Source organism: Thermus sp. CCB_US3_UF1, assembly GCF_000236585.1.
Taxonomy (GTDB): Bacteria; Deinococcota; Deinococci; order Deinococcales; family Thermaceae; genus Thermus.
On the sequence record NC_017278.1, the window covers coordinates 1,776,557 to 1,989,068 of the forward strand.

The window sequence follows — 212,512 nt, forward strand, 5'->3', positions numbered from 1 at the left end:
AGAGGGCCAAGCACCCATCCCAGCCCCCGCCAGGCCGCTGGGGGAAGGGAGAGGGCCAAAGGCCGCCCGGAGAAATACCCCGCAATGCCTCCCAAGAGCAGGCCCAGGGTGAAGGAAACCAAGGCCGAGAGGATACCGATGGTCAAGGAAACCTGGCCCCCGTAGACGATGCGGCTAAAAAGGTCGCGGCCAAAGTTGTCGGTGCCCATGAGGAAAATCTTCCCTGGGGCCTCCACCCCAAAAAGCCTGAGGTCGGAGCGGAAGACCTTGAAAAGGGTGTAGGGCTGGTCAGGGGTGCGCACGAAAAAACGCAGGTAGAACTTGCCCTGGGAGGGATCCTCCTCGTAGCGCGGCTGCAGGCTTACGGGGTCGATGCTCCGCTTGGTGGCGTAGACAAAAGGCCAGCTGAGCCGGCCCGTCTCCGGGTCCACAAAGTGGATGCGGGTGGGAGGATGGTTGCCCTTAGGGGGGTAAAGCTCATAGTAGTTGGGATCGTAGGGGCTAAAGAAGCCGGCAAAGGCGGCCATCAAGTAGAGGACCAAGAGGATGCGCCCGCCCCATACGGCCAGGCGGTGTTTGCGAAAGCGCTGGAGGACCAGGTTGGTGCGGGTAGGAGCACTCGCCATGCGTTCCACGGGCCACCCCCTAGTCGTAACGGATCCTGGGGTCCACCCAGGCCAGGAGGAGGTCGGAGATCAGGTTGCCGATCATGAGGAGGACCAGGCTCACGGTGAGGAAGCCTGCGATCACATAGAGGTCCTGGTTGGCGATGGCGTCCAGGAAAAAGGGCGTGATGCCCGGCCAGGCCATCACCACCTCCACAAACCCGGCCCCGGAGATCAGGCTGGGGAGGAGGCCGCCTAAAGTGGCCACAAAAGGGATCACCGCGTTGCGGAAGGCGTGCTTGTAAAGCACCACCCGCTCGGAAAGCCCTTTGGCCCGGGCGGTGCGGATGTAGTCTAGGCCCAGGACCTCCAGCATCTGCCCCCGCATGAGACGGGAAAGCCCGGCGATGTCGTTGGCCGTGGCCACCAGGACCGGGACCACCGCATGCCAGGCGATGTCCAGGAGCTGCCGCAAGGGAGGCATCTGCTCAAAACCGCTGGAGGTCATGCCGGAAACGGGGAAGATAAGGGTTCCGGTACGGAACTTGAGCTGCAGGAGAAGGTAGATGGCGATGAGGGCCAGGAAGAAGCTGGGCACGGAGAGGCCCACGTAGGCCAAGAAGGAAAGGATCCGGTCCCCCAGGGAGTACTGGCGTACCGCCCCGTAGACCCCGATGGGGATGGCCACCAGGTAAAGGAGCAGGGTGGAGGGGATCACGATCACCATGGAGTTCACCACCCGGGGCCAGATCACCTCCAAAACGGGGGCTTGGTAGGCAAAGGAGTAGCCCAGGTTGAGGTGGAGAAGGTTGTTCATCCACAGGAGGTACTGCTCGTACACGGGACGGTCCAGGCCGAACTGGGCGCGGAGGCGGGCGATGGTCTCGGGGGTGACCTTGGGGTCCAGTTCCAGCTGGGTAAGGTAGTCCCCAGGGGCCATCTGGATGATGAGGAAGGCCAAAAAGGTGGCCCCAAAGAAGGTGGGGATCAGGTAGAGGATGCGGCGGAGGATATAGGCGGTCATGGTTTCCGAAAGCGCCCCCGGGGCGCTCAGGCCCCGGGGGTCCTAGGGGTTAGCTCATCTCTTGATGAAGGTCAGCTCCAGCTGCCGCTGGCCCCAGATGGCGCTGATGAGGGCGTCCGGGTGCTCCCCACCCAGGCGGTTATTCCAGGCGGGGTGGTAGTTGTGCCCGGCGATGTAGATGACGGGGAGGAGCTGGGCCTCAATCTGCTGCATCTGGAAGCCGATCTCCCGCCGCTTCTGGAACTCCAGCTCCGTGCGGCCACGGGAGTAGAGGGCATCCAGCTGGGTCTCCCGGGGATCCAGGCACTGGCCGGACTTGTTCCACATGTGCAGGTTACCCTTGCAGGGGACGACGTTGGAGCCAAAGGGCCAGTCCAGATCGCCGCCGGAGAGGCCGATGATGATGGCGTCGAAGGGCCGATCCGCGCCAGAGGAGAGGAGCTGGCCCACCAGGGTGTTGAAGTCGATGGCGCTGAAGTTGATCTTCACCCCCACCTTCTTGGCCTCGTCCACGATGAGCTTGGCCATCTGCTCCCGCTGGGCGTTGCCGGCGTTGGTGGCCAGGTTGAACTCCAGGCGGCGGCCCCGGTTATCCACCAGGTAGCCTTCCCGGTCCTTTTTGCTGAAGCCCAGTTCCGCCAGGAGCTTGGCCGCCTCCTGCAGGTTGTACTCGTACTTGGGCACCCGGGGGTTGATCCACTGGGTGAGCACGGGGTAGACGCTGGTGTACATGGGGGTACCCAGGCCGCCGTAGACGATGTCCACCACCGCCTGGCGGTTCACGATGTGGCTCATGGCCCGGCGGAACTTGTCGGAGCGGAAGAGGTTCTGCTTGAAGGGGTCGGAGGACTTGTTCCAGTTGAAGACCATGAACTGGCTGGAGGCCACTGGGGAAGCGTTCACCTTGATGGTGGCGTCCAGGCGACCCTGCTGGATGGCCTGGCGGATCTGGGAGATGTGGTCCACGGTGGAGGGAGCCAGGACGTCGATATTACCCGCCAGGAACTCCGCCAGCTGGGCGTTGGTATCCTTGACGATCTTGATCTCGTAGCGGTCCAGGTAGGGCAGGGGGTTACCCGCCTCGTCCTTGTTCCACTCCCCGAAAGCAGGGTTGCGCTTCAGGACCAGGCGCTCGCCGGGGCGGTAGCTTTCAATCAGCCAAGGACCCGCGGAGACGATGTTGTCGGGGTTTTCGTTGAGGGTCCACATCTTCTTGATGCCCTCGGCCCCTTCCCGCTGGTACACGGGGCCGAAGACGTGGGCTGGCCAGGGAACGAAGGCGGCCACGGCGAAGGCGGTGGCGTCGGGCTTGGGGTAGGAGATGCGGAGGGTGTAGTCGTCGATCTTCTGCAAGGTGATGGGCTTGCCGTCGATGAAGAAGGAGTCGTAGCTGTTGGAGCCCACCGCCTTGTCGGTGTGGATGCGCCAGGTGGTGATCCAGTCGTCGGCGGTGATGGGCCGGCCGTCGGACCACTTCATCCCCCGGCGGATCTTGAAGGTGATCTCCAGCTTATTGGCGCTCACGGTAAAGGACTCGGCCATGTAGGGGATCCAGTCCCCGGTGCTGGGGTCCCGGCGCACCAGACCGTAGGGAGAGATGATGCTGGGCACGTTCCCCGCCTCGGCGGTGATGAAGGGGTTGAAGGTGCGGTAGTCGGAGATGACCGAGGCCCTAAGGGTGCCGCCCCTTCTCACCTCTGAAGGCTTGGCCACCGTCCACTTCTGCGGCCAGACGAAGGTCTGGGCGTTGGCCACGCTGGCCAGGGCTAGAAGGCCTGCCAAAACCACCAGGGCTTTTTTCATCGTGTTGCCTCCTCTAGTGCCTTACGCCCGTAAGGGTACCCCCTCCTTCAAGAACCTGTCAAGGCACCCCCTTCCTTGACCCCCAGGCCCCGTCTGTGGAAAAATCCCCTCCATAAGGAGGAAGGCATGCGCGCTGTGGTCATGGAAGCTCGAGGCGGCCCCGAGGTCCTGAAGGTGGCGGAGGTTCCCACACCCGAGCCGGGCCCCAAGGAGGTGCGCATCCGGGTCAAGGCCGCCGCCCTCAACCACCTGGACATCTGGGTGCGCAAAGGGGTAGCCAGCCCCAAGCTCCCCCTGCCCCACATCCTGGGGGCGGATGCCAGCGGGGTGGTGGACCAGGTGGGCCCCGGGGTCACGGCCCTGGCCCCCGGGGACGAGGTGGTGGTGAACCCGGGGCTCTCCTGCGGCCACTGCGAGCGCTGCCTGGCCGGGGAGGACAACCTCTGCCCCCGTTACGAGATCCTGGGGGAGCACCGCTTCGGCGCCTACGCCGAGTACCTGGTGGTGCCGGAGGTGAACCTCCTCAAGAAGCCCGCAAACCTTTCCTTTGTGGAGGCCGCCGCCATCCCCCTCACCTTTCTTACGGCCTGGCAGATGGTGGTGGACAAGCTCCAGGTGCGCCCCGGGGAGGACGTCCTGGTCATGGCGGCGGGCAGCGGGGTCAGCGTGGCCGCCATCCAGATCGCCAAGCTTTTCGGGGCCCGGGTCATCGCCACGGCGGGCTCGGAGGAAAAGCTCAGGAAGGCCCGGGAGCTGGGGGCGGACGAGACGGTGAACTACACCCACCCCGACTGGCCCAAGGAGGTGCGCCGCCTCACGGGAGGTAAAGGGGCAGACAAGGTGGTGGACCACACCGGGGCCCTTTACTTTGAGGGGGTGATCCGGGCCACGGCCAACGGGGGCCGGATCGCCATCGCCGGGGCCTCCTCGGGGTATGAGGGCACCCTGCCCTTCGCCCACGTTTTCTTCCGCCAGCTCTCCATCCTGGGCTCCACCATGGCCTCCAAGAGCCGGCTCTTCCCCATCCTGCGCCTGGTGGAAGGGGGCAGGCTCAGGCCGGTGGTGGGGCAGGTCCTGCCCCTCGAGGCCGCCCAGGAAGGGCACCGCCTCCTGGAGGAGCGGCGGGTCTTTGGCAAGGTGGTCCTAGAGGTGGGGTGAGGGACACCTGGCCCCAGCGGGACCCGTAAAATGCCGGGAGAGGTGGGCCTATGGACCACACGGACGTGATCATCATCGGGGCTGGGCCGGCGGGGCTCTTCGCCGGGTTCTACGTGGGCATGCGGGGGCTTTCCTTCCGCTTCCTAGACCCCTTGCCCGAACCCGGGGGGCAGCTTGCCGCCCTCTATCCGGAGAAGTACATCTACGACGTGGCAGGCTTCCCTAAGGTCTACGCCAAGGACCTGGTGCAGGGCCTAGTGGAGCAGGTAGCCCCCTTCCACCCGGTCTACAACCTGGGGGAACGGGCGGAAACCCTGGAAAAAGAAGGGGAGATCTTCAAGGTCACCACCTCCTTGGGCCACACCTACACCGCCAAAGCGGTGATCATCGCCGCCGGGGTAGGGGCCTTTGAGCCCCGGCGCCTGGGGGCCCCCGGGGAGAAGGAGCTGGAGGGCAAAGGGGTCTACTACGCGGTCAAGGCCAAGGCCGAGTTCCAGGGGAAGCGGGTGCTCATCGTGGGCGGTGGGGATAGCGCCGTGGACTGGGCCCTCAACCTCTTGGGAACCGCCCAGGAGATCACCCTCATCCACCGCCGGCCCCAGTTCCGGGCCCACGAGGCCAGCGTCAAGGAGCTGATGCAAGCCCATGCGGAAGGGAGGCTAAGGGTCCTCACCCCCTACGAGGTGCGGCGGATCGAGGGGGATGCCTGGGTCAGGAGGGCGGTGATCTTCCAGAACCAAACCCAAGAGGAGATGGATCTGGAAGTGGACGCGGTCCTCATCCTGGCCGGCTACCTCACCAAGCTGGGACCCTTGGCGGGCTGGGGCCTGGAACTGGAGAAGAACCGCATCAAGGTGGACACCACCATGGCCACCAGTATCCCCGGGGTCTTCGCCTGCGGGGACATCGTCACCTACCCGGGCAAACTCCCCCTCATCGTCCTGGGGTTTGGCGAGGCCGCCATCGCCGCCAACCACGCCGCCGCCTACGCCAACCCGGCCCTGAAGGTAAACCCCGGCCACTCCTCGGAAAAGGCCGAGGAGAAGGCCCCGGCCTAGGTGCCCCTTCCCGGCGGCCTTGCCCTATGATGGGGGCATATGCGGGTTGCCCTCTTCATTGACGGTTCCTATATGTACCAAGCGGCCAAGCGCCTGGGCTGGAACGTGGACCACCGCCGGGTCCTCACCCAGTTCGCCACCCCGGAACAGCTTTACAACGCCTTCTACTACGTGCCCATCACCGACCCGGAGGACGAGCGCCAGCAGCGCTTTATCGACGCCTTGGTCTTCATGGGCTACACGGTGCGAAGCCGCCTGGTGCGGGGGGATGCCCGGTTTGAGGCCATGATGGCCACAGACCTCCTCACCACCGCTCCCCGCTGGGACCGGGCCATCGTGGCCAGCGGCTCAGGGGACCTGGCCCACACCTTCGCCGCCCTCCGGGCCCTGGGCAAGGAAATCCACCTCCTGGGCCTGCACGACCTGGCAGACCTGGAGCTGCGCAACCAGGCGGACCGTTTCCTGAACCTTCCCGAATGGCGGGAGGTGCTGGAAAGGACCATGGGCGGCCGCCGCACCTACGCGGGCTACCCGGTGGAGGCCACGGTGGAGGTCCCGCCCGCCCCCCTAGAAAGCGAACAGCCCTAGCCCATGCCCCCAGGTCCCTGGCTCGCCTTGGCCGTGGCGGGCCTCCTTTTCCTTGCCCTCCCCCTTCCTCCTTCCCCTGCTTCCTCCCCCAGCCTGCGGGACCTCCTCCCCTACGCCAAGGAGGAGCGGGAGGTCTGGGTAGCGGTGCACCTGCGCAACAAGGCCAGCCTGCACCTCCTCCTGGGGGAGGAGGCCGCCCGGGCCTACGACCGCCTCCTGCGCCTGGAGCTCGCCAATCAGCGGGCGGGCAAGCGCTCCTGCTTCGCCCAGCCCAAGGAAGCCCTGGCGGCCGCCCAAGCCTGGGTGGAAGCCCTGGGCCAGGCCTACCGGGGAAGGCCGGTGGACCTCTCCCCCTTTCCCGTGGCCCCTCACCACGTGCTGCCCCACGCCCAGGCCATCCGGGCCGCGGCCGGGGCCCTGCGCATCCCGGCAGGGGTGCTGGCGGCCATCGTGGACAACGAGCAGCACGGCGGGGACAAGGTCCTAGGCCTCTCCCGGGGGGTGCGGGAGGCGGCGGATGCCTTGGCCCAGGGCCTGGCGGAACTCCAGGGGCAGGCTCCCCTGAGCCGTACCCTGGGCCTGGCCCAAATGAGCTGGGAGGATGCCCTCAAGCAGGAAGCCCGCTTAAGCCGCTTTGGCGCTTGGGACCCCGCCAAGCCCTTTCCCCGCACCGAGGCCGAGGCCCGGCGGGCCCTGGAGGACCCTTACCTGAACCTCCTCTTTACCGCCAGTCGCCTCAGAGGGTACTTCAACGCCCTCCTCGGCCTTTCCCAAGAGGACACCCGCCCTTTGGAAGACCCCTGGCTTTTCTATCTGGGCCCGGCCTGGCACAACTACCCTTTGCGGGCGCAAAACCTGGAAACCTGGGAGGACAGTTTCCACGGCTTTTTCAAGGGGCTCCTCTACGGGCTGATTCTGGAGGGGCGCTGGCACCTAAAGGGCCCCATCCTCTTCCCCCTTCGGGCCTGGGGGCCGGGGGCCGTGGAAACCCTCCCTAGCCCTTCCCTCCAGCTTTTCCCCTAAACCCGCTCCATCCAGGGCAGGGGCTCCCCCGGGGGCAGGACGGGCCAGCGCCCCTCCCCCATGTGCCGGAGGATGGCTTCCACCGCCTTCTCGGCTGCCTCCACCCAGGAAGGGGGATAGAGGGGGCGCTTGGCCTGGAATTCCTCCCGGTCAAAGACCTGGCAGGTGTGGTCCGCCCGGCACCTGACGTCCAGCTCCAGGTCGTACTGGCGGAAAGCCCTTCCCGTCCACGCCGCCGGGGTCTGGACGTTCCAGTAATACTCCAGCACCCGCCCCTCCCGCACGTCCGGCCCGCCCGAGTACCAGGCGCCGGGGAAAAAGGCCACGTAGGCGTCGTGGTCCAGGACCACCGCCTTGCCCTTGGCCACGTGGTGGAATACCCCGCCCTGGGGCAGGAGGGTAAGCACCCCCTCGGGGCGCACCTCCACCACCCGGGCCTCCCAGTAGTAGTGGAGCCGATCCTCGGGGAACTTCCAAAACTCCACCCGCACGGTTTCCCCGAGGCGCACGGGGAAGCTCACCGCTTGGTGCTGATGCCCAAGACCTTGTAAAGCGCGCAGAAGCCCGTGAGCGCCGTGAAGAGAAGGACCACCCCCACGATGCCCAGGATCCAGTTCCAAGGCGCGGCGGACTGGAAGGCGAAGTAGAGGAGGACCAGGGCCAGGAGGAAGCGGAGGATCCGGTCGGTGGTGCTTTCGTTCACCGTCATGCTTTCACCTCCAGCTTCGATCTTATACCCTTCCCCTGACGACGTTTGGCCCTTAGCGCACAGCGTGCTAAAATGGGTTTTCGGCGCGGGCCGTTAGCTCAATCGGTCAGAGCGGCCGGCTCATAACCGGTTGGTTGCAGGTTCAAGTCCTGCACGGCCCACCAAAGCCTCCCGCCTTAGAGGCGGGATTTGGTTTTTACAGGGCCATTTACTATATGGCTCATGGAAGCCTTGCAGGCCTTTCAGCTCCTGGACCTGAGGATCGGGCGCATCCTCCGGGCGGAAATCCACGAAAAGGCCCGCAAGCCCAGCTACAAGCTCTGGGTGGACCTGGGCCCTTTGGGGGTGAAGACCAGTTCGGCCCAGATCACTGAGCTCTACCGCCCGGAGTCCCTGGTGGGGCGGCTGGTGGTCTGCGCGGTGAACCTGGGCACCCGGGTGATCGCCGGCTTCCCCTCCGAGGTCCTGGTCCTGGGGGCCAAGGACGCGGAGGGCCGGGTGGTCCTTCTCACCCCGGAGCGGGAGGTGCCCCTGGGGGAAAAGGTCTTCTAGCGGGTCCGCGTCACCTTGGAAAGATGGCGGGGACGGTCGGGGTCCAGACCCCGGGCCCGGGCCAGGGCCTCGGCCTTGGGGTAGAAGGCCTGGGCCAGGAGGAGGGGGATGAGCTCGGGCTCGGAGGCCGCGGGCACGGGCAAAGGGGTGTGGGCCAGGTCTAGGGCCTCGAGGACCGGGGAAAGCACCAGGAGGTGGGCCCCCTTGGCCCTTAAAGCCTCCAGGGTCTTCAGGGTGGCCTCCAGGGTCTCATCCCCCTGGACCAGGGCCAGCACGGGGAAGCCCTGTTGCAAAAGGGCCTGGGGGCCGTGGAGGAACTCCGCCGCGGAGTAGCCCTCCGCCGGCAGGGCGGCCACCTCCTTGAGCTTGAGGGCGGCCTCGAGGGCCACGGGGTAGGCGAAACCCCTTCCCAGAACGAAAAGGCCCTCCGCATCCTCCAGGTAGGCCAGCTCCCCTTCCCCCTCCAGGGCGCGGAAGAGGGCCTCGGGCAGGGCAGGAAGGGCATGGCGCAGGCGGGGTTCCTCCAGAAGGTGGGCCAGGAGGTGGGCCGTGGCCGCCAGCATGGCCAGGAAGCTCTTGCTGGCGGCCACAGAGCGCTCCTCCCCCGCGTGGAGGGGCAGGACCACCTCCGCCGCCTGGGCCAAGGGGCTCCCCTCCTGGTTCACCAAGGCCAGGGTGAGGACCCCTTGGGCCCGGTAAGCGGCCACCGCTTCCACCACGTCGGGGCTTTCCCCGCTTTGGCTGTAGGCCAGGAGAAGGGAGGGGTAAGGCACCTTGGGCCGGGCCCGGTACAGGGTGAGGACCGAGGGGGCCAGGGAAAGCACGGGCCAAAAGAGGCGGGCCTCCAGCAGGTACTTGGCGTAGAGGGCGGCGAAATCGGAACTCCCCCGGGCCGCGGTGAGGACCAAAGCCGGAGGGCGCCGCCTCAAGAAGGCCGCCAGGCTACGCACCTCGGCCTCGTTCTCCTTCAGGAGGCGTTCCACCACCTTGGGGGCTTCCTCCGTTTCCTGCCGCAGCAAAGAGGCCATGCTTCCCATTCTAGGCGGGGGCAAGGCCCCAAACCCAAGCCCCCCTTTCCCCTGGCCTCCCCGGGTTGGGCCCAGCCTGGCAAGACCCCCCTGCGCCAGGCCCGTGTCCTTTGCCGGGGGGAGTGGTATACTTCCACGGATGGACCGCATCGTCATCCGGGGCGCAAGGGAGCACAACCTCAAAAACATCAGCCTGGAGCTCCCGCGGGGGAAGTTCATCGTCATCACCGGGGTCTCGGGTTCGGGAAAAAGCACCCTGGCCTTTGACACCATCTACGCCGAGGGGCAGCGGCGTTACGTGGAAAGCCTCTCCAGCTACGCCCGGCAGTTCCTGGGGGTGATGGACAAGCCGGAGGTGGAGAGCATTGAGGGGCTTTCCCCAGCCATCTCCATTGACCAGAAGACCACCAGCCACAACCCCCGCTCCACCGTGGGCACGGTGACGGAGATCCACGACTACCTCCGCCTCCTCTTCGCCCGGGTGGGAACCGCCTACTGCCCCGAGTGCGGCCGCCCCATTGAGAAGCAGTCCGCCAGCGAGATCACCGACCGCCTCTTGGCCAAGCCCTCCGGGACCCGGGCCATCCTCATGGCCCCCCTGGTGCGGGGAAGGAAAGGGGAGTACCGCAAGCTCTTCGCCCAACTCCTGAAGGAGGGCTACGCCCGGGTGCGGGTGGACGGGGTAATCCACCTCCTGGAGGAGGCGCAGAACCTCAACCTGGAAAAGTACGAGAAGCACGACATTGACCTGGTGATTGACCGGGTGGTGCTGAAGGAGGAGGAACGGCCCCGGATCGCGGAGGCGGTGGAGCTGGCCCTCCTGCGGGGCGAGGGGCTCATGCGGGTCCTCTACCCCGACGCCGGGGAAGAGGAGCTTTTCTCGGAAAAGTTCGCTTGTCCGGAGCACGGGAGCGTGCTGGAGGAGCTGGAACCCCGCATCTTCTCCTTCAACGCCCCCTATGGGGCCTGCCCCGCCTGCTCGGGCCTGGGCTACAAGCAGGAGTTTGACCCGGAACTCATCGTCAACCCCGAGCTCTCCCTGGCGGAAGGGGCCATCCTCCCCTGGGCCCGGGGGCGGGATACGGGAAGGAGCTACCTCTGGGACCGGCTCCGGGCTTTGGCCGAGCACCTCTCCTTTGACCTCAAAACCCCCTTCAAGGACCTGCCGGAAGCGGCGCAAAAGGCGGTGCTCTACGGCCTTCCCCAGCCCTTTGAGGTGGTCTTCCGCCGGGGGGGGAAGGAAACCTTCCGGGTGGAGGTCCACTACGAAGGGGTCATTCCCTGGCTGGAAAAGCGCTACCAGGAGGCGGAATCCGAGGGGGTGCGGGAGGCCCTGGAGGGCTTCATGTCCCTAAGGCCCTGCCCGGTCTGCGGGGGCACCCGGTACAAAAAGGAGGTCCTCTCGGTGAGGGTGGCGGGAAAGAACATCGCCGAGGTCTCCGCCCTGCCGGTGCGGGAAGCGCTCGCCTTTTTCCAGGGCCTCGAGGAACACCTCCCCCCCTTCCAGGCCCAGATCGCCCGGCCCATCCTGCGGGAGATCGTGGAGCGCCTGGGCTTTTTGGTGGGGGTGGGCCTGGACTACCTGACCCTGGACCGGGCGGCCAACACCCTCTCGGGGGGCGAGGCCCAGCGCATCCGCCTGGCCACCCAGGTGGGCAGCGGCCTCACCGGGGTCCTCTACGTGTTGGACGAGCCTTCCATCGGTCTCCACCCCCGGGACAACCAGCGGCTCATCGCCACCCTAAAGCGGCTCCAATCCCTGGGCAACACCCTGATCGTGGTGGAGCACGACGAGGAGACCATGCGGGCCGCGGACTGGATTGTGGACATGGGGCCCGGGGCAGGGATCCATGGGGGGGAGGTGGTGGCCCAGGGCCCCCTGGAGGAGATCCTGAAAAGCCCCAAGAGCCTCACCGGGGCCTACCTGCGGGGGGAGAAGAAGATCCCGGTGCCCAAGGAGCGGCGCAAGGGCAACGGCAAGTGGCTCGTCCTTAAGGGAGCCAGGGAGCATAACCTGAAAGGCGTCACCCTGAGGATCCCCCTAGGCCGCTTCGTGGCCGTCACCGGGCCCTCGGGCTCGGGCAAAAGCACCCTGATCCACGACGTGCTCTACGCCGCCTTGGCCCAGCGGCTCATGCGGGCCAAGGCCACCCCAGGGGCTTACGAGGCCCTGGAAGGCTTGGAACACCTGGACAAGGTCATTGAGATCGACCAGTCCCCCATCGGCCGCACCCCCCGCTCCAACCCCGCCACCTACACCGGGATCTTTGACGAGATCCGCGACCTCTTCGCCAAGACCCCCGAGGCCCGCAAGCGGGGCTACGGCCCGGGCCGCTTCTCCTTCAACGTCAAGGGCGGGCGGTGCGAGGCCTGCGGCGGGGACGGCACGGTGAAGATAGAGATGCTCTTCCTCCCCGACCTCTACGTGCCCTGCGAGGTGTGCAAGGGCAAGCGCTACAACAAGGAAACCCTGGAGGTGAAGCTAAGGGGCAAGAGCATCGCCGACGTCCTGGACATGACCGCCGAAGAAGCTCTGGACTTTTTCCAGAATGTTCCCACCATCGCCCGCAAGCTCCAGCTCATGGTGGACGTGGGCCTGGGGTACATGCGCCTGGGCCAGCCCTCCCCCACCCTTTCCGGGGGTGAGGCCCAGCGCATCAAGCTGGCCACGGAGCTGGGACGCAAGGCCACGGGCCGCACCCTTTACATCCTGGACGAGCCCACCACCGGGCTGCACTTTGAGGATGTGGCCAAGCTCCTCTCCGTGCTCCACCGCCTGGTGGATGCGGGGAACACCGTGGTGGTCATTGAGCACAACCTGGACGTGGTGAAGACCGCGGACTGGGTCATTGACCTGGGGCCCGAGGGAGGGGACCGGGGCGGGGAGATCGTGGCCGAGGGCACCCCGGAGGCGGTGGCCCTCAGCGGAAGCCCCACCGGGGTTTTCCTGGCCCGGATCCCGGAGATCGCCGAACGGCTTCAGGTGGCCGCGGACTAGGCCCTGGCCTTGAGGGCCGGGTTCCCCCGGGCCAGGACCCCCTCCAGGGCCAGGGAGAGGAACTTGTCCAGCTCCCCCTCCAGGTCCCGGTGGGGGGTGTAGGCCGCCCAGCGCAGGGCGGCCAGGAAGTAGAGGTCGGCCAGGGTGCGGCCCATGCGCTCTAGGGAAAGGTCCTGGCGCACCACCCCCTGTTCCTGCAGGGGCCTCAGCACCTCAGCGATGAGGTCCCCCAGGGGCAGGGCCTGGAAGGCCGCCTTGGCCCGGATGGGGTCGGGGTTGAGGAGCTCGTAGAGGAGGGGCAAAACGAGCTCCTTCTCCGCCTTGGTGAACTGGGAAAGCTCCTGGAAGAGGAAGCGGAGGACCGCCAAGGGGTCCATGCCCTGGGCCAGCCGCCGGCGCACCTCCTCCTTGAGTCCCCCCAGGAGGAGACTTCCGTAGTCCAGGAGGACCGCCTCCTTGTAGGGGTAGTAGTTGAAAAAGGTGCCCCGGGAGACATGGGCCGCCTTGGCGATGTCCGTGGCGGTGGTTTCCTGGAAGCCCCGCTGGCGAAAGAGGTTCATGGCCGCCTGGAAGATGCGGTTCCGGCGGCGCTTTTTCTGGTACTCCCTTACGGACATGGGATTAGTGTACTCCGGTACAAACTCAGAGGACAACCGCTTTGTGGGCCCAGTCTTCCAAGGCCGCCAGGAGGGCCAGCCCCCCCCGGGTGGTGTAGACCTTCCCCTCCCGGTGGAAGGCTCCCTGCCGCACCCGGTGGCCCCGTCCCTCCAGGGCCGCGGCCACCTCCTCCCCCGCGGCCACCTCCTGGGGAAGCCTCCCCCCTTCCGCCAGGAAAAGGTGGGCGTTGAAGCCCAGGAAGACCGCCTCCAGGCCCTCCCACACCTCCCCCAGGAAGTCCAGGTAGGCCGGGTCTTGGGCCATGCGGGCAGGGCGCCTGGCCCCCGGGATCAGGAGGGCCCGGGGCAGCGGGGCCGCGGGGAAGGCGTAGGTGGGGGTCCACACCGAGCCCGCAAGGGCCGGGGTGCCCTTACGCCCTTTGGCCACGGTGTAGGCCGGAAACCCCAGGCGCCGGGCGGCCTCGAGGCCCAAGGCGGCCTCCAGCTCGGAGAACTCGGGGAGGAGCAAAACGGCCAGCACGCAAGCCCATTATGGCAAAAGGCGGTAAAGGAGCTGGGCGGCCTCTCCCCGGGTCACGGGGTCTCCCCCTTGGATCCGCCCCTCCCCCAGGGCCAGGAGGATGTGGTTCAGGGTGGCCCGCTTCAGGGGGCGCTGCAGCTCCTCGCGGTAGAGCTCCCGGGCCTTCAGGACCACCCTTAGGCGCTCCTCCGGCCCCTTGGCCCGGTGGTAGTGCTCCAGGTTGGCCAGGAAATCCCCCAGGATGATGGGCTCGGCCAGGCCCAGGGAGCCTTTGAGGTAGTAGGGGCCAGCGAAAAGGCCCCGCCGCAGCAGGCTTACCGCCTCGCGGTAGCCAGGCCTGTCCGCCTCCACCTGCCCCTTTTCCGGGGAGGAAAGCCGGGCACCCCGCTCCAAAAGGCGCTGGCGCAGGACCTCTATGCCGCTTGGGCTTCCCGCCAGCTCGTGGAAATCCGCCAAGGGAACCTTGAGGAGGCCCGCCTGGGGGGCCTTGCGCAGGAGGGCTGCGGCCACCCCCGCCGCCTCCCCCAAGGCCATCTGCAGGGGGGCCACCCGGGCGGAGAAGGCGGCGGCGCTGTCAAACCCCGCCGCTTGGGAGACCACCAGGAGGTTCCGGAACTCCCGGGGCACCAGGGTGCGGAAGGGAACCCCATAGGGGGCCGGGGTACCCAGGAGGTAGGGGGTTTCCCCGGGATAGTAGGCCTGGCCGTCCAGGGGGTAGCCCCCCAGGGCCACGGTGTCGGGGAAGGTGCGGCCCAGGAGGACCTCCTCGGCCCTTAGGCGGTAAAGGGCCTTAAGGTGGCGGCTTTCCCGCACGTACAGGGCCGGGGCCACCCCGGCAAGCCGGGCGGTGCCGAAGATCAGGGGGTCCCGCTCCCTGAGGAAGGCCACCACCCGCTCGGCCTCGAGGGCCGCCTCGGCCCGGGCCCGCTCCAGGCTCTGGGGGTCCGCCCCCTCCAGGCCAAAGAGGAGAAGGGCGTTGACCAGGAGGCTTCCATCGTCCTGGCGGGCTAGGTTGAGGCCCCGGAGGGCGTAGCGGCCAGGATCGGAAGGGATGTACCCCCGCACCAGCTCCCCAAAGCCCCAGCCGCTCCGCCCCCAGGCCCCGGCCCCTGTGCGGCGCACCTGGCCCTCGTAGTTCAGGGCCAGGAAGACCACCCCCCAGGGCACCCCCTCGAGGCGGAAGACCAGGGTGGCGGCCATGCTTCGCCGGTCCAGGCCCGTATCCTCCCGGCCCAGGGTGAAGGAGGCCCCGGCGCGGAAGGCCAGCTCGGCGGTGTCCGTGGCGTCCAGGAAGTAGGGGGCCTGGTAACCCCCCTTGGGGGTGAAAAGCTGGGTCAGGCGCGGCCCGTCCCATTCCAGGCGGTCCAGGGGCTCTTCCAGGCGTACCTCCACCCCAGCCTCCCGCAAAAGGGCCCAGAAGACCTCCTCCGCCCGCCCCGCATCAAAGGAGGGGTCCTGGCCCAGGCGGCGGTAGAACTCCCGGAAAAGCCCCCCCTGCAGGAGGCCCTCCTTGTCCTTGGCCACGTCCAGGGTGGCCAGCCACCCCTGGGTAAGCACCCCCCCCACGCCCCGGCCAGGCTCCAGGAGGAGGACCTTGAGGCCCTCCTGGGCCCCGGCCACCGCTGCCGCCACCCCTTGCGGGGTGGCCCCGTAGACCACCAGGTCGTACTGGGCCAAGGCCAGGCCCAGGAAGAGGAGAAAAGCTAAGGCGCGCATAGGCTCCAAGAAAAGGGCCCTGGGCCTCCCCAGGGACCGGCAACAGGATACCCGTTTAGGGCAAGCGCTGCTTGGCCTCCTGGTACTCCGCCACCAGCCGGGCCACCACCTCCTTGGCGGAAGGGATCTCCCGGATGAAGGCCACCCCGTGCCCGGCGGAGTAGACCTCCTTCCAGGCCTTACCCCCACCCTGGCGGAAACGCTCCAGGGAGTCCCGGAGGAAGTTGGCGGGCACCCCGGTCACCTCGGGGGTGTACTGGATGTCTTCCGGGGTGGCCCGGAGGAGGGCCTCCTTGTACTCCAAGGGGGCTTCCGATTCCAGGGTGGCGATGAAGCGGGTGCCGATGTAGGCCCCATCCCCCAGGGCCAAGGCCGCTAAGAGCTGCCTCCCCGTGGCGATCCCGCCGGCGATGAGTACGGGGACCCCAAGCTCCTCCTTCAGCCAGGGGCCGAGGACAAAGGGGCTTATCCCCCCCGCGTGCCCCCCGGCCCCGGCGGCCACGGCCACCAAGGCATCCGCCCCGGCCTCCACCGCCTTCCTCCCGTGGCGCAGGCCCACCACGTCGCACCAGACCACGCCCCCATAGGCCTTGACCCGCTCCACCACCCGGGTGGGATCCCCCAAGGAGGTGACCACCAGGGGGACCTTACGCTCGGCCACCGCCTCCAGGTCCTCCTCGAGGCGGGGGTTGTCCTTGAGGATGAGGTTCACCCCAAAAGGGAGGCCCTGGGGGAAAAGCTCCAGGAACTCGCGGAAGGCGGCATGGGTGCGGAAGTTGAGGCTGGGGATAACCCCGATGGCCCCGGCTTCCGCCACCGCCTGCAGGAGCCTAGCCCCGGAAACCAGAAACATGGGCGCGGCCACGATGGGGTAGCGCAGGCCCAGCATGCGGGTGATGGCGGTTTCCATGGGAAGGATTTTACCGGGTTCAAGGATAATGGGGCGGTGGAACCGGAGCGCTCCCTAAGGCTTTCCATCTGGGAAGGTGCCCTGGCCGTCCTCTTCCTCAACTGGAGCACCGGGGTCATCATCACCGGCTACGCCCTGGCCCTCGGGGCCTCCCCCCAGGCTTTGGCCTTTTTGGGAGCCCTGCCCTTCCTGGCCCAGCTTTTGGCCCCCCTGGCCCTCCTCCTCCCCGGGGGGCGCAAGGCCCTGGTGGTGCGGCTTAGCCTATGGGCCCGCCTCCTCTTCCTGCCCGCCGCCTTGGCCGCCTTCCTGCCCGAAGGGGGGCGCATACCCTTCCTCCTCCTCTTCGCCGCCCTCTCCCAGCTCCTGGCGGCCCCCGTGGGGGTGCTTTGGCTTTCCTGGATGGCCGACCTGGTGGCGGAAGAGAGGCGGGGGCGCTACTTTGGCCTACGCAACGCCCTTTTGGGCCTGGTGGGCACCCTGGGCAACCTCCTGGGGGGGATGGTGGCGGACCGCCTCCCTTCCCCTTGGGGGTACCAGGCCGTCCTCCTCCTAGGGGTGGGGGCCGGCCTCCTTTCCGTCCACCTCCTCCGCCTGCAGGCCGAACCCCGGGAAACCCCCTCCCCCTCCCCCAAGGAGGCCCTGCGGGCCGCCTGGCTCGACGCCCCCTACCGCCGCTACCTGGGCCTGGTCTTCCTGTGGTACGGGGCGGTGATGGTGGGCGGGCCCTTCGTCATCCCCTACTTCGTCCTGGTGGGGGGGCTTTCCATGACCGAGGTGGGGCTTTGGACGGTGATTTCCGCCCTGAGCGGCCTCCTTTTCGGCCCCCTGTGGGGCCGGGTGGCGGACCGGGAGGGGCACAAGGCGGTGCTCTTCCGCACCGCGGGGGTGGCGGCCCTGATGCCCGGGCTTTGGCTCATGGGCTCCCAAGCCTTCCCCTGGCCCATCTGGCTTTCCGCCCTGACCGATGCCTTGGCCTGGAGCGGCCTGAACGCCGCCTTGGCCAACGCGGTCCTGGCCCAGGCCCCCAAGGAGGCGCAAAAGGGCTACCTGACCCTTTATTGGCTGGCCTTGGGCCTGGGAGGGCTTTGCGGGAGCCTCCTGGCGGGAAGCGTGGCCGGCCTGGGCCTAGGCCCAAGCCCCTACCACCTGCCCATCCTCCTTTCCCTGGGGCTAAGGCTTCTGGTGGCCCTCCGCTTCCGGAGCCTCTAGGCCCTTCCTCCGCATCTCCCCCCACACCCCCCGCTTGCGCCAAACCTGGAAGGTGGCCAAAAAGCGCTCCAGGGCCAGGAGCTGGCGGTAACCCAGGGCCTCGAGGAAGGCAAGCCCCAGAAGGACCAGGCGGTCAGAGAACCTGGGGTAGCGCTTCAGAAGGAGGGTCTCCATGCCCACCGCCAGCTGGGAAAGGAGGACCCCGTAGCCCAGGGCCAGGAGGAAGAAGAGAAAGGCGAACTCCCGGTTGAAGAAGCCGAGGAAGTAGAAAACGGGCAGAAGCAGGTAGCCCAGGATCTCCACCACCGGGGCCAGGGCCTCAAAGAGGAGGAAATAGGGCATGGCCAGAAAGCCCAGGCGGCCATACCGGGGGTTGAAGAGCATGGCCCGGTGGTGCCAGAGCACCTCCCAAAGCCCCCGGTGCCAGCGGTTGCGTTGCCGGCGCAGGGTGGTCCAGTCTGGCGGCACCTCGGTGTAGCAGATGGGATCCGGGGTGTACAGGATGCGGTACTCTCGCCCCTCCTCCCGGGCGCGGCGGTGCAGGCGCACCACCAGCTCCATATCCTCCCCCACGGTGTCCGTGCGGTAGCCCCCAAGGCGCAGGACCTCTCCCCTCCGGAAGAGGCCAAAGGCCCCAGAGATGATGAGCAGGGCCCCCATGGCGCTCCACCCGGCCCGGCCCATGAAGAAGGCCCGGGCGTACTCTATAATCTGCATTTTTTCTAGAAAACCCCGGGGCAGGCGCAACGCCTCCACCACCCCCTCCCGCACCACCGCCCCGTTCAAGGGCCTTATGGTACCCCCCACCGCCAGGACCCGGTCGTCTTCCAGGAAAAGCCGGCTGGCCCTCAGGAGGGCCTGGGCGTCCAGGAGGCTATCCGCGTCCACCGCGCAAAACAGGGGGTAGCGGGCCAGGTTGAGCCCGGCGTTCAGGGCGTCGGCCTTGCCCCCGTTCTCCTTATCCACCACCAGGAGGTTGGGGTGGGTAAGGGAGCGGTAGAGGGCCCGGATGGGCTTGGAAGGAAGGACGCGGCGGAAGACCAGGTCCACCTCCACCAGCCGGAAGGCTTCCTTGAGCACCTCCAGGGTGCGATCCTTGGGGCCATCGGCCACCACGATCACCTCAAACTCCGGGTAGTGCAGGCTCAAAAAGGAGCGCACCGAGGCGGCGATGGTCTTCTCCTCGTTGTAGGTGGGCACCAGGATGGAAACGGGCAGGTAGGCCTCCCGCTCCAATAGGTCCTTGAGGGAGAGCTCGGAAAGCTCCCGGGCATAGCGGGCCACCATCCTGAGGCCGAAGAAGGCGAAGACCGCGTAGAGGAGGTTCAAAAAGGCGAAGTACCAGAGGACCAAAAGCTGGTAGAAGAAAAAGAGGAAGGGTAGAAGCCTCATGCCGCCTCCCGCAGAACCTGTTCCGCCATGGCCCGGCCGTAAGGGTCGGGGTGCTTGCGGGCGGCCTGGGCCAAGGCCTCCCGGTCCAGGGACCTAAGCCCTTCCGCCGCCGCCCGGCGCACGTAAAAGGAGGGGTCGGCCAGGGCCCGCCACAAAGCCCGCCGGGCCAGGTCGTTGCCCAGGAGGGCCAGGAGACGGGCGGCGTGGGCCCGGAGGAACTCCCGCTCATCCCTTAGGGCCGCCAGCAGGGCCTCCTCATAGCCCTTGGGAGGGTGGCCCAGGCGCAGAAGGGCCCGGAGGGCAGCCGCCCTAAGCTCGGGGTCGGGGTGGTCCAAAAAGCCCAGGGCCGCCTCCGCCAAGGGGGCCAGGCGAAGGCGGCCCAGGGCCTCCAAGGCCGCCCAGCGTTCCTCGCCACCCCCTTCGTGGAGGAGACGGCGCACCACGGGTTCGGCCCGCCCCTCCAGGAGGAGAAGGGCTTCCAGCAGGGCCCCCCGGGGCAGGGCGGCCCGCAGGAGGGCCTGGGCGAAGACCTCCACCCCCTCTCCCTGGACCACCCGGGCCCCGGCCCGGGCTGCGGCCAGGCGGAGCACGGGATCGGGGTGGGCCAGGTAGGGGAGGATGAGCCCCAGGGTTTCCGGAAGGCGGGCCTGGGCCAGGGCCTCGAGGGCCTCCAGCCGGGCCGGGCGGGAGGCCCACCGCCCCTTCAGGACCCGCCCCCAAGGGGGGCGGGCCTGGCGGAGCCAGTCGGCCAGGCGGGCTTCCATCTCCCCTTTGAGCATCTCCCGCAGGCTGAGAAGGGCCTCCAAGGCCGGCCTGGGCCAAGGGGGCGGGGGAACCTCCTCTTCCCCAAACAGGGCGCGGGTGAAGCGGGCAAGCCACGCCTCATAGGCCTGGCGGTCCCGGGACTCCTTGGCCTCGGTGTAGGCGTGGTAGAGGAGCACATAGGCGGAGATGAGGGCCAAGGCCACCCCGGTGAGGAGGAGGGCCTGGAGAAGGGCCCGCTGGACCAAGGGGTAGCCGAAGAGGCCCAGAAGCCGACCGGAAAAGGTGAGGACCAGCCCCCCCAGGGCCAGGGCCTCCAGGACCACCACCCCGAAGACCAAGAGGGCGTAAAGCCGCTCACCAGGCCGCCACATGCCTCTCCAAAAGCTTGAGGAGCTCCCCGGGGCTGAAGGGTTTGGTCAGGTAGGCCTGGGCCCCCAGGGCCAGGGCCTGGGCCATGTTCCGCTCCTGCTTGAGGCCGGAAAGGACCACCACGGGGGTATCCTTCCCGAGCTCCTGCCGCAGGTGGCGCAAGAGGTCCAGACCCGCCCCCCCGGGGAGGTTGAGGTCTAGGACCACGGCGTCCCAGTCCCGGGCCAAGGCGGCGCGGGCAGAAGGGTAATCCCGGACCAGGAAAGGGGCGTGGCCCGCGCGCCCCAGGGCCAGCTCCAGGATCTTGGCCACCGCGGGGTCATCCTCCACCAGCAGGATCCGCATCCTCGCCTCCTCACCCTAAGGTAGGCTTCCCTTGTGAAAACCCCGTGAAGCCCTCAAGGGGAGGGGGGAAGGGTCTGGAGAAGCCGCAGGACCTCGGGGTCGGGGTTCCTTTGCGCCTCCTCCCGCAAAAGCCGCCGGGCCTCCTCCAGGCGCCCCCCTTCCAGCAGGGCCTTGGCCAGGGTGAAGCGGGCCAGGGGGTAGCCGGGCTCCAGGGAGAGGACCTGCCGGGCCAGGCGTTCCGCCTCCTTGGCCCGGCCCAGGGCCAGGAGGACCTCGGCCAGCCCCCAGCGGGCGTCCAGGTTCCCCGGGTCCTCCCCAAGGACCTGGCGGTAGCTGGCCTCGGCCTCCCCGTAGGCCTTCTGGTGGTAGAGGAGGCGGGCGTAGCGCACCCGGATGTCGGGAGCGTCCCAAAGGGCCAGGGCCCGCTCAAAAAGGGGCCGGGCCTCGGCGTGGCGCCCCTGGAGGTAAAGGGCGAAGGCCAGCTCGCCCATGGCCTCGGCGTCGTCGGGGAAGACCTGGAGGGCCCGCCTGAGGAAGCCCTCCGCCCCCCTGGGGTCTTGAGGAAGCCGCCTTTTGCCCTCGTAGAGGCTCTTTCGCTCGCGGAAGGGCTGGGGATCGGAAGGGTAGCCCTCGAGGCCCTCCCCATCCAAGGCGAAGGCCCGCACCTGCCCTAAGCGGTCCGCCTGGGGCGGGTAGCGGAAGGCGTTCCCCTCCCCCAAGGCGGAGAGGACCACCCGCTCCCCGCTTCGCACCTCCAGCCGGAACCCCTGGGCCCCCGGGGGCAGGAGGAGGCGGAAGACCACCTCCCCCTCGGGCCCGGGAAGGGGGCGGACCAGGGGGGCCGGGAGGAGTTTCCGCCGTACCCCCTTCCCCAGCACCGCCCCTTCCCCGGCGGGCAACACCTCCCGCCCCAGGGCCAGCCGCCCCCGGTAGAGGGAAACCCGGGCCGTCCCCTGGCGGGAAAGGCGCAGGTGGGTGCCGGTGGGGCGTACCTCCCCCTCGGGGGTGAGGAGGGTCAAGGGCACCTGGCCCTGGCGCACCGCCTCCACCCCACCCCCCTCCAGGGCCAGCCGCACCCGCTCGCCCCCACCCCAGAGGCTCCGCCAGCGCCAGGCCCCTCCTTCGGCCTCCGGGCTGAAGGCAAGCTCCAGGCCCGCAAGCCGCACCACCTCCCCCGCCGGTACCTGGCCGAAGGCCCGGGAGCCCAAGGGCGCGGGGAAGATGGGCAGGCGGGTGAGGAAGACCAGGGCCAGAAGGAGGAGGAGAAGCCGCCCCACCGGGGCCCGCTGGCCGGGCATGGGCCGGGGCAAGAGGAGGAGGAAGGTGCTCCCCCGGCCCGGACGGCTCTTCAGGCGCACCTCCCCCCCGTGGGCCTCGAGGACCCGCTTCACCAAGGCCAGCCCCAGGCCCGTCCCCTCCTCCTCCCCCCGGGTGGAGGCGCGGTAGAAGGGCTCAAAGATCCGCTCCTGTTCCTCCCGGGGGATCCCCGGGCCGGTATCGGACACGGCGATCCCGTAACGGTTGGGGCCCACCAGGAGGCGCAGGACCACCCTCCCCCCTTCCGGGGTGTACTTCACCGCGTTGTGGAGCACGTTGAGCACGGCCTGGTACAGCCAGTCCCGGTCGCCGTACACCCAGGCCTCCCCCTTGGGCAGGACCAGCCGGAGGGAAAGGCGCTTCCGCCGGGCCAAGGGCCGCCCTTCCTCCGCCGCCTGGAGCAGCAAGGCCTTCAGGTCCACCCGCTCCGATTTAAGCCGCACCCCCTGGCCCAGGCGCAGGTAGTCCTGGGCCCGGACCAGGAGGTCCTGGATACGCCGGGCGCTCCTTTCGGCGATCTCCAGGATCTCCCGGTCCTCGGGGGAAAGGCTTTCCCCTTCCCGGACCAACTCCAAGGCCCCCAGGACGCTCATCAAGGGGTTCTTGATCTCGTGGAGGAGGAGGCCAAGCAGCCGGGCGGTCTCCTCCTGGGCCTTGAGGAGCGCGAGTTCCCGCTCCCTCAGGGCCAAGACCTGGGCGAAGGCCCGCAGCAGCAGGCCCAGGGCCTCCTGGACCTCCTTGGCGGGCGGGGGACCCTCCCAGTAGAGGGCCAGCTCCCCCTCCTGCCCAAGCTTCTCCCCCTTGAGGGGGCCCTCCGGCAGGACCTGGCCCCGGAAGGAAAGCCGCACGGGGTAGCGGCGGAGAAGGTCCGCCAGAAAGGCCAGGTCCGTGGGGGGGTGAGGCCGGAGCACGGGAGGACTAGGGCCTGGGGGCCATGACCACCAGGAGGAGGGCCGGGCTGGCCGACTCGTTGCGCACCCCGTGGGGCTGGCCCGCGGGGGCCAAGGCCGCCATGCCGGGGGCCAGGAGGGCCTCCTCCTCCCCCACCCGCACCACCACCTCCCCCTCCAGCACGTAGTAGACCTTGTCCGACCCCAGGTGGGCGTGCACCTTCTGGGCCTGCCCCGGCAGGAGGGCGTAGAGGTCGTAAAGGAGGTGAGGGGAGTCAAAGACGGGGATCTTGGCCATCCGTTCCGGGCTGAAACGGGCCAGGCTTTTGAGGTCCCGGATCTCCATGCCCCCAAGTCTACTTGACGGGGAAGGAAGGGCGCACTACACTAACCTTTGCGCGCCGGGGAGTAGCGCAGCCTGGTAGCGCACACGCTTGGGGTGCGTGTGGTCGTCGGTTCAAATCCGGCCTCCCCGACCAAGGAAAGCCCCCGCCCTAGGGGCGGGGGCTTCTCCTTTAGCCTCCTAGGGCCTCCTTAAGGTCCCGCAGGTTTTCCGCCACCGGCCTCCCGTTGAAGAGGGCGCTTCCCGCCACGGCCACGTCGGCCCCGGCCCGGTAGACCTCGGCCACCGTGTCCCGGTTCACCCCCCCGTCCACCTCCAGGAGGCAGCCGGGGTTGAGCTGGTCCCGCATCTCCTTGAGGCGGCGGAGGCGCGGGGTGGCGGTGGGGATGTAACGCTGCCCCCCAAAACCGGGGTTCACGCTCATGAGGAGGGCCAGGTCCAGCTCGGGGAGGAGGGGAAAGAGGGCCTCGAGGGGGGTACCGGGGTTGATGGCCAGCCCCGCCTTCTTCCCCAGCTCCTTGATCCGCTGCACTGCCCGGTGGGCGTGTGGGGTGGCCTCGGCGTGGACGGTGAGGATGTCGGCCCCCGCCCGGGCGAAGTCCTCCAGGTAGCGCTCCGGCTGCGCGATCATCAGGTGCACGTCCAGGGGCAAGGAGGTGGCCTGCCGCACCGCCTCCACCAGAAGGGGGCCGAAGGTGAGGTTGGGGACGAAGACCCCGTCCATCACATCCAGGTGGATCCAGTCCACCCCGGCGGCCTCGGCCTCGGCGATCTGCTCCCCTAGCCGGCTGAAGTCCGCGGTGAGGATGGAAACGGCAAAACGCACAAGGCCACTATACCCTGCGCACCAGCCGGTAGGCCCAGGCCAGGGCCAGGACCATGGCCGAAAGGAGGAGGAGCTCGGCCAAGACCGCCTGGAACCCCGGGTGGTCCAGGGAGAAGGGGAACTTCTGCAGCCCCTCCGCCGTCACCACCAGGATCCGCCGCACCCCGGCGATGATGCCCAGGATGAGAAAGGGCTCCACCTGGAGCTGGCCCTCCCTGGCCGAACGGGCCAGGGTGTAGAGGATCTCCGCCATCATCAGGGCCAGGAGGACCCGGTCCAGGAGGAAGACCGCCAGCTTCCCCCCCTCCCCTTTCAGGAGGAGCCCGACCCCCTCCACCAAGGCCCCCGCCAGAAGGTAGGCCGCGCCCAGGACCACCAGGAGGCCGGCAAAGAGGTAAATGGTGGCCTCCGCCCGAGGGAAGAAGCGGGAAAGGCGCTCCATACCTTACCAGGGTAGTTCAGCCCGGCCCCCACCCCAAGGGGAGGGGGCCGGTGTGGCTACACCAGGAGGTCCAGGAGGGCCTCCGCCACCCGTTCCGGGGTGAAGCCCAGGCGCTCGTAAACCTCGGGGTAGGGGGCGCTGGCCCCAAAGCGGTCCAGGCCCACCACCCGCTGGGCGTACCGCTCCCACCCCAGGGAAGCCCCCGCCTCCACCGCCACCACGGGCAGCCCCGGGGGCAGGACCTCGAGGCGGTAGGCCTCGGGCTGGGCCTCAAAGAGCTCCCGGCAGGGCAGGCTCACCACCCGCACCCTCCGCCCCCTTGCCGCCAGGAGGGCCCGGGCCTGGAGGGCCAGGTGGACCTCGCTCCCCGTGGCCAAGAGGATGCCCTCCGGCTCCTCCGCGTCCTCCAGGACGTACCCTCCCCGGAGGGCCCCCTTGGCCTTCTCCCGGGGCAGGAGGGGCACCGCCTGGCGGGTGAGGACCAAGGCGGTGGGGCCCTCCTGCCGCCTTAGGGCCACCTGCCAGGCGTAGAAGGTCTCGTGGGCGTCCGCCGGGCGGATGACCCAGAGGTTGGGCATGGCCCGGAGGGAGAGGAGGTGCTCCACCGGCTGATGGGTGGGGCCGTCCTCCCCCAAGGCGATGGAGTCGTGGGTGAAGACGAAGACCGTGGGGGTGTCCATGAGGGCGGCCAGGCGCAGGGCGGGGCGCAGGTAGTCGGAGAAGACCAAAAAGGTACCCCCGTAGGCGCGGAACCCCCCGTGGAGGTTGAGCCCGTTGAGGATGGCCCCCATGGCGTGCTCCCGCACCCCGAAGTGGAGGTAGCGGCCCAGGGGGTTTTCCGGGGAGAAGTCCTCCATGCCCTGGGCCTGGGTGTTGTTGGAGGGGGTGAGGTCGGCGCTGCCCCCCAGAAGTTCTGGCATGCGGGGGGCGAGAAGGTCCAGGACCTTACCGCTGGCGGCCCGGGTGGCCAGGGGCTTCTCAAAGGCTGGGGGCTCTTCGGGCAAGGGGGGAAGCTCCCCCTGAAGGCGGCGGAGGAGTTCTTGGTACAGCTCGGGGTAGGCCCGGGCGTAGGCCTCGAGGGCCCTTTCCCAGGCTTCCTGCCAGGCCTTGCCCTGGGCCCGCATGTCCATGTGGCGATAGACCTCCTCGGGGATGGCGAAGGGGGAGTAAGGCCAGCCCAGGCGCTCCCGGGTGGCGGCCACGGCCTCGGGGCCCAGGGGCTCGCCGTGGGCCTTGGGGGAGTCCTGCTTGGGGGAGCCGTAGCCGATGTGGCTGCGCACGGCGATCAGGCTGGGGCGCTCGTCCATCTGGGCCAGCCTCAGGGCGTGGCGCAGGGCCCGGAGGTCGTTGGCGTCCTCCACCCTGAGGGTCTGCCAGCCGTAGGCGCGGTAGCGGAGGAGGACCTCCTCGGAGAAGGCCAGGTCGGTGGAGCCGTCAATGGAGATGCGGTTGTCGTCCCAGAAGACGATGAGCTTGGAAAGCCGCCAGTGCCCTGCCAGGGAGCTGGCCTCCCCGGATACCCCCTCCATCAGGTCCCCGTCCGAGGCCAGGACATAGGTGTAGTGGTCCACCACGGTGTGCCCCGGGCGGTTGAACTCCGCGGCCAACTTCCTCTCGGCCAAGGCCAGGCCCACCGCGGTGGCGAGGCCCTGGCCCAAGGGCCCCGTGGTCACCTCCACCCCCGGGGTGTGCCCGCGCTCGGGATGGCCAGGGGTCTTGGAGCCCCATTGGCGGAAGCGCTGGATCTCCTCCAAGGGAAGGGGGTAGCCGGTGAGGTGCAAGACGGCATAGAGGAGCATGGACCCGTGCCCGGCGGAAAGCACAAACCGGTCGCGGCCCGGCCAAGCGGGGTCCAGGGGGTTGTGGCGCATGGCCTCCCGGTACAGGAGGTAGGCCAGGGGGGCCATGGCCATGGGCATCCCCGGGTGGCCGCTTCTGGCCTTCTCCACCGCATCCACGGCCAGGAAACGGATGGCGTTCACCGAAAGGGCCTCGAGGTCCTGGGTATCGGTCATGGTTCCCTCCAGGATACGCCCCGGCCTGGGCCCAAGCCCCCAGGGCGGGGAAAAGGGGGCTAAAGGCCGCCCCTTTACCCAAGGGAAAACTATACCGGGGAAAGGCGGTTGCCTTGGCCCTGCCCCGGTGCTAAAATCCCAAAGGCGTGGGCGCCCGTAGCTCAGCAGGATAGAGCGGGGGCTTCCTAAGCCCTAGGTCGGGGGTTCGAATCCCTCCGGGCGCACCAAAAGCCCTGCCCCTTTGGGGCGGGGCTTTCCTTTAGGTCCGAACCGGGCGTCGGGGCCGGGAGGGAGGCTCGGGCAGGGCCTCCACCCGTTTGGCCCGCTCCAGCCTTACCCCATCCACCTCGGCCAGGCGGGGAAGGTCCTGGGGGCGGAGGTCCACGTACAACCCCTCCTCCCCTTGGGCGATCTTGCCCACCTCGAGGCCCCTTTCCTTCAGCAGGGCCACCAAGCGGGGCAGGGTGAGCCGGGGCCCGGTGGCCTTGAAGGTGAGCCAGCCCTCCTCCCCGGTGAGGAGGCTTTTCTCCCGGGGCGCCCCGCCCAGGAGGAGGGCCATGAGGGCGGCCACCACCTCCACCCGGCCCTCGGCGAAAAGCCTGCCGGCGAAGTCCAGGTAGAGCTTGTAGTCCTTCTCCGGCACCCGGGCCAAGCGGGCCAGGAGGTGGTGCCATTTGGCCTCCAGGACCTCCTCCGGGGTGGGCGGGTTCACCCGCTTGAAGGTGCGGCCCACGGCCCGCTCCAGCTCGGCCAGCTCCCGCTTCTCCCGGTTCCCGTAGAGGATGACCACCTCACCCCCCCGCCCCGCCCGGCCGGTACGCCCAGAGCGGTGCTGGTAGGTCTCCGGCTTGTCGGGCAGGCGGAAGTGGACCACCAGGTCCACCTCGGGGATGTCTAAGCCCCGGGCGGCCACGTCCGTGGCCACCAGGATCCGCACCTCCCCATCGCGGAAGGCCCGCATCACCCGTTCCCGGTCCGCTTGGGAAAGGTCCCCGTGGATGGCCCGGGCCGGGTGGCCCAGGCGGAGGAGGCCGGTGGCCACCTCCTCGGTCTCCGCCTTGGTGCGGGTGAAGACGATGGCCCGCTTGGGCGACTTGACATAGAGCAGGTCGGAAAGGAGGGAAAGGCGCTCGCTTGGGGCCAGGAGGGCCTCCTCCCGGTAGGTTACCCCCTCCTCCCGGACCACGTTGATGACCACCGGGGCCCTCATGTAGCGCTCGGCCAGGCGCCGGGCCCAGGAAGGCAGGGTGGCGGAGAAGAGAAGGGTCTGCCTCTCCTGGGGCGTGGCCTTAAGGATGGCCTCCACCTCCTCCTCAAAGCCCATGGAGAGCATCTCGTCGGCCTCGTCCAAGACGGCGATCCGCACCTGGGAGAGGTCCAAGACCCCTTGCTTCAGGTAGTCCAGGGCCCGGCCTGGGGTGGCCACCACCACATCCGCCCCCCGGGCGAGCTCCTCCCGCTGCTTGCCGTAGCCGGTGCCCCCGTAGACGGCCACCACCTTAAGGTGGGGGGCCACGGCGGCAAGCTCCGAGGCCACCTGCAGGCAGAGCTCCCGGGTGGGGGTGAGGACGATGGCCCTGGGGGGCCGCCCCCGCTCGGAGGAGGCCTCGAGGGCCTGGGCGATGGGCAGGGCGAAGGCCAGGGTCTTGCCCGTACCCGTGCGGGCCTGGCCGATGAGGTCCTTGCCCTCCAGGGCCAGGGGCAAGGCCGCGGCCTGGATGGGCGTGGGGGCCACGATGCCGCGGCGGGAGAGGGCCTCTTGGATCTCAGCCTTCAGGGGAAAGTCTTTGAACTCCATTCTCGCTCGCTTTCCGGGCCTCACCCGCGCGCCCGAAAAGGAGGGGGTAAAGCCCGTAAACTTTTTAAGTTTAGTGAACTAGGGCACGAATGTCAAGGGGATGACCTCCACCCTCTCCCCCTCCCGCACCTCCCCGTCGGGGGGGATCACCACCAGGGCGTTGCCAAAGGCCATGGAGCGGAGGACGCCGCTGCTTTGGTTTCCCGTGGTGCGCACCACCGCCTCCTCCCCCAAGGCCAGCACCCCCCGGCGGAAGACCTTTTTCCCCTTAGCCCCCCGGAAGGGGGTGAGGGCCTTGGCCCAGAGGGAGGCGTAAGGGGGGTCGGTGCGCTCCTGGAGCCGGAAGAGGAAGGGCCTGCCGTAAAGGAAAAAGGTCACCATGCTGGACACGGGGTTCCCGGGAAGCCCCAGAACAGGAAGCCCCCCCAGCCGCGCCAGGAGGAGGGGCCCCCCGGGCTGCTGCTTCACCTTCCAGAAGACCACCTCCCCCCGCTCCTCCAGCACCCGGCGCACCACGTCGTAGGCCCCCATGGACACCCCGCCCGAGGTGAGGAGGAGGTCCAGGGGCCCGGCCCCTTCCAGCCTCTCCAGCAAGGCCTCGGGGCGGTCCTCCACCTTGCCCAGGAGGACGGGCTCCCCCCCGGCCTCGAGGACCAGGCCCAGAAGGCTGTAGGCGTTGGAGTTGTACACCCCGCCAAAGGGCAGGGGCTCCCCGGGCTCCACCACCTCGTCCCCCGTGGAGAGGATGCCCACCCGGGGCCTGCGGAAGACCCGCACCCGGGGGTGGCCCATGGCCGCGGCCAGGCCCAGCCGCCCCGGGGTGAGGAGGTCCCCCCGCCGGAGGTAGACCTCCCCCCGCTTCAGGTCGTCCCCCTTGGGCCGGATGTCCTTGGGGCTTGCGGGGGCGAAGAGGAGGACCCCCTCCCCCTCCCGCCTCGTGTCCTCCACCCGCACCACGGCGTCCGCCCCTTCCGGGATGGGGGCCCCGGTGTAGACGGCCACCGCTTCCCCTGGCCCCACCCGCCCGGGGAAGGGCCGGCCCGCGGGGGCCTCCCCGATGAGGCGGAGCCGCACCGGGCTTTCGGGGCTAGCCCCCAGGGTGTCCGCCTGCCGGCAGGCGTAGCCGTCAATGGCGGTGTCGTCCTGGTCCGGGTGGTCCACCAGGGAGGCGAGGTCCTCGGCCAACACCCGGCCCAGGGCCTCCCTTAGGGGAAGTTCCTCGGCCTCAAGGTCCCCCCGCACCTCCCCTAGGACCAGCTCCAGGGCCTCTTCCACGCTGAGGTTCGTGCGCATGCTTCCAGTCTAAGCTCAGGAAGGGTGCTCCCCGTAGGCGGCCCGCAGGCGGCCAAAGGCCCAGGGCCAGAGGGCAATCCCCAAGGCGTAAAGGGCCAGGGTGGCCCCGAAGAGGTAGTGGAAGGCCGCAAGGCCCAAGGCCTCCTGCACCCTGCCGGAAAGGGCGCTGCCCAGGGCAAAGAGCAGGCTCCAAAGCCCCCCCTCCACCAGGAAAAACCCCGGGCGTTCCGCCTCGGGCAGGTAGTCCATGACCAAGGCGGCGTAGACCGGCCCGGCGGCGTTCATCAAGGCCCCCCGCACCAGGAGGGCGAAGGTGACCACGGGAAGCCAAGGGGCCCAGGCCAGAAGGGCCAGGAAGGGGAGGGAGAGGACCTGGACAAGGACGATGGCCCCCAGCTTCCCCACCCTCCTCACCAAAAGGGGCTGGAGGAGCATGGCCCCCCCCGTGGCCAAGGAGGAAAGGGCGAAAACCAGCCCCGTGTTCCCGTAGCTGAGGCCGAACTTCTCCTTGAGGTAGAGGTTCAAAAAGGGGATGACCAGCCCCGCCCCCAGGCCGATGACCACCTGGGGCAGGAGGAGCCTGAGCCAGAGGGCGAAGCGCCCCTGGAGGCGTGGGGCCTTCCCCTCCCCCTCGGGCAGGCCCAGCACCAAGGGCAGGGCCAGGAGGAAGAAGGGCAGGGCGAAGAGGAGGACCCAGCGGGCCCCCAGGGCGTCGGAAAGGAAGCCGGCCAAGAGGGTGGAGAAGAAGCCGCTGGCGGTGGTCAGGGCCGCCTGGAGGCTAAAAAGGGCCACCCGCCTTTCGGGAGGGACCAGCCGGGCCATGAGGGGGGCCGAGGCCCCCTGGAGGAGGGCCCCCGCCAGGCCATAGGCGGCCAGGGAGGGGAAGACCCAAAGGCCCAGGCCCAGGAGGAGGCCGCTTCCCACCGCCAGGGCGAAGGCCCCGTAAAGGCTTTTCAGGTAGCCCAGGCGGGGGATGAGGTAGGCCAAGGGCAAGGCGAAGACCACCCCAGTGAAGAGGAGGAGGGCCTGGGCGTAGCCGATAGCCTGGCGGGAGTAGCCCAGGGCCTCGAGGTGGAAGTTCAGGAAGAAGTAGACCAGGTTTCCCCCGAAGGACCAGAGGAAACTGGCCACGACGAAGCGGTAAGCGGGCGAAGCGAGGACGCCGTTCACATATACCAACCTTTCTCCTTAGGCTTCCTGGCGGCTTGGGCAGGAAGGGGCCAGGGGGCAGTCCCGGCAGCGGGGCTTTCGGGCCGTGCAGACGTAGCGCCCGTGGAGCACCAGGGCGTGGTGGAGGAAGACCCAGTCCTCCTTGGGGAAGAGGGCTTCCAGCTCCGCCCCCACCTGTTCCGGCCTCTTGGCCAGGGAGAGGCCAAGCCTCCGGCTCACCCGGGCCACGTGGGTGTCCACGGCGATGCCGGGCACGCCAAAGGCCGCCCCCAGGACCACGGTGGCCGTCTTCCACCCTACCCCGGGCAGGGCCATAAGGGCCTTCTTGTCCCGGGGTACTTCCCCCCCGTGTTCCGCCACGAGCCTCCGCGCCAGGGCCACCAGGTTCTTGGCCTTGGTCTTGTAAAGCCCGATGCGCCGGATGTAGGGCTCCACCGCCTCGGGACTGGCCGCCGCCAGAGCCTCTGGGGTGGGGAAGCGGGCGAAAAGGGCCGGGGTGGCCTCGTTCACGCTCTTGTCCGTGGCCTGGGCCGAGAGGACCGTGGCCACCAGGAGCTGGAAGGGGTTTTCGTGGCGGAGCTCCGTTCTGGCTCCCGGGTAAGCGGCCTTCAGGGCCTCCAGGATGGCCAGGGCGCGGGCCCTTTTCCGCTCAGGTGCCTCCTCCATGCCCCCTCAGTAGGCCTTGGCGAAGACCACCCGCTTGCCGTAGGCCGCCGGCCTCCCGCAACGGACGCAAACCCCTTCCTCCGGCTCCCCCGCAAAGGGCACGCAGCGGGTGGTGGCGGTGGTCTCCTCCTGGATGAGGCGCTCGCAGGCCTTGTCCCCGCAGTGGAAGGCCAGGGCAAAGCCCTCCTGCACCGCCTCCTTGAAGGCCCCGTAGTCCTCCACCTTCCGGGTGTGGGCCTCCAGGAAGGCCAGGGCCCGCCCGTAAAGGGCCTCGTGGAAGGCGTCCAGCTTCCCTGGAAGGATATGGGGAAGGGCCTCCAGGGAAACCCGCTCCTTGCCGCCCAGGCGGCTTGCCAGCACCGCCTCGCCCGCCTCGAGGTCCTTGGGCCCCAGCTCCACCCGGTAGGGCACCCCCTTGAGCTCCCACTCGTGGAACTTGTACCCCGGGGTGTACTGGTCCCGGTCGTCCAGGTGAACCCTGAGGCCGGCCTGGAGGAGGCGCCTTCCGAGCTCCTGGGCGGCCTCCAGGACCCCTTCCCGGCTCTCCTCGCGGTAGATGGGCACCACCACCACCTGGATGGGGGCCAGGCGGGGAGGCAGGATAAGGCCCTGGTCGTCCCCATGGGTCATGATGATGGCCCCGATGAAGCGCCAGGAAAGCCCCCAGCTGGTGGTGTGCACGTACTTGACCTCCAGGTCCTTGTCCTGGAACTTGATGTCAAAGGCCCGGGCGAAGTTCTCCCCCAGGTAGTGGCTGGTGCCGGACTGGAGGGCCTTGCCGTCCCGCATCATGGCCTCAATGGTGGTGGTGTAAACGGCCCCAGCGAACTTCTCCTTCTCCGTTTTCAGGCCCTCGAGGACGGGGATGGCCGCGTACTCCCGGGCCAGCCTGGCGTAGATCCCCAGCATCCGCCGCACCTCCGCCTCCGCCTCCTCCCGGGTGGCGTGGGCGGTGTGCCCCTCCTGCCAAAGGAACTCGCTGGTGCGCAGGAAAGGCCGGGTGCGGAGCTCCCAGCGCACCACGTTCCCCCACTGGTTGAGGAGCTGGGGCAGGTCCCGCCAGCTCTTGATCCACTTGGACCACATGTAGCCGATCACCGTCTCCGAGGTGGGCCGCACCGCCAAGGGTTCTTCCAGCTCCTCCCCCCCCGCGTGGGTCACCACGGCCAGCTCGGGGGAGAAGCCCTCCACGTGCTCCGCCTCCTTCTTCAGGAAGCCCATGGGGATAAAAAGGGGGAAGTAGGCGTTCTGGTGGCCCGTTTCCTTGAACATGCGGTCCAGGACCTGCTGGATGTTCTCCCAGAGGGCGTATCCGTAGGGGCGGACCACGATGGTCCCCCGCACCGGCCCATAGTCGGCCAACTCCGCCTTTTGGATGACCTCGAGGTACCACTCGCTGAAGTCTTGGCTCTGGGGGGTTAGGCCCTTCTCCTTCGCCATACCCGCCCATCATACCCAGAGGGGCCCCCAAGGGGAGTAGAATCAAAGGGCACCGCACCGGAGGTAAGTATGGGAAAAATTTGGTTTCCTCTATTGGTCGCGCTGGCCCTGGCCTTTTCGGCCTGCACCCAGCAAGCCCCAGGTGGGGCCAGCCTGCAGGTCCAGGGCGCTTCGGGGAAAGCCCGGTACCTGGTGGTGTTCAAGTCGGAAACCCTGCCGGCCAACGCCCCGGCCTGGGCGGAAGGAGCGGGAGCCCGGGTGCTGAGGGCCTTGGAACCCATCGGCACCCTGGTGGTCCTGGCCGACCCCGGCACGGCCAGCCGCCTGGCCAAGCACCCCGAGGTGCTGGCGGTGGGCCGGGAAGGCCGCTACACCCTCCCCAAGACCGAGCGCCTTCTGGAGGCCACGGACACCTTGGGCACCCCCACGGCCGCGGATACCCTTTACCGCTACCAGTGGCACCTGAGGCGGGTTGGAGCCCCCAGGGTGTGGGCGCGGGTGCCCCTAAAGGTCCAGGCCAGGGCCACGGTGGCCGTCCTGGACACCGGGGTCATGGACAACCACCCCGACCTCCAAGGCCAGGTGGTGGACTTCGTGGCCACCAACTACTGCCGGGAAACGGGGGGGCCCCAGGCCACCCCCAGCTACCCCAAGTACGCCCTTTGGATTGACTTTGACCGCCTGGACCCGGCCAACCCCTGTACCCCTGCCCCCAACGTGATGTACGAAGGCCACGGAACCCACGTGGCCGGGATCGTGGCCGCGGCCTTTGGGGGCGGCCGGGTGGTAGGGGTAGCCCCCGGGGTGCGGATCGCCGCCTATAAGGTGTTTGACCGCATCCACTTCACGGACCAGGAAGGGGAGTACGACGACGTGGGCGCCTTTGACGGCCCCATCTTCGCTGCCATCCTGGACGCCGCCCGCAAGGGGTACCCGGTCATCAACATGAGCCTGGGGGGCACCCTGGACACCCGCAACCGGGAGGACGTGGCGGCCAAGGTGGCCTGGGACCGGGTGCTGAAGTACGCCAACCGCATGGGCACCCTGGTGGTGGCCTCCGCAGGCAACAGCGCCCAAAACGCCAACGGCTACCTGGTCCACATCCCTTCCGACCTGCCCACGGTGGTCTCCGTATCCGCCACGGGCACGGCCACCCCCCTCTGGCAGTACCCCTACCCCACCCCCGAGACCCTCGAGGCCGTGCCAGGCCAAGATATCCTGGCCTTTTATTCCAACTATGGGGCCGCCGTGGACCTGGCGGCTCCCGGGGGGGATTGTGGCCTGGACCCACGGGGCCAAAGCTGGTGCTACCGGCCCTCCGGGGAACGCCCCCCGGGCTGGCGCTACCACCTGATCCTCTCTACCGTGATCGTGGACGAGGAAACCCCCGGCTACGCTTGGTACGGGGGCACCTCCATGGCCAGCCCCCACGTGGCCGCCGTGGCCGCCCTGGTCAAGGCCCTCTATCCCCGCTGGACCCCGGGGGAGGTGCGGGCCCACCTGAAGGCCAGCGCCGAGGCCGCAGGAAGCCGTCAGCTCTTCGGCCACGGCCTGCTGGACGCCGACCGCGCCACGCGCTAGGCCCAGGGGGATTCCCCTAGAATGGCGGCATGGACCTCTTTCCCGTGTTCAAGGAACTTGGGCAGAAGGGCAGCAAGATCCTCCTGGTGGTCCTGGATGGGGTAGGGGGGCTTCCCCTGGAGCCGGGCGGGCCCACAGAGCTGGAAGCCGCCAAGACCCCCAACCTGGACCGCCTGGCAGAGAAAAGCGCCCTAGGCCTTCTCACACCCGTGTACCCCGGGCTTGCCCCCGGCTCGGGCCCCGGCCACCTGGCCCTTTTCGGCTACGACCCCTTCCGCTACCTGGTGGGCCGGGGGGCCCTGAGCGCGTTGGGCCTGGGGGCGGATTTCCGCGAAGGGGATGTGGCCCTAAGGGGGAACTTCGCCACCCTGAAGGAGGGAAGGGTGGAGGACCGGCGGGCAGGCCGCCCCAGCACGGAGGAAAACGCCCGGGTGGTGGCCCGGCTCCAAGAGGCCATCCCCCGGGTGGAGGACGTGGAGGTCCACTTCTACACGGAAAGCGAGCACCGCTTTCTCGTCATCCTGCGGGGAGAGGGGTTGGGAGAGAAGGTCACGGACACCGATCCCCAGCGGGTGGGGCTTCCCCCCCTAAGGGCCGAGGCCCTGGACCCCGCCTCAGAGAAGACGGCCCGCGTGGTCAACCTCCTCTCGGAGCGCATCCGGGAGGTCCTAAAGGACGAGCCCCGGCTGAACGGGGCCCTCTTCCGGGGCGCCTCTGGGCGGCCCCGCTTCCCCAGCGTGGCCGAGGTCTTTGGCCTAAGGGCCGCCGCCATCGCCAGCTACCCCATGTACAAGGGCCTGGCCGCCCTGGTGGGGATGGAGGTCCTGCCCGTGGAAGGCGAGGGGGACGCCCACGAGGGGAAGCTCAACGCCCTGCGGGAACACTGGGAGCGGTACGATTTCTTCTACCTGCACTTCAAAAAGACGGACGCCAAGGGGGAGGATGGGGACTTCTGGGGCAAGGTGAAGGAGATTGAGCGCTTTGACGCCCTTCTGCCCGAGCTTTTGGCCCTGGAACCCGGGGTCTTGGCCCTCACCGGGGACCACTCCACCCCGGCGGCCCTTAGGGGGCACTCCTGGCACCCCGTCCCCCTCCTCCTCCAGGCCCCCTACCTGCGGAAAGACGAGGCCCGGCGCTTCACCGAGGCCGAGGCCCTAAGGGGAAGCCTCGGCCATCTGCGGGGCGTGGAACTCATGCCCCTGCTCCTGGCCCACGCGGGGAGGCTTCTCAAGTACGGGGCCTAGAGGTAGCCGGCCCGCCTGAGCTCCTCGGCCACGGCCTCCAGTACCTGCTCGTAGGCCCGGTCCAGGTCCACCCCCCTGAGGGTGGCCCCGGCGGCGGGCACATGCCCCCCACCCCCCAGGCGAAGGGCGATGTTCTGGGCGGAAACCCCACCGCGGGAGCGGATGGAAACCTTCACCCCCTCCTCCCGCCGGCGCAGGAAGACGGAGACCACGCTCCCCTCCACGTAACGGATGAGGCCCACGAAGTCGTCGGAGTCCTCCTCATCCCGCCTCGCCTCCTCGGGCAGGTGGGCGGTCACGAGGAGCCCCCCAAAGTGGAAGGCCACGGTGGAGAGCACCTGGCCCATGAGGCGGAAGTAGGAGGGGGGGCGGAACTGCAGGCGATCGGTGAGCTCAGGGAGCTTCACCCCGTAGCCCAGAAGCTCCGCCGCCACCTTGAGCACCTCCGGGGTGGTGTTGGCGAAGCGGAAGTTGCCGGTATCCGTGAGGATCCCTGTGAGGATGGGGGTGGCGATCTCCGCCGTCCAGGCCACCCCCAGGAGGTCCACGAGGTCCTTGACCATCTGGGCGGTGGCGGCCTTGGAGGGGTCCACCACGAACAGGTGGCCGAAGCGGGGATTGGTGCCGTGGTGGTCAATGTTGATGACAAAGCCCTCCACCGGCACCCCCACCACCCGGCTGGGCTCGGCGCTGTCCAGGGCCACCAGGGTAGCCCCTGGGGGAAGTCGGTCCACGGGGTCGGAGTACTCCTCCTCCTTGGGCAGGAAGCGGAGGAAGCGGGGGGGCTCGGCCACCCAGCGGGCGTCCTTGCCCAAGGCCTTCAGGGCCCGGTAGAGGCCCAAGGAGCTGCCGATGGCGTCCCCGTCGGGGTCCACGTGGGTGGCGATGTAAATGGGGCCCTCCACGGCCCGCAGGACCTCGGCCACCAGGCGCATCCTCTCCCAGTACTGGGGGTCAGGGGCGTTGCCGTCCACGGGGCTTAGGCTACTATAGGTTCCACCCCCCCGCCACCTCCAGGACCTGGCCCGTGAGGTAGGGCTCCTTCACCAAAAAGACCACCGCCCGGGCCACCTCCTCCAAAAGGGCCAGCCGTCCCATGGGAATCTCATGGAGGGGCTTGGAAACGGAGTTCTCCGCCACCCCCGGGGCCACCACGTTGGCGGTGATCCCCGCCTGGGCGAAGCGCTTGGCGATGGCCTTGGTGTAGAGGATGACCCCGGTCTTGGCGATGGCGTAGGGGGTGATGTGGGGCCGGGCCAGAAGGTTCCCCGCCCCGGCGTATCCCAGGTTGACGATGCGGCCGTACCCCTGGGCCACCATCAGGGGGAGAACCTTTTGGGTGAGGAGGAAGGTGGCGGTGAGGTTGGTGTCCAGGATCCAGCGCCACTCCTCGAGGGTCACCGCCTCAATGGGCTTGTAGAGGTAGTCCCCCACGTTGTTGACCAGGACGCCCACCCCGCCCAAGTGGTAGCGCACCTCCTCCACCAGGGCCTGGACCTCCTCCTCCCGGGTGAGATCGGCCCGGACCTTGATGGCCCTCACCCCCAGGGCCTCGGCCTCCTGGCGCGTGGCCTCGGCCAGAGCCTCCGAGGTGCGGTAGTGCACGGCCACGCTAAACCCCTCCCGGGCCAAGGCCAGGAGGATGCTCCGCCCGATGCCCTTGGCGCTGCCCGTCACCAGGGCCACCCTCATGCGCCCTCCAGGTACCGGGCCACCAGGAGGCGGGTGAAGCCATTTAAGGGGTAGGCCAGGGCCGCCTCCGGCGCCACCCAGGCCCATTCCAGGATCTCCTCCCCGGGCCGCACCTCCCCCACCCCCTGGGCGAAGTAGTTGAGGAGGAGCATGTGGGTGGGCCGGTGGAACTCCGGGCTGAAACGGGCCTCCTGCACCAGGGCGAAGCGGATGGCCCTAAGTTCCAGACCCACCTCCTCGCGAAACTCCCGGCGCAAGGCCTCCTCCAGGGCCTCCCCCCATTCCACCTTCCCGCCGGGTACCCCCCAAAGCCCCCGCCATTTGGCGGTGCGCACCAGGAGCACCTTCCCGCCCTGTTCCACCAAGGCCCCTACCGTGGGGATGGGATAGCGCGGATGATCCTCCATAGGTACCAAAGGCCAAGATACAGGGCCTGGAGGAGGGCAAAGGTGAGGTAGGCCCCAGGCTGGTGGAAGAGGAGGAAAAGCCCTAGGAAGAAGAGCTGGGTGGTCAGGCCCAGGTTCACCACCCCGGCCAGGGCCGCCTCATCCCAGAAGCGCTCCCGGGATAGGCCCAAGCGGGCCTGCAGGAAGCGCTCCAGGGCCTCAATCCCACGGTCCTGGGGCCCAAAGAGAAGGCGGTACACCCCCCTAAGGAGGCGAAGCCCCGGGGTATTGGGGTCTTTGGGCGCCTGGGGAAGGGGAAAGCCCCGGGCCTCGCGGTAAAGCCTTTCCAGGTTGAAATCGTAGGACTGGACCAGGGTGAAGACCAAAAAAGCGGCCAGGGCCATCCCCCAGGCCCCGGTCCTTGCCCCCAGGGCCAGAAAAAGGGCCAGGTTGCCCAGGAGGTCCAGCTCCGTGTCCAGGTAACGGCCCAGCTCCGTCACCTCCTTCCGGAGGCGGGCCAGCTGGCCGTCGGCGTTGTCCAGGACCGTTTTCAGCTGGAGAAGGAGGGCTGCCCAGAGGTCCTTCCCCTCCAGGAGGAGCCAGGCGGCAAAGAGCACCAGCCCGGTGTGGAAAAGGACCAGGTGATGGGGCTTTAGGGGCGTGGGATAGAGGAGGAGGACCAGGAGGTGGGCCAGGGGACGGTAGAGGAGAACGTTCAAAAACTCCTGCACCGGCCTGGCCTTGGCGCCCGGGACCATGCTAGTCCTGAAGATGGCCCAGGATCCAGGCCACCACCTCTTCCAGGGTCATGGCGCTGGTGTCCAGGACCAAAGCCCCGGGGGCGGGCTGGGTTTGCGCCTGGTCCAGGCGGTCCCGGCGCAGGAGGTCACGGAGGACCTCCTCGTAGTCCTGGGGCCGCTCCTTGGCCCGCCGCCGGGCACGGACCTCCGGGCTTGCCGTCAGGTAGAACTTGTGGGGGGCCTCGGGGAAAACCGCCCGGCCCATGTCCCGCCCCTCGGCCACGAAGGGGGGAGGCACCTCCTTGAGGCGGGCGTTTACCCAGGACCGCACCCCCGGGTGGCGGGCCACCTGGGAGACCACCCGGTCCACCTCCGGGGTGTGGAGGTGGGGGGTAAGATCCTCCTCACCGGCCAGAACCCGGTTCTCCTCCCCGGGCAGAAGGCGCACCCGGGAGGCCTGCAAAAGGGGAAGGAGGGCTTCCTCATCCCCCAGGTCCACCCCGGCACGAAGGGCCAGAAGGGCCGCCGCCCGGTAGAGGAGGCCGCTGGAGAGGTAGGGCACCCCTAGGGCCTTGGCCACCCGCTGAGCCACGGAGCTCTTCCCGGAGGCCGAGGGCCCGTCAATGGTCACGATCCCCCGCATAGCCCAAGCAGGTCGCGGAAGAAACCGGGGTAGGAGATCTCCGCCCACCCCGGCTCCCAGACCCTAACCCCCACGGGCAGCCCGGCCACGGCGAAGGCCATGGCGATGCGGTGGTCGTGGAAGGGCTCCACCTCCCCCGGCCGCACCCCGCCTCCCCGGATGCGCAGCCAGTCCGGACCCTCCTCCACCTCCACCCCCAGGGCGCGGAGGTTGTGGGCAATGGCGGCCACCCGGTCCGATTCCTTCACCCGCAGCTCCGCTAAGCCCGGGATGAAGGTCTCCCCTTGCGCCCAGGCGGCGGCGGCGGCCAGGATGGGCACCTCGTCCACCATCCAGGGGATGAGGCCGGGGTCCACGGCAACCCCCTGCAAGGGGCCATACCGGGCCCGCACCCAGCCCACGGGCTCCCCCCCCTCCCCTTCCAGCACCTGCCAGGCCAGGTCCGCCCCCATGGCCCTTAGGACCTCGAGGAGGCCCGTCCGGGTGGGGTTCAGCCCCACCCCCTCCACCACCACCTCCGAGCCCGGCACCAGAAGCGCAGCCACCAGGAAGAAGGCCGCCGAGGAGAAATCCCCCGGCACCAGGAGGTCGCGGGCGGGAAAGGGGGCGGTCCTTTGCGTGCGGATCCGGCCCCCCTCCACCTCCAAGGGCAGGCCAAAGTGGCGGAAAAGCCTTTCCGTGTGGTCCCGGGTGGGGATGGGCTCCTCCACCTCTGTAACCCCTTGGGCGAAAAGCCCGGCCAGAAGGAGGGCGCTTTTCACCTGGGCGCTGGGGACGGGCAGGGTGTAGCGGAGGCCCACCAGGGGCGCGCCCCGGACCGCCAAGGGGGCCCGCCCCCCGCCTTCCCGCCCCTCGATCCGGGCCCCCATCCGCCGCAAGGGCTCCACCACCCGGCCCATGGGGCGGCGGCGCAGGGAGGCATCCCCCGTCAGCACGGCAAAAACCCCCTCCTGCCCTGCCAAAAGGCCCAGGAGGAGGCGCATGAGGGTCCCGGCGTTACCGCAGTCCAGCACGTCCTCGGGCTCCTTCAGGCGAAGCCCCTGCCCCCGCACGCGGAAATGGGGGCCTTCCTCCTCAATCCCCGCCCCCAGGGCCCGCAGGGCCCGGGCGGTGGAGAGGGTATCCCCGGCCTTCAAGGGGTGGAGAAGCCTCCCCTCGCCCTCCGCCAGGGAGAGGAGCATGAGGCCCCGGTGGGTCACGGACTTGTCCCCGGGGACCCGCAAAGCCCCCCTCAGGGGGCCGCAGGGGGAAAGGTCCAGGTGGGCCCGGTCCATGCCCCCTAGTGTCGGGGGCGGCATGGGCTTTGGTCAAGGCCAGAGGCTTGGAAGGGTGGGACTGGCTTTCTAGAATGGAGGGCAAGGATGGCCCTGGCCTGGCCAAGCCCGGTCTACCTGGAGCGGGAGCGTCTTTTGTCCCTCCTGCCCGAGGAGGTGGGCTTCGTCCTCCTCCTCGAGGCCCCGGCGGGCTTTGGCAAGAGCGTCCTCGCGGGGCAGCTGGCGGCCCGCCTGGGGTGGCGCACCCTCTGGGCCAGCGCCCTCCTGGGCAAGCCCAAGGCCCTTTTGGCCCAGGCCCTGGGCCTGCCCCGGGAGGCGCCCTGGGCGGCCCTGGTGGAGGCCTTGGGCCAGGAGCCCACCCTGGTGGTCCTGGAGGACCTTACGGGGGAGGAGGACCTCTCCCCCCTTCTGCGCACCCTGCCCTGCCTCCTGGTCCTGGCGAGCCGCAAACCCCTTCCCCACCCCGAACTGGCCAAGCTCCTCTCCGAGGGACGCCTGGTGCGCCTGGGGGCCCAGGAGCTGGCCTTCACCCCCGAGGAGGCCCAAGCCCTCTTTGCCGGGAAGGAGGGCTGGGCGGAGGCCCACCAGGCCACGGGGGGCTGGCCCCTCCCCCTCTTTCTCTCCGCCCTCACCGGGGAGCCCCCTAGGCCCGAGGCCCTCCTCCGGGGCCTGCGGGAAAGCCTCTCCCCGGAAGAGTTTCAAGAAGGGCTCCTTCTGGCTGCCCTGCCCCACCTGCCCCCGGAGGCGGCCACCTTGGCCACGGAAGGGCTTTTCCGCAAAGGCCTCCTCCGCAAGGGCCCCGAGGGCTTCCGCCTCCACGGGCTTTTGCGGGAGATGGCGCAAAAGAGCCTTCCCCTCGAGGTGCAAGAGGCGGTGCGCCGGGCAGCGGAAAGGCTTCCCCCCGAGCTTCTCGCCGAGGCCTACTGGGGGGCAGGGCTTTTCCAAGACCTGCTGGAGCTCCTGGAGCGACCCATCCCCCTCCACCTGCCCCCGGAGCGCCTCAAGGCCTGGGGCCACCTCCTGCGCCAAGGGGGCCCCAGGGCCCGGCTCCGCCTGGGGGAGGCCCTCCTGGCCTGCGGGGAAAAGGAGGGCCTAGCCCTCCTGGAACCCCTGGCCGAGGGGGAGGAAGCCCCCATAGCCCTCACGGCCTGCGGCCACCTGGCCTTTTACCTGGCCGAACCCCTCCTGGGCCAAGACCTGCCCCGGGCCCGGGCTTACCTGGAGCGGGGCCTGGGGCTTCTGGAGGGGGTATCCCCCGAGCTGGCGGGCCGCTTCCTCAACGACGCCGCCCGGGTGCCCTTTGCCGAGGGCCGGCCCGAGGAGGCCTTGGCCCTCCTGGAAGAAGCCCTAAGGCGCCTCCCCCCGGAAAGCCCCTACCGGGAAGCCCCCTTGGCGAACCTGAGCCTCCTGCGCCTGGAGCTCCAAGGGGCCCTCCTGGAACGGGTGGCGGTCCTGGAGGGGCTCGTGGCCTCCTCGGCCCCGGCCTTGCGCCTTTACAACCTGACGTCCCACCTGCGGGACCTGGGGGCCCTGTACCGGCTCCTGGGGGAGCGGGAACGGGCCCGGGCATGCCTCAGGCAGGCCGGGGAAACCCCGGGGAACCCCCTGGTGGCCCTGGAGGCCCGCATGCTCCTGGCCCACCTGGAAGGGGACGCCCAAGGGCTGGCCCGGCTGGTGGCCCAGGCGGAGCTTTGGGAGGCCCGGGAGCTGGCGGAAAAGGGGCGGGCCCTCCTGGCCGAGGCCACGGGGGACCCCAGGCCCCTGGAAGGGCTAGGGGAGTTCCTCCCCCGCCTCGTCCGGGCCCAGCTCCTAGGCGAACCCGGCCTCCTTCCCCCAAGGCCCGAGGGGCTGGAGGATAGGCTCCTTTGGCACGCGGCCCGCTACCGCCTCCTGCGGGAAGAGGCCGACCTGGAAGCCCTCCTAGGCCTCACCGACGCCGGAGCCCGGGTCCTGCCCGGCCTCATCCCCCTGGACCTCCTCCCCCGAGGGCGGCCCGAGCTGGCCCAGGCCTACCCCCTAGGGGAGGTCCTCACCTCCGGCTGGAAGGAGGCCATCGCCCTGCGCCTCGGGGAGATCCCCCCCTTGCGGGTCCAGGTCCTGGGCCGGTTCCGGGTGGAGAGCCCCTTGGGGCCCGTGGGGCTCAAGGGCAAGGCCAAGGAGCTCTTCGCCCTCCTCCTCCTGGGGCTTCCCCGGGAGGAGGCCGCCTTCGCCCTCTGGCCGGACCTCCCCGAGGAGGGGGCCCTGAACAACCTCTATGTCTGGCTCAACCGCCTGCGGAAGCTCCTGGAACCCTGGGGGGTCCCCACCTACCTGGGGGAGGAGGGGCTTGAACGGGTAGAGGCCGACCTCCACGCCCTGGAGGAAGCCCTGGCCAGGGGGGAGGCGGAGAGGGTCCTGGCCCTCTACCAGGAACCCCTCTTCCCTGGGCTGGACCACCCCCTGGTGGACCGGAAGCGGGAGGAGGTCTACCACCGGGTGCGGGGCCTGTTTCTGGCCCGGGGGGAGGAGCGCTTTCTGGAGCGTCTACTGGAACTGGACCCCTTGGACGAGGAAGCCCTCTTTCCCCTCGTGGAGGCCTGCCTCGCCCGGGGGCAGCGGGGCCGGGGGCGGAGGCTTTTGCAGGCTTACCAAAGGCGGTTCCGGGAGGAGCTAGGGGAAGGCCTTCCCCTTCGCCTCGAGGCCCTCCTCAAGGAGCTGGGGGGCTAGCCCCAAGGAGGAGGCCCTCCCCCCTAAGCTCCACCCCCTCCCCTGGCTCCAGGAGAAGGGTGGCGGGGGGGTGGAGGACCTCCTCCCCTAACCTGGCCTCCCCCTCCAGGAGGGTGAGGAGGAGGGGTAGCTCGGAGCGTAGGGAAAGCCTCCCCCGCAAAGGGTAGCGGTAGAGGTGGAAGAAGGGGGTGGAAAGAAGCCTCTCCCCCCCTTCCACGGGCTCCGGGGTGGCCCCCAGGAGGGGGGTGGGCTCGAGGCGGGCCACCTCCAGGGCCTTTTCCAGGTGCAGCTCCCGGGGGCGGCCGTAATCGTAGAGGCGGTAGGTGAGGTCCGAGGGGGTCTGGACCTCGTAGACCCGCACCCCCGGGCCCAGGGCGTGGACGGTCCCCGCGGGCAGGTAGACCACCTGGCCGGGAACCACCCGCACCCGGTGCAACACCTCCCCCAGGCTTCCCTCCAGGGCCCGCCTTCGCACCTCCTCCGCACCCACCGGACGGGCAAAGCCGTAGACGATCTCCCCCGGGGCCAGGACGTACCAGGCCTCATGCTTGCCCGGCTTGCCCTCCACCCTCAGGGCGTAGGCGTGGGGCGGGTGGACCTGGACCGAAAGCCAGGCGGCGGGGTCCAGCAGCTTGACCAGAAGGGGGGCCTCCGCCAGCCACACCTCCCCCACCCCCGGCCCAAAGCCCAGGCCGCTCCCCCCCCAGGGCCGCTCCACGGGTCTGGGCGCAAGGCGGCGCACGAGGGTTAGCATAAGGGGTATGCGCGACCTGGACCGGGAGGAAACCTATCTGGCCGACCGCCGGGGCCTGGCCCTGGAGCTCAGGGACCTGGTGGGCTCGGGGCCCGTACCCCTCGAGGCCTACCCGGGCCCCCATGGGGTCCTGGCCTATGGGGAAGGCCACTTCGCCGCCCAGCTTTCCGGCCTCCCCGACTGGACGGAGGAGGGAACCCTCTTCCTCTTGGAAGGGGGGTACGACCTGGGGGAAGCGGCGGCCATGGAAGTTTTGGCCGAGTCGGGGCGGGTGCGGGTGGTGCGGGTGGGCTTCCGCGAAGGGGCCGAGGTCCACCTCCCCCCAAGCCCCTTGAACCCCTACCGCTACCTGCGCTTCCTCCTCCTGGCCACGGGGCAGGAAGGGGCCTTGAAGGAAGCCGACGAGGCCCTCCTGGCCGAGCGGCGCCGCCTCACCCCCGAAGTGCCCCTGGAGGAAAACCCCGCCAAGTTCCTGGCCTACACCCTTCTGGAAAGGCTTCCCGTCTTTTACGCCCCCTTCTTCCGCCCCCTGGAAGGCGCGGCGCAAAGCCTCTTCGCCCGCATGGGCAAAAGCCTCTCCCTCACCCCGCCCCATAGCGCCCTGGAGTTCTTCCTCACCGCCCTGGAGGCCCGACACGAGCAGGGGGACCCCTTGGCCGCCGTCCTCCTGGGCGGAGGGGAGGCGGTGAGCCTGGCCAAGGAGATCCTGGAAACCCGGGTGGACGCCCTCGTGGAGGTCCCCCTGCCCCCAGGGAGCCGCCTGGCCCAGGCCCTGGCCCTCTGGTACCGCCTGGCCTGGACCGCTTACTACCTGGCCCTCCTCTACGCCGCCGACCCCTCGGACCCCGAGGTGCTGGAGCGCCTGCGCCAGGTCACCTGATGGAGATCCCGCCCTTTCCCCGGCCCGAGAGCCTCGAGGCGGCCCGGGCCCTGCAGGAGGCCTTGGCGCAACGGGTGATCCTGGAAGGAAGCCTGGAAGGGGTGCGGCTCCTGGCAGCCCTGGACGCCGCCCACAAGCGGGGCAAGCCCCTGGTGGCGGTGGCGGTGCTCTACCACCTGGAAAAGGGTCCCCTTGGCCTGGGCCGAGGCCTGGTGCCCGAGGAGGCCCTCTTCCCCTACATCCCGGGCTTCCTCTCCTTCCGCGAGGCCCCCGCCTACCTGGAGGCCCTGAGGGCCCTCCCCGAAGCCCCGGAGGTCCTCCTGGTGGACGGGCAGGGCATCGCCCATCCCCGGGGCCTGGGCATCGCCAGCCACCTGGGGGTGCACCTGGACCTCCCTAGCCTCGGGGTGGCCAAGAGCCTCCTCTTTGGCCGCCCGGAAGCCCCCCTCCCCCAGGAAGCGGGGCAGGCCGTCCGCCTCCTCTCCCCGGAGGGCCGGCCCCTGGGCTACGCCTACCGCAGCCGCACCGGGGTCAAGCCCCTTTACGTCTCCCCTGGGCACCGGGTGGGGCTGGAGGAGGCCTTGGCCTTGGTGCGGCGCCTTCCCACCCGCTTCCGCCTGCCCGAACCCCTGCGCCTGGCCCACCTGGAGGCGGGAAAGGCCTTAGCCGCCTTAGACTGAGGCCCGTGGACGCCCACCGGCCAAACCCCGTGTACCGGGCCGCTTGGTACCTGGCCCGGTTTCTCCTCCACACCCTTTTCGGCTACCGGGCGGAGGGCGCGGAAAACCTCCCCCCCCAGGGCCCCGTCATCCTGGCCGCCAACCACCTCTCCATCCTGGACCCCATCGCCATCGGCGCCGGGGTGCGCCGCCCCGTGAGCTTCCTGGCCCGGGCCGATGTCTTCCGCCTGCCCTTCCTCTCCTGGCTCCTGCCGCGGCTCTACGCCATCCCCGTGGAGCGGGGGCAGAGCGACCTCTCCGCCGTCAAAAGCGCCATCCGCGCCCTGGAGCGGGGCATGGCCTTCGGCATCTTCCCCGAGGGCACCCGGAGCCGCACCGGTAAACTCCAGCCCTTCAAAACCGGCGTAGCCGCCATCGCCCTGCGCACGGGAAGCCCCGTGGTCCCCGTGGCCGTGATAGGCTCGGACAAGGCCTGGCCCGTGGGGAAAAAGCTTTTTCGCCTGCGCCGCCCCATCCGGGTGGTCTACGGCCAACCCATCCCCGTTCCAAAGGCGGGCAGGATCTCGCACCAGGAGCTGGAAAACCTCACCCGGGAAATAGAGGCCAGGGTACGGGAACTTCTCCCCCCGGAGTACCGCTAGAGCCAATGCTTCCGTTATCACATATTGCTATTGACAAGTATAGAAAAGCCTCCGGGTATTGCCTAAAGCCCTCTTGCGGTGATATAGTCCGTCCGGAAGGGAAAAGAGGAAAGGAGGTAGAGAATGGCAGCAAAGAAAACGGTCACAAAAGCGGATCTGGTGGACCAGGTGGCGGCGGCCACCAACCTCAAGAAGAAGGACGTCAAGGCGGTGGTGGACGCCTTCCTGGGCAAGGTGGAGGAGGCCCTGGCCGGGGGCAACAAGGTCCAGCTCACCGGCTTCGGCACCTTTGAGGTGCGCAAGCGCAAGGCCCGCACCGGCGTGAAGCCCGGCACCAAGGAGAAGATCAAGATCCCCGCCACCCAGTACCCCGCCTTCAAGCCGGGCAAGGCCCTCAAGGAGCAGGTCAAGAAGTAGGCTATTCCCTTCCCCCGGGGGGCTTTAGCCCCCCGGGCCTATCCTTACACCCCGCCCAGGGCCCCCCCCGGCTTGATCTTGGGCACCACCCGGGGGGCCTCCCTCTCCTCCCGCTCCTTGGCCTCCTCCTCCAGGGGCAGGCCCTCCACCACCTTCTGGAACTCCTCGGCGGTGAGGGTTTCCCGCTCCAAAAGGGTTTCCGCCACCCGCTCCAGGATCTCCCGCTTGGCCTCCAGAAGGGCCCGCACCCGGCCATACTGCTCCTCAATGAGGCGGCGCACCGCCTCGTCGATGCGCTTGGCGGTTTCCTCGGAGTACTGGCGGACGTCGTACCCCCCCAGGTAGGTGTCCTCCCGCAGGGCGTAGGCCACGGGGCCGAACTCGGGGTGCATGCCCCACTCGGTGATCATGCGCCGGGCCAGCTCCGTGGCCTGGCGGAAGTCGTTCTCCGCCCCCGTGGTCACGTCCTCAAAGACCAGTTCCTCCGCCGCCCTCCCCGCCAGGGCCACGGCGATCTGGTCCAGGAGGCGGTTCCTGGTCCAGTGGAGCATGTCCTCCCGCCGGGGCATCATGAAGCCCAGGGCCCGGCCCCGGGGGACGATGGTCACCTTGTGCACCCCGTCGGCGTGCTCCAGGAAGTGGGCGGCCAGGGCATGCCCGGCCTCGTGGTAGGCGGTGATCTGGCGGTCCCGGGGGGTGAGGACCAGGCTCTTCTTGGCCGGGCCCATCATCACCCGGTCCGCGGCCTCCTCCAGGTCCTTCATGGTGATCTTCTTCCGCCCCTCCCGGGCCGCCAGGAGGGCGGCCTCGTTGAGGAGGTTTTCCAGGTCCGCCCCTACAAACCCCGGGGTGCGCTTGGCCAGGAGGGCCAGGTCCACGTCCTCGGCCAGGGGTTTCCCCCGGGCATGGATCCTCAGGATCTGCTCCCGGCCCTTGACGTCGGGGGCGTCGATGGCTACCTGGCGGTCAAACCGCCCGGGGCGGAGGAGGGCCGGGTCCAGGACGTCGGGGCGGTTGGTGGCGGCCATGACGATGATGGTGGAGTCCTTCTCAAACCCGTCCATCTCCACCAGGAGCTGGTTCAGGGTCTGCTCCCGCTCGTCGTTCCCCCCGCCCACGCCCCCGCCGCGCCTACGGCCCACGGCGTCGATCTCGTCTATGAAGACGATGCAGGGGGCATGGCGCTTGGCGGTTTCGAAGAGGTCCCGCACCCGGGCCGCCCCCACTCCTACGAACATCTCCACGAAATCGGACCCGGAGGCGGTGATGAAGGGCACCTTGGCCTCCCCGGCCACCGCGCGGGCGATGTGGGTCTTCCCCACCCCCGGGGGCCCCACCAGGAGGACCCCCTTGGGGATGCGGGCCCCCATCTCGTGGAAGCGGGAGGGGTTTTTCAGAAACTCCACGATCTCCTTCAACTCCTCCTTGGCCTCCTCGGCTCCGGCCACGTCCTTGAAAGTGACCTTGGGGGCCTCGGTGAGCACCTTGGCCCGGCTCTTGGTGAAGCTGAAGGCGGAATCGGAAGGCCCAGCCCTCCCGCTGCGGGAGAAGTAGAAGAGGGCGCCCACGAGGAGGCCCACCAGGAGGAGGGGCCAGAGGAAGGCCAGGGGGCTCTGCCCCTGGGGAGGCTCCACCCGCACGCTCACCCCCCGCTTGGTCCAGGCCTCCAGGGTGGCGTTGTCCGGGGGGCTGGCGGCGTAGGTGGTAAAGGTGGAGCCGTCGGCCAAGGTCCCTTGGATCCGGGTGTCCCCGGCCCGGACCACCACCTCCTTCACCCGCCCGGCCTGCAGGTCCTCGAGGAAGGTGGTGTAGTTCACCGCACCGCTAGGGTTTCCCGTGGTGCCCGCCAGGCTGAAGGCCCAGGCCAGAAGCAGCAAGCCCAGGACGAAGACCAAAAAGTTCAAGGGAAGCCGGGACATGTCTTTCCCTAGGGTACACGCCGGGAGGGGGTTCGGGGTAGCCCAGGCCACCATGACATAACCTTGCTCAACTCTCTTGACGCAAAGATATAGGGAGCCTTATGCTCAGGGAGAGAGGTGAGGTATGGCCAAGGCAGTGGGCATTGACCTGGGCACCACCAACAGCGTGATCGCCGTCATGGAGGGCGGGAAGCCCGTAGTGTTGGAAAACGCCGAGGGGGAGCGGGTTACCCCCAGCGTGGTGGCCTTCCGCGAGGGGGAAACCCTGGTGGGCCGCATGGCCAAGCGCCAGGCGGTCTTGAACCCCGAGGGGACGATCTTTGAGATCAAGCGCTTCATTGGCCGCCGCTGGGAGGAGGTGCAGGAGGAGGCCAAGCGGGTTCCCTACAAGGTGGTTCCCGGCCCCGACGGCGGCGTGCGGGTGGAGGTGAAGGGCAAGCTCTACACCCCCGAGGAGATCAGCGCCATGGTCCTCCGCAAGCTGGTGGAGGACGCCAGCAAGAAGCTGGGGGAGCGGATCACCAAGGCGGTAATCACCGTGCCCGCCTACTTCAACAACGCCCAGCGGGAGGCCACGGCCAACGCGGGGCGGATCGCAGGCCTCGAGGTCCTGCGCATCATCAACGAGCCCACCGCCGCCGCCCTGGCCTACGGCCTGGACAAGAAGGGGAACGAGACCGTCCTGGTCTTTGACCTGGGGGGCGGGACCTTTGACGTCACCATCCTGGAGATCGGCGAGGGGGTCTTTGAGGTGAAGGCCACCTCGGGGGACACCCACCTGGGCGGAAGCGACATGGACCACGCCATCGTGAACTGGCTGGCCGAGGAGTTCAAGAGGGAGTACGGGGTGGACCTCAAGGCCGACCGCCAGGCCCTGCAGCGCCTCATTGAGGCGGCGGAAAAGGCCAAGATTGAGCTCTCCAGTACCTTTGAGACCACCCTAAGCCTGCCCTTCATCGCCCTGGACCCGGCCAGCAAGACCCCCCTGCACCTGGAGAAGAAGCTCACCCGGGCCAAGTTTGAGGAGCTCATTGAACCCCTCCTGAAGCGCCTCCGGGGCCCGGTGGAGCAGGCCCTGAAGGACGCCGGCCTCTCCCCGGCCCAGATCGATGAGGTGATCCTGGTGGGCGGGGCCACCCGGGTGCCGGCGGTCCAGCGGGTGGTGAAGGAGCTTTTGGGCAAGGAGCCCAACCGCTCGGTGAACCCCGACGAGGTGGTGGCCATGGGGGCCGCCATCCAGGCGGGGGTGCTCATGGGCGAGGTGCGGGACGTGGTCCTGCTGGACGTCACCCCCCTTTCCCTGGGCGTGGAGACCAAGGGTGGGGTGATGACCGTGCTCATCCCCCGGAATACCACCATCCCCACCCGCAAGTGCGAGATCTTCACCACCGCCGAGCACAACCAGACCGCGGTGGAGGTCCACGTCCTCCAAGGGGAGCGGCCCATGGCCCAAGACAACAAGAGCCTTGGCCGCTTCCGCCTGGAAGGCATCCCTCCCATGCCCGCCGGGGTGCCGCAGATTGAGGTCTGCTTTGACATTGACGCCAACGGCATCCTCCACGTGACCGCCAAGGAGAAGTCCACGGGCAAGGAAGCCTCCATCACCATCCAGAACACCACCACCCTCTCCGAGGAGGAGATCCAGCGGATGATCGAGGAGGCCAAGCGCCACGCGGAGGAGGACCGCCGCCGCAAGGAGCACGCGGAGCTCAAGAACACCCTGGACTCGGCCCGCATCCAGGCAGAAAGGGTCCTTTCCGAAAAGCCCGGCTCCCCCGAGGCCAAGGCCCGCCTCGAGGCCGCGGTCCAAAAGGCCAAGGAGCTGGTGGAGCGGGACGCCCCCGACGCCGAGCTGAAAGCGGCCACCGAGGAGCTCCTCAAGGCGGTGGAGGCTTACGAGAAGGCCCAGGCTGCGGGCCCGGGCAAGGGCGACGTGATCGACGCCGACTACAAGCCGGCGGAGTAGCGGGGGCCACCCCTTCCCGGAGGGACCATGGAAAAGGAGCGCGAACCCGCTCCCGAAGCCCAGGTGGAGGCCGATCTCCAGGCGGTGGCCCAGGAGACCCTGGCCCTGGAAGAGCGGCTCAAGGCGGCGGAGGACGAGCTCAAGGGCCTCAAGGACCGGTACCTGAGGCTCCTGGCCGACTTTGACAACTACCGCAAGCGCATGGAGGAGGAGCTCAGGTCCCGGGAGCGGGAAGGGGTCCTGAAGGCCCTGAGGGCCCTCCTCCCCGTCCTGGACGATCTGGAAAGGGCCCTGGACTTCGCCCACGCCAACCCCGAGAGCATCCTCCAGGGGGTGAGGGCGGTGCGGGAGGGCTTCTTCCGCATCCTGGCCGGGCTTGGGGTGGAGGAGGTGCCGGGGGAAGGGGAGGCCTTTGACCCCCGCTGGCACGAGGCCATCGGCCTCCTCCCGGGGGAACCGGGCAAGGTGGCCCGGGTCTTCCAGCGGGGCTTCCGCCTGGGGGAGGCCTTGGTGCGCCCGGCCCGGGTGGCGGTGGGCGAGGCCAAGGACCTCGAAGACCAAGGGCTGGAATAGGCCATGAAGGACTACTACGCCATCCTCGGGGTGCCCAAAAACGCCTCCCAGGAGGAGATCAAAAGGGCCTACAAGCGCCTGGCCCGCCAGTACCATCCTGACGTCAACAAAAGCCCCGAGGCCGAGGAACGGTTCAAGGAGATCAACGAGGCCTACGCCGTCCTCTCCGACCCGGAGAAGCGCAAGCTCTACGACGCCTACGGCACCGCCACCCCGCCCCCTCCCCCGCCCCCGGGAGGCTACGACTTCTCCGGGTTTGAGGTGGAGGACTTCTCCGACTTCTTCCAGGAGCTCTTCGGCGGCGGCCTCTTCGGGGGCATGGGGCGGAGGCCAAGGCGGGGCCGGGACCTGCGGGCCGAGCTTCCCCTCACCCTGGAGGAGGCCTTCTTCGGCGGGGAAAAGGAGCTGGAGGTGGGAGGAAGGCGGGTCCGGGTGCGCATCCCCCCCGGGGTCCAGGAGGGGGGCACCCTGCGCCTTGCGGGCATGGGGGGGCCCGGGGAGCCCCCGGGGGACCTTCTCCTTCGGGTGCGCCTCCTCCCCCATCCCGTTTTCCGCCTCGAGGGGCAGGACCTCCACGCCACCCTGGACGTGCCCGCCCCCCTGGCCGTGGTGGGGGGCAAGGTGCGGGCCCCCACCCTGGAGGGGCCGGTAGAGGTCACCATCCCTCCCAGGACCCAGGCCGGGCGGAAGCTCCGGCTCAAGGGCAAGGGCTTCCCCGGACCCGGAGGGCGGGGGGACCTGTACCTGACGGTGCGGCTCACCATCCCCGAGCACCTGACCCCGGAGGAGGAGGCCCTTTGGCGGAAGTTGGCGGAGGTCTACCATGCTCGTGCCTAGTCCGTGGCGTTCCCTGGAGGTCCTGGAGGCCTACGGCCTCTCCTTGGGCGCGGTGCGGGCCTACGTGGAGATCGGCTTCGTGGAGCCCTTGGAGGTGGCGGGCACCTGGTACTTCCGGGAGGAGGACCTTAAGCGCATGGCCAAGGCGGAGCGGATCCGGCGGGACCTGGGGGCCAACCTGATCGGGGCCGCCCTGGTGGTGGAGATCCTCGAGGGACGCTAGGGAGGACCATCCCCCCGGCTTTTCCTTACTATCTAAAAGGAAGCGCGTTCCCGTTCCCCCTTTCCCCTAACCCTTTCCCCCCTTTTCTCCCCGTTACCTTCTCAATCAACTTGACAACGTTCATAGCAAGGGATATGCTAAAGATAGCAGGAGGCAAGGGGTATGCAGCTGGACCGCTGGACGCAAACCGCCCGCGAAGCCTTGGCCCAGGCTCAGGTCCTGGCCCGGGGGATGAAGCACCAGGCCATAGACCTGCCCCACCTGTGGGCGGTCCTTCTGCGGGACCCCGGGGGCCTGGCCTGGCGCCTTTTGGAGAAGGCGGGGGCAGACCCCAAGGCCCTGAAGGAGGAGGCGGAGCGGGAGCTGGCCCGGCTGCCCCGGGTGGAAGGGGCGGAAGGGGGGCAGTACCTTACCCCCCGCCTCTCCGGGGTCTTCGGGCGGGCCGAGGCCCTGATGGGGGAACTCAAGGACCGGTTTCTCGCCCTGGACACCCTGGTCCTGGCCCTGGCCGAGGCCACCCCGGGGCTTCCCGGGCCGGAAGCCTTCAAGGCCGCCCTGCGGGAACTTAGGGGAGGGAAAACTGTGGACACGGAACATGCCGAGAACACCTACCGAGCCCTGGAGCAGTATGGCCTGGACCTCACGTCCCTGGCGGCCCAGGGCAAGCTGGATCCCGTCATTGGCCGGGACGAGGAGATCCGGCGGGTCATCCAGATCCTCCTGCGCCGCACCAAGAACAACCCCGTGCTCATCGGCGAGCCCGGGGTGGGCAAGACGGCCATCGTGGAGGGCCTGGCCCAGCGCATCGTCAAGGGGGATGTGCCGGAGGGGCTCAAGGGCAAGCGGATCATCTCCTTGCAGATGGGCTCCCTCCTGGCCGGGGCCAAGTACCGGGGAGAGTTTGAGGAGCGCCTGAAGGCCGTGATCCAGGAGGTGGTGGAAAGCCAAGGGGAGATCATCCTGTTCATTGACGAGCTCCACACCGTGGTGGGAGCGGGGAAGGCCGAGGGGGCGGTGGACGCCGGCAACATGCTCAAGCCCGCCCTGGCCCGGGGGGAGCTCAGGCTCATCGGGGCCACCACCCTGGACGAGTACCGGGAGATCGAGAAGGACCCGGCCCTAGAGCGGCGCTTCCAGCCGGTCTACGTGGACGAGCCCAGCGTGGAGGACACCATCTCCATCCTGCGGGGCATCAAGGAGAAGTACGAGGTCCACCACGGGGTGCGCATCTCCGACCCGGCCATCGTGGCCGCGGCGGTCCTCTCCCACCGCTACATCACGGAAAGGCGCCTCCCCGACAAGGCCATTGACCTGGTGGACGAGGCCGCGGCCCGGCTGCGCATGGCCCTGGAAAGCGCCCCCGAGGAGATCGACGCCCTGGAGAGGAAAAAGCTCCAGCTGGAGATCGAGCGGGAGGCCCTCAAAAAGGAAAAAGACCCCGACTCCCTGGAGCGCCTCAAGGCCATTGAGGAGGAGATCGCCCACCTCACCCAGGAGATCGCCAAGCTCCGGGCGGAATGGGAGGCGGAGCGGGAGGTTTTGCGGAAGCTCAGGGAAGCCCAGCACCGCTTGGACGAGGTGCGGCGGCAGATTGAGCTGGCCGAGCGCCAGTACGACCTGAACCGGGCCGCCGAGCTCCGCTACGGGGAGCTTCCCCGCCTCGAGGCCGAGGTGGAAGCCCTTTCGGAAAAGCTCAAGGGGGCCCGCTTTGTCCGCTTGGAGGTCACGGAGGAGGACATCGCCGAGATCGTTTCCCGCTGGACAGGGATCCCCGTGGCCAGGCTCCTGGAAGGGGAAAGGGAGAAGCTCTTGCGGCTAGAGGAGGAGCTGCACAGGCGGGTGGTGGGCCAGGAGGAGGCCATCAGGGCCGTGGCCGACGCCATCCGCAGGGCCCGGGCCGGCCTCAAAGACCCTGGCCGCCCCATCGGCAGCTTCCTCTTCCTGGGCCCCACGGGGGTGGGCAAGACGGAGCTGGCCAAGACCCTGGCCGCCACCCTCTTTGACACCGAGGAGGCCATGGTGCGCATAGACATGACGGAGTACATGGAGAAGCACGCCGTGAGCCGCCTCATCGGGGCCCCGCCCGGCTACGTGGGCTACGAGGAAGGGGGGCAGCTCACGGAGGCCGTGCGGCGGCGGCCCTACACCGTGATCCTCTTTGACGAGATCGAGAAGGCCCACCCCGACGTCTTCAACCTCCTCCTGCAGATCCTGGACGATGGCCGCCTCACCGACTCCCACGGGCGCACCGTGGACTTCCGCAACACCGTGATCATCCTCACCTCCAACCTGGGAAGCCCCATCATCCTGGAGGGCATCCAGAAGGGCTGGCCCTACGAGCGGATCCGGGAGGAGGTCTTCGCCATCCTGCAAAGGCACTTCCGCCCCGAGTTCCTGAACCGCCTGGACGAGATCGTGGTCTTCCGGCCCCTTACCCGGGAGCAGCTCCGCGCCATCGTGGAGATCCAGCTGGCCCAGCTCCGGGCCCGGCTTGCGGAGAAGCGCATCGCCCTGGAGCTCACCGAGGCGGCCAAGGACTTCTTGGCGGAACGGGGCTTTGACCCCGTCTTCGGCGCAAGGCCCCTGAAGCGGGTCATCGGGCGGGAGCTGGAAACCCCCTTGGCCAAAAGGATCCTGGCAGGGGAGATCGTGGAGGGAAGCCGGGTGGTGGTGGACGCGGGACCCGCGGGCCTCATCTTCCGTAGCGAGGAACGGGTGGAAGCCTAGGAAGGAGGAGGCATGGACGTGGTGGCCGTGCTGCAAAAAGCCTACCAGGACGAACTTCAGGATGCCCTGCGCGCCGAGCGGGCAGCGGAGGGGGTACCCTACCCCCACCTCCGGGCCCTCCTCCAGGAGGTGGCGGCGCGGGAGCGGGCCCACGCCGAGGCCCTGGCCGAGGCCCTGCGCCGGCACGGGGCCTCCCTCCCCCCCACGCCCAAGGTGGAGGAGGTGGGGTGGGAGGCCCTGGTGCGCCTCCTCTCCGAGGAGGGGTTTGACCGGGCCTACTACCTGGAAAGCACCCTGCCCGAGCCGGAGCTGGAGGCCCTTTTCACCCGGCTTGGGCAGGAGGAACGGCTGAACCAGGAGGCGGTGCGCAAGGCGGTGGCCCTTTTGGGAGGAAGCCTATGATCACCAAGGCGGATATCCAGCGGATCAAGGAGGGAATAGCGGCCCAGGAACCCATCCTTTCCCTTTACGTGGACGTCAACCCGGCCAAGCCGGAAAACGCCGGCAAGGCCTACGCCCTGCGGGCCAAGGACGCCATGAAGGCCCTGAAGGTGCCGGAGGCCCTGGCGGAAAAGGTCTTGGAGGTCCTGAAGAACCAGGTGCTGGAGGCCAAGACGGCGGTCTTCTTCGCCGGGGACGACGTCTTTGAGGTCCTCCTCCTCCAGGTGGAGCTTCCCTTGGTGAGCGGGGTGAAAACCCAGTTCCTGGACGAAAAGGAAAGCCGCCTGCTCACCAACGGGACCTTGGCCCATTACGGCGCCCCCTTCCTCCTCCCCCTGGTCTACGCCCTGGACGAGTACGAGCGCTACGGCGTGGTCTACGTGGACCAGGAGCGCTGGCGGGTCTTTGAGGTCTTCCTGGGGGAGATCGGGGAGGTCCATGACGCCTTCCTGGCCCTGGACACCGAGGCTTGGCGCCGCCTCAGCTTGGACGCCCCGGGCCGCCGCTTCAACCTGGCGGGCATCTCCCGGGGCGGGGCGGGACAGGACCTCTTCGCCAAGCGCCTCGAGGCCTGGGAGGAGCGCTTTTACAAGACCTTGGCCCATGAGCTGGAAAAGCTCGTGGAGGCCCGGGGCTTCACCCGCCTCGTCCTCATGGGACCGGAGGAGCACACCAAGCTCTTCTTGGGCTACCTGCCCAAGCGCCTGAAGGAGAAGGTGGTGGCCCTCCTCCCCTCCCTCCCCCACCCCAACGCCACCCCCGGCCAGGTGCTGAAGCGGCTGGAGCCGGAGCTTTTGGCCATTGAGCGGGCCAAGGAGCTGGAGCTCCTAGAAAGCCTGGAAGAGGCCTACCCCAAGGCGGTCTTCGGCCCCGAGGTCCTGGACAGGGTGCAGGAGGGGCGGGTGGAGGTCTGGGTCCTGCCCTGGACCTTGGACCAGGGGGTTTACGCCTGCGACGGGTTTTACTTCGCCGAGGAGGCGAAGGCCCTCTCGGCCTGCGAGCGGCCCGAGGCTAAGCCCCTGGCCGTGGTGTTGCCCGAGCTCGCCGCCGGCTACGCCACCAGGCTGGAGTTCGTGCGCGGCGAGGCGGAGAAACGGCTTCTTGAGCGCGGGGGGATGGCCGCGCTCTTGAGGTGGTAAGGAGGTGATGGAAGGTGTTGCGGTTTGATCCTTTTAGGGAACTGGAGGAGCTTCAGGAAAGGCTGGCGCGGGCCTTTGCGCCCCAAGGGCAGGGGCCTAGGGTCTACGCCCCGCCCGTGGACGTGATGGAGGACGCCGAGGGGCTCCACCTCCTCGTTTACCTCCCCGGGGTGGACCCCGAGAAGGTGGAGGTGGTGGCGGAGGAAGGCGTGCTCTCCGTGAAGGCGGAGCGGCCTCTAGAGAAGCAAGAAGGGGTGGCCTACCACCGCCTGGAAGGCCCCTACGGCACCTTCGCCCGGAGCTTCAACGTGCCCAGCACCTACGACCTTTCCCGGGTGCAGGCCCGGTTCCGCCACGGGGTCTTGCACCTTCTGATGCCCAAGGCGGAGGCCACCCGGCCCAAGAAGATCCAGGTTCAGGTGGAGTGAGGAGGTGAAGTATGCGGCGCACGGTGCGGTACATCCTCGCTACCTCTAACCCCATGGGCGACCTCGAGGCCTTGGAGAAGTTCGTCAAGGTGGCCCCGGACACGGGGGCGGACGCCATCGCCGTCATCGGTAACCTCATGCCCAAGACGGCGAAAAGCCGGGACTACGCCGCCTTCTTCCGCATCCTGGCCGAGGCGCACCTGCCCACCGCCTACATCCCCGGCCCCGAGGACGCCCCCATCTGGGAGTACCTGCGGGAGGCGGCCAACATTGAGCTGGTCCGCCCCGAGATGCGGAGCGTCCACGAAACCTTCACCTTCTGGAAGGGCCCCTACCTGGTGGCAGGGGTGGGCGGGACCATCACCGACGACAGCGAGCCCGAGGAGCACGAGGCCCTGCGCTACCCCGCCTGGGTGGCGGAGTACCACCTAAAGACCCTTTGGGAGCTTAAGGACTACCCCCGCATCTTCCTCTTCCACACCATGCCCCACCACAAGGGCCTGGGCGAGGGGGGCTCCCACGAGGTGGCCCACCTCATCAAGACCCATAACCCCCTCTTGGCCATCGTGGCCGGCAAGGGCCAGAAGCACGAGATGCTGGGGGCGAGCTGGGTGGTAGTCCCCGGCGACCTTTCCGAAGGGGAATACAGCCTTTTAGACCTCCGCGCCCGCAAGCTGGAAACGGGGAACGTGCGCTAAGGCATGGATAAGGTGGTGGTCTGCCCCAACTGCGGCGCCAAGAACCGGCTAGGGACGCCCCCGCCCGGCCAGGTGCCGGTTTGCGGGGCCTGCAAAGCCCCCTTGCCCTGGATCGTGGAGGCGGACGAGAAGCGCTTCCAAGAAGAGGTGGCGGGGGCGCCCCTGGTCCTGGTGGACTTCTGGGCGCCCTGGTGCGGGCCCTGCCGGATGGTGGCCCCCATCTTGGAGGACCTGGCCCGGGAGCACGCCGGCAAGCTCAAGGTGGTGAAGGTGAACACCGATGAAAACCCGGGCCTCGCCGCCCGCCATAGGGTGATGAGCATCCCCACCCTGGTCCTCTTCCAGCGGGGCCACCCGGTGGCCACCTGGGTGGGAGCGAGCCCCAAGCGGGTCCTGGAGGAGCGCCTGAGGCCCTATCTGGCCTGAAGGAGGTGGAGGATGCTGGAAAAGCTTTGGCCCTTTGGCAGGAACCGGGTGCGCAAGGCCTTTGAAGAAGCCTTGGAAAAGGCCTTCCAAGAGGTGGAAACCCTGGAGCCCCTCTCGGAGCTCTCCGAGCACGAGGACCACTACCTCCTTAGAGTGGAGGTGCCGGGCCTCGGCCCCGAGAACCTGGAGGTGCGCCTGGAGGGGGACCAGCTGGTGATTGAGGGGGAAAAGCGGGAGGAAAAGCGCACCAAGCACTTGGCGGAAATCGTCTACGGCAAGATCTACCGCGCCTACCTCCTGCCCAAGGATGCCAAGAAGGAGGGCATCACGGCCCGCCTGAGCAAGGGGGTTTTGGAGGTGAGGATCCCGCGGGAGGAGCGCCCCGCCGAACCCCCGGTGCGGATCCCCGTGCAGGAAGCTTAGGGGTTGCTCCGCCGTCAGGCGGAGCCTTCTTTTATCAATCAACTTGACATCATGGCGCGCAATCTACTACCCTGGTACGTGGAGGGATGGCCATGTTGATGAAGGTAGCGGAGTTTGAAAAGCTCTTCCGCCTGGCGGCGGGGCTGGACGTGGACAAAAACGACCTAAAGCGGCTTTCCGACTTCCTCCGGAACAAGCTTTACGACCTTTTGGTGGCGGCGGAGCGGAACGCCAAGTACAACGGCCGGGACATCATCTTTGAGCCCGACCTGCCCATCACCAAGGGTCTCCAGGAAACCCTGAAGGCGTTCCGCCAGATGGACACCACCTTGGAGCTTAAACCCGTGCTGGACGCCTTGGCCGCTTTGCCGCCCCTGGACCTGGAGGTCTCGGAGGATGTGCGCCAGCTCCTCCCCGAGCTGGCCGGGGCCTTGGTGGTGGCCTACGCCCGCACCCTGAAGGAGCTGGACCCCGCTCTCAAGAACCCGCAAACCCCCCACCACGAGCGGGCGGAGCGGGTCTTTAACCTCCTCCTCTAGCCATGCAGGAGGCCCTCCTCGCCCTTTACCGGGGGGCCACCCGCCTGGTCTTCAACCTGGTGGTGGTGGCCCTGCTGGTGGGGCTTTTCGTGGGGGTGGGGCGGACGTTTTTGGAACTCGGCCTCACCCTGTCCGAACCCACGGTGCGCCTGGGTTTGAAGGAACTCATCACCAACGTCCTCAGCCTGGTCATCGTCCTGGAGCTGGTCCGGGTCTTCGTGGAGTACTTTGAACTGGACCGGGTGCGCCTGGAGGTCCTTCTGGAGATCGGGGTGGCCCTAGCCCTCAGGGAACTCCTCCTCCTGCTCTTCGCCGAAAAGCTCTCCGGGCTGGACCTCTTCCTGTGGACCATGGGCATCCTGGCCCTGGTGGGCGGGCGCACCCTGGCGGTACGGTTCTCGCCCAGGAGGGAGCGATGAGGGTAGAGGAAGCGGTGCTCCCGGGGGTGGGGCGGAAGTACACCATCACCGTGAGGAGCGGGGACCGCCTGGTGATCGTGGTCCACACCTCGGGCAAACGGGAGCTGCAGTACTTTGAGGGGGATGCCGACGAGCCCGCCGCGGCCCTAGACCTCACGGACGAGGAGGCGCGGGAGCTGGGGGCGATTCTGGCTGGGGTCCTGTTCCACCCCGAGGCGGTAGGGAACACCCGGAGCAAGCTGGGGGAAAAGGTGATCGAGTGGATCCGGATCCTGCCGGGCACCAGGCTGGCGGGCCGGCGGGTGGCGGAGATGCCCCTGCCCCCGGGGGCCCACCTCCTGGCCGTGGACCGGCCCGGAGCCCCCCTCATCCCCAACCCCCCTCCAGACACCCTCCTAGAGGTGGGGGACACCCTGGTGGTGGCGGGCACCCGCGAGGCGGTGGAAGCCCTCAAGGAGCGGCTCTGATGCACCCCTCCCTCGAGGCCTTCGCCCTGGCCGCCGGGTTCTTGGCCCTGGGAGCGGCCTTGGTCCACCGCCTGGGCTTTCCCCCCTTGCCGGTTTACCTGCTCACGGGCCTCCTCCTTGGGGAAAGGCTCCCCGTGGAGGAGCTGGAGCCCCTGCCCTCCCTGGGGCTCTTGCTCCTCCTCTTCTCCGTAGGGCTGGAGTTCGGGCCCGACCGCCTCAGGGAACTCTCCGGCAAGAGCCTGCAGGCCGGGCTTTACGACGCCTTGGCCCTCCCCTTGGGCTTCCTCCTGGGCCTCCTGGTGGGGCTGGACTGGCGGGGGGCGGCCCTGCTGGCCGGGGTCATCTACGTAAGCTCCAGCGCGGTGATCGTCAAGCTCATCATTGACCTGCGCCGGGCAGCCAACCCGGAAAGCGAGGTGGTGCTTGGGGTTCTGGTGCTGGAGGACCTTGTGGTGGCCCTGCTCCTGGCCCTTCTCGGAGGACAAGGGCCCGGGGGGTTCCTGGGAGGCCTCGGCCTTGCCCTCCTCTACCTCCTTTTCGCCCGCCTGGCAGGCCCCCGGCTGGTGGGGGTCATGGAAGGCCTCTCCCACGAGCTGATCCTCCTCCTGGGGGCGGCCTTCACCAGCGGCACCGCCCTCCTCTTCCACGCCACGGGAGCCTCGGAAGGCGTGGGGGCCTTCCTCGCCGGGGTGATCGCCGCGGGTCTTGGGCTTCGCCAACGCTTGGAGGAGCTCTTCGGGCCGGTGCGGGACCTGGGGGTGGCCCTTTTCTTCCTGGTGGTGGGAGCCCAGGCCATGGGGCTCTTCCACGGCCTGACCCCTGGAATGGTTGCCCTTGCCCTCCTGGCCCTGGCCCTCAAGCTTCCCCTCAACCACCTGGGGGCCCAGCGCGCGGGGCTTGGCCGCAAGCGCCGGCTCTACGCTGCCTTTTACCTGGTGCCCCGGGGGGAGTTCAACCTGGTCCTAGGGAGCCTGGCCCTGGCCCAGGGCTACCCCCTGGTGGCCCAGGTGGCCGTGCTCTTGGTCCTCCTTTCCATACCCTTGGGGGCCCTCCTCATCCGCTTCGCCCCCGAGCTGGGGGGGCTTCTCTTCCGGGAAGGGCCGCGACCCAAGGGCCCTCTTTCCACCAAGCCCGGCTAAGGTTCCTTGCCTTCCCCAAGGGGAGAGGCTATGCTCTTTCCGGAGGCCCTATGGAGGTTTTTTTCCAACTTTTCTGGCTTTTCTTCATCCTTTCCGCCCTAAGCCCCTACCTGCAACAGCAGATGCTCCTAGGGGCCAGGGCCCGCAAAATCGCCGAGTTGGAACGCAAGCGGGGTAGCCGGGTCATCACCCTCATCCACCGCCAGGAGGCGGTGAGTTTCCTTGGCATCCCCATCAGCCGCTTCATCAGCATTGACGATTCCGAACAGGTGTTGAGGGCCATCCGCCTCACGGACAAGAACATGCCCATCGATCTGGTCCTCCACACCCCGGGGGGGCTGGTCCTGGCCGCGGAACAGATCGCCGAGGCCCTCCTGCGCCACCCGGCCAAGGTCACGGTCTTCGTCCCCCACTACGCCATGTCCGGGGGTACCCTCATCGCCCTGGCCGCCGACGAGATCGTCATGGACGAAAACGCCGTGCTGGGCCCGGTGGACCCCCAGCTCGGCCAGTACCCGGCGGCCAGCCTCCTGAAGGTTCTGGAGAAAAAGCCCCTCTCCGAGATCGACGACCAGACCCTGATCCTGGCGGACGTGGCGGAAAAGGCCCTGAAGCAGGTCAAGGCCACGGTGAAAGGCCTTTTGCGCAAGCACATGCCCGAGGACAGGGCCGAGGAGGTGGCCCATCTCCTCTCCCAGGGCACCTGGACCCACGACTACCCCATTGACGTGGCCCAGGCCCGGGCCCTAGGCCTCAACGTGCGCACGGAGATGCCCCTCGAGGTCTACGAGCTCATGGACCTCTACCCCCAGGCCCAGGGGGGCAAGCCCAGCGTGCAGTACGTCCCCCTTCCCTACCGGCAGGAAGGGGGGAGGCGGTAGGTGTTCCCCCTTTACGACCTGAACCACGCCCGCCGCCCGGCCTACGTGGTCAAGGGCCTGGTGCTCCTCAACGCCTTAGCCTTCCTCTGGCAGCTCCTTTGGGGCCTAGAGGCCTCGGCCCAGGCCTACGGCTTCATCCCCGCCCGCTTCTTCCAAGACCCCGTGGGGGAGGGGTACCGCCTCCTCACCAGCATGTTCCTGCACGGGGGGTTTTTCCACATTCTCTCCAATATGTGGTTCCTCTGGGTCTTTGGGGACAACGTGGAAGACCGGCTGGGCCACGGGCGCTTCCTCCTCTTTTACCTCCTGGGGGGCGTGGCCGCGGCCCTAGCCCAGGGGCTTGCCGCTCCCTTAAGCCCCGTGCCCATGATCGGGGCCAGCGGGGCGGTTTCCGCGGTGCTGGGGGCCTACTACGCCCTCTTCCCCCGGGCCTACGTGGTCTCCCTGGTCTTCTTCATCTTCCCCCTTTTCCTCACCCTGCCCGCAGGGTTCTACCTGGGGTACTGGGCCTTCCTCCAACTCCTCCAGGGACTTCTGGGCCTGCCGGGGGTGGCCTGGTGGGCCCACCTGGGGGGCTTTCTTTTCGGCGTCTTCCTGGCCCACCGGTTTGCCCCCAGGTGGCGGCGTTGGTAGACTCTAGGCCATGAAAGTCCAGGAGCTGATGACCAAGGACCCGGACACCATCGGGCCCGAGGCCACCCTGGAGGAGGCCGCCCGGCGCATCCTGGAAAAGCGCTACGGCAGCCTGCCCGTGGTGGACCGGGAGGGGTACCTTCTGGGCCTTCTCCAGGTGGAGGAACTCCTGCCCCGGCCCGAGAACGTTCCCTTCTCCGATGTGGAGGCCCTGCAGCTCTTTGGGGAATGGGTAGACGGCAACTTCCTCCAGGACATCTACCGCCGCTACCAGAAGACCCCGGTGAAGGCGGTGATGCGCACGGACATCCCCCGGGTCCACCCCGAGGACCCGGTGGGGAAGGCCCTGGAGGTCCTCCTCACCCGCGAGATCCGCCACCTGCCGGTGGTGGACGGGTCCAACCGCGTGGTGGGCATCCTCACCCGCAGCGACTTCCTCAAGCTCATCCTCCGGAGGGGCTGATGCACGGGGCTGGGCATATCCTGGAGGTATTTTACCTTATCCTGGCGGCCCAGGTCATGGCCTTCCTCTTCAAGCGGCTGAACCAGCCGGTGGTCATCGGGGAGGTCCTGGCCGGCATCCTGGTGGGCCCGGCCATCCTGGGCCTGGTGCACGAGGGGGAGATCCTGGAGTTCCTGGCGGAGCTGGGGGCCATCTTCCTCCTCTTCATGGTGGGGCTAGAAACCCGGCTGCGGGACATCCTGGCCGTGGGCAAGGAGGCCTTTTTGGTAGCCATTTTGGGCGTGGCCTTCCCCTTCGTGGGGGGGTACCTCTTCGGCGTCCAGATCGGCTTCGCCACCCTGCCTTCCCTCTTCCTGGGCACAGCCTTGGTGGCCACCAGCGTGGGCATCACCGCCCGGGTGCTGCAGGAGCTGGGGGTCCTCTCCCGCCCCTACGCCCGCATCATCCTGGGGGCGGCGGTCATCGACGACGTCCTGGGGCTCATCGTGTTGGCGGTGGTGAACGGGGTGGCCCAGACCGGACAGGTGGAGATGGGGGCCATCTTGAGGCTCATCCTCCTCTCCTTGCTCTTCGTGGGCCTGGCCGTCTTCCTCTCCCCCCTCTTCGCCCGGCTGCCCCTGGAGAGGCTCCCGGTGGGAAGCCCGGTGGGCTTCGCCCTGGCCCTGGGGGTGGGGATGGCCGCCCTGGCGGCCTCCATCGGTCTGGCCCCCATCGTGGGGGCGTTTTTGGGGGGGATGCTCCTTGCTGAGGTGCGGGAGAAGTACCGCCTGGAGGAGCCCATCTTCGCCATTGAGGGCTTTTTGGCCCCCCTCTTCTTCGCCATGGTGGGGGTGCGGCTGGAGCTTTCCGCCCTCCTCTCCCCCGCCATCCTGGCGGCAGGGGGGGTGGTTACCCTCATCGCCATCCTGGGCAAGGTTCTGGGGGGGTTCCTGGGGGCCCTGACCCAGGGGGTGCGCTCCGCCCTCACCGTGGGGGTGGGGATGGCCCCCCGGGGGGAGGTGGGGCTCATCGTGGCGGCCCTGGGCCTGGCGGCGGGGGCGGTCAACGAGGAGGAGTACGCCATCGTCCTCTTCATGGTGGTCTTCACCACCCTCTTCGCCCCCTTTGCCCTCAAGCCCCTCATCGCCTGGACGGAGCGGGGCCTGCGCCAGGCCAAGGAATAGCCCGGTAAGCGGCGTAGGCGGATAGCACCTTGGCCAGGTACTCCCGGGGCTCATCCCGCTCCTGGAAGCGCAGGAAGGCCCAAAGCCCCCCCTCCTGGGCCAGGCCCCTGGAGGTGTAGCCGATCCCCCCGTTGTAGGCGGTGAGGGCGCAGGCTGTCCTTTCCATCCCCTCGAGGCCCAAGGCCTGGCACCGCTCCAGAAGCCAGCGCAGGTAGCGGGCGGCGTAGCGGATGCTGGCCTCAGGGTCCATGGGGTCGGCGGGGGGCTCCCCCAGCATCCGGGCCACGTCCGCCCAGGTGCCGCGGAGGAACTGCCCCAGTCCCAGGGCCCCCGTGGGGCTCACCGCCTTGGGGTCAAAGCGGCTTTCCACGTGGAGGAGGGCGTAGAGGAGGTGGGGGTCCAGGCCCTCACGGCGGGCATAGGCCTCCACCCACTCCCCGTAGGCCCGAGGGTAGGCCAAGGCGGTGGGCCAGGCAGCCCGGATCCCCTCCCGGTAGGCCCCCAGGCGGTAGAGGAGGGGAACCAGGGCCGGCCAGTCCCCGGGGCGCTGCCAAAGGGCATAGCGCACCTCCCCCCGGGCCCAGGCCTCCTGGCCCGCCCCCAGCAGGGCCTCCACCCGGGGGGCCTCGGGCGGGGAGGGGGCCTCCGGCGGGGGCGGGGGTGGGTCCGGGGTCTTGCCCACGAGGAGGCCAAGCCCACCGGAAAGGAGGGCGTAGGCCTCCTCCCGCACCCCCGGCAGGCCCAGCTCCCCGGCCAGGAGGTAAGCCCGCAAGGCGGCGTCGTCGGCGAAGGGGGTAGGGCTTTGGGCCAGTTCCAGGTACAGGGACAGGGCCTCCCGGGCAAGCCCGGCCCGCTCCAGGAGGGCCGTGGCCTGCCAAAGCCCCTCGGGGGTGCTCCTCCGGTAGAGGGAAAGGGCCTCCTCCTTCTGCCCCATCTCCTCCCGGATCCGGGCCTGGGCGTAGCGGCTTTCCGGGCGGTCGTAGCGCCCTAGGGCCCATAGGGCCTCCTCCCGCCGCCCAAGGCGCCAAAGGGCGTAGCCCAGGCCCAGGTAGCCCCTAGGGTCCCGCTCCGCCCAGGCCCGGTAGTGGGGCAGGGCTTCCCGGTAGCGCCCCAGGCGGTAAAGGGCCTGGGCCCTTAGGTCGGGCCTGGCCCCTTGGGGCAGCACCCGCAGGAGGGCCTCGTAGGCCTGGCCGCGGAACAGGGCCTCCCAAAGGGGCTCCCCCGCCCCCAGGCGCAAAAGGGCGGCCACCGCCTCCTCCTGGGGCAGAAGCCGTTGCCAAGCGGCGAAGGCCCGGGGGTCCTGGGCCCTTTCCAGGAGGGGGGCGGCCACCCGCCAGGCCGCCTTGGCCTCCCACCCAGGCTCAAAGGCCCGGGCCCCCTCCAGGAAGAGGGCGTAGCGCCAGGCGTACTCCGCCCGCTCGGCCAAGGGGATCTCCTCCCGGTCCACCAGGCGCCAGCCCGCCAGCATCCGGGCGTACCCTTCCCCCCCTAGGGCCACCTGGCGCACCGCCTCCACCCCTCCCCCTTCCAGGGGGGCGTACCCCGGGGGCAGGTCCTGGGCCTGGCAAGCGGCGAGGAAGAAGAGGGGGAAAAGCCAGCGCATGGCCTCACCCTACCCCTTGCGCCTGAGAGGCGGACGAGAAGGCAATGCTTCCCTCAGCGGTAGCCCCCTGGCACCCAGGGGAAAGCCGGCGTACCCTAGGGGAGCCTATGGCTATGGAAGGCCGTATTCCCCCCCACAGCCTCGAGGCCGAGCAGAGCGTGCTGGGGGCCATTCTCCTGGACTCCGATGTCCTGGACGAGCTGGAAGGCCTCCTCCCCTCCCCCGAGGCCTTCTACGCCGAAGCCCACCGCAAGATCTACGGGGCCATGCAAGCCCTCCGGGCCCAGAACCGGCCCGTGGACCTGGTCACCCTCTCCGAGGAGCTCTCCCGCCGGGGGGAGCTGGAGGGCCTCGGGGGGGTGAGCTACCTGGTGCAGCTCTCCGAGGCCACCCCCACCGCGGCCTACGCCGAGCACTACGCCCGCATCGTGGCGGAAAAGTGGACCCTGCGCAAGCTGATCCAGGCCGCGGGGGAGGCCATGCGCCTGGCCTACGAGGAGGCAGGCAGCCTAGACGAGATCCTGGACACCGCGGGCAAGAAGATCCTGGAGGTGGCCCTCACCCAGACGGACACCGAGGCCAGGGCCATGCGGGAGCTGGTCCACGAGACCTTTGAGCACATCGAGGCCCTATTCCAAAACAAGGGGGAGGTGGCCGGGGTGCGCACCGGCTTCAAGGACTTGGACAGCCTCATCGGCACCCTCTCCCCAGGCTCCTTAAACATCATCGCCGCCCGGCCCGCCATGGGGAAGACCGCCTTCGCCCTCACCATCGCCCAGCACGCGGCCCTCAAGGAGGGGGTGGGGGTGGGGATCTACTCCCTGGAGATGCCGGCGGCCCAGCTCACCCTGCGCATGATGTGCTCGGAGGCCCGCATTGACATGAACCGGGTGCGCCTGGGCCAGCTCACGGACCGGGACTTCTCCAAGCTGGTGGACGTGGCGGGCCGCCTCTCCGAGGCCCCCATCTTCATTGACGACACCCCGGACCTGACCCTGATGGAGCTGCGGGCCCGGGCCCGCCGCCTCAAAAGCCAGCACGGGGTGGGCCTCCTCATCATCGACTACCTGCAGCTCATGTCCGGCCCCGGGGGGAACAAGGGGGGGGAAAACCGGCAGCAGGAGATCGCCGCCATCTCCCGCGGGCTCAAGGCCTTGGCCCGGGAGCTCCACATCCCGGTCATCGCCCTAAGCCAGCTCTCCCGGGCGGTGGAGGCCAGGCCCAACAAGCGCCCCATGCTCTCCGACCTCAGGGAGTCGGGCTCCATTGAACAGGACGCCGACCTGGTGATGTTCATCTACCGGGACGAGTACTACAACCCCCACTCGGAAAAGTTGGGGGTGGCGGAGATCATCGTGGGCAAGCAGCGGAACGGGCCCACGGGCACCGTGGAACTCCAGTTCCACGCCCAGCACGTGCGCTTCAACGACCTAACCCGGGAGCCCTAGGAGGAGAGGAGGGCCGCGGCCCCCTCGGCAAGGGCCTGCCGGAGTTCCCGGTGCCCCAGGGATAGGCCTAAGGAGAGGGCCTCGAGGTAGCTCTCCTCAATGAGGCCCAGCTCTATGGCCAGGATCTTCTCAAAGGCCTCCACGGCGCTGAACACCTCGGGGCCACGCAAGGCGGTGCGCAGGTGCTCCAGGGAAAGCTCCTGCACGATGCCCATGGCGGGGACCATGGCCCTCGGGCCTATGCCCAGCTTGGCGTGCACCAGGCCGATGCGCCGCCGCCTTTCCGCGTAGGCCCGGTCGTAGGTCCCGCCAAAAAGCTCCGCATACCAGCGGGCGAAGGTGCCGTAAAGCCGCTCCACCCTCCCCGGGACCGCGTGCAGGATCCCCGCCAGCTCCCCGTCCCGCCCCAGGTAGTCGTAAAAGGCCAGGGCCACCTCGGGGGCGATGGGGGTCATCACCTCCCCCAGCTCCCTCAGCAGGGCGGCGTGGGCCTGGGTAAAGCCGGTGCGGCGCTTGAGGAGTTCCAAAAGGTCCCCGGGGTCCACGGGACAAATCTACCCCCTAGACCCCGGGGCCGTCCAGCCAGGGCTTACTCCGTGCTCACCCCCTGCTCCACCTGCTGGTGGACGGGCTCCACCATGCGGAAGTGGGCCGCGGGGTCCTGGAGGAGCCTCTCCAGGCGGGCGGCCTTCTCCTCCCGCTTGGCCTCCCGCAGGAGGCGGAGGTAGGCGGAAAGGAGTTCCCGCACGTCCTCCACCCCCCGGAGGTCCAGGGGCCGGACGGCCACCTTGGCCCCCTTGGCCAGACGGCGGCGCATGGCCTCCTCGGTGAGGCCCATCTCCGGCCAGTGGCGCAGGTAGACCCGGCCCCCCGTCATCCCCGAGCAGATCCAGGGCCCAGGGTCCCCCAGGACCAGGGCCCGCCCCCGGGTCATGTACTCAAAGGCGAAGCCCTTGGCCTGGGCCCGGGCCGCCAGGTTGCCCAGCTCATCCCGCAAGGGGCGCTCGGGCTCCCCGCCCAGGATCACGTCCGCCCCGGAAAGCCGGATGCAGAAGCGGCTGTCCGCCATCCCCTCCACCACGAGGAGGCCACCGATGGCCCCGTAGGCGAAGCTCTTGCCCACGGACCCGTCCACGTAGGCCCCGTAGGGGTTCCTGCCCTTCAGGATGGCCACGGTGCCGCCGAAGGCGCTCTTGGCCACCCCGTCCTGGGCCCCGCCTTCCACCACCACCTTCATGCCCTCGAGGTTGAAGGCCGCCAGGCCATTGCCGGCCACGCTCCCCGCGTCAAAGCGAAGCTCCACCTCGGCCTCAAACCCCTTGCCGTAAAGCCGCCTGCGGGCGATCTCCCCCGCCAGGTGGGCCCCCAGGGCGCGGTCCGTGGAGTCCACGGGACCTTCCTGGAAGACCAGCCGCCGCCCACCCTCCCCGTAAGCCGCCATGACCACCTCGGTGATGGTGCGGGTGAGCTGGTTCAGGGGCTTGCGCAGCACGTGGGCCGAGGTGTCCTGAAGCCAGTCGGGCTCCTCCACCGGCTGGAAGAAGTAGGAAAGGTCCAAGGCCTCCAGGTGGTCCCGCTGGTAGAGGAGGTCAGCGCGCCCCCGCAGCTCCCGGAGGGAACGGAACCCCAAGGCGGCCACCATCTCCCGCAGGGCCTCGGCCTTGGCCTCAAAGAAGCGGACCAGCTGCTCCACCGCGCGGTCCAGGTCCTGGGGCACGAAGCGCTTCAGGCCGTGGGCCAGGGCCTCCTCCACGCTCTCGATCTGGGTGGTGATGCCCACGTGGCAGGTGTCCAGCTGGCAGCCCCGGCAGATGGTGCAGCCGATGGCCACCATGGCCATGGTGGCCATCCCCACCCGGTCCGCCCCTAGGAGGACCATGCGGAGCACGTCGTAAGCGGTCTTGAGACCGCCGTCGGCCCAAAGCTCCACCCGGTCCCGCAACCCCGCCCGCACCAGGGCCCGGTGGGCCCGGCGCACCCCGATCTCCACCGGAAGGCCCGCGTACTTGAGGGCGTGGAGCCGGGCCGCCCCCGTCCCCCCCTCAAACCCCGAGAGGGTGATGACATCCGCCCCCGCCTTGGCGATGCCCACGGCGATGGTGCCGATCCCGGGGATCACGGGCACCTTCACGGAGACCAGGGCCTTGGGGTTCACCGTCTTCAGTTCCTCAATGAGCTGGGCCAGGTCCTCAATGGAGTAGAGGTCGTGGTTGTTGGAGGGGCTGATGAGGTCCACCCCCGGGACGGCGTTGCGGGCCGCGGCCACCTTGGGGGAGACCTTCTTTCCCGGCAGGTGGCCCCCCTCCCCGGGCTTGGCCCCCTGGCCGATCTTGATCTCAATGACGCTGGCGGAGTTGAGCATGTAGGCGTGGACCCCGAAGCGGCCGCTGGCCACCTGCTGCCCCCGCCAGTGGGTGTACTTGCCCAGCATGTCGGGGATCTCCCCCCCTTCCCCGTTGATGCAGAGCATGTTGAGGCGCTTGGCCGCCTCCACATAGGCCCGGAAGGAGGCCTCCCCCTGGGAGCCGAAGCTCATGGCGCTGATGAGGAAGGGGAGGGAGTGGCCGCCCACGGAGAGGTCCACCTCCTCCGGGGCCACCTCGCTCCGCTCGGGGAAGCGGACCTCCAGAAGCTGCCGGGCCGCCACCGGGCTTTCCCGTTCCAGGGAGCGCACCTTCTCCTGGAAGTGGGCGTAGGGGGCCTGGCCGCCCGCCACCTCCTGGGCCGCCTTGTAGATCCGGGGGTTGAAGCGGAAGTCCTTGGCGGGGGGCACCTTCTCCGCCCGCAAGAAGCCTTCCCTTTCCAGCAGGGTGCGCTCCAGCTCCAGGAAGCCGTAGCCCCCCTGGTGGGAGCCCAGGAAGTTCCGGGTGCCGAAGTACTCGGCCAGCTCGGGCTTGAGCCCGATGGCGCTGAAGATCTTGCCGTAGCCCCGGAGCTCGTGGATGCCCATGGTGGAGATCACCTTTTCCAGGCCCTTGCGGAGGGCCTCCAGGGCGTTGGCTACCCCCTTGCGCCCCTCCAGGGCCCGGGCCTTCTCCTCCAAAAGCCAAGGGGCCACGGCCTCGGCCCCCAGGCCCAGGAGGAAGGCGATGTCGTGCAGGTTCCTAATCCCACCAGAGTGGACCAGGAGCGAGGTGCGCCGCCTTAGGGCAACGCCCTCGGCGTCCCGCTTGAGGAGGGCCCGGTTCACCGCGGCCACCGCCAGGCCGATGTCGATCCACACCCCTCCCTGGAAGGCCTCGCGGTCGGAGAGGATGAGGACCTCGGCCCCCGCTTCCGCGGCCCGCACCGCCTCCTCCTCCAGGCGCTTGAGGCCGAGAAGAAGCCCCTCCTCCACGGTGAACTGGGGCACCAAGGTGGCGGTCTGGAAGCGGGCCTGCACCTCCTCCAGGGTTAGGGTGCCGAAGGCCTCGGCCAGGCCCTGGTCCGCCTCCAGGACGATGGGCAAAAGGAGCTCCTCCACCCGCCCCCCACCCCGCCCGTCGGGCAGGGGGCGGCGGCCTAAGAGGGTGCGGGTGGAGAAGTGCTCGATCTCCCGCTCCCGGTCAATGGCCGGGTTGGTCACCACGGCCACGGTTTCCTTGAAGAACTCCGCCAGGTTGGGCTTCTCCGGGTTCAGGGCCGCCAGAGGGCCGTCGTAGCCCAGGGAGCCGATGGGCTCGTTGCCCGTCTTGGCCAGGGCCTCGAGGTAGGCCCCGTCCCAGCGGTCCCAGCCGTAGGCCCGCTCCAGGCCCAAGGGGGGCGGGGCGGGCTTCTCCTCCACCTCCACCCCGCTTCCCCCCGCCACTGGGGGCGGGGCCGCGCGCAGGGGCCCCGCCAGGTGGACCCTGTACCCCTCCACCGGGGTACGGGCCGAAAGGCGCTCCCACACCAGGCGCTGGTGGCGGTCCAAGGGGAGGACCTTGGCCCCTTCCGGGGTGAGGCGGAGGTAGACCTTCTCCCCTGGGGCCAAGGGCTTGGGCTCGGAGACGAACTCCTCGGCGCTGAACACCCCCCTTTCCGAGGAGAAGACGATCTCGTAGGGGGTTTCCAACTGCCACAGGGGCCTAAGGCCCATGGCGTCGGTGGCGAAGACCGCCTCGTCCCGGTGGCGGCTCACGATGGCCGCCGGCCCCTGGGCCAGGGGACCGAAGCGCTGCCGTAGGGCCATGTAGAGGTCCTGGAGCTCCTCCGGCAACCCCTTGATCTCCCCCAAGATGGGGGGGAAGACCAGGTCCATGGCCTCGGGCAGGGAGAGGCCGTAGCGGTAGATAAGCCCCTCCAGCATGCGGTTCAGGTCCTGGGAGTCCGAGCCGCCCGTGCGGGGGATGCCCAGGTGGTCCAGCTCCCGCCGGAGGCGCTCAATGGTGTTGATCTCCCCGTTGTGGCCCAAAAGACCGAAGGGCTGGACCTGCTCAAAGGTGGAGAGGGTGTTGGTGGAGTAGCGGTTGTGGCCCAGGGCGATGGCGCTCTTGAACTCGGGGCGGGAAAGCTCGGGGTAGTAGCGCTTGAGGAGCTCCGCCGCCCCCCGCACCTTGTAGACCACGCTGTAGGTGGAGAGGGAGACCACGTGCACGGGGAACTGGGCCTCGAGGCGCAGGCCGAGCTCCCAAAGGGGCCCGTCCCCGTCGGGGGAAAGCCCCGCCACCTGGAGGAAGATGGGCTCGGTGCGCCGCCCCACGGGGCCTAGGACCTCGCTCACCACCTCCCCCCGGCGGAAATGGACGGGACGCACGCCCAGGCGGCTTCCCTCCGCCTTCAGAAGGGCGTAGAAGTCCTCCAGCCGGGCCTCCTCGGTTTTGGGCAGGAAGAAGTGGCCCACGAAGAAGCGGGGGTTATAGGCCAGCTCCGGCTCCAGGCCCGCCTCCTCCAGGAAGCGGGCCCAAAGCTCCCGGGGGATATCGGTCTGGATCCCCGTCCCGTCCCCCTCACCCCGGATGGCCCCCGCTCGGTGAGCCATGCGGTAGAGGCTCTCCAGGGTCCGCCGCACGATGCGGTGGGAGGGCTTGCCGCTCTTTTCCGCCATGGCGATGATGCCGCAGGCATCCTGGCCTAGGGGGATATCCGGGTAGGCTTCCTTCCAGGTCATCTTGGGGCTCCTTCTTGGGGCTTGGGTTGGGGTGTGGCAAAGATATGCGCGTCGTTCCCCGGATTATACACCCCCCGGGGGGTAGGGTCAATGGGAAAAGGAGCACTTAGGGGCCCGGGACCCGGTGGAAGGCGTTGAGGAAGAGGGGCAGGGCCTCGAGGCGGGCCTCCTGCTCCCTCAGGACCTCCTCAAAGGCCAGGGGGTCCTGGAGGAGGGCGGGAAGGCGGAGCCAGCCCAGGTAGTACTCCCCCGCCTGCCCCGGGTAGCGGAGCCGGGCCCGCTCTTCCGAGAAGAGAAGGACCTCAAAGGCCCCGGGGGAGGCCAGGTAGGGGGCGTTCCCCGCCCGCTTCAGAAAGTCCCTTAGGCGCAAGGGGTTGCTCCAGAAGCCGTAGCGCAGGCGCTCGTCCAACCCCTCCAGGGCGGCATACCGCCCCTCCCGCACCAGGGCCAGGCGGCGGAGGCGGAGCCGGGCGTACTGGGCCAGGGGCAGGATCTCCCGGGAAAGGCCCAGGGCCAGGAGGAGCCTCGAGGCCACCGCGTAGTCCTGGTACTCCCGGTAAGGGTCCACAAGGACAAGATGCCACGGGGATCCGGGGTAGGATGGTGGCATGGATCGGAAGGCCTGGGTCATGCGGGCGGTGGAGGCTCTGCGCTTCGCCACCTTTAAGGAGATCCAGCGCTACCTGGACGAGGAAGGGGAAGCCTTCGCCAACAAGGAGCTGGAGGACACCCTTAGGGCCCTGGTGGCCGAAGGGCGGCTGGAGGAGAAGGAAGGGACCTACCGCCCCGCCCGGAAGAAGGGCGGGGGGGAGGCCTTTGAGAAGCTTTTCGGCTAACGGGAGTAGTTGGGGGCCTCCTTGATCACCACCACGTCGTGGGGGTGGCTCTCAATGAGGCCGGCCATGGTCATGCGCACGAAGCGGGCCTTGCTGCGAAACTCCTCGATGTCCTTGGCCCCCACGTACCCCATGGCGCTCCTCAGCCCCCCCACGATCTGGTAGAGGACATCGGCCACGGGCCCCTTGTAGGGCACCATGCCCTCAATCCCCTCGGGGACCAGCTTCTTGGCCTCGGTCTCCCCGCCCTTGCCCGGATCCTGGAAGTAGCGGTCGGCGGAGCCCTGTTTCATGGCCCCCAGGGAACCCATGCCCCGGTAGAGCTTGTACCGCCGCCCGTCCTTCAAGACCTCCTCCCCCGGGGCCTCCTCGGTGCCCGCCAGCATGCTCCCCAGCATCACCGTGTGGGCCCCGGCGGCGATGGCCTTGGCCACGTCCCCGGTGTACTTGATGCCCCCGTCGGCGATCACCGGCACCCCTAGGTCCGCCACCCCGGCCACGGCCTCGAGGATGGCCGAGATCTGGGGCACCCCCACGCCGGTCACCACCCGGGTGGTGCAGATGGAGCCGGGGCCGATGCCCACCTTCACCGCATCGGCTCCCCTTTCGGCCAGGGCCCTGGCCCCCTCCCGGGTGGCCACGTTCCCGGCGATGACCTCCACCTTCTCCCCGAAGGTCTCCTTCAGGTAGGCCAGGGCCTCCAGGATGCCCTTGGAGTGGCCGTGGGCCGAGTCCAGCACCAAAACGTCCACCCCCGCCTCCACCAGGGCCTGGGCCCTTTCGGGCAGGTCCCGGCTGGCCCCCACCGCCGCCCCCACCCGCAGGCGGCCCAGGGGGTCCTTGGCCGCAAAGGGGTACTGCTTGCGCTTCACGATGTCCTTCAGGGTGAGAAGCCCCCGCAGCTTCCCCGTTTCGTCCACCAGGGGGAGCTTCTCCACCTTGTGCCGCCGTAGGATCTCCTCCGCCTCCTCCAAGGTGGTGCCCGGGGGGGCGGTGATGAGGCGCTCCAAGGGGGTCATGACCTCGGTGACGGGGCGCTTGAGGTCGCGCTCAAAGCGCAGGTCGCGGTTGGTGACCAGGCCCAGAAGCTTCCCGTAAAGGTCCACCACCGGCAACCCCCCGATGCGGTACTCCCGCATGAGGCGCTCCGCGTCCTCCAGGGTGGCCGTGGGGGGCAGGGTCACGGGGTCCTGGATCATCCCCGCCTCCGAGCGCTTCACCTTGCGCACCATGGCCGCCTGGGCCTCAATGGAAAGGTTTTTGTGGATAACCCCAAGCCCCCCCTCCCGGGCCATGGCGATGGCCATCTCCGCCTCGGTCACCGTGTCCATGGCCGCGGAGAGGATGGGGATGTTCAGGGTAAGGCGCTTGGTAAGCCGGGTGGTTACCGAAACCTCCTTGGGCAGGACCTCGGAGTAGCCGGGCAGGAGGAGGACGTCGTCAAAGGTGAGGCCCTCGTAGAGGATCTTCCCCTCGTACATGTTCCCTAGGGTATACCCTTCCCGAGGGAAAGCGCTACCCCCACCCTGTAGGGGTGGGGGCTTAGTGGTGGGCGGCGTAGGACTTGAACCTACGACCTCTCGCGTGTGAGGCGAGCGCTCTTCCGCTGAGCTAGCCGCCCCTGACCCTTTGAAGGGTAGCACGGGGCGGGAAAGCCTGTCAAGCAAAGGGGTTTGACCCTCTCCTGACAAAGCCTTGGCTAGACTGAGGGCGTGGCCACGGTGCTCTTGGTGGAGGACGAGCCGGCGGTGCGCCTGGGGGTGCGCCTGGCCCTGGAGCGGGCGGGGCACCGGGTGCTGGAGGCGGGCAGCGCCGGTGAAGCCTGGCCCCTCCTGAAGGAGGCCGAGCTGGTGGTCCTGGACTGGATGCTCCCCGACGAACCCGGGGTCAGGCTTCTGGAAAGGATGCGCCAGGGGGTCCACGCCGAGCTCCCCGTCCTCCTCCTCACCGCCCGGGCCGAGGTGCGGGACCGGGTGGAGGGCCTAAGCCGGGGGGCGGACGATTACCTGGTCAAGCCCTTCGCCACCGAGGAGCTTTTGGCCCGCCTCGAGGCCCTGCTGCGCCGGGCGGGCAAGCGCAAGGTGCTCAAGCGGGGCCCCCTCCTCCTGGACCTGGAGCGCATGGAGGCAAGCCTAGAGGGCCAGCCCCTCCCCCTTACCCGGCGGGAGTTTGAGCTTTTGGCCTTCCTGGCCCAGCGCCCGGGCCGGGTCTACACCCGGGAGGAGCTCCTGGAGGCCGTCTGGGGCCCCGACTACCTGGGCACCCCCAGGACGGTGGACCAGCACATCCTGCAGCTGAGGGAGAAGCTCCGGGAAGACCCCAAGGCCCCCCGCTTCCTGGAAACCGTGCGGGGCCTGGGCTACCGCTTCCGGGGGGAAGGGTGAAGGAACTCCTGGCCGAGGCCTGGGAGGAGGCCCTGGAGGGCCTGATCCTGCACCAAAGGCGGGAGGTGGTCTACCTGAACCCGGCCGCGGCCCAGCTCCTGGGGGTAAACCGGGAACGGGTGGTGGGCCGTCCCCTCCTCCTGGCCCTGAGGGACCACCGCCTGGAGGCCCTGGCCCTCCACGGGGGGGAACGCACCCTGGAGGTGCGGGGCCGCTGGCTCCGGGCCAGGGCCCTCCCGGGAAGGCTCTACCTCCTGGACGAAACCGAGGCCCATCAACGCCTTTTGGCCCTGGAGGAGGCCACCCAAACCCTGGCCCACGAGCTCCGTACCCCCCTTTCCGGCATGGGCCCCCTCCTGGAAGCCCTCACCCCCAGAACCGCCCAGGAACGGGAGGTCCTGGACCTCCTCAAGGGGGAGGTGGCCCGCCTTTCCCGCCTGGTGCGGGACCTCACCCCGCACCAGCCCGGCCCCAAGCGCACCTTCCCCCTGGAGGAGCTCTGGCCCCGCCTCGAGGCCCTCCTGCGGGAAAGGCTTAAGGGGCGGCAGGTGGCGGTGGACCTGCCCCACACCGCCCACAGCGATCCCGAGGCCCTCTTGCAGATCCTCCTCAACCTCCTGGAAAACGCCCTCAAGTACGGCCAGGATCCCATCCGCCTCCTCTCCTGGGAAGGGGATGGCCGCCTCCACCTGGAGGTGCGGGACCAGGGGCCCGGGCTTCCCGAGTACGAAAGCCTCTTCCTCCCTGGCCGCCGCGGCCCCGTGCGGGAGGGGGGGCAGGGGCTTGGCCTCTACCTGGTGCGCCGCCTGGCCCGGGGCCTGGGGGGGGAGGCCTACGCCCTTCGGGCGGGCAGGGAGAACGTCTTCGGGGTCTGGATTCCCCTACACTAAGGCGAGGAGGTACGCGGAATGCGCGAAGCCCTAGACCGTGCCCTAAACCAGCTTTTGGAGGAAACCTTGCGCATGCTCTCCCTGGTGCGGGAGATGACCCAGGAGGCCACGGAGGCCCTGGTGGAGGGCAGCGAGGCCAAGGCCGAGGCGGTGATCGCCAAGGACCGGGAGGTGGACGCCCTGGAGCTCAAGGTGGAGAACGAGGCCATCGCCCTCATCGCCCGCCACCAGCCGGTGGCCTCGGACCTTAGGCTCATCTTCACCGTCATCAAGGCCCTCACCGACCTGGAACGGGCCGGGGACTACGCCATGCACGTGGCCGAGGACGCCCTTTTCCTCACCAAGGAACCGCCCCTCAAGCGCTACGTGACCCTTCCCGAAATGGGGCGGAAGCTCCTGGAGATGATGGACATCCTGGCCAAAGCCGCCGCCGAGCGGGACGTGGCCCTGGCCCGAAAGGTGGTGGAGCTGGACGACCAGGTGGACGGGCTCTACGAGGAGATCACCCGGGAGCTCATCACCTACATGATGGAGGACGCCCGCACCATCACCAAGGCCCTGACCCTGATGCGGGTGGCCCGGAGCTACGAGCGCCTGGGGGACCACCTGGAGAACATCGCCGAGCGGGTGATCTACTGGCTCACCGGAGAGGTGTACAAGACCCCCGAGGACATCTACTGATGGGCAAGGCCAGGAACCAGGGGGAGGAGGCGGTGTTGGCGGAACTGGCCGCCTGGCCCGAGCCCGACCGCACCCTGGGGGAGAGGCTCCACGCCCTGGTCCGGGCCCTGGCCCCAGGCCTTTCCCCCAGGCTCTGGTACGGGATGCCCGCCTACGCCCAGGGGGGGAAGGTGCTCCTCTTCCTGCAGCCAGCCCACCGCTTCCGGACCCGCTACGCTACCCTGGGCTTCACCGACCAGGCCCGGCTGGACCAGGGAAACCTCTGGCCCGTGGCCTTCGCCCTAAAGGGCCTGGGCCCCGAGGAGGAGGCCCTGATCGCGAGCCTCCTGCGGCGGGCCCTCGAGGGCCCCTAGTCCTCCTCCCCCGCGGCCACCGCCTGCCTGCGGCCCGCCTTCCACTCCAGGCCCGCCCAGACGAAGTCCAGCAGGTCCCCGTCCAAGACGTTCTGCGGGTCAAAGCGCATGAGGCCGGTGCGGTGGTCCTTCACGTACTGCTTGTCCAGCACGTAGCTGCGGATCTGGCTTCCCCACTCAATGGGCCGCACCTCGCCCCGCAGCTTCTGCAGCTCTTCCTGCTTCTTCTTCCACTCCAGCTCAAAAAGCCGGGAGCGGAGGACCTTCATGGCCAGCTCCTTGTTCTTGATCTGGCTGCGGGTGGTCTGGCAGGTGACGGTGATCCCCGTGGGCAGGTGGACGATGCGCACCGCGCTGTCGGTGGTGTTCACCCCCTGGCCCCCGTGCCCCTGGGAGCGGAACACGTCAATGCGCAGGTCCTCGGGGCGGATGACCACCTCCACGCTGTCGTCCACCTCGGGCATCACCTCCACCCCGGCGAAGGAGGTGTGGCGGCGCCCGGAGGCGTCAAAAGGGGAAGGGCGCACCAGGCGGTGGACCCCGGCCTCAGGAGAGAGGAGGCCATAGGCGTTCTCCCCCCGCACCAGGATCTGGGCGTAGTCGATGCCGGCCTCCGCCCCCGGGGTGAGGTCCACCACCTCCACCGCGAAACCCTGGCGCTCGGCGAAGCGGGTGTACATCCTGAGGAGCATCTCCGCCCAGTCGCAGGCCTCCGTACCCCCAGCCCCCGGCTGGATGGTCAGGATGGCGTTTTTCTCCGCGTGGGGGAAGGCCAGGAGGGTTTCGTGGTAAAGCCCTTCCAGGCGCCGGGCGGCCTCCTCCAGCTCAGGCCTCAAAGCTTCCCGCTCCTCGGCGGGGAACTCCTGCCAAAGCTCCACCAGCCCCTGAAGGTCCCCCTCCAAGGCGCGGAAGGTGTCCACGGTCCGACGCAGGCGGGCCGCCTCCTGGCTCACCCGCCTGGCCTCCTCCGGGTTCTGCCAAAGGAGAGGGTCTTCCAGCCGCTTTTCCAGCTCGCTTAGGCGGGCTTCCTTGCCGGGGATGTCAAAGATACCCCCTGAGGCTGTCCAGGCGCTTGAGGAGAAGGTCCAGGTCCATACCCTTCCCAGTATAGCCGCCCGGCACCCCAGGCACAAGCGAGTTGCTATAGGTGCGCGCAGGTTTTATCATGGAGCTGGAGGTGATGGTATGGACCTGGAAGCCCTAGCCCGGGAACTCAAGCGGGAACACCCCCAGGGGTGGCCCAGCGAACGGGAGGGGTTGGTCAGCCTCTTGGTGGGCCGGGGGTATCCCCAAACCCAGGCGGCGCGCCTGGCCGAGGCCCTCGAGGCCCAGGGTTACGCCCACTTCCTCCCCGGGAAGCAAAGCCGCTGGGTTTTCCTCAGCCAACCCCTGAACCTCAAGGCCCTGATGCGGGCCCTGGACCAGGAGTACCGGGAGTTCGTGGGGGAAGGGGACGAGGAGGAGGCCTTGGCCTTCCTCACCGCCCGGCTGGAGGGGGACCGGGCCGTGGCCCAGGAGGTGCTGGAGGCCCTAGGCCACGCGGGGTACGTGGAGCGGGTGTACAGCCCCGAGCTGGAACGGGAGCGCCTCCTCTTCCGCTTTCCTGAGGCCCTGCGCCCCCTCTAGTCCGCGGCCAGGTTCAGGGCCGTCTCTTCCAGGCCCACCCGGGCCCCCAGGGCGCGGAGGCGCTCCTCCAGGTCCTCATACCCCCGCTCCAGGAAATAAACCCCCTCGACCTCGGAAACCCCTTCGGCGCTGAGGGCCGCCACCACCAACCCCCCGCCCGCACGGATATCCAGGGCCTTGACCTGGGCCCCGTGCAGGCGCTTCCCGTTCACCATGAGGATCCGGTCCCGGAGGTAAAGCTCGGCCCCCATGCGGGCCAGCTCCCCCACGTGGGTGAAGCGGTCGGGATAGACCCGGTCGGTGACCGTGCTCTGCCCCGGCACCGTGGCCAGGTAGGCGGTGACGATGGGCTGGAGGTCCGTGGGAAAGCCCGGGTACTCCCGGGCCTCCACGTGGAAGGGCTCGGGCCGGGAAGCGGCCACCAGGCGGACCCAGTCCCGCCCCACCTCCACCCGGTGGCCCGCCTGGCGCAGCTTGTCCAAGAGGGCATCCAGGTGGTCGGGGCGGACCTGGTAGAGGGTGAGGTCCCCCCGGGTGGCTGCCGCCGCCAACAGGTAGGTGCCGGCCTCAATCCGGTCAGGAATGATGCGGTAGGTGCCGCCCCCCAGGTGGGAGGCCCCGCGGACATGGAGGATGGCGCTTCCCAGACCCCGCACCTCCACCCCCAGCATCTCCAGGAAGCGGCCCAGGTCCTCCACCTCGGGCTCCATGGCCGCCTGGACCAGGGTGGCCTCCCCCCCCAGGGCCACGGCCAGCATGGCCTGCTCTGTACCCCCCACCGTGGGCAGGTCAAAGACCACCCGGCCCGAAAGGGGGCGGACCCGGCGGGCGTAAAAGGTATTCCCCTCCTCCACCACCTCAGCCCCCAAAGCCCGCAGGGCCTTTACGTGCTGGTCCACGGGCCGGGCCCCAAAGGCACACCCCCCGGGCAGGGAGATCCGCCCCTCCCCCACCCGGGCCAGCAGGGCCCCCCAGACGATGAAGCTGGCCCGCATCTGCCCCACCAGCTCATACGGGGCGTGGGTGCTCTGGATCTCGGGGGTGTGGAGGTGGAGGGTACGCCCCTCCCACCGGTAGCGGGTACCCAGGTGGGCCAGAAGCTCCAGCATTACCTCCACGTCCCGGAGCCTGGGCACCTCCAGGAGGGTGATGGGCTCCGGGGTGAGGAGGCTCGCGGCCAGGATGGGCAAGGCGGCGTTCTTGGCGGGATAGACCCGCAACTCCCCCCTGAGGGGTGCCCCCCCTTCGATCCGCAGCACCCTCCTGGCCTTCCCCCCGCTTGTGAGCATCATACTCACCTTACTCAAGTTGAGGATATTTGGCCTCGTTCACATTGTCAAGCTGGCCCACCTTCTGCTACACTACCTGCCAAGGAGCGGTATGCCCAAGCGGGAAAAAAAGCGGCTGCAGGTGGTGATTTCCGAGGAGCAAGATGCCCTCCTGACCCGGGCCGCCTACGCCCTTTCCAGCCCTGAACGCCTGGTGTCCAAGTCGGAGGTGGTCCGCCTGGCCATCGCCAAGATCGTGCAGGAGCTGGAGGAGGGCCGGGAGGCCAAGGAGGAGTTGGCGGAACTCCTCAAGCAGCTGGAGCCCGAAGAATAGAATGACGGGCGTGGTCCTGGGCGGCCGGTACCGCCTCGAGGCCCCCCTGGGCTCCGGGGGGATGGCCGAGGTTTGGCGGGCGGTGGACGAGCGCCTAGGCCGCAAGGTGGCGGTGAAGCTCCTCCACCCCCGGGCCCTTCCCCCGGATCGGGAGCGCTTCTTCCTGGAGGTACGGGCCCTTTCCCGCCTCTTCCACCCCGGCATCGTCCAGGTGCTGGACCTCGGGGAGGAAGGAGGGCAGCCCTACTTCGTCATGGAGCTGGTGGAAGGGGGAACCTTTGACCGCCTGGGGCCCTTTGAGGAAGGCCCCGAAGGGGAGCGGATCCTGGAGGCGGCGGCCTTGGTGATGGAGGCCCTGGCCCACCTGCACGCCCAGGGGATCCTGCACCGGGACCTGACCCCCAAGAACATCCTCCTCACCAAGGAGGGCCACCCCAAGGTGATGGACTTCGGCCTGGCCTACCTCCTGCAGGAGCACCGCCACCTTACCCGCACCGGCTACACCCTGGGCACCCCCAGCTACATGGCCCCGGAGCAGGCCAAGGGCCTGCCCCTTACCCCCAAGGCCGACCTTTACAGCCTGGGAGCCGTCCTTTACCGCACCCTCACGGGCCGGCCTCCCTTTGAGGGGGAGAACGACCAGGCCATCCTCTTCCAGCACGTCTACGAGGCGCCCAAACCCCCCCAGGAGCTGAACCCCGCCATTCCTAAGGGGGTGGGGGAGGCGGTGCTGGGCCTTCTGGCCAAGCACCCCGAGGAGCGGCCTGCCCATCCCGGCCTGTTCCGAAGCGGCCTCGAGGGCTTCCGCGCCCTGCGCCTGGCCACCCCCCGGGCGGGGGCCAGCCGCAGCGGCCACTACCCCTTGGCCCCCGACCCCAGGCGGCTTTCCCTGCGGGGCAAGCTGGACCTGGGCGGGGAGGCGGCCTGGCCGGGGGAGATGGTCTACGCCGGGGGCCGGGTCTACCTGGGGGTGGGGCGGGGCCTGGTGGAGGTGGACCTCCTCACGGGGGAGGTGCGCCGGGAACCCCTCCCCGACGAGGTCACCGCCCCCCCGGTGGCCCGGGGCGGGGTGTACGTGGGGAGCTGGGACGGCAAGGTGCGCCGCTTCCGGGGACGGGCCCTGGAGTGGAGCGTGGAGACCGGGGCCGAGGTCACCGCCGCCCCCCTGGTCCTGGGGGGGTACGTGTACGTGGCCAGCCGGGACGGGACCCTTTACGCCTTCTTCCAGGACCGCCTGCGCTTCCGCTTCCACGCCGGGGGCCACCTCTCCGCCAGCCCCACCTTCTACCGGGGCCTCCTCCTCCTGGCCTCGGAGGACGGCTGGCTCTACGCCCTGGACCCCGAGTCGGGGGGGTTGCGCTACAAGGTGAAGACCGGGCCAGTCCACGCCCCCGTGGCCGCCCACCGGGGGGTGGTCTTCATCCCCACCTGGGAGGGGGAGGTGTACGCCTTTGACCCCCTGACCCGGGAAACCCTCTGGAACGCCTCCCTGGAGGGGGAGCTCTGGGGGGGGATGGCCCTGGACGAGGAGCGCCTCTACGTGGCGGGATGGGACGGGATGCTGCGGGCCCTGGACCAGGCCACGGGGGAGGAGGTCTGGAGCCTCGAGGTGGGCAAGGTGACCGCCGGTCTGGCCTACGCCGCCGGACACGTCTTCTTGGCCACAGAGGAGGGCCGCTTCCTGGCGGTGGACCAAAGGGGGCAGGTGGTCTTTGAGGCCACGGGCCTGGGAGCGGTCCAGGTTCCGCCCTTGCCCCTCCCTGGGGAGGTCCTGGTGGTGAGCCTTTCGGGAAGGCTCTACCGCTTTGGCGTAGGATGAGGCCATGGAAGCCATAGCCACCCCCAAGGCCCCCCAGGCCATCGGCCCCTACGCCCAGGCGGTGCGGGCCGGGGGGCTGGTCTTCGTTTCCGGCCAGATCCCCCTGACCCCTGAGGGGCATCTGGTGGAGGGGGATATCCGCGCCCAGAGCGAGCGGGTGATGGAGAACCTCAAGGCCATCCTGGAAGCCGCGGGCTCGAGCCTCTCCCGGGTGGTGCAGACCACCTGCTTCCTGGCCGACATGGAGGACTTCCCCGCCTTCAACGAGGTCTACGCCCGCTACTTCTCCCCCCCCTACCCCGCCCGGGCCACGGTGGCGGTGAAGGCCCTGCCCCGGGGGGTGCGGGTGGAGGTGGCCTGCATCGCCCTGGCGGAATAATGCCAATGGGCAAAAAAGCGTAGAATAACGGCATGACGGAACCGCGGGAAGCCCAGGTGCAGGACCTCGAGGCCCGCTTCCACCAAGGGGATGTGCGCGCCCTGGCCCGGGCCCTCACCCTGGTGGAGTCGGGCCACCCTTTGGGGCAGGCGCTCTTAAAGCGCCTCCGGGGCCGGGGGCGGGCCAAGGTGGTGGGGATCACCGGAAGCCCCGGGGCCGGCAAAAGCACCCTCACCGACCGGCTGATCCTGGAGGCCCGGAAGCGGGGGGAACGGGTGGGGGTGTTGGCGGTGGACCCCTCCAGCCCCTTCACCGGGGGGGCCATCCTGGGGGACCGGATCCGCATGATGCGCCACCACCAGGACCCAGGGGTTTACATCCGTTCCCTGGCCTCCCGGGGGGCCCTGGGGGGGCTCGCCGGGGCCACGGTGGCGGCCTTGAGCCTCCTGGAGGCCTTCGGCTTTGACCGGATCTTCGTGGAAACCGTGGGGGTGGGCCAGAGCGAGGTGGACATCGCCCGGGTGGCGGACACCACCCTCTTGGTGCTCACCCCGGCGGCTGGGGACGCGGTCCAGGCCTTCAAGGCCGGGGTCATGGAGATCGCCGACCTCTTCGCGGTCAACAAGTTTGACCTGCCCGGGGGGGAAAGGATCATCCAGGAGCTAAAAAGCGCCCTGGAGCTCTCCCCTCCCCGCCCAGGGGGGTGGCGCCCCCCCATCTACCCCACGGTGGCGGCCACGGGGGAAGGGGTGGAGGCGCTGTTTACGGGCCTGGAAGCCCACCACCAGCACCTCCTAGCCCACGGCCTTTTGGAGGACCACCGCCTGGAACGGGCCCGCTTTGAGGTGGAAAGCGTCATCCAGGAGTGGGGGCGCCGCCGCACCCGGGAAGGTCTGGAACTGGTGGCCCGGGTAGCCCAAGGGGACCTCTCCCCCGAGGAAGCCGCCATGGCCCTTCTGGACCCCAAAGGGGAGACCTAGCCCCTGCCCAAGCGCAGGAGGGCCTTGCGCACCATCTCCCGCTCGTTGGGATAGGAAAGGCGCTCTAGGGCCTCGGTCACCGGCAGGAAATAGGCGGCCTCCACCTCGGAAAGCTGGGGGCGGGGCTTGCCACCCCGGTAGGCCATGAGGAAGTAGTGGACCTCCTTGCTCACCGTGGTGAGCTCCTCCCCGTCCCGCACGGTGAAGTAGTAGCGCACCTTGCCCAAGGGGGAAAGCACGGCCGCCTCCACCCCCGTTTCCTCCCGCACCTCCCGCACCGCGGTTTCCGGGTAGCGTTCCCCCGGCTCCACCTGCCCCTTGGGCAGGGTGGTCACCCGCCCCCCCTTCAGGGAGACCACCAGCACCTCTGGGGGATCCCCCCGGAGGACCACCCCACCGGCGGAAACCACCCGCTTCCGGGCCACCTTGACCTGCCGCTTCCTCCGCACGTCCTGCTCCCAGGTTCTGGCAACAAAAAAGGGCGCCCGAAGGCGCCCTTTAGGACCGGAAAAGGGGAGAACACCGGGCATGCTCCTTAGAAAGGAGGTGATCCAGCCGCACCTTCCGGTACAGCTACCTTGTTACGACTTCGCCCCAGTCACGGGCCCTACCCTCGGCGCCTGCCCTTAGGCTCCCGGCGACTTCGGGTAAAACCCGCTCCCATGGCGTGACGGGCGGTGTGTACAAGGCCCGGGAACGTATTCACCGCGGCATGGCTGATCCGCGATTACTAGCGATTCCGGCTTCATGGGGTCGGGTTGCAGACCCCAATCCGAACTACGCCCACCTTTCCGCGATTCGCTCCCCGTCACCAGGTCGCAGCGCTCTGTAGTGGGCATTGTAGCACGTGTGTCGCCCAGGCCGTAAGGGCCATGATGACCAGACGTCGTCCCCGCCTTCCTCCTGCTTTCGCAGGCAGTCCCCCTAGAGTGCCCGGCCTCACCCGCTGGCAACTAAGGGCAGGGGTTGCGCTCGTTGCGGGACTTAACCCAACATCTCACGACACGAGCTGACGACGGCCATGCAGCACCTGTGCTAAGGCTCCCCTCACGGGGCACCCCACCCTTTCAGATGGGTTCCCTAGCATGTCAAGGCCTGGTAAGGTTCTTCGCGTTGCTTCGAATTAAACCACATGCTCCACCGCTTGTGCGGGCCCCCGTCAATTCCTTTGAGTTTCAGCCTTGCGGCCGTACTCCCCAGGCGGCGCGCTTATCGCGTTGGCTTCGGCCCCCAGTAAACCCAGAGACCTAGCGCGCATCGTTTAGGGCGTGGACTACCCGGGTATCTAATCCGGTTTGCTCCCCACGCTTTCGCGCCTCAGCGTCACCAATGGGCCAGGTGGCTGCCTTCGCCATCGGCGTTCCTCCCGGTATCTGCGCATTTCACCGCTACTCCGGGAATTCCACCACCCCCTCCCACCGTCTAGCCTGAGCGTATCCCACGCTCCCCCACGGTTGAGCCGTGGTCTTTCACATGGGACGCCCCAGACCGCCTACACGCCCTTTACGCCCAGTAAATCCGGGTAACGCTCGCGCCCTCCGTATTACCGCGGCTGCTGGCACGGAGTTGGCCGGCGCTATTACCTGGGTACCGTCATCCCCCTCATCAGGGCTTTCGTCCCCAGTTCAGGAGTTTACACCCCGAAGGGCTTCCTCCTCCAAGCGGCGTCGCTCCGTCAGGCTTGCGCCCATTGCGGAAGATTCCTAACTGCTGCCTCCCGTAGGAGTGGGGCCCGTGTCTCAGTGCCCCTGTGGCCGGCCATCCTCTCAGACCGGCTACCCGTCGTCGCCTTGGTGGGCTCTTACCCCACCAACTAGCTGATGGGACGCGGGCCCATCCGGAAGCAGGCTCTCACCCTTTAGTCACACCCCACAGGGCGTGACCACATGGGGGATTAGCCTAGGTTTCCCCAGGTTGTCCCCCTCTTCCAGGTAGGTCACCCACGCGTTACTCACCCGTCCGCCGCTGACCATGAGTATCCCCATGGCCCGCCCGACTTGCATGTCTTAGGCACGCCGCCAGCGTTCACCCTGAGCCAGGATCAAACTCTCCAACCAAAAAACGCCTGTAAGGCGTAGGTGTGCTTGGTTTCCGGTGTTCTCCCCTTTTCAAGATCCCCCTGCTTGGGCTTTCGCCCGCGCAGCAAAAGTCATGCTATCAACCCTCCTCCTTCTTGTCAACTCCCCCTAAGCGGCGGATCTCCTCAATGAAGCGCTCCACCGAGTCAAACTCGCGGTAGACGGAGGCGAAGCGGATGTAGGCCACGTGGTCCAGGTCGCGCAGGAAGGCCATGGCCTTGAGGCCGATCTCCTCGGAGGAGATTTCCGGGCCCGCCACCTGGTCTTCAAAGGTGTAGGCGAAGCGCCTCAGGGCTTCCTGGTCCACGGGCCGCTTCTCACAGGCCAGGAGGAGGCCCCTTAGGAGCTTATCGGGGTTGAAGGGTTCCCGGCGCCCGTCCCGCTTGACCACCATGAGGGGCTCCAGCTGGGTGCGCTCGTAGGTGGTGAAGCGGCGGCCACAGCCTGGGCACTCCCGGCGGCGGCGGATGGCCGCCCCCTCGTCGGAGGGGCGGGAGTCCACCACCCGGGTATCGGGGTGGCCGCAGTAGGGGCACTTCATGGGATTTCCCGCAGGAGCTCGTAGACCTCGGGGGCAGCGGGCGGCTCGGGGAGCTGGACCTCCAGGACCACCCCCCGGATCCCCTCGGAGACCATGGAACCCAGGCCCAAGGCCGCCCGGACCAAGGCCTGGTCGTAGGCCTCCCCCACGGGATCCCGGGAGGGGACCACCCCGTTCACCCGCACCCCGGGGAAGGTACGGCTGGCCCCTTCAATAAGACCCTCCACCGCCTTGCGCACCGAGAGGGTATGGGGCTCCATGCGGACCGCGGGGGGGAGGACCAGGGTAACGAACCCACCCCCGGCCAGGTGGCGGAGGCCCTGCTGCAGCACGTAAAGGCTGGATTTCACGTCCTGGCTCATGAGGTCGTACCACTCCCCCTCAAGAAGCTCCACAAAGGGGGTCTTGCTTTCCGCGGTGGTCACGTGGACGATGCCGTCCAGAAGTCCATAGAGTTCCTCCACCTTTTCAAAGGTGCTGGTCACGTCCAAGACCACGCTCATGTCCCCGCGGATGGGGATGGCCGTGGCCCCCAGGGCCTCCACCTCGGAGGCCACGGAGGTGGCCAGCTCCACGTCGGGGTCCACGGCGATGACCGTGGCCCCGTTGCGCCCGTAGCCATGGGCGATGGCCCGCCCGAAACCGCGTCCGGCCCCGGTCACCATGACGATCCGCCCCTCGAGGCCCAGAAGATCCCGTGACATCAGGCCCATTGTACGGGAAAATGAGGGCATGGCCCGCATCCGCGTGGCAGAGGGGGATATCACCGAGTTCCAGGGGGACGCCATCGTGAACGCCGCCAACAACTGGCTGAAGCTGGGGTCCGGGGTGGCGGGGGCCATCCTGCGCAAAGGAGGGGCCTCCATCCAGGAGGCCTGCGACCGCATCGGCCCCATCCGGGTGGGGGAGGCCGCAGTGACGGAGGCCGGCCGCCTGCCCGTGCGCTACGTGATCCACGCCGCCGTCCTGGGGGATATGCCCGCCAGCCTGGAAACCGTGCGCCAGGCCACCCGGAGCGCCCTGGCCAAGGCGGTGGAGCTGGGCCTTAAGACCCTGGCCTTTCCCCTTTTGGGCACGGGGGTAGGGGGGCTACCCGTGGAGGCGGTGGCCCGGGTGATGCTGGAGGAGATCAAGCAGGCCCCCGATACCCTGGAGGTCACCCTGTACGGCTACCGCCGAGAGGACGCCGAGGCCATCCGCCGCGCCCTTTAGAGGGAGGATCCCCCTTCTAGGGGGCCCTCCCCTCCCCCTGGCCCTGGGGGGCTTCGGCCTTAGGGAAGTACCCCGCGGCCAGGGCCTCGAGGTCCCCCACCCCCACCTTGCCGTCCCCGTTCAGGTCCCCCTTGAGCCCCTGGCCCTCCTTGCCCCAGTTCTGGGCCAAAGCCCAAAGCTCGCCGAAGGCTTTACCCCGGGGGAGGGGCTGCCCCAGGGGCTTCCCCTCCTTGTCGTAGAGGACCACCCGGGGGCTCAACCTGGGGAGCACGGGCTTCTTGGGGGTGAGGAGGAGGCGGAAGGCCTCCTGGTCCTTAAGGGGCCGGGGAAAGGCCATGTCCAAGCGCAGGAGGCCCGTGGCGGGATCGTAGTCCAGGAGGTAGGCGGGGCCCACCCCCCGTAAGCCCTTCAGATCGGGTTCCAGATCGGCCAGGCCCACCTCCAGCTGGAAACCCACCGCCTCCCGCACCTCCACCCGGCCCAGAAGGAGGAAGGGGCCCTCCACCTGGGCGGGAGGGACCACCAGGGTGAGCCGGGGCGGCGGGGGGTCGGAAACCGTCAGGGTCAGCTTCTGCACCCGGCTGTTCTTGGCCCCGTCCTCCACGGTGAGGGTAAGGGGGAACTGGCCCTTTTCCCGGGGCACCCCCTGGATCCTCCCCCCCTGGAAGACGAGGCCCTGGGGCAGCTTGCCCTCCAGGGCAAAGGTGTAGGGCCGCACCCCGCCCTCGGCGCTGAAGAGGGCGGTGTAGCTCTCCCCCAGGTAGGCGGGGGGCAGGGTGGCGCCGGTAAGGCGCAAGGGCTCGGTTCCCACCCCCGTGGGGTCCTGGGCGCCGCAGGCGGCAAGGAGGAAGGCAAGGGGCCAGAACTTCCGCATAGGGCCAGTCTAGCGGGTATAGTTGAAGGCATGGTTAAGCCGGACTGGTGGATCCGGGAGATGGCCCAAAAGGGCATGATTGAGCCCTTTGAGGAGCGCCTGGTGCGGGAAGGGGTGATCAGCTACGGCCTCTCCTCCTTCGGCTACGACCTCCGCGCCGCTCCGGAGTGGAAGATCTTCACCAACGTCTTCTCCACGGTGGTGGACCCCAAGGGCTTTGACCCCCGGAGCTTCGTGGAGTACGAGGGGGAGGAGGTCATCATCCCCCCCAACTCCTTCGCCCTTACCCGGAGCATCGAGTACATCCGCATGCCGGAAAACGTGATCGCCATCGCTTTGGGCAAGAGCACCTACGCCCGTTGCGGCATCGTGGCCAACGTCACCCCCCTGGAGCCGGGCTGGGAGGGGCACGTCACCCTGGAGATCTCCAACACCACCCCCTTGCCCGCCAAGGTCTACGCCGGGGAGGGGATCGTGCAGATCCTCTTCCTGGAGGGCCCCAGGCCCGAGGTCACCTACAAGGACCGCAAGGGCAAGTACCAGGGGCAGAAGGGCATCACCCTGCCCCGGGTGTAGGCTATGGGGGTGCGCGCGTTTCTCCTCTCCCTCCTCTTCCTCCTTGGCGCCTGCAAGGGTGAGAGCATGAAGCCCCTTCCCTACCTTTCCCCGACCCCGGTCCGCAGCTTCAAGACCCCCGAGGCGGTGCTGGAAGCGGGCAAGGACTACTACGCCCGCCTCAAGACCACCAAGGGGGAGATCCTCCTGGACCTCCTGGAAAAGGAAGCCCCCAACACGGTGAACTCCTTCGTCTTTCTGGCCCTCCACCGCTACTTTGAGGGCGTGGTCTGGCACCGGGTCATCCCCGGGTTCGTGGCCCAGACCGGGGACCCCACGGGCACGGGCCGGGGCGGACCGGGGTACGCCTTTGGCCTGGAGATCGCCCCGGGCCTGGCCTTTGACCGGGAGGGAATGGTGGGCATGGCCCGCACCCAGGACCCCAACTCCAACGGGAGCCAGTTCTTCATCACCCTGGCCCCCACCCCCCACCTGACCGGGCAGTACACCCTCTTCGCCAAGGTGGTGGAGGGGATGGAGGTGGTGCGCCGCCTGGCCCCCACGGAGGGCCCGGGGGCGGGGGGCGAGCGGGACAGGATCCTGGCGGTGGAGATCCTGGTCAAGGAATGATCCCCGAGGGCACCCGCTTCCTCCTTCCCCCCGAGGCCCGGCTCAAGGCCGGGCTCATGGCCCGGCTGCAGGGGCTTTTCCTGCACCACGGCTACGAGCCCGTGGAGCTCCCGGCCCTGGAGAACCATGATCCCGCCCATCCCCTGGCGGAGCGGGCCTTCAAGCTGGTGGACAAGACAGGGGAGGTGCTCTTCCTGCGGAGCGAGTTCACCACCCTCCTGGCCAAGCTCCTCCGCGGCCAGTTGGGGGAAGGGGTCTACCGCTTCCAGTACGCGGGAGCCCTGTGGCTTAGGGAAGCGGACGCGGAGCTGGGCCGATTGCGGGAGTACACCCAGGTGGGCCTCGAGCTCATCGGGGCCACGGGCCCCCTGGCCGACGCCGAGGTCCTCTACCTGGCCTTCGCCGCCCTGGAGGCCTTGGGCATTGAGGGGGTGGTGGAGGTGGGCCTTCCCGGCCTGGTGGGGGAGGTGCTGAAGGCCTCGGGCCTGCCCAAAGAGGCGCAAAGGGCCGCCCAGACCGCCATCCACCGCAAAAACCTCCCCGAGCTCCAAGCCCTTTTGGCCCGCCACCCCGTGCCCGAAGAGGCCCGGAAAACCCTCCTGGCCCTGCCCGACCTCTACGGGGACAAGGAGGTCCTGCAAGAGGCCAAGGGCCTGCCCCTGCCCAAGCGGGCGCAAAAGGCCCTGGCCGACCTGGAAAGGACCCTGGAGCTCCTGGAGAAGCCGGTGCTTTTGGATCTGGGCATGGCCCGGCGCTACGAGTACTACTCGGGCATCTTCTTCCGCGCCTACACCCCGGGGTTCGGCCTCCCCCTCCTGGGGGGCGGGCGGTACGACGGGGCGCTTCTGCCCCGGGCCGCGGGCTTCGCCCTGGGGGTGGAGCGGGTCCTGGAGGCCCTGAGGCCTGTGGGCAAGGAGGAGCCCCCGGAGGTCCTGGCCCTGGACCTTAAGGCCCTGCGGCGCTTCGCCGGGGAGAAGCGGGTGGAGCTTTTCCACGGGGAGGACCCCCTGGCCTACGCCCGCTCCCGGGGCATCCCCTACCTGGCCCAAGGGGAGCGGCTTTGGAGGGCGGAATGAGGCGCTACCTCCTCACCATCGCCCTGCCCAAGGGGCGGATGTTCCAGGAAGCCTACCAGGCCTTGAAGGAAGCCGGCCTGGAGCTTCCCCCGGTGGAGGACGAGCGGGCCCTCCTCCACGGGAAGGAGGGGGGGATTGCCCTTCTGGAGTTGCGCAACAAGGACGTGCCCGTCTACGTGGATCTGGGCATCGCCGAGGTGGGGGTGGTGGGGAAGGACGTGCTTCTGGACTCAGGCCGCGACCTCTTTGAGCCCGTGGACCTGGGCTTTGGCGCCTGCCGGCTTTCCCTCATCCGCCGCCCCGGGGACACCTCCCCCATCCGCCGCATCGCCACCAAGTACCCCAACTTCACCGCCCGCTTCCTTAAGGCGCGGGGCCTGGTGGCGGACGTGGTGGAGCTTTCCGGGAACATCGAGCTGGCGGCGGTTACGGGCCTGGCCGACGCGGTGGTGGACGTGGTCCAGACCGGGGCCACCCTAAGGGCAGCGGGGCTCGTGGAGGTAGAGGTTCTGGCCCACTCCACCGCCCGCCTGGTGGTGAACCGCCAGGCCCTAAAGCTGAAGCGCTCGCTTTTGAAGCCCCTCATCGCTAAGCTAAGGGGACGTGACGGAGGCCCGTAGAAAGCGAATAGAAGATGTCCTAAAAAGGCGCCAGCCCGACCTCACGGTGCTCCTGGAAAACGTGCACAAGCCCCACAACCTCTCGGCCATCCTGCGTTCCTGCGACGCCGTGGGGGTCCTCGAGGCCCACGCGGTGAACCCCACGGGGGGCGTGCCCACCTTCAACGAGACCAGCGGGGGCAGCCACAAATGGGTCTACCTCCGGGTGCACCCGGACATCGCCGAGGCCTTTCGCTTCCTTAGGGAGCGGGGCTTCCGGGTCTACGCCACCGCCTTGAGCCGGGAGGCCCAGGACTACCGGGAGGTAGACTACACCCAGCCCACGGCCATCCTCCTGGGGGCGGAGAAGTGGGGGGTTTCCCCGGAGGCCCTGGCCCTGGCGGACGGGGCCATCCAGATCCCCATGCTGGGCATGGTGCAAAGCCTCAACGTCAGCGTGGCCGCAGCGGTGATCCTCTTTGAGGCCCAGCGGCAAAGGCTAAGGGCGGGGCTTTACGAGAGGCCCCGCCTGGACCCCGAGCTGTACGCCCGGGTGCTGGAGGATTGGCTCAGGAAATGACGTAGGTGAGCCAGCCCTCGTACTCCGGCCTGAGCCCCCGGACCGCCTCCAGGTAGACCTGGCGAAGGCGCAGGGTGATGGGCCCGGCGCTCCCCGTGCCGATGGGCCGCCAGTCGATGGCGGACACCGGGGTTACCTCGGCGGCGGTCCCGGTCATGAAGACCTCGTCGGCCATGTAGAGCTGGTCCCGGGTGGCCCGCACCACCTGGACCTCATAGCCCAGGTCCTTGGCGATGCGGATCACAGAGTCCCGGGTGATGCCCTCGAGGTTCACCGAGTGCTCTAGGGCGTAGACCACGCCGTCCCGCACGAAGAAGAGGTTCTCCCCACTCCCCTCGGCCACATACCCCTCCTCGTCCAGGAGCAGGGCCTCGTCGGCCCCAGCGGCCACGGCCTCCATCTTGGCCAAGGCCGAGTTCACGTAGTTCCCGCCCACCTTGGCCTTCCCCGGCATCACGTTGGCGGGGAAGCGGGCCCAGGAGCTGGTGATGAGCTTGGCCCCCTTCCTCACCGCCTCCTCCCCCAGGTAGGCCCCCCACTCCCAGGCGGCCACCATGACCTCGGCGGGGTTGTTGGGCAGGGGGTTTACCCCCAGGGCCTTGGCCCCCATCCAGGCCAGGGGCCGGATGTAGCAACTCTTGTAGCCGTTTTGCCGCACCACCTCCAAGATGGCTTCCTCCAACGCCTCGGGGGGGAAGGGGATCTCCATGCGGAGCACCTTGGCCGAGTGGTAGAAGCGCCGCACGTGCTCCTTCAGGCGGAAAACGGCAGGGCCCTTGGGGGTCTCGTAGGCCCGTATCCCCTCAAAGACGCTGGTGCCGTAATGGAGGGCGTGGCTCAGGACGCTGGTCTTGGCCTCCTCCTGGGGCAGGAGCTGGCCGTTCATCCAGATGAGCCCGGCCTTGATGTGCACGTCGCCGCCCTTGGCCTCCGGCTTGGTCATGGCGAACCTCCGCCCCCATCATACCCCTTGAGGGCCCGGAAGACCGCCCGGGCCTCCTCGGCCAGGGCCAGGGCCACCCGGGCCTTGAGGCTCCCCTCCCGTAGGAGAAGGTAAACGGTGCGGCCCGCTCCCGGGGGGCTTAGGGGGCGCAGGTGGGCCCGTTTGGCTGGGGGTAGGGTCCAGAGGGCCACCTCGGGCAGTAGGGTCAACCCCCCCACCTCCTCCACCAAGAGGACTAGGGTTTCCAGGTCCCCGCTTTGGAACTCCACCCGCCTGCGGCCCAGGCTGGGGCGGCAGACGGAAAGGATCTGGTCGCGGAAGCAGTGCCCCTCGGAAAGGATCCAGGTGTCCTCCAGGGGTATCTCCAGGGGGTGGATCTGGGCCCGGGCGTAAAGGGGATGGCCCGGGGCCACGTAGGCCCAAAAGGCCTCCGAGAAAAGGGCCAGGGCCGTCAGGCCGGGGACCCGCTCCTCCGTGCCCACCAGGCCCGCATCCAGGCGGCCCTGGGCCAGCCCCTCCAGGATGCCCGGGGTGAGCTCCTCGCGCACGGAGACCTCGAGGGCAGGAAACCGCTCCGCAAGCCGGGGCAACAGCCGGGGGAGGAGGTAGGGGGCCAGGGTGGGGATGACCCCGATGCGGAAGGGCCCCTGAAACACCCCCTCCTCCCCCCGGGCCAGGGCCTTGAGCCTCTCCACCTCCTCTAGCACCCGGCGGGCCTGGGCCACCACCGCCTGGCCCACCTCCGTGGGCCTGCCCTCCCTCCGGTCAAAGAGCCTTACCCCCAGGGCCTCCTCCAGCTTGCGGATCTGGACGCTGAGGGCGGGCTGGGTCAGGTAGACCCGCTCCGCGGCCCGGGTGAAACTCCCCTCCTCGGCCAGGGCCACCAGATAGCGCAGCTGGTCCAGGCTTGGGTTCATAACTTAATTTTATCTCTTAGGCATAAAAAATCTATTAGACTTATACCTCCCGGGCCGCCTAAGGTAAAAACCGCCTAGCCCCCAAGGGGCCAGGCAGGAGGTGAAAGGATGTTTCTTAGGATAGACCGCCTACAGATTGAACTGCCCATGCCCAAGGAGCAAGACCCCAACGCCGCCGCCGCGGTGCAGGCCCTTCTGGGGGGGCGCTTCGGGGAGATGTCCACCCTGATGAACTACATGTACCAGTCCTTCAACTTCCGGGGGAAGAAGGCCCTCAAGCCCTACTACGACCTCATCGCCAACATCGCCACCGAGGAGCTGGGGCACATCGAGCTGGTGGCCGCCACCATCAACAGCCTCCTGGCCAAGAACCCGGGGCAGGACCTGGAGGAGGGCGTAGACCCGGTGAGCGCCCCCCTGGGCTACGCCAAGGACGCCCGCAACGCCGCCCACTTCATCGCCGGCGGGGCCAACAGCTTGGTGATGGGAGCCATGGGGGAGCATTGGCACGGGGAGTACGTTTTCACCAGCGGCAACCTCATCCTGGATCTCCTGCACAACTTCTTCCTGGAGGTGGCCGCCCGTACCCACAAGCTGCGGGTCTACGAGATGACGCCAAACCCCGTGGCCCGGGAGATGATCGGCTACCTCCTGGTGCGGGGCGGGGTGCACGCCGCTGCCTACGGCAAGGCCTTGGAAAGCCTTACCGGGGTGGAGATGACCAAGATGCTCCCCATCCCCCGCATCGAGAACAGCAAGATCCCCGAGGCCAAGAAGTACATGGACCTGGGCTTCCACAAGAACCTCTACCGCTTCAGCCCCTCGGACTACCAGGACCTGGGCCTCATCTGGAACGGGGCCTCCCCCGAGGATGGGAGCCCGGTGGTGGTGGTGGATGGGCCTCCCCAGGGCGGCCCGGTCTTTGACCTTGGCCACGACGCCGCGGAGTTCGCCCCCGAGTTCCACCCGGGCGAGCTTTACGAGATCGCCAAGAAGCTCTACGAGAAGGCCAAGTAAGGCCCCAAAGCGCCCTGGCCGGGCCTGGCCCGGCCAGGGCTAGGCTGCCCCGTACCGCCCCCCGGGCAAGGCTTGGGCCAGCCCCTTGAGCTCCAAAAGGGTCAGCAGGGCCAGCACCCGCTCCGGGGGAAGGCCCAGGGCTTGGGCCAGGTCCTCGGGAAGGGCCTCCCCCTTCTGCAGGAGGGCGTGGAGGGCCGCCTCTTCAGGGGAGAGGCCCAAAGCCTCCCTGGGCCTGGGGGTAAACCCCAGGTAGGAAAGGACATCCTCCGGGGCCAGCACGGGGTAGGCCCCGTCCTGGATCAGGCGGTTGGCCCCCAGGGACCCCTCGTCCGTGGGCCGCCCCGGCACCGCCAAGACCTCCTTGCCCAACTCCAGGGCGTAGCGGGCGGTGATGAGGGCCCCGGAGGCCAAAGGGGCCTCCACCACCACCACCGCCCGCACCAGGCCGGCGATGAGGCGGTTGCGCCGGGGGAAGAACTCGGGTTTGGGCCCGGTGCCGAAGGGAAACTCGGAGAGGAGGTCCATCCTTTGCGCCAAGGAGCGGTGCTCGGGCGGGTAGATCCGGTCCAGGGCGCTCCCCAAAACCCCGAGAGTCCGCCCACCCCCCTCCAAGGCCCCCAGGTGGGCCTCCCGGTCCACCCCGCGGGCCAGGCCGGAAACCACCCAAACCCCCGCCTCGGCCAGCCCCCGGGAAAGCCGGCGGGTGAAGGCCAAGGCCCAGGGCGAGGCCCGCCGGGTGCCCACCAGGGCCACGGCCTTTTCCTCCTCGGGCAGGGTGCCTTTCAGGTAGAGGTGGGTGGGGGGCTGGGGCAGGCGCTTGAGGCCTGGGGGGAAATCCTCCTCCCAAAGGCCAAGGAGGCGCACGCCCAGGGCCTTGGCCCGGTTTCGCTCCTCCTCGGCCCGTTGCCTGGCCAGGGGCCAGGCGGCCAAGGCCTGGGGGAAACGCTCCCCTAGCGCCCGCAAGGGGTCTTCCGTGGAAAGGAGCTCCTGGAGCCGCTTGGGCCCGATCCCGGGCAGAAAGGCCAGGGCCAGGGGATCCACGGCGTGCAGTATACTGAAAAACCTGGAAGCTCCGGCCCCTGCCCTCAAGGGCAAATCCCAAGGGGCCGGGATCACCTGAAGCCATGGAAGAGAAAACCCATTCCGGATTTGTGGCCCTGGTGGGCAAGCCCAACGTGGGCAAGTCCACCCTGCTCAACAACCTGCTTGGGGTCAAGGTGGCCCCCATCAGCCCCAAGCCCCAGACCACGCGGAAGCGCCTTCGCGGCATCCTCACCGAGGGCCGCCGGCAGATCGTCTTCGTGGATACCCCTGGCCTGCACGAGCCCGCGGATGCCCTGGGGGAGTTCATGGACCGGGAGGTGTACGAAGCCCTGGCCGACGTCAACGCCGTGGTCTGGGTGGTGGACCTCCGCCACCCCCCCACCCCGGAGGACGAGATGGTGGCCAAGGCCCTGAAACCCCTGGCGGGCCAGGTGCCCATCCTCCTGGTGGGGAACAAGCTGGACGCGGCCAAATACCCCGAGGAGGCCCTGAAGGCCTACCATGCCCTCCTGCCCGAGGCCGAGGCCCGGGCCCTCTCCGCCCTGGACGAGCGCCAGGTGGCCGGGCTCAAGGCCGAGCTCCTGGCCCTCCTGCCCGAAGGCCCCTTCTTCTACCCCGAGGGCTTCGCCAAAAGCGACCAGGACTTCGGCGAGTGGGTGGCGGAGATCGTGCGAGAAGAGGCCATGAAGCGCCTGTGGCACGAGGTGCCCTACGCGGTGGCCACAAAGACCGAGGAGGTGGCCGAACGGGAAAACGGGATCCTCTACATCAAGGCCATCCTCTACGTGGAGCGCCCCTCCCAAAAGGCCATCGTCATCGGGGAGGGGGGAAGGAAGCTTAAGGAGATCGGCCAGGCCGCCAGGAAGCAGCTGGAGGTGTTCTTGAACCGCAAGGTCTACCTGGACCTCGAGGTCAAGGTCTACCCCAACTGGCGCAAGGACCCCGAGGCCCTGAGGGAACTGGGCTACCGCTCCTCCCTAGAGTAAGCCCCTGCACCCCGGATGGGCCCTTCCCCTTTAGCATGAACCTATGCCCTGGCTCCTGCCTCAAGCCATTGCCCCCTTGCACCAAAAGGCCCTGGACCGCTTCCTGGGAAGCCTCACGGAAAGGCTTTCCGACCCGGGCGTGGACCGGAACGCCCTGGTGCGGGAGGAGCTGGCCCGCCTCCTCTATGGACGGCCCTATGAGGAGCTTTTGGAGGTCAACCCCTTGGCGGCCATGGCCCTGGACCCCGAGGGGATCACCTTTGAGGCGGAGTACTACGCCGCCACCGACCCGGAGAAGTTCCGCCGGGTGAAACCCCTCCTCTGGTTCTGGAAGGTGCTGGACCTCACCCCCCTGGGCCAGTCCGTGCACTCGGGGGTGGCCCTACGGCGGGCCCTGGCCCCCTTCATCTTCAAGCGGGTAGGGAAAAACCCCAAGTTTTTCCAGAATGTGGAGTTCTCCGTGGGGTACAACCTGGAACTGGGGGACGACGTGGTGGTCCACCGCTACGTGCTCCTGGACGATATTGGGGGCATCAAGATCGGGGACCGCACCTCCCTTTCCGACTACGTGAACGTCTACAGCCACACCCACCACGTCCTGGCCTCCCCCGATGTAACCCTGAAGGAAACGGTGATCGGCAGCGGGGTGCGCATCACCTACCACGCCACCATCCTGGCCGGGGTGCGCATCGGGGACGACGCCATGGTGGGCACGGGGGCCGTGGTCACCCGGGACATCCCCCCCCACGCCATCGCCCTGGGCATCCCCGCCCGGCCCGTGCGCTACAAGGTGCGCCACGACTGCCCCTACTGCCGCAAGGGGGAACCCCACCCCTCAGACCTCATCCCCCGCCTGCCCGACCGCAAGGGCAACCCCGACTACCCCGACTTCCTCCCCCCTGGCTTTGGCACCCGGGAGGCCTAGATGTGGACCAAGGAGGAGCTGGACCGCTACCACCGGCAGATGATCCTGCCCCAGGTGGGGCCCGAGGGGCAGGCCAGGCTGAAGGGGGCCTCCGTGGTGGTGGTGGGGGCCGGGGGGCTTGGGGTGCCGGTCCTCCTCTACCTGGTGGCCGCGGGGGTGGGCCGGGTGGGGATCGTGGAGATGGACCGGGTGGAGGTTTCCAACCTGCACCGCCAGGTGCTCTACACCACCGAGGACGTGGGCAAGCCCAAGGCCCTGGCGGCCAAGGAACGGCTCCTTGCCCTCAACCCCCTGGTGCGGATCGACACCTACCCCCTACGCCTGACCTCGGAGAACGCCCTGGAGGTCCTCAGGCCCTACGACCTGGTGGTGGACGCCTCCGACAACTTCCCCACCCGCTACCTGGTCAACGACGCCTGCGTGCTCCTGGGTAAGCCCTTGGTGTACGGGGCCATCTACCAGTTTGATGGCCAGGTGGCGGTCTTCCACCACCCCACGGGGGAAGGGGAGATGGGGCCCTGCTACCGCTGCCTCTTCCCCAAGCCCCCACCCCCAGGGTCCGTGCCCTCGTGCGCCGAGGCCGGGGTCTTCGGGGTGCTGCCCGCGGTGGTGGGAAGCCTCATGGCCGCCGAGGCCCTGAAGGTCCTCCTGGGCCTGGGCCAGCCCTTGGCCGGGTACCTCCTCCTCTATGAGGCCCTCGAGGCGGGCTTCCGCAAGCTCAAGCTCCGCCGCAACCCCACCTGCCCCGTGTGCGGGGACCACCCCACCCAGCGGGAACTTGTAGACTACGAGGCCTTCTGCGGCCTATGAAGACCCCGCCCCAGGCTCAGGGCTGGGGCGGGGTCCCTAGGGCGGCTAGGCCCGGGCCTCGAGGGGCACGTAGGGCCGGTCCAGCTCGCCGATGTACTTGGCGTCCGGGCGCAGGAGGCGGTTGTCCAGGGCCTTGTACTCCAGGATGTGCCCCACCCAGCCGGAGATGCGGGCCACGGCGAAGATGGGGGTGAAGAACTCCAGGCCGAAGCCCAGGTCGGAGTAGACCACCCCGGAGTAGAAGTCCACGTTGGGGTAGATGCCCCGGGGGTTCAGGACCTTCCCCGCCTCCTCCTCCACGATCTTAAGGATCTGGTACTCGGTGGAGTGGCCGTGGGTTTCCGCCACCCGCCGGGCCAGCTTTTCCAGGACGCCCGCCCGGGGGTCAAAGGCCTTGTAGACCCGGTGGCCCATCCCCATAATGCGCTCCTTCTTGGCCAGCTTCTCCCGCACCCAGTCCCGGGCCCTCTCCGGGGTACCGATCTCCCGGATCATCTTCATCACCGCCTCGTTGGCCCCGCCGTGCCGGGGCCCCTTGAGGGAGGCCACGGCGGCGGTGATGGCGGAGTAGAGGTCGCTCTCGGTGGAAAAGGCGGCGATGGCGGTGAAGGTGCTGGCGTTAAAGCCGTGCTCGGCGTGGAGGATGAGGGCCGCATCCATGAGGCGCTCCTGCTCCGGGGAGGGCTCCTGGCCGCTGGCCATGTAGAGGAAGTTGGCCGCGTGGGAGAGGTCTTCGCGGGGCGGAATGGGCTCCTTCCCCTCGCGGAGGCGCTTGTTGGCGGCCACGATGGTGGCGAACTTGGCGATGAGGTCCAGGCCCTTCTCGTAGAGGGCCTCCTGGGAGATCTCCGCCTCCTTGGGGTCCAGCATGCCTAGCTCGGAGACTGCCGTGCGCAGGAAGCTCATGGGGTGGGCGGTGACGGGGTAGCGGCGGAAGGACTCCAGGAGGTGAGGGGGCAGGGCCCGCCTCCGGGCCAGTTCTCGCTGGAAGGTTTCCAGCTCTTCCCCCTTGGGAAGTCTGCCGTGAAGGAGGAGGAAGGTGGTCTCCTCAAAGGTGCTTTTCTCCGCCAGCTCCTGGATGGGGATGCCGTAGTAGTAAAGACGCCCCGCTTCCCCGTCGATGAAGCACATGCGGCTTTCCGTGAACAGAACGCCTTCCAAACCGCGGGCCACTTCCATAGCTTCCTCCTTTTCCGCACCCCAAGGGTGCTTCCTCCCCATCATACAGGGAGGTACAGGGGGGAGGCTCAAAGGGCGTCTTCCTGGAGGATCAGGGTCTTGAGGTAAAGGCTTTCGGGAACGTGCAGGCTCCAGGGGTGGTCCTGGGGCTGGTGGGTGAGGGCGTGGACCCGCAGGCGGGCCCCCCGGTCCGCCGCCGCCCGCCGGGCCACCTCCAACAGGTCTTCCACCTTGAGGTAGTAGCTGCAGGCGGAAAGCCAAAGATAGCCGCCAGGGGCCAGAAGGCGCAGGCCCTCCCGCACCAGGTCCACCAGGTGGCGCTTCATGGGGGGAAGTTCTTCGGGGCGCTTCACCAAGGTGGGCGGGTCCAGGAGGACGTAGTGGAAGGGGCCTTCCAGCCCTTTGAGAACGGCCAGAGCCTCCCCTTGGCGGATGTCCACCCTCAGGCCGGCGCGAAGGGCGGCCCGGTCCAGAACCGCCAGGGCCTCGAGGTCCTTGTCCACCGCCAAGGCGTAGGCCCCCTTACGGGCAGCCCGCAAGGCGAAGCCCCCTACGTAGCTAAACACGTCCAGGACCCGCTCCCCGGGCCGCACCATGGCCTCCAAGAGGCGGCGGTTTTCCCGCTGGTCCAGGTAGAAGCCCGTCTTCTGGGCCAGGGCCAGGGGAATGGGAAAGGTGAGCCCGTCCTCCTCCACCTCCAAGACCTCGGGTACCTCCCCAAAGACCACCCCCACCCGCTCAGGCAGGCCTTCCTGCCGCCTGGCCTCCACGTCACTCCGCTCGTAGACCCCTTGGGGATTCACCGCCTCCAGCAGGGGGGGAAGCCAAACCTCCCGCAGGGCCTCCATCCCCCGGGTGCGCACCTGGAGGACCAGGACCCCGCCGAAGCGGTCCACCACTAGGCCCGGAAGCCCATCCGCCTCCCCGTGGACCAGGCGGTGGTTGGGGCCCAGACCCTCCCGCTTGCGCAAGGCGCGCTGGAAACGCCCCAGGAAAAAACGGCGGTCCAAGGGGCCCCGGTCAAAGCGGTAGGCGCGGAAGGGCACCCGGGAATGGGGGTCAAAATAGCCCACAGCCAGGACCTCCCCGTCCTCGGTCACCGCTTCGGCCACGCCCGCCTCCCCTGGGGCCTCCAAGATCTCGTCCCGATAGAGGTTCGGGTAGAAATTTTTCAGCTTGCGCTCCTTACCCGGGCGCACCACCAGCCGCAACACCCCTCCAGCTTACCCCCAACCCCAGCCCGAAGGCCCCGTGGTATGCTCCTCCCATGAACCGAAAGCGCTGGCTGGCCCTTTTCCTCTTCCTCCTGGTGGTGGCCCTGGCCCTGGTGGGGGTGGGCCGCCTCACCCGGCCCCAGGAAGGGGAGGCGGTCTGGCGGGAAACCCCGGTCTACGGCCAAGGGGAAAGGGTTCTCCTCCTCGAGCTTTCGGGCAGCATTCCCACGGGCAAGGCCCTAGAAGACCTTCTTTCCCAGATCCGCCAGGCCCAGAAGGACCCGGGCATCAAGGCCGCCGTCCTGCACGTGGAAAGCCCCGGGGGCGGGGTCACGGAAACCGAGGCCCTCCATCGGGCCCTCAAGGCCCTGGCCCAGGCCAAGCCCCTGGTGGCCGCCTTCGGCTCGGTGGCCGCTAGCGGGGGGTACTACGTGGCCCTGGCGGCGCGGGAGATCGTTACCCCCCCCACCGCCCTCACCGGCTCCATCGGGGTCATCTCCGTCATCCCCGAGGTAGAGGGACTCCTGGAAAAGCTGGGAATAAGGGTGGAGGTGCTCAAGGAAGGGAAGCTCAAGGACATGGCCTCCGGCCTCAAGCCCCTCACCCCCGAGGAGCGAACCGTCCTCCAGGGCTATATGCGGGAGGCCTACGAGCTCTTCCTGCGCCGGGTAGCGGAAGGACGGAACCTGCCCCTGGAGAAGGTGCGCACCTTGGCCGATGGGCGGATTTATTCCGGGAAACAAGCCGTGGCCCTAGGTCTGGCCGACCGGGAAGGTTATCTGGAGGACGCGGCCAGCCGGGCTGCGGAACTGGCTGGTCTCAAAACCTTCCGCCTGGTGCGCTACCGCAAGCCCAAGGGGCTCCTCGAGGGGCTTTTGGGGGATAGCCTTCCCCTCAGCCTGGCCGGGGGGGAGACCCAGGCCCTTTGGGGGCTTCTGGAAAGGAGCCGCTTCCGCCTGGAATACCGTTACCCCGGAGGGGGTCTATGGTGATCGCCAGCCCCTGGCGCCGCTTGGCGGCCTCCCTCATGGACGGCCTCATCCTGGTGCCCCTTAGCCTTTTCCTCCTGGCGCTCGCGGGCATCCCTCCCCTGGAGGGAGCCCCAGGGTTCTGGGACGATCTGCTTTTCAACTGGCTCCCCAGCTGGGCCTACTACACCGCCTTCACCGCCCTCTACGGGGCCACCCCGGGAAAGATGCTCCTGGGGCTTCGGGTGGTGCGCACCGATGGCCAACCCATGGACTGGACCACCGCCCTCATGCGGGAAGTGGTGGGCAAAACCCTCTCCACCCTTCCCCTCCTTCTCGGCTACCTCTGGGCCTTCTTCCACCCTCGGCGCCAAGCCTGGCACGACCTGATCGCCGACACCCTGGTGGTGCGGTTGGGCCAAGAAAACGCCTAGGCCCCGGATTTACCGGGGCCCCTTTGGTGGGCGATGGTGGACTTGAACCACCGACCTCACGCTTATCAGGCATTTAGAAGGGTTCCGTTATTCTGTGAGGGCTTACGGGAAGTCCCTTCTGTATCGTCACTTACTTCCGGTATAGCATAGGTCTTTCCGGGTATTTCCGAACCCAACTGCAGTAATAACTGCCGTAGTACCCACGTGCACACACCACACACATCCCTTGTAGCAATCCCATGGGCTGACAAGCTATCACCAGGTTACGAGAACAAGGTAAAGCCCCCTGGGGTTATCCAAAACCACACGAATGCTTTCTCCTGCTTGATAGGAAGGTAGCCAGACCAAGGCTGACTCCAGGTATCTGAGGTTCAGGGAAATGGACCCGGTTTGGAGGCTAAGGGCAGGTATCTGGGATATACCTGTTGAGGCAAGGACGCTATCCCTTGGGAAGTGGAGACCCAAAGAAACTCCAGCCGGGGTATCGTCCAAGGCCAGGGAAAGGTGGGTTAGGGTTAGGGTGAGGGGTTCCGCGAGACCAACAAGTCTCTGGTGGGGGCTGAGTTCAGGCCTCTGCCTGCTCTGGTAGACCGCTTCGATCAGACGTTGCTCATATCCCTCGCCATGCCTCAGGTGCATCCAGTAGTGCCAGAGGCTAGAATAGGTGTAGAAGCAACCGTTCAGATATAAGGTGCCCTGGGGTTGAGACGTCAGACACTGCGCGATATCCCTCCAACGCTCTTCTACCCCCATCGCCGCATCCGAACCCACCCTTTTGAGACGGAATAGCTCTGCCTGCCCTTCAGAGAGGAACCCTACGTAAGAGTCGTGGATGCTTTGAGGAGCGTTTCTCCTATAGGCGTGGGCTGCCTGAAGGAGGTGGATGGTCTCGTGGATGATGTTTCGGGGGAACCAAGTGGAAACAAGATAGTCCGTCCCCGACCCCTGGGCACAAGGGAAATAGACTATCTCCGAGCGGTTGGGGTTTGAAGGGTGCAGATCGCTTGAAGAGAAGAAGGCAAACCCAAGCCCCCAACTCTGCGCTATGGTTGTGCTTAGGTAGACAATAACCCTGCGGTTACCGTCAAAATCCGGAGGTTCCCCCATCAGCCGAACCAGCTCTCGGTATACGGGTAGGGTGTTGGCTTCTATCCTCTGGTACTGCTCGGATGTGAAGCACCTGGGGTGCGGTCCACCAGACGGTGAGGCCTCCTCATAGAAGAGGAAACTCTCCCCCTCGTAGGCCAACACGCCCTCGGTATCCACGTACCCTCCCTCCACATACACCCTGAAAGGGCGCCTCTGTTGGGGTGACCTAGGGGGTGCCTGGTAGGGGCTGCCCCATCTCTCTGGGGCAAAGGTAGTTGGGGAAGGCAAGTTATGAGGTGTTAAGCTGCTCGCCGGAAATCCCCCACGCTCTATTCGCACGTTGAAAACGGTATCCCAGTAGTCCTGGTTGGACTGTATAGCCTCTGAGAAGACCATGTTCGGAGTTAGGGCCATAAGGAGGTTCTGTCCAGGAGAGGAAACTTGAACGGTCAGGACGCCCCCCTGAAATTGCTCTGGGCGGTAGTACCAGACTCTAGGCTGGCCAGGTGACATGGCCTGGTTGATAGTGAGTTGTAAACTTTCAGTACGGATTAAAGACCCAGAAGCAGCTCTTAGGGTTAGGACGTACATCCCTGGCGGGGTAGTGCTCTCGGTCTGAAGGGTAAGCGTGTACCTTGAGGGGGTTGTGCCCACATTCACGCGCTCAGGCTGAAGGGTGACGCCGCCTGGTGCTCCTTGAACGCTCAATTCGATGGACCCGCTGAAGCCGCCGGAAGGGTTGACAGTAAGTTGGAGCTGTCCGGACTGGCCTTGGACTAGGCTTAAGGACCTGGGCTCTAGGGCAATAGTGAAGTTAGGTTGGGCAGGGGAGGTAACCGTTAAGCTTAAAGACGCGCTTCGAGCTATGTTCCGGTCAGGGGAAACTGCGCGAAGAGAAAGAGTATACCTTCCGGGCTGAAGGGTCTGGGCCGCAGAAAAGGTCAATACTTGCTGGACAGGAGTTGGACCAGACACGACGAGGCGGTCAGGAGAAAGGAGTATGCCAGAAGGAGCCCCTATGAGTTCAAGGTGAACCTCTCCAGCAAATCCTCCCAAGGGGGTAAGGGTAAGTTGGGCCTGTACCCTACCTCCTTGAGGCACGGAAAGATCATCTGGTTCAAGGCGGATGGCAAAGTCAGGAGACGGTAGGTTGCCGTCTTTAGAGGCCACAGTGATGCGTAAATCCACCGCATCGCTGACCGTTCCAGAGCGCGCTTCTAGCCTCACGGAGTAAGTACCTGTCGGTGCACTAGAAAGGACAACCAGGGTGAGGGTGGTCTGCAAAACCCCGCCGGAGGAAAGCTGCACAGAGTTGGGTGTGAGGGCAACGCCCAGGGGAGCATCTCTCAGAATGAGAAAAACTTCTCCACTAAAGCCATTTTTGGGAGCAATGGCTAGCACCAGTTGACGGCTCTCCCCTTGAGGTATGACCAACGAGGTGGGATTGACCGAAATGGAAAAGCTAGGGGAGGATGCTGGAGAAGACTGGGTGCAGGCTGCCAGGAGGGAAGCTAGTGTGAGCGCAAAAGCACACCTCCACAAAGCGTGTGTGTGTAAACCCCGGCTGATAGACATATCCCCACTTTAAGGCTAATCTGGACTCCCCCCTAAAGTCAACCCAGCCTCTAGCAGTGGAGTAGCGTTACTCAAAACTTGCACTTATCCATTCCCTCTCAACCCTATGCAACCGGGGCACTTGAAAAGGGCTGCGGGTTTCCCGTCTGATGACGGGTGCCATGCCCACAGCCCAGTACCTACTCTCGGCCATCCTAGCCCTTCTGCCAAGCCCCCACCTCCAGGAGTCCCTCAAAGCCCTCCTCCTCCTGCTTTTGCAGGGCCACGGCAAAGCCAGACCCCAGCACAGCCAGACCAAGTCCGCCTCCGCCCTCTCCCGCTTCTTCAACCGGTATGCCTGGCCCACCCGCACCCTCATCCGCCTCGCCCGAAGGGAGGCGGAAAGGGCCCTGGACCGCGCCAGGCCCAGACGGGGTCCCAAGCCCAGGCTCCTGGTGGTCCTGGACCTGGTCACCCTGGAGAAGCGGGGCCTCTTCAGGGCCCTGCCTCTCTCCTTCTTCCACGGCAAGTGGGGCCTCCACCTGGGGGTGGTCTACCTGGTCCACGGCGAGCTCCGCATCCCCTGGAGCTACCGCGTATGGCGGGGCAAGGGGGAAAAGAGCCTCTCCCTCCTGGCCCTCAGGCTCTTAGCCTCCCTGCCCCCTTGGATGCGGAAGGCCTTCCGGGTGCGGGTGGTGGCCGATACCGCATTCGGCACCATCCGGTTTTTGCGGGGGGTCAGGGAGCTGGGATTGGAGGCGGTGGTAGGGATGCGGCGGGACCGGAGGCTCTGGGGAGGGGAGAGGCTTGCGGACCTCAGACGCCAGGGGAGTCGGGTCCACCTGCGGGGGGTTTCTTTCCCCCTTTGGGCCTTCCGCTACCGCTACCCTCTGCCCGGTGGGGGATGGGAGTGGCGGTATGGGGTGGCTACCTTTCCCGCCAGCCCGCGCACCCTGCTGGTGTGGGGGAGGCGGCGGTTTAGCATCGAGCACTTCTTCAAGGCCATGAAAAGCGAGTTCTCCCTGGGTCAGTTTGGGCAGCGGACGGCTTTGGGGGTGCACCGTTTTCTGGTGCTTTCCCTCCTGGCCTACCTGCTGGCTCATTTCCAAAAGTTCTGGGGAGGGCTCTCTGGGCTCTCTACCCCTATCCCTCTGTACCCCTCGGCGGAAGTCCAATAGGGGCAGTTGTGTCTCAGGCGGGGGCAAAAGAAGGTGGGCCAGCCCGAGATAGAGCTTCTCGGCCAGTTTGAGAGCTTGAGGATAGCTAGGAAATTCCTCCCCAGAAAGCCACTTCTCAACCCTTTCTGCCTTCACCCCAAGAGCCTGGGCTAGATCAGAAACCTTTAGGCCCGCTCTCCGCATAGCCCAATCCAAGGTTTCCCGCTGGATAGGTATCTCGACTGGCATCTTCCTAAAGAAGTAGGACTGTTTATCCCCCAGCCTTGGGTCGTGTCAAGAGTTATGTGTAAGAGTCTGTGTACGGGGGGCATACCGCTCCTGAAGCATCTTCTCCAGCACCTCCTTCACCTCCGAGAACCCCTTTAGTTTCCGTTCTGCCCACCTCCCTTCCTGCCTCTCCGACTCCAGGTAAAGAAGCTTGTACACCGCCTCTTCCTTAGGAAACTTGTGGTCCCGCACCTTCGTCCCCCGCCGCACTTCCCGGATAAACCGCTCCATCAGGTTGGTGCTCCGCAGGTACGGCCAAAGCACCTTGGGGTACCCGTAGAACCGCAGGAAGGCCCCCGAATCCTGTACCCAAAGCCCCACCACCCCCGGGTACCGCGAACCCCAGGCGGCCTTCACCTCCTCCAAGGCCCCAAGAGCTTCTTCCCGGCTCTCCGCCCCGTACACCCGCCTCAGGTCCTCCGCCAGCAGGCCCCGGTCCCGCGCCCGCACCTGGGACAGGCTCCACCGCACCCCGTGCACCACGCACCGCTGCCATTCCGCCTGAGGGTAGACCCTGCGGATCGCTTCAGGAAGCCCGGGCAGCCCGTCGGTGATGAAGAGCAATACCCGCCGCAGGCCCCGCTGCCAAAGCTCCCCCAGGACCCCCTCCCATCCCAGGGCGCTCTCCGTGGGCAACAGCCAAAACCCCAGGACCCGCCTCTCCCCATTAGGGGCGATGCCCAGGGCCACATACACGCTTTCCCGTACGATCCCTTCTCCTTCCCTGAAGACCTTTAGGGAAAGCCCGTCCAGGTAGACGAAGGCCATCTCCTCGGGCAAAGGCCGGGTGCGGAAGGCTCCTGCCGCCTCCAGGACCTCGTCCGTCAGGGCGCTCAGGGTCTCGTGGGAGTAGCGGTGGCCTAAGAGCAGGCTCAGTATCTCGGCCGCCTTGCGCTGACTGACCCCGGCGGCGTAAAGGGCTACCGCCACTTCCCCCACGTCCACCAGGCGGCGGACGTAGGGCTTAAGGAAAGCCGGGTAATACCGAGATTCCCGATCCCTAGGGACCTTCAGGTCCACCTGGCCGAAGGTGGTCTCCAGCTTGCGGGGGTAGTAGCCGTTCCTGCGGCCTCCGTGCACCTGCAAGAAGGCCGTCCGGTCCAGCTCCAGAACCGTCTGCAGAACCTCGGCTACTGTCTCCCGCACCGCTTCCCTCAGCAAGATCCGCAAGGTATCCTGGTCCACGGGGCACCTCCTCGTGCTAAGGTGTGCCCCCCTATTAAACACGGACCCTTACACATAAATCCTTACACGACCAGCCTTGAGCCGCCCTACGCGCCCCTCAACTTTGCCAGGTTCTCGAAGAGAAGATCCCTATTAACAAAGCTCGAGAACCCTCTGGGAGTAGAGGGTGTGCCCCGGCCTTTGTTCATGCTCAGCATAGCGTGAATGTGGGCGCCGCACAAGCCCCTTAAGCCTCCACGAAAATCCAGGCAGAGCTTGCTGAAGCCCGAGATCCATCCTGGTGTTCAGCTACCCAGCCAGAACCCAGGGTAGCGCCCAGCCTTGGGAAGAGGGGTTACGCTAGGGGAAGGCCATGGAGCCATTGGCGTCACCTCTCCCCCTACCCGAGACCGAGCTACAGGCCCTCTGCCGCCGCTATCGGGTGAAGCGGCTTTCCCTCTTCAGTTCGGCGGCCAGGGGGGAGCTTGGGCCCCAAAGCGACGTGGACCTCCTGGTAGAGTTTGAACCCGTCTAGTGGAGTTTGAACTCGAGGCCGCCGTGGGCTTCCTGACCCTGGCCCGGATGGCACGGGAGCTGTCCGAGCTCTTGGGCCGTCCCGTGGGCCTGGTCCCGCGGAGCGGCTTGAAACCCATCCTCCGTGATAGGGTACTAGGCGAAGCTAGCCTTGGCAACCCTGTTCCTGAGTTAAACTAAGCCTCATGAAGGCGAGTAGGGCCGCCCAAAACCACTCCCCTCTCCTGGCCCCAGACCCTAGGGACCGCCCCCTCTACTCTCTTCGAGAAGCAGCCCGTTATCTGGGTCTATCGGAGTCTACCCTACGCTCCTGGATCAGGGGCCGGACCTATCCGAAGGCGGGAGGACAGGAAAGGTCCCTGCCCCTAATAGAGACACCCGGCAACGGGTCGCAGCTCTCCTTCTTCAACCTTGTGGAGGCCAATGTCCTGGCAGCCCTGCGCCAGATCCACCGGATCCCCATGCAACGTATCCGCAGGATGATTGACTACGCCAAGGAAGCCTTGGGGAAACCTAGGCCTCTCCTCCTGGACTTGGAAGCAGGGTTGGGTGACGTTTTTTTGAGGCAAGGGAAAGAGCTTCTGGCCCTGACCCGGGCTGGGCAGTTGGCCTTGCAGGAGGTGTTGGAAAGCTACCTTTCCCGTGTGGACAGGGACGAACAGGGCATCCCCCTGCGCTTCCACCCCGCTGTTGGGACCCGGCTACGGGGCGAGAAGGTAGTTCTGGACCCAAGGGTAGCCTTTGGAGCCCCTACCGTACGTGGGGTGAAGACCTCGGTCATTGCCCTGCGCTTCAACGCCGGAGAAGGTTTGGAGGAGATCGCAGAGGATTACGGTCTGGGGAAGGAAGAGGTGAGGGAGGCGTTGGTATTTGAGGGCATGGGTGCAGATACCTACGCGGCATGAACCCCGAAGCAGCCCCTGGCCAACCGATTTTCTTTTGCGACCGCAACCTAGGCAAGGGATTTCCCCAGCGTTTACGAGAGCTAGGGCTTGAGATCAAGGCCCATGATGAGCTTTTTTCTCCCGACACTCCCGATGAGGAGTGGATTCCTCAGGTCAGCGCTCAAGGATGGGTGATCCTCACCCTTGATGCCCAACTCCGCTACCGTCCAGTGGAAAGGACTATCCTTCGCTCATTCGGCGCCAGGGTTATCCTCTTCACTCAGCCCAAGCAACCGGAACGTGGCTGGCTTCTGCTCCTAGCAGAGGAGTTTGCCCAAGCCCAGGGAAAGGTCACTCGTTTCCTAGAGCAAACCTCTGCGCCCTTTGTGATCCGCTTCAGTGTAGACCCAAAAAAGCGAGGGAGCAGGAGGTACCAACTCTTTCCTTTGAAGCTCGGATCCGACACCTAATCTCAGGATGAGGTACGAAGAACCGAATTGGGATGGCGGGGGTGAAATTTGGAGCCCCACAGCATGCGATTGCTTCTTAGCACCTTGGAAACCTTGCCCGTGGCTGTGAACTGCGTTGAACAGTCTCCGTTAGTTTCCGGATATAGGCCAGCCCTAGCCATCAAGGAGGTGCCTCATGCTTGTCTTCGCGGATTCTCCAACTGACCTCAGCACAACTGGGAGAGGAGAGGGAGAGGTCAGGGACATACATCCTCAACTGCCGTAGAAACTGCCGTAAAAACCCTCCCCGCCTTGCTTCCAAGGCGGGGAGTTTTGGCTTTGCATCGTGGTGGGCGATGGTGGACTTGAACCACCGACCTCACGCTTATCAGGCGTGCGCTCTGACCAGCTGAGCTAATCGCCCCCGCACGCAAAGATTAGCTTAGCTAGAGGCGGGCTTTCCGTCAAGAGACCCTCTAAGCCTCCTCCCCCCTTGACAGGGGTCTTTAGGTCTGGTAGTTTTTTCTTTGCGCTGCCTGGGAGGCGGCGGGGGATCTTGAAAGCTGGGGTGGCGAGTGATGCGGTTGTGAGCCGTACGGCAGTGCGGCTCTGTAGGGTCAAGATGCTAAGGGCCCACGGTGGATGCCTTGGCACCCGAGCCGATGAAGGACGTGGCTACCTGCGATAAGCCAGGGGGAGCCGGTAGCGGGCATAGATCCCTGGATGTCCGAATGGGGGAACCCGGCCTGTGGGAACACAGGTCACCGCCGTTTGGCGGGGGGAACCTGGGGAACTGAAACATCTCAGTACCCAGAGGAGAGGAAAGCGAAAGCGACTCCCTGAGTAGCGGCGAGCGAAAGGGGAAGAGCCTAAACCGTCCGGCTTGTCCGGGCGGGGTTGTGGGGCCCTCGGATACCGAATCCCTGGTCTAGCCGAAGCTGCTGGGAAGCAGCGCCAGAGAAGGTGAAAGCCCTGTAGGCGAAAGGCTTAAGGGATAGGTGAGGGTACCCGAGTACCCTGTGGTTCGTGGAGCCATGGGGGAATCTGGGCGGACCACCGCCTAAGGCTAAGTACTCCGGGTGACCGATAGTGAACCAGTACCGTGAGGGAAAGGTGAAAAGAACCCCGGGAGGGGAGTGAAATAGAGCCTGAAACCGTGGGCTTACAAGCAGTCGCGGCCCCTTTGCGGGTTGCGGCGTGCCTATTGAAGCATGAGCCGGCGACTCACGGTCGTGGGCGAGCTTAAGCCGAGGAGGCGGAGGCGTAGGGAAACCGAGTCCGAAAAGGGCGGAGGCGGGCCGCGTGCGGCCCGCGCAGTCCGCGGCCGTGGACCCGAAACCGGGTGAGCTAGCCCTGGCCAGGGTGAAGCTGGGGTGAAACCCAGTGGAGGCCCGAACCGGTGGGGGATGCAAACCCCTCGGATGAGCTGGGGTTAGGAGTGAAAAGCTAACCGAACCCGGAGATAGCTGGTTCTCCCCGAAATGACTTTAGGGTCAGCCTCAGGTGCTGACTGGGGCCTGTAGAGCACTGATAGGGCTAGGGGGCCCACCAGCCTACCAAACCCTGTCAAACTCCGAAGGGTCCCAGGTGGAGCCTGGGAGTGAGGGCGCGAGCGATAACGTCCGCGTCCAAGCGCGGGAACAACCGAGACCGCCAGCTAAGGTCCCGAAGTCTGGGCTAAGTGGGAAAGGATGTGGCGTCGCTGAGACAGCCAGGAGGTTGGCTTAGAAGCAGCCATCCTTTAAAGAGTGCGTAATAGCTCACTGGTCGAGTGACGCTGCGCCGAAAATGATCGGGGCTTAAGCCCAGCGCCGAAGCTGCGGGTCTGGGGGGCAACCCTCAGGCGGTAGGGGAGCGTTCCCGATGCCGATGAAGGCCGACCCGCGAGGGCGGCTGGAGGTAAGGGAAGTGCGAATGCCGGCATGAGTAACGATAAACAGGGTGAGAATCCCTGTCGCCGTAAGCCCAAGGGTTCCTACGCAATGGTCGTCAGCGTAGGGTTAGGCGGGACCTAAGGTGAGGCCGAGAGGCGTAGCCGAAGGGCAGCCGGTTAATATTCCGGCCCTTCCCGTGGGTGCGATGGGGGGACGCTCTAGGCTAGGGGGACCGGAGCCATGGCTGAGCCCGGCCAGAAGCGCAGGGTGGGAGGTAGGCAAATCCGCTTCCCAGAAGCTCTGCGTGGTGGGGAAGCCCGTAAGGGTGACAACCCTCCGAAGCCAGGGAGCCAAGAAAAGCCTCTAAGCACAACCCACGGGAACCCGTACCGGAAACCGACACAGGTGGGCGGGTGCGAGAGCACTAAGGCGCGCGGGAGAACCCTCGCCAAGGAACTCTGCAAGTTAGCCCCGTAACTTCGGGAGAAGGGGTGCTCTTCGGGGCGTCCTTTGGGCGCCCTAGGGGAGCCGCAGTGAACAGGCTCTGGCGACTGTTTACCAAAAACACAGCTCTCTGCGAACTCGTAAGAGGAGGTATAGGGAGCGACGCTTGCCCGGTGCCGGAAGGTCAAGGGGAGGGGTGCAAGCCCTGAACCGAAGCCCCGGTGAACGGCGGCCGTAACTATAACGGTCCTAAGGTAGCGAAATTCCTTGTCGGGTAAGTTCCGACCTGCACGAAAAGCGTAACGACCGGAGCGCTGTCTCGGCGAGGGACCCGGTGAAATTGAACTGGCCGTGAAGATGCGGCCTACCCGTGGCAGGACGAAAAGACCCCGTGGAGCTTTACTGCAGCCTGGTGTTGGCTCTTGGTCGCGTCTGCGTAGGATAGGTGGGAGCCTGTGAAGCCGCCCTTTCGGGGGCGGTGGAGGCGCCGGTGAAATACCACCCTGATGCGGCTGGGGGCCTAACCCAAGGGATTGGGGACAGCGCTTGGCGGGCAGTTTGACTGGGGCGGTCGCCTCCTAAAGGGTAACGGAGGCGCCCAAAGGTTCCCTCAGGCGGGACGGAAATCCGCCGGAGAGCGCAAGGGTAGAAGGGAGCCTGACTGTGAGGCCTGCAAGCCGAGCAGGGGCGAAAGCCGGGCCTAGTGAACCGGTGGTTCCGTGTGGAAGGGCCATCGATCAACGGATAAAAGTTACCCCGGGGATAACAGGCTGATCTCCCCCGAGCGTCCACAGCGGCGGGGAGGTTTGGCACCTCGATGTCGGCTCGTCGCATCCTGGGGCTGAAGAAGGTCCCAAGGGTTGGGCTGTTCGCCCATTAAAGCGGCACGCGAGCTGGGTTCAGAACGTCGTGAGACAGTTCGGTCTCTATCCGCCACGGGCGCAGGAGGCTTGAGGGGGGCTCTTCCTAGTACGAGAGGACCGGAAGGGACGCACCTCTGGTTTCCCAGCTGTCCCTCCAGGGGCATAGGCTGGGTAGCCATGTGCGGGAGGGATAACCGCTGAAAGCATCTAAGCGGGAAACCTGCCCCAAGATGAGGCCTCCCACGGTGTAAAGCCGGTAAGGACCCGGGAAGACCACCCGGTGGATGGGCCGGGGGTGTAAGCGCCGCGAGGCGTTGAGCCGACCGGTCCCAATCGTCCGAGGTCTTGACCCTTATGGCCCTGATGGCGCCACCCCAGCCGGGATCCCCCGCCCCCAAGGGCGGTGCGGGGATTTTGAAAAGCAAAACACGAGAATCCCCCGTGCCCATAGCGGCGTGGAACCACCCGTTCCCATTCCGAACACGGAAGTGAAACGCGCCAGCGCCGATGGTACTGGGACCGCAGGGTCCTGGGAGAGTAGGTCGGTGCGGGGGATTTTTCCTTGCGGGAGTAGCTCAGTCGGTAGAGCACGACCTTGCCAAGGTCGGGGTCGCGGGTTCAAGTCCCGTCTCCCGCTCCAGCCTGGCCCCCCGGCACCATGCCGGGGGGTTTGTCTTTTTGGCCACCTTGTGGGGCAAGGAGGCGGGTAGTATAGTCCGCAAAGGGGGAAAGATGAAGCTTTTGGACAACTACGGGCGCATCATCAAGGACCTGCGCATCTCCGTCACCCCCCGGTGCAACCTGCACTGCCTGTACTGCCATCCCTTGGGCCTGGAGATGGCCGAGCCTCCGGGCACCTTGACCGTGGAGGAGGTGGAGCACTTCCTCGAGGCCGCCTCCTTGCTGGGCCTTTCCGCGGTCCGCTTTACGGGCGGGGAGCCCCTGGTGCGCAAGGAGCTGCCGCGGATGATCGAGCGGGCCCGGAGCAAGGAGGGCATTGAGGACGTGGCCATCACCACCAACGGCCTCCTCTTTCCCAAAAGGGCCAAGGAACTGGTGGCTGCCGGGCTTAACCGGGTGAACATCTCCCTGGACGCCATCACCCCCGAGGTCTTCACCCGGATCACCCGCGGGGGGAAGGTGGAACGGGTCTTGGAAGCTATAGAAACTGCCTTGGAGCTGGGCCTCCACCCCGTGAAGCTGAACGCCGTGGTCATCCGCGGGATGAACGAGGAGGAGGTGGTCCCCTTGGCCCGTCTCTCCCTGGACCGCCCCCTGCACGTACGCTTCATTGAGTACATGCACCTGGACAACTCCGATCCCGAGGAGTACCGCCGCCGCTTCGTCCCTGGGTCGGAGACCAGGGGGCGGATCGAGGCGGTCTTTGGCCCCCTGGAGCCGGTTCCCCACGACCCCACCTCCCCGGCCCGGGTCTTCAGGGTCCCGGGGGCCCAAGGGACCTTGGGCTTCATCAACCCCGTCACCGAGCCCTTCTGCACCCACTGCTCCCGCCTGCGTCTGACCTCGGACAAAAAGCTTAGGCCCTGCCTGCTGACGGACCTGGAGATGGACATCGCCTGGGCCTTCGCCGCCAAGGAGCCGGTGGAGGCTCTGGTGGACGCCATCCTCATCGCCACCAACCGCAAACCCGCCTTTGGCAACACCCTGCCCACCCTGCGGAAGCGGGTCATGCTGGGGATCGGCGGATAGCCTGGAAGGTGGCGAGAAGGACCAGCGAAGCCCCCAGGAGGCCCGAAAGGCCTAGCCTTTCCCCCAGGAGCAAGAAGGCGAAGAGGGTGGCCCAGACGGGCTCCAAGGTGTAGAGGATAGCCGCCTGGGGCGCCGGCACATACCGCTGTCCCCAGGTCTGCAGCCAGGTGGTGAGGGCGGTGGCCATCACCCCCAGGTAGAGGACCGCTCCCCAGGGCACGCCCTCCAGGCGCACCCCCTCGGCCAGGGTCCAGGGCAGGGCCAAAAAGGCGGTGCCAAAGACCTGGACGACGGTGAGGGGCAGGGCGGGAAAGGCCTTGGCGTGGACCTCGAGGCGCACGATGTACAGGGCATAGGTCAGGGCGGTGAGGAGGGTCCAGAGGTCGCCCAGGTTCAAGGGGGGCTGGCGGGGGTCGTAGGAGAGGAGCCCCACCCCCAAAAGGGCCAGGAGGGCGGCAAGCCACACCCCAGGCACCCTCCTTCCCACCAGGCTCAAGAGCAAGGGGACCAGGACCACGTTGAGGGCGGTGATGAAGGCGCTGCGGCTGGCAGAGGTGTAAAGGAGGCCCACCGCCTGGGAGGCATAGCCCAGAAGGAGCCAGAAGGCCAGCTCCAGCCCAGGGCCCCACACCCCCCGGGGCAGACGGAAGGCCCAGGGCAGGAAGAAAAGGCTAGCCAGGAGGAAGCGCAGGAAGACCAGGAGGCTTGGCGGCATCTCCGCCACCGCCCCCTTCACCACCACAAAGGTGGTCCCCCAGAGCAGGGTCAAGAGGTTGAGGGCCAACAGGCCCAGGGCGTAGCCGCGCATGGCCTAAAGTGTATAGCATGGTGCCCACCCCACCCGAGGTGCGCCAGGCCCTGGAAGCGGGCCTCCTCGCCCACCTTCACCACCCCGACCCCAGCTACCAAGACCTCCTGCAAAACTACCCCCGCCGGGGAGGAAAGATGCTCCGGGGCCTCCTCACGGTATATGCGGCCTTGGCCCACGGGGCCCCATGGGAAGGGGCCCTTTGGGCCGGGATTGCCCTGGAGCTTTTCCAGAACTGGGTGCTGATCCACGACGACATTGAGGACGGCTCCGAGGAGCGCCGCGGTGCCCCCGCCCTCCACCGCCTCCACCCCATGCCCCTGGCCCTCAACGCCGGGGATGCCCTGCACGGGGAGATGTGGGGCCTCTTGGTGCAAGGCCTAAGGGAAGGCCACCTCTCCCCCAGAGTCCTGGAGGAGTTCCACCAGGTGGTGCGCCGCACGGCCTACGGCCAGCACCTGGACCTCCTTTGGACCCTCTCGGGCCGGCTGGACCTCACCCCGGAGGACTACGTCCGGATGGTGGCCCACAAGGCCGCCTACTACACCGCCGTGGCCCCTTTGCGGCTTGGGGCCCTGCTGGCCGGGCAGGAGCCCCCTCCGGCCTACGAGGAGGGGGGGGTGAGGCTCGGGGTGGCCTTCCAGATCGTGGACGACGTGCTGAACCTCGAGGGCGGCGAAGGCTACGGCAAGGAACCCGCAGGGGACCTCTACGAGGGCAAGCGGACCTTGATCCTCATCCGCTTCCTACAGACCTCCTCCCCCGAGGAGCGCCGCCGGGCGGAAGCCCTCCTGTCCCTCCCCCGGGAGGCGAAGCCCGAGGGGGAGGTGCGCTGGCTTTGGGAAAGGCTTCTGGCCTCCGGGGCCGTGGCCTGGGCCAAGGCCGAGGCCGGGAAACTCTGGGCCCAGGGCCAGGAGGCCCTCTGGCCTCAGCTTGCCGCCCTGCCCTGCCAGGAAGCGGTGGAAAGGCTCAAGGGCCTTCTCCATGCCCTGGTGGAGCGCAGGGCATAATGGGGCCATGGAAGGCGTACGGTTCAAGCTCATCACCGGGAACGATCCCGACATTTTCCAAGAACGCCTCAACCGCTTCGTCCAGGACCTGCCGGAAAACGTGGTGCTGGTGGAGGTGAAGTTCTCCGTGGCCGAAGGCCCCTCTCCCCTCTTCGCCGCCCTTTTGCAGTACAAGGAAGTGGAGGCGTGGCGGGAGTAGGGGCCTTCCTCTTTTACCTGGCCCTCCATGGGGAGGCCAAGCGGGAGGCGGTGCGGGCCCGCTTTCCCCGGCTGGTCCCCCTCCTGAAGGCCCTGGGGGAGGCGGTGGAGGTGCAGGGGGAGACGTTCCGCTTGGTTAGCCCCTTGCGCCTTTCCTGGTTCGCCCCCCTTTTCCAGGAACACTACTCCCCCCTCCTGACCCAGGAGGAACGGGCGCTGGCCTGGGAAAGGCTCCTCGAGGCCGCCCACGCCTCAGCGGAAGCCCAGGAAGCCCTCTTGGAAGGGAAGGGGCTTCTCCGGGTAGCCCAAGCCTTCCAGGAGGGAAGCCTCGCCCTCCTCCGAGGGGCTTACCGGGAGGCCCTCCACCGTTACGGGGAAGGCCTGGGCCTCTTGGAAAGGGCCGCCCTCCCCTTCCCCGCCACCGCCCTAGCCCTCCTCGCCCTGGCCCAGGAAGGGTTCCGCCCCGGGGGCAAGGGGCGGGAAACCGCCAGAAAGGCCCTGGCGCGCGCCCAAACCCCCTTTGCCCGGCACCTGGCCGAGGCCCTGCTGGCGGGAAATTCGCTTTCCGAGGTGTTGGGAGGAACCCTTGACGGGAACCTAAGAAAGGGCTAACATACTCTACCGGGGTTAGGTACCCCAAGGAGGCTAGACCATGACGAAACTCCTAAAGGGTTTCGCCGCCGGCTTGCTGTTGGTTTTCGGCCTTGCCCTGGCCCAAGGGCAACCCCAAATGGTCCTGGTCACGGAAAGCCCCAAGCCTTTCGCCCAAACCGTAGAGGCCTTCAAGGCCGAGGTGAAGGCCGCGGGGTGGAGCATCCTCAACTACCACAACATGGCCGGGATCCTCTCGGAAAAGGGGTATACCCTGCAGCCCATCCTCATCTTTGACGTCTGCTCCGGCCGCTACAGCGCCCGCATCCTGGCCAAGGACGAGTACCGCTTCATCTCCGCCTTCATGCCCTGCCGGGTAAGCATCTACCAGACCTCGGGCGGCAAGGTTTTTATCGCCCGCATGAACGCCGCCGCCTTCGCACCCATGCTGCCCAAGGAAGTGGCCGAGGTGATGGCGGCCTCCAGCCAGGAAATTGAGGCCATTATCGCCAAGGTGGTGGGCAAGTAAGAGAGGTGCCTGGCTCTTACGGGCCCAGGGGTTCCCTGGGCCCTTTTCGTACCCCCAAGCCCTTTCCCTCCCCTCCCCCGGGGGTAGAATGGCGGGCATGAGTGGGGGGCTAAAGCGCCTCTACCTGGCCCGGCCCCGGGGCTTCTGCGCCGGGGTGGTGATGGCCATTGAGGCGGTGGAACGCTGGGCCGAGGCCCTGAAGGACCGGGGAGAGGTGGTGGTCTACCACGAGATCGTCCACAACCGGGTGGTGGTGGACCGCCTGCGGGCCAAGGGGGTCCACTTTGTGGAGGACCTGGAGGAGGTCCGGCGCCTGCAGGCGGCCAGGCCCCTGGCCGGCACCCTGATCTTCTCCGCCCACGGCCACCCCCCCCAGGTGCGCCGGCAAGCGGCGGAGATGGGGCTTTCCATCCTGGACGCCACCTGCCCCCTGGTGACCAAGGTGCACACCGAGGCCCGGCGCTACGCCCAGGAGGGGTACTGGATCCTCCTCATCGGGGACTCCGCCGACCACCAGGAGATCAAGGGCACCTACGGGGAGGCCCCGGACAGGACCATCCTGGTGGCGGTGCACACCCACGTGGGCAAGGACCCCCGCCTGGCTGACCCCCGGACCGTGGAGGTGCCGGACCCCGAGCGGGTGGTGGTCCTCACCCAGACCACCCTGAGCGTGGACGACACCCTGGCCACCATCGCCCTCCTCAAAGCCCGCTTCCCCAAGCTGGTGGTCCCGGCCCGCAAGGACCTCTGCTACGCCACCCAGAACCGCCAGGAGGCGGTGAAGCGCATCGCCCCCCATGTGGACGTTTTCCTGGTGCTCACCAGCCCCCACTCCTCCAACGGCATGCGCCTTCTGGAGCTGGCGGAGAGCCTGGTGGGCCGGGCCTACCGCCTGGAGACGGCCAAGGACCTGAAGGAGGCCTGGCTCCAGGGGGCCGAGAGCGTAGGGGTGACCTCGGCGGCCAGCACCCCCGAGGACCTGGTGGAGGAACTGGTGGCCCTATTGAGGGCGCGGAACCCGGGCCTGGAGGTGATCGAGGAGGGGGAGTGGGAGGAGATCGCCTTCCGGGAGCCCAGGCTCCTTGCCCCGGAGGAGGTCTTAGGGGATGTTTGACCACCGCCTCTCCGTGGCCCCCATGGTGGACCGCACCGACCGGCACTTCCGCTTCCTGGTGCGGCAGGTAAGCCGGGGGGTGCGCCTCTACACGGAGATGACCGTGGCCCTGGGGGTGCTTCGGGGGAACCGGGAACGGCTCCTTCGCTTCCACCCGGAGGAGCACCCCCTGGCCCTGCAGCTGGCGGGGAACGACCCGAGGGTCCTGGCCGAGGCGGCCCGCATCGGGGAGGCCTGGGGGTACGACGAGGTCAACCTGAACCTGGGCTGTCCTTCGGAAAAGGCCCAGGAAGGCGGGTACGGGGCCTGCCTCCTCCTGGACCCCGGGCGGGTGGTGGAAATCCTCCGCGCCATGGCCGAGGCGGTGCGGATCCCGGTCACGGTGAAGATGCGCCTGGGCCTCGAGGGCCAGGAAACCTACCCCGCCCTGGCCGGCCAGGTGGCCCGCTTCGCCGAGGCGGGGGTGAGGGTGTTCATCGTCCACGCCCGCAGCGCCCTCCTCCACCTCTCCACCCGGGCCAACCGGGAGGTCCCCCCCCTGCGCCACGGGTGGGTCTACCGGCTCAAGGAGGACTTTCCCGGGCTCACCTTTGTCCTCAACGGGGGGGTGCAGAGCCTGGAGGAGGCCTTGGTCCACCTCCAGCGGGTGGACGGGGTCATGCTGGGCCGGGCGGTCTACCAGGACCCCTTCCTCCTGGCCGAGGCCGACCGGCGGGTGTTTGGCCTTTCCCACCGGGCAAGCCGCCTGGAGGTGGCCCGGCGCATGCGGGCCTACCTGGAGGAGGAGGCGCAAAGGGGGGTTCCCCCCTGGGCGGGGCTCAGGCACATGCTCTCCCTCTTCCGCGGCCAGCCGGGAGGGCGGCTTTGGCGCCGCCTCCTCTCCGAGGGGCGCTCCCTAAAGGCCCTGGACCGGGCCCTAAAGCTTCTGGAGGAGGTAGACCAGGAGGGCCAGGAGCAGGAACCAGGCCCAAAGGGGCAGGCGGAAGCGGCGGACGGGCTGGCCCGTGGCCGGGTCTAGGGGTGCAGGAGGGCGCATCTTGAGCCGGGTGGCCCGCTTCAGGTGGGCCACCATCTTGTCCAGCTCCCCCCTGCGCTTGTAAAGGGCGGCCAGGTTCTCGTGAAGGAGGGGGTCTTCCGGGGCCAGCTTCAGGGCCCTTTGGTAGAAGTCCCAAGCCGCCTCCAGCTCCCCCCGCTCCAGGTGGAGGGTACCCAGGTTGGTGAGGGCCCGGTGGTGCTCGGGGTCCAAGTCCAAGGCCTTGCGGAAGCGGGCTTCCGCCTCCTCTCGCCGCCCCTCCCCCACCGCCTTCACCCCCAAGACCACCTCCCGCTCGGCGGCGAAAAGGGGGTCTTCCAGGCGTTCGGGGTCCTCCTGCAAAAGGGAAAGCCCAGCCAGGAGCCGCTCCCGGAGGCCCCCAGGGAAGCCTTCGGCGTAGGCCTGGGCCTCGAGGTAGGCCTTGGCCCGAAGGAAGCCAAGAAAGCGGAGGAGGGCCACCGCCTCCCCATCCCCCCCCAGGGCGCGGGTTTTGAGGTCGGCCAGCACGCCTTCCATCCTAGCCCAAGGCCTGGCGGTAGACCTCTAGATAAGCCCGGGCGGAAGCGGCCCAGGAGAAGTCCCGGGCCATGCCCCGAAGGCCCAGGTCCTCCGCACCCAGGCGGAAAAGGCGCAGGACCCCGTAGAGGAGGCCCTCGGGGTGGTAGCTCTGGAAGAGCACCCCGGTCCCGCCGTCCTCCACCGTGTCCTTCAGCCCCCCCACCGCCCGGGCCACGGGCGGGGTGCCGTAGCGCTGGGCGATCATCTGCACCAGGCCGCAGGGCTCAAAGCGGCTCGGCACCAGGAGCGCCTCCGCCCCGGCGTAGGCCAGGTGGGCCATGGCCTCCTCGTAGGCCTCCAGGAAGCGGACCCGGCCCGGATGGGCGGCCTCCGCCTCGCGGAAGGCCCGGGCCAGACCTTCCTCCCCCACCCCTTGGACGTAGAGGCTGAAGCCCAGCTCCAGGAGGCGGGGCAGGGCGCTTAGGACCAGGTCCAGCCCCTTCTGGGGGTCCAGCCGGCCCACGTAGGCCAGGATGGGTCCCCTAAGCCCCGTCCGCCGCCGGAAGGCCAGCCGGGCCCGGCGCTTGCCCTTCAGGTCCTCCGCGGTGTAGGGGGCGGGGAGGTAGGGGTCGCGGGCCGGGTCAAAGATCTCGGTGTCCAGCCCGTTCAGGATGCCGCGGAGCTTGTGGGCGTGGCGGCGCAGGACCCCATCCAGGCCCATGCCGAACTCCGGGGTCTGGATCTCCGCGGCATAGGAGGGGCTCACCGTGGTCACCGCCCGGGCGAAGACGATCCCCGCCTTGAGGAGGTTCACCCGGCCAAAGAACTCCAGGGCCTCCATATGGAAAAGGCTCCAGGGAAGACCGGTCCAGGCGAAGAAGGGGGCCGGGTCCACCAGGCCCTGGTGGGCCAGGTTGTGCAGGGTGAGGACGGCGGGCACCGGGGTGAGGAGGGGAAGGAGGGCCGCGGTCCAGTCGTGGGCATGGACCAGGTGGAACCCCCGGGCCACCTCCGCCGCCGCCAGGGCGAAGCGCAGGTAACGCTCGGCGTCGTCGGGGTAGCCGTAGACCCGTTCCCGGTCAAACCCCTCCACCCCCAGGAGGAGGAAGCGCACCCGCCCCTCCACCCGCTCCCCCAAGGGGGCCCGGGCCTCCGCCCCGGCGAAGCGGTAGGCCACCTCCCCCACCCCTTGGGCCTCGAGGCCCCGGTGCCAGGGGAGGAGGACGGCGGCCTCCACCCCCAAGGGCCCCAGGGCCTTGGGCAAGGCCCCCACCACATCCGCCAGCCCCCCCACCTTGACCAGGGGGTAGGCCTCCGGGGCCACGTGGAGCACCCGCATGGCCCCATGCTACCCGGGCCAGGTCAGAGGTCGGTGGGGGGCCAGACCCCCCCAGGCAGGGGGAGGGCGCCTTCCAGGTCCTCCAGGTACACGTAGGCCCAGGCCTCCAGGGGCCCCTCCTCCGTCCGCACCACCACCCGGACCCGGCGGTACTCCTCGCCCTCGTCCTCCAGGGCGTCCAGGAGGGGAAGGGCCTCCTGGGGCAGAAAGAGCACCTCCCCGTAGACCCGCCCCTCCCCCGGGACCATGGCGGGGTAGGCGTAGGGACGGGCCCCCCCGGGGGGCAGGTGGTAAAGGGCGAACCCCTCCACGTACCCGGGCAGGACCCTCTTCACCCCTTCCGCCACCAGGGGGTGGTTCCGCTCCCCCCGCTTCAGGGTGCCGTAGACGAAGACCCGCTCCACTACTCCCCCAGGAAGCGGTACCCCACCCCCACCACGGTCTCAATGAAGCGGGGGGCTTGGGGGTCGTCCTTTAGCTTTTTGCGCAGGAGGCGGATGTAGGCGTCCACCACCCGCTCCGAGCCCTCAAACTCCGGGCCCCAGACCCTCTCTAAAAGCTCCCCCCGGGTGTAGACCCGGCCCGGGGCCTGGGCCAGGGCCAGGAGGAGGTTCATCTCCGTGGCGGAAAGCCTGAGGGGCTCCCCCTCCCAATAGGCCTTCCTGGCCTCCAGGTCCAGCTCCAAGGGGCCGAAGCGCCGCCTCCCCTCCTTGCCCGCCCGGCGCAGGAGGGCCTTGATGCGGGCCAGAAGCTCCTTGAGGGAGAAGGGCTTGCCCAGGTAGTCGTCCGCCCCCTCCAGAAGCCCCTCCACCCGGCTCTCCTCGTCGGCCCGGCCCGTGAGGAGGAGGACCGGCAGGAGGGGGTCCAGCTCCCGCAGGGACTTTAGGACCTCGAGGCCCTCCAGGTCGGGAAGCCCCCGGTCCAGGACCACCAGGTCGGGCTTGGGGGCTTTCCAGGCCTGCGCCAGGGCCTCTCGCCCCGTGCGCACCCAGGCCACGGAAAACCCCTCCCGCTCCAGGAAACGCTTGACCAGCTCCCCCACTTGCGGATCGTCCTCTACGCAGAGAATACGCGCCATAAATCCCGAATATCCCTTTCCTAACGTCCCAAGATCAGAACCACCCCTGGGTATTCCCCTTCGGGCAAACCCAGCAACCGGGCCACCCCTTCGTCGTAGAAGGTTTCCGCCGGATAGGCCGCCAGGCTTTGGGCGATGGCGGAAAGGAAGACCAGGCTTGCCGCATAACCGGCCTCGAGGAGAGCATACCGGTAGCCGCGCAGGCCAAACAAGGCCTCGCTGCGCTCGGGCACCAGGGTAAGCACCAGCCAAGCCGCCACCCGCTCCAGGGAAAGGCCCAGAAGGGCCTCGGACCAGGCCCCCTCGTCCAGCCGGGCGGCGATCTGGAAGAGCTGGTGCTCCTTGGGGAAGTAGTGGTAGACCCCGGGGAAGACCCCCTCCACCCGGCGCACCACCAGGTAGGCCTCCAAGGGGTAGGCCTCCCCCGCCGAGGGGAAGCCCCGCCCCCCCTCCCGCTCCGCCAAGGGAAAGAGGATCTGGGAAAGGTCCTTGAGGGTCAGGGCCGCCCCCACCTGGGGCAGGGCCGGCCGGAGGTGGGCCAGGGCCCGGAACACGGGGGCTCCCCCCTCCAGCCTGGGGGCGGGCAGGGCCTGGGTTTCCAGGGGGTTGGCGTAGACCTTGGCCCGGGGCCTGCGCCTTAGGGGAAGCTCGTCCCCGGGGCCCAGCCGGGAAAGGCGGTAGAAGAGCTTGCCCGGGTGCTTCTCCATGGCTAGAAGCGGTACCCCTTGGGCACCACCACCACCCCTTCCGGGGTCACGGTGAAGCCCCGGGCCCGGTCGGCCTCGAGGTCGTAGCCGATCTCGGTATGGGGCGGGATCCTCACGTTCTTGTCGATGATGGCGTTTCGGATGCGGCAGTAGCGCCCCACCTCCACGTCGTCAAAGAGCACGGAGCGCTCCACCAGGCTGTAGGAGTTCACCCGCACCCGGCGGAAAAGGACCGACTCCCGCACCGTCCCCCCGCTCACGATCACCCCCCCGGCCAGGAGGCTGTTGAGGGCCCGGCCCACCCGCTCCCCGGTCTCATGGACGAACTTGGCGGGGGGGCTGAAGAGGTTGGCCGTGCGCAGGGGCCAGTCGGGGTTGAAGAGGTCAAACTCGGGGATGACCTTGACCAGGTCCATGCTGGCCTCAAAGTAGGCGTCCAGGGTGCCCACGTCCCGCCAGTAGAGGTTGGGACCCTCCTGGCCGGGGATGGGGTTGCGGTGGAAATCGTAGGCGTAGACCCTATACCCCTCCTTGAGGGCCCGGGGGATCACGTCCTTGCCGAAATCGTGGCTGCTGGCCTCGTCCCGGGCGTCGGCCTCCAGGAGCTCAAAGAGGGCCTCGGTGCGGAAGATGTAGTTGCCCATGGAGGCCAGGGCCAGGTGGGGCTTGCCGGGGATGGGCCTAGGGGTCTTGGGCTTTTCCTGGAACTCGGTAATGCGCCACTCCTCGTCCACCTGCAAGACGCCGAAGCGGCTAGCCTCCTCCACGGGCACGGGGTAGGCGGCGAGGGTGATGTCCGCCCGCTTCTCGTAGTGGTAGTCCACCATGTGGCGGACGTTCATCTTGAAGATGTGGTCCCCCCCGAAGATGGCCACGGCCTGGGGGGCGTGGTTGTGCACCAGGTGGAGGTTCTGGTAGATGGCGTCCGCGGTACCCCGGTACCAGACGGGCCCCAGCTCCTCGTAGCGGTACATCTGGGCGGGCACGAGGAGGATGAAGTGGTCCTGCAGGAAGGCGCCGAAGCGCCAGTAGCGCTGGATGTGCTCCGTGAGGGACTGGGCCTTGTACTGGGTGAGGACGTAGATGGCGTAGATGCCCGAGTTGACGAAGTTGTTGAGGACGAAATCGATGATGCGGTACTTGGCCCCAAAGGGCACCGCGGGCTTGGCCCGTTTGGCGGTAAGGGGGTAGAGGCGGCTTCCCTGCCCCCCCGCCAGGATCATGCCCAGCACCTCCACCTTGACCATGAAATCCCTCCTTTGCCGGTAGTTTACCCCAACTCCTCCTGGGCCCAGGTCCAGGTATAGTGGGGCCGATGCGGGTTCACGCCCTCGCCTGGTTCACCCCCCCCACCCTGCCCCAGCCCGCCCCGCCCTTCTTTGGCCAGGAGCGGGCCCTGAAGGCCCTCGAGGCCGCCTTCCGCCAGGGGGGGCACGGCTACCTGGTGGGGCCAAGCGGCCTGGGCAAGAGGAAACGCCTCCTGGCCTACCTGCAGGACCGCACCTTCCCCAAGGAGGAACTGGTCTACCTCCCCCTGGGGGAGGAGGCCTTCCCCCTCCTCCTGGGGGCGGGCCAGGGCCGGGCCCTGGTGGAGGGGGTGGAGTCCCTCCTGGCCGACTTCACCCCCGCCCTTTTCCGGGAAAAGGGCTTCCTCTACGCCAAAAGCCTGGTGGAGGCCCGGCACGAGAAGGAGGCGGAAGCCCTCCTCAAGGGCCTGGCCGCGGAGGCCGAGGGGTACGGGTTCGCCCTCACCGAAGGGGAGGAAGGCCTGAGGCTTTCCGGCAAGGGGCCCTTGCCGCCGGAGCTTTCCGCCAGGCTGGAGGAGACGGTCTTGGCCTACGTGGACGTGCGGCAGAGGGCCGAGGCCGAGGTGGCGGCCCTCAGGCGAGGCTTTGCCGAGCGCTTCCTCCTGCCCAAGGCCCAGGAGCTGAAGGGGCGCTTCCCTGAGGCCGGGCGGTACCTGGACTGGGTTTTGGAAACCCTCCTGCGGGCCGCCGCCCTGGAGGAAGAGCCCGAGGTGGAACGCCTCCTGCCCAGGCTCTTGGTGGAAGGGGGGGAGCGGGTGGTCTACGAGCCCAACCCCACCCCGGAAAGGCTTTTTGGCCACCTGGAGTACGAGGTGCAAGAAGGGGTCCTTTCCACCCACCTGGGCCTCCTCCGCCCCGGGGCCCTGCACCGGGCCAGCGGGGGGGTTTTGGTGCTGGAGGCCCACCGGGTATGGGAGCTGGGCAGCTACGCCCCCCTGAAGCGGGCCCTGGCCACGGGGGAGGTGGAGCCCTTGGCCCCCCGCCCCGAGGTCAAGGGGCCTAGGCTCAAACCCGCCCCTCTCCGGGCCCAGGTCTTCCTGGTGGGGCCGCCCGAGGTGGTGGCCTTCCTGGAGGAGGACGAGGAGTTTTTGGAACTTTTCCCTTTCCGGGTGGAGTTCAGCCCGGAAATCCCCTACACCTCGGAGAACGTGGCCTATCTGGGGGGGTTCCTGGAAGCGGAGGGCATCGCCCTGACCCCCGAGGGCCTGGCCGCCCTGGCCGACGAGGCCCGGCGGCTTGCCGGGCACAAGGAGCGGCTGGATGCCCGGATCTACCGCCTTTTGGACCTGGCCCGGGAGGCCCAGGCCCTGAAGCGGCCCCTGGACGGCCCCGCGGTGCGGGAAGCGGTCCGGGGCCGGGAGGAACGGTTCGCCCTGGAGGAGGAACTCTACCTTCAGGACCTCCGGGAGGGCGTGGTGGCCCTGGAGGTGGCGGGGGAGCGGGTAGGGGAGGTGAACGGCTTGGTGGTGCTGGAGGGCCCGGTGCCCCTGGGGCGCCCGGTGCGCATCACCGCCCAGGCCGGCCCCGGGCGGGAGGGGATCCTCTCCATCGACCGGGAGGTGGGCCTGGGGGGGCAGGTCTTCCACAAGGCCGTCCTCACCCTGGCCGGGTACCTGCGGGGGGCGTACGCCCAGGTGGGGGCCCTTTCCGCCACCGTAAGCCTGGTGTTTGAGCAAAGCTACGGGGGGATTGAGGGGGACTCGGCGGGCCTGGCCGAGCTTCTGGCCGTCCTTTCGGCCCTCTCCGGCCTCCCCCTAAGGCAGGACCTGGCGGTCACGGGGGCCATCGACCAGACGGGGCGGGTGCTGGCGGTGGGCCGGGTGGCGGAGAAGGTGGAGGGGTTTTACCGGGTCTGCAAGACCCTAGGCCTCACGGGAAGCCAGGGGGTGGTCCTCCCCAGGGCGAACCTACCCCACCTCACCCTGAGGCCCGAGGTGGTGCGGGCGGTGGAGGAGGGGCGCTTCCACGTGTACGCGGTGGCGGAGGTGGACGAGGCCATGGAGCTCCTCTTTGGCCGCAAGGCCTACTGGGTGCACGAGAAGGTGCGGGAGGCCCTGGCCCACTTCCAGACCCTGGAAAACGGCGAGGGGGAGAAGGGCTAGCTACCGCCCGGGCTCCAGGAGGAGGGTCCTTCCCCCTGGCCCCAAGCCCATGGCCAGGTAGGCGCCCCTGGCCCAAAGGGGGAGGAGGTCAGCGTAGTGGGGGGAGAGGAAATGGCCCGACTGGCCCATGGGGTGGATGAACCAGGAGGCCTCGAGGTTGGCCAGGTCCAGGATCTGGCGGTAGCTGGGGCCGTGGTCCATGCGCAGGGAAACGGGGTCAAAGGGCCCCACGTTGACCGTGTAGCGGTCGCCGCCGAAGGGGACCGCCCGGTCGCTGAGCCGCCGCAAGGGGGTGTGGGTGAGGACCGCGTGGGGGAAGGTGGCCCGGTGGACCTCCCCCCAGGTCCTGGCCCCCAAGGAGGCCTTGCGGTCCAGGGCCCGCTCCAGGGCCAAGGCGGCAAAGTCCAGGCAGGTTTCCTTTGGCTCGGTTTCCGGCTGGTCGCAGTTGGGGTCCCCCTCCTTGAGGGCCTTCAGGAGGTAGCGGGGCTCATCCCAGTAGGCCTCCCCCACCTCCCGCTCGGGCAGGCGGGTGAGCTCGGTGTACCAGAGGGCGAAGACCAGGGCCTCCTCCGAACCCGCGGCCATGGTGCCGTCCCAGGCCAGTAGCCTCTCCCGCCAGGCCCGGCCCCCCTCGGAAAGGGGGGACAAAAGCTCCAGCACCGGGCGGAAGTCCCGGTACAGGAGGCTTTTTTGGTCCTGCTGGATGGCCTTCATATCCTCCAGGGAAAGCTTCTCCTTGGCCAAGAGCATCTCCCTGATCCGCTCCGCCCGGTAGGGCTCCGCCCAGTCGTAGGTGAGGGCGTAGGGGAAGCCGGGCGGGGTGACCTTGTGGTTGGCCGTCACCAGGAAGCCCTCCGGGGGGTTCAGGACCTGGGGCCACGCCTCCGGGGGGCGGTAGCCCAGCCAGTCCCACTCCCCGTTCCCGGGCACGGGCACCATGCCGGTGTGCCCCTCCTTGCGGATGGGGAACTTCCCCGGGGCGATGTAGCCGATATTCCCATCCACGTCGGCGTAGACGAAGTTTTGGCTGGGGGCGGAGTAGGGGCGGAGGGCCTCCTTGAACTCTTCCCAGTTCCCCGCCCGGTTGATGCCCAAATAGGCCATGAGGAGGTGGTCCTCGGGATCCAGGCTCACCCAGCGCAGGGCCATGGGGGTCTGGGGGGGGTCCTGCAGGGCGTCGGTGATCACCGGGCCGTAGAGGGTTTCCCGCACCTTAAGGACCTCCTCCTTTCCCCCCTTGATCCGGATCCGCTCCTCCCGCACCCGGTAGGGGACCACCTGGCCCCTATACCGGTACCCCTTCCCCCCCACCTCCTCCAGGAGGTAGAGGTCCTGCACGTCCGCCCCCACGTTGGTCACCCCCCAGGCGATGCGCCCGTTGTGGCCGATCACGACCCCCGGCACCCCTGGCAGCGTGGCCCCGATGGCGCGGTAACCGGGGCCCTCGAGGGCCATGAGGAACCAGAGGCTGGGAGCCCCCAGGCCCAGGTGGGGGTCGTCGGCCAGGAAGGGCTTTCCCGTGACGGTGCGGCTTCCCGCCACCACCCAGTTGTTGCTGGCCTCCAAGGCCCGGGGCGGGGCCAGGCGCAAAAGGGCGCTTGCGGCCTCCTCCCGCTTCAGCCCGAGGCGGAGGTCCTCGGCCCGCAGGATGGTGGGGGCGTCCTCGGGATAGGGGGGGAGGAGTTCCAGAAGCCGCTCGGGGCTTATCCCCCGGGCCAGGAGGCGGTGGCGCTTAAGCTCCTCCTCCCAGTTCCCCGAGAGGTCAAAGCTCATCATCTTGGCCCAGACCAGGACATCGGGCCCCGTCCAGGGCTCGGGGCGGAAGCCGAGGAGGCGGAACTCCGGGGGCAAGGGGGCCCCGCTCGCCAAAAAGGCGTTTACCCCCGCCACATAGGCCTCCACCACCCGCTTTTCCTCAGGGTAAAGCCTGGCGTAAGCCGCCTGGGCCGCCCGGTAAAAGCCCCAGGTGCGCAGGAAGCGGTCCTGGGCCAAGGTGGCCTCCCCCAAGACCTCGGAAAGCCGCCCCTGGCCCACCCGGCGCTGGAACTCCATCTGCCAAAGCCGCTCCTGGGCGTGGACGAAACCTTGGGCGAAGAAGAGGTCCTCCAGGGTAGCGGCCCTGACCCGCACCACCCCCCGCCCATCCCGCACCACCTCCACCGGGGCGGAAAGGCCCTTTAAGCTCAGGCGCCCTTCCCCCTGGGGCAAGGAGGCCCGCAACAGGAAGTAGAGGCCCAAGCCCGCAAGGAGCGAAAGCCCTGCCCCAATGCCCACAAGCCAGGCCAACGCCTTGAGGAAGCGTTTCATAGTTGGACGGAGCATACCATAGGTCCATGGACCTCCTGCGCGCTTCCCTTAGCGGCCTCCTCCTGGGCCTCCTCTTCCACCGCCTGGGCCTTCCCGGGGGGGCGGTGGTGGGGGCCATGCTGGGCACCGGGCTCCATCAGCTCCTCCTCCCCCCTGCCCCCACCCCCAGGGGGCTGGACCTTTTGGTCCAACTCCTGGCGGGGATCCTGGTGGGGCTTGCCTTCCGCAAGGATCTCCTCGCCCCCCGCCTCCTCCCCTACGCCGCCCTGGCCGCCTTGGCCTTTCTTTCCCTGGCCCTCCTCCTCTCCTTCCTCTTCGCCCGCCTCCTGGGGCAGGAGCCCCGGACCTGGCTCTTCGCCCTCGCCCCCGGGGGGATCACCGGCATGGGGCCCTTGAGCCAGGCCGAGGGGGGCAACCCTGCCCTGGTGGGGGTGTTCCACACGGTGCGGGTCTTCCTCCTCTTCCTCCTCCTTCCCGTCCTGGCCCGCCTCCTGCGCTAGGCTAGGGACATGCGGCTGGAGTTCGTGGAAAACGGGCCCATACGGGTAGAAGGAAAGCGCTTTGTGGTCCGGGTAGGGGAACGGGAAGAGGTCCTGGAACGGCCCCGCCTCTCCCTTTGCCGCTGCGGGGGTTCGGGGAAGAAGCCCCTTTGCGACGGGACCCACGCCCGCATCGGCTTCCAGGCCCCGGGTGGGGTGGTGGAGGTGGAGGAAGGGGACTGACCCGCTGGTCATGGGCGGGGAAAGGGGGTAGACTCCGGGAGGTATGGGCGGGATGCGCTACCGCAAGCTGGGCCAGTGGGGCCTGAAGGTTTCCGAGATCTCCCTCGGGGCCTGGGTCACCTTCGGCGATGTGGTCAAGGACAAGGAAACCGTCCGGGAGATGGTCAAGATCGCCTACGAGGGCGGGGTGAACTTCTTTGATAACGCCGATGTCTACGCCAAGGGTCTGGCCGAGGAGGTCATGGGGGAGGTCCTGAAGGAGTTCCCTCGGCACACCCTGGTCCTTTCCACCAAGGCCTACTGGCCCATGTCGGAGGACCCCAACGACCGGGGCCTAAGCCGCAAGCACCTCCTGGAGAGCATCACCAAGAGCCTCAAGCGGCTAAAGACCGATTACGTGGACCTCTTCTTCGCCCACCGCTACGACCCCGAGGTGCCCATGGAGGAGATCGTCTACGCCATGCACACCATCGTGGAGAAGGGGTACGCCCTCTACTGGGGCACCTCGGAATGGCCCGCGGCCCGCATCGCCGAGGCGGTGGCCTTCGCCAAGGCCAACGGCCTCCACCCGCCCGTGGTGGAACAGCCCCAGTACTCCATGCTCTACCGGGAGCGGGTGGAGGGAGAGATCCTGCCCGAAGCCGGGCGCTTTGGCCTGGGCCTGGTGGTCTGGAGCCCGTTGGCCATGGGCATGCTCACCGGGCGGTACGACGAGGGCATCCCCGAGGGCAGCCGCTTCGCCCGCTACCCCCAGTTCGCCGAGCGCTTCTTCACCGAGGAAAACCGCAAAAAGGTGCAAAAGCTCAAGGAGGTGGCCGACGCCTTGGGCCTCACCCGCACCCAGTTGGCCCTGGCCTGGGTGTTGCGGCTTCCCGGCATCTCCAGCGCCATCACCGGGGCGACCCGGCCGGAGCAGATCCGGGAAAGCCTGGGGGCTGCCGGCGTAGACCTGCCGGAAGAGGCCCTGCAGCGCATAGAGGCCATCCTGAAGGGCGAAGCCTAATCCGAGGCCGGGGCCAGGCCCAGGTGGAGGAGGTAGCGGGCCTGGCCCTCCTCCTTGCCCAGCGGGGAGAGAAGGGCGTAGCGCTGGTATAGGGCCCAGATCTCCCGCTGGAGGGCCTTGGCCTCCTCCCGCCGCAGGTAAAGCCCGGCGCTCCACAGGTTGAGGAGAGGGGGGAACCCCTCGGCCAAAAGCTCTGGCTCCTCCTCGGCCTCCTCGGGCCCAAAGACCAGGAGGCCTTGGGGGTTGAGGCGGACGCGAAGGGCGGTGCCATAACCGGCATCGCAGGCTTCCAGGGCCTTTTCCCATTCCTCCTGCCAGCTTTGGGCGGCCTCCAGGGCCCGCCAGACCCCGGGGGGGACCAGGGCTTTGGGAACCAGGAAATCCGTGTCCACCGCGCGGTAAAGCTTTATGGGCCTTCCCCGACGGGGCTGGAGGCCCGCAGGGACCAGGAGGCCCGCCTTCCGCAACAACCCCACCCGGTAGTGGGCCCGTTGCAGGGAGAGGCCCCGGGCCAGGGCCAGGTCCTTGACGCTGGCCGGCCCTTTCATGAAGGGCTTGAGGCAGACGGCCATCTCCGGGTCCGCCAGCAGGCGGGCCGCCAGGGGGGTGGTGACCGGGAAGGGCATGGCTCTACTCTAAACATCCCCTTGCATCTGGAGTAGGGAAGGGAGGAAAGTGGAGGCCATGCAGGGCTTCGCCGCCTTCCGCCTCCTTTGGTTGGGCCAGGCCTTGGCCTTGGTGGGCCGGGAGATGACCTGGTTCGCCCTCACCCTCTACGCCTACCAGCAGACGGGCCTGGCCACCACCCTTTCCCTCCTGGGTTTCTTCCACTTCCTCCCCCTCCTCCTCCTCTCCCCCGTGGCCGGGGCCCTGGTGGACCGGTACCCCCGGAAATGGGCCATGCTGGCCGCCGACCTCGGGGGTGGGCTAGCCACGGGCTTCCTCCTCCTCATGCTCCTTCTGGGCCGCCTCGAGGTCTGGCACCTGTACCTGGTTTCCGCCCTCGCCGGGGCCCTGAGTAGCCTCCACTGGCCCGCCCTCTCCGCGGCCTTGAGCGCCCTCCTGGACAAGAAGGACTACGCCCGGGCCAGCGGGATGATGAGCCTGGCCGAGTCCCTGGCCGGGGTGGGGGCCCCGGTCCTGGCCGCAGCCCTCCTCGGCCCCTGGGGCCTAAAGGCCATCTTCGCCCTGGACCTGCTGGGGGCGGGGGCCGCGGCGGTCACCTTGCTCCTGGTCCCCATCCCCAACCCCAAACCCCTGGCCCAGGCAGGGACCTCCCTTCTGGAAGAAGCCCTTTTTGGTTTCCGCTTCATCCTGGCCCGCCCTCCCCTTTTGGGCCTGCAGCTCATGTTCTTCGGGGTGAACTTCCTCACCAGCCTGGCGGTTACCGTGCTGCCCGCCATGGTTCTGGCCAAAACCGCCCTCTCCGAGACCGCCTTGGCCCTGGTGCGCTCGGCCTCGGGCCTGGGAGGGGTGGCCGGGGGGCTTCTCCTTTCCCTCTGGGGCGGGCCAAAGAAGCGGGTGCACGGGGTCTTCCTGGGCATGGCCCTCTCCAGCCTGGCCCTGGCCCTCATGGGGCTTGTGGAGGGCCCCCAGGCCTGGGCGGTCCTGGCCTTTTTGGAAAGCTTCTTCATCCCCCTGCTCAACGGCTCCAACCAGGCCATCTGGCAGGCCAAGGTGCCCCTCGAGGTCCAGGGCAAGGTTTTCGCCGCCCGGCGGATGATCGCCTGGTTCGCCAACCCCCTGGCCATGCTCCTCTCCGGGCTCCTGGCGGACCGGGTCTTCGGGCCCCGCTACGGCCAGGGGGAGGGGATCGCCCTCATGCTCCTCCTCTTCGGCGGGCTGGGGGTGACCCTAGGGCTTGCCGGCTACCTCTTTCCCAGCCTGCGGGAGGCCGAGCGCCTCCTCCCCGACGCCAAAGGGGACTAAACTTTCCCCATGGAAAGGCTTCAGGCCCTGCACACCCTCCTGCCGGGAAAGGTGGACACCTCCCCCTCCGAGCGCCGCCGCCACGGGCGGGACGAGGGCTACCCCCAGGAGGGGGAGGTCCTGGCGGTGGTCTATCCCGAGGGGGTAGAGGACGTACAGAAGGCCTTGGCCTGGGCCCGGGCGGAAGGGGTGGCCGTCATCCCCTTCGGGGCGGGCACCAGCCTGGAGGGGCACCTCCTCCCCCTGGGCGAGGCCATCAGCCTGGACTTTAGCCGCATGAACCGCCTCCTGGAGGTGCGCCCGGAAGACTTCCTCTGCGTGGTGGAGCCCGGCCTCACCCGCAAGGCCCTGAACGAGGCCCTAAAGGGCACGGGCCTTTTCTTCCCCGTGGACCCGGGGGCGGACGCCACCCTGGGAGGGATGGCGGCCACCAACGCCAGCGGCACCACCACGGTGCGCTACGGGGGGATGCGGCCCAACGTCCTGGCCCTGCAGGTGGTCCTGGCCAGCGGGGAGGTCTTGGAGCTGGGCCGGCCCGTGCGCAAAACCAGCGCCGGCTACGACCTGAAGAACCTCTTCATCGGCTCGGAAGGCACCCTGGGCCTCATCACCCGCCTCACCCTGAGGCTCCACCCCCTGCCGGAGCACGTTCACACCCTCAGGGTCTTCTTCCCCGGGGTGGAGGAGGCGGCGGAGGCCAGCTTTAGGGTGATGGCCTCAGGCCTGCCCGTGGCCCGGCTGGAGCTTTTGGACGAGCTGGCCCTAAGGGCCCTCAACCGCCACCTGGGCGCAGCCTTCCCCGAGCGCCCGGCCCTTTTCCTGGAGTTCCACTCCTCCACACGGGAGGCCCTGGAGGCGGAAAGCGCCCTGGCCCTGGGCCTCATGGAGGAAACGGGGGCCCTGGAGGTGGAGGCCGCCAAGACCGAGGAGGAACGCCGGCGGCAGTGGGAGGCCCGCCACCAGGCCTACTGGGCCCTGGTCCACCTCTTCCCCGGCCACCGCTTCATGATCACCGACACCGCCGTCCCCCTCTCCCGCCTGCCGGAGATGGTGCGCTTCGCCCAGGGGCTGCTTCGGGAGATGGACCTGGTGGGCAACATCCTGGGCCACGTGGGGGACGGAAACTTCCACACCCTGGTTCCTGTCCGGCCCGAGGACTACCCTAGGGCCGAGGCCTACGCGGAAAGGCTGGTGGCGAAGGCCCTGGAGCTTGGGGGCACCTGCACCGCCGAGCACGGGGTGGGCCTGAGGAAGAAGAAGTACCTCCCCTTGGAGCACGGGAAAGCCCTGGACTGGATGCGAAAACTAAAGGCCCTCCTGGACCCCGAGGGGCTCCTGAACCCGGGCAAGGTGCTTGACATGGGGGAATCATCCGGCTATAGTTAAGGATGGCGACGCGGGGTGGAGCAGCCTGGTAGCTCGTCGGGCTCATAACCCGAAGGTCGCGGGTTCAAATCCCGCCCCCGCAACCAAAACCTTCCCTCGGGCACCAAAGGCCCGGGGGAGTTCCTTTACCCTTAGGGCATGGACTGGGAGGTACGGCAGGATCCCGAGCGGCTTTACAAGGCCTTCCGCTTCCCCGATTTCCGCGAGGCCCTGGCCTTCGCCAACCGGGTGGGGGAGCTGGCCGAGGCCCACCACCACCACCCTAGGCTCACCGTGGAGTGGGGGCGGGTGGCCGTGGAGTGGTGGACCCATAGCGCAGGGGGGATCACGGAGAAGGACCGGGAGATGGCCCGCCTTACCGACCTCCTGGGGTAGCCTAGGAGGGGTATGGAGGCGCGGACCCTCGAGCTGGTCTTCCCCGAGCACACCAACCCCCTGGGGGCCGCCTTCGGCGGCTTCGTCCTGGGCCTCATGGACAAGGTGGGCTCCTACGCCGCCGCCCGCCGGGCCAGAAAGCCCGTGGTCACGGTGGCCGTGGGGAGCGTGGAGTTCAAGGTCCCCATCCGCACCGGGGACCTCCTGGAGGTGGTGGCCCGGGTGGTGCGGGTGGGGCGGACCTCCCTCACCGTGGAGGTGGAGGTCTACAAGGAGCGCTTCGGCCAGGAGAACGGTCGGGTGCTGGCCACCCGAGGGGAGCTCACCTACGTGGCCGTGGACGCCAAGGGCCAGCCCGTGCCGGTGGACGCGCCCGAGGCGATAAACGGGGATGCGGGTACTGATTGACGGCGCCTGCCCCTACTGCCGGGCCCTGGGCCGAACCCTGAAGGCCCTGGACCTGGAAGGGGGCCTGCGGGTGGAACCCCTGCAGGAGGCCCAGGGCCTGGACCAGGAAGCCCTTCTGGAGGAACTCCACCTCCTGGAGGGGGAAAGGGTCTACCGGGGGTACGGGGCCCTTCTCCGCCTAGCCTGGCGGCTTCCCCTCCTCCGGCCCCTCTATCCCTTTCTCCTCCTGGGCCAGGCCCTAGGCCTGGGGCCTAGGCTTTACCGGGCCCTGGCCCGGAGGAGGCCCCGTGCCTGAGCTCCCCGAGGTGGAGACCACCCGGCGGAGGCTCCTCCCCCTCCTCCGGGGCCGGCGCCTTCTTGGGGTCCAGCACGAAGACCCCACCCGCTACCGCCACACGGAGCGGGCCGAGGGCCGGGAGGTGGAGGCGTTGGACCGCCGGGGGAAGTTCCTCCTCCTCGCCCTCTCGGGGGGCCTGGAGATGGTGATCCACCTGGGCATGACCGGGGGCTTCCGCCTGGAGAAGACCCCTCACACCCGGGTGCGCTTCCGCCTGGAAGGAGGGGAGCTCTTCTTCCACGACCCCCGGCGCTTCGGGCGGATTTGGGTGGTGGACCGGGGGGACTACCGCGAGATCCCCCTTCTGGGGCGCCTTGGCCCCGAGCCCCTTTCCGAGGGGTTCGCCTTCCCCCCCTTCTGGGAAGGCCTGAGGCGGAGCCGAAAGCCCCTCAAGGCCCTCCTCTTGGACCAGACCCTGGCCGCGGGGGTGGGAAACATCTACGCCGACGAGGCCCTCTTCCGCGCGGGCCTCTCCCCCTTCCGCTGGGGAAGGTCCCTGAAGGAGGAGGAGGCCAAGCGGCTTTTCCAAAGCCTCCGCCAGGTCCTGGCCGAGGCCGTGGCCCTAGGGGGGAGCACCCTCTCCGACCGCACCTACCAGCAGCCCGATGGCCTCCCGGGAGGCTACCAGGAGCGGCACGCGGTCTATGGCCGCCAGGGGCTTCCCTGCCCCCGGTGCGGCCACCCCCTGGCCAAGGCGGTGGTGGGGGGCCGGGGCACCCACTTCTGCCCCGCCTGCCAGACCTAGCCCCACCGCCCCCGCCCGCGGTCCAGGAGGAAGAAGAGGAGGCCGGAAAGCAGGGCAAGAAGGGCGGCCATGGCCAGGGCCTCGGCAAAGGGTCCCTCCCCCGGCCTGCCCAGGCGCTCGTAGATGGCCAGGGTCAGGGTGGTCCACTCGGGCCGCCAGAGGACCAGGCTGGCGCCAAACTCCCCCAGGATGGCGGCCAGGGCCAGGGCCAGCCCGGAAAGGAAGGCGGGGAGGACCAGGGGAAGCTCCACCCGGAGAAAGGCCCGCCAAGGGGGGGCCCCCAGGACCCGGGCCGCCTGGAGGAGGCTTGGGGGAAGGCTCCTTAGGGCAGGGAGAAGGGCCCGGGCCAGCAGGGGGTAGGCCAGGAGGGCGTAGGCAAGGAGGAGGAGGGCCAAGGAGCCCCTCCAGGCAGGGTAGGCCAAGAGGTAGCCGAGCCCCACGGCCACGGGGCTCACCATGAGGGGAAAAAGGCCCAGGAGGTCCAAGGCCCGGTTTCGCCGGGCCGCCACCGCGTAGGCCACCCCCAAGGGCAGGGCCAAGAGGAGGGCCAGAAGGCTAAAGCGGAAGGTATTCCCAAGGGCCAGGGAAAGGGGGGTAAATGCCTCCGAACTCCAGGCCCGGACCAGGGCGGCGGGATCGGCCTGGAGGAAGAGGACCCCTAGGGGGGCGTACAGCACGGCGAAAGCAAGGGCTAAAGCCCAGGGCCAGCCCCGGGAAGGGGAAAGCCTCCCGGGAGGCAAGGGGTAGGGCCTGAGGCGCCCGTACAGGAGGACCGCCAGGCCCAGGGTAAGAAGCTGTAGGAGCATGAGGGCCGCGGCCTCGGGGAAGGCCAGGCGGTAGGCCAAAAGGGTGTAGACCTCCACCTCCAGGGTGGCGTACCGGGGCCCGCCCAGGAGAAGGGGCACCCCAAAGGCGGAGAAGGTGTAGAGGAAGACGAGAAGCCCCGCCCCGGCCAAGGCGGGGAGGAGGAGGGGAAGCCCCACCCTCAGGAAAGCCCGCCAGGGGGTGGCCCCCAGGACGCGGGCGGCCTGCAGGGGCCCCTCGAGGGCCACGGCCACGGGTAAGAGGATGCGGAGGGCCAGGCCCAGGTTGTAGAAGACCGCGGCCCAGAGGAGGAGGGCCCGGGTCCCGTAGAGGTCCACCCCCAGGACCCCGCGGGGGCCCAGGAGGGCCAGGAAGCCCAAGGCCACCACCGGGGTGGGCAGGACGAAGGGCAGGGTGGATAGGGCCAAGAAAGCCTCCCGCCCAGGGAAACGCCGGCGGAAGGCGAAGGCCAAAGGAAGGGCCAAGCCCAAGGTCAAAAGGGCGGAAAGGAGGCCGTACTCCAGGCTCCAGGCGTACCGACCCCAGTAGTAGGGGTTGGCCAGGGCCAAGGCCAGCCCCTCCCCCAGCCCCAGGGCCAGGATGCGCCCCAAGGGGTAGAAAAGGGCAAGGCCCAGGAAAAGGAGGAGAAGCCCGGCCACGCCCTAGCGCCGCCCGCGGCGCACCTCCTCGGGGCTACGGCCCTGGAGGACCACCTGGGTCCACTCGGCGATCCAGCGCTCCCGGTGGAGGGCCATGGCCTTGGGGTCCAGGCGGACGCTGCCCAAGGGCTCGGGGGCGAAACGGAAAACCTCGGGAAGCCGGGCCTCCCGGCGGGCGGGGTACATCCACATCTCCGTGGGCAGGTTCTCCTGCACGGGCCGGGAGAGGAGCCAGTCCACCACACGCTTGGCCCCCTCGAGGTTCTTGGTCCCCTTCAGGATGCCCACGAACTCCACCTGGAAGAAGGAAAGCTCGGGGAAGAGGTTGCCCGTGGGGGGTTCCCGGTACTTCCCCTCGGAGTAGTAGACCTCGGCGGCGGGGCTGGTGGTGTAGGAAACCACCAAGGGCCTATCCCCCTTGTACAGGGTGAAGTGGGTGTAGTAGGCCTCGCTCCAGCCCTTGGCCACCCGCACCCCCCCGTCCCGCAGCCGGGCCCAGAAGTCCAGGTACCCGTCCTCGCCGAAGCGGGCCACGGTGGCCATGAGGAAGGCCAGGCCCGGGGAGCTGGTGGCTGGGTTTTGCACCACCAGAAGCCGGGCGTACTCGGGCCGGGCCAGGTCCTGGGGGGTTTGGGGCAGGGGCCGCTCGCGGAAGTAGGCCCGGTCGTAGTTCAGGCTCACCCAGCCGTAGTCCACGGGGAGGGCCCGAAACGTGGGGTCCAGGAGGAGGGTGGCCCTGAGGTTGCGGATCTCCGGGCTGCGGTAGGGGAGGAGGATGTCGGCCTCGAGGGCCCGGGCAAGGAAGGTGTTGTCAAAGCCGTAGAGGACGTCCGCGATGGGAGCTCCCTTGGTCAGGATGGCCCGGTTCAGGGTCTCCCCTGCATCCCCCCCTTTGAGGAAGCGGAGCCTGAGGCCGGTTTCCCGCTCAAACTGGGCGATGAGCCCCTTGTCCAAGGAGAAGCTGGCGTGGGTGAGGACCGTGATCTCCTGGGCCAAGCCAAAGGCCAAAAGGACCAGCAGGGCAAAGGCTCTTTGCATACCACCCCTCCGTGTCACCGGGAGGGGCCTCGGTCACCTTCCCTACGCCGGCATTACCCGGATCAGGTTCCAAGGGTATCTCTCAGCCCCCTAGGGGCACCCCCGGTGACCCCTTTAGTCTAACGCAGGGGCCCCCAATGGGGCCAAGGCCGCCGCCAGGGCCTCGCCGAAGGCCTCGGGCTGGTCAATCCAGGGGTAGTGGCCGGCCCCGGGAACCACGCGGATGGGGGCCTTGAGGCGCTCGGCCACCTCCTCGGCGTAGGGGTAGCTGGTGCCGTCCTTCTCCCCCACCACCACCGAGACCGGCTTCCGGCAAGGGGCGAGGTGGGGGGTGTAGTCCAGGTGCCAAAGCCCGTTGTGCAGGAAGGCCCAAGCGGGGGTGTCGGGCCCCAGGATGCCCGAGCCCTCGGCCACCCACTCGTACGCCAACCGGCCATGGGGGGTGGGGAACATGAGGCGGTCAAACAGGAGCTTGGGCTCGGCCCGGGCCAGGGCTGCCCTCAGGTTGGCCTCGGGGTCGGCCAAGGGGGTGAGGCCCGCCGCCTCCGCCAGGCGGGCGGAAAGCCAGGGGAAGTTGACCCAGGGGGCGAGGAGGACCGCCCCTTGGGCCTCCGGGTGGCGGCGGAGGACCTCCAGGGCCACCAAGGCCCCGAAGCCGTGGGCCAGGAGGGCAAAGCGCTCAATCCCCAAGGCCTCGGCCAGGGCCAGGGTATCCTCCACCAGGGCATCCAGGGTGAAAAGGCGGGGGTCCTGGGGTAGTTCCAGACTGCGCCCCGAGCCCCGCTGGTCAAAGTAGACCACGCGGAAGCCTGAGAGGTACTCCTCCAAGCCCTCCCGCAGGGCGTAGGCGTTGCCCCCAGGCCCTCCGTGGAGGACCAAAAGGGCGGGCGCGCGCACCTCGCCCACGTCCTCCACGTAAAGCTCCGCTTCCCCTACGGGGATGTAGCCGATCTCTTCCCGCATCCCCTATAGACTACCCCATCCCGCAGGGTGAAGGCCCACACCCTGACCCCGGGCAAGGCCTGGGCCAGGGCCTGGGCCTCTTCCGAGGCGCCCCAGACCTGGAGGAGCCAGACCCCCTCCCCTTCCAGGAGGCCATAGGGGTGGGGAAGCCGCTGGGCCAGGGCCAGAAGCCCCTCCTTATCCTTGCCCTCCACGAAGAGCACCCTCATCCTCCCCCCCAAAGCCGATGGTACAGGAGGATTTCCGCGCTCTCCTCCAGGGTGGTCATGAGGCTATAGGCCTCCAGAAGGGCCTCCTCGGGCCTTTCCTTGAAACCGGCGGCGAAGGCCCCGTGGCCCCGAAGGAGGCAGACCCGGTGGTGGGCCAGGGCCTCGGCCACGGCGGAGGCAGCCTCCTCGCTGGCCGAGGTGGTCTTAGGGGCCAGAACGGGCACCTCCCGCAGGTAGTACTGGCCCTCGAGGTCCAGGGGCAGGAGGCGGTCCAGGTGAAGGGAGAGGGCCACGGCCACCCGGGGGTGGGCGTGGACCAGGGCCTGGGCCTGGGTGCGCCGGTAAACCTCCCGGTGGATCACGCTCTCCACGCTGGCCCCGGGGGGAAAGGGGCCCTCCAGGGGCACCTCCACCAGGTCCTCGGGGGTCAGGCGGGCCTTTTGCACCCCGCTTTTGGTGATGAGGAAGCCCTCCTTGCCCCGCACGGAGAAGTTACCCGCGGTGGCGGAGATGAGGCCTTGCCCGAAAAGGTCCTCCCCCACCTGGCGAAAGGCGGTGTAAAGCCGGGCCAGCATGGGCCCATTATGGCCCACGACGGCCCAGGGTGGGGAGGCTCAGGCCTGCTTGCCCGGCTGCTCCCGGCGGGCAGGGCGACGGGGGGCGGGCTCCCGCACCTCCACCGCCTCCTTGCGGGCCTCCTCAATGGCCTTCAGGGTCTTCCGGTCCACCACCTGGGTGAAGCGCACGAAGTCCGAGCCCGTGCCCGCGGGGATGAGGCGGCCCAGGATGACGTTCTCCTTGAGGCCGATGAGCTCGTCCTTCTTCCCGGCGATGGCCGCCTCGGTGAGCACGTGGGTGGTGTTCTGGAAGCTGGCGGCGGAGAGCCAGCTCTTGGTGGAGAGGGCGCTCTTGGTCACCCCCATGAGGAGGGGCTTCCAGGCCACGGGGGTCTTGCCCTCGGCGATCAGCCTCTCGTTCAGGGCCTCCACGTCCCACTTCTCCAGCACCTGGCCTTCCAGGAGGCGGCTGTCCCCGGGGTCGGTGACCTCCACGTACTTGAGCATCTGCCGCACCACGATCTCAATGTGCTTGTCGTGGAGCTTCACCCCCTGGGCGCGGTAGACCTTTTGGATCTCGTCCACCAGGTACCGCTCCACCGCCTCCGGCCCCCGGGCCTCCAGGAGCTGGTGCGGGTCCACGGCCCCGCGGGTCAGGGGCTGGCCGGCCTCCACGTAGTCCCCGTCCTTGACCAGAAGCCGGGCATCCTTGGGGAGCTTGTACTCCTTGGAGAAGCCCTCGGACTCCACGAAGACGGAAAGCTTCTCCTCGGTCTCCTCGATGCGCACCACCCCGTCGATCTCCGAGATCACCGCCTTGGCCTTGGGGCGGCGGGCCTCAAAGAGCTCGATCACGCGGGGCAGACCCTGGGTGATGTCGGTGCCGGTGGCCACGCCCCCGGTGTGGAAGGTGCGCATGGTGAGCTGGGTGCCAGGCTCCCCGATGGACTCCGCCGCCACCACCCCCACGGATTCCCCGATGGAGACGGGCCGGGCCATGGAGAGGTCGTAGCCGTAGCACTTCTGGCAGACCCCGTACCGGGTCTGGCAGGTGAGGGGGCTGCGGACCGGCACCTCCTTGATCTCCCCAGCCTCCGCGGCCTTGACCAGGAGGGCCACGTCCTCCATGGAGAGGTAGCGGCCCTCCTCGAGGCGCTGGCCCAAGACCTCCACCTCCCGGGCCAGGACCCGGCCATAAAGCCCGGACTCGATGTCCGAGCGCTTCCTGAGGCGCAGGGAGCGGGTCACCTCATCGGGCTGGAAGAGGGGGACGGAGATGAAGTTGGTGGTGCCGCAGTCCGCCTCCCGCACCACGATCTCGTGGGCCACATCCACCAGCTTCCGCGTCAGGTACCCCGAGTCCGCGGTGCGCAAGGCGGTGTCCGCCCCGCCCTTCCGGGCCCCGTGGCTGGAGATGAAGTACTCCAAGACCGTAAGCCCCTCGCGGAAGGAGGAGCGCACCGGCACCTCGAAGGTCTCCCCCGAGGGCTTCTGCATCAGGCCGCGCATGCCGCAGAGCTGCCGGATCTGCTGCGGGTTACCCCGGGCCCCGGACTGGGCCATGACGTAGAGGGGGTTGAAGGGGTAGTTCTCCTCAAAGTTCTTGAAGACCGCCTGGGTGACCTTCTCCGTGGTCTCGGTCCAGAGCTGGATGACCTGGTCGTAGCGCTCCCGGTCGGTGAGGAAGCCCATCTCGTAGGCCTGCTCGATCTGCATGAGCTTGCGGTCGGCCTCCTCCAGGTAGCGCCGCTTCTCCTCCGGGATCACGGCGTCGTCAATGCCGATGGTGATGCCGCTGGTGGTGGAGAGGGTGAAGCCGTAGTACTTGAGGGCGTCCAGGAGCCGGGCGGTCTTCTCGATCCCCAGGCGGAGGAAGGACTGGTAAACCAGGTCCTTGAGGGAGTTCTTCTCCTGGGGTACGTCCATTTGCAAGAGTTCCTGGGCCACCCGTTCGTCGCCCACGGCCTCGCCCACGATGCGGGCGAAGAGGACCCGGCCAGGGCTGGTTTCCAGGCGCTTACCTAGGTAGCGGACCGTGACCACATCCTGCAGATCCAAAAGCCCGTGGGCCACCGCCAAAAGGGCCTCGTCGGGGTTGGCGAAGACGAACCTGAGCCGGCCCACGCTGGTTTCCCGGCCCGCCACCCGGATGGGGGCGTTTAGGGCCACCTCGCCCCGCTCGTAGGCGGCCAGGGCCTCCTCCGGGGTGGCGAACTCCCGCCCCGCCCCCTTCTTCTCCCGCCGCACCTGGGTGATGTAGTAAAGCCCCAGGATGATGTCCCGGCTGGGCTTGGCGATGGGCTCCCCCGAGGCGGGGGAGAGGAGGTTGTGGGCCGAGAGCATCTGGATGCGGGCCTCCGCCTGGGCGAAGGAGGAAAGGGGCACGTGCACCGCCATCTGGTCCCCGTCAAAGTCGGCGTTGAAGGCCTCGCAGACCAGGGGGTGGAGCTGGATGGACTGCCCCTCCACCAGCACGGGCTGGAAGGCCTGGATGCCCAGGCGGTGCAGGGTAGGGGCGCGGTTCAGGAGGACCACCTTGCCGTGGATCACCTCCTCTAGGGCATCCCAGACCTCGTCCTTGATGTCCCGCTGGCGCTCCAGCATCCTCCGGGCGGCCTTGACGTTGGGGGCGATGCCCTTCTCCTCCATCTTCTTGAGCAGGAAGGGCTTGAAGAGCTCCAGGGCCATGCGCTTGGGCAGGCCGCACTGGTGGAGCTTGAGCTGGGGGCCCACCACGATCACGCTGCGGCCCGAGTAGTCCACCCGCTTGCCCAGGAGGTTCTGGCGGAAGCGGCCCTGCTTGCCCGAGAGGATGTCGGTGAGGCTGCGCAAGGGGCGTTCGGAGCCAGGGTTGGTCACCGGGGCGCCGCGGCGGCCATTGTCGATCACCGCGTCCACCGCCTCCTGAAGCATGCGCTTCTCGTTGCGGATGATGATCTCCGGGGCGCCCTGGGCCAGGAGCTTCTTCAGGCGGTTGTTGCGGTTGATGAGGCGGCGGTAGAGGTCGTTGAGGTCACTGGTGGCGAAGCGGCCCCCGTCCACCTGCACCATGGGGCGGAGGTCGGGGGGCAGGACGGGGACGGCCTCGAGGATCATCCACTCCGGGCGGTTGCCGGAATCCAGGAAGGCCCGCACCACCTCCAGGCGCTTCCTTGCCTTGGCCCGCCGGGCCCGGGAGGGGTGCTTCATCTCCTCCAAAAGCTCCTTCTCCAGCTCTTCCAGGTCCAGTTCCTTGAGGAGGGCCTGGATGGCCTCCGCCCCCATGCGGGCGTCGATGTCGTAGGACTCCACCACCCGCACCACGTTGCGGACCAGGTCCACCTCCACCCGGCCGTAGATCTCGCTCTTGACCCTGCCCCCGTCGGCCAGGACGTCCCCGGGGGCCACCCGGTCCCCGGTGGTCACCTCCACGTCGTCCTCAAAGGGGTAGAGGCGGGCCTTCATCACCACGATGCTGGCGGGCTCGTGCAGGTGGACCACCCCCTCGGCCTCGGCGATCACCTCCTCCTCGGGGTCAATGGCGGCCACCACCTTGTCCCCGGGGAAGACCTTGCCCCCCTCGGGCACCACCACGTTCATGTGGGGGGCCACCCGGTAGTCCTTGGGCTCGGCCCACTCCAGGAAGAGGGTGAGGTGGACGGTCTCCCCTTCCTCCTCGGCTTCCACCTCCTTGGCGGTCATGTGCCGGGGCAGGCGGAGGAGGCCCTTACCCTCGGCCAGGGGCTGGCCCTTTTCCACGATCTCCCCATGCACCACCAGGGGGGTGAGGCCCACGGGGAGGAAGTAGCGGGCCACCACCTCCTCCCCCTTGCGGAGGACCAGGAAGTGGCCTTCCTGGAGCTCCTGAAGCTCCACCACCCCCTCCTCCTCCGCGCGGAAGAGGTAGGGCTCGGAAAGCTCCGCCAGGATCTCCCCCGGCCTATACCCCTCCTTCTCCACCCAGGCCGCCAGGGGCAGGCGCAGGGCAGCCCGCTCCTTCCTCAGGTACTCCACCCGCACCCGGCGGGGGAAGCGGTAGAGGGCCACCCCGTCCATGCGGCTCACCACGCCCGGGGCCAGCTCCTGGCCCTTCACCACCTCCTCGCCGTCCTTGACCAGGGCGTCCACCCCCGCGGGCAAGGGGTAGGTTTCCTGCTTGCCGAAGCGGAGTTCCCGGTACTCCTCGTCGGTGAGGAGCTGGCGCTTCTCCACCGGCACCCCGTCCAGCACCGCCCCCTTGGGGTCCAAGACGATGTACTTGCTGAAGTAGAGGACCTGCTCCAGCTCGGTGGCGGAAAGGTCCAGAAGGGTGCCGATCTTGGAGGGCACGTCCTTGACGAACCAGATGTGGGCCGCGGGGGTGGCCAGCTCAATGTGGCCCATGCGGTAGCGGCGCACGATGCTCTTGGTGACCTCCACCCCGCAGCGCTCGCAGACCTTGCCCTCAAAGCGCTGGCGCTTGTACTTGCCGCAGGCGCACTCGTAGTCCTTGGTGGGGCCGAAGATGCGCTCGTCAAAGAGCCCGTCCCGTTCGGGCTTCAGGGTGCGGTAGTTGATGGTTTCGGGCTTCTCCACCTCCCCGTAGCTCCAGGAGCGGATCTTCTCCGGGGAAGCCAGGGCGATGCGGACCTTGCGGACTTCTTTTTTCATTCTTCCTCCAGCTATTTCCCTACCGGGAACGCCTCTTCTCTCTACCCCAAGGCCTTAGCGCTTGGAAGCCAGCCCCTCAAAGATGTCCACGGGGTTGTCCCGCTCGTCCAAGGTCTGCACGTCCAGGGCCAGGGCCTGGAGTTCCTTGACCAGCACGCGGAAGGACTCGGGCACGCTGGGCTCGGGGACGTCCTCCCCCTTGATGATGGCCTCGTAGGCGGCGTTGCGGCCCTCAATGTCGTCGGACTTGAGGGTGAGCATCTCCTGCAGGGTGTGGGCCGCCCCGTAGGCCTCGAGGGCCCAGACCTCCATCTCCCCAAAGCGCTGGCCACCGAACTGGGCCTTGCCCCCCAGGGGCTGCTGGGTGATGAGGGAGTAGGGCCCGGTGGAACGGGCGTGCATCTTGTCCTCCACCATGTGGTAAAGCTTCATGATGAACATCTGCCCCACGGCGATGGGCCCCTCGATGGGCTCCCCGGAGCGGCCATCGTAGAGGACCACCTTGCCCTGGGTGAAGAGCTCGCGAAGCTGCTCCTCCGGGCTCTTGCCGGGGCTCACCAGGCCCAGCTTCTCCGCCCGGGCCAGGACCTCCAGCTCCCGCTTGTCCACGCCAAAGCCCTCGGCCCTGCGCTTGCCGAAGTAAAGGTCAAAGGCCTCCGCCAGGAGGGCCTTGATCTCGGGCTCCGTGGCCCCGTCAAAGACCGGGGAGATGTAGCGCTGGCCCAGGAAGAAGCCCGCCAGGCCCAGGTGGGTTTCCAGGATCTGGCCCAGGTTCATCCGGCTGGGCACGCCCAGGGGGTTCAGGATCACGTCCACCGGGGTGCCGTCGGGCAGGTGGGGCATATCCTCCACGGGCAGGATCTTGGCCACCACGCCCTTGTTCCCGTGGCGGTTGGCCAGTTTGTCCCCCACCTGGAGCTTGCGCTTTTGCGCCACGTAAACCCGCACCACCTCCCGGACCCCGGGCTTCAGCTCCACCCCAGGGTCGCCGCGGCGCAGGCGCAGGGTGCCCACCACGATGCCGCCCTCCCCGGGGGGCACGCGCAAGGAGGTGTCCTTCACGTCCTGGGCCTTCTCCCCGAAGATGGAGCGGAGGAGGCGTTCCTCAGGGGAGGGCTCCCGCTCCCCCTTGAAACTGGTGCGGCCCACCAGGATATCCCCAGGCTTCACCTCGGCGCCGATGCGCACCACCCCCTCCTCGTCCAGGTCGCGCAGGGCGGCCTCGGAGAGGTGGGGGATGTCCCGGGTGATGCGCTCCGGCCCCAGCTTGGTGTCCCGGGCCTCGATCTCGTAGCGCTCAATGTGGATGGAGGTGTAGAAGTCCCGCTTGAGGAGCTCCTCGCTGATGACGATGGCGTCCTCAAAGTTATACCCGTCAAAGGGCATGATGGCCACCAGGACGTTCTGCCCCAGGGCCAAAAAGCCCCCCTCGGAGGCGGGCCCGTCCGCCAGGAGGTCCCCTTTCCGCACCCGCTGGCCCACGGTCACCCGGGGGCGCTGGTCCAAGGCGGTGCCCTGGTTGGAGCGCACGTAGCGCCGCAAGGGGTGTTCCACCAGGCGGCCATCCTCGTAGCGCACGGCGATGCGCCGCCCGTCCACCCCCACCACCTCCCCGTCCTCCTCGGCGTAGACCGCGGCCAGGGAGTCCCGGACCACCCGCTCCTCCAGCCCGGTCATCACCACCGGGGCCTGGGCCCGGATGAGGGGCACGGCCTGGGTCTGCATGTTGGAGCCCATCAGGGCCCGGTTGGCGTCGTCATGCTCCAGGAAGGGGATCAGGTTGGTGTTCACGGAGAAGACCTGCTTGGGGGAGACGTCCATGAACTCCACCTCGTCGGGGCTCACGATGACCGGCTCCCCCTTGCGCCGGGCCACCACCCGGTCGGTGGCGATCCGGTCCCCTTCCAGGGGGGTGTTGGCCTGGGCGATGGTGTAGCGGTCCTCCTCCGTGGCCGTCATGTAGACCACTTCCTCCGTGACCACCCCGTTCGCCACCCGGCGGTAGGGGGTGCGGATGAAGCCCAAGGCGTCCACCCGGGCGTAGGCAGCCAGGGAGGTGATGAGGCCGATGTTGGCCCCTTCCGGGGTTTCCACCGGGCAGATGCGGCCGTAGTGGGTGCGGTGGACGTCGCGCACGTCAAACCCCGCCCGCTCCCGGGTAAGGCCCCCGGGGCCCAGGGCGGAGATGCGCCGCTTGTGGCGCAGGGAGGAGAGGGGGTTGGTCTCGTCCTTGAACTGGGAGAGCTGGCTACGGCCGAAGAACTCGCGGATGGCGGCCTCGAGGGGCCGGTTGTTCACCAGCTTGGCGGGGGTCAGGGTGTCGGAGGCCCCCATGACCATCCGCTCCCGCACCCCGCGGGCCAGGCGGGAAAGCCCCACCCGGAACTGGTCGGCCATGAGCTCCCCCACGGTGCGGATGCGGCGGTTGCCCAGGTGGTCGATGTCGTCCACCTCGTGGCCCGGAACCCCGGCCATGAGGGCGAAGAGGTAACGCAGGGTGGGGAGGAAGACCTCGTCCTTGAACTCCCCCTCCTCAAAGCGCACCAGGGTACGGCCAGAAAGGGCGATGCCCAGCTTCTCCTCCGCCTTGTAGCGGCCAGCCTCCCCCAGGTCGTAGCGCTTGGGGTCGGCTAGAAGGCCGAAGAGGTAGGCCAGGGCCTTGTCCTTCTTGGGCGGGTCCCCGGGGCGCAGCAGGGTGAAGAGGCGGACCAGGGCCTCCTCGGGGCGCATGGCCAGCACCGCCTCGTCCAGAAGCCCCCCCACCAGGTCCCCGTAGGCCCCAAGCTCCCGGGAGAGGGTTTCGGCATCGTAGCCCAGGACCCGGAGGAGGAGGATGAGGGGGAACTTCCGCTTGTTGACCTTCATGGAGACGGTGCCGTTGGGCTCCACCTCCAGGTCAATCCAAGGCCCCCGCTTGGGCAGGGGGATGATGCTGGCCACGTAGCGGCCGGCGCGGGCAGGATCGGGGGTGAAGTACACCCCCGGGGAGCGGTGGATCTGGGAGACGATGACCCGGTCAGCCCCGTTGATGATGAAGGAGCCGTCCTCGGTCATCAAGGGGATGTGGCCCAGGAAGACCTCGTCCTCCTTGATGAGGCCGCTATCCTTGTGGATGAGCTGGAGCCGGGCATAAAGGGGCGCTTGGTAGGTGAGGTCCTTTTCCCGGCACTCGTCCTGGGAAAAGGGAGGGTCGCCAATGCGGTACTCCAAGAAGTCCAGCACCAAGCCCCCCTTGCCCTTATCCCCCTCCTCCACGGGGAAGGTCTCCCTGAAAGCCGCCTGGATGCCGATGTTTTCCCGCTTTTCTGGGGGAACATCGGCCTGCAGGGCCTTCTTGTAGGATTCCACCTGGATTTCCGTCAGGGGGGGAAGGGGAATGACCTCTCGGATGCGACCGAACCGCTTAATCTCCATGCGTCACCTCAAACGGGGAAGCGGGCCGCCCGAGGTAAGCTAACAGGGTTCTCCCACAGGGCGCGGACCCTGTGGTGGCTGGCTCTTACCGTGCTCCCTTGGCCCGACCAAAGAGCACAAACCTTATCCTATGGGGTACACCCCTAAGCCGTCAAGCCGGATGGCCCAAGCGCCATGCCCTTACCGCTCCACCTCCACCTTGATTTTATAGTTGCCCCGCCGGGTTTCGCCAAGCACCTCCACAAGCCTCAGGCTGCCCAGGCCCTCGGCCAGGAGGGTATCCCCGGGGGCCATCTCGTCCTTGGGGGAGGCAGGCCTGCCCTTAAGGCGCACCTTACCCGCCTTCACCCCCTGGACGAAGTAGGTACGGGAAACGCCAAAGCCCTTAGCCCCCACGGCGTCCACCCGCAGGGAGGGGACCACCAGGGTGCGCACCCGCTCCCCCGTGGGGCGCAAGGCCCCCTCGGGCGGGGGAAGGAGGGTGTAGCCCATCTCCCCCAAAGCCCGCTGGCCCTGGGGGAGCAAGGCCACCAAGAACCCCCCCTCCACCTCCTCCACATCCCCCATGGCCTCCCCCAGGTCCGGGGGTTCCTTTTCCAGGAGGAAGACCCCCACGGGGTCATGGACGGAGGGGATCTCCGGGGGGTAAAGGACCGCCACCTTCTTCTCCGCCAAGGGGAGGCCGCCGAAGAAGGCCACCTTCAGGCCCTCCGCCCGGGCCTTTTCCTCAAGGAGGGCCTGCTCCTCCAGGCTCAGGAAGCCCGTGGCCACCACCCGGCCGCCTCGAGCCCGCTTGAGGTAGGCCAAGAGGTCCGCCATCTACCCCTCCCGGACGGCGAAGCTTAGGCGGGCGCTGGCCCTCTCCTCCCCCTCCACCAGGGCCTTCACCGCTACCTTGCCCAGGCCCCGGCGGAAGAGGAGGAGCTCCCCCTCCAGGATCAGGGTGTCCCCCGGGACCACGGGCTTCTTGAAGCGGGCCTCCTCCACCCCCGCCAGGAAGACCAGCCCCCCCGGCTTGAACCCCGGCTGCCGGGCGATGCTGCCCACCGCCGCCTGGGCCATGGCCTCCAGGAGGAGGACCCCCGGTAGGATGGGGTAACCGGGAAAGTGGCCCTGGAAGTAGGGCTCATTGAAGGTCACGTTCTTGAGGGCGCGGAAGGTCTTCTCGTCCGCGTGCAGGATGCGGTCAATGAGGAGGAAGGGGTAGCGGTGGGGCAAGAGCCTCAGGATCTCCCCGATCTCCAAGGGCCTCACCTCCGCAGCACGTCGTCGGAGGAAAGGATGGTGTCCTCCAAGACGTGGAGCATCTCTAGGGCCTTGCCCGTGCCCAGGGCCACCGCCTCAATGGGGTTCTCCGCCACCACCACCGGCACCCCCGTGGCCTCCTGCAGGGCCACGTCCAGGTTTTTCAGCAGCGCCCCACCCCCCGAAAGGAGGATGCCCCGCTCGTAGATGTCCGAGGCCAGCTCCGGGGGCGTGGTTTCCAACACCCCCTTCACCCCTTGGAAGATCTTTTCCAGGGGCTCTTTCAGGGCCTCGGCCACGTCCTCGGCGGGGATCTCCGCGGTGCGGGGGAGGCCTGTGATCAGGTCCCGGCCCCGCACCTCGGCCACCTCGCGCTCCTCCCCGGGGAGGAGCTTGGCCCGGCCCAGCTGGATCTTCAGCTCCTCGGCGGTGCGTTCCCCGATGAGGAGGTTGTACTTCTGGCGCACGTAGCGGATGATGGCCTGGTCCATCTCGTTGCCGGCGATCCGCAGGCTTTCCGAGCGCACGATCCCCCCCAAGGAGATCACGGCGATGTCAGTGGAGCCCCCGCCGATGTCCACCACCATGCTCCCCGTGGGCTCGGCCACGTTGATCCCCGCCCCGATGGCCGCGGCCAGGGGTTCTTCGATGAGGTAGACCTTCTGGGCCCAGGCGGAAACCGCCTGCACCACCGCCCGGCGCTCCACGTCCGTGACCCCCGAGGGCACCCCCACCATGACCCGGGGCTTGAGGAAGCGGGAAAGGGGGGAGAGCACCTTCTGCAGGAAGAGGATGAGCATGCGCTCGGTAAGGGCGTAGTCGGCGATCACCCCGTCCTTTAGGGGCCGCACGGCCACGATGTTCCCGGGGGTTCGGCCCAGCATGCGGTAGGCCTCCGCCCCCACCGCCTTCACCTCCCGCCTCCCCTGGACCACGGCGATCACGGAGGGCTCGCGCAGGACAATGCCCTTGCCCCGCACGTAGATGAGGACGCTGGCCGTCCCCAGGTCAATCCCGATGTCGTCGCCCCTCAGCATATCGCCCCATTGTAGCTCACCGGGCGTAGGCCACGGCCCGGGTCTCGCGCAGCACCGTCACCTGGACCTGGCCGGGGTAGTTCATCTCCCGCTCGATGCGCCCGGCGATCTCCCGCGCCAGGAGGGTGGCCTTGGCGTCGGTGATCTTTTCCGGCTTGACGATGACCCGGACCTCCCGGCCCGCCTGGACGGCGAAGGCCGTCTCCACCCCGGGGAAGGAGAGGGCGATGCGCTCCAGGGCCTCGAGGCGCTGCAGGTACTCCTCCAAGGACTCCCGCCTGGCCCCGGGCCGGGCGGCGGAAAGGGCGTCGGCGGCGGCCACCAGCACGGCGTAAACGGTTTCCGCGTTCTCAGGGTCGTGGTGGTGGGCGATCCCGTCCACCACCTCCACGGGCTCCCCAAAGCGCCGGGCCAGGGCGATGCCGATCTCCACATGGCTCCCCTCCACCTCCCGGTCCACGCTCTTGCCGATATCGTGGAGCAGGCCGGTCCTGCGGGCCAGGGCGGCGTCCAGGCCCAGCTCCGCCGCCATGATCCCGGTAAGGTGGGCCACCTGCACCGAGTGCTTGAGGACGTTCTGGCCGTAGCTGGAGCGGAAGTGGAGCCGGCCCAAAAGCTGGATGAGGCCGGGCTTCAGGCCCACCACCCCCGCCTCCAAGGCCGCCTCCTCCCCCCGCTCGTAGATGAAGGTCTTCATCTCCTGCTTGGCCTTCTCCACCACCTCCTCGATGCGGCTCGGGTGGATACGCCCGTCCTTGAGGAGCTCCTCCAGGGCCATGCGGGCGATCTCCCGGCGGATGGGGTTGAAGGAGGAGAGGAGGACGGCCTCCGGGGTGTCGTCAATGATCAGGTCCACCCCGGTGAGGGCCTCAAAGGTGCGGATGTTCCGCCCCTCCCGGCCGATGATCCGCCCCTTCATGGCGTCGGAGGGGATGGGCACCACGGAAACCGCCAGCTGGGCCGCGGTTTCCGAGGCCTGGCGCTGCATGGCCTGGGCCAGGATCTTCTGGGCCTCCCGCCGGGCCTCGAGGCGGACCTTCTCCAGGGCCGCCCGCACCTTTTGCGCCTTCTCCTCCTCCAGCTCCTGGTCCAGCCTTTCCAGGATGAGCCGCCGGGCCTCCTCCGGGGAAAGGCCCGCCACCTGGTGAAGCCGGGCCTCCACCTCCTTTTCCCGCTCCTGCAGCTGGGCTTCCTTGGCCTTCAGGGCCTCCTCCCGCCGGTTCAACCCCTCCTCCAGGGCATCCAGGCGGAGGGCCCGGGCGTCCAGGGCCTCCCCCCGCTTGGAAAGCCGCTCCGCCTCCCGCCTCAGCTCCTCCCGCTCCTCCTTGAGGCGGTCCCGCTCGGCCTTTAACTCTTCCTGCAGGGCCTTAAGGCGCTCCCGCTCGGCCCTTAGCTCCTCCCGCTCGGCCTTGAGGCGCTCCTCCGCCTCGGCCAGGCGCTTTTTGGCCTCGGCCTCCGCCGCCTCCGCCTTGCGGCGAACCTCGGCCTCCAGCTCCTGGCGGAAGGCCTTGGCCCGGGCCTCGGCCTCCTCCCTCAATAGCCTCGCTTCCTGACGGGCGGCTTCCAGGATCTCCCGCGCCTCCTTGCGGGCGGCCTCGAGGGCCGCCCGTCCCTCCTCCCGCGCCGCATCCAGAAGGCGCTTGGCCTCCTCGCCCGCCCGCTCCTCCCCCTTGCGGCGGAAGACGAGGAGGCCAGCCAGGAGGAGGACCAGGAGCAACAGCACCAGGTCCAAAAGGGTCATCTACTCCCCCTCTTCCTCGCTGGCGGCCAAGACCACTTCCCCCGCCCGCTCCAGCACCTTGGCGCGGATCTCCTCCATGAGCTCGGGCCGCTCCCTGAGGTACTCCGCCGCCTTCTCCTTACCCTGGCCCAGCCGGGCCTCCCCGTAGGAGAACCAGCTCCCCGCCTTCTCAATGACCCCCGCGGCCACGGCCACGTTCACCAGGTCCATCACCGGATCCAGGCCCCGGCCAAAGTAGATCTCCAGCTCCGCCTCCCGGAAGGGCGGGGCCAGCTTGTTCTTCACCACCTTCACCTTCACCTTGATGCCCACGGCCTCGTTGCCCACCTTGATGGGCTGGCCGCTTTTGCGCACGTCCAGGCGCACGCTGGCGTAGAACTTGAGGGCCCTCCCCCCGGGGGTGGTCTCGGGGTTGCCGTACATCACGCCCACCTTCTCCCGCACCTGGTTGATGAAGATGGCCGCGGTGTTGCTCTTGGAAAGGACCGCGGTGAGCTTCCGCAGGGCCTGGCTCATGAGCCTAGCCTGGAGACCCACGTGCTGGTCCCCCATCTCCCCCTCGATCTCCGCCTTGGGCACCAAGGCGGCCACGGAGTCCACCACGATCACGTCCACCGCCCCGGAGCGGGCCAGGAGCTCCACGATCTCCAGGGCCTGCTCCCCCGTGTCCGGCTGGGAAACCAGGAGGTCCTCCACCCGTACCCCAAGCTTCTGGGCGTAAAGGGGGTCCAGGGCGTGCTCCGCGTCCACAAAGGCCGCCACCCCCCCTTGCTTCTGGGCCTGGGCGATGATGGTGAGGGCCAGGGTGGTCTTGCCCCCGGACTCCGGGCCGTAGATCTCGATGACCCGCCCCCGGGGAATCCCGCCGATGCCGAGGGCCAGGTCCAGGCCCAGGGAGCCGGTGGGGATCACGTCCACCTGGAGCTTGGGCATCTCCCCCAGGCGCATCACCGCGCCCTTGCCGAACTCCTTCTCAATGGTCTTCAGGGCGCTCTCTAAGGCTTTCCTCTTGTTCTCGTCCATGCTCACCTCGCAAAGGGAATCTTTCTAAAATGGTGTAAACGGACCCCCTGGGCCTCAGTTCTGAACGCACCAGGGCGAACTCCGTAACCGGCCACTCCAGGCCGAAGACTACCGGGGGAACCCGGGGGGCAGGGGCCTTGCGCCGGGCCAGGGTGATGTGGGGCTTGAAGGGCTTATCCCCCCCGGCCTCCAGGGCCTCCGGGCCCAAAAGGCCCAGGACCTCCTGCCTTAGGCCCTCGGCCAGGGCCACCAACCCTTCCCCCTCGGCCTTGGCGAACCAGACCCGGGGGGTACCCTCGTTGGGGAAGTACCCGGTGCCGCGGATGCGGGCGGTAAAGGGGGGTTGAAGCCTCCCCAGGCGGTGGCCCAGGGCGGCGAGGTCCTCCAGCTCCCCCGCGGGCCGCTCCCCTAGAAAGAGCAGGGTGAGGTGGAGCTGGTGGGGGGGTACCTCCTTCCAGCCCCTGTAACGGGCCACCAGGCCCTGGGCCTCCACCAAGGCCTTGCGGACGTCTTCGGGTAAAAAGATGGCGTAAAAGAGCCTCATGTCAGGAGAAGCGCCAAGGCGGCGTAAACGCTCCGAAGCCGGATGGCCTCCCGGTCGCCGGGGAAGCGGTAGCGGCGGGCCTCGGTTCCCCTAGGGCCCGCCAGGGCCACGTACACCGTACCTACCGGCTCGCCCTCTAAGGGGTCCGGTCCGGCCACCCCGGTGGTGGCCAGGGCGTAGGTGGACCCGAAAAGCGCCCGGGCGGCCTCCGCCATGGCCTTGGCCGTCTCGGCGGAAACCGTCTTGGCGAGGAGTTCCTCCGGCACACCGAAGCGGGCCTTGGCCCCTGGGGAATAGGATACCACGCCCCCCAGGTAGAAGCGGCTGGCCCCGGGAACCCGGGTGATCTCCCCCCCCAGAAGCCCCCCGGTGAGGCTTTCCATGGTGGCCAGGGTGGCCCCCTCCAGCTCCAAGCGGCGCTTCACCGCCTCGGCCAGGGTCAGATCCCCCTCCCCCCAGACCTCCTTCAGGAGTTTGTTCCTGATCCTTTCCGCCAGTTCCGCCACCCGGTCCTCCCGGCCCCGGATCACCACCTCCACCCCGTGGAGCTTGGGGTAGGTGCCCACCTCCACCTCCTCCTCCCGGAGGAAAAGCTCCCCCAACCGCTCCACAATCTCCGACTCCCCCACGCCCCAGGTCTTGAGGACCCGCTCCCCGTAGGGCCTTCGCGGGAGGCTAAGCCGGGGGAGGAGTTCCTGCCACATGGGCCGCCACTCCGATGGGGGCCCAGGGAGGAGGACCAGGTCCTTCCCCTCCTTGCGCACCCACCAGCCCGGAGCGGTGCCCCGGGGATTGGGCAGCCAGGTGGCGGAGGGGATCTTGAGGGCCTGCTTGCGGTTGGCCTCGGGCATGACCCGCCCCCGGGCCCGGAAAAGGGCCTCAATCCGGGAAAGCATCCCCTCGTCCAGCCCTAGGGGCTCCCCCAGGGCCTCGGCCACCGCCTCCCGGGTCACATCGTCCGGGGTGGGGCCGAGGCCCCCGGAGAGGACCACCAGCCTGGCCCGCTCCCAGGCCTGGCGCACCTCCCGCACCAGGGGTCCGGGCTCGTCCGCCACCCGGAGGGTGCGCTCCACCTTAAGGGCGTAGGGCTTGAGGGTCTTGGCGATCTCCGCGGTGTTGGTGTCCAGGGTCTCCCCATAGAGGAGTTCCGTCCCCACGCCGATTATCTCTGCCCGCTCCATCCTGCCTCCTTGAAGGGCAAGGGCTCCAGGCGAAACCGCCCCCCACCCCCTTCCACTAAAGCCCCGAAGGGCACTTCCTTGCGCACCACGCCCAGGCCCAGTAGGCCGAAGGGGGTGGGGAGGAACCGCTTGGCCTCCCCTGCCTTCTGCCCCTGCCAGGTGAGGGGGAAAGGCGCTTCCCCACCGGGCTCCAGGGCCCGGAGGCCCACCAGGTGGTGGTGCACCTCCTTCCCCTCCAGCCGGGCCATGATCTCCTGGCCCACGTAGCACCCCTTGCCGTAGTCCACCAGGGGGAGGAGGCCCACGCTTTGGGGAAGCTCCCCCCGGATGTCCGCAAGGAGGGGCAGGCCCCGGAGGAGGGTGTACAAGGGGTAAAGCCCCGGGTCCAAGGCGCCCTCCCCGCTTTCGGCCACCTCCTCCCGCCCGTCCAGGTGGAGGAGGCGGAAAAGGGGGAGTTGGGCGATCTCCACCTGGTCAAAGACGATGTACCGCCTTAGGCGGGCCTTCAGGCCCTCGAGGCTCCCCCAGGGGGAGAGCAAAAAGCCCTCGGGGTGGGGGAAGAGGGTGGCTGCCTCCTCAATCTGCCCTTTGTGGTTGAGGAAAAGCGCTCCCTTGGGCCCCTCCAGCCGCCTCAGGTCCCGGGTGCACTGGCCCTGGAGAAAGGAAAGGGCATCCGGCCCCCGCAGGAGGAGGAGTCCTTGGAAGGCAAAATAGCCGCGGCCCGAGCGTAGGTTTTCCAGGGCATCCTCCATCCCCTCCATTATTGACCAAAGGGTCAGGAAGGGGGAGAATGGCGGGGGTGCGCTTTTTCTGGGGCTCTTTCCTAACGCTTTTCCTGGTAGGGGTGATCGTGGCCCTGCCCGGGGCCGCCCTGCCCCAGTGGCGGGCCCGCTACGGGGTGGGGGAGGAGGTTTCCTGGTTCTTCACCGCCTTGCTCCTGGGCCTGGTCTTAGGGGTGCGCCTGGCCCAAGGGGGAAGGCGCCACCCCCTTTTTCCCGCCGCCCTCCTCCTGGTGGGCCTGGGGCTTTGGGGGGTGGCCCTGGCCCCAGCCTTCCCCTGGGTGGTGGGCCTGGCCTTCCTCCTGGGCCTGGGGGAAGGGGTGATGAACGTGCACGGCAACAGCCTGGTGGGCGAGCTTTACCCGGAAAGGCGGGTGGAGCTCCTCAACCGGGTCAACGTGGCCTTCGGCCTGGGGGCGGTCTTCACCCCCTTGGCCCTTACCTTTTTGCCCTACACCCTTTTGCTCCTCCTGGCGGGGCTTTTGGCCTTCGGGGCTGCCCTTTTGGTCTGGAAGGCCCCGGCCGTGGGGCCCGCCCCCAGGGAAGGGGGCGGGCGGCTTTGGCCCTTTTTGCTGGCGGTGGGCCTTTACACCGGCCTCGAGGGCGCCCTGGCCACCTGGAACCGGGTCTGGCTGGAGGCCCTCGGCCACCCCACGGCCACCGGCGGGATCCTCCTCTCCCTCTACTGGCTGGGCCTGGCCCTGGGGCGGCTTTTCTTGGCCAAACCCGTGGCCGCCAACCCCCTTTGGGCCCTGAAAGGGCTCCTCCTTGGGGTCATGGGGCTCCTCCTCCTGAACCTCCTCCCCCCCACGGCCCTCCTCTTTCCCCTGGCGGGGTTCCTCCTGGGCCCCCTCTTCTCCACCCTCTTCGCCTTGGTCCAGGCCCGCTTCGGCCACCGGGCCCTGGGGGGGCTGATGTACGCGGGAGCCACGGGGAGTACCCTCATCCCGGCCCTCTTCGCCCTGCTGCCCGTGGGGGGAATCCCTTGGGGCCTTTTCACCTTAGCCCTGGGGCTCTTCCTCCTGGTCCAGGCCCTGGAACGGGAAGGGATCCATGCTTAGGGCCCTCCTCTTTGACCTGGACGGTACCCTGGCCGACACCGACCCCCTCCACCTCCTGGCCTGGCGGGAGGTCCTGGCCCCTTACGGCCTAGAGGTGGACCCGGAAACCTACCGCAGGCGCATCTCTGGCCGGCTCAACCCGGAGATCGTGCGGGACCTCCTGGGGCTCAAAGGGGAGGAGGCCAGGAGGCTCATCGAGGCCAAGGAGGCCCGCTTCCGCGAGCTGGCCCAGGACCTCGAGCCCACCCCTGGGCTTTACGGGCTCCTGGAGGAGGCCGGGCGAAGGGGCCTCACCTGGGGCGTGGTGACCAACGCCCCCCGGGCCAACGCCCGCCACGTCCTACAGGCCCTCCGCCTGGCCCCACCCCTCCTGGTCCTGGCCGAGGAGATAGGCCGGGGGAAGCCCGACCCCCTCCCCTACCGGGTGGCCCTGGCGCGCCTAGGCCTCCGGCCCGAGGAGGCCCTGGCCTTTGAGGACTCCCCCTCCGGGGTGAGGAGCGCCGTGGGGGCAGGGATTCCCACCTATGGCCTCCTCACCGGGCACGAAGGAAAAAGCCTCGCAGAGGCTGGAGCCAGGATCTTGATTAGTGAATTTTCAGATTTTCGCTTTCCTGTCTAAGCTTTCATTGCTTGCAAAGTTGTGTTTTTATAGGGTTTTGCCCGCGAGGAAGTTCCGTGAGGACGGCAAAATAACCTTGCAACACCTCATCTGCTTCTAGTATATATATGGGCTTAGCCCCAAGGAGGTGATGAGGCATGAAACGTAGAAAATCCTTGCTTTTAGGCTTTTTCCTCCTTGCTCTTGCTTCCTGTAGTCAACAAAATAGCATGAATACCGGTAGCTGGTCCACGGTCACCCTGACCATTCAGTTTCCCCAGCCCTCGGCACAAAGCACAGGGCTCACCCCTTTGGGCGTCCCCCGAAGCGCCAGCGAAGCTACCGTAAACATCTACAACGCCCAAAACGTTCGTGTAGCAACCCGCACCCTTACTCCCACTCAATCCAGCACTACGATCAACCTCTTGAACGGAAGCTACGCCTTTGAAACTTCCGTTAAGCGTAGCGGGGGCACTGAGATCGCGTGGAGCAAAGAGAACTATACAATCTCAAGCAACACAGTCATATCCCTAAAACCCAAAGCCATCCTTGGGGAGGCTTGGCTGAGCCATAGCCTAAACGGACCACTCCCCCCCAACGAGGAACTCAACATACGCCTCTGGGTCATAGAACCTGGGGGAACCCAGGGAACTTCTGATGGGAGCTTCCCCATAGAGGATTACGAGGTAACTTACGCTGTGGGTACCTGCTCTACCCCCAGCTGTGCAGACTTTACCCCTTCTACTGCGGCCACCATTCTGCGCCAAACCAAAACCGGGGTAGCGGTCAAGGCTAACACCGTTTCCCAAGACACCACCGTTTACGTTAGGGCTCGGGTCACAGGTCTGGGAACCAATCGCCAGCCCACCACCTTAGACCGATACGCCTCCTTCACCGTTCCCGTAAACAGCAATGTAGGAATCAATCTGGATTTTGTCCCTCCCCAAGTTACCCTCAACGCGCCCAGCAGCCTGACTGTGGGGCAGGTCGCCAACTTTAGCGGTACTGCTTCGGATACAGGGGGCAGGGTAAGAGAGCTAAAGGTCTACGTCAACTCGCAAGAAATCACTCCTTCCATAACCCCCTCTCTCCCGGCAGCTTCGGTTAGCTTCACCTTCAACTTCACCCCCAGCCAGCCTGGCCGTTACGACATAGACATCCTGGCCTTTGACGAGGCCGGGAACTCCCAACGCTACTACACCTCACTGAACGCCCAATAAGTGGGGCAATTGGGGCGGCCTGGGATTTCCAGGCCGCCCGTTTCATTGGGCGTAGCGGCGGAAGGCGGCCTCGTCAAAGCGGGCCCGCACCAAGTCATCCCAGTAAAGCCAGCCCTCGCGGAAGGGGGGGAAGTCCAGGAAGCTGCCCTCGGCCTTGAGATGAAAGGCCAGCTCGTTGGGGCCTGCCACCCCCTGCTGGAAGGCCAGAAGGGCGGCGTGGTAGGCCCCAAGGGCGCTTTGCGCCTGGCTTCCCACCATGGCCTTCTTCCCCTTATCCCGGGCCAAGGCCAGCATCTCCAGGCTCCAGGTGATCCCGGTGCGGGCGGGCTTGAGGTTGAGGAGGTCAAAGGTGTCCAGGAGGAGCTCCCGGCGGAGGTCCTTGGGGGTCATGGCCGAGTCGTCGGCGATGAGGGGAAGGATGCCCTGGGTCCTAAGCCTTCGCCGGGCCTCCACCTCCTCTATGGGCAGGGGCTCTTCCACGTAGAGGAGGCCCAGGTCCTTCCAGGCCAAAAGGAAGCGCTCCGCTTCCTTGGGGGAAAGGGCCTCGTTGGCGTCGGCGTAAAGCTCGGCCTCGGGAAAGGCCTCCTTGAGGCGGGCGATCCTCCGGGTGTCCGCCTCGAGGTCCCGCCCCACCTTGACCTTGAAGACCCTTACCCCCTGGGCGTAGGCCATGCGGGCGTCGGCCAACACCTCCTCTTCCTCCCCCAGCCCCAGGATGTAGGCCACCCGCACCCGGTGCTTGGCGGGCTTGAGCACCTGGTGAAGCTCTTCCCCCTCGCTCCTGGCCCAGGCCTCCCAGAGGGCCGTATCCAGGGCCCCCTTGAGGCCCAGGTTGCAGGGGAAAGCCTCCAAGACGGCGCGGATGGCCTCCTGGTCGTCGGCCTCGAGGCCCAGAAGCCTAGGCCTCAGGTACGCGAGCCCCGCCCGCACGCTCCCCAGGGTTTCCCCGTAGATGGTGGGCCGTATGGCCACCTCGGCCCGGCCCAAGACGCCCCCCTCCAGCTCCACCTCCAGAAGGGCGTGCTCGAGGGCAGGAAGCTCCGAGGCCTTACCCCAGCGCAAGGGGGCCTTGAGGGGAATGCGGAAGGGGATGAGGCGAAGGTCCTTGATCCTGGCCATGGGGTCATTGTAAGGGGACCCCTGGGAACCCCGCCCGCTCAAGGAAGGCCCGCACCGCCCGGACCTCCTCCTCCAGGGTCAGGGCCTCGGTGTCCAGGACCAGGGCCCGGGGGTGGCCAAAGAGGAGGCGCAAGGGGCCTAGGGGGTCGTAGTTCCGCTTCTCCTCGGCCACGATCTTGAGCTTGGCCAGAACCTCCTCGAGGGGGGCAAGGGCCAGGGCCTCTTCCAGTTCCCCTGGGCCCAGCACCCCCTGGGCCAGGGCCTGAAGCTCGGCCCGCTCCTCAGGGCGGAGGGCCACCTGGTCAAAGGCATCGCGGCGGGTCAGGAGGCGCTTGAGCCGGGTGATCTCCCGGGCATGGAGGACCAGGAAGAGGGCCTTGGGCAGGCGCTCCAGGGCGTAGGCCACCTCCGTTTCCCCGCGAAGGCCGTCAAAGAGGAGGAGGGGGTGGGGCTCGGTGTACCCCCGGGCCAGGACCTCGGCCACCCCCCCGGGGAACTCCTCGCGGAAGCGCCGGGTGAGGCGGAAGCGCTCCTCCCGAGGGATGGGGGGCCGGGCCCCGTACCGGGGGAGGACGTAGCGGTCCACCAGCTCGCGGCGGTCGGGCAGCCGGGGTAGGCCCAAGGCCGCTACCAGGGTGGTCTTCCCTACCCCGGTGAGGCCCACCAGGACCAGGAGGGGAACCTCTTGCAGGGAAAGGAAACCGGGCTCAGGCTCCAAAGCGAAGGGCGCGGCCATGACGCCATGCTAAGGGAGGCTTTGCTATGATGGCGGGGATATGAAGCGGATCCTGGCCCTTGTGGCTCTCCTGCTGGGCCTGGCCTTGGCCCAGGCCCCGGCTTACCCGGAAAACACCCTCGGCCTCGGTTACGCCCCCGACCGGGGGGTTTACCTCCAGGGCAGCGCCCTCCTCCCCTTCGCCCCCTTGGGGATTGACACGGGCCTGGACGCCCAGGTCCTGCTGCAGCCAACCCCCCAGGTGTACGCCCTCCTCAAGGCCAACCTCTTCCCCGGCCTGGTCCTGGCCGACCTCTACGCCTCGGTGGGCCTGGGGCTGGACCTACGCTACCCCTTGGGCTTCCACCTGGGCCCGGTGGTGAGCGTGGAGGTACCGGGCGGGGCCCTTTCCGGCACCCTGGGCCTGGGGTACCAGGGGGGCTTCCACCTGGCCTGGGGGGCGGGCTTCCGCCTCTACCTGGAACCCTTGGCCCTGGAGGTTACCGCCTCGGACCGCTACCCCTTCCTGCTGAGCCTCCTCTACCTCTGGTAGCCCCGTGCGCCGGCTTCCCCTTTTCCTCTTCTCCCTCCCGGCCCTGCTGACCCTGGGGGTTTTCGTCCTCTACCCCTTTTTGGACGTATTGCGCTTTTCCACCTGGGACTGGTCGGGGCTTTCCGAGCCCAAAGGGGTGGGCCTAGGCAACTACCGGGACCTTCTCCGCGACCCCGCCTTCTGGGGAAGCCTCTGGGTCACCCTGAAGTTCATGCTCTTAGCCCTGCCCCTTTTCGTGGGGCTTTCGGTGGGCCTGGCCGTGGCCCTGGACGGGGCTCCTTACGAGCGCTGGGCCAAGAGCCTCCTTTTCCTGCCCGGCCTGGTCACCCTGGGCGGGGCCACCCTCTCCTGGTACACCCTTTTCACCCCCGAGTACGGGGCCTTGGCCCAGTTCCTCCCCATCCCCCCTTGGGACCGGGAGGGGTTTTGGGCCCTGGCCATGGTGGTCCTCTTCACCCTGTGGCGGCATCTGGGCTATGGGGTCCTGGTGGCCTCGGCCCGGCTCAAGGCCATCCCCAAAACCCTTCTGGAGGCGGCCTACGTGGACGGGGCTGGGCCCTGGGAGGCCTTCCGCCACGTGGTCCTGCCCCTCATGCGCCCGGCGGTGGCCTTTCTGGTCGTGGTGGGCACCATCCTGGCCCTGCAGTCCTACGCGGCGGTCTTCCTCCTCACCCGGGGGGGGCCTTACGGGGCCACCCGGGTCCTGGGGTACTACCTTTACGAGTCGGGGTTTGAGAACTTCCGCTTGGGCTACGCCGCGGCGGTGACCGTGGTCATCCTCCTCCTCACCCTCCTCTTCGCCTACGCCCAGCTTAAGCTTTTGCGTCACGGGGAGGAGTAGCGGTGGCGGCGCAGGTCTTCCAGGTGGGCGGCGAAGTCGGCGTTCAGGAAAAGCCGGCCCTGGGCGTGGAAGAAGTAAAGGTAGGGGCGGCCTTGGGGGTCCTGGCGCTTGGGGTTCAGCACGGCAAGCAGGGCCGCCCGCCCCGGGTTGCCGATGGGCCCTGGGGGCAGGCCGGGGTAGCGGTAGGTGTTGTAGGGGGAGTCAACGGCGAAGTCCCCCGCCTTGCGGGAGAGCTCGGGTAGGCGTTTGCCCAAGGCGTAGGCCACGGTGGGATCGGCCTGCAGGGGCATGCCCCGCTCCAGGCGGTTGAGGAAGACCCCGGCGATGTAGGGCATCTCCTCCGGGCTTCCCGCCTCGGCCTGGACGATGGAGGCCAGGGTCACCCAGGCGTGGACGGAAAGCCCCCGCTCCTCAAGCCACCGCCGCACCGACGGGGTCAGCTCGGCGGCAAAGCGGCGCAGCATGGCCACCACCACCTCCTCCGGCGTGGCCAGGGGGTCCAGGGTGTAGGTGGCGGGGAAGAGGTAGCCCTCGAGGCTCTCCCCCTCGGCGTAAGGGGGCCTGAGGGCCCCGGGTTCCCGCACCAGGCGCAAAAACCCCTCCCCGTCCAGGCCGGCCTGGCTCAGCCTCCGGGCGTAGTCCACCGCCCTTTCCCCCTCGGGGAAGGTCAGGGTCAGGGTGAGGGGTTTCTCCCCCCCGGTGAGGGCCCGGGCTAGGCGGAAAGCCCCTTCCCCCTTGAGGCGGTACACCCCGGGAACCAGGCGCTTGGCCCGGCCCGAGAAGCGCAGGTAGGCGGAGAAGAGGTACCCCGAGCGCAAAAGCCCGGCTTCCTCCAAAATCCGGGCCACCTCCCCCCCGGTGGCCCCCCGGGGGATGCGCACCACGGCCTCCTGGCCCGTGGGGCCAAGGAGCCAAAGGGCGTAGGCCAGGAGAAGGGCGAAGGTGAGGAAGAAGGCCCAAACCCCCCGCCAAAGCCACTTCCTAGAGCCCTCGGGCAAGGTAATCCTCCAGGAGGACGATGGCGCTCATCTCGTCTAGGCGGCCCTTCTCCTGCCGCACCCGCTTGGGCGCATGGCGGAGCCTTTCCTGGGCCACCTTGGTGGTGTAGCGCTCGTCCAGGAGCTCCACCGCCACCCCACGGGCCCGCAGGGCCTCCACCAGGAGGAGGACCTTTTGCGCCTGGAGGCTCTCCTTGAGGTCGGTGCGCAGGGGCAGGCCCACCACCAGCTTGACAAGCCCCTCCCGGCGCACGAAGGCCAGGATGGCCTCCAGGTCCTCCTCCAGGCCCTTCCGCACCAGGTAGCCCCGGCCAAAGGCCAAGGGGCGCCCCTCCTCGCCCACGGCCAGGCCGATCCGGGCCTCGCCCACGTCAAGCGCGCCCACCCGCATACTGCACGCTGCGGTCCGCCAGGACCACCCCCAGGTAAAGGAGGGCCACGCCGAAGGCCCGTCCGGCCTCCTCGAGGCCCACCACCCCCAAGCGGTTCAAGGTGCTGGTGGAGGCCAGGACCAAGGCCGCCAGAAAGATGAGGGCCGTGCCCTGGGCCCTGGAGGGGTTTTTGCGCCAGAAGAGGAAGGTGGTGTACAGGGCCACCCCGGCCATGAGGAGGGTGCCGAGGAGGTTGAAGGGGACCGTCCAGAGCCTGGGCGAGGCCAGGCTGGGCTCGGGGAAGGCCTTGCCCAGGGGGGCGTAGGGGGTGGGAAGCTGGCCAAAGTCCAGGGGGGCGGAGGCCACCAGGTAAAGCCCGTAAAGGGCCAAAGGGGCCAGGGCCAAAAGGAGGCCCCGGGCCGCCTTGGGGTTCAGGAGGGCCAGGCTCCCCAGGCCCAGGAAGGTCACCCCGTGCATGGCCCCGGTGAAGTACCAAAGGCGGTAAAGGAGGGGGGTCCAGGCCCCGAGCAGGCGGGCCAGAAGCTCAGCGGAAACCCCCAGGGCGAAAAAGAGAAGGCCCAGGCTGTAGAGGGCGTTGTGGAGGGAAGGGCGCTTCCGGTAACGCCCCCAGGTGAGGGCGAATAAGGCCCAGGAAAGGGCCACGGCCAAGGCGCTCAGGAGTTCGGCCATGGGCTCATTCTACCCCCTTAGGGGAGGAGTTCGGGCAGGGCTTCCCGGGCCCGTGCGGGGTCCAGGCCCGCCCCCTGGGCCAAAGCCCCCTTGCCCCCGCCCCGGCCCCCCGCCCGCCCCAAGAGGGCGCGGAAGAGGCTCCCGGCCTCCAGGCCCCGGGCTTGCGCCCCCCGGGAAAGCTTGAGCACCGCCTGCCCCCCGGAGAGGACCAGGGCCACGTCCGCCCCCCGCTCCACCAGGTCGTCCGCCGCCTGGCGGAGGGCAGGCACGTCCAGGCCAGAGAGCTCCGTCACCGCATACCGGAGCCCACCCTTCTCGGAAAGGGCCACGGCCTTCCCCAGCTCCGCCTGCACCAGGCGGGCCTTGAGGCTTTCCACCTCCTTCTCCTTGGCCTTGAGCTCGGAAAGCAGGCGCTCCAGGCGTTCCTCCAGGGCCTCCTCCCCCACGGAAAGCCGCCCCGCCAGGGCCTTGAGGCGGTCCAGGCCCTGCCGGGCCAGGCGCACGCCCGGCTCCCCAGCCACGGCCTCAATCCGCCGCACCCCGGCGGAAACCGCCTCCTCGGAGCGGATGAGGAAGGCCCCGATCTCCCCGGTGCGGCGCACGTGGGTCCCCCCGCAAAGCTCCTTGGACTCCACCCCAGGCAGGGGGCTTCCCTCCACCCGCACCACCCGCACCACCTCCCCGTACTTCTCCCCGAAGAGGGCCATGGCCCCCTCCTTCCGGGCCTCCTCCAGGGGCATGTAGCGCCAGGTCACGGGGAAGTCGGCCATGATCCAGCGGTTCACCAGAAGCTCAATCCGGGCCAGTTCTTCGGGGGTGAGGGCCTCGGGGTGGGTGAAGTCAAAGCGCAGGCGGTCGGGGGCCACCAGGCTTCCCGCCTGGCGCACGTGGGGCCCCAGGACCGCCCGGAGGGCGGCGTGCAGGAGGTGGGTGGCGGTGTGGTGGCGCTCGGTATCCCGCCGCGCGGGGTCCACCACCGCCCGCACCCTATCCCCCACCCGCAAGACCCCCTCCTCCACCCGGGCCCGGTGGAGGAAGAGGCCCCGCTCGGCCTTGAGGGTGGTCTCCACCCGGGCCCGGCCACCCGGCCACTCCAGGTGGCCGAAGTCGCCGATCTGCCCCCCCCCTTCGGCGTAAAAGGGGGTCTTGTCCAGGACCACCTGGACCTCGGTGCCGGGGCCGGCCTCGGCCAGGCTCTGGTCCCCGGCCAGGAGGGCCAGGACCTCCCCTTCCCCCTCCAGGGCCCCGTACCCCAGGAACTCCGTGGCCCCCCGCTCGGCGTAGAGCTCCTCCAGGACCTGGGCGCTTTTCTTGAAGATCTCCCGCTCAAAGGCCATGGCCGCCCGGGAACGCTCCTGCTGCGCCTCCAGGGCCTGCTGGAAGCCCTGGGTATCCACGCCAAAGCCCCGCTCGGCGGCGATCTCCACCGTGAGGTCCAAGGGGAAGCCGTAGGTGTCGTAAAGCCGGAAGGCCTCCGCCCCCGGGACCACCTCCCCTGGCTTGAGGGCGGCCAGGAGGCCCTCCAGGCGCTTCAGGCCCCCTTCCAGGGTTTCCAGGAAGCGCTCCTCCTCGAGGCGGATCTGCCGCTCCACCGCGGGGAGGTTCTCCCGCATCTCCGGGTAGAAGTCCCCCAGGACCTCGGCCACCACCGGGGCCAGGCGGTGGAGGAAGGGCTCGGTTAGCCCCAGGAGGTAGCCGTGCCTCAGGGCCCGGCGCAGGAGGCGGCGGATCACGTAGCCCCGGCCGGTGTTGGCGAAGGTGACCCCATCGGCCAGGGCCGCCACCACCGCCCGGATGTGGTCGGCGATGACCCGGTGGCTCACCGAGGCCTTGCCCTCGTAGGGCTTCCCGCTCCAAAGGGCCACCCGCTCGATGAGGGGGTAGAAGGTGTCCGTACGGTAGAAGTCCTCCACGTCCTGCAGGATGGCCGCCACCCGGTAGAGGCCCATGCCCGTGTCAATGTTCTTCTGGGGCAGGGGCTTGAGGATGCCGGGGCCGGGGATAGGGCCTTGGCGGTCGTACTGGGTGAAGACCAGGTTCCAGATCTCTACGAACCGGTCCCCCGAGCCGGTGTTGGGCCCGGTCTCCTCGGGGGTGCCGTAGGCCGGCCCCCGGTCGTAGAAGATCTCCGAGCAGGGGCCCGAGGGCCCGTTGGGCCCGTGGGTGATGGCCCCACCCGGCCAGTAGTTCTCCTCCTCGCCGAAGCGGCCAATCCGCGCCTCCGGGACCCCCACCAGGTCCCGCCAGATGGCGTAGGCCTCGTCATCGTCCTCGTAGACGGTGACCCAGAGGCGGTTGGGGTCCAACCCAAGCCACCTGGGATCCGTGAGGAACTCCCAGGCCCAGAGGATGGCCTCCTTCTTGAAGTAGTCCCCGAAGGAGAAGTTGCCCAGCATCTCAAAAAAGGTGTTGTGCCGGGCGGTGCGGCCCACATTCTCAATGTCCCCCACCCGGAGGCATTTCTGGCAGGTGGTGACCCGCCGCCACTCCTTGCCCCCAAAGATGGGCTTGGCCCCTAGGAAGTAGGGCTTGAGGGGGGCCATCCCCGCGGAGGTGAAGAGGAGGGAGGGGTCGTTTTCCGGGATCAGGCTGAAGGAGGGAAGGCGCAGGTGGCCCTTCTCCTCAAAGAAGGAAAGGTACTTCTCGCGGATCTCGGCGGTGCGCATGCTTTTGATTATAGGATGTCCCCATGACCGTGCAGATGCGCCGCTACCGCCTGAAGGAAGGGGCCAAGGAGGCCTTCACTAGGGTGTTTTTAGAGGTCATCGTCCCCTTGCGCCGGGCCACGGGCTTCCAGATCCTGGGGGCCTACTGGATCTCAGATAGGGACTTCCTCTGGTTCGTGGGCCACGAGAACTTCGCCGAGGCCGAAGCGGCCTACTACGCCCACCCCGAGCGGCAGAAGGTGGACCCCCGCCAGTACCTGGAGGAGGTGGAAACCCGCTTCGTGGAGAGGCTCCTGTAGCGGGGGCCACGCCCCCGGCTCCCTCGAGGGGTAAGCTTGGGGGGATGGAGGTCTTCCACCTGGTCCTGCGCAACCTCATGGCCCGCCCCGTGCGGAGCCTGCTCACCCTGCTCGGGGTCCTCATCGCCACCAGCAGCATGGTCCTTTTCCTCTCCTTCGGCGAGGGCCTTAGGCGCTCCCTTTTCCAGGAGCTCTCCCGGGTGGGGCCCGCCATCCAGGTGGTGCCGGAGGGGACGGAGGGCCTGGGGTTTGGAGGCTACCCGGAGATCACCCCCGCCCAGCTTGCGGCCCTGACGGAGGCGGGAAGGAGCCTTGGGGTGCGGGCCCTGGTCCCCACCCTCTTCCTGGCCCGGGGAGGGTTTGACCCCCAGACCAGCTTCTTCTTCCAGGGCCTGCCCCAAGGCACGGCCCCCGACCTTCTCTACCCGGGGGTGAGGGCCAAGGAGGGCCGCCTGGTGCCCACGGAAGGGGGGGCGGTGGTGGGGGGCAAGGTGGCCAAGCGGAGCCAGCTCACCCTGGGAAGCCCCTTGCGCCTCTCCCCCCGGGTGGAGCTCCGGGTGGAGGGGATCCTGGAGGAAAGCGGAGGCCTGGCGGACAACCTGATCTTCGTCCCCCTCCAACCCCTCCAGGCGGTGCTGGGCACGGAGAACTACAGCGCCGTCCTGGTGGCCCTGAAGCCAGGCCAGAAGGCGGAGGAGGTGGCCCGGGCTCTGGAAGGGGCGGTTCCGGGGCTCAAGGCCCAGACCACGGGGGACGTGATGCGCTTCGCGGAAAGGGCCCTGCGCATCAGCGACCTGGTGCGCTTCGGCATCAGCCTGGTGGCCCTGGTGGTGGGGGGCCTCCTGGTGGCCAACACCGTGATGATGTCCGTGTACGAAAGGACCCGGGAGTTCGGGGTCATGCGGGCCCTGGGGGCCAAGCGGGGCTTCATCTTCCGCTTGGTGGTGCTGGAAGCCCTCTTCCTGGCCCTTCTGGGAGGCTTGGGGGGGCTGGTCCTGGGGGGAGTGGTTTCCTACGCCATCAACCTCTACACCCTGGACCAGGTGGGCCTGGCCCTTTCCGCCATCACCCTTCGCCTGGCCCTCTTCGCCCTTCTGGTGGCCTTGGGGCTAGGGCTGGCCGCAGGGCTTCTCCCCGCCCACCACGCCAGCCGCATCCCGGTGGTGGAAGCCTTGGGGAGGGTGTGAGATGCTGCGGGCCGAAGGCCTTACCAAGCGTTACCGGCAAGGGGAAAAGGAGGTGGTGGCCCTCTCGGGCTTCACCTACACCTTCCCCCAAGGGTCCACCGCGGTGGTGGGCCCCTCAGGAAGCGGCAAGACCACCCTTTTGAACCTGCTGGCAGGCTTTGATCTGCCCACGGAAGGCGGGGTATTCCTAGGGGAAAAGGCCCTGCACCGGCTCCCCGAGGATGCCCGGGCCGAGGTGCGCCTCAGGTCCATGGGCTTTGTTTTCCAGCAATGGAACCTCATCCCCACCCTAAGCGCCTGGGAGAACGTGGCCTTCCCCCTCCTCCTGGCGGGCTGGCCCAGGCCAAAGCGGGAGGCCCGAGCCAAGGAGCTCCTGGAACGGGTGGGCCTGGCCCACCGCCTGCACCACCTCCCGAGCCGCCTTTCCGGGGGGGAACAGCAACGGGTGGCCCTGGCCCGGGCCCTGGCCCTGGACCCGCCCATCCTTTTTGCCGACGAACCCACGGGCAACCTGGACGCCGAGTCCCGGGAGCAGGTGGCGGCCCTCCTCTTCCAGGCGGGCAAGGAGAGGACCCTCATCCTGGTCACCCATGACCTGGAGCTGGCCGCCCGGGCAGACCGGGTCCTGCACCTGAAGGGGGGGCGGCTGGTGCGGGAGGAGGTGGCCCAGCCCTCCCGCTAGCCCGGGACATCCCGCCCACCCCCCTCGTGGCACAATGCCCCCATGGGCAAGCGGATGGTGGTCGTGGGCGGGGTAGCGGGGGGAACCTCCGCCGCCGCCAAGGCCAAGCGGGAAAATCCCGAGCTGGAAGTGGTGGTCTACGAGAAGGGCGCCTGGGTTTCCTACGGGGCCTGCGGCCTGCCCTATGTCCTCTCGGGGGAGATCCCCCGGCTGGAAAGGCTGGTGGCCCGGACCCCGGAGGAGTTCCGCAAGCAAGGGGTGGAGGTCCACACGCAGCACGAGGTGGTGGACGTGGACCCCGAGTCCCACACCCTCACGGTCTTTGACCACCGGGAAGGCCGTACCTTCCAGGACCGCTACGATTACCTGGTCCTGGCCACGGGGGCCAGGCCCCTCATCCCCTCCATCCCCGGCACGGAGCAGGAGGGAGTTTTTACCCTGCGGAGCATGGAGGATGGGGAAAAACTCCTCCAGGCCCTGCCAAGGGCCAAGCGGGCGGCCATCTTGGGGGCGGGGTACATCGGCCTCGAGGTGGCCGAGGCCTTCCGCAAGCGGGGTCTGGAGGTCACCCTCCTGGAGGCCAAGGACCGCCCCTTGCCCCACTGGGATGAGGAGGTGGGCCACCTTCTCGAGCAGGAGCTGGAACGGCACGGGGTGGAGGTCTGGACCGGGGTGCGGGTGGAGGCCTTCAGGGGCCAGGGCCGGGTGGAGGCGGTGGAGACCTCCGAAGGGGTGGTGGAGGCCGACCTGGTCCTCCTGGCCACCGGGATCCGGCCCAACACCGCCTTGGCCCAGGCCATGGGGGTGGCCCTAGGGCCCACGGGGGCCATCGCCACCGACCCCAGGATGCGCACCAACCTGGAGGGGGTTTACGCTGCCGGGGACGTGGCCGAAAGCTTCCACCGGGTGCTGAAGCGCCCCTACTGGCTCCCCCTAGGGGACGTGGCCAACAAGCATGGCCGCACCGCGGGCACGGTCATCGCCGGCAAGGAGGCCCACTTCCCCGGGGTGGTGGGTACGGCCATCTTCAAGGCCTTCTCCCTGGCGGTGGCCACCACGGGGCTTTCCCTGGAAGCGGCCCTAAAGGAGGGGTTCCCGGCGCGCAAGGTCTTCATCCAAAGCCGGGACGGAGCCCATTACTACCCGGGAAGCGAGCCCCTTTGGGTGGAGCTGGTCTATGAGGAGCCCAGCAGCCGCCTCCTGGGCGGGGCGGTGGTGGCCAAGGGGCATGGGGCCTTGCGCGTGGACGCCCTGGCCGCCCTCCTGCACCAGGGAGGAAGCCTGGAGGACCTCCTGGCCCTGGACCTGGCCTACGCTCCCCCCTTCAGCCCGGTCTGGGACCCTCTCCTCATCGCCGCCCAGCAGGCCAAATAAGGGGTGTAGTTACAATCCAAACACACCGGCCCAGGGTGTGAAGCTTCAAGGCTTACACACTACACCGCAAGCCCCGCTGCCTCCAAACTGAACCTGGGAGGTAAACCGTGGAACCCTTGAGCATGCTCACCCCGGAGATGCGTCAGGAAGCGGAGGCCTTGCGGCGCGAGTGGGAAACCAACCCCCGCTGGAAGGGGGTGAAGCGGGACTACCGCCCCGAAGACGTGGTGCGGCTTAGGCCCAGCATCCCCGTGGAGTACACCCTGGCCAAGCGAGGGGCGGAGAAACTCTGGCAGCTCCTCCACGAGCGGCCCTACGTGCACACCTTTGGGGCCTACACCGGGGCCATGGCGGTGGAGATGGTGCGGGCGGGCCTCGAGGCCATCTACCTCTCCGGCTGGCAGGTGGCCGCGGACGCCAACCTGGCCTGGCAGACCTACCCCGACCAGTCCCTCTACCCCTACAACTCCGTGCCGCAGATCGTGAAGCGGATCAACAACGCCCTCATGCGGGCGGACCAGATCGAGCGTTCCGAGGGCAAGGTCACCCGGGACTGGTACGTGCCCATCGTGGCCGACGCCGAGGCCGGCTTCGGCGGGGCCCTCAACGTCTTTGAGCTGACCAAGGCCATGATCGAGGCCGGGGCTGCGGGGATCCACTACGAGGACCAGCTGGCTTCGGAGAAGAAGTGCGGCCACCTGGGGGGGAAGGTCCTGGTGCCCACCGCCCAGCACATCCGCACCCTGCAGGCCGCCCGCCTGGCCGCGGACGTCATGGGGGTGCCCACGGTGATCATCGCCCGCACCGACGCCGAGGCCGCCACCCTCATCACCAGCGACATTGACGAGCGGGACCGGCCCTTCATCCTCCCGGGCGAGCGCACCCCTGAGGGCTTCTACCGGGTGCGGAACGGGATAGAAGCCGGCATCGCCCGGGCCTTGGCCTACGCCCCCTACGCCGACGTGATCTGGATGGAAACCTCCAAGCCCGACCTGGAGGAGGCCAGGAAGTTCGCCGAGGCGGTGAAGCGGGAGTTCCCCGACAAGCTCCTGGCCTACAACCTCTCCCCCTCCTTCAACTGGAAGAAGTTCCTGGACGACGAGACCATCGCCAAGTTCAACCGGGAGCTGGGGGAGATGGGGTACAAGTTCCAGTTCATCACCCTGGCGGGCTGGCACACCCTGAACTACTACATCTGGGAGCTGGCCAAAGGGTACAAGGCCCGGGGGATGCCCGCCTTCGTGGAGCTGCAGCAGAAGGAGTTCCTGGCCCAGGCCCAGGGCTTCACCGCGGTCAAGCACCAGCGGGAGGTGGGGGCCGGGTACTTTGACGAGGTGGTCCTGGCCCTGACCCAGGGGGAGGCCTCCACCCTGGCCCTCAAGGGCTCCACCGAGGAGGCCCAGTTCAACGAGGCCCTGCCCCACTAAGGGCCCTTTGCGGGCCGCCCCTATGGGGGGCGGCCCCCTTTATTTGTAGCCATATCCCACACCAAGTCGGTATAGTGTAGATGTCATGCCAGACATCATTACACCCTGGCTGCGCTACCTGGAGGACCTCCGCCCCCACCTGCGGGGCCGGGACCACCGGGGCAAACGGGGCTCCCTGCGCTGGCTGGAAACCCTCATGGCCGAGCGGGGGGGGCGCTCGGGCACGGTGCGCAACATCCTCTACAAGGACCTGGGAAGCCCTGAGGAGAAGGAGCGGCTTTACGGGGTCATCGCCGACCTCTACAAGGAGGCCGGCCTCACCCCCCCTCCCCCTCCGGCGGAGCTCTTCCTGGAGAGCGCCCGCAAGGCCCTGGGCCGGGACAAGCGGCGCATCTTCCGCCGCTTCCTCAAGGAGCTGGAGGCCGGGGGCCAGCCCCAGATGGTGGTGGTGGGCGGCCCGGCCACGGGGAAGGGGGTCTTGCTCTCCGCCCTTTCCCGGGCCCTTTCCGCCCTCCCCGGGCAGGAACCCTTCTTTCTGAACCTGGGGGGGGAGCTGGCCCAGGCCCTCATCCCCCTGGGGGAAGGCCTAGGGGTGGGGGAGGAGGTGCGGGCCCTGCTGGCCCAGCTCTCCCCCACCCAGCCCTACATCCTGCAAGGGGCCCTGCAGCAGGAGGTCCTCACCCTCCTGGCCCGGGCCCTGAACCGGGAGGGCCGCCCCCTCCTCCTGCGGGCCGAGGCGGAGGGGACCCTCGAGGGCCTCCCCCTGCGGGGCCCGGAGGGCACGGGCCGGGGCCTGGCGGTCTGGCTGGAACCTTTCCTAAAGCAACTGCACATCCCCTACCTGGCCGCCCTTTCCGAACCCCCTCCCACCCTGCCCTACCAGCCCCTCTCTCCCCCGAGCCGGGAGGAGGCCCGGCGCTTCGTGCGGGAAAGGCTCCCCCACCTGCCCCCCGAGCGCCTGGAAGCCCTGGTGAACCAGGCGGGACGTAACTTCGGAGAGCTTTCCCGCCTGGTCCTCCTGGAGGCGGCCAAGCACGACCCCAGGACCCCTATCCAGGACGACCCCGCCCTCCGGCCCCTCCTCCTGGCCCTGGCCGCTTTTAGCCCCGAGGCCGACCCCGTCTTCCCCATCGCCCTCCTGGAGATGGCCCTGGGCAGGCCCGTGGAGCGGTTTTCCCAGGCGGAGCGGGCCCTTTTGGACTGGGTGGGGGAGGGGCTGGTGCGGCCCTCCCTGCGCAGCCTCCTTCCCCAGGAGGCCCCTAGGGAGCTCCACCGCCTGGCCCTGGCCTTCTTCCCCAAGGAGAACCTGTTTCGCAAGCTGCACCACGCCCATAAGGCGGGGGAAAGGAAAATCCTTCTGGACTTGCTTCAGGAAGATCCCGCCCGGCTCGCCCTCCTCCCTGGCCTCTGGCAGGAGGCCCGGGACTGGCCCCGGGAGGACCTCGAGGCCTTGGCCTCGGTGGTGGTGCGCTACCGGGCCGTCCTGGGCCAGTACGCCCATCCGGAAGCGGAAGAGGCCCTCCTCGCCCTCTCCCAGGCCCAGGACCCCGCCCTGCGCACCTGGGCCCGCATCAAGGGGGCCGAGGCCAAGGCGGACGCCGCCCTTTACCGGGAGGCGGAGGAGCTCCTCCCCCCCAAGGAAGACCTGAAGCTCCTGGACGAGACCGCCCAGGCGGAAGGGCTTCTGGTGATGGCGGCAGTGGAGCGCTGGAAGGGGGATTACGAGCGGGCGGCCCGCTTTGTGGCCGAGGCCGAGGGTCTCCCCGTGGCCCCCTTCCTGCGGGACCGGGTGCAGCTTTGGCGGGGCCTGGTGGCCAAGGACCTGGGCCGCTACGCCGAGGCCCTCTCCGCCCTCTCCCAGGTGGGCCACGACCCCCTCCTCCTGGGCCGGGCCCGCTACCAGATGGGGGACCTCCTAATGCGCCTCGGGCGCCTCGAGGCCAAGGCCCGCATGGAGGAAGGCCTCAAGGCCCTGGAGGAAGGGGGCGCCCCCAAGGACGAGGTGGCCCGGGTGCGGGCCCGCTACGCCACCCTATTGCGGCGGCTTGGCCTCTACCAGGAGGCGGAAACCGCCATCCAAAAAGCCCTTTCCGAGGCGGAAGACCCCTTTACCCGCGCCCGGGTGGAAAGCGAGGCCGGCATCCTGGAGGCCGCCCGGGGGCATCCCTTTGAGGCCCTGGCCTACCTGCAGGGGGCCGAGGCCTACTTCCGTACCACCCGGGAAAGGCCCAAGGAGGCCCGCTACCGCCTCCTGCGCACCCGCTTCCGCCTGGGGGCGGCCTACCTCCTCCTGGAGGCCGGCCAGCCCTACCGGGCCCCCTTCCTGGGGGGGCTTGCCGCCCCCACAGCGGAGCGCCTCCTCCGGGGCCTCCTGGCGGAGATCCCCGAGGAGGCCACCGACCGCTACACCGCCCTCCGCCTGGACACGGCAAGCCTCCTGGCCCTCCTCCTCCCCCCTGAGGAGGGAAAGGCCCTCCTCAAGCCCCTCCTCTCCCTGGAAAACCCCTACCTCCGGGCCCAGGCCCGCCTGGGCTACGCCGAGGCCCTGGCCCGGGAGGGGAGCTTCGGGGAGGCCCTGGCCCAGATCGTGGCCCTCCCCCCCCTGGAAGACCCCGGCCTCCTGGCCCAGGCCCGGGCGGTGGAGGTGCTCTCCCTCCTGGGCCTGGGGGAGAAGGAGGCCGCCTGGCAGAAACTTCGGGAGGCCAAGGGGGGAAGCCTCCCTATCCCCTTCCGCTTCCAGCTGGGCCGGGCCCTGGGCCGCTTCTGCCCCGAGCTGGAAAGCCGCCTCCCCCCCACCCCCTTGGCCCTTCCCGAGGCCTTGGGCTTCCAGCTGGCAAATCCCGACTAAATCACTATACTTTTGGAGGGCGAGGGGCTATACTCTAACTGCGAACGGGTCGCAGTAAGGGTAGGACCCGGCTTCAGGAGGCACAAGCATGAACCAGCTGGAGATCCGCGACCTCTGGGCTTCCATTGACGGCGAGACCATCCTCAAGGGCGTGAACCTGGTGGTCCCCAAGGGCCAGGTGCACGCCCTCATGGGCCCCAACGGGGCGGGCAAGAGCACCCTGGGCAAGATCCTGGCCGGGGACCCCGAGTACACCGTGGAGCGGGGGGAGATCCTCCTGGACGGGGAGAACATCCTGGAGCTCTCCCCCGACGAGCGGGCCCGCAAGGGCCTCTTCCTGGCCTTCCAGTACCCGGTGGAGGTGCCGGGGGTCACCATCGCCAACTTCCTGCGCCTGGCCCTCCAGGCCCGGCTGGGCCGGGAGGTGGGGGTGGCGGAGTTCTGGGGCAAGGTCAAGCGGGCCCTGGAGCTTCTGGATTGGGACGAGGGCTACCTCTCCCGCTACCTCAACGAGGGCTTCTCCGGCGGGGAGAAGAAGCGCAACGAGATCCTGCAGCTTCTGGTCCTCGAGCCCACCTACGCCGTCTTGGACGAGACGGACTCCGGGCTGGACATCGACGCCCTCAAGGTGGTGGCCCGGGGGGTGAACGCCATGCGGGGCCCTGGCTTCGGTGCCCTGGTCATCACCCACTACCAGCGCCTCCTCAACTACATCGTCCCCGACCGGGTGCACGTGATGATGGACGGCAAGGTGGTGGCCGAAGGCGGCCCTGAGCTGGCCCTGGAGCTGGAGGCCAAGGGCTACGAGTGGCTCCGGGGGGTAAAGGAGGGGGCATGAGCGAGGTGGACCTGAAAACCCTGGGGGAGGAGTACAAGTACCACTTCGTGGACGAGGTCCAGCCGGTCTTCGTGGCCGAGCGGGGCCTTACCCGGAGGGTGATTGAGGCCATCAGCTACCACAAGGGCGAGCCCGAGTGGATGCTGAAGTTCCGCCTGCGGGCCCTGGAGATCTTCCAGAAGAAGCCCATGCCCACCTGGGGCCCCGACCTCTCGGGCCTGGACCTGGACAACCTGGTCTACTACGTCAAGCCCGCGGAGGTGCGGGACGCCAAGAGCTGGGAGGAGATCCCCGAGGAAATCCGCCGGACCTACGAGCGCCTGGGCATCCCCGAGGCCGAGCGCAAGGTGCTGGCCGGGGTGGGGGCCCAGTACGACTCGGAGATGGTCTACCACCGGGTGAAGGAGGAGCTGGAGCGGCAGGGGGTCATCTTCGTGGCCATTGAGGAGGGGATGAAGAAGTACGAAGACCTCTTCAAGGAGTACTTCGCCAAGGTGGTTCCCCCTGAGGACAACAAGTTCGCCGCCCTGAACTCCGCCGCCTGGTCCGGGGGCTCCTTCGTCTACATCCCCCCGGGGGTCAAGGTGGAACTCCCCCTCCAGGCCTACTTCCGGGTGAACACCCCCGAGTTCGGGCAGTTTGAGCGCACCCTGATCATCGTGGACGAGGGGGCCGAGGTGCACTACATTGAGGGCTGCACCGCCCCCATGTACTCCACGGAAAGCCTCCACACCGGGGTGATTGAGATTGTGGTCAAGCGGGGGGCCAGAAGCCGCTACACCACCATCCAGAACTGGTCCACCAACATGTACAACCTGGTGACCCAGCGGGCCCTGGTCTACGGGGACGCCTTCCACGAGTGGCTGGACGGGAACCTGGGCTCCAAGGTCACCATGAAGTACCCCTCCAGCTACCTCCTGGAGCCCGGGGCCCGCACGGAGATCCTCTCCATCGCCTTCGCCAAGACCGGGCAGCACCAGGACACCGGGGCCAAGATCATCCTGGGAGCCCCCCACACCTCGGGGACCATCGTTTCCAAGAGCATCTCCAAGGGAGAGGGCCGGGCTAGCTACCGCGGCCTGGTCAAGGTGCTGGACGGGGCCCGGGGGGCCAAGGCCAACGTGGAGTGCGATGCCCTCCTCATTGACCCCGAAAGCCGTACCGACACCTACCCCTACATTGAGATTGAGGAGGACACCGCCCACGTGGGCCACGAGGCCACGGTCTCCAAGATCAACGACGAGCAGATCTTCTACCTCCAGTCCCGGGGCCTCAAGGAGGACGAGGCCGCGGCCCTCATCGTGCGGGGCTTCATTGAGCCCATCGCCAAGGAGCTGCCCCTGGAGTACGCGGTGGAGCTGAATCGGCTCATTGAGCTGGAGATGGAGGGCTCCGTAGGCTAACGGTTCCGGCAAGGGGGCGGGGCCCAAGGGCCCTTCCCCCATGTCCACGCAAGGAGGCAAGATGCAGGTACTGGACAAAACCCGCCTGGAGGCCATCTCCCAGGCCCTTTCCGAGCCCCTATGGCTCCTAGAGAAACGGCTCAAGGCCCTCGAGGCCTTCCTCCGCCTTCCCTACCCCAGCAAGAAGGAGGAAAACTGGCGCTACACCGACCTCTCCGAAGCCCCCCTGGAACAGGAGGTGGAAGCCCCTAGGGGCCTAAAGCTTTCCCGCGACGCCCTCCCCGAGGCGGTGCGGCGCCGCCTGGAAAAGACCGACGTCTCGGGCTTCCTGGTCTTCGTGGGGCCGGACCTGGTCTACGCCGAGGTCCCGGAGGAGCTTCTCGCCAAGGGGCTCGTCTTCACCAGCCTGGCCGAGGCCCTGAAGACCCACCCCCACAAGGTGGAAAGCGCCCTCTTCCAGGGGGTGTACACCGAGGACAAGTTCGCCGCCCTCAACGCCGCCTTCTTCACCCACGGGGCCTTCCTCTACGTGCCCGCGGGCCTCGAGGTGGAAAAGCCCCTGGGGGTCTTCAAGGTCCTCCTGGAAGGCGGGAAGGCCTCGGCAGGCCGCAGCCTCCTCTTCCTGGAGGACAACGCCAAGGCCGCCTACATTGAGGAGTACCTCTCCCCCGACCTCTCCCCCACCTTGCACCTCTCGGCCACGGAGATGCTCCTGCGCCCCGGGGCCCGGCTGCGCCACGCCCACGTGCAGACCTTCGGCGAGGGGGTGTGGCACTTCCACCGGCAACGGGCCCTTCTGGAGCGGGACGCGGCCCTCAACGACCTGGTGGTGAACCTGGGGGGGCGGTACGCCCGGAGCGAGGTGGCCTCCGAGCTCCTGGGCCCCGGGGGGGAAAGCGAGATGCTGGGCCTTTACTTCGGCCACGGGCGGCAGCAGTTTGACCATTACACCCTGCAGCACCACGTGGAGCACCACACCCGCAGCGACCTCCTCTACAAGGGGGCGGTAAAGGACGAGGCCCGGGCCGTCTTCTCCGGCCTCATCAAGCTGGAGCGGGGGGCGCAGAAAACCGACGCCTACCAGGCCAACCGCAACCTCCTCCTCTCCCCCACCGCCCGGGTGGACTCCATCCCCCAGCTGGAGATCGGGGCCAACGACGTGCGCTGCACCCACGGGAGCACCACCGCCCCCGTGGACGAGATGCAGCTCTTTTACCTCCAGTCCCGGGGCCTGCCCCGGACCCTGGCCCAGGAGCTCCTGGTGAAGGCCCACCTGGCCGATGTCCTCACCCGCATCCCCTTGAAGGCCCTCCGGGGCCACATCGAGGGGGTCATTGAGGAAAAGGTGCGCCTCTAGGCATGTGGACCCCGGTAGCCAAGCTGAACGAGCTCCAGGGAGGGCGCCTGGTGGTAAGGCGGCCCGAGCACCGGAGGCCCATCCTCCTCCTTTACACTGGGGAGGAGGTCTTCGCTCTCGAGGACCTCTGCCCCCACGACGATGGCCCCTTGCACGAGGGGGAGCTGGAAGAGGGGCAGATGGTCTGCCCCCGGCACGGGGCCCGCTTTGACCTTCGGACGGGCCGCCAGACCCTCCCCGCCCCCCGCCCGGTGAGGGTCTTCCCCGCCAAGCTGGAGGGGGATACCATCTACCTGGACCTCTAAACCTAAGGGGATAAGCGCCTAAGGCCCTAAGGTTCCCTTGGGGCCTTTTGTCCTTGACAGGGACGCAGGCCAGGACTAGGGTGGGGGATACCCACCCCCCCAGGGGTGGGGGGAGGCGGAACCATGGTGAGGCTCAAGGTGGAAGGGATGACCTGCAACCACTGCGCGATGGCGGTGAAGAAGGCCCTCTTGCGCACCCCCGGGGTGGAGCGGGCCGAGGTGAGCCTGGAAAGGGGCGAGGCCGTGGTGGAGGGGAAGGCGGACCCCATGGCCCTGGTCCGGGCGGTGGAGGAGGAAGGCTACCGGGCCTCCCTGGCGGGGTAGGCGGTGAGGAAGGGCCATCTCCACCTGGACCCCAAGGTGCGGGAAGAGGCACAAAGACGCCTCCTCTCGGCCAAGGGGCACCTGGAAGGGATCCTGCGCATGCTGGAAGACCCCCACGTCTACTGCGTGGACGTGCTGAAGCAAATCAAGGCGGTGGAGGGGGCCCTGGACCGGGTGGGGGAGATGGTCCTAAAGGCCCACCTCAGGGACCACGTGGCCACAGCCCACGAGCGGGGGGATGTGGAGGAGATCGTGGAGGAGCTCATGGAGGCCCTAAAGTACCGCTAAACCCCCAAGGAGGTGTTCCATGCGGTTTGGGATCCTGCTTCTGACCCTGGTCCTTGGCCCAGCCTTGGCCCAGCACGCCCACCCCACCCCCCAGGCGGCGCCGGAAAGGAGCTTCCTCTCCGCCATGATCGCCCACCACGAAGGGGCCTTGGAAATGGCCCGTTACGCCTTGGAGCGGGGTAAGGACAAGGGGGTGCGGGCCTGGGCGGAGGCCATCTTGAAGGAGCAAGCGCGGGAAATGGCCCAGATGCGTTCCTGGTTGGCTAGCCTGGGCGGCCTAGACCCGGAGGCCCACGGGAGCATGCGGGCAGAGATGACGGCCATGATGGGACGCTTGCGGGCAGCCCAGGACCCCGACCGGGCCTTTGTGGAGCTCATGCTCCTCCACCACAAAGGGGCGGTGGAGATGGCCCTAAAGGCCCTCACCATCGCCAAGGACCGGCGCGTCTTGGACCTGGCCCGGGATATCATCCTGGTCCAGGCCAAGGAGATGCACGCCTTCCGCCTATGGCTCTTGAGGTGAAGGTAGGGGTAAAGGGCATGACCTGCGCCGCCTGCGTGGCCCGGGTGGAGCGGGCGCTCAAGCGGGCGGAGGGGGTGGAGGAGGCCCGGGTCAACCTCACCACCGAGGAAGCCTTTTTGCGCCTAGGGGAAGGGGCGGACCTCAAAGCGGTGCTCAAACGGGTGGAGGAGGCGGGCTACGAGCCCGTGGTGGCCCGGGCAGAGATCCCCATCCGGGGTATGACCTGCGCCGCCTGCGCCGCCCGGGTGGAAGGGGCCATTGGCAGGCTCCCCGGGGTGCTCTCGGCCAGGGTCAACCTGGCCACGGAAAGGGCTTGGGTGGAATACCTGCCGGATACCCTGAGCCTGGCCCGGATCCGCCAGGCCATCAGGGAAGCGGGGTACGAGCCCTGGGAAACCCAGGAGGAGGAAAAGAGGGAAGGCCCCACCTACCGGAAGGACCTTTTCCTGGCCCTTCCCTTCGCCCTCCTTACGCTCCTCCTCGCCATGGGGCCCATGCTCCTCCCCCTCCCCCACCTCCCACCCCTCTTCCAGGGCCTGGCCGCCCTCCCCCCCCTCTACGCCGGGCGGCGCTTTTTCCGCCAGGCCTGGGCGGAGGTCCGGCACCGCGCCCTGGGCATGAGCACCCTGGTGGCCCTAGGGGCGGGGAGCGCTTACCTCTACTCCTTCGCCCTCCTCCTTTTTCCCCAGGCCTTCCCCCCGGAGGCCCGCCACCCCTACTTTGAAGCGGGGGCGGTGATCCTGGCCCTGATCCTCCTGGGCAAGCACCTGGAGGAAGGGGCCAAGGGGAAAGCCTCGGAGGCCCTAAAGCGCCTCCTTTCCCTAAGGCCCAAGACCGCCCGGGTGGTGGGGGAAGGGGGGGAAAAGGAGATGCCCGCCGAAGCCCTGATCCCCGGGGACCGGGTGCGGGTCCTTCCCGGGGAGAGGATCCCTGCGGACGGGGTGGTGCTGGAGGGCCGGAGCCACGTGGACGAGTCCCTCCTCACCGGGGAGCCCATCCCCAAGGCCAAGGGGCCGGGGGACGAGGTGGTGGGGGGGACGGTGAACGGGGAGGGGGTCCTCCTCCTGAAGGTGAGCCGGGTGGGGGAGGCCACGGTCCTGGCCCAGATGGCCCGGCTGGTGGGGGAAGCGCAAGGGTACAAGCCCAAGGTGCAGGAGGTGGCGGACCGGATTGCAGCCTTCTTCGTGCCCCTGGTCCTCCTCCTCGCCGCCCTCACCTTTGGGGTTTGGATGCTCCTGGGCCCTGAGCCCCGGCTGGCCTACGCCTTCGCCGCCACCCTTTCCGTTCTCCTCATCGCCTGCCCCTGCGCCATGGGCCTGGCCACCCCGGCGGCCATCGCCGTGGCCACGGGAAGGGCCGCAGGCATGGGCCTCCTCTTCCGCAAGGGAGGGGCCCTCGAGGCCCTGGCCCGGGCGGACACCGTGGTCCTGGACAAGACGGGCACCCTGACCCAAGGCCATCCCACCCTGGGCCGGGTGATGGCCTTTGGCCTGGAGGAAGGGGAGGCTTTGCGCCTGGCCGCCGCCTTGGAGCGGGGAAGCGAACACCCCCTGGCCAAGGCGGTGCTGGAGGCGGCCAAGGACCTCCCCCCCTTGGAGGCCCAGGGGGTGCGGGCCCTCCCCGGGGAGGGGGTGGAGGGGGTTGTGGCGGGCCGGAAGCTCTACCTGGGGGGCCCAGCCCTCATGGCCCGGCTGGGGGTGGCCTTACCCGAGGCCGCCCTGGCCTTGGCCGAGGAGGGGCACACCCCCCTGTACCTGGCCGAGGAGGGCCGGTGCCTGGCGGCCTTCGGGGTCTTGGACCCGCCCAGGCTCGAGGCCCAGAAGGTGGTGGCGGCCCTCAAGGCCCTGGGCCTCCGGCCCATCCTCCTCACCGGGGACCACCCCACCCCCGCGGGGAAGGTGGCGGAGGCCCTGGGGATTGGGGAGGTCTTGGCCGGGGTAAGGCCGGAAGGCAAGGTGGAGGCCATCCGCCGGCTCCAGGCCGAGGGGCGCAAGGTGGTCTTCGTAGGGGACGGGATCAACGACGCCGCCGCCCTGGCCCAGGCGGACGTGGGGGTGGCCATGGGCACGGGCACGGACATCGCCCTGGAGGCGGGGGACCTCGTCCTCCTCTCCCCGAGCCTCTTTGGCCTGGTGAACGCCATCCGCCTGGCCCGCAAGACCCTGGGGGTCATCCACCTGAACTTCTTCTGGGCCTACGCCTACAACGTCCTCCTCATCCCCGTGGCCGCAGGGGCCCTCTACCCCTTCACCGGCCTCCTCCTGAACCCCATGCTGGCGGCTGCGGCCATGAGCCTCTCCAGCCTCTTTGTCCTCAGCAACTCCCTCCGCCTCTTCCGCTTTCCCCCTTACCCTGGGCTAACCGCCACCCCCTAAGCTCGAGGAGGAGGTGCGGAATGATGGCATGGGCGCACGGCATGTACGGGTACGGGCCCCCCATGGGCTGGGGGCTTCTGGGCTGGCTCTACCCCCTATTCCTGGTGGGGCTTCTGGTCCTTGGGGCCTACCTGGTGGCCCGGGCCCTGGCCCCCAAGGGGCAGGACCGGGCCCTAGAGATCCTGAAGGAGCGGTACGCCAAGGGGGAGATCGACAAGGAAACCTTTGAGCGGATGAAGCGGGACCTGGCCTAGGCCCGCCCGGGGTAAACTACGGGGGGAGGGTATCTATGGAAGGCCTGGCCCTGCGCAAAACCCTAGGAGGAAGCCTGGAAGAGGTGCGCGCCCGGGTGGAAGCCGCCCTCAAGGAGGAGGGGTTCGGCATCCTCACCGAGATCGACGTGGCCGGGGTTCTAAAGGCCCGCCTGGGCCTGGAGCACCCCCCTTACCGGATCCTGGGGGCCTGCAACCCTGGCCTCGCCGCCCGGGCCCTCGAGGCCGAGCCCGACCTCGGCCTCCTCCTCCCCTGCAACGTGGTCCTACGGCAGAAGGCGGAGGGGGTGGAGGTCCTGATCCAAGACCCCGAGGGGATGTTCGCCCTCCTGCCCGAGGCGGTGCGCAAGAGGCTGGGCTCCTTGCCCCAGGAGGCGCGGGAGCGCCTGGCCAGGGCCCTGGCCCGGCTAGACTAAGGGCATGGACCTTAGCCACCTACGGGAGGATTTCCCCCTCCTTCGGGAACACCCAGGGCTCGTCTACCTGGACTCCGCCGCCACCAGCCAGAAGCCCAAGCGGGTTCTGGAGGCCCTGGACCGCTACTACCGGGAGCTCAACGCCAACGTCCACCGGGGGGCCTACCGCCTCTCGGTGGCGGCCACGGAAGCCTACGAGGAGGCCCGGCGCCGCCTGGCCCGCTTCCTGAACGCCGAGGAGCGGGAGATCGTCTTCGTGCGCAACACCACCGAGGCCTTGAACCTGGTGGCCTACGCCTGGGGCCTCCGCCACCTCCGGGAGGGGGATGAGGTCCTGGTCACGGAGATGGAGCACCACGCGGGCCTCGTCCCCTGGCACCTGGTGGCGGGGCTCACCGGGGCCAGGGTGAAGGCCATCCCCCTGACCGAGGAGGGCCGCTTGGACCTCTCGGCCCTGGAAGGCCTGCTCACCGAGCGGGTGAAGGTGGTCTCCCTGGTGCACATGTCCAACGTCCTGGGCACCATCAACCCCGTGGCCGCGATCGCGCGGAAGGCCAAGGCGGTGGGGGCCCTGGTGGTGGTGGACGGGGCCCAGTCTGCCCCCCACCTCCCCGTGGACGTGAAGGCCCTGGGGGCGGACTTCTTCGCCCTTTCGGGGCACAAGATGCTGGGGCCCACGGGGGCCGGGGTCTTGTGGGGGCGGTACGAGGTGCTGGAGGGGATGATGCCCTTCCTGGGCGGGGGGGAGATGATCCTGGAGGTCCACGTGGACCGCTCCACCTACGCCAAGCCCCCCCAGCGCTTTGAGGCCGGCACCCCCCCCATCGCCGAGGCCATCGCCCTGGGGGAGGCGGCGGCCTACCTGATGGAGGTGGGGATGGAACGGGTCTTCGCCCACGACCGGGCCCTTTTGGCCTACGCCCTGGAGCGGCTGGAGGAGGTGCCGGGCCTCCGGGTCTACGGGCCCAGGGGCGAGGACCGGGGCGGGGTCATCCCCTTCACCCTGGGCCGCCTCCACGCCCACGATCTGGCCACCTTCCTGGACCAGGAGGGGATCGCCGTGCGGGCTGGGCACCATTGCGCCCAGCCCCTGCACCGGAGGCTAGGCTTGGCCGCCACCGCCCGGGCCAGCTTCTACCTCTACAACACCCGGGAGGATGTGGACCGCCTGGCGGAAGCCCTCCTCAGGATCGAGCACCGCTACCGCGCCTGGATATAATGGGGAGATCCATGAGCGTCCTAGACGAGCTTTACCGGGAGATCATCCTCAAGCACTACCAGAACCCCAAAAACTTCGGCCCCCTCCCCCAGGCCACCAAGACCGCCGGTGGGCTCAACCCTTCCTGCGGGGACCAGGTGGAGGTGATGGTGCGGCTGGAAGGGGATACCATCGCCGAGATCCGCTTCCAGGGGCAGGGGTGCGCCATCAGCACCGCCAGCGCCTCCCTGATGACCGAGCTGGTGAAGGGGAAGCGGGTGGCCGAAGCCCTGGAGCTTGCGCGGAAGTTCCAGGCCATGGTGGTGGAAGGCTCCCCCCCTGACCCCGCCCTGGGGGACCTGGTGGCCCTGGCCGGGGTGGCCAAGCTCCCCGCCCGGGTCAAGTGCGCCACCCTGGCCTGGCACGCCCTGGAGGAGGCCCTGAGGTGAGGCGCTACCCCGCCCACAAGGTAACCCCCCTCCTGGTGCAGCACCCGGACCTGATGCAGGCCTGGAAGGAGGCGGCGGAGGCCGGGCTCCTGCGGGCGGAAGGCCGGGGCAAGGAGAACTTCGTGGTGGTGGCGGACAAGGGCCTCATCGCCCGGCTCAAGGCCTTGGGCCTCGAGGGCGAGCCCACGGAGGAGGCATGAGGGGCCTGGTCTTCCTCCACGCCTTCCCCTACAACCCCCGGATGTGGGAGGGGGAGGTGGCTTACTTCCGCGGGCGGCTCCCCGTCCTGGCCCCCCACTACCTGGGCCTCCCCTTGGCGGAGGCGGCGGAGGGGGTCTTGCGGGAGATGGACGAGACCGGCCTGGAGGAAGCGGTCTTCGTGGGGCTCTCCATGGGGGGGTACCTGATCTTTGAGCTGTGGCGGAGGGCTCCGGAACGCGTCCTGGGCCTGGTCCTGGCCGACACCCGCGCGGGAGCCGACACGGAGGAGGCCCGGAAGAACCGCTACGCCCTGAGGGAGCGGGTGCTGAGGGAAGGGGTGGGCTTCCTCCCCGAGGCCCTCCTCCCCACCCACCTGGGCAGGTCCACCCGGGAAGGGCGGCCCGAGGTGGTGGAAAAGGCGAAGGGCCTCATCCTGGAGGCCAGCCCCGAGGCCGTGGCCGCCAGCCTCCTGGCCCTGGCCCAGCGCCCCGACTCCACCCCCCTCCTCCCGGGGATACGCCGCCCGGCCCTGGTCCTGGTGGGGGAGGAGGACACCCTCACCCCTCCCGAGGAGGCCAAGGCCCTGGCCCGGGCCCTGCCCGAGGCCCGGATGCTCATCCTCCCCGAGGCCGGCCACCTGGCCAACCTAGAAAACCCCAAGGCCTTCCGCACCGCCCTCCTGGGCTTCCTGGCCGAGGTCTTCTAGGGGCTCACTCCGCCTTGGGCTCCCGGGCCATGAGGGCGGAGAGGGCCCGCAGGGGGTCCAGCCCCTCGTAGACCACCTGGTAAACGGCCTTGGCGATGGGCAGCTCGGTCCCCGTCTCCTCCTGCCAGGCCCTAAGGGCCTTCACCGCGTAAAGCCCCTCCACCACCCCCCGGTCCTCCAGCCTCTCCCGGGCCTCCCCCCGCACCAGCCGCTCCCCAGCCCCCCGGTTGCGGGAGTGGAGGCTGTAGGCGGTGGCCAGGAGGTCCCCCAGGCCGGAAAGGCCGTAGAAGGTGGCCTCCTCCCCCCCCAAGGCGGTGCCGAAGCGGACCATCTCCCTGAGGCCCCGGGTGAGGAGGGCGGCCTTGGCGTTATCCCCCAGGCGCAGGCCGTCCACCATCCCCGCCGCCAGGGCCAGAACGTTCTTCAAAGCCCCCCCGAGCTCCACCCCCCTCAGGTCCCGGCTGGTGTAGACGCGGAAGGTGGGCCCGGAGAAAAGCTCCTGGACCCGCTGGGCCAGGGCTTCGGGCCCTGCGGCCACGCTGGCGGTGGGGAGGAAGCGGGCCACCTCCTCCGCGTGGTTGGGTCCGGAGAGGGCGGCCACGGGCCTGCCGGTAAGGGCCCCGATCACCTGGCTGGCCGTGCGCAAGCCCCCTTCCCGGAAGAAAAGGCCCTTGGTGGCGGAGAGGTACCAGGGGGCAGGGGGAAGGCCCTCGAGGGCCTCCTCCAGGGCCTTGGAGGGAAGGGCCACCACGGCGAACTCCGCTCCCGAAAGGGCTTCTTCCGGATCGCTGGTGGGGAAGAGGTAGGCGGGCAGGGCCACCCCGGGCAGGTAGTCCTTGTTCTCCCGGTGGGCCCTTAGGGCCTCGGCCTGCTCCTTGCGCCGGGCCAGGAGGGCGGTGGGGATGCCCTTGCTGGCCAGGAGGACCCCCAGGGCCGTGCCCCAGGCCCCCGCCCCCAGGATGGCCACCTTCATAGGAAAAACCTCACCTCCAAGGCCTCGTACCAGGCGGCCAGAAGGAGAAAGAAGGCCCCCAGGTAGAAGCTGAGGAGGAGGGCCCTAAGCCCCTTGCGGTACCCCTCCCCCCGGGCGGTCTTGGCTAGGAGCACCAGGCCGCCAAAGGTCACCAGGATATAGGCCTGGAGCTCCAGAAGGAGGGTGGGGAGGTGGACCAGAAAGCTTTCCCCCAAAAGGGCCGGGGAAAGGGCGAAGCCGAAGGCAAAGTAGCGGAGAAGGTTCAGGAGCAGGGTGGGAAGGCCCAGGAACAGGGCAGGAAGGAGCCCGGTGAGGAAGAGCCCCTGGCTGAAGTTCCAGTGGAAGATGACCCCGGCCAGGACGGGAAGGCCCTTCCCCATGGCCTCCTCCAGGCCCAGGGCCTCGAGGGCCCCCCCGAAGAGGGTCTGGACCGCCCGGGCCATCGCCGGCATGCCGTAGGCCAGGGCCGCCCCCAGGGCGAAGAGGCCGTAGAGGAGGAGGTTGGTCAGGAGGTAAAGCCGCCTCTCCCCCCGGAGGAGGGCCAAGGCCTCCAGGAACCAGGCCCGGAAGGGGGAAGGGTTGAGGAGCAGGGCGGTCCAAACCAGGGAGAGGAGGATAAACCCCAGGCCCGCCAAGGGGGTGAGGAGGTAGGGGGGAAGGGCCAGGGCCTGGGACCGGAAGTAGACCCGCCGGGCCTCCCCCCCTTCCAGGACCACCACTACCTCCCCCACCTCCTCGCCCACCGAGGCGGGGAAGAAGACCCGTTCCCCCTCCACCCGGGGGCTTTCCAGGTTCACGGAAAGCCCGGGGGGCGGGGGGGGGAAGAGGGCGTAGCGTTCCAGGAGCCTAGGGGCCTCCTCGGGTGGGGCCTTCAGGACCTCCCCCAGGCTAGGGGAAACCTCCCCCCTAAGCCAGCGCTCCACCGCCTGGCGCGCGGCCTCGGGGGAGGCCAAGGCCCAGGAGAGGAGGGCAAGGGCCAGGGGAAGAAGGGCCCGCATCCCCTAGACCTCCTCCAGGGGCACCCCGGCCCGGCACAGGGGACAGGCCCCGGGGGCGTACTGGGGAACCTCCAGGCGGAGCAGGGCCTGGAAGGGCACCCCGAAGGCCACCCCTCCCCCGCTCCGGTCCACGATGGCCCCCACCCCCACCAGGACTCCTCCCCGCGCCTCGGCGGCCCTGATGGCCTTGCGCACGCTCTCCCCGGTGGTCACCACGTCCTCCACCGCCAGGAAGCGGTCCCCGGGGTTGACGGTGAGGCCCTTGCGCAGGGTCATCCCCCCCTGGCCGTCCTTCTCGGCGAAAAGGGCCCGGGCCCCCAGGGCCTTGGCCACCACGAAGGCAAGGACCACCCCGCCCAGGGCGGGTCCGATGACGAAGTCCACCCGCTCCTCCTCAAAGCGCCGGCCCAGGGCCTCCCCCACAGCCTCGGCGTACAGGGGGTGTTGCAGGAGGGCCGCCGACTGCAGGAAAAGGGGGGAGTGAAGCCCCGAGCGCAGGAGGAAGTGGCCCTCCAGAAGGGCCCCCGTCCTGCGGTAAAGGTCTAAAACCTCCATCCCTCCTACTCTACCAAAGCCTCGAGGAAGCCCTCCGCCGCCCTTATGGCCCCCTCCAGGTCCGGCCTACCCCCAGGGTAGAAGAGGGCCCGGCTGGCGGCGTTCAGGAGGCCTGGTCCCCGCACGGGGCTTCCCCCTTGCGCCCCCACCCCCGGCAGGAGGAGGGGCGCATGGGGGGCTACCCTCCGCACCGCGGCCACGGCCTCGGGGTAGGTGGCCCCCACCACCATCCCCACCCGGCTCCAGGGGCCCGCCTCCTCTTCCCCCGCCAAGGCCTCGGCCAGGTACAGGTAAAGGGGCCGGCCCGCCACATCCAGGTCCTGCAGGAAGCCCGAGCCAGGGTTGGAGGTTTTGGCCAGGACGAAGACCGCCCCCCCGGTCTCCTGGGCCGCCCGGAAGAAGGGGCGGAGGGCCTCGAGGCCCAGGTAAGGGTTGAGGGTGAGGGCGCTTCCGGGGAAACGGCGCAGGTAGGCCGCCGCATAGGCCTCGGCGGTGGAACCGATATCCCCCCGCTTGCCGTCAAAGATCACGGGCAGGCCCATCACCCGGGCCCCACTGGCCAGCTCCTCCAAGAGGGCCATCCCCTCCGGGCCCAGGGCCTCAAAAAAGGCCAGCTGGAACTTCACCGCCGCCAAGCGCTTTCCCAAGGCCTCAAAAAGCCCCAGGGCGTAGCGCCGCAGGTGGGCTAGGGGCTCGGGGCCATGAAGCTCCGGCCTAGGATCCACCCCCAGGACCAGGGGGGGACGGGAAAGGGCCTCCAGGAAGTCCATACCCCCCACTATAGCCAAAAGGAAAACCCCCCCAGCGGGGGGGGTTTGGCCGGCGGTTGGCAGGGGGCTTGAAAGCGCGGGAATGGGCTTTGCTCCTTAGAAAGGAGGTGATCCAGCCGCACCTTCCGGTACAGCTACCTTGTTACGACTTCGCCCCAGTCACGGGCCCTACCCTCGGCGCCTGCCCTTAGGCTCCCGGCGACTTCGGGTAAAACCCGCTCCCATGGCGTGACGGGCGGTGTGTACAAGGCCCGGGAACGTATTCACCGCGGCATGGCTGATCCGCGATTACTAGCGATTCCGGCTTCATGGGGTCGGGTTGCAGACCCCAATCCGAACTACGCCCACCTTTCCGCGATTCGCTCCCCGTCACCAGGTCGCAGCGCTCTGTAGTGGGCATTGTAGCACGTGTGTCGCCCAGGCCGTAAGGGCCATGATGACCAGACGTCGTCCCCGCCTTCCTCCTGCTTTCGCAGGCAGTCCCCCTAGAGTGCCCGGCCTCACCCGCTGGCAACTAAGGGCAGGGGTTGCGCTCGTTGCGGGACTTAACCCAACATCTCACGACACGAGCTGACGACGGCCATGCAGCACCTGTGCTAAGGCTCCCCTCACGGGGCACCCCACCCTTTCAGATGGGTTCCCTAGCATGTCAAGGCCTGGTAAGGTTCTTCGCGTTGCTTCGAATTAAACCACATGCTCCACCGCTTGTGCGGGCCCCCGTCAATTCCTTTGAGTTTCAGCCTTGCGGCCGTACTCCCCAGGCGGCGCGCTTATCGCGTTGGCTTCGGCCCCCAGTAAACCCAGAGACCTAGCGCGCATCGTTTAGGGCGTGGACTACCCGGGTATCTAATCCGGTTTGCTCCCCACGCTTTCGCGCCTCAGCGTCACCAATGGGCCAGGTGGCTGCCTTCGCCATCGGCGTTCCTCCCGGTATCTGCGCATTTCACCGCTACTCCGGGAATTCCACCACCCCCTCCCACCGTCTAGCCTGAGCGTATCCCACGCTCCCCCACGGTTGAGCCGTGGTCTTTCACATGGGACGCCCCAGACCGCCTACACGCCCTTTACGCCCAGTAAATCCGGGTAACGCTCGCGCCCTCCGTATTACCGCGGCTGCTGGCACGGAGTTGGCCGGCGCTATTACCTGGGTACCGTCATCCCCCTCATCAGGGCTTTCGTCCCCAGTTCAGGAGTTTACACCCCGAAGGGCTTCCTCCTCCAAGCGGCGTCGCTCCGTCAGGCTTGCGCCCATTGCGGAAGATTCCTAACTGCTGCCTCCCGTAGGAGTGGGGCCCGTGTCTCAGTGCCCCTGTGGCCGGCCATCCTCTCAGACCGGCTACCCGTCGTCGCCTTGGTGGGCTCTTACCCCACCAACTAGCTGATGGGACGCGGGCCCATCCGGAAGCGGGCTCTCACCCTTTAGTCACACCCCACAGGGCGTGACCACATGGGGGATTAGCCTAGGTTTCCCCAGGTTGTCCCCCTCTTCCAGGTAGGTCACCCACGCGTTACTCACCCGTCCGCCGCTGACCATGAGTATCCCCATGGCCCGCCCGACTTGCATGTCTTAGGCACGCCGCCAGCGTTCACCCTGAGCCAGGATCAAACTCTCCAACCAAAAAACGCCTGCGAGGCGTTAGGGTGCTTGCGTTTGCCCTATTCCCGCGCTTTCAAGATCCCCCGCCGGTCCAACCGGCGCAACATTGAATGTACCAGGAAGCCTAGCTTCTGTCAAGATGGGAGGCATGGTGGACCTCCTGGTGGTGGTGCCCCACCCCGACGACGAGACCTTTGGCGCTGGGGGGGCCCTCCTCCTGGCCAAGGAGGAGGGCCTCAGGACCGGGATCCTCTGCCTCACCCGGGGGGAGGCGGGGAGGACCCTAGGGCTTTGCCCCCCAGAGGAGCTGGCCCAGGTGCGCACCGCCGAGCTCAAGCGGGCGGCGGAGGTGCTGGCGGTGGACTACCTCGAGGTCCTCCCCTTCCCCAACGCCCTTCCCCAGGAGGCGGAGGGAGGGGCGAGGGGGAGGGCCTCGGGGCAGGGGCTCCCCGACCGTCCCGAGGCGGCGGGGGCCATCCGGGAAAGGCTTCTGGCCCTAAGGCCCCGCTACGTCCTTACCTTTCCCCCCGACGGGATCAACGGCCACCCCGACCACGTGGCCACCAGCCGCTACGCTGAGGAGGCAGCCAAAGGGCTTGCCCGGCTGGTCTACTTCGTGCGCCCCGAAGGCCCCTGGCGGGTCACCCACCTCCTGCGCCTGCCCGAATGGGCCTTGGCCCGGAAGCTCAAGGCCCTAGCCCAGCACAAGACCCAGGCCCTTTCGGTCCTGGCCTTTTTGGCCAGGCACCCGGAACGGCTTTGGCGGGAAAGTTTCCACCTGGTGGGGGAAGAAGGGTTCAAGGAGGGCCCATGGTGGTAAAACCCCTGGAGCACACCGCCGACGTGGGCTTCCGCCTGGAGGCCGAAAGCCTGGAGGGGCTTTTCCAAGCCGCCCTCCAGGGGCTTTTGGGGGTGATGTTCCTCTTTCCCCCCAAGGGGGGAGGGCGGTACAAGCGCCTCTCCCTCGAGGCCGAGGACCTGGAAACCCTCCTGGTGCGTTTCCTGAACGAGCTGATCTACCTGATCCAGACCCAGGGCTTCGTGCCCGGAAGGGCCAAGGTGCGCATCCTCCCCCAGGAGGGGGGGTACCGCCTCCGGGCCACCCTCTGGGGGGAGCCCTTCCAGGAAACCTTTGGCTTCCAGGGGGAGGTGAAAAGCGCCACCTTCCACGGCCTCAAGGTGGAAAGGGAAGGCGGCGTGTGGCGGGCGCAGGTGATCCTAGACGTGTAGGCCCTGGAGGGCCTGGCGTACCCGGTCCATAAGCCCCGCTTCCACCAGGGCCTTGGCCCGGAGGAGGGCGTTCTTGACCGCCAGGGCGTCGGCGGAGCCGTGGCCGATGAAAACCGCCCCCTCTACCCCGAGAAGGGGCATGGCCCCGTACTGGGAGGGGTCCACCCGGTCCCGGACCCGGCGCAAGGCCCCCCGGGCCAGAAGCGCCCCCAGCCTGGCCCAGGGAGAGGAGGTGAGGGCCTCCTTGATCCAGCCCAGGAGGACCTTGGCCTCCCCTTCGGCCAGCTTCAGGGCCACGTTCCCGGTGAAGCCGTCCGTGACCACCACCTCCGCGGGGCCCAAGAAGATGTCCCGCCCCTCCACGTTGCCGTAGAAGCGCGGGCCCAAGGCCGCCTTGAGCAAGGGGTAGGCCTCGAGGACCAAGGCGTTGCCCTTACCCTCCTCCTCCCCTATGGAGAGGAGCCCCACCCGCGGCGCGGAAAGGCCGTGGGCCTCGGCGTAGGCCAGGCCCATGGCGGCAAACTGCAGCAAAAACCCCGGGCGGCAGTCGGCGTTGGCCCCCCCGTCCAGGAGGAAGGTCCGCCCCTTCTGGCTAGGAAACTCCACCAGGAGGGCGGGCCGCTCCACCCCCTTGACCCGGCCCAGGGTAAAGAGGGCGGCGGCCATGGTGGCCCCGGTGTGGCCCATGGAAACCACCGCCCCCACCTCCCCCCGCTTGAGGAGGTCCATGGCCACCATGATGGAGCTCTCCCGCCGCCTGCGCACCTCGGTGGCGTGCTCCTCCATGCGGATCCAGTCGGAGGCGGGATAGACGGGCAGGCTGGCCCCGTGGCGGGAAAGCTCCTCCTTAAGCCGGCCCTCCTCCCCCACCAGGAGGACCTCCACCCCTTCCCTGGCCGCCCACAGGGCCCCCTGGACCGTAACCCCGGGGGCCCGGTCCCCCCCCATGGCATCCAGGGCGATCCTCATGCCGTGGCCGGCAGGTGCTTCTGGATCTTGGCCTCAAAGTTGCGCTTGGGCTGGGCCCCCACCAGGACCTCCACGGGCTGGCCGTTTTTGAACAGGATGACGGTGGGGATGCTCATCACCCGGAAGCGCATGGCCGTCTTGGGGTTCTCGTCCACGTCCAGCTTGGCCACCACCAGCTTCCCCTCGTACTCCTTGGCCAGCTCCTCCAGGATGGGGGCGATCATCCTGCACGGGGCGCACCACTCCGCCCAGAAGTCCACCAGGACCAGGGGATGCCCACCCAGGGTGTCGTCAAAGGTGGCGTCGGTAACCTCAATGGGCTTCGCCATACCCTTCTACTCTAAAGCAAAACCCCTGGGGGATAAACCCCCAAGGGGCGCAAAACCCAGGCTAGCGCTTCCTCTTGCCGCCCTTCTTGCCCTTGCCGCCCCCGCCAAACCCCCCTGTGCCCCGGAGGAAGCTTTTTAGCTTGTTTTCAAACTCGGGGGACTGCTTGGGCAGCCGCCTTGGCCTGGGGGGCGGTGCCCCCTCGGGGGCAGGGGTGAGGTCCTTGATGGAGAGGTCCAGCCGCCCTTTGGCGTCCCGGCCCTTGACCATGACCTGGACGATATCCCCCTCGTTGAGGAAATCCCGGACGTTTTTCACGAACTCGTGGGCGATCTGGGAGATGTGCACCAGGCCCTGCTCGCCGCCCGGAAGCTCCACAAAGGCGCCAAACTCCGTTACCCGCACCACGCGGCCCTCTACGATGCTTCCCGCTTCTATCTCCACTTTCCTTCTCCTCGCGCGGTGTTGCCCGCGATGCCCCCACTATAGCACAAGGGGACGGACCCCCGAGGGGTCCAAAGCGGCCAGGAGCTCGGCAAAGGTCCTCCCCAACACCGGGTGACGGCCCTGGGGAACCAGGTCGCAAAGGGGCACCAGGACAAAGGCCCGCTGGTGGAGCCGGGGGTGGGGCACCTCCAAGCCCTCTTCCTTTAGGACCCGGTCCCCGTAAAGGAGGAGGTCCAGGTCCACGGTACGGGGACCCCAGGGCTCCCGCCGCACCCGCCCCAGGGCCTGCTCTATGCCCAGGAGGGCCTCCAGGAGGGCCCGGGGGGGGAGGCGGGTCTCCAGCTCCGCCACCAGGTTCAGGTAGGGGGGCTGGGGCGGGCCCACGGGGTCCGTCTCGTACACGGGGGAAAGCCGCAGGAGCTGGGTTTCCGGCAGGCGGGAGAGGCGGGAAAGGGCCTGAAGGAGGTAGGCGGCCCGGTCCCCCAGGTTGCCGCCCAAGGCCACGTACGCCAACACCCCTAGAGTCTATCCGGTTGACACCCCGCCCAAACCCCCCTACCCTGAGGAGGAGATGGCCGCCTGGGGCAAAACCTAAAGGGCCTGGGAAGCCTGGCTTCCCGGGCCCGCCCGGGGCCTTTTCTTTATGGGGGTCAGCATGGTCAGGGAAACGGAAGCGTGGCGGGACCTTCTGCAGGCGGAGAAGACCCTGGACTCGGGGGTATACCACAAGCACGACCTCCTCCTGGTACGGGGCCAGGGGGCTAGGGTCTGGGACGCGGAGGGCAACGTTTACATCGACTGCGTGGGCGGCTACGGGGTAGCCAACCTAGGGCACGCCAACCCCGAGGTGGTGGAGGCCATCCAGCGCCAGGCGGAAATCCTCCTCTCCATGCCCCAGACCCTCCCCACCCCCACCCGGGGGGAGTTTTACCGCGCCCTGGTCTCCCTCCTGCCCCCAGAGCTCAACCGGGTCTTCCCCACCAACTCCGGCACCGAGGCCAACGAGGCCGCCATCAAGTTCGCCTGGGCCCACACCGGGAGGCGGAAGCTGGTGGCCGCCATGCGGGGGTTTTCCGGGCGCACCCTAGGGAGCCTTTCCGTCACCTGGGAGCCCAAGTACCGGGAGCCCTTCCTGCCCCTTTTGGGCCCGGTGGAGTTCATCCCCTACAACGACGTGGAGGCTCTGAAGAAGGCGGTGGACGAGGAAACAGCAGCGGTGATCCTCGAGCCCGTCCAGGGGGAAGGCGGGGTACGCCCGGCAACCCCCGAGTTCCTCCAAGCTGCCCGGGAGGTAACCCGGGAAAAGGGAGCCCTTCTCATCCTGGACGAGATCCAGACCGGTATGGGGCGCACGGGAAAGCGTTTCGCCTTTGAGCACTACGGGGTGGTGCCCGACATCCTCACCCTGGCCAAGGCCCTGGGGGGCGGGGTGCCCATCGGGGCGGCGGTGATGCGGGAGGAGGTGGCCCGGAGCATGCCCAAAGGGGGCCACGGCACCACCTTTGGCGGCAACCCCCTGGCCATGGCCGCGGGGGTGGCCGCCCTGCGCTACCTGGAGCGCACCCGGCTTTGGGAGCGGGCGGCGGAGCTTGGCCCCTGGTTCATGGATAAGCTTCGGGAAATACCCTCCCCCAAGGTGCGGGAGGTGCGGGGCCTGGGGCTTATGGTGGGCCTGGAGCTCAAGGAGAAGGCCGCCCCCTACATTGAGCGCCTGGAGAAGGAGCACCGGGTTCTCACCCTCCAGGCCGGGCCCACGGTGATCCGCTTCCTGCCCCCCCTGGTCATTGAGCGGGAGGAGCTTGCCCAGGTGGTGGAGGCCGTGCGGGCCGTGCTCCTGGCATGAGGGCCGTGGATCCCGTGGCTTTCCTCAAGGGCGCCCTGGAGATCCCCTCCCCCTCGGGCGGGGAGCGCCCCGTGGCCGAGTACCTGGCCGAGGGGATGGGCAAGCTGGGGCTTAAGGCCTTTGTGGACGAGGCCGACAACGCCCGGGGCCAGGTGGGCCAGGGCCCCATTCAGGTGGTCCTCCTGGGGCACATCGACACCGTCCCCGGGGTGGTGCCCGTGCGGCTGGAGGGGGGGAGGCTCTTTGGCCGGGGGGCGGTGGACGCCAAGGGGCCCTTTGTGGCCATGATCTTCGCCGCCGCTGGCCTTTCGGAAAGGGCCCGGGAGCGGCTCACGGTGCACCTGGTGGGGGCCACGGAGGAGGAGGCCCCAAGCTCCAAGGGGGCCCGCTTCGTGGCCCCCCGCCTCAAGCCCCACTACGCGGTGATCGGGGAGCCCTCGGGCTGGGAGGGGATCACCCTGGGGTACAAGGGGCGGCTTCTGGTGCGGGCGCGAAGGGAGAAGGACCATTTCCACTCCGCCCACCACGAGCCCAACGCCGCCGAGGAGCTCATCAGCTACTTCGTGGCCATCAAGGCCTGGGCCGAAGCCATGAACGTGGGGCAGCGGCCCTTTGACCAGGTGCAGTACACCCTCCGGGACTTCAAGGTCCACCCCGCCGAGCTGCGGCAGGCGGCGGAGATGTTCTTTGACCTGCGCCTGCCCCCCCGGCTTCCCCCAGAGGAGGCCATCCGCCACCTCACCGCCTACGCCCCCCCCACCATTGAGCTGGAGTTCTTTGGCCGCGAGGTGCCCTACCTGGGGCCCAAGGACACCCCCCTTACCCGGGCCCTGCGCCGGGGGATCCGCAAGGCCGGGGGGAGGCCGGTTTTCAAGCTGAAGACCGGCACCAGCGACATGAACGTCCTGGCCCCCCACTGGCCGGTGCCCATGGTGGCCTACGGGCCCGGGGACTCCACCCTGGACCACACCCCTTACGAGCACGTGGAGGTGGAGGAGTTCCTGCGGGGGATTGAGGCCCTGCGGGAGGCCCTCGAGGCCCTGGCCGAAACGCACACCGCCGGGATAAACCCGGACTAAACTGGAAGGGTGGTTCCCTATGGACTTGGGCTCCTTGCCCTCCTCCTATTCCTGGGCGTATTCCCCCCCACCGCCCCTTGGAGCGACCGCTTCCTGGTTCCCCTGGTGGCCCTGGGGGGTGGCTTCTTCCTGCTCGGGCAAAGACAGGCCGGCTGGGGCCTGGGCCTCCTCCTCCTCGGCCTGGGGGACCTGGCCTGGACCTGGGAGGAGGTGAGGGGGCTTCCCCGGGGCCTTGGCCTGGAGTTCCCCTACCTTCTCGGCTACGCCGCCCTCACCTGGAGCCTCCTCAGGCTCCCGCCAAGCCCCCCCCGGCTCAGCCTCCTCCTCCTGCCCTTGGGGCTTTTGGGTTTGACCATCGCCCTGAGGCCCGAGCTGGGCCTGGACCGGATCTACATCCTCTGGGACGCCCTCCTCCTCCTGCTGCTTCTGCCCCGGCTGGAACCCCTCTTTTCCCAGGGCTTCCAAGGCGGCCGGGCCCTTTTAGGGGTAGGCTTCCTCCTCTTCCTGGTGGGGGATATGGCCTACGCCTTTTTGGCGGCGGGGGAGGGCTACCCCACGGGCCATCCGGTCCACCTGCTTTGGACCTTGGGATACGCCTTCCTGGCCCTGGGGGTGGCGGAAGCCCAGGGGGCAAACCGCCCGTTCCTCCACCCGGCCCTGGCCCTGGGCGGACTTTTCCTCATGCCTGCGGCCCTCACCCAGGAGCCCACCCCCTGGGGGGTGCGGTTTCTGGCCCTTTACGGCGGCTTGGTGGGAGGCTTGGGCCTCCTCTACGCCGTCCACCTGGAGTGGCGGCGCACCGAGGAGCAGGGGAAGCGCTGGACCCGCTTTTTGGAGGCCCTGGCCCGCCTCTCCCCCAGCGTGACCCAGACCCTAAGCCCCGAGGCCGTGCTCCTGGGGGCCTTGGAGGCAGCCCGGCACCTCCTGCCCCAGGCGGTGGGCCTCGAGGTCCGGGGAAGGCGGGGCCTGGTGGGGGAGCGGACGCCCCACAGCCTCCCCATCCCCCTGAACGGGGATAGCGCCTACCTCTTCCTCAAGGAACCCTCCCCAGAATCCATCCCCCCGGGGTTCCTCTCCCTCCTGGGGGAGCGGATCAAGCAGGTGCTGAAGCAGGTGGAGTGGGGCACCCTGGCCCTCACCGACCCCCTCACGGGCCTCCTGAACCGCCGGGGCCTCGAGGCCGAGCTCCCCAAGCTCCTGGCCCTGGCCCGGCGCTACCAGGCCCCGGTCAGCGTGGTCCTCCTGGACATCGACCACTTCAAGCGGGTGAACGACACCTACGGCCACCCCGTGGGGGACGAGGTCTTGAAACTCCTGGGCCGCATCCTCCAGGCCAGCACCCGCCGGGAGGACCTGGCGGTGCGCTATGGGGGCGAGGAGTTCCTCCTCCTCCTTTACGGGGCCGACCGCCAGGCGGCCAAGGAGGTGGTGGAGCGCATCCGCTACCGCTTCCGCACCCAGCGGGTGGAACCCATCCCCTACCCCCTCACCCTTTCCGCGGGGATCGCCGGGGGGGAGGTGCCCGAGGGGGAGGAGGTCTTGGAGGAGTGGATCCTGCGCGCGGACTACGCCCTCCTTAGGGCCAAGGAAACGGGGCGGGACCGGGTCACCCTGGCCTAGCCCCGCCCCCAGGCCTATTTCTTGGGCATCATCTTGGCCATCAGGGCCTCGATGGCCTTCATGTCCTCGTTCAGGTGGCCGAAGGCCTTGCCCAGGGCCTTGAGGAAGAGGAAGAGCACCCCCAGGGCCTTCTGCACCTCGGGGTCGGAAAGCTGCTTCAGCACCCCGGCCAGGCCCACCCGCGGCGGGTCCCGCATCACCTCGGGGGTGAAGGTCTCGGCAAGCCCCCGCTGCAAGGCCCCGGCCATCATGCCGATGGCGGCGGGCTCTATGCGGGAGAGGATGTCCAAGACGTTGGCCCCGTGGGAGATGAGCCGCAGAAGCTGGGGCTCCATGAGCATCCCCAGGCCCTCGCCGAAGTTCTCCGAGAGATGGCCCAGGAAGGCCAGGGCCCCAGACTTCTCCAGCTTTTCCAGGGTTTCCGCCAGCTTCTCCAGGGCCTCCGCCTGGTCCAGGAAACGGGCCAGGAGGGAGATGAGCTGCAGGTTCTTGGGGTCCATGAGGAGGCCCAGGTTCTCCGCCAGGGTCTCCCCCGCCCCCACCTGGGCCAGGAGGCCCAGGCCGCTTTTGTCCAGGACCTCCTCTATACGGGCCAGCCGTTCTTCCACCGTCATGGCCGCCTCCTTTACTCGATCAGGGTGGCGAACCAGAAGCCCTCAAAGAGCATCTTGGTCACCCGCACCCACTTGCCCACGGCCATCACCCCGCAGGAAGGCATGCCCGTTCCCGCCAGAAGCCGCTCAAAGGAGCACTGGGGCAGGAGGGCGTTGTCGCCGAAGTCCATGATGCACATGGCCACCGGGTTGAAGGGTTCACCGATGTAGGCCCCCTTGAGGTCGGAAGCGATGACCCCGGCCACATACTCCCCTTGGAAGTGGGCCACCACCCCGGCGGGGGGCAGCATCAAGGAGGGGTTCACCGTATCCCCGATGACGAAGACGTTGGGGAACCTGGGGGAGCGGAAGGTGCCCTTGTGCACCTCGGGGAAGCCTTGGGGACCGGCCAGGGGGGATTCCCGCACCACCCGGTTGGGGGCGAAGGGCGGGGTGAGGATGAGGAGGTCGTAGGCCAGCTCCCGGCCGTCCTTGGCCTTCACCTTGCCCCCTTCAAAGGCCACGGGCTCAAACTCCCCGTGGAAGCCGATGCCCTTGGCCTTCAGGATCTCCATGACCTTGCCGGAGATCACCGGGCCCATCCCCGCCAGGGGCAAGGGGTTCAGGTGGAAGACCTCCACCGTGCTCTTTTCCCGCACCCCCTTGACCTTAAGGGCGAACTCCACCTGGCCCGCCACCTCGTAGGGCGCCGGGGGGCAGGGGTAGTAGGGGGAGGATACCCCCACCACCACCCGGCCACCCCTGAAGCCCTTGAGGGCCTCCCGGAGCTTCAGGGCCCCTTCCAGGCTCCAAGGAGCGTAGCTGTCCTTGGCCGGGGCGGGCATGGCCTCGGCCCCTAGGGAAACCACCAGGTAATCGTAGGCGAGCTCCCCGGCGCTGGTCTTTACCTTGTTCTGTGCCGGGTCCAGGGCCTCCACCGTGGCCTGCAGGTAGTGGATGCCGCGTTTCTCCAGGTTGGCCAAGGGCCTGCGCACCTGGTCCGGCTCCCGCATGCCGAAGGCCACCCAAGGGTAGGCGGGCATGAACTCGTGGTAGGCGTTCTTGTCCACCAGGGTGACCTCCACCTCCTTCCCCAGGAGCTTCTTCACCTTGTTGGCCGCCACCAGGCCACCCGAACCGCCTCCCAGGACCAGAACCTTCGTTGCCATCGGCTACCTCCTTGGGTACGGATACCTCGTACCCCTAGGTTCAGTCTCCTTCCAGGGGGCTCGTGAAGGTAGGTGCAAATGCCCCGGCCCTAGCCCCGCTCCAGGCGGGCCAGGAAGAGGAGGGCCAGGCCCAAGAACCCCAGGACCTCCCCCACCCCTACCCCCCGGCCCAGGGCGGGCAGGAGGTACCAGGCGAGGTGGAAAAGGCGGAAGAGGGGGATCCAGAGGGCCACGGGGAGGAGGTAGCGGGCCTCGCGCTTGGGCAGGTTGGTGAGGAGGTAGAGGAAGGGCAGGAGGAACCCCCCCACGGTCCAGAGGGCGGCCACCTCGTCCCAAGGACCCTGGAGGCGTTTCAGGTAGAACTCCACCTCGTGGGGCAGGTCCCCACCCCAGACGATGATGAGGGTGGTGGCCTCCACGTAGATCCAAATGATGGAAAAGGCGAGAAGGAGGTTGGTGTGGTTCTGGGCCTGGCCCAAAAGGGCCGCCGTACCCCGCCGGGCCGCCAGGGCCACGGCGGCGGAAAGGGCCAGGAGGGTGGCGGAGAGGAGGAGGACGGCCCCAAAGGAGGCGGAGTAGAAGTGGGCCTCGAGGCTCTTGAAAAGGTCAAAGGAGAGGAAGGTGCCGGCGACAAAGGCCAGGGGAAGCCCCCAGGCCCCCACCTCGGCCCGGTGCTCCCCGGGGCGGAGGCGGGAAAGGAGCAAGGCGAAAAGGGCGAAGAAAAGGACATAGCGCAAGAGGAAAAAGGGAGGGTTCAGGTAGGGGGCGCGGTGGCGCAGGATGGGGTCCAGGCCCGCCTCGGGCCTGGCCCAGGGGAAAAGCTCGGGCAGGAAGAGGAAAAAGGGCAGGCCCAGAAGCCCCATCAGGGGCAGGGTCCGGGCCAAGGGGTAGAGGTAGGGCTCCAGGGGAACCCCCCAGCGGCTCCTCAGGGCGTTGTGGAGGAGGAGGACGAGGAGGGCTCCCAAGGCCAAGAGGAGGAAGAAGGCGAAGGGCAGATAGGCCGCCGGGGCCCCAAAGAGGAAGGCCAGGGCGTAAAGGGCCAGGCCCAAAAGCCAAATCCCCGAGCGTCCCGCCTCAATGGACCTCTGCATCCACCACCTCCTTGGGGCAGGCCCCATCCAAGAGGCACCGCTTGATGTAGTGGGCGATGAGCCAGCGCTCCCTCTCCGGGATACGGCTTTTGTAGGCGAGCATGCGGCCAAAGCCGTTGGTGGCGGCAAAGTAGAAGTACCCCTCGGGCATGGCCTTCACCGCCGGGTCGTGGTAGGAGCGGGGCCGTGGCACCCCCAAGGGGATGACCCGGCCATCCCCCCGGCCCTCCGGCCCGTGGCAGATGGCGCAGAAGCTCCCGTAAAGGGCCTTGCCCCTCGCCAGCTCCGCCTCGGTGAAGGCAAAGGGGTTGTCGGCAAACCCCCCTTCCGGCTTCAGGCCCAGGCGCACCTCGGGGTTCAGGTTCTCCCCGAAACGCACCCGCTCGGGGGCCACCTCCACCCGCAAGGGGGCCTCCCGCAGGGGCTTGACCTTGGGCTGGTCCCACATCCAGCCGCAGGCGGAAAGGAGGGGCACAAGGAGCCAGAGGCTACGCACGCCGCACCTCCTCCACCTCCGCCCCTAAGGCCTCCAGGAGGGCCTTCGTTCCCTCGGGATGGAAGCGGGGGTCGGAGGCGTAGACGAAGATCCCGTAGCGGTCCACCAAAAGCCGGCCATACCCCTTGGCCTCCACCGCGGGGTGGGCCGAAAGGGGCAGGCCATTGACGTAGAGCAGGTACAGGAAGATCCCCACGGTGATGGTGAGGATGGTGAGCTCAAAGGTCACGGGGATGAAGGCCGGCCAGCCCAAAAGGGGCTTTCCCCCGGCATTGTGGGGGTAGTCCAGGGTGGTATAGACCTGGAGGAAAAGCCCCAGGCCCGCCCCCAGCACCCCCAGGAGGAAGGCCACCCAGGGGATGCGCCCATCCCCCCCCAAGACCGCCTCCACCCCCTCCACGGGGTTGGGGGTAAGGGCTTCGAGACGGCGGTACCCTTCCCCCTTCAGCCGCCTTAAGGCCTGCAAAAAGGCCTCCTGCGCGTCAAAGTAAGCCAGGTAGCCGTACAGCATCCTTCCCTCCTAGTGCCCGCGCAGCTTGTGGAACAGGTGGACCATCTCCGCCACGGCGATGGGGGGGAAAAGGCGGATGAAAAGGGCCAACCCGAAGAGGAAGAAGCCCAGGGTGCCCAGGAACAGGGTCCAGTCCACCCAGGTGGGGGCGTAGAGGTGGAAGTTCCCCGGCAGGAAATCGTGGGAAAGGCTGATGACCACGATGACGAACCGCTCCAGCCACATGCCCACGTTGGCCAAGAGGGAGAAGAGGAAAAGCCAGGTGAGGTTCCGGCGGAAACGGGGGAACCAAAGGGTCTGGAGCAGGACCACGTTGATGAGCATCATGGCCCAGTAGTAGGGGGCGTAAGGCCCGGTCATCCGCCAAAGCTGCTGGGCCCACTCCGCGGGCTCCCCGCTGTACCAGGCGATGAAGATCTCCAGGAGGTAGATGTAGGCCACCCCCAGGCCCGAGGCCAGGGTTACCTTGGCCATCCAGTCCAGGTGGCGCTCGGTGATGACCCCCTGCAGCCCGTACCACCGCCTGAGGGGGATGATGAGGGTCAGGGCCATGGCGAAGCCCGAATAGATGGCCCCGGCGGCGAAGAAGGGGGGGAAGACCGTGAGGTGCCAGCCGGGCACCAGGCCGTAGGCGAAGTCCATGCTCACCACGGAGTGCACGGAGATGACCACCGGGGTGGCCAGGCCCGCCAGGAGGACGTACACCGCCCGGTAGCGGCTCCAGTGCACCGCGTTCCCGGTCCAGCCCAGGGAAAGCCAGCCGTAAAGCCGCTTCCGCCAGCCCGTGCTCCTCTCCCGGAGGAGGGCCAGGTCGGGGATCAGGCCCAGGTAGAGGAAGAGGGTGGAGATGGTGAGGTAGGTCATGATGGCCAGCACGTCCCAGGAAAGGGGGCTTTTGTACTGGGGCCAGAGGGCCATGTGGGTGGGGTAGGGCATGACCCAGTAGAAGTGCTGGGGGCGGCCCATGTGGATCAGGGGGTAGGTGGCGGCGCAGAGGACGGCGAAGAGGGTCATGGCCTCCGTGACCCGGTTCAGGGAGTCGCGCCAGTTCTGGCGCATGAGGACCAGGATGGCGCTGATCAGGGTCCCCGCGTGGCCGATGCCGATCCACCAGACGAAGTGGACGATATCGTACCCCCAGGCCACGGGCTGGTTGATGCCCCAGGTGCCGAGACCCCTTACGAAGGTGACGAAGATGGCGTAAAGCCAGGCCAGGGTGAGGGCGAAGCCCACCGCCGCCACCACCCGCCAGGGCTTGGGCGGGGGCTTCTCCACGGGCTCCAGGAGCTTTTCCACCAGGCTCCTTTCCGTCCACTCCCCCTGGATGAGGTCTTGGTCCGGGTGGGGTTCCTTAGCCATGGCCTTCCTCCTTTACCTCCTTCGCCTCCTTGGCCAGCCTGGGGTGGGGGTTTTTCAGGTGGGCCAGGTAGGTGGTGCGGGGCCAGGTGTTGGCCTCCTCCAGGAGGGTGTAGTGCCGGCCCTCCCGGCGGTGGGCCTGGATGGGGTCCTCGGGGTCCAGGAGGTCCCCGAAGTGGATGGCCCGCCCGGGGCAGACCTCCTGGCAGGCGGTCCGCACCTCCCCGGTGCGGAGCTTCCTTCCCTCCTGGGCCGCCTGGGCCCGGGACAGCTCAATGCGCTGCACGCAGTAGGTGCACTTCTCCATCACCCCGCGGCTGCGCACCGTGACCTCAGGGTTCATGAGGAGGGCGAGGGGGCTCTCCTTGGCCTTCCTCGGGTCCCCCTTGCCCACGAAGGCCTCGGCGTAGGGGAAGAAGTTGAAGCGCCGGGCCTTGTAGGGGCAGTTGGCCGAGCAGTACTTGGTGCCCACGCAGCGGTTGTAGACCATGAGGTTCAGGCCTTCGTCGGAGTGCTCCGTGGCCGCCACGGGGCAGACCGCCTCGCAGGGGGCCTTCTCGCAGTGCTGGCACATGACGGGCTGGTGCAGGACCCCCTCGGGGGTGAAGTAGCGGTCAATCCGGATCCAGTGCATCTCCCGCCCCTTGCGCACCTCCTCCTTGCCCACCACGGGGATGTTGTTCTCCACCTGGCAGGCCAGGACGCAGAGGCCACACCCCAGGCAGCGGGAAAGGTCCACGGTCATGGCCCAGGCGTGCTCGCCTTGGGGCCAAGGGGGGTAGAAGGAAAGGCGCTTTTCCTCCTTGGGCTCCCCCTTTAGGGCCTCGGCCTCCTTCAGGACCTTCACCGCCTCCACCTCCCCCAGGTACCCGTGGTACTGGGTGGAGACCAAGGGATACTCCCGGCCCGTGAGGGCCACCTGGGCGGCCAGGGCCACCCCTTGGGGGTGGAAGAAGTGGGAGAGGGGGGCCACCAGGCTGCCCCTGGGCATCCCGGGCAGGGGCCAGAGGGGCAGAAGGGCCTCCCGGCCGCCCGCCTGCACCCGGAGGAGGGGCCTTCGGGGGTCGGCCCGCCGCTCCCGTTCCCGGATGGCCCCCAGCACCCCCAGGGCCTCCGCTTCCTCCTCCCCCAGGAGGAGGGCCCCGTCCCAGACCAGGCGGGTGAGGGGCCTAGGGAGCTCCTGCAGGTAGGGGTTTTCCCGGTAGCGGCCGTCGTAGAGGCTGTAGTCGGGGCGCAGGGTGAGCTCCAGGGGCGCCTCGAGGCGCAAGGGGGGAAGGCGGCCTGCCCAGCCTGGCCTAGGGGCCAGGGCCAGGGGCCTGGCCTCCTCCAGCGGCCGCCCCTCGGCCAGGGCCCGCTTCTCCTCAGGGGCAAGGGCGGGGAGCTCCTCCCCTACCAGCCCCGCCACCACCTCCTCCAGGCTCCTCCCCCCCCAGAGGGGCTGGACCAGGGCCTGGGCCGTCCAGAGGCGGCCCAGGGCGTCCCGGTGCTGGCCCGAAGCCTCCAGGGGGTGGGCCAGGGGCAGGCTCCAGGGGGCCTCCCGGGGGTAGAGGGAAAGGGAGGCGGCGAAGGCCTTCCCCTTCAGCTCCGGCAGGGGACCCTCGGCGGCCCAAACCAGGCGCTCCGCCCCTTCGGCCTCCAGGAAGGCCCTGGGGGTGGCGGCCTCCCCCTCCGGGGGCTCCACCAGGCGCAGGGGGGCCCCTAGGGCCAGGTTCACCGCCAGGGCCAGGGCCTGGGCCCCAGGGCTCAGGTGGACCCCGGGAAGGACCAGCCCTCCCCGCCCCAGGTCCTCGGCCAGGGCGGGGAGGAACCCCCCGTACTCCCCGGCAGGGGTCCCCGGCAGCACCCCCAGGGCCCGGGCCAGGTCCAGGAGGAAGGCCTCCACCCCGCTCGGTTTCAGGGCCAAGCGGTGGTCGGCCAGGCTCCCCAAAAGCCCCGACCCGCTTTCCACGGCGTAGAGGCGGTTCATGGGGGGCAGGCGCCTTTGGCTTAGGGCCTGGCCCCAGAGGTGGCCCGCGGGGTGCTCGTGCAGGTCCACGTCCAGGAGGAGGACGGTCTCCGCCTTCTCCGGGGCGTAGACAGGCCAGGCCCGCCGGCCCAGGAGGATCTCCGTCCCCAGGTAGACGTTTTCCAGGCTCCAGGCCTCAAACCGGGCCACCCTTAGGTTGGGAAAGCGGGCTTGGGCCTTTTGCAAGAGCCCTTCCAGCCGGGGGGAGGTGGTGCGGGGGAGGACCAGAAGGGTCTCCCCTTCCGCCAAGGCCCGGCGCCAGGCGGCGTAAAACCCCTCCCAGTCTGGGGTTCTTCCCCGGCGAGCGGGGTCGTAGAGGGCGTAGAGGCCCGCCAGGGGGTAAGGGCCCATGGCCCCCTCGAGGGGGGCCAGGAAAAGGGGGCGCTCCTGGTAGACCTTCACCCGCACCGCCTCGGCAAAGCCCGCGTGGGGAAAGGCGGTGACGAACTCCGCCCGCCCGCCTTCCACCACCCATTCCGGCTGGCGCACGTAAGGCACCCCTTTGCGCCGCACCACCGGGGTGCAGGCGGCCAGGGCCAGAAGCCCCATGGCCAATACCCCCCGGCGGCTTATGGGGCCAAAGGGAAACTCCTCCCGAAAGAGCGCCTTCTCCAGGGCCTCGGCAAAACCGCGTTGCGCGTCCATACTCCCCCCTAGCGGTGGCAGGTGTTGCAGCTGGTCAGGGCCTCGGCGGAACGGATCCGGTAGAGGGCCTTGAGCTTTGGCCCCAGCTCCGGATCCGGCTGGTAGGCCATGTTGAACACCTGTTCCCGGGGCCTTAGGCGGGCCTCGGGCTGGCGGTGGCAGGAAAGGCAGAACTTCATGGTGAAGGCCTGGGGCTGGTACACCACCGCCATCTGGTCCACCCGCCCGTGGCACTCCGCGCACCCCACCCCCTTGGCCACGTGGGCCCCGTGATGGAAGTAGACGAAATCCGGCAGGTTGATGACCCTGTTCCAGCGCAGGGGCTCTCCCGTTTCCCAGCTCCTCTGCACCAGGGCCAGGTTGGGGCTGTTGGGCTTGACGAAGGTATGGCAGGTCATGCAGGTTTCCGTGGGGGGAAGGCCGGCGTAGGGAGCGTGTTCCACGGCTGCGTGGCAGTAGCGGCAGGAAAGGCCCAGGCCCCCGGCGTGAAAGGCGTGGCTGAAGGGCACAGGCTGGTCCACGGGCAGGATGCGCTGCTCAAAGGCCCCCACGGCCACCCCAGAAAAGATCACCACCAGGAGGGCAAAAACCCCTCCCACGGCACCCCAAAACAGCAACTTGACCCGACGGTTGCGCCTGCGCATGCCACCTCCGGCTTGGGGCCAAGGCTACGGGCAGGAACCGGCGTCCATCAGGTCTTGGGAAAGTTCCATACGCGGGGGCGCCTGCGCCCGCACCTACCCCTGAGCAAGGACTTTACGGGGGTACATTACCGGAAAGGTCTAGGGACAAATGTCCCCCACCGGGCAACCTTGACAAGGAGGGGCCTTTTGCTAAACTGAGGCTTGCGCGCGAGGCGCGCCCTGCCGGGATGGTGGAACTGGTAGACACGCCATCTTGAGGGGGTGGTGCCCGCAAGGGCGTGCGGGTTCAAGTCCCGCTCCCGGCACCAGAAGGCCCTACCGGGCCTTTTTCCTTTAGGCGCCCCATGCGCCTCCTCCTTTCGCGCACCCTGAAGAGCCTCGAGGACACCCAGGCCCTGGCCCGGGAGGTCCTCCCCCTGCTGCCCCCGGGGGCCCTGGTAGCCCTCCAAGGCCCCTTGGGCGCGGGGAAGACCACCTTCGTCCGCTTCTTGGCCCAGGCCCTGGGCTTTCCAGGCCGGGTGACGAGCCCCACCTACACCCTGATCCACACCTACCCCACCCCGGAAGGCCCCCTGGTCCACGCGGACCTCTACCGCCTTGAGGCGCAAGAGGCCCTGCTGCCCCAGCTGGAGGCCGCCGGGGAGGAGGCCCGCCTCCTCCTGGTGGAATGGGGGGACCCCGAAACCTTAGGGGCCCATTTCCTCCTCCGCCTCACCCCCTTGGGCGAGGCCCGGCAGGCCGAGCTATGGCAGCTCCACCCCCGCCAGGAGGAGGGCGTCTAGGAGGGCTTCCCGCCCAGCCCGCCCGGCGAAAAGGGCCACCACCTTGCCCTCCCCGTCCACCACGAAGGTCCAGGGCTGGCCCAAAACCTTGAAGCGGTTGGCCACCTCATGGGGCTTGTCCTTGTCCGAGGCCAGGAGGGGGATGAACCGGGGGTAGGCCTTCATGTACTCCAGGACCACCTCCCGGGTGTCCTTGGGCTCGCGGCTGATCACGTAAAAGGGGACCTTGGTCTCCTCGGCCACCCGGTGCAGGCCCGGGAACTCGGCCCGGCAGACCGGGCACCAGCTGGCCCAAAAAACCAAGACCGCGGGTTTCTTTAGGGTGGCCGGGGTCACGGGGGCTCCCTTGGGATCCCACAGGGTGAAGCCAGGGAGGCTCTGCCCCGGCCCCACCGCCCAGGCCAAACCCAACAGGAACCAGAAGACCAAGGCCCTTTGCGGGAGCATGCCCTCATTGTGGGGCCTACCCCAAGGCGGTATGTGCCCGGACTCACCTTGGCCGCCGCAAGCGCTTAAGGTCGTGGTCGGGCCAGATCCCGTCCGCCACCAGGTGCAGCCACTGGGAAAGGTAGTAGCCCAAAAGGGCGTACCCCCAGACCTCCTTGGGCCAGGAAGGAAGCCTTGGGGCAAACCCCACGCCCAGGGAAAGGGCCAGGCCTTGGAGCAAGGCCCCAAGCCCCCAGAGGAGCCCAAGCAGGTACCCAAGCCGGGTCAAGGGCCCCAGCACCCAGGTGTGGGAAAGCCCCCGGTGGCGGAAGAGCCACCCGTAGGGCTTCCACAAGACCCCCAGCACCCCCCAGCGGCGCTGGGCCCGCACCCCCTTGTCCGCCAGGTCCAGGTCCGGGGAGAGGAGGAAGGTACCGGCCAGGTAGGCCAGGGCGAAGGCCAAGGCCTCCGGCGCCTCGGGAGAACCCCCTTGGGCCAGATAGGCCGCCGCCCCTCCGCCCAGGACCGTCAGGTTGATGGCCTCGTGCACGCGCCCCGAGGGCATGGGGCCATGGTAGCCCTAAAGGGCGGGCAAAGGGAAGCGCTCCCCGGCGGCGAGGACGTCCACCCGAAGCCCCTTGACCCCCCGGGCGGTGAACTCGGCCCCGCCGGCATCCACCAGGGTCACCTCCCCGGCCCACACCTCCCCCAGGCCCCGCAGGAGGCGCAAGGCGGTGTTTTCCCGCAGGCCCAGGCCCACCAGGTCGGGGTTGTCCGCCACCAGGCGGGATAGGGCCAAAAAACGCCCCCGCTCCTCCACCCTGGGCAGCAGGGCCAGGCCCCGCAGGAGGGCCAGGCCCAGGGCGGCCCGCACCTCCCCCTCTAGGGGGTAGAAGGCGGCCTCGCCCAAAAGCCCGGCGGCCTCCCCCAGGGCCACCACCCCGCCCCCTTGGCGGTGCACCTCCAAAAGGGCCTGGAGGACCAGGCTTCCCCGGATGAGATCCAGAAACTCCGGCAGGCCCTCGGCGGCCAGGAGGACCAGAGGGCTTGCCGCCACGGACCGGGCCACCTCGGGGTCAAAGGCCTCCTCCCGCCGCCTGAGGTAAAGGAGCCGCCCCTGGCGCAGCCCCAGGCTCCGGTAGGCAAGCCGCCAGGCCTCGGCCAGGTCCCGCAAGGGGTAGGGCACCAGGAAAAGGGCCTGCCCCCTTGCCTCCTCCAGGAGGCGGGCCTCCACCGGGCGCAAAGCCCCCCGCAAGGGGTCTGCGGTGAGCAGAGCGAAAAACCCCTGACGCATACCCTGCCTCCTATACCTCTAGGGTAGCGCCCTCCTCATGAAAGGGAAAGGGCGGTGTGGTAGACTTGGGGACGTGGCCGCGACGGTATCCCCCCCGGGGGCGCTTGCCAAGGACAAAAAGCGGGCCATCCTCCAGGCCACCTTGGCGGTCCTTCGGGAGCGGGGGCTTTCCGGGCTGAAGATGGAGGAGGTGGCCCGGAGGGCCGAGGTGGGCAAGGGCACCATCTACCTCTATTTCCGCGACAAGCGGGACCTCCTGAAGGCCCTGGTGGAGGAGCGCACCAGGGATTTCTACCAGGAAGTGGAGGAGGTGGTGCGCCTGCGGGCGCCCTTTTTTGTGCGCCTCGAGGCCCTTTTACAAAAGCGCCTGGCCTGGGTGGAGGAGTGGCGGGGCCTCTGGGCGGCGGTAGCCCGGGAAGCGGTGGAGGACCCCACCCCCTGGCTCAAAGGGCTCCACCAACGCTACCTGGACCTGCTGGAGGAGTTGGTGCAAAGCGGCCAAAAGGAAGGCGCCGTGCGGCCTGAGCTTTCCCCCAAGGCCACCGCCGCGGTGATCGCGGCCTTAGGGTGTAGCCCCTTGCTGGAGGTGGAAGCCTACGTGGAGCACCTCCTCTTGGTGCTCCGGAAAGGAGTCTCGCCGTGAAAGAGTTCCGTCCCGGCGATAAGGTGGTCCTGCCCCCTTATGGGGTTGGCGTGGTGGCGGGCATAGCCCAGCGAAGCGTGAGCGGGATCAACCGGGCCTACTACCAGGTGGACTTTCCCGGTTCCCGTTCCAAGGCCTACGTACCCGTGGAGGCCCCCCAAAGCGTGGGGATGCGGCGGGCCCTCTCCCCGGAGGAGGTCCCGGTCATCCTGGACCTCCTGAAAAACGGCCGCATGCCCCTGCCCAAGCAGTGGGCCGCCCGGCACCGCAAGACCAGCGAGATCCTGGCGGACGGAAACCCTTACCGCATCGCCCAGATGGCGGGGCAGCTCCGGGCCTGGGAGCTGGAGCGGGGCCTGCCCGACCTGGACCGGCAGGCCCTGCGCCGGGCCATCCACCTCCTGGCCGAGGAGGTGTCCCAGACCTTGGAGGTGACCTTCCAGGAGGCCAAGCGCCTCTTTGAGGAAGCCTGGGGCGAGGAACTCAACTGAGGCCCAAAGCCCTGGGGCCTCCTAGAGGAGGAGGCTCCAGGCCTTTTTTTCCATCTCCAGGATCCGGCCCAGGTAGGCCCGGAGGAGCCCTTCGTCCAGCCGGGCCACCTGCCCCAAGGCCATGACCTCCAGGTCAAAGAGGACCGCCTGGAACTCGGGGGCCGACCAGTGCTCGGCAAGCTCCTGCCAGGGCCCCTCCCCGGCCACGTGGGCGTTCCAGGCCTCGAGGAAAAGCCGGTTCAAAAAGTAGAAGAGGACCAGGCGGTAGGGGTAGGCCAGGCCCTCCATCTCCCCCAGGAGGGCCACGTACTCCTCCCGCACCGGGTGGGCGGGGGCCTGGGGATCCGCCCCGTGGGCCAGAAGCCAGTCCAGCTCCTCCACCGTGGCCATGAGGGCCTGGACCAGGGGGGCCCGGTGGGGCTGGGGGGCCTCCCGCAACAGGCCCACCTGGTAGCGGTAAAGGGCCTCCACGAAGGGGTAGTCCTGCTGGAGCCAGAAGCGAAAGCGCTCCCTATCCCAGCGGATGGGGAGGCGCTTCACCTCCTCCAACAGCCCGGGGCAGCAAGCGAAGAGGTCTTCAAGGGAGCGCATGGCCACCCCCCAGGATACCCCAGCGGGCGTACCCCTGAAGCCTGAGGGTGGCCACGGCCTTCCTGGCGTGCTCCTCCCCCTCGGCCAGGCCAAAGAAGGCGCTGCCCGAACCCGACATCAACACCCCCTTAAGGCCCAGGGCCCGGAGGCGGGCCTTCACCCCCCGGAGCTCGGGGTGGAGGCGGAAGGCCGGGCCCTCCAGGGCGTTCCAGTAGGGGGGCTCCTCTCCTTGGGCTAGGGCGCGGAGGATCTCGGCCACGGGAAGCTCGGGGCCGAAATCGTGGGGCTTCACCTCCCCATAGACCCGGGGCGTGGCCAGGCGCAGACCCGGGGCGAAGACCACCACGGGCAAGGGGGGCAGGGCGAGGGGCCTTAGCCTTTCCCCCACCCCCCGGGCCTCCGCCCCGCCCCCCATCAGGAAAAAGGGCACATCCGCCCCCAAGGAAAGGGCCAGGGCGCCCAGGTCCACTTCCGCCGGGTAGAGCTCCTTAAGGGCCAGGAGCACCTGGGCCGCGTCCGAGCTCCCCCCGCCCAGGCCCGCCCCCTCGGGCAGGGCCTTTTCCAAGACGATGCGCACCCCCCCGGGCCACCCCGCCCTTTCCAGGTAAGCCTCCGCCGCCCGGTAGGCCAGGTTCCTGCGCCCGTAGCGCCCGCGGAACTCTATCCCTTCGGGGAGGGGTTCCAGATAGAGGCGGTCGCCAAAGGAAAGGGCGGCGAAAAGGGTGTGGAGCTCGTGGTAGCCGTCGGGCCTCCGGCCCAGGAGGGAGAGGCCCAGGTTGATCTTGGCCACCGCTACCCGTTCCATGTCCGCGCCAGGGCCTCCGCCAGGGGCAGATCTTCGGGATAGGTGATCTTGAAGGCCGTCCTCTCCCCCGCCACCAGGGCCACGGGGTAGCCCAGGGCCCGCACCAGCTGGGCGTCGTCGGTGGCGGCGATCCCCCGCTGACGGGCGTAGGCGTGGGCCTCCCGCAGGAGGGCGGTGAAGAACCCCTGGGGGGTCTGGACCAGGCGCAGGGCCTCCCGGGGCACCACCTCCCCGTAGGCCTCCCCCTCAGGGCGGATCAGGGTGTCGGGGAGGGGCAGGACGGGCACCGCCGCCCCCGTGGCCTGGGCGGCGGCCAGCACCCGTTCCACCAGGCCCCGGCTCACGAAGGGACGGGCCACGTCGTGCACCAGGACTAGGGGGAGGCTTGCCGCCTCCAGGAGGCGGGCCACGGACTCCTGCCTGGTCTTTCCCCCCTCCAGGAAGACCGCCCGCAGGCCCCGGGGGGGCTTAAGGCCCGGGGGCAGGGCCACCAGGACCTCCGCCGCCCCCTGGAAAGGGGAAAGGGCCCATTCCAAAAGGGTTCTCCCCCCCACCCGTAGGAAGGCCTTGGGCCCAAGGCCAAGCCGCTCCCCGTTCCCGGCAGCGGGGATGAGGACGGAAACCTCCACGCCCCCCATGGTAGCATGGGCCGCGTGAGCGCTTGGGAAGCCCTTCTCCTGGGGTTCGTGGAGGGCCTTACGGAGTTCCTGCCCGTCTCCTCCACGGGCCACCTGACCCTCCTCTTCCACCTTCTCGGCCTGCCGGTGGAAAGCGATGACTTTTTGAAAACCTTTCTCATCGCCATCCAGCTGGGGGCCATCCTGGCCGTCCTGCTCCTCTATGGGCGGCGCTTTGCCGTGGACCGGGCCCTTTGGCTGCGCCTCGGGGTGGCCTTTTTGCCCACGGCGGCCATGGGCTTCCTCCTCTACCCCTTCATCAAGGGGGTGGTCCTGGGCCAGGACGGGATCGTGGTCTTCTTCCTCTTTTTCGTGGGCCTGGCCCTCCTCTTCGCCGACCGCCTGGCGGAAAGGGCCCGCTACGGGGACGTATTGGAGCTTCCCCTGGCCCGGGTGGCCTGGATCGGGTTCTTCCAGGGCCTGGCCGCCCTTTTCCCCGGCACGAGCCGGAGCGGGGCCACCATCCTGGGGGGGCTCCTTTTGGGCCTGAAGCGCCGGGCGGCGGCGGAGTTCAGCTTCCTCCTTGCCCTGCCCACCATGCTGGCCGCCGTGGGGTACGACCTCCTGAAAAGCGCCCCCAGCATCCCCCCCGGGGGATGGAGCCTCCTCCTTCTGGGCTTTGCCTCCGCCCTCCTCACCGCCCTCCTCACGGTGCGGGGCATGCTCTTCCTGGTGGAGCGCTTGGGCTTCCGGCCCTTCGCCTACTACCGCATGGCCCTGGCCCTGGCCTACGCCTACTTCTTCCTACGCTAGGGCCAAGACCCGGTCCAAGGCCTCCAGGAAACGCCGGTAGGGCTCCTTGCGGGCCGCCTCCCCCATGAGGCCAAGGCGCAGGACCTGGCCCCGGGTGGGGCCGATCCCCCCGGCCACCGCCACCCCCTCGGCGTAGAGGGCCTTCACCAGGCGGTCCGCCTCCACCCCCTCAGGGGGGCGGACCACCAGGACGGTGGGCAGGGGGCTTTCCTTGGGGAAGGGGCGGAACCCCCGCTCCCCGAGCTCAGCCAAAAGCCAGGCGTAGACCTCCCGCGCCCTCCGCTCCCGGGCCTCCAGCCCCTCCTCCAGGGCCAGGTCCAAGGCCTCGAGGAGGGCGTAGTGCAGGAGGACCGGGGTGGTGTGGTGGTACCCGCCCCACTCCCAATGCTCGGCCACCCGGGCCAGGTCCAGGTACCAGCCCCGCCTTCCCGTAAAGGCCGCCCGGGCCTCGGGGGCCAGGGCAATGGGGGCTAGCCCTGGGGGAGCG

Annotated in this window: 213 protein-coding genes, 8 tRNA genes, 4 rRNA genes and 1 riboswitch (2 of these 226 cut by a window edge); of the genes, 119 read left to right on the top strand and 106 right to left on the bottom strand. The window is 68.3% G+C overall.

The genetic code is table 11. The features are described from left to right. The 3 genes in view from TCCBUS3UF1_RS08810 to TCCBUS3UF1_RS08820 are tightly spaced (at most 54 nt apart) and all read right to left on the bottom strand, a layout consistent with a single transcriptional unit that may run on beyond the window. On the bottom strand, positions 1-626 hold the beginning of the coding sequence (locus tag TCCBUS3UF1_RS08810; RefSeq protein ID WP_041434027.1) for an ABC transporter permease. 724 nt of this gene lie to the left of the window's left edge; only the first 626 of its 1,350 coding nucleotides appear in the window; its start codon is at positions 624-626; its stop codon lies off the left edge, out of view. Between the two features lie 19 nt (positions 627-645). Further along, positions 646-1,629, bottom strand: a complete 984-nt coding sequence (locus TCCBUS3UF1_RS08815) for an ABC transporter permease (protein ID WP_014516162.1) — start codon at positions 1,627-1,629, stop codon at positions 646-648. Between the two features lie 54 nt (positions 1,630-1,683). Further along, positions 1,684-3,432 (bottom strand): ABC transporter substrate-binding protein, encoded by a 1,749-nt coding sequence (locus TCCBUS3UF1_RS08820; RefSeq protein WP_014516163.1) that lies wholly within the window; start codon positions 3,430-3,432, stop codon positions 1,684-1,686. A 126-nt stretch (positions 3,433-3,558) separates the two neighbouring features. Between TCCBUS3UF1_RS08820 and TCCBUS3UF1_RS08825 the strand changes: the two genes are divergently transcribed. The 4 genes from TCCBUS3UF1_RS08825 to TCCBUS3UF1_RS08840 are packed head-to-tail and all read left to right on the top strand — an operon-like array spanning position 3,559 to position 7,259. Continuing rightward, the gene (locus TCCBUS3UF1_RS08825) at positions 3,559-4,590 is read left to right on the top strand and encodes a zinc-binding dehydrogenase (protein ID WP_014516164.1); all 1,032 of its coding nucleotides are present in this window, start codon (positions 3,559-3,561) and stop codon (positions 4,588-4,590) included. Positions 4,591-4,640: 50 nt separating this feature from the next. Continuing rightward, positions 4,641-5,648, top strand: a complete 1,008-nt coding sequence (locus tag TCCBUS3UF1_RS08830; RefSeq protein WP_014516165.1) for an NAD(P)/FAD-dependent oxidoreductase — start codon at positions 4,641-4,643, stop codon at positions 5,646-5,648. A gap of 39 nt (positions 5,649-5,687) precedes the next feature. Next, positions 5,688-6,236, top strand: a complete 549-nt coding sequence (locus TCCBUS3UF1_RS08835; protein ID WP_014516166.1) for an NYN domain-containing protein — start codon at positions 5,688-5,690, stop codon at positions 6,234-6,236. Positions 6,237-6,239: 3 nt separating this feature from the next. Further along, a complete protein-coding gene (locus TCCBUS3UF1_RS08840; RefSeq protein ID WP_014516167.1) occupies positions 6,240-7,259 on the top strand; it encodes a hypothetical protein in 1,020 nt (339 codons plus the stop codon). Here TCCBUS3UF1_RS08840 and TCCBUS3UF1_RS08845 read toward each other — a convergent pair. Continuing rightward, positions 7,256-7,780, bottom strand: coding sequence for a DUF402 domain-containing protein (locus tag TCCBUS3UF1_RS08845; protein ID WP_014516168.1), 525 nt, complete (start codon positions 7,778-7,780; stop codon positions 7,256-7,258). The genes TCCBUS3UF1_RS08840 and TCCBUS3UF1_RS08845 overlap by 4 nt on opposite strands. Further along, positions 7,777-7,968, bottom strand: a complete 192-nt coding sequence (locus TCCBUS3UF1_RS08850; RefSeq protein WP_014516169.1) for a DUF2892 domain-containing protein — start codon at positions 7,966-7,968, stop codon at positions 7,777-7,779. The genes TCCBUS3UF1_RS08845 and TCCBUS3UF1_RS08850 overlap by 4 nt, the downstream gene beginning before the upstream one ends. Before the next feature lie 87 nt (positions 7,969-8,055). Between TCCBUS3UF1_RS08850 and TCCBUS3UF1_RS08855 the strand changes: the two genes are divergently transcribed. Both TCCBUS3UF1_RS08855 and TCCBUS3UF1_RS08860 read left to right on the top strand, forming a co-directional pair. Further along, positions 8,056-8,132, top strand: a tRNA-Ile gene (locus tag TCCBUS3UF1_RS08855). A gap of 58 nt (positions 8,133-8,190) precedes the next feature. Further along, positions 8,191-8,520, top strand: a complete 330-nt coding sequence (locus tag TCCBUS3UF1_RS08860) for a tRNA-binding protein (protein WP_014516170.1) — start codon at positions 8,191-8,193, stop codon at positions 8,518-8,520. On the opposite strand, the gene TCCBUS3UF1_RS08865 is transcribed toward TCCBUS3UF1_RS08860, so the two are convergent. Then, positions 8,517-9,548 (bottom strand): SIS domain-containing protein, encoded by a 1,032-nt coding sequence (locus TCCBUS3UF1_RS08865; protein WP_014516171.1) that lies wholly within the window; start codon positions 9,546-9,548, stop codon positions 8,517-8,519. The two genes, TCCBUS3UF1_RS08860 and TCCBUS3UF1_RS08865, sit on opposite strands and share 4 nt — an antisense overlap. Positions 9,549-9,687: 139 nt before the next feature. Between TCCBUS3UF1_RS08865 and uvrA the strand changes: the two genes are divergently transcribed. Then, positions 9,688-12,546 (top strand): excinuclease ABC subunit UvrA, encoded by a 2,859-nt coding sequence (gene uvrA / locus TCCBUS3UF1_RS08870; RefSeq protein ID WP_014516172.1) that lies wholly within the window; start codon positions 9,688-9,690, stop codon positions 12,544-12,546. On the opposite strand, the gene TCCBUS3UF1_RS08875 is transcribed toward uvrA, so the two are convergent. Genes TCCBUS3UF1_RS08875 through TCCBUS3UF1_RS08890 form a run of 4 tightly spaced genes read right to left on the bottom strand, consistent with a single transcriptional unit; the run spans position 12,543 to position 16,309 of the window. After that, a complete protein-coding gene (locus tag TCCBUS3UF1_RS08875; RefSeq protein WP_014516173.1) occupies positions 12,543-13,163 on the bottom strand; it encodes a TetR/AcrR family transcriptional regulator in 621 nt (206 codons plus the stop codon). The genes uvrA and TCCBUS3UF1_RS08875 overlap by 4 nt on opposite strands. A gap of 25 nt (positions 13,164-13,188) precedes the next feature. Then, positions 13,189-13,683 carry a hypothetical protein gene (locus tag TCCBUS3UF1_RS08880; RefSeq protein WP_014516174.1) on the bottom strand — a complete coding sequence of 165 codons (495 nt, stop codon included), beginning with the start codon at positions 13,681-13,683 and terminating at the stop codon, positions 13,189-13,191. Between the two features lie 9 nt (positions 13,684-13,692). Further along, a complete protein-coding gene (locus TCCBUS3UF1_RS08885; RefSeq protein WP_014516175.1) occupies positions 13,693-15,399 on the bottom strand; it encodes an FAD-dependent oxidoreductase in 1,707 nt (568 codons plus the stop codon). A gap of 55 nt (positions 15,400-15,454) precedes the next feature. Further along, the gene (locus tag TCCBUS3UF1_RS08890) at positions 15,455-16,309 is read right to left on the bottom strand and encodes a nitronate monooxygenase family protein (RefSeq protein ID WP_014516176.1); all 855 of its coding nucleotides are present in this window, start codon (positions 16,307-16,309) and stop codon (positions 15,455-15,457) included. A gap of 36 nt (positions 16,310-16,345) precedes the next feature. On the opposite strand from TCCBUS3UF1_RS08890, the gene TCCBUS3UF1_RS08895 reads away from it, so the two are divergent. Beyond that, positions 16,346-17,518: an MFS transporter gene (locus TCCBUS3UF1_RS08895; RefSeq protein ID WP_014516177.1), complete on the top strand. Its 1,173-nt coding sequence runs from the start codon at positions 16,346-16,348 to the stop codon at positions 17,516-17,518. On the opposite strand, the gene TCCBUS3UF1_RS08900 is transcribed toward TCCBUS3UF1_RS08895, so the two are convergent. From TCCBUS3UF1_RS08900 to TCCBUS3UF1_RS08920, 5 genes are read right to left on the bottom strand one after another with little or no spacing between them, the layout of a single operon-like run. Continuing rightward, positions 17,480-18,910, bottom strand: a complete 1,431-nt coding sequence (locus tag TCCBUS3UF1_RS08900; protein WP_014516178.1) for a glycosyltransferase — start codon at positions 18,908-18,910, stop codon at positions 17,480-17,482. The genes TCCBUS3UF1_RS08895 and TCCBUS3UF1_RS08900 overlap by 39 nt on opposite strands. Further along, positions 18,907-20,046 (bottom strand): HEAT repeat domain-containing protein, encoded by a 1,140-nt coding sequence (locus tag TCCBUS3UF1_RS12370; protein WP_014516179.1) that lies wholly within the window; start codon positions 20,044-20,046, stop codon positions 18,907-18,909. Before TCCBUS3UF1_RS12370 ends, TCCBUS3UF1_RS08900 begins: the two co-directional genes overlap by 4 nt. Then, positions 20,030-20,389, bottom strand: coding sequence for a response regulator transcription factor (locus TCCBUS3UF1_RS08910; RefSeq protein WP_014516180.1), 360 nt, complete (start codon positions 20,387-20,389; stop codon positions 20,030-20,032). Before TCCBUS3UF1_RS08910 ends, TCCBUS3UF1_RS12370 begins: the two co-directional genes overlap by 17 nt. A 53-nt stretch (positions 20,390-20,442) precedes the next feature. Further along, entirely contained in the window at positions 20,443-22,617 is a 2,175-nt protein-coding gene (locus TCCBUS3UF1_RS08915) for a HAMP domain-containing sensor histidine kinase (protein ID WP_014516181.1), read from the bottom strand. A gap of 7 nt (positions 22,618-22,624) precedes the next feature. Then, the gene (locus tag TCCBUS3UF1_RS08920; protein ID WP_014516182.1) at positions 22,625-22,942 is read right to left on the bottom strand and encodes a cupin domain-containing protein; all 318 of its coding nucleotides are present in this window, start codon (positions 22,940-22,942) and stop codon (positions 22,625-22,627) included. 56 nt (positions 22,943-22,998) lie between these two features. Here TCCBUS3UF1_RS08920 and TCCBUS3UF1_RS08925 point away from each other — a divergent pair. Continuing rightward, positions 22,999-23,075, top strand: a tRNA-Pro gene (locus tag TCCBUS3UF1_RS08925). Positions 23,076-23,111: 36 nt separating this feature from the next. Here TCCBUS3UF1_RS08925 and rpe read toward each other — a convergent pair. The 3 genes from rpe to tkt are packed head-to-tail and all read right to left on the bottom strand — an operon-like array spanning position 23,112 to position 26,222. Continuing rightward, positions 23,112-23,765, bottom strand: a complete 654-nt coding sequence (rpe, locus tag TCCBUS3UF1_RS08930) for a ribulose-phosphate 3-epimerase (RefSeq protein WP_014516183.1) — start codon at positions 23,763-23,765, stop codon at positions 23,112-23,114. Positions 23,766-23,772: 7 nt separating this feature from the next. After that, positions 23,773-24,207 (bottom strand): phosphate-starvation-inducible PsiE family protein, encoded by a 435-nt coding sequence (locus TCCBUS3UF1_RS08935; protein ID WP_014516184.1) that lies wholly within the window; start codon positions 24,205-24,207, stop codon positions 23,773-23,775. Positions 24,208-24,263: 56 nt separating this feature from the next. Beyond that, the gene (gene tkt, locus TCCBUS3UF1_RS08940; protein WP_014516185.1) at positions 24,264-26,222 is read right to left on the bottom strand and encodes a transketolase; all 1,959 of its coding nucleotides are present in this window, start codon (positions 26,220-26,222) and stop codon (positions 24,264-24,266) included. 150 nt (positions 26,223-26,372) lie between these two features. Here tkt and TCCBUS3UF1_RS08945 point away from each other — a divergent pair. Beyond that, positions 26,373-26,449, top strand: a tRNA-Arg gene (locus TCCBUS3UF1_RS08945). 32 nt (positions 26,450-26,481) lie between these two features. Here TCCBUS3UF1_RS08945 and TCCBUS3UF1_RS08950 read toward each other — a convergent pair. The 5 genes from TCCBUS3UF1_RS08950 to proS form a co-directional block, all read right to left on the bottom strand. Next, a complete protein-coding gene (locus TCCBUS3UF1_RS08950; protein ID WP_014516186.1) occupies positions 26,482-28,020 on the bottom strand; it encodes a DEAD/DEAH box helicase in 1,539 nt (512 codons plus the stop codon). 78 nt (positions 28,021-28,098) lie between these two features. Further along, positions 28,099-29,313: a gephyrin-like molybdotransferase Glp gene (gene glp, locus TCCBUS3UF1_RS08955; protein WP_014516187.1), complete on the bottom strand. Its 1,215-nt coding sequence runs from the start codon at positions 29,311-29,313 to the stop codon at positions 28,099-28,101. Between the two features lie 15 nt (positions 29,314-29,328). Then, positions 29,329-30,483: an MFS transporter gene (locus TCCBUS3UF1_RS08960; RefSeq protein ID WP_041433860.1), complete on the bottom strand. Its 1,155-nt coding sequence runs from the start codon at positions 30,481-30,483 to the stop codon at positions 29,329-29,331. A gap of 18 nt (positions 30,484-30,501) precedes the next feature. Further along, positions 30,502-31,149, bottom strand: a complete 648-nt coding sequence (nth, locus tag TCCBUS3UF1_RS08965) for an endonuclease III (RefSeq protein ID WP_014516189.1) — start codon at positions 31,147-31,149, stop codon at positions 30,502-30,504. Between the two features lie 6 nt (positions 31,150-31,155). Continuing rightward, entirely contained in the window at positions 31,156-32,589 is a 1,434-nt protein-coding gene (gene proS / locus TCCBUS3UF1_RS08970; protein WP_014516190.1) for a proline--tRNA ligase, read from the bottom strand. Between the two features lie 93 nt (positions 32,590-32,682). On the opposite strand from proS, the gene TCCBUS3UF1_RS08975 reads away from it, so the two are divergent. Beyond that, positions 32,683-34,170 carry a S8 family serine peptidase gene (locus tag TCCBUS3UF1_RS08975; RefSeq protein ID WP_231291390.1) on the top strand — a complete coding sequence of 496 codons (1,488 nt, stop codon included), beginning with the start codon at positions 32,683-32,685 and terminating at the stop codon, positions 34,168-34,170. Between the two features lie 29 nt (positions 34,171-34,199). Further along, positions 34,200-35,414, top strand: a complete 1,215-nt coding sequence (locus tag TCCBUS3UF1_RS08980) for a 2,3-bisphosphoglycerate-independent phosphoglycerate mutase (protein WP_014516192.1) — start codon at positions 34,200-34,202, stop codon at positions 35,412-35,414. On the opposite strand, the gene TCCBUS3UF1_RS08985 is transcribed toward TCCBUS3UF1_RS08980, so the two are convergent. The 6 genes from TCCBUS3UF1_RS08985 to aroA are packed head-to-tail and all read right to left on the bottom strand — an operon-like array spanning position 35,411 to position 40,149. After that, entirely contained in the window at positions 35,411-36,388 is a 978-nt protein-coding gene (locus TCCBUS3UF1_RS08985; RefSeq protein WP_014516193.1) for a bifunctional oligoribonuclease/PAP phosphatase NrnA, read from the bottom strand. The two genes, TCCBUS3UF1_RS08980 and TCCBUS3UF1_RS08985, sit on opposite strands and share 4 nt — an antisense overlap. Before the next feature lie 13 nt (positions 36,389-36,401). Beyond that, a complete protein-coding gene (gene tmpR, locus TCCBUS3UF1_RS08990) occupies positions 36,402-37,106 on the bottom strand; it encodes a bifunctional dihydropteridine reductase/dihydrofolate reductase TmpR (protein ID WP_014516194.1) in 705 nt (234 codons plus the stop codon). Further along, entirely contained in the window at positions 37,103-37,513 is a 411-nt protein-coding gene (locus TCCBUS3UF1_RS08995) for an NUDIX domain-containing protein (protein WP_014516195.1), read from the bottom strand. The genes tmpR and TCCBUS3UF1_RS08995 overlap by 4 nt, the downstream gene beginning before the upstream one ends. Next, a complete protein-coding gene (locus TCCBUS3UF1_RS09000; protein ID WP_014516196.1) occupies positions 37,477-38,250 on the bottom strand; it encodes a CDP-alcohol phosphatidyltransferase family protein in 774 nt (257 codons plus the stop codon). Before TCCBUS3UF1_RS09000 ends, TCCBUS3UF1_RS08995 begins: the two co-directional genes overlap by 37 nt. A gap of 1 nt (position 38,251) precedes the next feature. Further along, positions 38,252-38,875: a (d)CMP kinase gene (gene cmk, locus TCCBUS3UF1_RS09005; RefSeq protein WP_041433861.1), complete on the bottom strand. Its 624-nt coding sequence runs from the start codon at positions 38,873-38,875 to the stop codon at positions 38,252-38,254. Further along, entirely contained in the window at positions 38,860-40,149 is a 1,290-nt protein-coding gene (gene aroA, locus TCCBUS3UF1_RS09010) for a 3-phosphoshikimate 1-carboxyvinyltransferase (protein WP_014516198.1), read from the bottom strand. Before aroA ends, cmk begins: the two co-directional genes overlap by 16 nt. An 87-nt stretch (positions 40,150-40,236) precedes the next feature. Between aroA and TCCBUS3UF1_RS09015 the strand changes: the two genes are divergently transcribed. Next, complete coding sequence (locus TCCBUS3UF1_RS09015; RefSeq protein ID WP_014516199.1) at positions 40,237-42,855, top strand: transcriptional regulator; 2,619 nt, start codon at positions 40,237-40,239, stop codon at positions 42,853-42,855. On the opposite strand, the gene TCCBUS3UF1_RS09020 is transcribed toward TCCBUS3UF1_RS09015, so the two are convergent. Beyond that, positions 42,836-43,597 (bottom strand): class I mannose-6-phosphate isomerase, encoded by a 762-nt coding sequence (locus TCCBUS3UF1_RS09020; protein ID WP_041434030.1) that lies wholly within the window; start codon positions 43,595-43,597, stop codon positions 42,836-42,838. The two genes, TCCBUS3UF1_RS09015 and TCCBUS3UF1_RS09020, sit on opposite strands and share 20 nt — an antisense overlap. A gap of 19 nt (positions 43,598-43,616) precedes the next feature. On the opposite strand from TCCBUS3UF1_RS09020, the gene TCCBUS3UF1_RS09025 reads away from it, so the two are divergent. The 4 genes from TCCBUS3UF1_RS09025 (at position 43,617) to TCCBUS3UF1_RS09040 (ending at position 46,227) form a co-directional block, all read left to right on the top strand. Further along, entirely contained in the window at positions 43,617-44,489 is an 873-nt protein-coding gene (locus TCCBUS3UF1_RS09025) for an SIS domain-containing protein (RefSeq protein ID WP_014516201.1), read from the top strand. Then, a complete protein-coding gene (locus TCCBUS3UF1_RS09030) occupies positions 44,489-45,169 on the top strand; it encodes an endonuclease V (RefSeq protein ID WP_014516202.1) in 681 nt (226 codons plus the stop codon). Before TCCBUS3UF1_RS09025 ends, TCCBUS3UF1_RS09030 begins: the two co-directional genes overlap by 1 nt. A gap of 5 nt (positions 45,170-45,174) precedes the next feature. Beyond that, positions 45,175-45,810 carry a 1-acyl-sn-glycerol-3-phosphate acyltransferase gene (locus tag TCCBUS3UF1_RS09035; RefSeq protein WP_014516203.1) on the top strand — a complete coding sequence of 212 codons (636 nt, stop codon included), beginning with the start codon at positions 45,175-45,177 and terminating at the stop codon, positions 45,808-45,810. 123 nt (positions 45,811-45,933) lie between these two features. Beyond that, positions 45,934-46,227, top strand: coding sequence for an HU family DNA-binding protein (locus TCCBUS3UF1_RS09040; protein WP_041433862.1), 294 nt, complete (start codon positions 45,934-45,936; stop codon positions 46,225-46,227). A gap of 44 nt (positions 46,228-46,271) precedes the next feature. Here the strand turns inward: TCCBUS3UF1_RS09040 and ftsH are convergent, their stop codons facing one another. Continuing rightward, positions 46,272-48,146: an ATP-dependent zinc metalloprotease FtsH gene (gene ftsH / locus TCCBUS3UF1_RS09045; RefSeq protein WP_014516206.1), complete on the bottom strand. Its 1,875-nt coding sequence runs from the start codon at positions 48,144-48,146 to the stop codon at positions 46,272-46,274. A gap of 124 nt (positions 48,147-48,270) precedes the next feature. Here ftsH and dnaK point away from each other — a divergent pair, with 124 nt between their 5' ends. From dnaK to TCCBUS3UF1_RS09140, 19 genes are all read left to right on the top strand, one after another. Next, the gene (gene dnaK, locus TCCBUS3UF1_RS09050; protein WP_041433863.1) at positions 48,271-50,112 is read left to right on the top strand and encodes a molecular chaperone DnaK; all 1,842 of its coding nucleotides are present in this window, start codon (positions 48,271-48,273) and stop codon (positions 50,110-50,112) included. Between the two features lie 27 nt (positions 50,113-50,139). Continuing rightward, positions 50,140-50,685 (top strand): nucleotide exchange factor GrpE, encoded by a 546-nt coding sequence (gene gprE, locus TCCBUS3UF1_RS09055; protein WP_014516208.1) that lies wholly within the window; start codon positions 50,140-50,142, stop codon positions 50,683-50,685. A gap of 3 nt (positions 50,686-50,688) precedes the next feature. Further along, a complete protein-coding gene (locus tag TCCBUS3UF1_RS09060; protein WP_014516209.1) occupies positions 50,689-51,522 on the top strand; it encodes a DnaJ C-terminal domain-containing protein in 834 nt (277 codons plus the stop codon). Beyond that, positions 51,509-51,745 (top strand): chaperone modulator CbpM, encoded by a 237-nt coding sequence (locus TCCBUS3UF1_RS09065; RefSeq protein ID WP_014516210.1) that lies wholly within the window; start codon positions 51,509-51,511, stop codon positions 51,743-51,745. Before TCCBUS3UF1_RS09060 ends, TCCBUS3UF1_RS09065 begins: the two co-directional genes overlap by 14 nt. Before the next feature lie 162 nt (positions 51,746-51,907). Continuing rightward, on the top strand, positions 51,908-54,472 hold the full coding sequence (gene clpB, locus TCCBUS3UF1_RS09070) for an ATP-dependent chaperone ClpB (RefSeq protein ID WP_014516211.1): 2,565 nt from the start codon (positions 51,908-51,910) through the stop codon (positions 54,470-54,472). A gap of 12 nt (positions 54,473-54,484) precedes the next feature. Next, entirely contained in the window at positions 54,485-54,874 is a 390-nt protein-coding gene (locus tag TCCBUS3UF1_RS09075) for a ferritin family protein (protein ID WP_041433864.1), read from the top strand. Beyond that, complete coding sequence (locus tag TCCBUS3UF1_RS09080) at positions 54,871-56,052, top strand: VLRF1 family aeRF1-type release factor (protein WP_014516213.1); 1,182 nt, start codon at positions 54,871-54,873, stop codon at positions 56,050-56,052. Before TCCBUS3UF1_RS09075 ends, TCCBUS3UF1_RS09080 begins: the two co-directional genes overlap by 4 nt. Positions 56,053-56,066: 14 nt before the next feature. Beyond that, positions 56,067-56,480: an Hsp20/alpha crystallin family protein gene (locus TCCBUS3UF1_RS09085; RefSeq protein ID WP_014516214.1), complete on the top strand. Its 414-nt coding sequence runs from the start codon at positions 56,067-56,069 to the stop codon at positions 56,478-56,480. Between the two features lie 11 nt (positions 56,481-56,491). Then, positions 56,492-57,178 carry a hypothetical protein gene (locus tag TCCBUS3UF1_RS09090; protein WP_014516215.1) on the top strand — a complete coding sequence of 229 codons (687 nt, stop codon included), beginning with the start codon at positions 56,492-56,494 and terminating at the stop codon, positions 57,176-57,178. A gap of 3 nt (positions 57,179-57,181) precedes the next feature. After that, entirely contained in the window at positions 57,182-57,604 is a 423-nt protein-coding gene (gene trxA / locus TCCBUS3UF1_RS09095) for a thioredoxin (protein ID WP_014516216.1), read from the top strand. A gap of 12 nt (positions 57,605-57,616) precedes the next feature. Then, entirely contained in the window at positions 57,617-58,027 is a 411-nt protein-coding gene (locus TCCBUS3UF1_RS09100; protein ID WP_014516217.1) for an Hsp20/alpha crystallin family protein, read from the top strand. Positions 58,028-58,119: 92 nt separating this feature from the next. Next, positions 58,120-58,566 (top strand): DUF1931 family protein, encoded by a 447-nt coding sequence (locus tag TCCBUS3UF1_RS09105; protein WP_014516218.1) that lies wholly within the window; start codon positions 58,120-58,122, stop codon positions 58,564-58,566. Positions 58,567-58,568: 2 nt separating this feature from the next. Continuing rightward, entirely contained in the window at positions 58,569-58,985 is a 417-nt protein-coding gene (locus TCCBUS3UF1_RS09110; protein WP_014516219.1) for a phosphate-starvation-inducible PsiE family protein, read from the top strand. Then, positions 58,982-59,452, top strand: coding sequence for a cation:proton antiporter regulatory subunit (locus TCCBUS3UF1_RS09115; protein ID WP_014516220.1), 471 nt, complete (start codon positions 58,982-58,984; stop codon positions 59,450-59,452). Before TCCBUS3UF1_RS09110 ends, TCCBUS3UF1_RS09115 begins: the two co-directional genes overlap by 4 nt. Then, positions 59,452-60,591 carry a cation:proton antiporter gene (locus tag TCCBUS3UF1_RS09120; RefSeq protein WP_014516221.1) on the top strand — a complete coding sequence of 380 codons (1,140 nt, stop codon included), beginning with the start codon at positions 59,452-59,454 and terminating at the stop codon, positions 60,589-60,591. Before TCCBUS3UF1_RS09115 ends, TCCBUS3UF1_RS09120 begins: the two co-directional genes overlap by 1 nt. A 50-nt stretch (positions 60,592-60,641) precedes the next feature. Then, on the top strand, positions 60,642-61,472 hold the full coding sequence (locus tag TCCBUS3UF1_RS09125; protein WP_014516222.1) for an ATP-dependent Clp protease proteolytic subunit: 831 nt from the start codon (positions 60,642-60,644) through the stop codon (positions 61,470-61,472). Next, positions 61,473-62,105: a rhomboid family intramembrane serine protease gene (locus tag TCCBUS3UF1_RS09130; RefSeq protein ID WP_014516223.1), complete on the top strand. Its 633-nt coding sequence runs from the start codon at positions 61,473-61,475 to the stop codon at positions 62,103-62,105. It begins immediately after the preceding gene. Between the two features lie 10 nt (positions 62,106-62,115). Further along, positions 62,116-62,568, top strand: coding sequence for an HPP family protein (locus tag TCCBUS3UF1_RS09135; RefSeq protein ID WP_014516224.1), 453 nt, complete (start codon positions 62,116-62,118; stop codon positions 62,566-62,568). Further along, positions 62,568-63,731 carry a cation:proton antiporter gene (locus tag TCCBUS3UF1_RS09140; RefSeq protein ID WP_014516225.1) on the top strand — a complete coding sequence of 388 codons (1,164 nt, stop codon included), beginning with the start codon at positions 62,568-62,570 and terminating at the stop codon, positions 63,729-63,731. The genes TCCBUS3UF1_RS09135 and TCCBUS3UF1_RS09140 overlap by 1 nt, the downstream gene beginning before the upstream one ends. On the opposite strand, the gene TCCBUS3UF1_RS09145 is transcribed toward TCCBUS3UF1_RS09140, so the two are convergent. Beyond that, the gene (locus TCCBUS3UF1_RS09145) at positions 63,688-65,334 is read right to left on the bottom strand and encodes a transglycosylase SLT domain-containing protein (RefSeq protein WP_014516226.1); all 1,647 of its coding nucleotides are present in this window, start codon (positions 65,332-65,334) and stop codon (positions 63,688-63,690) included. The two genes, TCCBUS3UF1_RS09140 and TCCBUS3UF1_RS09145, sit on opposite strands and share 44 nt — an antisense overlap. 113 nt (positions 65,335-65,447) lie before the next feature. Between TCCBUS3UF1_RS09145 and dnaB the strand changes: the two genes are divergently transcribed. Then, complete coding sequence (gene dnaB, locus TCCBUS3UF1_RS09150) at positions 65,448-66,782, top strand: replicative DNA helicase (protein ID WP_041434032.1); 1,335 nt, start codon at positions 65,448-65,450, stop codon at positions 66,780-66,782. Here dnaB and TCCBUS3UF1_RS09155 read toward each other — a convergent pair. The 3 genes from TCCBUS3UF1_RS09155 to TCCBUS3UF1_RS09165 form a co-directional block, all read right to left on the bottom strand. Beyond that, positions 66,779-67,327 (bottom strand): protoglobin domain-containing protein, encoded by a 549-nt coding sequence (locus tag TCCBUS3UF1_RS09155; RefSeq protein ID WP_014516228.1) that lies wholly within the window; start codon positions 67,325-67,327, stop codon positions 66,779-66,781. The two genes, dnaB and TCCBUS3UF1_RS09155, sit on opposite strands and share 4 nt — an antisense overlap. Before the next feature lie 44 nt (positions 67,328-67,371). Further along, positions 67,372-71,850, bottom strand: coding sequence for a glutamate synthase-related protein (locus TCCBUS3UF1_RS09160; protein WP_014516229.1), 4,479 nt, complete (start codon positions 71,848-71,850; stop codon positions 67,372-67,374). A gap of 106 nt (positions 71,851-71,956) precedes the next feature. Then, positions 71,957-72,418, bottom strand: coding sequence for a hypothetical protein (locus TCCBUS3UF1_RS09165; RefSeq protein ID WP_014516230.1), 462 nt, complete (start codon positions 72,416-72,418; stop codon positions 71,957-71,959). A 40-nt stretch (positions 72,419-72,458) separates the two neighbouring features. Between TCCBUS3UF1_RS09165 and TCCBUS3UF1_RS09170 the strand changes: the two genes are divergently transcribed. Then, positions 72,459-72,686, top strand: coding sequence for a hypothetical protein (locus TCCBUS3UF1_RS09170; RefSeq protein WP_014516231.1), 228 nt, complete (start codon positions 72,459-72,461; stop codon positions 72,684-72,686). Here TCCBUS3UF1_RS09170 and guaB read toward each other — a convergent pair. Together guaB and TCCBUS3UF1_RS09180 are read right to left on the bottom strand one after the other, a co-directional pair. Next, positions 72,683-74,167, bottom strand: a complete 1,485-nt coding sequence (gene guaB, locus TCCBUS3UF1_RS09175) for an IMP dehydrogenase (protein ID WP_014516232.1) — start codon at positions 74,165-74,167, stop codon at positions 72,683-72,685. The two genes, TCCBUS3UF1_RS09170 and guaB, sit on opposite strands and share 4 nt — an antisense overlap. 65 nt (positions 74,168-74,232) lie before the next feature. Next, positions 74,233-74,307 (bottom strand) — tRNA-Val (locus TCCBUS3UF1_RS09180). Between the two features lie 91 nt (positions 74,308-74,398). Between TCCBUS3UF1_RS09180 and TCCBUS3UF1_RS09185 the strand changes: the two genes are divergently transcribed. From TCCBUS3UF1_RS09185 to TCCBUS3UF1_RS09200, 4 genes are read left to right on the top strand one after another with little or no spacing between them, the layout of a single operon-like run. Beyond that, positions 74,399-75,070, top strand: a complete 672-nt coding sequence (locus tag TCCBUS3UF1_RS09185; protein WP_014516233.1) for a response regulator transcription factor — start codon at positions 74,399-74,401, stop codon at positions 75,068-75,070. After that, positions 75,067-75,960, top strand: a complete 894-nt coding sequence (locus tag TCCBUS3UF1_RS09190) for a HAMP domain-containing sensor histidine kinase (RefSeq protein ID WP_014516234.1) — start codon at positions 75,067-75,069, stop codon at positions 75,958-75,960. The genes TCCBUS3UF1_RS09185 and TCCBUS3UF1_RS09190 overlap by 4 nt, the downstream gene beginning before the upstream one ends. 18 nt (positions 75,961-75,978) lie before the next feature. After that, on the top strand, positions 75,979-76,641 hold the full coding sequence (phoU, locus tag TCCBUS3UF1_RS09195; RefSeq protein WP_014516235.1) for a phosphate signaling complex protein PhoU: 663 nt from the start codon (positions 75,979-75,981) through the stop codon (positions 76,639-76,641). Then, positions 76,641-76,994, top strand: a complete 354-nt coding sequence (locus TCCBUS3UF1_RS09200) for an iron chaperone (RefSeq protein WP_014516236.1) — start codon at positions 76,641-76,643, stop codon at positions 76,992-76,994. Before phoU ends, TCCBUS3UF1_RS09200 begins: the two co-directional genes overlap by 1 nt. Here the strand turns inward: TCCBUS3UF1_RS09200 and prfB are convergent. Next, a protein-coding gene (gene prfB / locus TCCBUS3UF1_RS09205; protein ID WP_155983289.1) for a peptide chain release factor 2 occupies positions 76,991-78,089 on the bottom strand; the annotation gives its coding sequence in 2 pieces (ribosomal slippage) (positions 76,991-78,037 and positions 78,039-78,089; 1,098 coding nt in all). The genes TCCBUS3UF1_RS09200 and prfB overlap by 4 nt on opposite strands. 90 nt (positions 78,090-78,179) lie before the next feature. Between prfB and TCCBUS3UF1_RS09210 the strand changes: the two genes are divergently transcribed. Then, positions 78,180-78,620 carry a hypothetical protein gene (locus TCCBUS3UF1_RS09210; protein ID WP_014516238.1) on the top strand — a complete coding sequence of 147 codons (441 nt, stop codon included), beginning with the start codon at positions 78,180-78,182 and terminating at the stop codon, positions 78,618-78,620. On the opposite strand, the gene murA is transcribed toward TCCBUS3UF1_RS09210, so the two are convergent. Next, complete coding sequence (gene murA, locus TCCBUS3UF1_RS09215; protein WP_014516239.1) at positions 78,617-79,912, bottom strand: UDP-N-acetylglucosamine 1-carboxyvinyltransferase; 1,296 nt, start codon at positions 79,910-79,912, stop codon at positions 78,617-78,619. The two genes, TCCBUS3UF1_RS09210 and murA, sit on opposite strands and share 4 nt — an antisense overlap. Positions 79,913-80,000: 88 nt before the next feature. Here murA and TCCBUS3UF1_RS09220 point away from each other — a divergent pair, with 88 nt between their 5' ends. Genes TCCBUS3UF1_RS09220 through meaB form a run of 4 tightly spaced genes read left to right on the top strand, consistent with a single transcriptional unit; the run spans position 80,001 to position 83,400 of the window. Beyond that, the gene (locus TCCBUS3UF1_RS09220) at positions 80,001-80,222 is read left to right on the top strand and encodes a hypothetical protein (protein ID WP_014516240.1); all 222 of its coding nucleotides are present in this window, start codon (positions 80,001-80,003) and stop codon (positions 80,220-80,222) included. Position 80,223: 1 nt separating this feature from the next. Further along, positions 80,224-82,041, top strand: a complete 1,818-nt coding sequence (locus tag TCCBUS3UF1_RS09225; protein ID WP_014516241.1) for a PQQ-binding-like beta-propeller repeat protein — start codon at positions 80,224-80,226, stop codon at positions 82,039-82,041. A 4-nt stretch (positions 82,042-82,045) separates the two neighbouring features. Continuing rightward, the gene (locus TCCBUS3UF1_RS09230; RefSeq protein WP_014516242.1) at positions 82,046-82,420 is read left to right on the top strand and encodes a RidA family protein; all 375 of its coding nucleotides are present in this window, start codon (positions 82,046-82,048) and stop codon (positions 82,418-82,420) included. A 32-nt stretch (positions 82,421-82,452) separates the two neighbouring features. Beyond that, positions 82,453-83,400, top strand: a complete 948-nt coding sequence (gene meaB, locus TCCBUS3UF1_RS09235) for a methylmalonyl Co-A mutase-associated GTPase MeaB (protein ID WP_014516243.1) — start codon at positions 82,453-82,455, stop codon at positions 83,398-83,400. On the opposite strand, the gene TCCBUS3UF1_RS09240 is transcribed toward meaB, so the two are convergent. The 4 genes from TCCBUS3UF1_RS09240 to TCCBUS3UF1_RS09255 all read right to left on the bottom strand — a co-directional run bounded on the left by TCCBUS3UF1_RS09240 (position 83,397) and on the right by TCCBUS3UF1_RS09255 (position 86,723). Then, entirely contained in the window at positions 83,397-83,849 is a 453-nt protein-coding gene (locus tag TCCBUS3UF1_RS09240) for an NUDIX hydrolase (protein ID WP_014516244.1), read from the bottom strand. The genes meaB and TCCBUS3UF1_RS09240 overlap by 4 nt on opposite strands. 90 nt (positions 83,850-83,939) lie before the next feature. Next, positions 83,940-85,457: ribosomal RNA gene (locus TCCBUS3UF1_RS09245) — 16S ribosomal RNA — on the bottom strand. A 100-nt stretch (positions 85,458-85,557) separates the two neighbouring features. Continuing rightward, entirely contained in the window at positions 85,558-86,019 is a 462-nt protein-coding gene (gene nrdR / locus TCCBUS3UF1_RS09250; RefSeq protein ID WP_014516245.1) for a transcriptional regulator NrdR, read from the bottom strand. Further along, on the bottom strand, positions 86,016-86,723 hold the full coding sequence (locus TCCBUS3UF1_RS09255; protein ID WP_014516246.1) for an SDR family NAD(P)-dependent oxidoreductase: 708 nt from the start codon (positions 86,721-86,723) through the stop codon (positions 86,016-86,018). The genes nrdR and TCCBUS3UF1_RS09255 overlap by 4 nt, the downstream gene beginning before the upstream one ends. A 28-nt stretch (positions 86,724-86,751) precedes the next feature. Between TCCBUS3UF1_RS09255 and TCCBUS3UF1_RS09260 the strand changes: the two genes are divergently transcribed. Continuing rightward, positions 86,752-87,231 carry a macro domain-containing protein gene (locus TCCBUS3UF1_RS09260; RefSeq protein ID WP_014516247.1) on the top strand — a complete coding sequence of 160 codons (480 nt, stop codon included), beginning with the start codon at positions 86,752-86,754 and terminating at the stop codon, positions 87,229-87,231. 16 nt (positions 87,232-87,247) lie between these two features. On the opposite strand, the gene TCCBUS3UF1_RS09265 is transcribed toward TCCBUS3UF1_RS09260, so the two are convergent. Continuing rightward, positions 87,248-88,105 (bottom strand): Ig domain-containing protein, encoded by an 858-nt coding sequence (locus TCCBUS3UF1_RS09265; RefSeq protein ID WP_014516248.1) that lies wholly within the window; start codon positions 88,103-88,105, stop codon positions 87,248-87,250. A 30-nt stretch (positions 88,106-88,135) separates the two neighbouring features. On the opposite strand from TCCBUS3UF1_RS09265, the gene dcd reads away from it, so the two are divergent. From dcd to trmH, 5 genes are read left to right on the top strand one after another with little or no spacing between them, the layout of a single operon-like run. After that, a complete protein-coding gene (dcd, locus tag TCCBUS3UF1_RS09270; protein WP_014516249.1) occupies positions 88,136-88,681 on the top strand; it encodes a dCTP deaminase in 546 nt (181 codons plus the stop codon). Positions 88,682-88,684: 3 nt separating this feature from the next. Further along, positions 88,685-89,290 carry a peptidylprolyl isomerase gene (locus tag TCCBUS3UF1_RS09275; protein ID WP_014516250.1) on the top strand — a complete coding sequence of 202 codons (606 nt, stop codon included), beginning with the start codon at positions 88,685-88,687 and terminating at the stop codon, positions 89,288-89,290. Further along, complete coding sequence (locus TCCBUS3UF1_RS09280) at positions 89,287-90,366, top strand: ATP phosphoribosyltransferase regulatory subunit (RefSeq protein ID WP_014516251.1); 1,080 nt, start codon at positions 89,287-89,289, stop codon at positions 90,364-90,366. The genes TCCBUS3UF1_RS09275 and TCCBUS3UF1_RS09280 overlap by 4 nt, the downstream gene beginning before the upstream one ends. Further along, on the top strand, positions 90,363-90,986 hold the full coding sequence (hisG, locus tag TCCBUS3UF1_RS09285) for an ATP phosphoribosyltransferase (protein ID WP_014516252.1): 624 nt from the start codon (positions 90,363-90,365) through the stop codon (positions 90,984-90,986). Before TCCBUS3UF1_RS09280 ends, hisG begins: the two co-directional genes overlap by 4 nt. Next, positions 90,970-91,545: a tRNA (guanosine(18)-2'-O)-methyltransferase TrmH gene (trmH, locus tag TCCBUS3UF1_RS09290; protein ID WP_014516253.1), complete on the top strand. Its 576-nt coding sequence runs from the start codon at positions 90,970-90,972 to the stop codon at positions 91,543-91,545. The genes hisG and trmH overlap by 17 nt, the downstream gene beginning before the upstream one ends. On the opposite strand, the gene TCCBUS3UF1_RS09295 is transcribed toward trmH, so the two are convergent. Beyond that, positions 91,535-92,488, bottom strand: coding sequence for a branched-chain amino acid transaminase (locus TCCBUS3UF1_RS09295; protein WP_014516254.1), 954 nt, complete (start codon positions 92,486-92,488; stop codon positions 91,535-91,537). The two genes, trmH and TCCBUS3UF1_RS09295, sit on opposite strands and share 11 nt — an antisense overlap. Beyond that, the gene (locus TCCBUS3UF1_RS09300; protein WP_014516255.1) at positions 92,485-93,405 is read right to left on the bottom strand and encodes a hydrogen peroxide-inducible genes activator; all 921 of its coding nucleotides are present in this window, start codon (positions 93,403-93,405) and stop codon (positions 92,485-92,487) included. Before TCCBUS3UF1_RS09300 ends, TCCBUS3UF1_RS09295 begins: the two co-directional genes overlap by 4 nt. 108 nt (positions 93,406-93,513) lie before the next feature. Between TCCBUS3UF1_RS09300 and TCCBUS3UF1_RS09305 the strand changes: the two genes are divergently transcribed. Continuing rightward, positions 93,514-94,422, top strand: coding sequence for a manganese catalase family protein (locus TCCBUS3UF1_RS09305; protein WP_014516256.1), 909 nt, complete (start codon positions 93,514-93,516; stop codon positions 94,420-94,422). 39 nt (positions 94,423-94,461) lie between these two features. On the opposite strand, the gene dprA is transcribed toward TCCBUS3UF1_RS09305, so the two are convergent. Next, positions 94,462-95,463: a DNA-processing protein DprA gene (gene dprA, locus TCCBUS3UF1_RS09310; protein WP_014516257.1), complete on the bottom strand. Its 1,002-nt coding sequence runs from the start codon at positions 95,461-95,463 to the stop codon at positions 94,462-94,464. Positions 95,464-95,546: 83 nt separating this feature from the next. Here dprA and era point away from each other — a divergent pair, with 83 nt between their 5' ends. From era to TCCBUS3UF1_RS09325, 3 genes are read left to right on the top strand one after another with little or no spacing between them, the layout of a single operon-like run. Further along, positions 95,547-96,452, top strand: a complete 906-nt coding sequence (era, locus tag TCCBUS3UF1_RS09315) for a GTPase Era (protein WP_014516258.1) — start codon at positions 95,547-95,549, stop codon at positions 96,450-96,452. Between the two features lie 43 nt (positions 96,453-96,495). Then, on the top strand, positions 96,496-97,377 hold the full coding sequence (locus TCCBUS3UF1_RS09320; protein ID WP_014516259.1) for an acyltransferase: 882 nt from the start codon (positions 96,496-96,498) through the stop codon (positions 97,375-97,377). After that, positions 97,378-98,187: a molybdopterin-synthase adenylyltransferase MoeB gene (locus tag TCCBUS3UF1_RS09325; protein ID WP_014516260.1), complete on the top strand. Its 810-nt coding sequence runs from the start codon at positions 97,378-97,380 to the stop codon at positions 98,185-98,187. 45 nt (positions 98,188-98,232) lie between these two features. Here the strand turns inward: TCCBUS3UF1_RS09325 and TCCBUS3UF1_RS09330 are convergent, their stop codons facing one another. Further along, entirely contained in the window at positions 98,233-99,366 is a 1,134-nt protein-coding gene (locus tag TCCBUS3UF1_RS09330; protein ID WP_014516261.1) for a citrate synthase/methylcitrate synthase, read from the bottom strand. Positions 99,367-99,434: 68 nt separating this feature from the next. Beyond that, a complete protein-coding gene (locus tag TCCBUS3UF1_RS09335) occupies positions 99,435-100,580 on the bottom strand; it encodes a class I SAM-dependent rRNA methyltransferase (RefSeq protein WP_041433866.1) in 1,146 nt (381 codons plus the stop codon). 53 nt (positions 100,581-100,633) lie between these two features. On the opposite strand from TCCBUS3UF1_RS09335, the gene sppA reads away from it, so the two are divergent. Both sppA and TCCBUS3UF1_RS09345 read left to right on the top strand, forming a co-directional pair. Further along, positions 100,634-101,572, top strand: a complete 939-nt coding sequence (gene sppA, locus TCCBUS3UF1_RS09340; protein ID WP_014516263.1) for a signal peptide peptidase SppA — start codon at positions 100,634-100,636, stop codon at positions 101,570-101,572. Continuing rightward, on the top strand, positions 101,566-101,982 hold the full coding sequence (locus TCCBUS3UF1_RS09345) for an RDD family protein (protein WP_014516264.1): 417 nt from the start codon (positions 101,566-101,568) through the stop codon (positions 101,980-101,982). Before sppA ends, TCCBUS3UF1_RS09345 begins: the two co-directional genes overlap by 7 nt. A 255-nt stretch (positions 101,983-102,237) precedes the next feature. Here the strand turns inward: TCCBUS3UF1_RS09345 and TCCBUS3UF1_RS11820 are convergent, their stop codons facing one another. Further along, a complete protein-coding gene (locus tag TCCBUS3UF1_RS11820; protein ID WP_155983290.1) occupies positions 102,238-103,233 on the bottom strand; it encodes a hypothetical protein in 996 nt (331 codons plus the stop codon). Between the two features lie 1,574 nt (positions 103,234-104,807). On the opposite strand from TCCBUS3UF1_RS11820, the gene TCCBUS3UF1_RS09350 reads away from it, so the two are divergent. Next, positions 104,808-105,803: a transposase gene (locus tag TCCBUS3UF1_RS09350; protein WP_014516266.1), complete on the top strand. Its 996-nt coding sequence runs from the start codon at positions 104,808-104,810 to the stop codon at positions 105,801-105,803. A 273-nt stretch (positions 105,804-106,076) separates the two neighbouring features. On the opposite strand, the gene TCCBUS3UF1_RS09355 is transcribed toward TCCBUS3UF1_RS09350, so the two are convergent. Further along, positions 106,077-107,297, bottom strand: a complete 1,221-nt coding sequence (locus TCCBUS3UF1_RS09355) for an IS256-like element ISTth4 family transposase (RefSeq protein WP_014514494.1) — start codon at positions 107,295-107,297, stop codon at positions 106,077-106,079. A gap of 310 nt (positions 107,298-107,607) precedes the next feature. On the opposite strand from TCCBUS3UF1_RS09355, the gene TCCBUS3UF1_RS12190 reads away from it, so the two are divergent. From TCCBUS3UF1_RS12190 to TCCBUS3UF1_RS11900, 3 genes are all read left to right on the top strand, one after another. After that, positions 107,608-107,769 (top strand): nucleotidyltransferase family protein, encoded by a 162-nt coding sequence (locus TCCBUS3UF1_RS12190; RefSeq protein ID WP_014516267.1) that lies wholly within the window; start codon positions 107,608-107,610, stop codon positions 107,767-107,769. 184 nt (positions 107,770-107,953) lie between these two features. Beyond that, on the top strand, positions 107,954-108,673 hold the full coding sequence (locus TCCBUS3UF1_RS12450) for a DUF433 domain-containing protein (RefSeq protein ID WP_369791720.1): 720 nt from the start codon (positions 107,954-107,956) through the stop codon (positions 108,671-108,673). After that, on the top strand, positions 108,670-109,122 hold the full coding sequence (locus tag TCCBUS3UF1_RS11900; RefSeq protein ID WP_081477233.1) for a hypothetical protein: 453 nt from the start codon (positions 108,670-108,672) through the stop codon (positions 109,120-109,122). The genes TCCBUS3UF1_RS12450 and TCCBUS3UF1_RS11900 overlap by 4 nt, the downstream gene beginning before the upstream one ends. Before the next feature lie 326 nt (positions 109,123-109,448). Here the strand turns inward: TCCBUS3UF1_RS11900 and TCCBUS3UF1_RS09370 are convergent. Then, a tRNA-Ile gene (locus tag TCCBUS3UF1_RS09370) sits at positions 109,449-109,525 on the bottom strand. Positions 109,526-109,716: 191 nt separating this feature from the next. Between TCCBUS3UF1_RS09370 and TCCBUS3UF1_RS09375 the strand changes: the two genes are divergently transcribed. From TCCBUS3UF1_RS09375 to moaA, 4 genes are all read left to right on the top strand, one after another. Beyond that, positions 109,717-112,635: ribosomal RNA gene (locus TCCBUS3UF1_RS09375) — 23S ribosomal RNA — on the top strand. An 84-nt stretch (positions 112,636-112,719) separates the two neighbouring features. Next, positions 112,720-112,836, top strand: a 5S ribosomal RNA gene (gene rrf, locus TCCBUS3UF1_RS09380). Between the two features lie 10 nt (positions 112,837-112,846). Continuing rightward, positions 112,847-112,922, top strand: a tRNA-Gly gene (locus tag TCCBUS3UF1_RS09385). Between the two features lie 92 nt (positions 112,923-113,014). Continuing rightward, positions 113,015-113,992: a GTP 3',8-cyclase MoaA gene (gene moaA / locus TCCBUS3UF1_RS09390; RefSeq protein WP_014516269.1), complete on the top strand. Its 978-nt coding sequence runs from the start codon at positions 113,015-113,017 to the stop codon at positions 113,990-113,992. Here the strand turns inward: moaA and TCCBUS3UF1_RS09395 are convergent. Further along, on the bottom strand, positions 113,970-114,800 hold the full coding sequence (locus TCCBUS3UF1_RS09395) for a DMT family transporter (protein WP_014516270.1): 831 nt from the start codon (positions 114,798-114,800) through the stop codon (positions 113,970-113,972). The two genes, moaA and TCCBUS3UF1_RS09395, sit on opposite strands and share 23 nt — an antisense overlap. Positions 114,801-114,817: 17 nt before the next feature. On the opposite strand from TCCBUS3UF1_RS09395, the gene TCCBUS3UF1_RS09400 reads away from it, so the two are divergent. The 6 genes from TCCBUS3UF1_RS09400 (at position 114,818) to dusA (ending at position 119,260) form a co-directional block, all read left to right on the top strand. Beyond that, complete coding sequence (locus TCCBUS3UF1_RS09400; protein ID WP_014516271.1) at positions 114,818-115,810, top strand: polyprenyl synthetase family protein; 993 nt, start codon at positions 114,818-114,820, stop codon at positions 115,808-115,810. Positions 115,811-115,817: 7 nt separating this feature from the next. Next, positions 115,818-116,009, top strand: a complete 192-nt coding sequence (locus TCCBUS3UF1_RS09405; RefSeq protein WP_041433867.1) for a hypothetical protein — start codon at positions 115,818-115,820, stop codon at positions 116,007-116,009. Next, positions 115,997-116,620: a hypothetical protein gene (locus TCCBUS3UF1_RS09410; RefSeq protein ID WP_014516273.1), complete on the top strand. Its 624-nt coding sequence runs from the start codon at positions 115,997-115,999 to the stop codon at positions 116,618-116,620. The genes TCCBUS3UF1_RS09405 and TCCBUS3UF1_RS09410 overlap by 13 nt, the downstream gene beginning before the upstream one ends. Positions 116,621-116,660: 40 nt before the next feature. Continuing rightward, positions 116,661-117,128 carry a DUF302 domain-containing protein gene (locus TCCBUS3UF1_RS09415; protein WP_014516274.1) on the top strand — a complete coding sequence of 156 codons (468 nt, stop codon included), beginning with the start codon at positions 116,661-116,663 and terminating at the stop codon, positions 117,126-117,128. An 88-nt stretch (positions 117,129-117,216) separates the two neighbouring features. Then, a complete protein-coding gene (ispH, locus tag TCCBUS3UF1_RS09420) occupies positions 117,217-118,242 on the top strand; it encodes a 4-hydroxy-3-methylbut-2-enyl diphosphate reductase (protein ID WP_014516275.1) in 1,026 nt (341 codons plus the stop codon). Next, the gene (dusA, locus tag TCCBUS3UF1_RS09425) at positions 118,235-119,260 is read left to right on the top strand and encodes a tRNA dihydrouridine(20/20a) synthase DusA (protein WP_014516276.1); all 1,026 of its coding nucleotides are present in this window, start codon (positions 118,235-118,237) and stop codon (positions 119,258-119,260) included. The genes ispH and dusA overlap by 8 nt, the downstream gene beginning before the upstream one ends. Here the strand turns inward: dusA and TCCBUS3UF1_RS09430 are convergent. From TCCBUS3UF1_RS09430 to glgC, 6 genes are read right to left on the bottom strand one after another with little or no spacing between them, the layout of a single operon-like run. After that, positions 119,159-119,791, bottom strand: coding sequence for a tetratricopeptide repeat protein (locus tag TCCBUS3UF1_RS09430; protein ID WP_041433868.1), 633 nt, complete (start codon positions 119,789-119,791; stop codon positions 119,159-119,161). The two genes, dusA and TCCBUS3UF1_RS09430, sit on opposite strands and share 102 nt — an antisense overlap. A 1-nt stretch (position 119,792) precedes the next feature. Further along, on the bottom strand, positions 119,793-121,112 hold the full coding sequence (locus TCCBUS3UF1_RS09435) for a glycogen synthase (RefSeq protein ID WP_041433869.1): 1,320 nt from the start codon (positions 121,110-121,112) through the stop codon (positions 119,793-119,795). A gap of 23 nt (positions 121,113-121,135) precedes the next feature. Then, entirely contained in the window at positions 121,136-121,516 is a 381-nt protein-coding gene (locus tag TCCBUS3UF1_RS09440) for a gamma-glutamylcyclotransferase (RefSeq protein ID WP_014516278.1), read from the bottom strand. After that, complete coding sequence (locus TCCBUS3UF1_RS09445) at positions 121,516-122,190, bottom strand: response regulator transcription factor (RefSeq protein ID WP_041433870.1); 675 nt, start codon at positions 122,188-122,190, stop codon at positions 121,516-121,518. The genes TCCBUS3UF1_RS09440 and TCCBUS3UF1_RS09445 overlap by 1 nt, the downstream gene beginning before the upstream one ends. A gap of 20 nt (positions 122,191-122,210) precedes the next feature. Beyond that, entirely contained in the window at positions 122,211-122,897 is a 687-nt protein-coding gene (locus TCCBUS3UF1_RS09450; protein ID WP_014516280.1) for a SagB/ThcOx family dehydrogenase, read from the bottom strand. A gap of 2 nt (positions 122,898-122,899) precedes the next feature. Further along, complete coding sequence (gene glgC / locus TCCBUS3UF1_RS09455; protein WP_014516281.1) at positions 122,900-124,144, bottom strand: glucose-1-phosphate adenylyltransferase; 1,245 nt, start codon at positions 124,142-124,144, stop codon at positions 122,900-122,902. A 68-nt stretch (positions 124,145-124,212) separates the two neighbouring features. On the opposite strand from glgC, the gene TCCBUS3UF1_RS09460 reads away from it, so the two are divergent. After that, entirely contained in the window at positions 124,213-126,306 is a 2,094-nt protein-coding gene (locus tag TCCBUS3UF1_RS09460) for an AAA family ATPase (RefSeq protein WP_014516282.1), read from the top strand. Here the strand turns inward: TCCBUS3UF1_RS09460 and TCCBUS3UF1_RS09465 are convergent, their stop codons facing one another. Then, positions 126,307-128,613: a penicillin acylase family protein gene (locus TCCBUS3UF1_RS09465; RefSeq protein ID WP_014516283.1), complete on the bottom strand. Its 2,307-nt coding sequence runs from the start codon at positions 128,611-128,613 to the stop codon at positions 126,307-126,309. Between the two features lie 26 nt (positions 128,614-128,639). Between TCCBUS3UF1_RS09465 and TCCBUS3UF1_RS09470 the strand changes: the two genes are divergently transcribed. From TCCBUS3UF1_RS09470 to TCCBUS3UF1_RS09480, 3 genes are read left to right on the top strand one after another with little or no spacing between them, the layout of a single operon-like run. Further along, positions 128,640-129,113, top strand: a complete 474-nt coding sequence (locus TCCBUS3UF1_RS09470) for an AbrB family transcriptional regulator (protein ID WP_014516284.1) — start codon at positions 128,640-128,642, stop codon at positions 129,111-129,113. A gap of 9 nt (positions 129,114-129,122) precedes the next feature. Next, positions 129,123-129,335, top strand: a complete 213-nt coding sequence (locus tag TCCBUS3UF1_RS09475; RefSeq protein WP_014516285.1) for a CDGSH iron-sulfur domain-containing protein — start codon at positions 129,123-129,125, stop codon at positions 129,333-129,335. Between the two features lie 43 nt (positions 129,336-129,378). Then, positions 129,379-130,338: an aldo/keto reductase family protein gene (locus TCCBUS3UF1_RS09480; RefSeq protein WP_041433871.1), complete on the top strand. Its 960-nt coding sequence runs from the start codon at positions 129,379-129,381 to the stop codon at positions 130,336-130,338. Here TCCBUS3UF1_RS09480 and TCCBUS3UF1_RS09485 read toward each other — a convergent pair. Continuing rightward, the gene (locus TCCBUS3UF1_RS09485; protein WP_014516287.1) at positions 130,335-130,964 is read right to left on the bottom strand and encodes a winged helix-turn-helix domain-containing protein; all 630 of its coding nucleotides are present in this window, start codon (positions 130,962-130,964) and stop codon (positions 130,335-130,337) included. The two genes, TCCBUS3UF1_RS09480 and TCCBUS3UF1_RS09485, sit on opposite strands and share 4 nt — an antisense overlap. A gap of 58 nt (positions 130,965-131,022) precedes the next feature. On the opposite strand from TCCBUS3UF1_RS09485, the gene TCCBUS3UF1_RS09490 reads away from it, so the two are divergent. The 7 genes from TCCBUS3UF1_RS09490 (at position 131,023) to TCCBUS3UF1_RS09520 (ending at position 135,518) form a co-directional block, all read left to right on the top strand. Continuing rightward, positions 131,023-132,267 (top strand): MFS transporter, encoded by a 1,245-nt coding sequence (locus TCCBUS3UF1_RS09490; protein WP_041433872.1) that lies wholly within the window; start codon positions 131,023-131,025, stop codon positions 132,265-132,267. A 9-nt stretch (positions 132,268-132,276) separates the two neighbouring features. Beyond that, the gene (locus TCCBUS3UF1_RS09495) at positions 132,277-133,653 is read left to right on the top strand and encodes an FAD-binding oxidoreductase (protein ID WP_014516289.1); all 1,377 of its coding nucleotides are present in this window, start codon (positions 132,277-132,279) and stop codon (positions 133,651-133,653) included. 9 nt (positions 133,654-133,662) lie between these two features. Beyond that, positions 133,663-133,739 (top strand) — tRNA-Met (locus tag TCCBUS3UF1_RS09500). A 52-nt stretch (positions 133,740-133,791) separates the two neighbouring features. Continuing rightward, a complete protein-coding gene (locus TCCBUS3UF1_RS09505; RefSeq protein WP_014516290.1) occupies positions 133,792-134,028 on the top strand; it encodes a 4a-hydroxytetrahydrobiopterin dehydratase in 237 nt (78 codons plus the stop codon). A gap of 12 nt (positions 134,029-134,040) precedes the next feature. Continuing rightward, entirely contained in the window at positions 134,041-134,436 is a 396-nt protein-coding gene (locus TCCBUS3UF1_RS09510; RefSeq protein WP_014516291.1) for an acyl-CoA thioesterase, read from the top strand. Next, positions 134,420-134,731 (top strand): DCC1-like thiol-disulfide oxidoreductase family protein, encoded by a 312-nt coding sequence (locus TCCBUS3UF1_RS09515; protein WP_014516292.1) that lies wholly within the window; start codon positions 134,420-134,422, stop codon positions 134,729-134,731. The genes TCCBUS3UF1_RS09510 and TCCBUS3UF1_RS09515 overlap by 17 nt, the downstream gene beginning before the upstream one ends. Next, positions 134,724-135,518, top strand: a complete 795-nt coding sequence (locus tag TCCBUS3UF1_RS09520) for a DNA-formamidopyrimidine glycosylase (protein WP_014516293.1) — start codon at positions 134,724-134,726, stop codon at positions 135,516-135,518. The genes TCCBUS3UF1_RS09515 and TCCBUS3UF1_RS09520 overlap by 8 nt, the downstream gene beginning before the upstream one ends. Here TCCBUS3UF1_RS09520 and TCCBUS3UF1_RS09525 read toward each other — a convergent pair. The 15 genes from TCCBUS3UF1_RS09525 to TCCBUS3UF1_RS09595 all read right to left on the bottom strand — a co-directional run bounded on the left by TCCBUS3UF1_RS09525 (position 135,515) and on the right by TCCBUS3UF1_RS09595 (position 155,314). Continuing rightward, positions 135,515-136,981: an iron ABC transporter permease gene (locus TCCBUS3UF1_RS09525; protein WP_014516294.1), complete on the bottom strand. Its 1,467-nt coding sequence runs from the start codon at positions 136,979-136,981 to the stop codon at positions 135,515-135,517. The two genes, TCCBUS3UF1_RS09520 and TCCBUS3UF1_RS09525, sit on opposite strands and share 4 nt — an antisense overlap. A gap of 3 nt (positions 136,982-136,984) precedes the next feature. After that, positions 136,985-138,019: a thiamine ABC transporter substrate binding subunit gene (locus TCCBUS3UF1_RS09530; RefSeq protein ID WP_014516295.1), complete on the bottom strand. Its 1,035-nt coding sequence runs from the start codon at positions 138,017-138,019 to the stop codon at positions 136,985-136,987. Between the two features lie 21 nt (positions 138,020-138,040). After that, positions 138,041-138,133: riboswitch (TPP riboswitch) on the bottom strand. Next, a complete protein-coding gene (locus TCCBUS3UF1_RS09535; protein WP_014516296.1) occupies positions 138,134-138,982 on the bottom strand; it encodes an alpha/beta fold hydrolase in 849 nt (282 codons plus the stop codon). Then, complete coding sequence (locus tag TCCBUS3UF1_RS09540) at positions 138,952-139,191, bottom strand: hypothetical protein (protein WP_041433873.1); 240 nt, start codon at positions 139,189-139,191, stop codon at positions 138,952-138,954. The genes TCCBUS3UF1_RS09535 and TCCBUS3UF1_RS09540 overlap by 31 nt, the downstream gene beginning before the upstream one ends. Further along, positions 139,188-139,766 carry a fuculose-1-phosphate aldolase gene (locus tag TCCBUS3UF1_RS09545; protein ID WP_014516298.1) on the bottom strand — a complete coding sequence of 193 codons (579 nt, stop codon included), beginning with the start codon at positions 139,764-139,766 and terminating at the stop codon, positions 139,188-139,190. The genes TCCBUS3UF1_RS09540 and TCCBUS3UF1_RS09545 overlap by 4 nt, the downstream gene beginning before the upstream one ends. 39 nt (positions 139,767-139,805) lie before the next feature. Further along, positions 139,806-144,377: a DNA-directed RNA polymerase subunit beta' gene (gene rpoC, locus TCCBUS3UF1_RS09550; protein WP_014516299.1), complete on the bottom strand. Its 4,572-nt coding sequence runs from the start codon at positions 144,375-144,377 to the stop codon at positions 139,806-139,808. Positions 144,378-144,431: 54 nt separating this feature from the next. Then, positions 144,432-147,791: a DNA-directed RNA polymerase subunit beta gene (locus TCCBUS3UF1_RS09555; RefSeq protein ID WP_014516300.1), complete on the bottom strand. Its 3,360-nt coding sequence runs from the start codon at positions 147,789-147,791 to the stop codon at positions 144,432-144,434. A gap of 180 nt (positions 147,792-147,971) precedes the next feature. Next, entirely contained in the window at positions 147,972-148,610 is a 639-nt protein-coding gene (locus TCCBUS3UF1_RS09560) for an RNA-binding protein (RefSeq protein ID WP_014516301.1), read from the bottom strand. Continuing rightward, entirely contained in the window at positions 148,611-149,036 is a 426-nt protein-coding gene (gene fabZ / locus TCCBUS3UF1_RS09565) for a 3-hydroxyacyl-ACP dehydratase FabZ (protein ID WP_014516302.1), read from the bottom strand. It abuts the gene before it with no gap. A gap of 5 nt (positions 149,037-149,041) precedes the next feature. Continuing rightward, positions 149,042-150,073, bottom strand: coding sequence for a rod shape-determining protein (locus tag TCCBUS3UF1_RS09570; RefSeq protein ID WP_014516303.1), 1,032 nt, complete (start codon positions 150,071-150,073; stop codon positions 149,042-149,044). A 16-nt stretch (positions 150,074-150,089) separates the two neighbouring features. Then, positions 150,090-151,814, bottom strand: a complete 1,725-nt coding sequence (gene rny / locus TCCBUS3UF1_RS09575) for a ribonuclease Y (RefSeq protein WP_014516304.1) — start codon at positions 151,812-151,814, stop codon at positions 150,090-150,092. Further along, positions 151,815-152,837, bottom strand: coding sequence for a recombinase RecA (gene recA, locus TCCBUS3UF1_RS09580; RefSeq protein WP_014516305.1), 1,023 nt, complete (start codon positions 152,835-152,837; stop codon positions 151,815-151,817). Next, the gene (gene thpR, locus TCCBUS3UF1_RS09585; protein WP_014516306.1) at positions 152,788-153,381 is read right to left on the bottom strand and encodes an RNA 2',3'-cyclic phosphodiesterase; all 594 of its coding nucleotides are present in this window, start codon (positions 153,379-153,381) and stop codon (positions 152,788-152,790) included. The genes recA and thpR overlap by 50 nt, the downstream gene beginning before the upstream one ends. Further along, on the bottom strand, positions 153,378-154,562 hold the full coding sequence (locus tag TCCBUS3UF1_RS09590) for a CinA family nicotinamide mononucleotide deamidase-related protein (protein ID WP_014516307.1): 1,185 nt from the start codon (positions 154,560-154,562) through the stop codon (positions 153,378-153,380). Before TCCBUS3UF1_RS09590 ends, thpR begins: the two co-directional genes overlap by 4 nt. Then, complete coding sequence (locus tag TCCBUS3UF1_RS09595) at positions 154,544-155,314, bottom strand: glycine cleavage system protein T (protein ID WP_014516308.1); 771 nt, start codon at positions 155,312-155,314, stop codon at positions 154,544-154,546. The genes TCCBUS3UF1_RS09590 and TCCBUS3UF1_RS09595 overlap by 19 nt, the downstream gene beginning before the upstream one ends. 38 nt (positions 155,315-155,352) lie before the next feature. Between TCCBUS3UF1_RS09595 and TCCBUS3UF1_RS09600 the strand changes: the two genes are divergently transcribed. The 3 genes from TCCBUS3UF1_RS09600 to TCCBUS3UF1_RS11660 all read left to right on the top strand — a co-directional run bounded on the left by TCCBUS3UF1_RS09600 (position 155,353) and on the right by TCCBUS3UF1_RS11660 (position 158,220). Beyond that, complete coding sequence (locus tag TCCBUS3UF1_RS09600; RefSeq protein WP_014516309.1) at positions 155,353-156,402, top strand: sugar MFS transporter; 1,050 nt, start codon at positions 155,353-155,355, stop codon at positions 156,400-156,402. After that, positions 156,395-157,021, top strand: a complete 627-nt coding sequence (locus TCCBUS3UF1_RS09605) for an HAD family phosphatase (RefSeq protein WP_014516310.1) — start codon at positions 156,395-156,397, stop codon at positions 157,019-157,021. Before TCCBUS3UF1_RS09600 ends, TCCBUS3UF1_RS09605 begins: the two co-directional genes overlap by 8 nt. A 137-nt stretch (positions 157,022-157,158) precedes the next feature. Continuing rightward, complete coding sequence (locus TCCBUS3UF1_RS11660; protein WP_014516312.1) at positions 157,159-158,220, top strand: hypothetical protein; 1,062 nt, start codon at positions 157,159-157,161, stop codon at positions 158,218-158,220. Between the two features lie 42 nt (positions 158,221-158,262). On the opposite strand, the gene TCCBUS3UF1_RS09610 is transcribed toward TCCBUS3UF1_RS11660, so the two are convergent. Together TCCBUS3UF1_RS09610 and TCCBUS3UF1_RS09615 are read right to left on the bottom strand one after the other, a co-directional pair. Next, positions 158,263-159,339, bottom strand: a complete 1,077-nt coding sequence (locus TCCBUS3UF1_RS09610) for an enolase C-terminal domain-like protein (protein ID WP_014516313.1) — start codon at positions 159,337-159,339, stop codon at positions 158,263-158,265. 4 nt (positions 159,340-159,343) lie between these two features. Then, entirely contained in the window at positions 159,344-160,075 is a 732-nt protein-coding gene (locus tag TCCBUS3UF1_RS09615; RefSeq protein WP_014516314.1) for a hypothetical protein, read from the bottom strand. 40 nt (positions 160,076-160,115) lie between these two features. Between TCCBUS3UF1_RS09615 and TCCBUS3UF1_RS09620 the strand changes: the two genes are divergently transcribed. Further along, positions 160,116-160,607 carry a hypothetical protein gene (locus TCCBUS3UF1_RS09620; RefSeq protein WP_014516315.1) on the top strand — a complete coding sequence of 164 codons (492 nt, stop codon included), beginning with the start codon at positions 160,116-160,118 and terminating at the stop codon, positions 160,605-160,607. A gap of 4 nt (positions 160,608-160,611) precedes the next feature. Then, positions 160,612-161,448 carry a carbohydrate ABC transporter permease gene (locus TCCBUS3UF1_RS09625; RefSeq protein ID WP_014516316.1) on the top strand — a complete coding sequence of 279 codons (837 nt, stop codon included), beginning with the start codon at positions 160,612-160,614 and terminating at the stop codon, positions 161,446-161,448. Here TCCBUS3UF1_RS09625 and mltG read toward each other — a convergent pair. The 4 genes from mltG to alaS are packed head-to-tail and all read right to left on the bottom strand — an operon-like array spanning position 161,433 to position 166,173. Beyond that, entirely contained in the window at positions 161,433-162,446 is a 1,014-nt protein-coding gene (gene mltG / locus TCCBUS3UF1_RS09630) for an endolytic transglycosylase MltG (protein WP_014516317.1), read from the bottom strand. The genes TCCBUS3UF1_RS09625 and mltG overlap by 16 nt on opposite strands. Continuing rightward, on the bottom strand, positions 162,430-162,837 hold the full coding sequence (ruvX, locus tag TCCBUS3UF1_RS09635; RefSeq protein ID WP_041433874.1) for a Holliday junction resolvase RuvX: 408 nt from the start codon (positions 162,835-162,837) through the stop codon (positions 162,430-162,432). The genes mltG and ruvX overlap by 17 nt, the downstream gene beginning before the upstream one ends. Next, a complete protein-coding gene (locus tag TCCBUS3UF1_RS09640) occupies positions 162,818-163,507 on the bottom strand; it encodes a hypothetical protein (protein ID WP_014516319.1) in 690 nt (229 codons plus the stop codon). The genes ruvX and TCCBUS3UF1_RS09640 overlap by 20 nt, the downstream gene beginning before the upstream one ends. A 17-nt stretch (positions 163,508-163,524) precedes the next feature. Next, a complete protein-coding gene (gene alaS, locus TCCBUS3UF1_RS09645; RefSeq protein ID WP_014516320.1) occupies positions 163,525-166,173 on the bottom strand; it encodes an alanine--tRNA ligase in 2,649 nt (882 codons plus the stop codon). Between the two features lie 23 nt (positions 166,174-166,196). Between alaS and TCCBUS3UF1_RS09650 the strand changes: the two genes are divergently transcribed. From TCCBUS3UF1_RS09650 to TCCBUS3UF1_RS09745, 20 genes are all read left to right on the top strand, one after another. After that, positions 166,197-166,472 carry a hypothetical protein gene (locus tag TCCBUS3UF1_RS09650; protein WP_014516321.1) on the top strand — a complete coding sequence of 92 codons (276 nt, stop codon included), beginning with the start codon at positions 166,197-166,199 and terminating at the stop codon, positions 166,470-166,472. Positions 166,473-166,516: 44 nt separating this feature from the next. Continuing rightward, entirely contained in the window at positions 166,517-167,659 is a 1,143-nt protein-coding gene (locus TCCBUS3UF1_RS09655) for an ABC transporter permease (protein ID WP_014516322.1), read from the top strand. A 1-nt stretch (position 167,660) separates the two neighbouring features. Further along, positions 167,661-168,341 carry an ABC transporter ATP-binding protein gene (locus TCCBUS3UF1_RS09660; RefSeq protein WP_014516323.1) on the top strand — a complete coding sequence of 227 codons (681 nt, stop codon included), beginning with the start codon at positions 167,661-167,663 and terminating at the stop codon, positions 168,339-168,341. Positions 168,342-168,383: 42 nt separating this feature from the next. Further along, entirely contained in the window at positions 168,384-169,715 is a 1,332-nt protein-coding gene (locus TCCBUS3UF1_RS09665; protein ID WP_014516324.1) for an FAD-dependent oxidoreductase, read from the top strand. Positions 169,716-169,822: 107 nt separating this feature from the next. After that, positions 169,823-171,142: an isocitrate lyase gene (gene aceA, locus TCCBUS3UF1_RS09670; RefSeq protein WP_014516325.1), complete on the top strand. Its 1,320-nt coding sequence runs from the start codon at positions 169,823-169,825 to the stop codon at positions 171,140-171,142. An 85-nt stretch (positions 171,143-171,227) separates the two neighbouring features. Next, the gene (locus TCCBUS3UF1_RS09675; RefSeq protein ID WP_014516326.1) at positions 171,228-173,990 is read left to right on the top strand and encodes a hypothetical protein; all 2,763 of its coding nucleotides are present in this window, start codon (positions 171,228-171,230) and stop codon (positions 173,988-173,990) included. Between the two features lie 88 nt (positions 173,991-174,078). After that, a complete protein-coding gene (gene sufC, locus TCCBUS3UF1_RS09680; RefSeq protein WP_014516327.1) occupies positions 174,079-174,828 on the top strand; it encodes a Fe-S cluster assembly ATPase SufC in 750 nt (249 codons plus the stop codon). Next, complete coding sequence (gene sufB / locus TCCBUS3UF1_RS09685; RefSeq protein ID WP_014516328.1) at positions 174,825-176,231, top strand: Fe-S cluster assembly protein SufB; 1,407 nt, start codon at positions 174,825-174,827, stop codon at positions 176,229-176,231. Before sufC ends, sufB begins: the two co-directional genes overlap by 4 nt. A gap of 61 nt (positions 176,232-176,292) precedes the next feature. Next, entirely contained in the window at positions 176,293-177,588 is a 1,296-nt protein-coding gene (sufD, locus tag TCCBUS3UF1_RS09690; RefSeq protein WP_014516329.1) for a Fe-S cluster assembly protein SufD, read from the top strand. 2 nt (positions 177,589-177,590) lie between these two features. Next, entirely contained in the window at positions 177,591-177,893 is a 303-nt protein-coding gene (locus tag TCCBUS3UF1_RS09695) for a Rieske (2Fe-2S) protein (protein WP_014516330.1), read from the top strand. A 123-nt stretch (positions 177,894-178,016) separates the two neighbouring features. Beyond that, complete coding sequence (locus TCCBUS3UF1_RS09700) at positions 178,017-178,217, top strand: heavy-metal-associated domain-containing protein (protein WP_014516331.1); 201 nt, start codon at positions 178,017-178,019, stop codon at positions 178,215-178,217. A gap of 3 nt (positions 178,218-178,220) precedes the next feature. Beyond that, positions 178,221-178,505, top strand: a complete 285-nt coding sequence (locus TCCBUS3UF1_RS09705; RefSeq protein WP_014516332.1) for a metal-sensitive transcriptional regulator — start codon at positions 178,221-178,223, stop codon at positions 178,503-178,505. Positions 178,506-178,524: 19 nt separating this feature from the next. After that, positions 178,525-179,028 carry a DUF305 domain-containing protein gene (locus tag TCCBUS3UF1_RS09710; RefSeq protein WP_014516333.1) on the top strand — a complete coding sequence of 168 codons (504 nt, stop codon included), beginning with the start codon at positions 178,525-178,527 and terminating at the stop codon, positions 179,026-179,028. After that, entirely contained in the window at positions 179,013-181,403 is a 2,391-nt protein-coding gene (locus TCCBUS3UF1_RS09715; RefSeq protein ID WP_014516334.1) for a heavy metal translocating P-type ATPase, read from the top strand. Before TCCBUS3UF1_RS09710 ends, TCCBUS3UF1_RS09715 begins: the two co-directional genes overlap by 16 nt. Positions 181,404-181,423: 20 nt before the next feature. Continuing rightward, positions 181,424-181,657 carry an SHOCT domain-containing protein gene (locus tag TCCBUS3UF1_RS09720; protein ID WP_014516335.1) on the top strand — a complete coding sequence of 78 codons (234 nt, stop codon included), beginning with the start codon at positions 181,424-181,426 and terminating at the stop codon, positions 181,655-181,657. A gap of 35 nt (positions 181,658-181,692) precedes the next feature. Next, on the top strand, positions 181,693-182,091 hold the full coding sequence (locus tag TCCBUS3UF1_RS09725; protein ID WP_014516336.1) for a DUF302 domain-containing protein: 399 nt from the start codon (positions 181,693-181,695) through the stop codon (positions 182,089-182,091). A gap of 4 nt (positions 182,092-182,095) precedes the next feature. Continuing rightward, positions 182,096-183,310, top strand: a complete 1,215-nt coding sequence (locus TCCBUS3UF1_RS09730) for a cysteine desulfurase (protein WP_014516337.1) — start codon at positions 182,096-182,098, stop codon at positions 183,308-183,310. A gap of 11 nt (positions 183,311-183,321) precedes the next feature. Beyond that, a complete protein-coding gene (sufU, locus tag TCCBUS3UF1_RS09735) occupies positions 183,322-183,738 on the top strand; it encodes a Fe-S cluster assembly sulfur transfer protein SufU (RefSeq protein WP_014516338.1) in 417 nt (138 codons plus the stop codon). Next, positions 183,735-183,938, top strand: a complete 204-nt coding sequence (locus TCCBUS3UF1_RS09740) for a hypothetical protein (RefSeq protein ID WP_014516339.1) — start codon at positions 183,735-183,737, stop codon at positions 183,936-183,938. Before sufU ends, TCCBUS3UF1_RS09740 begins: the two co-directional genes overlap by 4 nt. Continuing rightward, positions 183,935-184,645 (top strand): alpha/beta fold hydrolase, encoded by a 711-nt coding sequence (locus TCCBUS3UF1_RS09745; RefSeq protein WP_014516340.1) that lies wholly within the window; start codon positions 183,935-183,937, stop codon positions 184,643-184,645. The genes TCCBUS3UF1_RS09740 and TCCBUS3UF1_RS09745 overlap by 4 nt, the downstream gene beginning before the upstream one ends. Before the next feature lie 4 nt (positions 184,646-184,649). Here TCCBUS3UF1_RS09745 and TCCBUS3UF1_RS09750 read toward each other — a convergent pair whose 3' ends face one another. The 5 genes from TCCBUS3UF1_RS09750 to TCCBUS3UF1_RS09770 all read right to left on the bottom strand — a co-directional run bounded on the left by TCCBUS3UF1_RS09750 (position 184,650) and on the right by TCCBUS3UF1_RS09770 (position 189,559). Continuing rightward, positions 184,650-185,618: an NAD(P)H-dependent glycerol-3-phosphate dehydrogenase gene (locus TCCBUS3UF1_RS09750; RefSeq protein ID WP_014516341.1), complete on the bottom strand. Its 969-nt coding sequence runs from the start codon at positions 185,616-185,618 to the stop codon at positions 184,650-184,652. Then, entirely contained in the window at positions 185,615-186,616 is a 1,002-nt protein-coding gene (locus TCCBUS3UF1_RS09755) for a hypothetical protein (RefSeq protein ID WP_014516342.1), read from the bottom strand. The genes TCCBUS3UF1_RS09750 and TCCBUS3UF1_RS09755 overlap by 4 nt, the downstream gene beginning before the upstream one ends. Before the next feature lie 3 nt (positions 186,617-186,619). Further along, positions 186,620-187,171, bottom strand: a complete 552-nt coding sequence (gene pyrE, locus TCCBUS3UF1_RS09760; RefSeq protein WP_014516343.1) for an orotate phosphoribosyltransferase — start codon at positions 187,169-187,171, stop codon at positions 186,620-186,622. Between the two features lie 5 nt (positions 187,172-187,176). Then, the gene (gene pyrF / locus TCCBUS3UF1_RS09765; RefSeq protein WP_014516344.1) at positions 187,177-187,941 is read right to left on the bottom strand and encodes an orotidine-5'-phosphate decarboxylase; all 765 of its coding nucleotides are present in this window, start codon (positions 187,939-187,941) and stop codon (positions 187,177-187,179) included. Positions 187,942-188,041: 100 nt separating this feature from the next. Further along, positions 188,042-189,559 (bottom strand): 16S ribosomal RNA (locus TCCBUS3UF1_RS09770). A gap of 130 nt (positions 189,560-189,689) precedes the next feature. On the opposite strand from TCCBUS3UF1_RS09770, the gene TCCBUS3UF1_RS09775 reads away from it, so the two are divergent. Then, positions 189,690-190,358 carry a PIG-L deacetylase family protein gene (locus tag TCCBUS3UF1_RS09775; protein WP_014516345.1) on the top strand — a complete coding sequence of 223 codons (669 nt, stop codon included), beginning with the start codon at positions 189,690-189,692 and terminating at the stop codon, positions 190,356-190,358. After that, positions 190,349-190,768 (top strand): archease, encoded by a 420-nt coding sequence (locus tag TCCBUS3UF1_RS09780; protein WP_014516346.1) that lies wholly within the window; start codon positions 190,349-190,351, stop codon positions 190,766-190,768. The genes TCCBUS3UF1_RS09775 and TCCBUS3UF1_RS09780 overlap by 10 nt, the downstream gene beginning before the upstream one ends. Here TCCBUS3UF1_RS09780 and plsX read toward each other — a convergent pair. The 4 genes from plsX to folK form a co-directional block, all read right to left on the bottom strand. Continuing rightward, a complete protein-coding gene (gene plsX / locus TCCBUS3UF1_RS09785) occupies positions 190,757-191,737 on the bottom strand; it encodes a phosphate acyltransferase PlsX (protein ID WP_014516347.1) in 981 nt (326 codons plus the stop codon). The genes TCCBUS3UF1_RS09780 and plsX overlap by 12 nt on opposite strands. Beyond that, positions 191,734-192,066: a thioredoxin gene (trxA, locus tag TCCBUS3UF1_RS09790; RefSeq protein WP_014516348.1), complete on the bottom strand. Its 333-nt coding sequence runs from the start codon at positions 192,064-192,066 to the stop codon at positions 191,734-191,736. Before trxA (TCCBUS3UF1_RS09790) ends, plsX begins: the two co-directional genes overlap by 4 nt. Before the next feature lie 61 nt (positions 192,067-192,127). Then, entirely contained in the window at positions 192,128-192,508 is a 381-nt protein-coding gene (locus tag TCCBUS3UF1_RS09795; RefSeq protein WP_014516349.1) for an RNA-binding protein S1, read from the bottom strand. A 39-nt stretch (positions 192,509-192,547) separates the two neighbouring features. Beyond that, entirely contained in the window at positions 192,548-193,027 is a 480-nt protein-coding gene (gene folK / locus TCCBUS3UF1_RS09800; protein ID WP_014516350.1) for a 2-amino-4-hydroxy-6-hydroxymethyldihydropteridine diphosphokinase, read from the bottom strand. Between the two features lie 139 nt (positions 193,028-193,166). Between folK and lysJ the strand changes: the two genes are divergently transcribed. The 3 genes from lysJ to TCCBUS3UF1_RS09815 are packed head-to-tail and all read left to right on the top strand — an operon-like array spanning position 193,167 to position 197,053. Next, complete coding sequence (gene lysJ, locus TCCBUS3UF1_RS09805) at positions 193,167-194,354, top strand: [LysW]-aminoadipate semialdehyde transaminase LysJ (protein WP_014516351.1); 1,188 nt, start codon at positions 193,167-193,169, stop codon at positions 194,352-194,354. Beyond that, positions 194,351-195,433 (top strand): [LysW]-lysine hydrolase, encoded by a 1,083-nt coding sequence (locus TCCBUS3UF1_RS09810; protein ID WP_041433877.1) that lies wholly within the window; start codon positions 194,351-194,353, stop codon positions 195,431-195,433. Before lysJ ends, TCCBUS3UF1_RS09810 begins: the two co-directional genes overlap by 4 nt. Positions 195,434-195,442: 9 nt before the next feature. After that, positions 195,443-197,053: a diguanylate cyclase gene (locus TCCBUS3UF1_RS09815; protein ID WP_014516353.1), complete on the top strand. Its 1,611-nt coding sequence runs from the start codon at positions 195,443-195,445 to the stop codon at positions 197,051-197,053. Between the two features lie 14 nt (positions 197,054-197,067). Here the strand turns inward: TCCBUS3UF1_RS09815 and TCCBUS3UF1_RS11905 are convergent, their stop codons facing one another. The 8 genes from TCCBUS3UF1_RS11905 to TCCBUS3UF1_RS09855 all read right to left on the bottom strand — a co-directional run bounded on the left by TCCBUS3UF1_RS11905 (position 197,068) and on the right by TCCBUS3UF1_RS09855 (position 205,563). Continuing rightward, complete coding sequence (locus TCCBUS3UF1_RS11905) at positions 197,068-197,667, bottom strand: DUF1641 domain-containing protein (protein ID WP_014516354.1); 600 nt, start codon at positions 197,665-197,667, stop codon at positions 197,068-197,070. 11 nt (positions 197,668-197,678) lie between these two features. Next, entirely contained in the window at positions 197,679-198,815 is a 1,137-nt protein-coding gene (locus TCCBUS3UF1_RS09825) for an NAD(P)/FAD-dependent oxidoreductase (RefSeq protein WP_014516355.1), read from the bottom strand. 89 nt (positions 198,816-198,904) lie between these two features. Beyond that, positions 198,905-199,906 carry a hypothetical protein gene (locus tag TCCBUS3UF1_RS09830; protein ID WP_014516356.1) on the bottom strand — a complete coding sequence of 334 codons (1,002 nt, stop codon included), beginning with the start codon at positions 199,904-199,906 and terminating at the stop codon, positions 198,905-198,907. Then, on the bottom strand, positions 199,890-200,402 hold the full coding sequence (locus TCCBUS3UF1_RS09835; RefSeq protein ID WP_014516357.1) for a cytochrome c: 513 nt from the start codon (positions 200,400-200,402) through the stop codon (positions 199,890-199,892). Before TCCBUS3UF1_RS09835 ends, TCCBUS3UF1_RS09830 begins: the two co-directional genes overlap by 17 nt. After that, on the bottom strand, positions 200,395-200,913 hold the full coding sequence (locus TCCBUS3UF1_RS09840; protein ID WP_014516358.1) for a DUF3341 domain-containing protein: 519 nt from the start codon (positions 200,911-200,913) through the stop codon (positions 200,395-200,397). The genes TCCBUS3UF1_RS09835 and TCCBUS3UF1_RS09840 overlap by 8 nt, the downstream gene beginning before the upstream one ends. Positions 200,914-200,922: 9 nt before the next feature. After that, the gene (gene nrfD / locus TCCBUS3UF1_RS09845) at positions 200,923-202,272 is read right to left on the bottom strand and encodes an NrfD/PsrC family molybdoenzyme membrane anchor subunit (RefSeq protein WP_014516359.1); all 1,350 of its coding nucleotides are present in this window, start codon (positions 202,270-202,272) and stop codon (positions 200,923-200,925) included. Next, on the bottom strand, positions 202,265-204,919 hold the full coding sequence (locus TCCBUS3UF1_RS09850) for a 4Fe-4S dicluster domain-containing protein (protein WP_014516360.1): 2,655 nt from the start codon (positions 204,917-204,919) through the stop codon (positions 202,265-202,267). Before TCCBUS3UF1_RS09850 ends, nrfD begins: the two co-directional genes overlap by 8 nt. 8 nt (positions 204,920-204,927) lie before the next feature. Further along, the gene (locus TCCBUS3UF1_RS09855) at positions 204,928-205,563 is read right to left on the bottom strand and encodes a cytochrome c3 family protein (RefSeq protein WP_041433878.1); all 636 of its coding nucleotides are present in this window, start codon (positions 205,561-205,563) and stop codon (positions 204,928-204,930) included. A gap of 221 nt (positions 205,564-205,784) precedes the next feature. Between TCCBUS3UF1_RS09855 and TCCBUS3UF1_RS09860 the strand changes: the two genes are divergently transcribed. Both TCCBUS3UF1_RS09860 and tsaE read left to right on the top strand, forming a co-directional pair. Beyond that, positions 205,785-205,871: transfer RNA gene (locus tag TCCBUS3UF1_RS09860), tRNA-Leu, on the top strand. A 36-nt stretch (positions 205,872-205,907) separates the two neighbouring features. After that, positions 205,908-206,345 (top strand): tRNA (adenosine(37)-N6)-threonylcarbamoyltransferase complex ATPase subunit type 1 TsaE, encoded by a 438-nt coding sequence (tsaE, locus tag TCCBUS3UF1_RS09865; protein WP_014516362.1) that lies wholly within the window; start codon positions 205,908-205,910, stop codon positions 206,343-206,345. Here the strand turns inward: tsaE and TCCBUS3UF1_RS09870 are convergent. From TCCBUS3UF1_RS09870 to TCCBUS3UF1_RS09880, 3 genes are read right to left on the bottom strand one after another with little or no spacing between them, the layout of a single operon-like run. Further along, entirely contained in the window at positions 206,307-206,792 is a 486-nt protein-coding gene (locus tag TCCBUS3UF1_RS09870; protein WP_014516363.1) for a TlpA disulfide reductase family protein, read from the bottom strand. The genes tsaE and TCCBUS3UF1_RS09870 overlap by 39 nt on opposite strands. 43 nt (positions 206,793-206,835) lie before the next feature. Next, positions 206,836-207,336 (bottom strand): metal-binding protein, encoded by a 501-nt coding sequence (locus TCCBUS3UF1_RS09875; RefSeq protein ID WP_041433879.1) that lies wholly within the window; start codon positions 207,334-207,336, stop codon positions 206,836-206,838. A 15-nt stretch (positions 207,337-207,351) separates the two neighbouring features. Next, complete coding sequence (locus TCCBUS3UF1_RS09880) at positions 207,352-208,065, bottom strand: cyanophycinase (protein ID WP_014516365.1); 714 nt, start codon at positions 208,063-208,065, stop codon at positions 207,352-207,354. Between the two features lie 37 nt (positions 208,066-208,102). On the opposite strand from TCCBUS3UF1_RS09880, the gene TCCBUS3UF1_RS09885 reads away from it, so the two are divergent. Together TCCBUS3UF1_RS09885 and TCCBUS3UF1_RS09890 are read left to right on the top strand one after the other, a co-directional pair. Further along, positions 208,103-208,708 carry a TetR/AcrR family transcriptional regulator gene (locus tag TCCBUS3UF1_RS09885; RefSeq protein WP_014516366.1) on the top strand — a complete coding sequence of 202 codons (606 nt, stop codon included), beginning with the start codon at positions 208,103-208,105 and terminating at the stop codon, positions 208,706-208,708. Continuing rightward, positions 208,705-209,199: a CarD family transcriptional regulator gene (locus tag TCCBUS3UF1_RS09890; protein WP_014516367.1), complete on the top strand. Its 495-nt coding sequence runs from the start codon at positions 208,705-208,707 to the stop codon at positions 209,197-209,199. Before TCCBUS3UF1_RS09885 ends, TCCBUS3UF1_RS09890 begins: the two co-directional genes overlap by 4 nt. Positions 209,200-209,220: 21 nt before the next feature. On the opposite strand, the gene TCCBUS3UF1_RS09895 is transcribed toward TCCBUS3UF1_RS09890, so the two are convergent. Genes TCCBUS3UF1_RS09895 through ispD form a run of 3 tightly spaced genes read right to left on the bottom strand, consistent with a single transcriptional unit; the run spans position 209,221 to position 211,233 of the window. Then, the gene (locus TCCBUS3UF1_RS09895) at positions 209,221-209,790 is read right to left on the bottom strand and encodes a hypothetical protein (protein WP_014516368.1); all 570 of its coding nucleotides are present in this window, start codon (positions 209,788-209,790) and stop codon (positions 209,221-209,223) included. Further along, the gene (gene ispE / locus TCCBUS3UF1_RS09900) at positions 209,777-210,595 is read right to left on the bottom strand and encodes a 4-(cytidine 5'-diphospho)-2-C-methyl-D-erythritol kinase (protein ID WP_014516369.1); all 819 of its coding nucleotides are present in this window, start codon (positions 210,593-210,595) and stop codon (positions 209,777-209,779) included. The genes TCCBUS3UF1_RS09895 and ispE overlap by 14 nt, the downstream gene beginning before the upstream one ends. Continuing rightward, positions 210,583-211,233 carry a 2-C-methyl-D-erythritol 4-phosphate cytidylyltransferase gene (gene ispD / locus TCCBUS3UF1_RS09905; protein ID WP_041433881.1) on the bottom strand — a complete coding sequence of 217 codons (651 nt, stop codon included), beginning with the start codon at positions 211,231-211,233 and terminating at the stop codon, positions 210,583-210,585. The genes ispE and ispD overlap by 13 nt, the downstream gene beginning before the upstream one ends. A gap of 6 nt (positions 211,234-211,239) precedes the next feature. Here ispD and TCCBUS3UF1_RS09910 point away from each other — a divergent pair, with 6 nt between their 5' ends. Beyond that, entirely contained in the window at positions 211,240-212,025 is a 786-nt protein-coding gene (locus tag TCCBUS3UF1_RS09910; protein WP_041433882.1) for an undecaprenyl-diphosphate phosphatase, read from the top strand. Here the strand turns inward: TCCBUS3UF1_RS09910 and TCCBUS3UF1_RS09915 are convergent. Beyond that, a protein-coding gene (locus TCCBUS3UF1_RS09915) for an aminotransferase class V-fold PLP-dependent enzyme (protein WP_014516372.1) crosses the window boundary here: on the bottom strand, positions 212,017-212,512 show its 3' portion. Its footprint extends 566 nt past the window's final position; only the last 496 of its 1,062 coding nucleotides appear in the window; its start codon lies beyond the right edge, outside the window — the gene reads right to left on this strand; the stop codon is at positions 212,017-212,019. The genes TCCBUS3UF1_RS09910 and TCCBUS3UF1_RS09915 overlap by 9 nt on opposite strands.

Bases quoted from the DNA above. Each gene is read 5' to 3' on its own strand.
- TCCBUS3UF1_RS08815 (WP_014516162.1), bottom strand. From the start codon at position 1,629: ATGACCGCCTATATCCTCCGCCGCATCCTCTACCTGATCCCCACCTTC.
- TCCBUS3UF1_RS08820 (WP_014516163.1), bottom strand. From the start codon at position 3,432: ATGAAAAAAGCCCTGGTGGTTTTGGCAGGCCTTCTAGCCCTGGCCAGC.
- TCCBUS3UF1_RS08825 (WP_014516164.1), top strand. From the start codon at position 3,559: ATGCGCGCTGTGGTCATGGAAGCTCGAGGCGGCCCCGAGGTCCTGAAG.
- TCCBUS3UF1_RS08830 (WP_014516165.1), top strand. From the start codon at position 4,641: ATGGACCACACGGACGTGATCATCATCGGGGCTGGGCCGGCGGGGCTC.
- TCCBUS3UF1_RS08835 (WP_014516166.1), top strand. From the start codon at position 5,688: ATGCGGGTTGCCCTCTTCATTGACGGTTCCTATATGTACCAAGCGGCC.
- TCCBUS3UF1_RS08840 (WP_014516167.1), top strand. From the start codon at position 6,240: ATGCCCCCAGGTCCCTGGCTCGCCTTGGCCGTGGCGGGCCTCCTTTTC.
- TCCBUS3UF1_RS08850 (WP_014516169.1), bottom strand. From the start codon at position 7,968: ATGACGGTGAACGAAAGCACCACCGACCGGATCCTCCGCTTCCTCCTG.
- TCCBUS3UF1_RS08860 (WP_014516170.1), top strand. From the start codon at position 8,191: ATGGAAGCCTTGCAGGCCTTTCAGCTCCTGGACCTGAGGATCGGGCGC.
- TCCBUS3UF1_RS08865 (WP_014516171.1), bottom strand. From the start codon at position 9,548: ATGGCCTCTTTGCTGCGGCAGGAAACGGAGGAAGCCCCCAAGGTGGTG.
- uvrA (WP_014516172.1), top strand. From the start codon at position 9,688: ATGGACCGCATCGTCATCCGGGGCGCAAGGGAGCACAACCTCAAAAAC.
- TCCBUS3UF1_RS08875 (WP_014516173.1), bottom strand. From the start codon at position 13,163: ATGTCCGTAAGGGAGTACCAGAAAAAGCGCCGCCGGAACCGCATCTTC.
- TCCBUS3UF1_RS08885 (WP_014516175.1), bottom strand. From the start codon at position 15,399: ATGCGCGCCTTAGCTTTTCTCCTCTTCCTGGGCCTGGCCTTGGCCCAG.
- TCCBUS3UF1_RS08890 (WP_014516176.1), bottom strand. From the start codon at position 16,309: ATGGAAACCGCCATCACCCGCATGCTGGGCCTGCGCTACCCCATCGTG.
- TCCBUS3UF1_RS08900 (WP_014516178.1), bottom strand. From the start codon at position 18,910: ATGAGGCTTCTACCCTTCCTCTTTTTCTTCTACCAGCTTTTGGTCCTC.
- TCCBUS3UF1_RS12370 (WP_014516179.1), bottom strand. From the start codon at position 20,046: ATGTGGCGGCCTGGTGAGCGGCTTTACGCCCTCTTGGTCTTCGGGGTG.
- TCCBUS3UF1_RS08910 (WP_014516180.1), bottom strand. From the start codon at position 20,389: ATGCGGATCCTGCTGGTGGAGGATGACCCCGCGGTGGCCAAGATCCTG.
- TCCBUS3UF1_RS08920 (WP_014516182.1), bottom strand. From the start codon at position 22,942: ATGGAGATCCGGGACCTCAAAAGCCTGGCCCGTTTCAGCCCGGAACGG.
- TCCBUS3UF1_RS08935 (WP_014516184.1), bottom strand. From the start codon at position 24,207: ATGGAGCGCCTTTCCCGCTTCTTCCCTCGGGCGGAGGCCACCATTTAC.
- tkt (WP_014516185.1), bottom strand. From the start codon at position 26,222: ATGACCGATACCCAGGACCTCGAGGCCCTTTCGGTGAACGCCATCCGT.
- TCCBUS3UF1_RS08950 (WP_014516186.1), bottom strand. From the start codon at position 28,020: ATGGAGTTCAAAGACTTTCCCCTGAAGGCTGAGATCCAAGAGGCCCTC.
- glp (WP_014516187.1), bottom strand. From the start codon at position 29,313: ATGCGCACGAACCTCAGCGTGGAAGAGGCCCTGGAGCTGGTCCTAGGG.
- nth (WP_014516189.1), bottom strand. From the start codon at position 31,149: ATGGAGGAGGCACCTGAGCGGAAAAGGGCCCGCGCCCTGGCCATCCTG.
- proS (WP_014516190.1), bottom strand. From the start codon at position 32,589: ATGGCGAAGGAGAAGGGCCTAACCCCCCAGAGCCAAGACTTCAGCGAG.
- TCCBUS3UF1_RS08980 (WP_014516192.1), top strand. From the start codon at position 34,200: ATGGACCTCTTTCCCGTGTTCAAGGAACTTGGGCAGAAGGGCAGCAAG.
- tmpR (WP_014516194.1), bottom strand. From the start codon at position 37,106: ATGAGGGTGGCCCTGGTGACGGGCAGCGCCAAGGGCATCGGGCGGAGC.
- TCCBUS3UF1_RS08995 (WP_014516195.1), bottom strand. From the start codon at position 37,513: ATGGAGGATCATCCGCGCTATCCCATCCCCACGGTAGGGGCCTTGGTG.
- TCCBUS3UF1_RS09000 (WP_014516196.1), bottom strand. From the start codon at position 38,250: ATGGTCCCGGGCGCCAAGGCCAGGCCGGTGCAGGAGTTTTTGAACGTT.
- cmk (WP_041433861.1), bottom strand. From the start codon at position 38,875: ATGCGGGGGATCGTGACCATTGACGGGCCCTCGGCCTCCGGGAAGAGC.
- aroA (WP_014516198.1), bottom strand. From the start codon at position 40,149: ATGGACCGGGCCCACCTGGACCTTTCCCCCTGCGGCCCCCTGAGGGGG.
- TCCBUS3UF1_RS09015 (WP_014516199.1), top strand. From the start codon at position 40,237: ATGGCCCTGGCCTGGCCAAGCCCGGTCTACCTGGAGCGGGAGCGTCTT.
- TCCBUS3UF1_RS09025 (WP_014516201.1), top strand. From the start codon at position 43,617: ATGCGCGACCTGGACCGGGAGGAAACCTATCTGGCCGACCGCCGGGGC.
- TCCBUS3UF1_RS09030 (WP_014516202.1), top strand. From the start codon at position 44,489: ATGGAGATCCCGCCCTTTCCCCGGCCCGAGAGCCTCGAGGCGGCCCGG.
- TCCBUS3UF1_RS09040 (WP_041433862.1), top strand. From the start codon at position 45,934: ATGGCAGCAAAGAAAACGGTCACAAAAGCGGATCTGGTGGACCAGGTG.
- ftsH (WP_014516206.1), bottom strand. From the start codon at position 48,146: ATGTCCCGGCTTCCCTTGAACTTTTTGGTCTTCGTCCTGGGCTTGCTG.
- dnaK (WP_041433863.1), top strand. From the start codon at position 48,271: ATGGCCAAGGCAGTGGGCATTGACCTGGGCACCACCAACAGCGTGATC.
- gprE (WP_014516208.1), top strand. From the start codon at position 50,140: ATGGAAAAGGAGCGCGAACCCGCTCCCGAAGCCCAGGTGGAGGCCGAT.
- TCCBUS3UF1_RS09060 (WP_014516209.1), top strand. From the start codon at position 50,689: ATGAAGGACTACTACGCCATCCTCGGGGTGCCCAAAAACGCCTCCCAG.
- TCCBUS3UF1_RS09065 (WP_014516210.1), top strand. From the start codon at position 51,509: ATGCTCGTGCCTAGTCCGTGGCGTTCCCTGGAGGTCCTGGAGGCCTAC.
- clpB (WP_014516211.1), top strand. From the start codon at position 51,908: ATGCAGCTGGACCGCTGGACGCAAACCGCCCGCGAAGCCTTGGCCCAG.
- TCCBUS3UF1_RS09075 (WP_041433864.1), top strand. From the start codon at position 54,485: ATGGACGTGGTGGCCGTGCTGCAAAAAGCCTACCAGGACGAACTTCAG.
- TCCBUS3UF1_RS09080 (WP_014516213.1), top strand. From the start codon at position 54,871: ATGATCACCAAGGCGGATATCCAGCGGATCAAGGAGGGAATAGCGGCC.
- TCCBUS3UF1_RS09090 (WP_014516215.1), top strand. From the start codon at position 56,492: ATGCGGCGCACGGTGCGGTACATCCTCGCTACCTCTAACCCCATGGGC.
- trxA (WP_014516216.1), top strand. From the start codon at position 57,182: ATGGATAAGGTGGTGGTCTGCCCCAACTGCGGCGCCAAGAACCGGCTA.
- TCCBUS3UF1_RS09100 (WP_014516217.1), top strand. From the start codon at position 57,617: ATGCTGGAAAAGCTTTGGCCCTTTGGCAGGAACCGGGTGCGCAAGGCC.
- TCCBUS3UF1_RS09105 (WP_014516218.1), top strand. From the start codon at position 58,120: ATGTTGATGAAGGTAGCGGAGTTTGAAAAGCTCTTCCGCCTGGCGGCG.
- TCCBUS3UF1_RS09110 (WP_014516219.1), top strand. From the start codon at position 58,569: ATGCAGGAGGCCCTCCTCGCCCTTTACCGGGGGGCCACCCGCCTGGTC.
- TCCBUS3UF1_RS09115 (WP_014516220.1), top strand. From the start codon at position 58,982: ATGAGGGTAGAGGAAGCGGTGCTCCCGGGGGTGGGGCGGAAGTACACC.
- TCCBUS3UF1_RS09120 (WP_014516221.1), top strand. From the start codon at position 59,452: ATGCACCCCTCCCTCGAGGCCTTCGCCCTGGCCGCCGGGTTCTTGGCC.
- TCCBUS3UF1_RS09125 (WP_014516222.1), top strand. From the start codon at position 60,642: ATGGAGGTTTTTTTCCAACTTTTCTGGCTTTTCTTCATCCTTTCCGCC.
- TCCBUS3UF1_RS09135 (WP_014516224.1), top strand. From the start codon at position 62,116: ATGAAAGTCCAGGAGCTGATGACCAAGGACCCGGACACCATCGGGCCC.
- TCCBUS3UF1_RS09140 (WP_014516225.1), top strand. From the start codon at position 62,568: ATGCACGGGGCTGGGCATATCCTGGAGGTATTTTACCTTATCCTGGCG.
- TCCBUS3UF1_RS09145 (WP_014516226.1), bottom strand. From the start codon at position 65,334: ATGCGCTGGCTTTTCCCCCTCTTCTTCCTCGCCGCTTGCCAGGCCCAG.
- dnaB (WP_041434032.1), top strand. From the start codon at position 65,448: ATGGAAGGCCGTATTCCCCCCCACAGCCTCGAGGCCGAGCAGAGCGTG.
- TCCBUS3UF1_RS09160 (WP_014516229.1), bottom strand. From the start codon at position 71,850: ATGACCTGGAAGGAAGCCTACCCGGATATCCCCCTAGGCCAGGATGCC.
- TCCBUS3UF1_RS09170 (WP_014516231.1), top strand. From the start codon at position 72,459: ATGGATCGGAAGGCCTGGGTCATGCGGGCGGTGGAGGCTCTGCGCTTC.
- guaB (WP_014516232.1), bottom strand. From the start codon at position 74,167: ATGTACGAGGGGAAGATCCTCTACGAGGGCCTCACCTTTGACGACGTC.
- phoU (WP_014516235.1), top strand. From the start codon at position 75,979: ATGCGCGAAGCCCTAGACCGTGCCCTAAACCAGCTTTTGGAGGAAACC.
- TCCBUS3UF1_RS09200 (WP_014516236.1), top strand. From the start codon at position 76,641: ATGGGCAAGGCCAGGAACCAGGGGGAGGAGGCGGTGTTGGCGGAACTG.
- TCCBUS3UF1_RS09210 (WP_014516238.1), top strand. From the start codon at position 78,180: ATGGACCTGGAAGCCCTAGCCCGGGAACTCAAGCGGGAACACCCCCAG.
- murA (WP_014516239.1), bottom strand. From the start codon at position 79,912: ATGATGCTCACAAGCGGGGGGAAGGCCAGGAGGGTGCTGCGGATCGAA.
- TCCBUS3UF1_RS09220 (WP_014516240.1), top strand. From the start codon at position 80,001: ATGCCCAAGCGGGAAAAAAAGCGGCTGCAGGTGGTGATTTCCGAGGAG.
- TCCBUS3UF1_RS09225 (WP_014516241.1), top strand. From the start codon at position 80,224: ATGACGGGCGTGGTCCTGGGCGGCCGGTACCGCCTCGAGGCCCCCCTG.
- TCCBUS3UF1_RS09230 (WP_014516242.1), top strand. From the start codon at position 82,046: ATGGAAGCCATAGCCACCCCCAAGGCCCCCCAGGCCATCGGCCCCTAC.
- meaB (WP_014516243.1), top strand. From the start codon at position 82,453: ATGACGGAACCGCGGGAAGCCCAGGTGCAGGACCTCGAGGCCCGCTTC.
- nrdR (WP_014516245.1), bottom strand. From the start codon at position 86,019: ATGAAGTGCCCCTACTGCGGCCACCCCGATACCCGGGTGGTGGACTCC.
- TCCBUS3UF1_RS09255 (WP_014516246.1), bottom strand. From the start codon at position 86,723: ATGTCACGGGATCTTCTGGGCCTCGAGGGGCGGATCGTCATGGTGACC.
- TCCBUS3UF1_RS09260 (WP_014516247.1), top strand. From the start codon at position 86,752: ATGGCCCGCATCCGCGTGGCAGAGGGGGATATCACCGAGTTCCAGGGG.
- TCCBUS3UF1_RS09265 (WP_014516248.1), bottom strand. From the start codon at position 88,105: ATGCGGAAGTTCTGGCCCCTTGCCTTCCTCCTTGCCGCCTGCGGCGCC.
- dcd (WP_014516249.1), top strand. From the start codon at position 88,136: ATGGTTAAGCCGGACTGGTGGATCCGGGAGATGGCCCAAAAGGGCATG.
- TCCBUS3UF1_RS09275 (WP_014516250.1), top strand. From the start codon at position 88,685: ATGGGGGTGCGCGCGTTTCTCCTCTCCCTCCTCTTCCTCCTTGGCGCC.
- TCCBUS3UF1_RS09280 (WP_014516251.1), top strand. From the start codon at position 89,287: ATGATCCCCGAGGGCACCCGCTTCCTCCTTCCCCCCGAGGCCCGGCTC.
- hisG (WP_014516252.1), top strand. From the start codon at position 90,363: ATGAGGCGCTACCTCCTCACCATCGCCCTGCCCAAGGGGCGGATGTTC.
- TCCBUS3UF1_RS09295 (WP_014516254.1), bottom strand. From the start codon at position 92,488: ATGACCAAGCCGGAGGCCAAGGGCGGCGACGTGCACATCAAGGCCGGG.
- TCCBUS3UF1_RS09300 (WP_014516255.1), bottom strand. From the start codon at position 93,405: ATGAACCCAAGCCTGGACCAGCTGCGCTATCTGGTGGCCCTGGCCGAG.
- TCCBUS3UF1_RS09305 (WP_014516256.1), top strand. From the start codon at position 93,514: ATGTTTCTTAGGATAGACCGCCTACAGATTGAACTGCCCATGCCCAAG.
- era (WP_014516258.1), top strand. From the start codon at position 95,547: ATGGAAGAGAAAACCCATTCCGGATTTGTGGCCCTGGTGGGCAAGCCC.
- TCCBUS3UF1_RS09320 (WP_014516259.1), top strand. From the start codon at position 96,496: ATGCCCTGGCTCCTGCCTCAAGCCATTGCCCCCTTGCACCAAAAGGCC.
- TCCBUS3UF1_RS09325 (WP_014516260.1), top strand. From the start codon at position 97,378: ATGTGGACCAAGGAGGAGCTGGACCGCTACCACCGGCAGATGATCCTG.
- TCCBUS3UF1_RS09330 (WP_014516261.1), bottom strand. From the start codon at position 99,366: ATGGAAGTGGCCCGCGGTTTGGAAGGCGTTCTGTTCACGGAAAGCCGC.
- sppA (WP_014516263.1), top strand. From the start codon at position 100,634: ATGAACCGAAAGCGCTGGCTGGCCCTTTTCCTCTTCCTCCTGGTGGTG.
- TCCBUS3UF1_RS09345 (WP_014516264.1), top strand. From the start codon at position 101,566: ATGGTGATCGCCAGCCCCTGGCGCCGCTTGGCGGCCTCCCTCATGGAC.
- TCCBUS3UF1_RS09350 (WP_014516266.1), top strand. From the start codon at position 104,808: ATGCCCACAGCCCAGTACCTACTCTCGGCCATCCTAGCCCTTCTGCCA.
- TCCBUS3UF1_RS12190 (WP_014516267.1), top strand. From the start codon at position 107,608: ATGGAGCCATTGGCGTCACCTCTCCCCCTACCCGAGACCGAGCTACAG.
- TCCBUS3UF1_RS12450 (WP_369791720.1), top strand. From the start codon at position 107,954: ATGAAGGCGAGTAGGGCCGCCCAAAACCACTCCCCTCTCCTGGCCCCA.
- TCCBUS3UF1_RS11900 (WP_081477233.1), top strand. From the start codon at position 108,670: ATGAACCCCGAAGCAGCCCCTGGCCAACCGATTTTCTTTTGCGACCGC.
- moaA (WP_014516269.1), top strand. From the start codon at position 113,015: ATGAAGCTTTTGGACAACTACGGGCGCATCATCAAGGACCTGCGCATC.
- TCCBUS3UF1_RS09395 (WP_014516270.1), bottom strand. From the start codon at position 114,800: ATGCGCGGCTACGCCCTGGGCCTGTTGGCCCTCAACCTCTTGACCCTG.
- TCCBUS3UF1_RS09400 (WP_014516271.1), top strand. From the start codon at position 114,818: ATGGTGCCCACCCCACCCGAGGTGCGCCAGGCCCTGGAAGCGGGCCTC.
- TCCBUS3UF1_RS09405 (WP_041433867.1), top strand. From the start codon at position 115,818: ATGGAAGGCGTACGGTTCAAGCTCATCACCGGGAACGATCCCGACATT.
- TCCBUS3UF1_RS09415 (WP_014516274.1), top strand. From the start codon at position 116,661: ATGACGAAACTCCTAAAGGGTTTCGCCGCCGGCTTGCTGTTGGTTTTC.
- ispH (WP_014516275.1), top strand. From the start codon at position 117,217: ATGGCGGGCATGAGTGGGGGGCTAAAGCGCCTCTACCTGGCCCGGCCC.
- dusA (WP_014516276.1), top strand. From the start codon at position 118,235: ATGTTTGACCACCGCCTCTCCGTGGCCCCCATGGTGGACCGCACCGAC.
- TCCBUS3UF1_RS09430 (WP_041433868.1), bottom strand. From the start codon at position 119,791: ATGGAAGGCGTGCTGGCCGACCTCAAAACCCGCGCCCTGGGGGGGGAT.
- TCCBUS3UF1_RS09435 (WP_041433869.1), bottom strand. From the start codon at position 121,112: ATGCGGGTGCTCCACGTGGCCCCGGAGGCCTACCCCCTGGTCAAGGTG.
- TCCBUS3UF1_RS09445 (WP_041433870.1), bottom strand. From the start codon at position 122,190: ATGGCGCGTATTCTCTGCGTAGAGGACGATCCGCAAGTGGGGGAGCTG.
- TCCBUS3UF1_RS09450 (WP_014516280.1), bottom strand. From the start codon at position 122,897: ATGGAGAAGCACCCGGGCAAGCTCTTCTACCGCCTTTCCCGGCTGGGC.
- glgC (WP_014516281.1), bottom strand. From the start codon at position 124,144: ATGGTCAAGGTGGAGGTGCTGGGCATGATCCTGGCGGGGGGGCAGGGA.
- TCCBUS3UF1_RS09460 (WP_014516282.1), top strand. From the start codon at position 124,213: ATGCGGGTTCACGCCCTCGCCTGGTTCACCCCCCCCACCCTGCCCCAG.
- TCCBUS3UF1_RS09465 (WP_014516283.1), bottom strand. From the start codon at position 128,613: ATGAAACGCTTCCTCAAGGCGTTGGCCTGGCTTGTGGGCATTGGGGCA.
- TCCBUS3UF1_RS09470 (WP_014516284.1), top strand. From the start codon at position 128,640: ATGGACCTCCTGCGCGCTTCCCTTAGCGGCCTCCTCCTGGGCCTCCTC.
- TCCBUS3UF1_RS09475 (WP_014516285.1), top strand. From the start codon at position 129,123: ATGCGGCTGGAGTTCGTGGAAAACGGGCCCATACGGGTAGAAGGAAAG.
- TCCBUS3UF1_RS09480 (WP_041433871.1), top strand. From the start codon at position 129,379: ATGGGCGGGATGCGCTACCGCAAGCTGGGCCAGTGGGGCCTGAAGGTT.
- TCCBUS3UF1_RS09485 (WP_014516287.1), bottom strand. From the start codon at position 130,964: ATGCCCTTCCCGGTCACCACCCCCCTGGCGGCCCGCCTGCTGGCGGAC.
- TCCBUS3UF1_RS09490 (WP_041433872.1), top strand. From the start codon at position 131,023: ATGCAGGGCTTCGCCGCCTTCCGCCTCCTTTGGTTGGGCCAGGCCTTG.
- TCCBUS3UF1_RS09495 (WP_014516289.1), top strand. From the start codon at position 132,277: ATGGAAAGGCTTCAGGCCCTGCACACCCTCCTGCCGGGAAAGGTGGAC.
- TCCBUS3UF1_RS09505 (WP_014516290.1), top strand. From the start codon at position 133,792: ATGGACTGGGAGGTACGGCAGGATCCCGAGCGGCTTTACAAGGCCTTC.
- TCCBUS3UF1_RS09510 (WP_014516291.1), top strand. From the start codon at position 134,041: ATGGAGGCGCGGACCCTCGAGCTGGTCTTCCCCGAGCACACCAACCCC.
- TCCBUS3UF1_RS09515 (WP_014516292.1), top strand. From the start codon at position 134,420: ATGCGGGTACTGATTGACGGCGCCTGCCCCTACTGCCGGGCCCTGGGC.
- TCCBUS3UF1_RS09530 (WP_014516295.1), bottom strand. From the start codon at position 138,019: ATGCAAAGAGCCTTTGCCCTGCTGGTCCTTTTGGCCTTTGGCTTGGCC.
- TCCBUS3UF1_RS09535 (WP_014516296.1), bottom strand. From the start codon at position 138,982: ATGCGGGAAGAGATCGGCTACATCCCCGTAGGGGAAGCGGAGCTTTAC.
- TCCBUS3UF1_RS09540 (WP_041433873.1), bottom strand. From the start codon at position 139,191: ATGAGGGTGCTCTTCGTGGAGGGCAAGGATAAGGAGGGGCTTCTGGCC.
- TCCBUS3UF1_RS09545 (WP_014516298.1), bottom strand. From the start codon at position 139,766: ATGCTGGCCCGGCTTTACACCGCCTTTCGCCAGGTGGGGGAGGACCTT.
- rpoC (WP_014516299.1), bottom strand. From the start codon at position 144,377: ATGAAAAAAGAAGTCCGCAAGGTCCGCATCGCCCTGGCTTCCCCGGAG.
- TCCBUS3UF1_RS09555 (WP_014516300.1), bottom strand. From the start codon at position 147,791: ATGGAGATTAAGCGGTTCGGTCGCATCCGAGAGGTCATTCCCCTTCCC.
- TCCBUS3UF1_RS09560 (WP_014516301.1), bottom strand. From the start codon at position 148,610: ATGGCGGACCTCTTGGCCTACCTCAAGCGGGCTCGAGGCGGCCGGGTG.
- TCCBUS3UF1_RS09570 (WP_014516303.1), bottom strand. From the start codon at position 150,073: ATGCTGAGGGGCGACGACATCGGGATTGACCTGGGGACGGCCAGCGTC.
- rny (WP_014516304.1), bottom strand. From the start codon at position 151,814: ATGACCCTTTTGGACCTGGTGCTGTTGCTCCTGGTCCTCCTCCTGGCT.
- recA (WP_014516305.1), bottom strand. From the start codon at position 152,837: ATGGACGAGAACAAGAGGAAAGCCTTAGAGAGCGCCCTGAAGACCATT.
- thpR (WP_014516306.1), bottom strand. From the start codon at position 153,381: ATGAGGCTCTTTTACGCCATCTTTTTACCCGAAGACGTCCGCAAGGCC.
- TCCBUS3UF1_RS09590 (WP_014516307.1), bottom strand. From the start codon at position 154,562: ATGGAGCGGGCAGAGATAATCGGCGTGGGGACGGAACTCCTCTATGGG.
- TCCBUS3UF1_RS09595 (WP_014516308.1), bottom strand. From the start codon at position 155,314: ATGGAGGATGCCCTGGAAAACCTACGCTCGGGCCGCGGCTATTTTGCC.
- TCCBUS3UF1_RS09600 (WP_014516309.1), top strand. From the start codon at position 155,353: ATGGCGGGGGTGCGCTTTTTCTGGGGCTCTTTCCTAACGCTTTTCCTG.
- TCCBUS3UF1_RS09605 (WP_014516310.1), top strand. From the start codon at position 156,395: ATGCTTAGGGCCCTCCTCTTTGACCTGGACGGTACCCTGGCCGACACC.
- TCCBUS3UF1_RS11660 (WP_014516312.1), top strand. From the start codon at position 157,159: ATGAAACGTAGAAAATCCTTGCTTTTAGGCTTTTTCCTCCTTGCTCTT.
- TCCBUS3UF1_RS09610 (WP_014516313.1), bottom strand. From the start codon at position 159,339: ATGGCCAGGATCAAGGACCTTCGCCTCATCCCCTTCCGCATTCCCCTC.
- TCCBUS3UF1_RS09615 (WP_014516314.1), bottom strand. From the start codon at position 160,075: ATGGCCGCGCCCTTCGCTTTGGAGCCTGAGCCCGGTTTCCTTTCCCTG.
- TCCBUS3UF1_RS09620 (WP_014516315.1), top strand. From the start codon at position 160,116: ATGAAGCGGATCCTGGCCCTTGTGGCTCTCCTGCTGGGCCTGGCCTTG.
- ruvX (WP_041433874.1), bottom strand. From the start codon at position 162,837: ATGCGGGTGGGCGCGCTTGACGTGGGCGAGGCCCGGATCGGCCTGGCC.
- TCCBUS3UF1_RS09640 (WP_014516319.1), bottom strand. From the start codon at position 163,507: ATGGCCGAACTCCTGAGCGCCTTGGCCGTGGCCCTTTCCTGGGCCTTA.
- alaS (WP_014516320.1), bottom strand. From the start codon at position 166,173: ATGCGCACCGCCGAGATCCGCGAGAAGTACCTTTCCTTCTTTGAGGAG.
- TCCBUS3UF1_RS09650 (WP_014516321.1), top strand. From the start codon at position 166,197: ATGACCGTGCAGATGCGCCGCTACCGCCTGAAGGAAGGGGCCAAGGAG.
- TCCBUS3UF1_RS09655 (WP_014516322.1), top strand. From the start codon at position 166,517: ATGGAGGTCTTCCACCTGGTCCTGCGCAACCTCATGGCCCGCCCCGTG.
- TCCBUS3UF1_RS09660 (WP_014516323.1), top strand. From the start codon at position 167,661: ATGCTGCGGGCCGAAGGCCTTACCAAGCGTTACCGGCAAGGGGAAAAG.
- TCCBUS3UF1_RS09665 (WP_014516324.1), top strand. From the start codon at position 168,384: ATGGGCAAGCGGATGGTGGTCGTGGGCGGGGTAGCGGGGGGAACCTCC.
- TCCBUS3UF1_RS09675 (WP_014516326.1), top strand. From the start codon at position 171,228: ATGCCAGACATCATTACACCCTGGCTGCGCTACCTGGAGGACCTCCGC.
- sufC (WP_014516327.1), top strand. From the start codon at position 174,079: ATGAACCAGCTGGAGATCCGCGACCTCTGGGCTTCCATTGACGGCGAG.
- sufB (WP_014516328.1), top strand. From the start codon at position 174,825: ATGAGCGAGGTGGACCTGAAAACCCTGGGGGAGGAGTACAAGTACCAC.
- sufD (WP_014516329.1), top strand. From the start codon at position 176,293: ATGCAGGTACTGGACAAAACCCGCCTGGAGGCCATCTCCCAGGCCCTT.
- TCCBUS3UF1_RS09695 (WP_014516330.1), top strand. From the start codon at position 177,591: ATGTGGACCCCGGTAGCCAAGCTGAACGAGCTCCAGGGAGGGCGCCTG.
- TCCBUS3UF1_RS09700 (WP_014516331.1), top strand. From the start codon at position 178,017: ATGGTGAGGCTCAAGGTGGAAGGGATGACCTGCAACCACTGCGCGATG.
- TCCBUS3UF1_RS09710 (WP_014516333.1), top strand. From the start codon at position 178,525: ATGCGGTTTGGGATCCTGCTTCTGACCCTGGTCCTTGGCCCAGCCTTG.
- TCCBUS3UF1_RS09715 (WP_014516334.1), top strand. From the start codon at position 179,013: ATGGCTCTTGAGGTGAAGGTAGGGGTAAAGGGCATGACCTGCGCCGCC.
- TCCBUS3UF1_RS09720 (WP_014516335.1), top strand. From the start codon at position 181,424: ATGATGGCATGGGCGCACGGCATGTACGGGTACGGGCCCCCCATGGGC.
- TCCBUS3UF1_RS09725 (WP_014516336.1), top strand. From the start codon at position 181,693: ATGGAAGGCCTGGCCCTGCGCAAAACCCTAGGAGGAAGCCTGGAAGAG.
- TCCBUS3UF1_RS09730 (WP_014516337.1), top strand. From the start codon at position 182,096: ATGGACCTTAGCCACCTACGGGAGGATTTCCCCCTCCTTCGGGAACAC.
- sufU (WP_014516338.1), top strand. From the start codon at position 183,322: ATGAGCGTCCTAGACGAGCTTTACCGGGAGATCATCCTCAAGCACTAC.
- TCCBUS3UF1_RS09745 (WP_014516340.1), top strand. From the start codon at position 183,935: ATGAGGGGCCTGGTCTTCCTCCACGCCTTCCCCTACAACCCCCGGATG.
- TCCBUS3UF1_RS09750 (WP_014516341.1), bottom strand. From the start codon at position 185,618: ATGAAGGTGGCCATCCTGGGGGCGGGGGCCTGGGGCACGGCCCTGGGG.
- TCCBUS3UF1_RS09755 (WP_014516342.1), bottom strand. From the start codon at position 186,616: ATGCGGGCCCTTCTTCCCCTGGCCCTTGCCCTCCTCTCCTGGGCCTTG.
- pyrE (WP_014516343.1), bottom strand. From the start codon at position 187,171: ATGGAGGTTTTAGACCTTTACCGCAGGACGGGGGCCCTTCTGGAGGGC.
- pyrF (WP_014516344.1), bottom strand. From the start codon at position 187,941: ATGGACTTCCTGGAGGCCCTTTCCCGTCCCCCCCTGGTCCTGGGGGTG.
- TCCBUS3UF1_RS09780 (WP_014516346.1), top strand. From the start codon at position 190,349: ATGGTGGTAAAACCCCTGGAGCACACCGCCGACGTGGGCTTCCGCCTG.
- plsX (WP_014516347.1), bottom strand. From the start codon at position 191,737: ATGAGGATCGCCCTGGATGCCATGGGGGGGGACCGGGCCCCCGGGGTT.
- trxA (WP_014516348.1), bottom strand. From the start codon at position 192,066: ATGGCGAAGCCCATTGAGGTTACCGACGCCACCTTTGACGACACCCTG.
- lysJ (WP_014516351.1), top strand. From the start codon at position 193,167: ATGGTCAGGGAAACGGAAGCGTGGCGGGACCTTCTGCAGGCGGAGAAG.
- TCCBUS3UF1_RS09810 (WP_041433877.1), top strand. From the start codon at position 194,351: ATGAGGGCCGTGGATCCCGTGGCTTTCCTCAAGGGCGCCCTGGAGATC.
- TCCBUS3UF1_RS11905 (WP_014516354.1), bottom strand. From the start codon at position 197,667: ATGACGGTGGAAGAACGGCTGGCCCGTATAGAGGAGGTCCTGGACAAA.
- TCCBUS3UF1_RS09825 (WP_014516355.1), bottom strand. From the start codon at position 198,815: ATGGCAACGAAGGTTCTGGTCCTGGGAGGCGGTTCGGGTGGCCTGGTG.
- TCCBUS3UF1_RS09830 (WP_014516356.1), bottom strand. From the start codon at position 199,906: ATGCAGAGGTCCATTGAGGCGGGACGCTCGGGGATTTGGCTTTTGGGC.
- TCCBUS3UF1_RS09840 (WP_014516358.1), bottom strand. From the start codon at position 200,913: ATGCTGTACGGCTACCTGGCTTACTTTGACGCGCAGGAGGCCTTTTTG.
- nrfD (WP_014516359.1), bottom strand. From the start codon at position 202,272: ATGGCTAAGGAACCCCACCCGGACCAAGACCTCATCCAGGGGGAGTGG.
- TCCBUS3UF1_RS09850 (WP_014516360.1), bottom strand. From the start codon at position 204,919: ATGGACGCGCAACGCGGTTTTGCCGAGGCCCTGGAGAAGGCGCTCTTT.
- TCCBUS3UF1_RS09855 (WP_041433878.1), bottom strand. From the start codon at position 205,563: ATGCGCAGGCGCAACCGTCGGGTCAAGTTGCTGTTTTGGGGTGCCGTG.
- tsaE (WP_014516362.1), top strand. From the start codon at position 205,908: ATGCGCCTCCTCCTTTCGCGCACCCTGAAGAGCCTCGAGGACACCCAG.
- TCCBUS3UF1_RS09870 (WP_014516363.1), bottom strand. From the start codon at position 206,792: ATGCTCCCGCAAAGGGCCTTGGTCTTCTGGTTCCTGTTGGGTTTGGCC.
- TCCBUS3UF1_RS09875 (WP_041433879.1), bottom strand. From the start codon at position 207,336: ATGCCCTCGGGGCGCGTGCACGAGGCCATCAACCTGACGGTCCTGGGC.
- TCCBUS3UF1_RS09880 (WP_014516365.1), bottom strand. From the start codon at position 208,065: ATGCGTCAGGGGTTTTTCGCTCTGCTCACCGCAGACCCCTTGCGGGGG.
- TCCBUS3UF1_RS09885 (WP_014516366.1), top strand. From the start codon at position 208,103: ATGAAAGGGAAAGGGCGGTGTGGTAGACTTGGGGACGTGGCCGCGACG.
- TCCBUS3UF1_RS09895 (WP_014516368.1), bottom strand. From the start codon at position 209,790: ATGCGCTCCCTTGAAGACCTCTTCGCTTGCTGCCCCGGGCTGTTGGAG.
- ispE (WP_014516369.1), bottom strand. From the start codon at position 210,595: ATGGAACGGGTAGCGGTGGCCAAGATCAACCTGGGCCTCTCCCTCCTG.
- ispD (WP_041433881.1), bottom strand. From the start codon at position 211,233: ATGGGGGGCGTGGAGGTTTCCGTCCTCATCCCCGCTGCCGGGAACGGG.
- TCCBUS3UF1_RS09910 (WP_041433882.1), top strand. From the start codon at position 211,240: ATGGGCCGCGTGAGCGCTTGGGAAGCCCTTCTCCTGGGGTTCGTGGAG.